The 230,686-nt window shown below is 46.4% G+C and carries 175 protein-coding genes (2 of these 175 only partly in view); 108 read left to right on the forward strand and 67 right to left on the reverse strand.

Annotation, left to right across the window (positions count from 1 at the left end):
• Positions 1-155 carry the start of a cardiolipin synthase gene (cls, locus tag BUB37_RS12180; RefSeq protein ID WP_072994096.1) on the reverse strand. The gene continues 1,255 nt to the left of window position 1, outside the view, so 155 of the gene's 1,410 nt are visible here — the first part of the coding sequence; the start codon lies at positions 153-155; its stop codon lies off the left edge, out of view.
• Positions 156-191: 36 nt separating this feature from the next.
• Between cls and BUB37_RS21645 the strand changes: the two genes are divergently transcribed.
• Genes BUB37_RS21645 through BUB37_RS12190 form a run of 3 tightly spaced genes read left to right on the forward strand, consistent with a single transcriptional unit; the run spans position 192 to position 3,004 of the window.
• Positions 192-368: a hypothetical protein gene (locus tag BUB37_RS21645; protein WP_170863163.1), complete on the forward strand. Its 177-nt coding sequence runs from the start codon at positions 192-194 to the stop codon at positions 366-368.
• A 57-nt stretch (positions 369-425) separates the two neighbouring features.
• Positions 426-2,348 (forward strand): DUF294 nucleotidyltransferase-like domain-containing protein, encoded by a 1,923-nt coding sequence (locus tag BUB37_RS12185; RefSeq protein ID WP_072994097.1) that lies wholly within the window; start codon positions 426-428, stop codon positions 2,346-2,348.
• Positions 2,345-3,004: a 3'-5' exonuclease gene (locus BUB37_RS12190; RefSeq protein ID WP_072994098.1), complete on the forward strand. Its 660-nt coding sequence runs from the start codon at positions 2,345-2,347 to the stop codon at positions 3,002-3,004. The genes BUB37_RS12185 and BUB37_RS12190 overlap by 4 nt, the downstream gene beginning before the upstream one ends.
• A gap of 3 nt (positions 3,005-3,007) precedes the next feature.
• On the opposite strand, the gene BUB37_RS12195 is transcribed toward BUB37_RS12190, so the two are convergent.
• Complete coding sequence (locus tag BUB37_RS12195) at positions 3,008-3,958, reverse strand: phosphoribosylaminoimidazolesuccinocarboxamide synthase (RefSeq protein WP_072994099.1); 951 nt, start codon at positions 3,956-3,958, stop codon at positions 3,008-3,010.
• Positions 3,959-4,006: 48 nt separating this feature from the next.
• Positions 4,007-4,960, reverse strand: coding sequence for a PhoH family protein (locus BUB37_RS12200; RefSeq protein ID WP_072994100.1), 954 nt, complete (start codon positions 4,958-4,960; stop codon positions 4,007-4,009).
• 128 nt (positions 4,961-5,088) lie between these two features.
• Between BUB37_RS12200 and BUB37_RS12205 the strand changes: the two genes are divergently transcribed.
• The 4 genes from BUB37_RS12205 (at position 5,089) to dnaN (ending at position 9,710) form a co-directional block, all read left to right on the forward strand.
• Positions 5,089-5,919 carry an SAM hydrolase/SAM-dependent halogenase family protein gene (locus tag BUB37_RS12205; RefSeq protein ID WP_072994101.1) on the forward strand — a complete coding sequence of 277 codons (831 nt, stop codon included), beginning with the start codon at positions 5,089-5,091 and terminating at the stop codon, positions 5,917-5,919.
• Between the two features lie 141 nt (positions 5,920-6,060).
• Positions 6,061-6,792: a gliding motility-associated ABC transporter permease subunit GldF gene (gene gldF, locus BUB37_RS12210; RefSeq protein WP_072994102.1), complete on the forward strand. Its 732-nt coding sequence runs from the start codon at positions 6,061-6,063 to the stop codon at positions 6,790-6,792.
• Complete coding sequence (gene gldG, locus BUB37_RS12215; protein WP_072994103.1) at positions 6,792-8,459, forward strand: gliding motility-associated ABC transporter substrate-binding protein GldG; 1,668 nt, start codon at positions 6,792-6,794, stop codon at positions 8,457-8,459. Before gldF ends, gldG begins: the two co-directional genes overlap by 1 nt.
• 132 nt (positions 8,460-8,591) lie before the next feature.
• Positions 8,592-9,710 carry a DNA polymerase III subunit beta gene (gene dnaN / locus BUB37_RS12220; protein WP_072994104.1) on the forward strand — a complete coding sequence of 373 codons (1,119 nt, stop codon included), beginning with the start codon at positions 8,592-8,594 and terminating at the stop codon, positions 9,708-9,710.
• A gap of 68 nt (positions 9,711-9,778) precedes the next feature.
• Here dnaN and BUB37_RS12225 read toward each other — a convergent pair whose 3' ends face one another.
• Together BUB37_RS12225 and BUB37_RS12230 are read right to left on the reverse strand one after the other, a co-directional pair.
• Complete coding sequence (locus BUB37_RS12225; RefSeq protein ID WP_072994105.1) at positions 9,779-10,141, reverse strand: DUF4870 domain-containing protein; 363 nt, start codon at positions 10,139-10,141, stop codon at positions 9,779-9,781.
• Positions 10,142-10,274: 133 nt separating this feature from the next.
• Complete coding sequence (locus BUB37_RS12230) at positions 10,275-10,754, reverse strand: hypothetical protein (RefSeq protein WP_072994106.1); 480 nt, start codon at positions 10,752-10,754, stop codon at positions 10,275-10,277.
• 141 nt (positions 10,755-10,895) lie between these two features.
• Here BUB37_RS12230 and mnmE point away from each other — a divergent pair, with 141 nt between their 5' ends.
• From mnmE to BUB37_RS12275, 9 genes are all read left to right on the forward strand, one after another.
• Entirely contained in the window at positions 10,896-12,293 is a 1,398-nt protein-coding gene (mnmE, locus tag BUB37_RS12235; protein WP_072994107.1) for a tRNA uridine-5-carboxymethylaminomethyl(34) synthesis GTPase MnmE, read from the forward strand.
• 264 nt (positions 12,294-12,557) lie between these two features.
• Complete coding sequence (locus BUB37_RS12240) at positions 12,558-13,160, forward strand: short chain dehydrogenase (RefSeq protein ID WP_072994108.1); 603 nt, start codon at positions 12,558-12,560, stop codon at positions 13,158-13,160.
• Positions 13,161-13,649: 489 nt separating this feature from the next.
• Positions 13,650-15,380 carry a tetratricopeptide repeat protein gene (locus tag BUB37_RS12245; protein WP_244526824.1) on the forward strand — a complete coding sequence of 577 codons (1,731 nt, stop codon included), beginning with the start codon at positions 13,650-13,652 and terminating at the stop codon, positions 15,378-15,380.
• Positions 15,381-15,480: 100 nt separating this feature from the next.
• A complete protein-coding gene (locus BUB37_RS12250; protein ID WP_072994110.1) occupies positions 15,481-16,590 on the forward strand; it encodes a serine hydrolase domain-containing protein in 1,110 nt (369 codons plus the stop codon).
• Between the two features lie 29 nt (positions 16,591-16,619).
• The gene (locus BUB37_RS12255) at positions 16,620-17,090 is read left to right on the forward strand and encodes a hypothetical protein (protein ID WP_072994111.1); all 471 of its coding nucleotides are present in this window, start codon (positions 16,620-16,622) and stop codon (positions 17,088-17,090) included.
• 26 nt (positions 17,091-17,116) lie between these two features.
• Complete coding sequence (locus BUB37_RS12260; protein ID WP_072994112.1) at positions 17,117-17,977, forward strand: SDR family oxidoreductase; 861 nt, start codon at positions 17,117-17,119, stop codon at positions 17,975-17,977.
• Between the two features lie 19 nt (positions 17,978-17,996).
• Positions 17,997-18,380, forward strand: a complete 384-nt coding sequence (locus BUB37_RS12265) for a hypothetical protein (RefSeq protein WP_072994113.1) — start codon at positions 17,997-17,999, stop codon at positions 18,378-18,380.
• Positions 18,377-18,994 (forward strand): CatB-related O-acetyltransferase, encoded by a 618-nt coding sequence (locus BUB37_RS12270; RefSeq protein ID WP_072994114.1) that lies wholly within the window; start codon positions 18,377-18,379, stop codon positions 18,992-18,994. Before BUB37_RS12265 ends, BUB37_RS12270 begins: the two co-directional genes overlap by 4 nt.
• Before the next feature lie 248 nt (positions 18,995-19,242).
• A complete protein-coding gene (locus BUB37_RS12275) occupies positions 19,243-19,887 on the forward strand; it encodes a hypothetical protein (RefSeq protein WP_072994115.1) in 645 nt (214 codons plus the stop codon).
• A gap of 200 nt (positions 19,888-20,087) precedes the next feature.
• Here the strand turns inward: BUB37_RS12275 and BUB37_RS12280 are convergent, their stop codons facing one another.
• The 3 genes from BUB37_RS12280 to BUB37_RS12295 form a co-directional block, all read right to left on the reverse strand.
• On the reverse strand, positions 20,088-20,705 hold the full coding sequence (locus BUB37_RS12280; protein ID WP_072994116.1) for a hypothetical protein: 618 nt from the start codon (positions 20,703-20,705) through the stop codon (positions 20,088-20,090).
• Positions 20,706-21,149: 444 nt separating this feature from the next.
• On the reverse strand, positions 21,150-21,602 hold the full coding sequence (locus BUB37_RS12290) for a lipocalin-like domain-containing protein (protein WP_072994118.1): 453 nt from the start codon (positions 21,600-21,602) through the stop codon (positions 21,150-21,152).
• Positions 21,603-21,720: 118 nt separating this feature from the next.
• On the reverse strand, positions 21,721-22,416 hold the full coding sequence (locus tag BUB37_RS12295; RefSeq protein WP_072994119.1) for a hypothetical protein: 696 nt from the start codon (positions 22,414-22,416) through the stop codon (positions 21,721-21,723).
• 256 nt (positions 22,417-22,672) lie between these two features.
• Between BUB37_RS12295 and BUB37_RS12300 the strand changes: the two genes are divergently transcribed.
• From BUB37_RS12300 to BUB37_RS12370, 15 genes are all read left to right on the forward strand, one after another.
• Positions 22,673-23,122 (forward strand): META domain-containing protein, encoded by a 450-nt coding sequence (locus BUB37_RS12300; RefSeq protein WP_072994120.1) that lies wholly within the window; start codon positions 22,673-22,675, stop codon positions 23,120-23,122.
• A gap of 183 nt (positions 23,123-23,305) precedes the next feature.
• Entirely contained in the window at positions 23,306-24,304 is a 999-nt protein-coding gene (locus BUB37_RS12305) for an alpha/beta fold hydrolase (RefSeq protein WP_072994293.1), read from the forward strand.
• 465 nt (positions 24,305-24,769) lie between these two features.
• Entirely contained in the window at positions 24,770-27,520 is a 2,751-nt protein-coding gene (locus BUB37_RS12310) for a substrate-binding domain-containing protein (RefSeq protein WP_072994121.1), read from the forward strand.
• A gap of 244 nt (positions 27,521-27,764) precedes the next feature.
• On the forward strand, positions 27,765-29,129 hold the full coding sequence (locus BUB37_RS12315) for a sugar porter family MFS transporter (protein ID WP_072994122.1): 1,365 nt from the start codon (positions 27,765-27,767) through the stop codon (positions 29,127-29,129).
• 10 nt (positions 29,130-29,139) lie between these two features.
• Complete coding sequence (locus tag BUB37_RS12320; RefSeq protein ID WP_072994123.1) at positions 29,140-30,750, forward strand: glycoside hydrolase family 32 protein; 1,611 nt, start codon at positions 29,140-29,142, stop codon at positions 30,748-30,750.
• Between the two features lie 12 nt (positions 30,751-30,762).
• Positions 30,763-33,921, forward strand: a complete 3,159-nt coding sequence (locus tag BUB37_RS12325; protein WP_072994124.1) for a SusC/RagA family TonB-linked outer membrane protein — start codon at positions 30,763-30,765, stop codon at positions 33,919-33,921.
• Between the two features lie 16 nt (positions 33,922-33,937).
• Positions 33,938-35,683: a RagB/SusD family nutrient uptake outer membrane protein gene (locus BUB37_RS12330; protein ID WP_072994125.1), complete on the forward strand. Its 1,746-nt coding sequence runs from the start codon at positions 33,938-33,940 to the stop codon at positions 35,681-35,683.
• 103 nt (positions 35,684-35,786) lie between these two features.
• Positions 35,787-36,677, forward strand: coding sequence for a carbohydrate kinase family protein (locus BUB37_RS12335; protein WP_072994126.1), 891 nt, complete (start codon positions 35,787-35,789; stop codon positions 36,675-36,677).
• 184 nt (positions 36,678-36,861) lie between these two features.
• Entirely contained in the window at positions 36,862-38,712 is a 1,851-nt protein-coding gene (locus tag BUB37_RS12340; protein WP_072994127.1) for a tetratricopeptide repeat-containing sensor histidine kinase, read from the forward strand.
• Positions 38,712-39,449: a LytR/AlgR family response regulator transcription factor gene (locus BUB37_RS12345; protein ID WP_072994128.1), complete on the forward strand. Its 738-nt coding sequence runs from the start codon at positions 38,712-38,714 to the stop codon at positions 39,447-39,449. Before BUB37_RS12340 ends, BUB37_RS12345 begins: the two co-directional genes overlap by 1 nt.
• A gap of 107 nt (positions 39,450-39,556) precedes the next feature.
• The gene (locus BUB37_RS12350) at positions 39,557-39,967 is read left to right on the forward strand and encodes a hypothetical protein (RefSeq protein WP_072994129.1); all 411 of its coding nucleotides are present in this window, start codon (positions 39,557-39,559) and stop codon (positions 39,965-39,967) included.
• 57 nt (positions 39,968-40,024) lie between these two features.
• Entirely contained in the window at positions 40,025-40,678 is a 654-nt protein-coding gene (locus BUB37_RS12355) for a hypothetical protein (RefSeq protein WP_072994130.1), read from the forward strand.
• 11 nt (positions 40,679-40,689) lie between these two features.
• Positions 40,690-41,898: a DUF6882 domain-containing protein gene (locus BUB37_RS21790; protein WP_072994131.1), complete on the forward strand. Its 1,209-nt coding sequence runs from the start codon at positions 40,690-40,692 to the stop codon at positions 41,896-41,898.
• Between the two features lie 12 nt (positions 41,899-41,910).
• Complete coding sequence (locus BUB37_RS12365; RefSeq protein WP_072994132.1) at positions 41,911-43,401, forward strand: M48 family metallopeptidase; 1,491 nt, start codon at positions 41,911-41,913, stop codon at positions 43,399-43,401.
• 450 nt (positions 43,402-43,851) lie between these two features.
• Positions 43,852-45,438 carry a carbohydrate-binding domain-containing protein gene (locus BUB37_RS12370; protein ID WP_072994133.1) on the forward strand — a complete coding sequence of 529 codons (1,587 nt, stop codon included), beginning with the start codon at positions 43,852-43,854 and terminating at the stop codon, positions 45,436-45,438.
• A 361-nt stretch (positions 45,439-45,799) separates the two neighbouring features.
• Here the strand turns inward: BUB37_RS12370 and BUB37_RS12375 are convergent, their stop codons facing one another.
• The gene (locus BUB37_RS12375) at positions 45,800-47,272 is read right to left on the reverse strand and encodes an alkaline phosphatase D family protein (protein WP_139278108.1); all 1,473 of its coding nucleotides are present in this window, start codon (positions 47,270-47,272) and stop codon (positions 45,800-45,802) included.
• Between the two features lie 122 nt (positions 47,273-47,394).
• The gene (locus BUB37_RS12380) at positions 47,395-48,852 is read right to left on the reverse strand and encodes a DUF1593 domain-containing protein (protein WP_170863164.1); all 1,458 of its coding nucleotides are present in this window, start codon (positions 48,850-48,852) and stop codon (positions 47,395-47,397) included.
• Between the two features lie 323 nt (positions 48,853-49,175).
• Between BUB37_RS12380 and BUB37_RS12385 the strand changes: the two genes are divergently transcribed.
• Positions 49,176-51,674: a PAS domain-containing protein gene (locus BUB37_RS12385; protein ID WP_072994135.1), complete on the forward strand. Its 2,499-nt coding sequence runs from the start codon at positions 49,176-49,178 to the stop codon at positions 51,672-51,674.
• A gap of 100 nt (positions 51,675-51,774) precedes the next feature.
• Entirely contained in the window at positions 51,775-52,866 is a 1,092-nt protein-coding gene (locus tag BUB37_RS12390; protein WP_072994136.1) for an adenylate/guanylate cyclase domain-containing protein, read from the forward strand.
• Between the two features lie 121 nt (positions 52,867-52,987).
• Here BUB37_RS12390 and BUB37_RS12395 read toward each other — a convergent pair whose 3' ends face one another.
• Genes BUB37_RS12395 through BUB37_RS12420 form a run of 6 tightly spaced genes read right to left on the reverse strand, consistent with a single transcriptional unit; the run spans position 52,988 to position 59,286 of the window.
• Entirely contained in the window at positions 52,988-53,719 is a 732-nt protein-coding gene (locus tag BUB37_RS12395; RefSeq protein ID WP_072994137.1) for a LytR/AlgR family response regulator transcription factor, read from the reverse strand.
• Complete coding sequence (locus BUB37_RS12400; RefSeq protein WP_072994138.1) at positions 53,719-54,753, reverse strand: sensor histidine kinase; 1,035 nt, start codon at positions 54,751-54,753, stop codon at positions 53,719-53,721. Before BUB37_RS12400 ends, BUB37_RS12395 begins: the two co-directional genes overlap by 1 nt.
• Positions 54,754-54,759: 6 nt before the next feature.
• Positions 54,760-55,980: an ABC transporter permease gene (locus BUB37_RS12405; protein ID WP_072994139.1), complete on the reverse strand. Its 1,221-nt coding sequence runs from the start codon at positions 55,978-55,980 to the stop codon at positions 54,760-54,762.
• Between the two features lie 2 nt (positions 55,981-55,982).
• Positions 55,983-56,726, reverse strand: coding sequence for an ABC transporter ATP-binding protein (locus tag BUB37_RS12410; protein WP_072994140.1), 744 nt, complete (start codon positions 56,724-56,726; stop codon positions 55,983-55,985).
• A 12-nt stretch (positions 56,727-56,738) separates the two neighbouring features.
• On the reverse strand, positions 56,739-57,956 hold the full coding sequence (locus tag BUB37_RS12415) for an efflux RND transporter periplasmic adaptor subunit (protein ID WP_072994141.1): 1,218 nt from the start codon (positions 57,954-57,956) through the stop codon (positions 56,739-56,741).
• Positions 57,957-57,960: 4 nt separating this feature from the next.
• On the reverse strand, positions 57,961-59,286 hold the full coding sequence (locus BUB37_RS12420) for a TolC family protein (RefSeq protein ID WP_072994142.1): 1,326 nt from the start codon (positions 59,284-59,286) through the stop codon (positions 57,961-57,963).
• A 145-nt stretch (positions 59,287-59,431) separates the two neighbouring features.
• Between BUB37_RS12420 and BUB37_RS12425 the strand changes: the two genes are divergently transcribed.
• From BUB37_RS12425 to BUB37_RS12450, 6 genes are all read left to right on the forward strand, one after another.
• On the forward strand, positions 59,432-60,520 hold the full coding sequence (locus tag BUB37_RS12425; RefSeq protein WP_072994143.1) for a sensor histidine kinase: 1,089 nt from the start codon (positions 59,432-59,434) through the stop codon (positions 60,518-60,520).
• Between the two features lie 2 nt (positions 60,521-60,522).
• A complete protein-coding gene (locus BUB37_RS12430) occupies positions 60,523-61,857 on the forward strand; it encodes a sigma-54-dependent transcriptional regulator (protein ID WP_072994144.1) in 1,335 nt (444 codons plus the stop codon).
• A 212-nt stretch (positions 61,858-62,069) separates the two neighbouring features.
• Positions 62,070-62,411 (forward strand): hypothetical protein, encoded by a 342-nt coding sequence (locus BUB37_RS12435; RefSeq protein WP_072994145.1) that lies wholly within the window; start codon positions 62,070-62,072, stop codon positions 62,409-62,411.
• Between the two features lie 223 nt (positions 62,412-62,634).
• Positions 62,635-63,615 carry an FAD:protein FMN transferase gene (locus BUB37_RS12440; protein WP_072994146.1) on the forward strand — a complete coding sequence of 327 codons (981 nt, stop codon included), beginning with the start codon at positions 62,635-62,637 and terminating at the stop codon, positions 63,613-63,615.
• Positions 63,612-63,824 carry a DUF4266 domain-containing protein gene (locus tag BUB37_RS12445; protein ID WP_072994147.1) on the forward strand — a complete coding sequence of 71 codons (213 nt, stop codon included), beginning with the start codon at positions 63,612-63,614 and terminating at the stop codon, positions 63,822-63,824. Before BUB37_RS12440 ends, BUB37_RS12445 begins: the two co-directional genes overlap by 4 nt.
• A gap of 16 nt (positions 63,825-63,840) precedes the next feature.
• Positions 63,841-65,148, forward strand: coding sequence for a DUF3570 domain-containing protein (locus tag BUB37_RS12450; protein WP_072994148.1), 1,308 nt, complete (start codon positions 63,841-63,843; stop codon positions 65,146-65,148).
• A 6-nt stretch (positions 65,149-65,154) separates the two neighbouring features.
• On the opposite strand, the gene BUB37_RS12455 is transcribed toward BUB37_RS12450, so the two are convergent.
• Genes BUB37_RS12455 through BUB37_RS12465 form a run of 3 tightly spaced genes read right to left on the reverse strand, consistent with a single transcriptional unit; the run spans position 65,155 to position 71,485 of the window.
• The gene (locus BUB37_RS12455) at positions 65,155-65,859 is read right to left on the reverse strand and encodes a 4'-phosphopantetheinyl transferase family protein (protein ID WP_072994149.1); all 705 of its coding nucleotides are present in this window, start codon (positions 65,857-65,859) and stop codon (positions 65,155-65,157) included.
• Entirely contained in the window at positions 65,846-70,207 is a 4,362-nt protein-coding gene (locus tag BUB37_RS12460) for a non-ribosomal peptide synthetase (protein ID WP_072994150.1), read from the reverse strand. Before BUB37_RS12460 ends, BUB37_RS12455 begins: the two co-directional genes overlap by 14 nt.
• Positions 70,208-70,231: 24 nt before the next feature.
• Positions 70,232-71,485 (reverse strand): HupE/UreJ family protein, encoded by a 1,254-nt coding sequence (locus BUB37_RS12465; RefSeq protein ID WP_170863165.1) that lies wholly within the window; start codon positions 71,483-71,485, stop codon positions 70,232-70,234.
• A gap of 392 nt (positions 71,486-71,877) precedes the next feature.
• Between BUB37_RS12465 and BUB37_RS12470 the strand changes: the two genes are divergently transcribed.
• The 6 genes from BUB37_RS12470 (at position 71,878) to BUB37_RS12495 (ending at position 81,664) form a co-directional block, all read left to right on the forward strand.
• Positions 71,878-73,449: an amino acid adenylation domain-containing protein gene (locus tag BUB37_RS12470; RefSeq protein ID WP_072994152.1), complete on the forward strand. Its 1,572-nt coding sequence runs from the start codon at positions 71,878-71,880 to the stop codon at positions 73,447-73,449.
• Complete coding sequence (locus BUB37_RS12475; RefSeq protein ID WP_072994153.1) at positions 73,446-73,700, forward strand: acyl carrier protein; 255 nt, start codon at positions 73,446-73,448, stop codon at positions 73,698-73,700. Before BUB37_RS12470 ends, BUB37_RS12475 begins: the two co-directional genes overlap by 4 nt.
• A complete protein-coding gene (locus BUB37_RS12480; protein ID WP_072994154.1) occupies positions 73,697-77,842 on the forward strand; it encodes a non-ribosomal peptide synthetase in 4,146 nt (1,381 codons plus the stop codon). Before BUB37_RS12475 ends, BUB37_RS12480 begins: the two co-directional genes overlap by 4 nt.
• A 71-nt stretch (positions 77,843-77,913) precedes the next feature.
• A complete protein-coding gene (locus BUB37_RS12485) occupies positions 77,914-78,375 on the forward strand; it encodes a hypothetical protein (RefSeq protein ID WP_139278110.1) in 462 nt (153 codons plus the stop codon).
• 118 nt (positions 78,376-78,493) lie between these two features.
• A complete protein-coding gene (locus BUB37_RS12490; RefSeq protein ID WP_072994156.1) occupies positions 78,494-80,725 on the forward strand; it encodes a TonB-dependent receptor in 2,232 nt (743 codons plus the stop codon).
• 198 nt (positions 80,726-80,923) lie between these two features.
• Entirely contained in the window at positions 80,924-81,664 is a 741-nt protein-coding gene (locus BUB37_RS12495; RefSeq protein WP_072994157.1) for a tyrosine-protein phosphatase, read from the forward strand.
• Between the two features lie 72 nt (positions 81,665-81,736).
• Here BUB37_RS12495 and BUB37_RS12500 read toward each other — a convergent pair whose 3' ends face one another.
• The 6 genes from BUB37_RS12500 to BUB37_RS12525 form a co-directional block, all read right to left on the reverse strand.
• The gene (locus tag BUB37_RS12500) at positions 81,737-87,865 is read right to left on the reverse strand and encodes a malectin domain-containing carbohydrate-binding protein (protein ID WP_072994158.1); all 6,129 of its coding nucleotides are present in this window, start codon (positions 87,863-87,865) and stop codon (positions 81,737-81,739) included.
• 335 nt (positions 87,866-88,200) lie between these two features.
• Complete coding sequence (locus BUB37_RS12505) at positions 88,201-90,582, reverse strand: GumC family protein (protein WP_072994159.1); 2,382 nt, start codon at positions 90,580-90,582, stop codon at positions 88,201-88,203.
• A gap of 32 nt (positions 90,583-90,614) precedes the next feature.
• Positions 90,615-91,400, reverse strand: a complete 786-nt coding sequence (locus BUB37_RS12510; RefSeq protein ID WP_072994160.1) for a polysaccharide biosynthesis/export family protein — start codon at positions 91,398-91,400, stop codon at positions 90,615-90,617.
• A gap of 37 nt (positions 91,401-91,437) precedes the next feature.
• Complete coding sequence (locus tag BUB37_RS12515) at positions 91,438-93,369, reverse strand: polysaccharide biosynthesis protein (protein ID WP_072994161.1); 1,932 nt, start codon at positions 93,367-93,369, stop codon at positions 91,438-91,440.
• Positions 93,370-93,373: 4 nt separating this feature from the next.
• On the reverse strand, positions 93,374-94,504 hold the full coding sequence (locus tag BUB37_RS12520) for a DegT/DnrJ/EryC1/StrS family aminotransferase (RefSeq protein ID WP_397459880.1): 1,131 nt from the start codon (positions 94,502-94,504) through the stop codon (positions 93,374-93,376).
• A 327-nt stretch (positions 94,505-94,831) separates the two neighbouring features.
• A complete protein-coding gene (locus tag BUB37_RS12525; RefSeq protein ID WP_072994163.1) occupies positions 94,832-95,818 on the reverse strand; it encodes a UDP-glucuronic acid decarboxylase family protein in 987 nt (328 codons plus the stop codon).
• Positions 95,819-96,192: 374 nt separating this feature from the next.
• Between BUB37_RS12525 and BUB37_RS12530 the strand changes: the two genes are divergently transcribed.
• Complete coding sequence (locus BUB37_RS12530) at positions 96,193-97,590, forward strand: nucleotide sugar dehydrogenase (RefSeq protein ID WP_072994295.1); 1,398 nt, start codon at positions 96,193-96,195, stop codon at positions 97,588-97,590.
• Positions 97,587-98,600, forward strand: a complete 1,014-nt coding sequence (locus BUB37_RS12535) for an NAD-dependent epimerase (protein WP_072994164.1) — start codon at positions 97,587-97,589, stop codon at positions 98,598-98,600. The genes BUB37_RS12530 and BUB37_RS12535 overlap by 4 nt, the downstream gene beginning before the upstream one ends.
• A gap of 93 nt (positions 98,601-98,693) precedes the next feature.
• On the opposite strand, the gene BUB37_RS12540 is transcribed toward BUB37_RS12535, so the two are convergent.
• Positions 98,694-99,860, reverse strand: a complete 1,167-nt coding sequence (locus tag BUB37_RS12540) for a glycosyltransferase (protein WP_072994165.1) — start codon at positions 99,858-99,860, stop codon at positions 98,694-98,696.
• A 193-nt stretch (positions 99,861-100,053) separates the two neighbouring features.
• Positions 100,054-101,544 carry a DUF2264 domain-containing protein gene (locus BUB37_RS12545; protein ID WP_072994166.1) on the reverse strand — a complete coding sequence of 497 codons (1,491 nt, stop codon included), beginning with the start codon at positions 101,542-101,544 and terminating at the stop codon, positions 100,054-100,056.
• Between the two features lie 773 nt (positions 101,545-102,317).
• Here BUB37_RS12545 and BUB37_RS12550 point away from each other — a divergent pair.
• From BUB37_RS12550 to BUB37_RS12560, 3 genes are all read left to right on the forward strand, one after another.
• Positions 102,318-105,053 carry a PKD domain-containing protein gene (locus BUB37_RS12550; RefSeq protein WP_170863166.1) on the forward strand — a complete coding sequence of 912 codons (2,736 nt, stop codon included), beginning with the start codon at positions 102,318-102,320 and terminating at the stop codon, positions 105,051-105,053.
• 287 nt (positions 105,054-105,340) lie between these two features.
• Entirely contained in the window at positions 105,341-106,342 is a 1,002-nt protein-coding gene (locus BUB37_RS12555; protein WP_072994168.1) for an SDR family oxidoreductase, read from the forward strand.
• Between the two features lie 12 nt (positions 106,343-106,354).
• Positions 106,355-107,635 (forward strand): nucleotide sugar dehydrogenase, encoded by a 1,281-nt coding sequence (locus tag BUB37_RS12560; RefSeq protein ID WP_072994169.1) that lies wholly within the window; start codon positions 106,355-106,357, stop codon positions 107,633-107,635.
• A 162-nt stretch (positions 107,636-107,797) separates the two neighbouring features.
• Here BUB37_RS12560 and BUB37_RS12565 read toward each other — a convergent pair whose 3' ends face one another.
• Together BUB37_RS12565 and BUB37_RS12570 are read right to left on the reverse strand one after the other, a co-directional pair.
• Complete coding sequence (locus BUB37_RS12565; RefSeq protein WP_072994170.1) at positions 107,798-108,742, reverse strand: hypothetical protein; 945 nt, start codon at positions 108,740-108,742, stop codon at positions 107,798-107,800.
• Between the two features lie 6 nt (positions 108,743-108,748).
• The gene (locus BUB37_RS12570; protein WP_072994171.1) at positions 108,749-110,167 is read right to left on the reverse strand and encodes an MBOAT family O-acyltransferase; all 1,419 of its coding nucleotides are present in this window, start codon (positions 110,165-110,167) and stop codon (positions 108,749-108,751) included.
• Between the two features lie 279 nt (positions 110,168-110,446).
• Here BUB37_RS12570 and BUB37_RS12575 point away from each other — a divergent pair, with 279 nt between their 5' ends.
• The 16 genes from BUB37_RS12575 (at position 110,447) to BUB37_RS12650 (ending at position 131,458) form a co-directional block, all read left to right on the forward strand.
• A complete protein-coding gene (locus tag BUB37_RS12575; RefSeq protein WP_072994172.1) occupies positions 110,447-112,219 on the forward strand; it encodes an Ig-like domain-containing protein in 1,773 nt (590 codons plus the stop codon).
• A 134-nt stretch (positions 112,220-112,353) separates the two neighbouring features.
• Complete coding sequence (locus tag BUB37_RS12580; protein WP_072994173.1) at positions 112,354-113,373, forward strand: glycosyltransferase; 1,020 nt, start codon at positions 112,354-112,356, stop codon at positions 113,371-113,373.
• Positions 113,373-114,911 carry a lipopolysaccharide biosynthesis protein gene (locus tag BUB37_RS12585; RefSeq protein WP_072994174.1) on the forward strand — a complete coding sequence of 513 codons (1,539 nt, stop codon included), beginning with the start codon at positions 113,373-113,375 and terminating at the stop codon, positions 114,909-114,911. The genes BUB37_RS12580 and BUB37_RS12585 overlap by 1 nt, the downstream gene beginning before the upstream one ends.
• A gap of 184 nt (positions 114,912-115,095) precedes the next feature.
• Positions 115,096-115,998, forward strand: a complete 903-nt coding sequence (locus BUB37_RS12590; RefSeq protein WP_072994175.1) for a glycosyltransferase family 2 protein — start codon at positions 115,096-115,098, stop codon at positions 115,996-115,998.
• A gap of 106 nt (positions 115,999-116,104) precedes the next feature.
• Positions 116,105-117,202, forward strand: coding sequence for a glycosyltransferase family 4 protein (locus BUB37_RS12595; RefSeq protein WP_072994176.1), 1,098 nt, complete (start codon positions 116,105-116,107; stop codon positions 117,200-117,202).
• 4 nt (positions 117,203-117,206) lie between these two features.
• Positions 117,207-118,361: an O-antigen ligase family protein gene (locus BUB37_RS12600; protein ID WP_139278111.1), complete on the forward strand. Its 1,155-nt coding sequence runs from the start codon at positions 117,207-117,209 to the stop codon at positions 118,359-118,361.
• Between the two features lie 223 nt (positions 118,362-118,584).
• Positions 118,585-120,441: an asparagine synthase (glutamine-hydrolyzing) gene (gene asnB, locus BUB37_RS12605; protein ID WP_072994178.1), complete on the forward strand. Its 1,857-nt coding sequence runs from the start codon at positions 118,585-118,587 to the stop codon at positions 120,439-120,441.
• A 91-nt stretch (positions 120,442-120,532) separates the two neighbouring features.
• The gene (locus tag BUB37_RS12610) at positions 120,533-121,567 is read left to right on the forward strand and encodes a glycosyltransferase (RefSeq protein WP_072994179.1); all 1,035 of its coding nucleotides are present in this window, start codon (positions 120,533-120,535) and stop codon (positions 121,565-121,567) included.
• A 64-nt stretch (positions 121,568-121,631) separates the two neighbouring features.
• The gene (locus BUB37_RS12615; RefSeq protein ID WP_072994180.1) at positions 121,632-123,353 is read left to right on the forward strand and encodes an asparagine synthetase B family protein; all 1,722 of its coding nucleotides are present in this window, start codon (positions 121,632-121,634) and stop codon (positions 123,351-123,353) included.
• A gap of 64 nt (positions 123,354-123,417) precedes the next feature.
• Positions 123,418-124,557 carry a glycosyltransferase gene (locus BUB37_RS12620; RefSeq protein WP_072994181.1) on the forward strand — a complete coding sequence of 380 codons (1,140 nt, stop codon included), beginning with the start codon at positions 123,418-123,420 and terminating at the stop codon, positions 124,555-124,557.
• A 46-nt stretch (positions 124,558-124,603) separates the two neighbouring features.
• On the forward strand, positions 124,604-125,767 hold the full coding sequence (locus tag BUB37_RS12625; RefSeq protein WP_072994182.1) for a glycosyltransferase family 4 protein: 1,164 nt from the start codon (positions 124,604-124,606) through the stop codon (positions 125,765-125,767).
• A 102-nt stretch (positions 125,768-125,869) separates the two neighbouring features.
• Positions 125,870-126,475 (forward strand): sugar transferase, encoded by a 606-nt coding sequence (locus tag BUB37_RS12630; protein ID WP_072994183.1) that lies wholly within the window; start codon positions 125,870-125,872, stop codon positions 126,473-126,475.
• Between the two features lie 2 nt (positions 126,476-126,477).
• Positions 126,478-127,497 carry a glycosyltransferase gene (locus BUB37_RS12635; protein ID WP_072994184.1) on the forward strand — a complete coding sequence of 340 codons (1,020 nt, stop codon included), beginning with the start codon at positions 126,478-126,480 and terminating at the stop codon, positions 127,495-127,497.
• Positions 127,494-128,462: an ATP-grasp domain-containing protein gene (locus tag BUB37_RS12640; protein WP_072994185.1), complete on the forward strand. Its 969-nt coding sequence runs from the start codon at positions 127,494-127,496 to the stop codon at positions 128,460-128,462. The genes BUB37_RS12635 and BUB37_RS12640 overlap by 4 nt, the downstream gene beginning before the upstream one ends.
• Positions 128,446-129,102 (forward strand): HAD family hydrolase, encoded by a 657-nt coding sequence (locus BUB37_RS12645; protein WP_072994186.1) that lies wholly within the window; start codon positions 128,446-128,448, stop codon positions 129,100-129,102. The genes BUB37_RS12640 and BUB37_RS12645 overlap by 17 nt, the downstream gene beginning before the upstream one ends.
• Before the next feature lie 310 nt (positions 129,103-129,412).
• Positions 129,413-131,458 (forward strand): HAD family hydrolase, encoded by a 2,046-nt coding sequence (locus BUB37_RS12650; RefSeq protein WP_072994187.1) that lies wholly within the window; start codon positions 129,413-129,415, stop codon positions 131,456-131,458.
• 17 nt (positions 131,459-131,475) lie between these two features.
• Here BUB37_RS12650 and BUB37_RS12655 read toward each other — a convergent pair whose 3' ends face one another.
• The 9 genes from BUB37_RS12655 to BUB37_RS12695 all read right to left on the reverse strand — a co-directional run bounded on the left by BUB37_RS12655 (position 131,476) and on the right by BUB37_RS12695 (position 142,715).
• Entirely contained in the window at positions 131,476-132,663 is a 1,188-nt protein-coding gene (locus BUB37_RS12655; RefSeq protein WP_072994296.1) for an OmpA family protein, read from the reverse strand.
• A 114-nt stretch (positions 132,664-132,777) separates the two neighbouring features.
• Positions 132,778-133,248, reverse strand: coding sequence for a hypothetical protein (locus tag BUB37_RS12660; protein ID WP_139278112.1), 471 nt, complete (start codon positions 133,246-133,248; stop codon positions 132,778-132,780).
• Entirely contained in the window at positions 133,241-134,386 is a 1,146-nt protein-coding gene (gene bshA / locus BUB37_RS12665) for an N-acetyl-alpha-D-glucosaminyl L-malate synthase BshA (RefSeq protein WP_072994189.1), read from the reverse strand. The genes BUB37_RS12660 and bshA overlap by 8 nt, the downstream gene beginning before the upstream one ends.
• A 94-nt stretch (positions 134,387-134,480) precedes the next feature.
• Positions 134,481-137,393: a serine hydrolase domain-containing protein gene (locus BUB37_RS12670; RefSeq protein ID WP_072994190.1), complete on the reverse strand. Its 2,913-nt coding sequence runs from the start codon at positions 137,391-137,393 to the stop codon at positions 134,481-134,483.
• Between the two features lie 99 nt (positions 137,394-137,492).
• The gene (locus tag BUB37_RS12675) at positions 137,493-137,975 is read right to left on the reverse strand and encodes an ABC transporter ATPase (RefSeq protein WP_072994191.1); all 483 of its coding nucleotides are present in this window, start codon (positions 137,973-137,975) and stop codon (positions 137,493-137,495) included.
• A gap of 65 nt (positions 137,976-138,040) precedes the next feature.
• Positions 138,041-138,832 (reverse strand): (Fe-S)-binding protein, encoded by a 792-nt coding sequence (locus BUB37_RS12680; protein WP_072994192.1) that lies wholly within the window; start codon positions 138,830-138,832, stop codon positions 138,041-138,043.
• 58 nt (positions 138,833-138,890) lie between these two features.
• A complete protein-coding gene (locus tag BUB37_RS12685; RefSeq protein ID WP_072994193.1) occupies positions 138,891-140,216 on the reverse strand; it encodes a 4Fe-4S dicluster domain-containing protein in 1,326 nt (441 codons plus the stop codon).
• A complete protein-coding gene (locus tag BUB37_RS12690) occupies positions 140,216-141,190 on the reverse strand; it encodes an MlaD family protein (RefSeq protein WP_072994194.1) in 975 nt (324 codons plus the stop codon). Before BUB37_RS12690 ends, BUB37_RS12685 begins: the two co-directional genes overlap by 1 nt.
• 100 nt (positions 141,191-141,290) lie before the next feature.
• Positions 141,291-142,715, reverse strand: a complete 1,425-nt coding sequence (locus tag BUB37_RS12695; protein WP_072994195.1) for an N-acetylmuramoyl-L-alanine amidase family protein — start codon at positions 142,713-142,715, stop codon at positions 141,291-141,293.
• A 104-nt stretch (positions 142,716-142,819) separates the two neighbouring features.
• Here BUB37_RS12695 and BUB37_RS12700 point away from each other — a divergent pair, with 104 nt between their 5' ends.
• Together BUB37_RS12700 and BUB37_RS12705 are read left to right on the forward strand one after the other, a co-directional pair.
• Positions 142,820-145,570, forward strand: a complete 2,751-nt coding sequence (locus BUB37_RS12700; protein WP_072994196.1) for a putative LPS assembly protein LptD — start codon at positions 142,820-142,822, stop codon at positions 145,568-145,570.
• 89 nt (positions 145,571-145,659) lie between these two features.
• A complete protein-coding gene (locus BUB37_RS12705; protein WP_072994197.1) occupies positions 145,660-146,040 on the forward strand; it encodes a RidA family protein in 381 nt (126 codons plus the stop codon).
• A gap of 79 nt (positions 146,041-146,119) precedes the next feature.
• On the opposite strand, the gene BUB37_RS12710 is transcribed toward BUB37_RS12705, so the two are convergent.
• The 4 genes from BUB37_RS12710 to BUB37_RS12725 all read right to left on the reverse strand — a co-directional run bounded on the left by BUB37_RS12710 (position 146,120) and on the right by BUB37_RS12725 (position 153,738).
• Positions 146,120-146,971, reverse strand: a complete 852-nt coding sequence (locus BUB37_RS12710) for an N-acetylglucosamine kinase (RefSeq protein WP_072994198.1) — start codon at positions 146,969-146,971, stop codon at positions 146,120-146,122.
• 81 nt (positions 146,972-147,052) lie between these two features.
• Positions 147,053-148,054: a type I glyceraldehyde-3-phosphate dehydrogenase gene (gene gap / locus BUB37_RS12715; protein WP_072994199.1), complete on the reverse strand. Its 1,002-nt coding sequence runs from the start codon at positions 148,052-148,054 to the stop codon at positions 147,053-147,055.
• A gap of 24 nt (positions 148,055-148,078) precedes the next feature.
• On the reverse strand, positions 148,079-149,065 hold the full coding sequence (pfkA, locus tag BUB37_RS12720; RefSeq protein WP_072994200.1) for a 6-phosphofructokinase: 987 nt from the start codon (positions 149,063-149,065) through the stop codon (positions 148,079-148,081).
• Between the two features lie 236 nt (positions 149,066-149,301).
• Positions 149,302-153,738: a translocation/assembly module TamB domain-containing protein gene (locus BUB37_RS12725; RefSeq protein WP_244526837.1), complete on the reverse strand. Its 4,437-nt coding sequence runs from the start codon at positions 153,736-153,738 to the stop codon at positions 149,302-149,304.
• Positions 153,739-153,823: 85 nt separating this feature from the next.
• Here BUB37_RS12725 and tsaD point away from each other — a divergent pair, with 85 nt between their 5' ends.
• The 7 genes from tsaD to BUB37_RS12760 all read left to right on the forward strand — a co-directional run bounded on the left by tsaD (position 153,824) and on the right by BUB37_RS12760 (position 164,297).
• On the forward strand, positions 153,824-154,858 hold the full coding sequence (gene tsaD / locus BUB37_RS12730) for a tRNA (adenosine(37)-N6)-threonylcarbamoyltransferase complex transferase subunit TsaD (RefSeq protein ID WP_072994201.1): 1,035 nt from the start codon (positions 153,824-153,826) through the stop codon (positions 154,856-154,858).
• 64 nt (positions 154,859-154,922) lie between these two features.
• Positions 154,923-155,630, forward strand: a complete 708-nt coding sequence (locus BUB37_RS12735) for a 16S rRNA (uracil(1498)-N(3))-methyltransferase (protein ID WP_072994202.1) — start codon at positions 154,923-154,925, stop codon at positions 155,628-155,630.
• Positions 155,631-155,880: 250 nt separating this feature from the next.
• On the forward strand, positions 155,881-156,531 hold the full coding sequence (locus BUB37_RS12740) for a DUF4159 domain-containing protein (protein WP_072994203.1): 651 nt from the start codon (positions 155,881-155,883) through the stop codon (positions 156,529-156,531).
• A gap of 71 nt (positions 156,532-156,602) precedes the next feature.
• Complete coding sequence (locus tag BUB37_RS12745) at positions 156,603-157,703, forward strand: AI-2E family transporter (protein ID WP_072994204.1); 1,101 nt, start codon at positions 156,603-156,605, stop codon at positions 157,701-157,703.
• A 73-nt stretch (positions 157,704-157,776) separates the two neighbouring features.
• Positions 157,777-158,889, forward strand: a complete 1,113-nt coding sequence (locus BUB37_RS12750; RefSeq protein ID WP_317616550.1) for a class I SAM-dependent methyltransferase — start codon at positions 157,777-157,779, stop codon at positions 158,887-158,889.
• 458 nt (positions 158,890-159,347) lie between these two features.
• Positions 159,348-162,482, forward strand: coding sequence for a SusC/RagA family TonB-linked outer membrane protein (locus BUB37_RS12755; RefSeq protein ID WP_262987427.1), 3,135 nt, complete (start codon positions 159,348-159,350; stop codon positions 162,480-162,482).
• 24 nt (positions 162,483-162,506) lie between these two features.
• The gene (locus BUB37_RS12760) at positions 162,507-164,297 is read left to right on the forward strand and encodes a RagB/SusD family nutrient uptake outer membrane protein (protein ID WP_072994299.1); all 1,791 of its coding nucleotides are present in this window, start codon (positions 162,507-162,509) and stop codon (positions 164,295-164,297) included.
• 259 nt (positions 164,298-164,556) lie between these two features.
• On the opposite strand, the gene BUB37_RS12765 is transcribed toward BUB37_RS12760, so the two are convergent.
• Positions 164,557-165,273, reverse strand: coding sequence for a carboxylesterase family protein (locus BUB37_RS12765; RefSeq protein ID WP_072994300.1), 717 nt, complete (start codon positions 165,271-165,273; stop codon positions 164,557-164,559).
• A 108-nt stretch (positions 165,274-165,381) separates the two neighbouring features.
• The gene (locus BUB37_RS12770; RefSeq protein ID WP_072994206.1) at positions 165,382-174,144 is read right to left on the reverse strand and encodes a T9SS type B sorting domain-containing protein; all 8,763 of its coding nucleotides are present in this window, start codon (positions 174,142-174,144) and stop codon (positions 165,382-165,384) included.
• Between the two features lie 135 nt (positions 174,145-174,279).
• Between BUB37_RS12770 and BUB37_RS12775 the strand changes: the two genes are divergently transcribed.
• On the forward strand, positions 174,280-175,401 hold the full coding sequence (locus BUB37_RS12775) for a PQQ-dependent sugar dehydrogenase (protein ID WP_072994207.1): 1,122 nt from the start codon (positions 174,280-174,282) through the stop codon (positions 175,399-175,401).
• Between the two features lie 43 nt (positions 175,402-175,444).
• Positions 175,445-175,843, forward strand: coding sequence for a c-type cytochrome (locus tag BUB37_RS12780; RefSeq protein ID WP_072994208.1), 399 nt, complete (start codon positions 175,445-175,447; stop codon positions 175,841-175,843).
• Here the strand turns inward: BUB37_RS12780 and murQ are convergent, their stop codons facing one another.
• Complete coding sequence (murQ, locus tag BUB37_RS12785; protein ID WP_072994209.1) at positions 175,844-176,653, reverse strand: N-acetylmuramic acid 6-phosphate etherase; 810 nt, start codon at positions 176,651-176,653, stop codon at positions 175,844-175,846.
• 5 nt (positions 176,654-176,658) lie between these two features.
• Complete coding sequence (locus BUB37_RS12790) at positions 176,659-177,408, reverse strand: DeoR/GlpR family DNA-binding transcription regulator (protein WP_072994210.1); 750 nt, start codon at positions 177,406-177,408, stop codon at positions 176,659-176,661.
• Between the two features lie 193 nt (positions 177,409-177,601).
• Between BUB37_RS12790 and nagB the strand changes: the two genes are divergently transcribed.
• The 8 genes from nagB to acs are packed head-to-tail and all read left to right on the forward strand — an operon-like array spanning position 177,602 to position 189,067.
• Positions 177,602-179,533 (forward strand): glucosamine-6-phosphate deaminase, encoded by a 1,932-nt coding sequence (gene nagB, locus BUB37_RS12795; protein ID WP_072994211.1) that lies wholly within the window; start codon positions 177,602-177,604, stop codon positions 179,531-179,533.
• Positions 179,534-179,590: 57 nt separating this feature from the next.
• The gene (locus BUB37_RS12800) at positions 179,591-181,123 is read left to right on the forward strand and encodes a glycoside hydrolase family 10-like protein (protein ID WP_072994212.1); all 1,533 of its coding nucleotides are present in this window, start codon (positions 179,591-179,593) and stop codon (positions 181,121-181,123) included.
• A 3-nt stretch (positions 181,124-181,126) separates the two neighbouring features.
• Positions 181,127-182,401 (forward strand): MFS transporter, encoded by a 1,275-nt coding sequence (locus BUB37_RS12805; RefSeq protein ID WP_072994213.1) that lies wholly within the window; start codon positions 181,127-181,129, stop codon positions 182,399-182,401.
• A complete protein-coding gene (locus BUB37_RS12810) occupies positions 182,394-183,971 on the forward strand; it encodes a glycoside hydrolase family 3 protein (RefSeq protein ID WP_072994214.1) in 1,578 nt (525 codons plus the stop codon). The genes BUB37_RS12805 and BUB37_RS12810 overlap by 8 nt, the downstream gene beginning before the upstream one ends.
• Positions 183,968-185,044, forward strand: coding sequence for an anhydro-N-acetylmuramic acid kinase (locus BUB37_RS12815; protein WP_072994215.1), 1,077 nt, complete (start codon positions 183,968-183,970; stop codon positions 185,042-185,044). The genes BUB37_RS12810 and BUB37_RS12815 overlap by 4 nt, the downstream gene beginning before the upstream one ends.
• A 57-nt stretch (positions 185,045-185,101) precedes the next feature.
• Entirely contained in the window at positions 185,102-185,362 is a 261-nt protein-coding gene (locus BUB37_RS12820) for a DUF4212 domain-containing protein (RefSeq protein ID WP_072994216.1), read from the forward strand.
• Positions 185,363-185,413: 51 nt separating this feature from the next.
• Positions 185,414-187,126, forward strand: coding sequence for a sodium:solute symporter family protein (locus tag BUB37_RS12825; protein WP_072994217.1), 1,713 nt, complete (start codon positions 185,414-185,416; stop codon positions 187,124-187,126).
• 33 nt (positions 187,127-187,159) lie between these two features.
• Positions 187,160-189,067 (forward strand): acetate--CoA ligase, encoded by a 1,908-nt coding sequence (acs, locus tag BUB37_RS12830; RefSeq protein ID WP_072994218.1) that lies wholly within the window; start codon positions 187,160-187,162, stop codon positions 189,065-189,067.
• Between the two features lie 68 nt (positions 189,068-189,135).
• Here the strand turns inward: acs and BUB37_RS12835 are convergent, their stop codons facing one another.
• Positions 189,136-190,344 carry a multidrug effflux MFS transporter gene (locus BUB37_RS12835; protein ID WP_072994219.1) on the reverse strand — a complete coding sequence of 403 codons (1,209 nt, stop codon included), beginning with the start codon at positions 190,342-190,344 and terminating at the stop codon, positions 189,136-189,138.
• Positions 190,345-190,453: 109 nt separating this feature from the next.
• Here BUB37_RS12835 and udk point away from each other — a divergent pair, with 109 nt between their 5' ends.
• The 8 genes from udk to BUB37_RS12875 all read left to right on the forward strand — a co-directional run bounded on the left by udk (position 190,454) and on the right by BUB37_RS12875 (position 197,666).
• A complete protein-coding gene (gene udk, locus BUB37_RS12840) occupies positions 190,454-191,062 on the forward strand; it encodes a uridine kinase (RefSeq protein WP_072994220.1) in 609 nt (202 codons plus the stop codon).
• 9 nt (positions 191,063-191,071) lie between these two features.
• Entirely contained in the window at positions 191,072-191,404 is a 333-nt protein-coding gene (locus BUB37_RS12845) for an FtsB family cell division protein (protein ID WP_072994221.1), read from the forward strand.
• Between the two features lie 164 nt (positions 191,405-191,568).
• Entirely contained in the window at positions 191,569-192,342 is a 774-nt protein-coding gene (locus BUB37_RS12850; protein WP_072994222.1) for a ParA family protein, read from the forward strand.
• Positions 192,342-193,244, forward strand: a complete 903-nt coding sequence (locus BUB37_RS12855; RefSeq protein ID WP_072994223.1) for a ParB/RepB/Spo0J family partition protein — start codon at positions 192,342-192,344, stop codon at positions 193,242-193,244. The genes BUB37_RS12850 and BUB37_RS12855 overlap by 1 nt, the downstream gene beginning before the upstream one ends.
• A complete protein-coding gene (locus tag BUB37_RS12860; RefSeq protein WP_072994224.1) occupies positions 193,237-193,875 on the forward strand; it encodes a DUF5683 domain-containing protein in 639 nt (212 codons plus the stop codon). Before BUB37_RS12855 ends, BUB37_RS12860 begins: the two co-directional genes overlap by 8 nt.
• 119 nt (positions 193,876-193,994) lie before the next feature.
• Positions 193,995-194,696: a 4-hydroxy-tetrahydrodipicolinate reductase gene (gene dapB / locus BUB37_RS12865; RefSeq protein ID WP_072994225.1), complete on the forward strand. Its 702-nt coding sequence runs from the start codon at positions 193,995-193,997 to the stop codon at positions 194,694-194,696.
• 65 nt (positions 194,697-194,761) lie between these two features.
• A complete protein-coding gene (lepB, locus tag BUB37_RS12870) occupies positions 194,762-196,462 on the forward strand; it encodes a signal peptidase I (protein WP_072994226.1) in 1,701 nt (566 codons plus the stop codon).
• Between the two features lie 16 nt (positions 196,463-196,478).
• Entirely contained in the window at positions 196,479-197,666 is a 1,188-nt protein-coding gene (locus BUB37_RS12875; protein WP_072994227.1) for a molybdopterin molybdotransferase MoeA, read from the forward strand.
• Positions 197,667-197,676: 10 nt separating this feature from the next.
• Here the strand turns inward: BUB37_RS12875 and BUB37_RS12880 are convergent, their stop codons facing one another.
• The 3 genes from BUB37_RS12880 to BUB37_RS12890 all read right to left on the reverse strand — a co-directional run bounded on the left by BUB37_RS12880 (position 197,677) and on the right by BUB37_RS12890 (position 203,180).
• Positions 197,677-198,948, reverse strand: a complete 1,272-nt coding sequence (locus BUB37_RS12880; RefSeq protein WP_072994228.1) for an amidohydrolase family protein — start codon at positions 198,946-198,948, stop codon at positions 197,677-197,679.
• 40 nt (positions 198,949-198,988) lie between these two features.
• On the reverse strand, positions 198,989-201,952 hold the full coding sequence (locus BUB37_RS12885) for an amidohydrolase family protein (protein WP_072994229.1): 2,964 nt from the start codon (positions 201,950-201,952) through the stop codon (positions 198,989-198,991).
• A 151-nt stretch (positions 201,953-202,103) separates the two neighbouring features.
• Positions 202,104-203,180: a DUF3810 domain-containing protein gene (locus BUB37_RS12890; protein WP_072994301.1), complete on the reverse strand. Its 1,077-nt coding sequence runs from the start codon at positions 203,178-203,180 to the stop codon at positions 202,104-202,106.
• Positions 203,181-203,324: 144 nt separating this feature from the next.
• On the opposite strand from BUB37_RS12890, the gene BUB37_RS12895 reads away from it, so the two are divergent.
• Positions 203,325-204,785 carry an aminoacyl-histidine dipeptidase gene (locus BUB37_RS12895; RefSeq protein ID WP_072994230.1) on the forward strand — a complete coding sequence of 487 codons (1,461 nt, stop codon included), beginning with the start codon at positions 203,325-203,327 and terminating at the stop codon, positions 204,783-204,785.
• A 43-nt stretch (positions 204,786-204,828) separates the two neighbouring features.
• Here BUB37_RS12895 and BUB37_RS12900 read toward each other — a convergent pair whose 3' ends face one another.
• The 4 genes from BUB37_RS12900 to BUB37_RS12915 form a co-directional block, all read right to left on the reverse strand.
• Entirely contained in the window at positions 204,829-205,185 is a 357-nt protein-coding gene (locus tag BUB37_RS12900; protein WP_072994231.1) for a DUF805 domain-containing protein, read from the reverse strand.
• A 182-nt stretch (positions 205,186-205,367) separates the two neighbouring features.
• Positions 205,368-206,489 carry a peptidylprolyl isomerase gene (locus tag BUB37_RS12905; RefSeq protein ID WP_072994232.1) on the reverse strand — a complete coding sequence of 374 codons (1,122 nt, stop codon included), beginning with the start codon at positions 206,487-206,489 and terminating at the stop codon, positions 205,368-205,370.
• A 42-nt stretch (positions 206,490-206,531) separates the two neighbouring features.
• Complete coding sequence (gene gldI, locus BUB37_RS12910) at positions 206,532-207,083, reverse strand: gliding motility-associated peptidyl-prolyl isomerase GldI (protein ID WP_072994233.1); 552 nt, start codon at positions 207,081-207,083, stop codon at positions 206,532-206,534.
• On the reverse strand, positions 207,080-208,099 hold the full coding sequence (locus tag BUB37_RS12915; protein WP_072994302.1) for a DHH family phosphoesterase: 1,020 nt from the start codon (positions 208,097-208,099) through the stop codon (positions 207,080-207,082). The genes gldI and BUB37_RS12915 overlap by 4 nt, the downstream gene beginning before the upstream one ends.
• Before the next feature lie 75 nt (positions 208,100-208,174).
• Between BUB37_RS12915 and BUB37_RS12920 the strand changes: the two genes are divergently transcribed.
• Together BUB37_RS12920 and BUB37_RS12925 are read left to right on the forward strand one after the other, a co-directional pair.
• Positions 208,175-209,227 (forward strand): alkaline phosphatase D family protein, encoded by a 1,053-nt coding sequence (locus tag BUB37_RS12920; protein WP_072994234.1) that lies wholly within the window; start codon positions 208,175-208,177, stop codon positions 209,225-209,227.
• 48 nt (positions 209,228-209,275) lie between these two features.
• Positions 209,276-209,695, forward strand: a complete 420-nt coding sequence (locus BUB37_RS12925; RefSeq protein WP_072994235.1) for a nucleoside-diphosphate kinase — start codon at positions 209,276-209,278, stop codon at positions 209,693-209,695.
• Positions 209,696-209,756: 61 nt separating this feature from the next.
• Here BUB37_RS12925 and BUB37_RS12930 read toward each other — a convergent pair whose 3' ends face one another.
• The 3 genes from BUB37_RS12930 to recF form a co-directional block, all read right to left on the reverse strand.
• Positions 209,757-210,053, reverse strand: a complete 297-nt coding sequence (locus tag BUB37_RS12930; RefSeq protein ID WP_072994236.1) for a DciA family protein — start codon at positions 210,051-210,053, stop codon at positions 209,757-209,759.
• Positions 210,053-210,433, reverse strand: coding sequence for a hypothetical protein (locus BUB37_RS12935; RefSeq protein WP_244526828.1), 381 nt, complete (start codon positions 210,431-210,433; stop codon positions 210,053-210,055). Before BUB37_RS12935 ends, BUB37_RS12930 begins: the two co-directional genes overlap by 1 nt.
• A 129-nt stretch (positions 210,434-210,562) precedes the next feature.
• Positions 210,563-211,642 (reverse strand): DNA replication/repair protein RecF, encoded by a 1,080-nt coding sequence (gene recF / locus BUB37_RS12940; protein ID WP_072994237.1) that lies wholly within the window; start codon positions 211,640-211,642, stop codon positions 210,563-210,565.
• Between the two features lie 115 nt (positions 211,643-211,757).
• Here recF and BUB37_RS12945 point away from each other — a divergent pair, with 115 nt between their 5' ends.
• From BUB37_RS12945 to BUB37_RS12975, 7 genes are all read left to right on the forward strand, one after another.
• Positions 211,758-212,525, forward strand: a complete 768-nt coding sequence (locus BUB37_RS12945; RefSeq protein ID WP_072994238.1) for a tetratricopeptide repeat protein — start codon at positions 211,758-211,760, stop codon at positions 212,523-212,525.
• Entirely contained in the window at positions 212,525-213,007 is a 483-nt protein-coding gene (ribH, locus tag BUB37_RS12950; RefSeq protein ID WP_072994239.1) for a 6,7-dimethyl-8-ribityllumazine synthase, read from the forward strand. The genes BUB37_RS12945 and ribH overlap by 1 nt, the downstream gene beginning before the upstream one ends.
• 178 nt (positions 213,008-213,185) lie before the next feature.
• On the forward strand, positions 213,186-213,479 hold the full coding sequence (locus tag BUB37_RS12955; protein WP_317616551.1) for a riboflavin synthase subunit beta: 294 nt from the start codon (positions 213,186-213,188) through the stop codon (positions 213,477-213,479).
• Positions 213,479-215,332: a DNA mismatch repair endonuclease MutL gene (gene mutL, locus BUB37_RS12960; protein WP_072994241.1), complete on the forward strand. Its 1,854-nt coding sequence runs from the start codon at positions 213,479-213,481 to the stop codon at positions 215,330-215,332. The genes BUB37_RS12955 and mutL overlap by 1 nt, the downstream gene beginning before the upstream one ends.
• Positions 215,333-216,067, forward strand: coding sequence for a rhomboid family intramembrane serine protease (locus BUB37_RS12965; protein ID WP_072994242.1), 735 nt, complete (start codon positions 215,333-215,335; stop codon positions 216,065-216,067).
• A gap of 4 nt (positions 216,068-216,071) precedes the next feature.
• Complete coding sequence (locus BUB37_RS12970; protein ID WP_072994243.1) at positions 216,072-216,941, forward strand: rhomboid family protein; 870 nt, start codon at positions 216,072-216,074, stop codon at positions 216,939-216,941.
• An 8-nt stretch (positions 216,942-216,949) separates the two neighbouring features.
• Positions 216,950-217,975 (forward strand): endonuclease/exonuclease/phosphatase family protein, encoded by a 1,026-nt coding sequence (locus tag BUB37_RS12975; protein WP_072994244.1) that lies wholly within the window; start codon positions 216,950-216,952, stop codon positions 217,973-217,975.
• On the opposite strand, the gene BUB37_RS12980 is transcribed toward BUB37_RS12975, so the two are convergent.
• The 10 genes from BUB37_RS12980 to BUB37_RS13025 all read right to left on the reverse strand — a co-directional run bounded on the left by BUB37_RS12980 (position 217,955) and on the right by BUB37_RS13025 (position 224,479).
• A complete protein-coding gene (locus BUB37_RS12980; RefSeq protein WP_072994245.1) occupies positions 217,955-218,275 on the reverse strand; it encodes a DUF6122 family protein in 321 nt (106 codons plus the stop codon). The two genes, BUB37_RS12975 and BUB37_RS12980, sit on opposite strands and share 21 nt — an antisense overlap.
• Entirely contained in the window at positions 218,275-218,898 is a 624-nt protein-coding gene (locus BUB37_RS12985) for a WbqC family protein (protein WP_072994246.1), read from the reverse strand. The genes BUB37_RS12980 and BUB37_RS12985 overlap by 1 nt, the downstream gene beginning before the upstream one ends.
• Positions 218,899-218,956: 58 nt before the next feature.
• Positions 218,957-219,733, reverse strand: coding sequence for a sulfite exporter TauE/SafE family protein (locus tag BUB37_RS12990; protein WP_072994247.1), 777 nt, complete (start codon positions 219,731-219,733; stop codon positions 218,957-218,959).
• Positions 219,717-220,784 carry a HesA/MoeB/ThiF family protein gene (locus BUB37_RS12995; RefSeq protein ID WP_072994248.1) on the reverse strand — a complete coding sequence of 356 codons (1,068 nt, stop codon included), beginning with the start codon at positions 220,782-220,784 and terminating at the stop codon, positions 219,717-219,719. The genes BUB37_RS12990 and BUB37_RS12995 overlap by 17 nt, the downstream gene beginning before the upstream one ends.
• A 3-nt stretch (positions 220,785-220,787) precedes the next feature.
• Entirely contained in the window at positions 220,788-221,384 is a 597-nt protein-coding gene (locus BUB37_RS13000; protein WP_072994249.1) for an NTP transferase domain-containing protein, read from the reverse strand.
• Positions 221,368-221,838 (reverse strand): cyclic pyranopterin monophosphate synthase MoaC, encoded by a 471-nt coding sequence (gene moaC, locus BUB37_RS13005; protein ID WP_072994250.1) that lies wholly within the window; start codon positions 221,836-221,838, stop codon positions 221,368-221,370. Before moaC ends, BUB37_RS13000 begins: the two co-directional genes overlap by 17 nt.
• A 105-nt stretch (positions 221,839-221,943) precedes the next feature.
• Positions 221,944-222,927, reverse strand: a complete 984-nt coding sequence (moaA, locus tag BUB37_RS13010) for a GTP 3',8-cyclase MoaA (RefSeq protein WP_072994251.1) — start codon at positions 222,925-222,927, stop codon at positions 221,944-221,946.
• Positions 222,928-222,961: 34 nt separating this feature from the next.
• A complete protein-coding gene (locus BUB37_RS13015; protein WP_072994252.1) occupies positions 222,962-223,384 on the reverse strand; it encodes a molybdenum cofactor biosynthesis protein MoaE in 423 nt (140 codons plus the stop codon).
• A complete protein-coding gene (locus BUB37_RS13020; RefSeq protein ID WP_072994253.1) occupies positions 223,384-223,626 on the reverse strand; it encodes a MoaD/ThiS family protein in 243 nt (80 codons plus the stop codon). Before BUB37_RS13020 ends, BUB37_RS13015 begins: the two co-directional genes overlap by 1 nt.
• 49 nt (positions 223,627-223,675) lie before the next feature.
• Positions 223,676-224,479 (reverse strand): DUF6503 family protein, encoded by an 804-nt coding sequence (locus BUB37_RS13025; protein ID WP_072994254.1) that lies wholly within the window; start codon positions 224,477-224,479, stop codon positions 223,676-223,678.
• Between the two features lie 61 nt (positions 224,480-224,540).
• Here BUB37_RS13025 and BUB37_RS13030 point away from each other — a divergent pair, with 61 nt between their 5' ends.
• From BUB37_RS13030 to BUB37_RS13050, 5 genes are all read left to right on the forward strand, one after another.
• Positions 224,541-225,347 (forward strand): TrmH family RNA methyltransferase, encoded by an 807-nt coding sequence (locus tag BUB37_RS13030; protein ID WP_072994255.1) that lies wholly within the window; start codon positions 224,541-224,543, stop codon positions 225,345-225,347.
• A gap of 146 nt (positions 225,348-225,493) precedes the next feature.
• Positions 225,494-226,672 (forward strand): M48 family metallopeptidase, encoded by a 1,179-nt coding sequence (locus BUB37_RS13035; protein WP_072994304.1) that lies wholly within the window; start codon positions 225,494-225,496, stop codon positions 226,670-226,672.
• Between the two features lie 112 nt (positions 226,673-226,784).
• Positions 226,785-228,989 (forward strand): RelA/SpoT family protein, encoded by a 2,205-nt coding sequence (locus BUB37_RS13040; RefSeq protein WP_072994305.1) that lies wholly within the window; start codon positions 226,785-226,787, stop codon positions 228,987-228,989.
• 54 nt (positions 228,990-229,043) lie between these two features.
• Positions 229,044-229,499 (forward strand): Fur family transcriptional regulator, encoded by a 456-nt coding sequence (locus BUB37_RS13045; RefSeq protein WP_072994256.1) that lies wholly within the window; start codon positions 229,044-229,046, stop codon positions 229,497-229,499.
• Positions 229,500-229,512: 13 nt separating this feature from the next.
• Positions 229,513-230,686 carry the 5' portion of an adenylosuccinate synthase gene (locus BUB37_RS13050; RefSeq protein WP_072994257.1) on the forward strand. 98 nt of this gene lie beyond the right edge of the window, so only the first 1,174 of its 1,272 coding nucleotides appear in the window; its start codon is at positions 229,513-229,515; the stop codon falls past the right edge of the window.

The following is a 230,686-nucleotide window of genomic DNA, read 5'->3' on the forward strand; positions in this document are numbered from 1 at the left end:
AATAGCAGGTATAACAATATGCCACCGACGGGTATGGTAAAAATGGCCAAGAGCCAAGAAAGTGTTTTGGAAGGTTTTGCCCCGTGCAGCAACAGACTGACGACTATTGCAAGTGCAATGACAACGTATATTACAATAAAGATCGTGGTCCACACAGGATAAGTTGTTCAATTATCGGTTAAGCTATACAATTGGGGCCGAAGATACGACAGTTTGACGCCAAGTTCAATGATAAGGGTCAGTTCCACGTTCCCTTCCCCATCTCCAACAAACCATATAAGGCGGTACGATTCGACATGGGGCAGGCCTATCCATTGGCCGAAAAAGGGGTGGGAAGGGCCAAGCCATTGAAGGCGGACGGGTTTTGACCCTATTTTCTTTTACATAAGCCGTTCAACCGCTAACTTTGATGGTAAATGTCAGGTATGAAGAATACAATAGCGCACAGGGTCGCCGATTTTCTAAAAAACTACCCTCCCTTTAACGAAATCGGGATTAAGGACCTCGAAGCTCTTTCGCAGGAAATCAAAATCGTGTACAAGGTAAAGGACGCCGTTATCTTCGACGAAGACGAGAAGGCCCATGCCTATTTTTATGTAGTGCACAAAGGAGCCGTTGCCCTGACCAAGAAAAACGACACCGATCTAGTCGACCTCTGCGATGAGGGCGATATTTTTGGCCTGCGCCCCCTTATGGCCAACGAAGACTACAAGATCGGGGCCAAGGCCTATGAAGAAAGTATCCTTTACGCCATTCCCATAGTCGAGTTCAGGCCCTTCACCAACAACCACGAGGGGGTGGCCAATTTTCTGATGGAGAGTTTTGCCTCGAACACCCGCAACCCGTATTCGATCGTGCGCAAGGGCAAACTATTTCAAGAGGGACCGGAAGTCACCGCGGCCAAGCCAACGAGCGACCTCCTAGACCTGCAAACGGTCAATTATTCAAAGAAATTGGTGTCGTGTTCCCCCAACACCACGGTCAAAACCATTGCCTCTCGGATGACGAAAAAAAGGGTCGGCGCCATGTTGGTCTTGGAAAACAAGCTTCCCATAGGCATCATAACCGATAAGGACCTGCGCAACAAAATCGCTACCGGCGCGTTCCCCATATCGGCCAGGGCCAAGGATATCATGAGTGCACCCGTCATCACCTATCCCACCAAAATGACCATGGCACAGGCCCAAATGGCCATGATGAAAAGCGGCATAAGCCACCTGTGCCTGACGGTGGACGGAACCCCGAATACGGAGGCCGTCGGTATTGTCTCGAAACACGATATCATGCTGGAGTTGGGCAACAACCCGGCCGTACTTATGAAGGCCATCAAAAGGGCCGAAAAGTTCAAGAAGATCAAAAAGATCAGGCACAACATTATGAACCTGCTCAAAGGGTATTTGGAGCAAAACATACCCTTGACCCTTATCTCAAAGATAATTACCGAGCTGAACGACGCCTGTATCAAACAGGTGATAAAGATCTCGTTGGAAAAACTCGATGGCCCTCCCCCGGTAAAATTCGCCTGGCTGGCCATGGGAAGCCAAGGCCGCAGTGAGCAGTTGTTGCATACCGACCAAGACAATGCCTTGATTTTCGAGAATGTGGATGAGGGCCAATTACAGGCCACCAAAGCCTATTTTTTAGACCTGGCGAAAAAGGTGACCAAAGGGTTGAACGAAATCGGCTATGAATATTGCCCTGCGGAAATGATGGCGTCGAACCCCGAATGGTGCCTCAGCCTATCGGAATGGAAGGAGCGTACCACACATTGGATCACCAACCCGGGGAAGGACCAAGTGCTTTTATCCTCCATTTTTTTCGACTACAACCGTTCGTACGGTGATGCCGAACTTGTAGGGGAACTTACGGCACATATACTGTCGACCACCCAAAAATATCCGATATTCTTTGTGCATTTGGCCAGCGGGGCCTTACAAAACCCTTCCCCGAGCGGATTTTTCAGGTCGTTCCTGGTGGAGGAAAACGGTGCCCATAAAGATTTTTTCGACCTTAAGCGAAGGGCCCTGATGCCCTTGGTCGAGGGGGCTCGGGTATTGGTACTTTCAAGCCAGGTAAAATCGATCAACAATACGGCCGAACGCTTTGAAAAGCTGGCCGAACTGGAGCCCAACAACCGCGAACTCTTTTTGGCCTGTTCCTATGCCACCAAGGCCCTGCTCAAGTTCAGGACGAAGCAAGGCCTGTTGCACAACGACTCAGGCCGTTTTATTGCCTTGGATACCTTGACCAAGGAGGAAAAAATAAAGTTAAAACGCACCTTCAAGACCATAAAGGAACTACAGGAGTTGATAAAAATAAGGTTTAAGGTCGCAAATTTGGTCGGATGATAGGCTTCTTCAAAAAACGGAAAAAAAACTTCCCCGATTTTTGGAATCGGTACGAGGCCCAGTTCGAAGAAAAGCTGCCCTCCGATATTTCAAAGGTGAGGTTTGTCGTCTTGGATACGGAAACTACGGGCTTCGATTATGAAACGGACCGCATCCTTTCCATCGGGGCCCTGAGCCTATGCGATAACAGTATTGCGGTCAACCAAAGTTTCGAGGTCTTTCTCGACCAGTACTTCTACCACCCCAAGAACATCGAAATACACGGTATCATGCAAGAAGAACCCAAAGAGCGGATTACCGAGATCGAGGCCTTGATGCGCTTTCTTAAATATATCGGCAATTCGGTTTTGGTGGCCCACCATGCGGGTTTCGATATCAAAATGATCAACCAGGCCCTAAGGCGACACGGTATGCCCCGGTTGAGGAACAAGGTACTCGACACCTCCATTCTCTATAAGCGAAGCCTTATCAAATCGCCCTTGCTCGTACCACAAGAGCAATACACCTTGGACCAACTCGCGGAAAAATTCGACATATCGACCAAGGACAGGCACACGGCTTTGGGCGATGCCTATATTACCGCCATCGCCTTTATGAAAATCGTGGAAAGGCTTAGGCAGTCCAAAAACCTGACCTTGAAAAAGTTATGGCGATAGGCCTTACTTGTTGAGATAGGCCAAGACGTTGTCGGAAATACGTTGGTGGATGTTGGAAATATCGGCCTTTTCAAAGGTAGTCCCGGTTATGTTCTCGTAGAGCTCGATATACCTTTCCGATACCGAATCGATATACTCATCCGTCATTTCCGGCACGGTTTGGCCCTCTAGGCCCTGAAATCCGTTTTGGATCAGCCATTGGCGAACGAACTCCTTTGAAAGCTGCTTCTGCGGCTCCCCCCTATCCTGACGGTCTTGATAACCTTCGGCATAAAAATAGCGGGACGAATCAGGGGTATGGATTTCATCGATCAGAACGATTTTTCCATCGCGGGTCTTGCCGAATTCGTACTTGGTATCGACCAAGATCAGGCCGCGTTCGGCGGCAATTTCCGTTCCCCTCTGAAAAAGGGCACGGGTATAGTTCTCCAGCACCGTATAATCCGCTTCCGATACGATTCCCCTTTTTAAGATATCCTCCCTGGAGATATCCTCGTCATGATCTCCTTTTTCGGCCTTGGTGGCAGGTGTGATGATAGGTTCGGGAAATTTGTCGTTTTCCCGCATTCCCTCGGGCATCGCTACCCCGCAGAGGCTTCGCTTGCCGGCCTTGTACTCCCTGGCCGCATGGCCCGATAGGTAGCCCCGTATGACCATCTCCACCTTAAACGGCTCGCAGGCATGTCCGATGGCTACATTGGGATCCGGGGTGGCCATCAGCCAATTCGGAACGATATCCTCCGTATCGGCCATCATTTTTGTGGCGATCTGGTTCAGGATCTGGCCTTTATAGGGAATTCCCTTGGGCATCACCACATCAAAGGCCGAAAGGCGGTCGGTGGCGATCATTACGAGCACGTCGTTCTCCAAGGTATACACTTCGCGAACCTTGCCCTTGTATACGTTCAGCTGACCGGGAAAATTAAAGTTGGTGTCGATTATGGTTCTGCTCATTACCTGATCTTTGTCGTTATGGTTGTTTATAAATGTAGGTTTACGAAATCAATTTTGGTGCTCTATGGTCTTATAGGCATCAATAACCTTCTTGACCAACTTGTGCCTAATAACATCCTTATCGTCCAAATAAACGATCGAAATACCTTCGGTGTTCTTTAGAATCAACAAGGCCTCCTTTAGTCCCGAGATTACCCTTCGGGGCAGGTCGATCTGCCCGGGGTCGCCGGTAACCAAAAATTTGGCATTCTTGCCCATACGGGTAAGGAACATCTTCATTTGGGCGTGCGTGGTATTCTGGGCCTCGTCCAAGATGACAAAGGCGTTATCGAGGGTTCGCCCCCGCATAAAGGCCAAGGGGGCAATTTGAATGGTTCCGTTCTCGATCAAATGGGCCAGCTTCTCGGCGGGGATCATATCGCGCAATCCGTCGTACAGGGGTTGCATATAGGGATCGAGCTTTTCCTTTAGGTCACCGGGCAGGAACCCCAGGTTTTCCCCTGCCTCCACGGCCGGTCTCGTAAGTATTATTCGCTTGACCTGTTTTTCCTTTAGGGCCTTGACCGCCAATGCCACGCCCGTATAGGTCTTGCCCGTACCTGCGGGACCAATGGCGAATACCATATCGTTCTTCTTAGCGGCATCGACCAATTTGCGCTGGTTGACGGTCTGGGCCTTGATGAGCCGCCCGTTGACACCATGTACCAAAACCTCACCACTGTTTGCGGGAGACTCATAGTCGGACGAGGTCTCACTGGTAAGTATGCGTTCGATTATATTTTCGTCCAGCTTGTTGTACTTGGCAAAATGCGCAGTCAGTATATCAAAACGTCGATCGAACTCTTCTAAAAGCTCCTCATCTCCATATACCTTTATCTTGTTGCCGCGCGCTACTATCTTCAGCTTTGGGAAATATTTTTTTAAGAGGTCTATATTTTGGTTCTGTTGACCAAAAAACTCCCTTGGGCTTATCTCGGTGAGTTCTATTACAAGTTCGTTCAAAAAAAAGTGGTGTTAAAATTAAAGCTTGGCCATATTATTTCGCTTGGCTATTTTTTTGTCATAATTTTGTTTAACAAACTTAGCGAAAAATTCAGTTTGACTAACCAAAAACATATCAACATTGCTGTATGGCAATAATAACACTAACCACCGATTTTGGGCTAAAAGACCATTTTGTAGGTATCCTGAAGGGAACTATCTACAAGGAACTTCCCGATGTCAAAATTGTTGATATTTCACATAATGTCGGCCCGTTCAACATTCAGGAGTGCGCCTATATCTTGGAAAATGCCTACAAAAGCTTTCCTGAGGGGACGGTCCATATAGTGGGTGTCGACGCCGAGCCCACTCCCGAAAACCAACACATAATCGTGTATGTGGACGGCCATTATTTTATTACCGCCAACAATGGGGTCATCGGCCTGATCATTTCGGAAAAAAAGCCCGAAAAAGTAGTTCAGATAAATATTCCCAACCCCTTGCACGGTTCATTTCCCGTGATGGACGTTTTTGTCCAAGTGGCCTGCCATATTGCGCGTGGCGGTACCTTAGAGGTGGTCGGCCGGCCCTTCGACCAGCTAAAGGACCTGCGTGAATCGGCCCCGACCGTTACCGACAACGGAAACAAAATTATCGGTAGCGTGATCTACATCGATAATTACGGCAACGTGGTGACCAACATCCAGAGAAATTTCTTTGAGGCCTACCGAAAAGGCCGCGATTTCGAACTGACCGCCAGAAATACCAAACTGCACCGCATTCACAACAAGTACAGCGACATCATCAATTTCGACCTTGAAAAAAATAAGCGCAAGGGGGCCGGCGACCTATTGGCCCTATTCAATTCGGCCAATTATATAGAACTGGCCATTTACAAGAGCGACCTGAATACCGTTGGTGGCGCATCGACCCTTTTGGGCCTCGATTATAGGGATACGGTAACGGTCAATTTTATCTAAGTTGCCCGATGCTGGACGCGGATTACAAAATGTTATTAAATTTGGGCACCAATGCCGATATGGTTTTAGGCCCTTTACGGCCTCATTGCGCGAGAATACAGAAAATGAACCCTCAAAAACGAATTAATGGAACCACCTGCCATGCTCGCCATATTTAAACGCGAAATACAATCTTTCTTTACCTCGCCCATTGCCTATTTGGTAATCGGACTGTTCTTGGTCTTGAACGGACTCTTTCTATGGGTGTTCAAGGGAGAGTTCAACATATTTGAATACGGCATCGCCGATTTGAGCAACTTCTTTTTGTTGACCCCTTGGGTATTTCTTTTCCTGATTCCCGCCATTACCATGAAAAGTTTTTCGGAAGAAAGAAAACTGGGCACCCTCGAGTTGCTGTTCATCAAGCCCGTATCGATCGCCCAAACCGTTTTGGGAAAGTTTTTGGGCACCTTGGCCCTGGGGTCGATTGCCCTAATACCTACCCTGGTCTATGTTTACACCGTATCGCAACTCGGGACCACCATTGGCAACCTCGATATGGGGCCCGTTATGGGATCCTATTTCGGCACCGTTTTGTTGATGGCCTGCTATACGGCCATCGGTGTTTTCGCTTCCACGCTTTCCGATAACCAGATCGTTGCCTTTATTGTCGGGGTGGTACTGTGCTTTATTGGCTATTATGGCTTTGAAGGCCTTTCGTCGATCGTAGACGACGGCCAAACCTCGCTCGGTATCAAGGCCCTGGGAATGAAACAACATTTCGACAGCATTTCCCTGGGTGTTTTGGACACCAGGGATCTGGTCTATTTTGTTTCCGTAACGGGATTTTTTCTTTTTCTCACCTTCCTGCAACTTAAAAACATGAACCGCTAATGAGGAAGTTCTTGGTTACCCTAGGCCTGGCCATCGCCGCATTGATCGGTATCAACCTTTTGGCCAGTTTGGCCTATACCCGATTCGACCTTACCGAAGACCATAGGTTCACCCTTTCGGACCAGGCCATCCATATAGCCTCCAAATTTGAAAAGCCCGTCATCGTCGATGTACTGCTCGATGGCAAGCTGCCCCCGGAGTTTGCCAAACTCCGAACGGAAACCGATCAGATACTGGAAGAATTCGCCGCTGAAAACAACAATATAAAATTCAGTTTTGTCGATCCCCTTGAGGATGCGGGGCAGACAGAAAATGTAATGGCCGAACTTCAGGCCCTAGGGCTCCGCCCGGCACAGGTGACCGTAGAGGAAAACGGAAAGGTATCGCAGGAAATCGTTTTCCCTTGGGCCTTGGTCAACTACGACAACAAGACCGTGAAGGTTCCCCTGTTAAAGAACAAGCTGGGCTCGACCACCGAAGAACGGGTGAACAATTCGGTCCAACAATTGGAATATGCCTTTGCGGATGCCTTCGCCAAGATCACGGTCAAGGAGAAAAAGCAGGTCGCCGTTATAAAGGGGAACGGCGAACTGGAAGATATCTATCTGGCCGATTTCCTGACGGCCCTTAGGGAGTACTACAATATCGGCGCCATTACCTTGGACTCGGTGGCGACCAATCCGCAGAAGACCTTGGACCAATTAAAGGGATACGACCTTGCCCTGATCGCCAAACCTACCGAGGCCTTTACCGATGGTGAAAAGTACGTAATGGACCAGTTTATCGTAAACGGGGGCAAATCGATATGGCTCATCGACCAGGTGAACATGGAGCTCGACAGCCTATTAAACGAGCAGGGCAAGGCCATAGCCTTGCCCATCGACCTTAACCTGACCGATTTCTTCTTCCGCTATGGGGTACGTTTCAATCCTGATTTGGTCAACGACATGTATTTTACCCAAATCGTCCTGGCCACGGGAGAAGGCAGTGCTTCGCAGTACAACCCGGTACCTTGGTTCTACCATCCTATGGTATTTCCGAAGACCGACCACCCGATCGTGGACAACCTCGAGGCCCTGAGATTTCAATTTACCGGTTCGATAGACATCCTTGCCAACGAATACAAAAAGGAGATCTTACTGACCAGCTCTCCCCTTTCGCGGCTCGAGGGCGTACCCAAGCAAATAAGCCTCGACATAATCAACAACCCGCCGCCCAAGGAACATTACAATAACGGCAACAAACCCCTGGCCGTACTCGTTTCGGGAAAATTCGGCTCGGCCTTCAAAAACCGCGTCAAGCCCCTAAAGCTTACCGGGGTCTCCGACCAAGGCACAAGGGAAAATCAGATGCTCGTCATTTCGGACGGCGACCTCATCAAAAACCAGATCAGAAACGGGCGCCCATTGGAGCTCGGTTATGATAAGTGGACGAACAACTACTACGGAAACAAGGAATTTTTATTGAATAGCGTCAATTACCTACTCGACGACAACGGACTTATAAACATTCGAAACAAAAAAGTGGCCATTCCTTTCTTGGATTCCAAAAAGGTCGTCGAGCAGAAAAGTATGTGGCAAGTACTGAATATTGGGGTTCCCGTGGCATTGACCCTTGTTTTCGGACTCTTGTTCAACTTCTATAGAAGACGGAAATACGGTCGATAGATGTTAATAAGTTTGTTTCGGTAAAAAGTACAATTCAAATATCTTTGTTTGTCTTGTATTTTGAGGCATTTCAAATACTTTTTAAGACAATAGAGAACATATATCCCACAAAATTGAAATAACAGTCTACCTATGAAATTCATAGTATCGAGCACTTATCTCTTAAAACAGCTGCAGGTCTTGGGCGGTGTAATCAACAACAGCAATACCTTGCCTATTTTAGATAACTTCTTGTTCGACCTTAAGCAAGATAAACTTACGGTTTCCGCTTCCGATCTTGAAACCACCATGAGCTCTGTGCTCAATGTAGATTCAGATAACGAGGGGACCATTGCGGTTCCGGCCAAGTTGCTATTGGAAACCTTAAAGACCTTTCCCGAGCAGCCCTTGACCTTTGTAGTGGAAGACAACAATACGGTAGAGATCAGTTCGAACCATGGTAAATATGCCCTGGCCTACGCCGATGGGGCCGAATTTCCCAAGGCGGTCGAATTGGCCAACCCAAGTTCCACCAGTATTATGGGCGACATCCTGGCCACGGCCATCGACAAAACCATTTTTGCCGCGGGTAACGACGACCTTCGGCCGGTAATGAGCGGTGTGTTTTTTCAGTTCTCTCCCGAGAGCCTGACCTTTGTGGCCACCGATGCCCATAAATTGGTCAAATACCAGCGTACCGATGTGACCGCCTCGCAGGTGGCCGAATTTATAATGCCCAAAAAACCATTGACCTTGTTGAAGGGGATCTTGGCAGGCAGCGAATCCGACGTGCTTATCGAATACAACGACAGCAATGCTAAGTTCAGTTTCGAGAACACGGAGCTGATCTGTAGGCTGATCGACGGAAAATACCCGAACTACGAGGCCGTTATCCCCAAGGAAAACCCCAATCAACTATCCATTTCAAGAACGCAGTTCTTGAGCTCCGTAAAACGTGTGGCCATATTCTCCAATAAGACCACCCACCAGATCCGATTGAAAATCGCCGGGGCCGAACTGAACATCTCCGCGGAGGATATCGACTACAGCAACAAGGCCGAAGAGCGCCTGACCTGCTCCTACCAGGGCGACGATATGCAAATAGGCTTTAACAGCCGTTTCTTGACCGAGATGTTGAACAACCTCAACTCCGACGATGTGTCACTTGAAATGAGCTTGCCCAACAGGGCGGGAATCTTGACCCCCATCGACGGATTGGACGAAGGCGAAAACGTGACCATGCTGGTCATGCCCGTTATGCTCAACAGCTAGGCCAATGCGGCCAACGATAATAAAAAAAAGCCTTGATCTTTCAAGGCTTTTTGTTTGGGATGTGTTTTCTATAAAAATCGAATGGTCATAAAATAGCTGGGCGCTTCCCCGTTGCTCGCCCTTACGGCGTTTACGATCGGTAGTACAAAGGCTACAATCCCTATAAAAATAAGACTTAGAATGCCCAATCCCAGCAAGAGGATAGCCGGGATGCTCAATAGCGTAAAGAGCAACACGCTCAATTGAAAATTGACGATCGCCTTTCCGTGCTCGTCCATGCCGGTTACCGAGTCTTTTGAGGCCAACCAAATGACCAAGGGCACCAACAGTCCCCCAAAGCCCGTTACATAGGTCAAAAGTTGCGATAGGTGTGCTATGACCAAAAGCTGATTATTTGTTTCCAATGTTTTGTTTTGATTGATGACTTCCATTTTTTGATTGTTTAAGGGTTTCTAACTATAAGACGTACATAAACCAAAAATGTTACAAGGGGCCCTACCCTACCCCTAAAACAAAAAAATCCCGCTGCGTGAACACAGCGGGATCTTTCAACTTTTCCAAAAGTCAACTCTTTTTGAGCTTAAGCTCCAACTTGTGAAGTTTTTCCTTGTCCTTTAGCACCTTCAACTTCTCCTTGTCAATTTTGCCGTTGATCTTGTCGATATCGTTGGGAGAAAGCTTCCCTTTGATCCTATCGAGTTCCATATCCTCGTTAAGGCTATTGATCTTGCGCTCGCGTTTTGCAATGTCCTTTTTCTTATCGATGATATCTTCCTTCAAAGCCTCCCTTTTTTGGGCCGCTTTTTCCAGCTTTTTTTGCGCCTTTTCCGCTTTTTTGGCCTCTTTCTCCGCCCTTTTGGCCTCCTTCTCGGCTTTTTTGGCTTCTTCTTCGGCCTTTTTTATCCGATCTTGCATGGCCTCGGCTTCTTCCCGGGCCTGCTCGACCTGAACCAAAGAGTCGGTCTTAACGGGTTCGGCCTGGGCCGAAGCGAAACTGACGACTCCTAGTAAAAGGGCCGCTACTGTAAGTGAACGTAAGTTCATATAATTATAATTTAATTGTTAATGGTGGGCCGAAGGTATACAATTTAAAACATTGCCGACATCGTCTTTAACTATATTTTAGCGTAAAGCACCCGACCGCGGGTCTGCCCTATTTTAACTATTTTTGTGCAAAGTTGCAGAATGATCTTAAACGACACCATAATAGCATTGGCAACCCCTTCGGGGGCAGGGGCGATTGCCGTCATACGTATTTCGGGCCCCGACGCCATTGCGGTCGCAGCCCCTTTTTTTAAGTCCGCCTTTGGCAAGGACCTGTTACAAAAAAAGAGCCACACGATCAGTCTGGGCCATATTGTGGAGGATGGAAAGTTGTTGGACGAGGTCTTGGTATCGGTCTTTAAGGCGCCCCATTCGTATACGGGCGAGAACGTTGTGGAGCTATCGTGCCACGGTTCGCCCTTTATACAGCAGCAGATCATTCAACTCTTTCTCCGGAATGGCTGTAGAACCGCCGAGCCGGGCGAATTTACCCTTAGGGCCTTTCTCAACGGAAAGATGGACCTTAGCCAGGCCGAGGCCGTGGCGGACCTTATTGCGAGCGACAATGCGGCCAGTCACCAGATTGCCATACAGCAGATGCGGGGCGGGTTTAGTAATGAAATCAAGGAGTTGAGGGCCGAACTTCTCAATTTTGCCTCCTTGATCGAGCTCGAACTCGATTTTTCGGAAGAGGATGTGGAGTTCGCCGACCGAAGGCAATTTAAGGAGTTGCTCGGGCGTATTCAAAGGGTGTTGAAGGGACTCATCGATTCGTTCGCGGTAGGAAACGTTATTAAAAACGGAATACCCGTGGCCATTGTGGGAGAGCCCAATGTGGGCAAATCTACCTTGCTCAATGCCTTTTTGAACGAAGAGCGTGCCTTGGTGTCGGATATTGAAGGCACCACCCGTGACACCATCGAAGACGAAATCGCCATAGGTGGTATCGGTTTTCGGTTTATCGATACCGCAGGGATTAGGGAAACCGAAGATGTGGTCGAGGGTATGGGCATTAAGCGAACGTTTGAAAAAATCGAACAGGCCCAGGTGGTCCTGCTTTTGGTCGATGGCCCCAAACTTTTGGGCAATGTTGATAAATTAAAGCGTACTACGGACGAGTTCGATAAAATAAAGGCCGAAAACCCCAACAAACCCCTGCTGCTATTGGTGAACAAGTCCGATGCCCTTTCCGATACGGACAAGGTCGCCATTGATCGGCACTTGGGTAAGGTAAGCTATATTTCAGCCAAGACCGGGGAAGGAATCGAAGACCTTAAGCAGCGCCTTTTACAATTTATCAATACCGGAGCCTTGCGCAACAATGAAACCATCGTAACCAATTCGCGCCACTACGATTCGCTGTTAAAGGCCCTGGAAGAAATCGAAAAGGTTCAATTGGGTATGGAAGAAGGCCTTTCGAGCGACCTTATGGCCATCGATGTACGGGAAGCCCTGTACCACCTCGGTGAGATTACCGGGCAAGTGACCAACGACGAGCTGCTGGGGAATATTTTCGCTAATTTCTGTATCGGCAAATAGACCAGGCAATCAAAAGGCTTCAAAAAAAAGCTGAAATACACTAAATCAACTATTTACTTTTTTTTTGTTATTCCATCATTTCAAATATTCTGAAAGAACAATAACCCGGTTACCTCAATGGCGTCAACTTTTTTCCCTTGATACCGATTTGCTACCCCCTACTGCTGCAAAGCCATTGAGATTTTATATTAGGTACGCATGTGCTAAATTTGGCAAATACCGATTGCCCTTGGTGGCAATTGGAAAATTAATAAATGACACCTAATGAAGATATTAATAATTGGAGGAAACGGAACCATTGGAAAAAAGGTCTCGGCCTACTTTAGGGGCAAGTACGAAGTCATCATCGGAGGAAGATCGAATAGCGATGTAAGTATTGACATTTCCAAAAGTGAATCAATAGAGGCCGGTCTTAATAAAATTGGAAAATTAGATGCCATAATCTGTATCGCGGGGGAAGCCAAGTGGGATAAATTCGAAAACCTGACGGAAGAGGACTATTACATTGGCCTAAAAAGCAAATTAATGGGACAAGTCAACTTGGTACGGATAGGCCGAAACTATCTGAACAAAAAAGGTTCCATTACCTTATCCACGGGAATTTTAGCCGATGACCCCGTTGAAAAGACCACCAGTGCGGCTATGGTGAACGGTGCCATCCACAGCTTTGTAAAGGCGGTCGACCTTGAAATGGAAAATGAAATTAGGGTAAACGCAGTATCACTCGGAGTGGTCGAGGATGCCTATGAAAAATATAAGGACTATTTCCCCGGGCACAATCCTGTGAACATGAACAAAGTTGTTAATGCCTACATACGAAGTGTCGAGGGAAAAGGAAGCGGTGAAATAATTAGACAGTACGAATAAAAAAAGCCTACCTCTTATCGATACCTTGTAAAAATTGTTTGCTCGGAAAATACTGTCGATTTTTAGTTTGGTATGCCCGCGCCGATCCATTGGCAAAGGGCGTAATTCCCCATAAAACGGACCTTTTAGGTAAGGAAAGAACCGTCCTGAAATGGATCGGGCATGGCGTTTTTACAATCGGCTTCCAATGGTCGCGAACAGGCAATTGATGATGGTCGATATAAAAAAAACGAAAACCATTCTCTGTTATGGCTATATTTTAACAGGGTTTTGCCGCATAACCTAAAGTTTAATGTATTTTTATAGCCTCTGCCAAATCGGTTCAATTTGGTTTTGTAAAAGGAAGATTTGAACGAAAAGCTTTGACTCGTGCAACCGACGGTAACGATATACCCAAAATGGTATAAGAGCCTACTTGGTTCTTATATGTTTCATTTTTTTCAGTAGATGGCGAACACGCAATCCATTGCTGTTTTGCCCTTTGTCAATATGAGTAATGATATTGACAACGATTATTTCTGCGATGGAATCACTGAAGAAATTATAAATGCGCTTACAAAAATAAATCAGCTAAAAGTAATTGCAAGAACCTCTTCATTCGCCTTTAAGGGAAAGGATATCGACATTAGAAGTATCGGTAAGCAATTGGGCGTAAATACGATTCTTGAAGGGAGCATCAAAAAATCGCAGGAAAGGGTTAGAATAACCGCCCAGTTAATAGACATTGAAGATGGGTCGCACTATTGGTCCAAAAGGTTTGATAGGGAATTGACCGATATTTTTGAATTGGAAGATGAGATCAGTCTTGCCATAGCGGACGAGGTGCGAAACAATTTTGGCCATTTCGAAATTCAAGATCATTTAATAGACCAGCCTACAAACAACGTTGATGCCTATCAATTGTACTTAAAGGGACGGTCATTTCAATTAAAATGGACCCCCGAAAGTCTAGGGCAGGCCATATCCTATTACAATCAGGCCATTGCCCTCGACAAGAATTACGCCAGGGCCTACTATGCCAATTTACAATGTTATGGGTTATCGGCCATGTGGGGGTACATGCCCTATGAAGAGGCTATGGAATCAGCCATAGGCAATTTACTCATGGCCAAGGAATTGGATACCTCGTTGCCCGAATACCCTCTCTCTTATGTAGGTCGATTTTTTTGGCAAGAATGGGACTTTAAAAATGCGTACGTTCATATAAACAAGGTATTGGCCATAAACCCAGACCATATTGACGGTCTGGAAGCTATGGCCGAGTTGTTCATGGCACTCGGTCATTTTGATAAAGCCTTGATATATGCCAACAGGCTTATAGAAGTAGATCCGCTTTCTTCCAATAACCATTATACGTTGGCACATATCTACTACTACCAAGGTCAGTATGACAAAGCCCTTGAAACCGTGGAGTATGCCCTGACCCTTAATCCTGAACTGGAGTTGGCACACCATTTAAAGTGCTTTTGTTTAATATGGTTGAACAAAAGACAGCAGTTTGATGAATTTATACACAACACCCCGCTGATAGCGGAGAAAAACCTATTGTTTGACCTCATCAACGACAAACCTATTGAAGTTCAGGAGCCCATTATAAAAAAATGGTCGGAACAAGGTTACAACGAAACCCTATTGGTGCCTTATGACCTGTTTATCCTAAGCAATTCAGGTCGCATAGAATCGGGATTTTCCCGCCTAAAAGAGATGATCGATCAAAGACGAGGTCAGATCATAAACTACAGGCAAGAACCCTTTTTACAACCTTTGCACAAAGTAAAGGGCTTTACAGACCTGCACGGTTCCAATTTGTCCCTTTCCGATATTACAAGCCCTCGGACGGATGATGGGAAACCGATCGCGAACATCTTGGATGATGGCCAAATTGAAATCTTAAAAAAAGAATTGCTTAGTTATTTCAACGAGGAAGAACCTTTTTTAAATCCGCAATTAAGTTTAAAAATGGTTGCGGACGTTTTAGGGTTAAACACCAATAAAATGTCATTTCTGATCAATCAGGCGTTTAATGCCAATTTTAACGACTTTGTCAATTCATACCGTTTAAAGCATTTTAAAACCATAGCCCTAGATCCCAAAAATTCGCATTTGACCATTCTCGGCTTGGCCTATGACAGTGGTTTTAACTCCAAAAGTGTATTTAATACCTATTTTAAAAAAATAGAAGGTGTAACCCCTAGGGCCTGGATGAAGGCCAACCCTTAGTCGCACTTCGTTAGTTCGTTTCAGATTATAATTTAGAACGATTGCCTGGCATATATGGCAAATCTTTGCGTCAAAATTATTGATCAAAAAACGAACAATCATGAATCTATCAATTCTACCCTTCAACACGTATTCGGTAAACAGATTATCGGCAGCCCTTTTGTTGGCTTTAACCATATGGGCATCGTCGTGCTCAAAGAACGATGATGGCGATCCCCCGATAGGCGACTACACGACCCTTGAAAATTTATTGACCGAAATCGATTTTCAAGGTTACGCCATCGTTACTAAAAACGGGAGCGATGTCATACGCCAAGGTTTTGGATCGGCAAACAAAAACTCCAATTTACCACAGGGCTACCACCTTGCCTATCGCATAGGTTCCGTTACCAAGACTTTAACGGCCGCGGCTATAGTGCAACTAAAACGGGATGGTCTGATCCTCGGTTTCGACCAAACTTTAGATGAATTTGACCCCGAATTTCCAAACGGCGACCAAATTACCATTGCCCAGTTACTATCGCATCAATCCGGTATTCCGGAGTACCAATCGGTGATAGAACAAGCTTACGAAGCGGGATCGGTCTTGGACGAAGTGGATATTTATGAGCTTATTAAAGACCTGGTTTCTGAAAATGGACTCCATTTTACGCCGGGTTCAAACAAGCAATATTGCAACTCAAACTATCTTATTGCGGCCTTATTGGTTCAGCAATTATCGGGTGTGCCCTACCATCAGTACGTTCAACGGAAAATTTTTGGCCCCCTCGGTATGGCAGATTCATTTAAGGGTACCGATGAAATAGATGTTGACACCCACGCCCAAGGCTATTTGAACGGGAATGTCAACAGTATGTACCCCATGGGCATTGCCTTTGGTGCGGGCGACTTTAGCAGCAGCCCAAAGGACATGGAAACATGGACCAAGGCCGTAAAAACCGATTGGTTTACCGAAGCCGAAAAAGTAGAGCTATTTGCCCAAGATGTGCCCAGTGGATTTGTAGACTTTGGATTGGGATGGTTTACCACACAAGAAGGCAATACCACAATGTATTGGCACGGAGGCGATATCAATGGCTATTGGAGCATGATCGGTTTTATACCACAGTACGATGCCACCCTGGTTCTATTGAGCAATCGGCAAGACGATACGGGATCACAACGCAATACCATTATCCAACAATTACTAACGCACGAATTCATTCAATAATAGAAAACGATTATAAAAACCATATACCCATGAAAAAATTACTATCAAGTTTCACATTGTTCGCACTATTGGCGACAAATGCCTATAGCCAAGAAACAACTGAACAAGCTTTTGAGATCAAGGTCATCACAAGCGTCGAATCCATCGTTCCGAGCGGCTTGGGCCGATCGCGCATCATTTCGTCGAACGATGAAAGGGATTACGAACAGTTTACCTCTGCCCGAACCGAGGAAAATACAACCCGGAACAAATCAAAAAGAAAGGACATTAGGCTTAAAAATTTTGAAGAGACCAAATTATTGAACCTTTTTAACCTAGGCGGAATTCGGTTTCAGAATATTGCGGCCAATGACGCCCTGATTGCTTCAAAATTGACGGCCATGGTTTCGGAAGGTTGGAATTTGATGTTCGTGACCAGCGCGGTGGAAAGCAATGCAGGCGAAGACGATGACAACGGAATTTTTATCACACGCTATATTTTTAAAAGAAGGCTAAACTGAAAAATGGCCCTATAAACCAATCGATAATGAAACATACCAACGTTTTATTGGCAGGTGCCACAGGATATTTGGGCCGTTACTTGCTAGAGGTGCTCACCGAACAACAAAACCAGGTAATCGCCATCGTGCGCAACCCCGACAAATTGCAGAACAGCAACGAAAACTTTTTGGAGGTAAAGCAGGCCGAGGTAACAAAGCCCGAAACCTTACGCGACATCTGTAAAGGCGTACACACCGTAATATCAACGGTGGGCATTACCAGGCAAAAAGAGGGGCTAACCTATATGGACGTAGACTATGGGGCCAATATGAATTTGCTTAAAGAAGCAAAAAAGGCCGGGGTAAAGCACTTTGTTTACGTTTCGGCCATTAACGGCGAGAAACATCGAGCTTTAAAAATTTTTGAAGCCAAGGAAAAGTTTGTCGATGCGTTAAAATCTTCCGGCCTGAACTACACGGTAATAAGGCCTAACGGTTTTTTCTCGGATATGAAAGATTTTTTACAAATGGCCAAATCGGGCCGGGTCTATTTATTTGGATCTGGCCATCAAAAATTCAACCCCATACACGGTGAGGATTTGGCAAGGGCCATTGTGGATTCATTGGACATGGACACCAAGGAATTGACCATCGGGGGGCCGGATGTTCTCAGTCTTAACGATATAGGCGAACTCGCCTTGACCGCATTGAACAAACCCATAAAAATCAGTCATTTACCCGATTGGACCCGAAAATTGACCCTCTGGTGCCTAAGAAATTTTACCAGTGTCAAGACCTATGGGCCCATCGAGTTTTTTTTAACCTTAATGGCAGAGGACAATATTGCACCTTCGTATGGAAACCAACACCTTAAGGATTTTTATTTGGCACAGGCCAAAAACCTATAAGACCTTAAACGTACTATAAATGAGAACCTCGGAAAAAATCGTTGTAACCATCGCAGTAGCCTACGCCGTCTTACACTTATCGGTGCTATTTCAATTGGTACCCCATACTATTGTTTGGGGCGGTAAAATAGCATCGATCCAGACCATTTATGTTTTAGAAATGGTGGCCTTGGTTACCATGCTGTTCTTGGCAATGGTTATACTAATGAAAAACAGAATTATTAAACCTATTTTTACAAGTAAGGCGATAAAGGGAATACTGTTCGTATTTGCCGTATTTTTTATGTTGAATACCCTTGGCAACCTTTTGGCGGAGACCAAAATAGAGAAAGTCCAAGCCCTAATAACCCTGTATTTGGCCTTTGTACTGTTCAAAACATCAAAACATATAGCACCTTTATGAAAATTCCTGATCCCACTACAGTTTTTCCTTTGGCCCATTATAAAAACCTTTGTTTTTTAAAAAGTTATATCAACAATCCCAATATCATTGTGGGCGATTACACCTATTACGATGATTTTGAGGACGTATCCAACTTTGAAAAAAATGTCAAATACCACTTTGATTTTATTGGGGACAAACTCATCATCGGCAAGTTTTGTATGATCGCTTCAGATGCCACCTTTATCATGAATGGCGGCAACCATCTCACAGAAGCCACAACGGCCTATCCGTTTGCCATCTTTGGGGGCGCATGGCAAGATGCCATGAAGGGCAAAAGCTATCCCTCAAAAGGGGATACTGTTATCGGTAACGATGTGTGGATAGGCCATGCCGCAACCCTTATGCCGGGGGTACATATAGGCGATGGCGCCATTATTGCCACAAAAGCGGTTGTCACCAAAAATGTGGAGCCTTATACCATTGTTGGGGGAAACCCGGCGAAACCCATCAAAAAACGGTTTTCGGAAGACCGTATCGAAAAACTGTTGGCCCTGCAATGGTGGCATTGGAGTATTGAAAAAATTACCCAAAACCTAGATCTACTGACCTCTGGACCGGAGGCGCTGCCATGAAATAAGAAAGAGTATCTTAAACAAGAAGGGACCTAAATTCGAGTAAGGCTTAACACGAAAAATGTTAAGCCTTTTTTCTTGGCACGCATGAAACACGACACTTTCCGAAAATAGCGGGTATACCTTTTGGCCACAGAGGCAAAAGGTTTGAAATCATAATTCAGGACGAAGCGCCCTTACTTACCACGTTTCTTTGCATCAGTAAATTCATTGTAAATCAAAAAACGAACAATTAAAAACAAATCAAAATGAAAAAACTGTTGATCATCGGCTTTGTCTTTTGCTCCTTGAACGTATGGGCACAGGGCAACAATGAATCTTTAAGGAATAATGCTACGGATTATAAATACAGGGTCAGTTTTCCTGCAATTATCCTGGCCAATATCGGCGAAGGAGGCGAAAGAACCAATACCCAGCACATTGAGCTTCACGTAAAGCGCGAATTGGATTCTAAAAACATAATTGGCATCAAACTTGCCACGTGGAGGCTATTTCAACCCATGGGCATTCAGTGGTGGGACGGACTTAAGGACAAAATAGATTCGGAAACGGAATTTTACCCTGGCTATCTGCGGGAAACGGGAATAGGAATATCGTATCAACGAATGCTGTGGAAGGGACTATTTGCCTCAGTGGAAGTTTTGCCCCAGTACAAGACCTATTTGGATCTGAACGACAAGAAAATAGCCAACGGCTTTAAGCTCTACACATCGTACCACCTTGGGTATCACATTGCTTTCGGAAAAAAGAAGCGCATTTTCGTAGAGCCCCAGATCCATTGCCAAAATTGGATGTTTGATACCAATACTCCTGAAGAATTTAAACAATTGGACAATAAATGGAAATCCTATTTCCTGTTCGAACCCAACCTTTATGTGGGGATCAAATTTTAAATGCAAATCAAAGGCAATAAAGTTTTATAAATCGAGACGATTCACCTCAATATGTACCCCAATTTTGAACCCTCCAATCTTAAGAAAGCGAAAAAGGAAGGCCCCATTACCCGTGTACCCCCGTAAATACAGATGCCACACAAAATGTGGCGCACACGCCATGCTGGAGCCCATATGGCATTCTGGGAAGGAAAGAACGATTACCAAAACTTCCACCAAGGTTTTGAACCGCCTTTGGGCTCCGTGGCTTCCTTTGCAGGGGCCTTGGTGTTGGTCGGTTTTTCCGATACAACGGAAAATTCGGGAGGAAAGGTTTTTGTGCCTTCAATATAATGGTAAATGGCCGTTCCAAAACCCTCTTCAGGGGCGATGTTCACGCTTTGTTGGATAATGAAGGCCGTGGCAATGGCAGCCGATTGGGCCATTTCTTCGTAGCTTAAATCATTTTTTTTCATGATTTCCAAGGCCGGGCCCTGAACCTGGGCAATGGCATCCACAAAATTGCTTTCGGCCCGTTTTCGGTTGCTGCCCGACATCTTGTTATTGTCGATCTGTACCCCAAATTTTTGCAGTACGGCGTGGGTAATTTGAACGAGCTGGGGACCTTTGGTATTGGCCTCTTCGGACAACATGGCAGAACCCGGTTTTGCATCCGCTACATTAAAACCAAAGGACCGGAACAAAAAACTGCCGGCCAGTCTCGCCGTGCTCGAAATAGCTTCCGTAGCATCCATTTCCCTTGATCCCTTTCCGATTACCGAGACCACCATCTCAACGATGTCGTCAACGGCCTTGTTTTGGTTTTTTGTGATTTCCATCGATCGTACTTTTTTCTATGGCACCCAACAACTAAACCTAGATATAGCCATTGACGCTACCTTGTTTATACCCATAAAAGTAAGAATTTCGCAAATACCTGGCCCGGCCGGCCCAGACGTCACCCTTGTGCCGAGCGGGACGGTGTTAATCGCCCCTCTTCGGCTTCGAGAGGACATCCCCCGCCCTGCGGGCACCCCCTTCAAAGGGGGATTTATAGGAAAAGCCCAACTGATACTTACGGCTTTCTCCTTGATTGTACGTTTATCAACTGCATGGAACATTTGGTGGTTTTGGGGAGTACTTCTCAAGAAAAAAAAACTCCCTTTTTGTTCAACCCACACTATGTGCATTGGGTGCTTGGTAAATGGTAGTTTAATCATGTTAGGCAGAGCTAGTGGGGCCGAACCTAATGTTCGAATTTTAGCTGCAATGGTTCTTTGATATTATTCTATTCGCTTATATGTTAGTGATGTTTGTTCACTTACGGGATACACCCCGTCCTCGTTGTCCGATATAAATCTATACCGAAGTGTTATATCATCCAAAACTTCTATAACGGAGGTCAGCACATAAGTTCCCCCACTAACCCCTTCCCCTTCTACACTAAAAATCAACTGGTTATCATTTTCACTATAACTAAAATTTGCCGTACTGAAGTCACAAGGTTCATTATCAACATAATAATGTTCAACAGTTCCATCTGAGAAAAATTCCATAGTTTGCTCCTTTTCACAAGCCGATAAATCTTGAGACTGTCCCCCATAATTTTCGGCTATTAGTTGCCACTTTCCAATTATTGATACTGAGGCATAATCAGAGTTCGAGTCATCATCATTACAAGATGAAAAAACTATGAATAAACTTAAAAACACATAGATTAACTTCAAATTTCTCATTCGTAATAATTATTTTTAACAATCAAAATTTTGTTTTTAGATTATGGAAAAGAACAACTATGGTTCATCTAAAATTATCAAGGAAACAATTATTTTGACCTTTACCTTTAACACTTTGTTAGCGTGCATATGCCTTTTTAAATTCATTAAATGTCCCTGAAACCCACTCTATCTCAAAAAGCAATTTGCACAAGTCAACCAAGAACAAAAACATATTATTGGTTAGTTCTTGAGCAAATACCTCATAGTTTTTTCCTTTCACGGTTGGCCTATATTCATGATTGGTCTTTATCAAGTCATAATGGACAATTTTATTTCGAAGGCTTCTAATTAATTTACCCCAAGTTTTATCCATCTCTGAAAATTTTTCCTTAATCAAATTGCTTTTGCTTCCACCAATCTTATTTAGATTTTTGTAGAAATCTTTAGTCCCGTTTATTTGTTTATTATAACCCAAAGTCACACAGGCTAGTTTTTGGGCAAAATCAATAAATGCCCTTATTTGTATAATTGTGCTCTCAAAAAATGTAGCATCGATAATCGAATTACTATTATTCCATTCAAATTTTTCATTTTCAGCCAGTCGGCCTTCAGTACTTTGCTTCTCAGAAATTCGCCAAAGGAATTCCAAATTGATTACAGAAAGTGTGAATTTAAAAAGTAAAGCATCTGTCTGTTTTAGCAGTTTGCTTTTGTCAATCTCGTTTGGCTCTCTCTCCAAATATATTATTGCAGCCTCTCGAAATTTCTGACAGATTGTAATTGTCTGAACTTCGAAAACACTCTCCGTAATTTCTGTTAGGTCAATTTTCATTTTTTTATATCTACCAACAATTAAGTATACCCTCACGATACCATCTCCCCCAACAACACCAACAACCAGTCACCTTTTAATTTACCACGCTAATTTACAACGATTTAACACACCTGACTTACAGATTTCCGTAAGGTTTTTAGCAAAGTTTTTAACAGGTCTTAGGTAAAAAGAGGCCCAAAAAATCGACAAAGTGCCTGCTTCCGGCTTCCTTCGTTTTTCTTAAATACGCTATCTTTCGCCCTAAAAAAGCGCTATGAAAACCTATACTTCCCTCTGTATCCTGCTTCTTGTCCTGGTGTTCGCCTCCTGCTCGTCGACCCAAAAAGCTACCGACAACACGCTCTTTAGCTCCGCTTGGGAACTGGAATACCTATCGGGCCCGCGTATCGCCTTTTCCGGACTCTACCCCGATCGCAAGCCGGCCATCCGCTTTAACCCGCAAAACTCCCGTGTGGAAGGCAACAATAGCTGCAATGGGTATTCGGCCGATTTTACCCTCGACGGCAACCAGATTTCCTTTGGCGAGCCCGGCCCCACCACCATGATGTTCTGCGGCCAAGGCGAAGGCTTCTTTCTCAACACCATGAAGAAAATAACCGCCTACCGCATCGATGCCGATGGCAAACTGGAGCTGTTGATGGACGAGGTGCCCATGATGCGCTTTAAGCCCATGGAAGACAGCCCTAAGGCCAACAAACCTTGATCCTCCCTGCGCAAGCAAAAAATACGGGACAGGCCGCCGCCCTTCCCTCCTCTTTCACGTTCCTGCTCGATCTTAACAAAACATTATCGCTGCCCTCTATCGCGATGATTTAATTTTGCCGCCTTGTACCGCCCGATGCACGTCGGGACGGTACCCGCAAACAAAAGACAGAACGTAGAAAACATGAAAAAAATCATTCCCGTCCTCTTGGCCCTGATCGCCGTTCACATGGCCCATGCCCAAGCGGAAAAACTGCAATGGCTCGATATCGAACTCTCCAATTACGAGTACCCGTTTCCGGTAGCCACGCTAAGCGTGAACAACCAGGGGCAGCAACTAAAAATGGCCTATATGGACGTAAAGCCCGAGAACTACAACGGCAAGAACATTGTATTGCTCCACGGCAAAAACTTTAACGGTGCCTATTGGAAGACTACCATCGAGGCCTTGACCAAGGAAGGCTTTAGGGTCATTGCCCCCGACCAGATCGGTTTCGGAAAATCATCCAAACCGGCCCATTTTCACTATACCTTTCAGCAACTGGCCCAAAACACCAAAAGCCTTTTGGATACCTTGGGCATTTCCCAAACGGCCGTCCTAGGCCATTCCATGGGAGGGATGATCGCCGCCCGCTTCGCCTTGATGTACCCCGAAACCACCGAAAAACTGATCTTGGAGAACCCCATCGGTTTAGAGGACTGGAAACTTAAGGTGCCCTACAAACCCGTGGAGTGGTGGTACCAAAACGAATTGAAGAAAAGCTATGAGGGCATACGGAAATACCAGCTCGAAAGCTATTACGACAACCAATGGAAGTCCGAATACGATCAATGGGTGAACCTTTTGGCAGGTTGGACGTTAAATTCCGATTACGAACGCATCGCTTGGAACGCGGCCCTTACCTACGATATGATCTTTACCCAGCCCGTGGTCTATGAGTTTGAAAACATCAAGGCCAAGACCCTCTTGATCATCGGTACCCGCGACCGCACGGCCTTGGGAAAACCCTTGGTATCGGAAGAAGTGCGAAAGACTATGGGACTTTATAACGAACTGGGCAAAAAGACCCAAGGGCGCATACCCGATGCGGAGTTGGTGGAGTTGGCCAATATCGGGCACCTGCCCCATATTGAGAGTTTTGACCGCTTTATCGCCCCCCTGACCTCCTTTCTAAAGCAGTAGGTGCCATTGCCGAAAGTCCGTGTTGTTCTTAAAAACCACCGGCACCGGCGCCATACGATGATATTCTGAATTTGAGGCCTCCACCCTTTTGCCGGTGGAGGCCTTTTTTTGGAGCGATCCCCATTGCCCGGGCAAGAAGCCTGCCCTAATCCGCTACGGCTCCCCCATAATCCATTGCCCCTGTCCTTCCATGGAAAGGTCAATTCCCAGTCCGAAAAGGCCCTTGTGATTTATCGGGGGACGCTTACCCCAACGCCCGCTTAAAGTCCAAATATTAAGCGTAATTTAGTGCCATTGGCCCCTCCCTGGCCCGTACAGGGGCCGTAATAAAAAACACCTGTTCGGAGCCCCGAAAAACTCTTGGGTAGCATACAGTGAACGTTTGACTGTTCGAAACCCCACCTGTACCGGAAGGCATCAAATAAAAACAATTTTCAGTAAGTTTACGCACGCCATTACAATCAAATGACTCTTAAAAACCATATCCCGTTTATAGGTGCACTGTTCATTGCATTGCTCCTTTTCTCTTGCAATAGGACCGTCTCGGAAGGTAAGATCCGGATCGGTTTTTCGCAGGCGATGACCAATGACGACTGGCGACGTTCGATGAACAACGCCATGCAACTCCAAGCTTCCTTGAATCCCGATATCGAGCTGACCATCAAGGATGCCGACTACGACGTGCAAAGGCAAATAGAACAGTTGGAGGAACTCATTTCCGAAAAACCCGACATCATTATCGTTTCCCCCATCCAATCAAAACCGATTACACCGGTGGTACAAAAAGCCATGGACCAGGGCATACCGATCTTGGTAGTCGACCGAAAAACCCAAAACCAGAAATACACGGCCTATCTGGGCGCCGATAATATCGAGGTCGGCCGTACCGCGGCGAAGGAAATTATTTCGTCAAACACCAAAGATTCCATACGAATAATTGAAATTAAAGGTTTGTCGGGCTCTTCTCCGGCAGAGGAACGAAGCATAGGCTTTAACCAAATGATCGATCAGTATGGCTCGGCAAGGGTGGTCGCCACCATTGAGGGGGATTGGGAAAAGGAGTCCATCCAAAAACCGTTAAGATCGCTTTACTCAGGTACGGTGAACGCCGATTACATCTTCGCCCATAACGACAGGATGGCCGTAGGGGCCTGGGAGGTATTGCGCGATATGGGCCTTGAAGACGAGGTAGAGATTATCGGGGTCGACGGACTGTCGGGTCCGAATGGCGGTATACAGGCCGTAAAGGACGGTATTCTAAAGGCAACCGTACTTTACCCGACAGGGGGCAATGAGGCCATTAAATTGGCCCTGAGGATCCTCAACAAGGAATCGGTGCCCAAGAACAACATCCTATCGACGACCGTCATCAACGACGTGAACGCCGATATCATGAAAAACCAGTACGACCGGATAAACGAGCAACAGCACAATATCGAACAGCAGATAACGGCGATCAAGGATCTGGAAGACCGGTACTATGCCCAAAACAACCTGCTTAAAATTGTCATGGCCCTTTCGTCCATAATCCTCGCCCTGGCCCTGTACAGTATCTACTCGATCTTTACCATTCGCAAAAAGAACAGGCAGCTCCAACTTACCAACGAGAAGATTACGGTACAGCGCAACCAAATCGAGAAAATTGCCGAAGAGGTAAAGGCCAGCAATGATGCCAAGCTCAATTTCTTTACCGGACTTTCCCATGAGTTCAAGACCCCGATCACCCTGATCATCAGCGCCATCGAATCGCTTCACGAAACGGCACGGGACAAGGGGGGCAAAATGATGAACGAATTGGAACTGATACACAACAATTCGAATCGACTGCTGCGGTTGATCAACCAGCTTTTGGACTTTAGAAAGGTAGAGGACCGCAAATTTACCTTAAGGGCATCGAAGACCAACCTGTACAAGTTTTCCGAAAACATCATAAACGACTTTAAAAGGGAGGCCAAAAAACGCAACATCAGGTTTAAGCTCACCTCGAACAACGAGGCCCTGGAGGTGTTCATAGACAGGAACCTGATGGACAAGGTCTACTTCAACTTATTGTCGAACGCCTTTAAGTTTACGCCCGACAACGGAAAGATTGAAATCAATATCGAGGACGACGCTGACGGCAATACCGTTAACATCCGGTTTAAGGACTCCGGAATCGGAATACCCGAGAACGATATGGACCAAGTGTTCCAAGCCTTTTTTAAGGGCTCGAACAACCGTAAGAGCAGCTCGGGCATAGGACTGCATCTGAGCAAGGAGTTTGTTGAAATGCACAAGGGGTCGATCGAGGTAAAATCGGTTCGCGGATCTGAGTTTACGGTTACGCTGTACAAGGGGCAGGCCCACTTCGACGAAAACGAAATCATCACCGAACACGATTTGATAGATACCAGCATAATCGATTTTACCTCCGAACATTTGGTCGACGACAATTACCTGATCCAGGCCCCTTCCGACGAAGCCGAAAAGTATACGGTCCTTATCGTCGAAGACAACCGCGACCTTGCCGCTTTCCTTAAAAACAAATTACAGCTGGAGTACGACATCCATCTGTCGGATGGTACCGATGCCGTCGAAAAAGCCCTAGAGACCATTCCCGACATCGTCTTATGCGATGTAAACCTGCCCGGTAAAACCGGGTTTGAAATCTGTGAGATCTTAAAAAAGGATTTAAGAACCTCGCATATACCCACCGTTATACTCACCGCCCTGGGCGACCAAGATTCCTATGTAAGGGGACTACAATCTGGGGCCGACCTATATTTAACGAAACCTTTCAGTTATTCCATATTGGTCCAATCCATCAAATCGCTGTTGTACAACCGCGAAAAATTGCGCTACTACTATACGAGCAACATCCATCACATAGAAGACACCGATTCGTTCGGCAATATAGAGCAGCAATTTATCGGTAAGCTCAATACCCTGATCAACGAAAATTTGGGCAACTCCGACTTTTCGGTTGAAAACCTGGCCGAAAGCCTAAATATCTCAAGGGTTCAATTGTACCGAAAGGTAAAGGCCATGATGGGGATCAGTATCAGTGATTACATAGGCAACCTACGCCTCGAAAAGGCCAAGTCGATGTTGGAAAAGACCTCTTTGACCATTTCAGAGATCGCCTATTCCAACGGATTCTCCTCTCCCAATTACTTCTCTACCGCCTTTAAGGGCAAATACGGAAAGTCTCCCGCCTCGTTTAGAAAGTCGTCGTAACCCCTTTTCCGACCAAACCTGAAAATTTGCCAAATATCGCCGTAACATTTTTAAAGGTCGCGTAACCTGAGTATACCCCGGCGAAATGCGCCCGTGTTAAAAAAAGAAGTCAATAAATTGATATTCACACGGTTAACCCTAAACCAACAATCCCTTAACGAAATCATAACAGATTGCAACATCAGTAAAATAGACACCTATATTTTAGGAATACTTTAGTCGCAACACTACAGAATTACGAATTATGAAAAAAATATGGATTTGGTCGATTACCGCGGCTTTGGCAGGTTTCCTTTTTGGCTTTGATACCGTAGTCATATCGGGGGCGGATAAAAAGTTACAGGCCTTATGGGGCTCCTCGGATGTCTTTCACGGAACCGTCGTCATGGCCATGGCCCTTTGGGGTACCGTAGTAGGTGCTATCTTGGGAGCTATCCCAACCAATAAAATAGGAAGGAAGAACACCTTATTGTGGATCGGTATTCTCTATACCTTGTCCGCCTTGGGTTCGGCCCTGGCGAACGACCCCATCACCTTTGCCGCATTTCGCTTTATCGGCGGCTTGGGCGTAGGCGCATCGACAATAGCCGCGCCTACGTACATTTCTGAAATTGCCCCGGCCAAAGACCGAGGCAAACTCGTGGGACTTTACCAATTCAATATCGTGTTCGGTATTCTAGTCGCCTTTTTGTCGAACTACCTCCTCAACGGAATCGGTGAAAACGCCTGGCGATGGATGGTGGGAGTCGAGGCCATTCCGGCCCTGATCTATACCCTCTTTATTTTAAGTGTACCGAAGAGTCCGAGATGGCTCTTGACCAAATCGAGAAATGAAGAGGCCCGCGATGTTTTAAAACTGATTAATCCCGACCAGGATGTGGAAAAACTCTTGCTCGAGATCGGTTCCCAAGACGGGAACAAGGCATCGGGAGAGAACATATTCATAAAAAAGTATCGCTTCCCCCTGATTTTGGCCTTTTTAATAGCCTTCTTTAACCAGTTGTCGGGCATCAATGCCTTTTTGTACTACGCACCGCGCATTTTTGAAGAGGCCGGCCTTGGTGAGAGCACCGCGCTTTTAAGCAGTATCGGTATTGGCCTTACCAATTTGGTCTTTACCCTTTTGGGTGTATATCTCATCGACAGGTTGGGCAGAAAGCAGTTGCTCTATTTCGGTTCGGTGGGGTATATCGTTTCCCTTTCCTTGGTGGCATGTGCCTTTTTCCTCGATTGGGGGGGACTATCGGTGCCTATTTTCCTTTTCATTTTTATTGCCGCCCATGCCATTGGCCAAGGCACCGTGATCTGGGTCTTTATCTCAGAAATATTCCCCAACCATTTACGGGGGGCCGGCCAATCTTTTGGCAGTTCCGTCCATTGGATATTGGCCGCTATCATCCCCTCGCTGATCCCGGTGCTTTTTACGACCATCGGTGCCGGAACCGTATTCGCGTTCTTTGCCTTTATGATGTTCCTTCAGCTCCTCTTCGTGGCCTTTATGATGCCCGAAACCAAGGGCATCTCACTCGAAGAGCTCAGCAAAAAGCTCATTAAGGGGAAGCATCCCGTACCTACGGAAGATTTAAACCTCAAAGAAAAAGTAAACTAATCTAAGCAGTATGAAAAACCCATCATTCAAAACCGCACTACTACTGGTGATTGCCTTTGCCCTTGGCACTTCTTGCAAGAACAAGGCTGAAAAAAAACAAACGGCAGATATGGCAACGGAAACCACAGTTGACAACGAAGAAATGTACCGTCCCAACTTTCATTTTACCCCAAAGAAGGGATGGATGAACGACCCCAATGGGCTGTTCTATTACAACGGTTACTACCACCTGTATTTTCAACACAATCCGGATGACAACAAGTGGGGGCCCATGCATTGGGGGCACGCCACCAGTACCGATTTGATCACTTGGAAGGAACAGCCTATTGCCCTATACCCCGACGAATTGGGAACCATCTTTTCAGGGAGCGCAGTAGTCGATATCGACAACACCACAGGCTTTTCCCAAAAGGAAAAGACTCCGGTAGTGGCCATGTACACCAACCACGATATGGAAGCCGAAAAGGCCGGAAAAATCGTTGACGAGGTGCAATCGATCGCCTATTCCCTAGACGAAGGGCTGACCTTTACCAAGTACGAGGGAAACCCGGTAGTAAAGAACCCGGGCATTCCCGATTTTAGGGATCCCAAAGTTGATTGGGACGAGGAGCGCGGGCAATGGGTAATGGTCTTGGCCGCCGGACAGGAAATAAAGTTCTACGCCTCAAAAGACCTGAAAGACTGGGAATTGCTATCGGTGTTCGGTGAGGGCATCGGAAACCACGATGGGGTTTGGGAGTGTCCCGACCTCTTCCCCCTTCCGGTCAAGGGAACGGATGAACAAAAGTGGGTGCTGCTCGTGAGTATAAATCCCGGAGGCCCCAATACGGGCTCGGCCACACAATACTTTATCGGCGATTTTGACGGCAAAACCTTTAAAATCGACGAGAGCTTTCAAAAAGAGCTTGAAAAGGAACACCGGTTTTGGGTAGACTTCGGCCGCGACAACTATGCGGGGGTTACCTGGTCGAACGCGCGTACGGCAGACGGAAGCAAGCTGTTTATCGGGTGGATGTCGAACTGGCTATACGCCAATGTCGTACCTACCGAACAATGGCGAAGCGCAAACACCATAGCCCGCGAACTAAGCCTGATAAAGGGAGACGATACCTATAGATTGGTATCGCTTCCGGTAAAACAATTAAAAAACTACAGGGGCAAAAAGGTAGCCGACACCGATATTTCGATAGCGGGAAAAACGGTCTTGACCACCACCCAGACGATCAGCCTGTCCCAAACCGAAATAAACTTTGAAATACCCAATGCCTCAATAGGCAAGTACACCTTTTCGCTCTCCAATTCAAAGGGCGACGCCTTGAAGTTTGGCTACGATACCATCGAAAACAAGTTTTTTGTCGATAGGGGCCAATCGGGCCAGACCGGTTTTTCCGAAAAGTTTTCCGATAGGATCGCCAAGGCACCACGCCTGTCGAATGCCAAGAATTGGACGGGAAAAATCATCTTGGACAAGACTTCCATAGAACTCTTTTATGACGACGGACAAACGGTAATGACCGAGATCTTCTTTCCGAATGCGCCTTTTGAATCCCTCTCATTGGAATCGGACACGGATACATTCACGCTTAACAAACTCGAAATACATCAATTAAACTTTAACTAAAACTCAACTATTATGAAACTAAAACTGCTATTTTTTCTGTTGACCTTTGTCCCCCTTGGCCTTTTGGCCCAGGGACAAATAACGGGTACGGTTACCTCCGCTGATGACGGAATGCCCTTGCCCGGGGCCTCTGTGGTCGTTAAGGGAACCACAACGGGTACCACTACCGATTTTGACGGTATCTATACCTTGAACGACGTACCGCCCGACGCTACCTTGGTCTTCAGCTATATCGGATTCACCAGAACCGAGATTCCCGTAAACAACCAATCGACCATAGATATTGCCATGCAGGCCGATGCCCAACAATTGGAGGAAGTGGTGCTAACGGGATACGCCACGGAACGCAAGGCCGATTTGACGGGTGCGGTCACTGTGGTTGAACTGGGTCCCGTCGAAGGGCAAAGCATGAGTTCGGGTAGTGCCGTACAGTCTTTGCAAGGCCGTGTGCCCGGACTGTTCATTGAAAAATCGGGCGACCCAACGGGAAACAGCAACAACATCCTTATCAGGGGGGTGACCACCCTGGGAAATAACGATCCCCTGTTTGTAATCGACGGGGTGCCCACGGTACGCCAAGAAGTATTTTCAAGCCTTAACCCCAGTGTCATCGAGTCGGTACAGGTTCTTAAAGATGCATCGGCATCCTCCATTTATGGTGCACGTGCCGGTAACGGTGTAATTATAGTTACCACTAAAAACCGGGCCCGAAGCGCCGATGGCGAAAAATTGAGCATTTCGATCAATTCCAACGTGTCCGTACTATCCGAAAAGCAACAACGCTACGATATGCTGAACGCACAACAAAGGGGCGAAATACTCTGGCGTGCATCGGTAAACGACGGCGCCGACCCCGCAGGAGGCTACGGCGAGATCTATAACTTCGACTGGAACAATGATTTTGCCAACCCCGTATTGAACAGCGTTTCGGTACAACCCTTTGTTGGTGGCGACAATACCGTACCCGTCGGGGATACCGATTGGCAGGAAGAAACCTATGAAACGGGCTATGTACTCAACAACGATATAAGCATTTCGGGGGGATCGGAGAAGTCCTTTCACCTGTTGAACGTGGGGTATTTGAAAAATACGGGGATACTCAAATACACCAATTACGAAAGGTATTCGGCAAAACTGAATTCGAACTTCAACCTATTCGACAATAAGCTCCGTATCGGTATGAACACGCAGTTCTACACATCCGATGAGACACTGGCCTCCCCCGATGTGGGTAGTGCCCCCACCCCTAGCCTGGCGATCACACTGGCCCCCACCATTCCCCTTAGGGATGCCAATGGCGAGTTTGCCGGACCGATCGGCGCGGGATATTCTGACAGGAACAACCCCGTATTGATGCAATACCTCAACCGATGGGACAATACCGAACGAACCACTATATTCGGTAACCTGTATGCCGAACTCGACATCCTAAAGAACCTCACCTTTAGAACGAGTATAGGGCTCGATTACAACGACTATAAAAGCAAGGACATCGAACCCACCGTAAACAACGGTTTTATTACCCGGGGCAATAACAGGTTGATCATGGACACCAATAAGTTCACGAGCCTGGTCTTTACCAACACCCTGAACTACCAATTGGAGTTGAACGATCACCGCTTCGGACTACTTGTAGGTACGGAATCGGTAAAGAACGATTTTGATTCCGTATTGGCACAGGCCGACGGCTTTGCCGTTGAATCGGAGAATTACTTTGTTCTAGGTGCCGCTACGGGGGCACGAACATCGAACGGAAGTTCAAGTGGCAGTAGGTTGCTATCGCAGTTTGCCAAACTCAACTACGCCTTCGGCGACAAGTATTTGGCCTCGGTTACCGTTCGCCGCGATGGTTCTTCGAGGTTTGGTCCCGACAACAGATACGGTATCTTCCCTGCCTTTACCTTGGGTTGGAGAATAAGCCAGGAAAACTTTTTAAAGGAAAGTGAACTGATCAGCAACCTAAAACTAAGGGCCGGCTACGGTGAAGTGGGCAATCAGAATATCGGCGACCTGGCCCGGTTCGGAATCTATGAAGCCCGGTACGGCGAAAACCAATTAACGGCCACGGGTGAGGATAATTTCTTCAATACCTTCTATAATGTGGGTACGGCCTACGACCTTAACGGAAACAATAGCGGTACGCTCCCCTCCGGTTTCGTTTCTACCCAAGCGGCCAATCCGGCCTTAAAATGGGAAACGACCAAAGAGATCAATATCGGGGTCGACTTCGGCTTGTTCAACAACGCCGTAATAGGTTCCTTTGATTATTTTACCCGCGATACCGACGATATCCTGACCACTCCCCCGATCGCCTCGGTAATTGGCGAAGGGCAGCAAAGGGTATTGAACGGGGCCTCGACAACAACCAAGGGATGGGAACTTTCCTTAGGCTATGCCAAAACCTTCGAGAGCGGACTTTCCTTTGGCATATCGACCAATTTCGGCGCCTTTAAGGACGAGATCACCTTCTTGCCCGAAGAGGTACGGGCAGCTTTCCCCGGAACGGCGGAAAACTCGATAGTGGGCCAATCGCAATTTTCGATTTTCGGTTACCAAACGGACGGTCTTTTCCAAAGCCAGGCCGATGTCGATAGTTCGGCCGACCAAGTCGGTGCCCGACCAGGAGGCCTAAAGTTTAAGGATCTGAACGGCGACGGTACAATCGACGCCGACGACCGCGATTTTATCGGAAACACCTTGCCCGACCTGGAATACGGTGTACGTATCGACCTTGCCTATAAAAACTTTGACTTTTCGGTCTTCGGATCCGGGGTGGCCGGAAGAATTGGCCAGGACCCCTATATTTTTTGGAACAATTTTGCATCGGGTAGGGAAAACGGAGGTATAGGCCTATTGGATGCGTGGACACCCTCGAATACCGATACCGATATCCCCGCCCTGTCCCTCGCCTTGAACGACACCCGAATTTCCGATTATCTGTACAGGAACAACTCTTATTTCAAGATCCGTAACCTTCAGATAGGCTATTCACTGCCTCAAGACCTTATTGGCAAATTAGGGGGCATGACCGGTCTACGCATCTATTTTCAAGGGGAAAACCTACTGTGGTTCACGCCCAACGATTATATAGGAGCCGATCCGGAGCGCACCGATGTTAACCGAATTCCCGTTCCCACGGTACTCTCTTTGGGCCTTAACTTAAACTTTTAACAAAAAACCGACAATCATGAAATACAATAGATTATTAATATTCGGGATGATGGCTTTGTTGGCCTTTGCATCCTGTTCCGACGATTTTTTGGAATACGAACCTGAAGGTGTGCTGTCCAATGAAAACGTGGCAACCGCCGAAAATGCGGAATCTTTGGTAGTGGCGGCCTACGCAGGCATTGCCAATGACGATATGATAGGTCCCCTTACCCACATGTGGGTATACGGTAGCGTTCGCTCCGATGATGCCTATAAAGGCGGAGGAGGCCGTGGCGATGTCGACATCGTCGACAAGTACGAGCAATACAACCTTACCGAGGCCGACAACGGTACCGATTGGATGGGGCCAAGAACATGGACCAACTATTACGCGGCCATTTCAAGGGCAAATTTTGCCTTGTCGGTCATCAACGAAATTCCCGATGCCGAATATCCCGAAAAGACCGTCCGTCAAGCGGAACTCCGGTTTTTAAGGGCGCATTCGCACTTTATCCTAAAAACCCTGTTCAAAAAGATTCCCTATATCACAGAGGACTTGACATCGGAAGAAATCGGAAAGGTCTCGAACGACCTGCCTAACGACGAGCTGTGGAACAAAATAGCCGATGACTTCCTTTACGCCTACGACAACCTACCGCAAACGCAAGATCAGCCCGGGAGGGCCGATAAGAACGCGGCGGCGGCCTATCTGGCCAAGCTTAGGCTGTACCAGGCCTACGAGCAGAACGAAACCCACCAGGTGGTCAACATCAACACCGCACGGTTGGAAGAGGTAATCGACTATGCCGACGATGTAACGGCCAGTTTGGAAGCCGATTACGGCAACAACTTTTTAGATGGTTTCGACAACGGACCCGAATCCATTTGGGCCGCACAGTTTTCCATCAACGACGGAACCATCGTAAGCCGTGTAAGTTTTGTGACCGGACTAAATTCCCCGCATGGTACGGGACTATACGGTTGTTGTGGCTTTCATTTGGCCAGCCAGAATATGGTGAACGCCTTTAAGACCGATGCCAACGGACTTCCGTTACTCGACACCTTTAACAATGAGGATATCTTCGATACCCTGGCAGAGGACGGAACCGTCGTTCCGGAAGCCGGACTGACCGTCGACCCCAGAATCGACCATACGGTAGGGATTCCCGGAAGGCCGTTCAAATACCGAAACACGGTAAACGAAGCCGGTGACATGATCTACAACTTTAGCTGGGCGCGTGATCCCGGAGTGTACGGCTATTTTGGAAACATGAAGGAGCAACAGGCCCCCGATTGCTCCTGCTACGTAAAGGAGGGGCCCTTTATAGGCACTTCAAAGAATGTTGATTTTATTCGCTATGCCGATGTATTGTTGTTCAAGGCCGAGGCCCTGATCCAACTGGACAGATGGGACGAGGCGCTACCCATAATCAACCAAATAAGAACACGTGCCGCCGCAAGTACGTCGAGACCCTTGGCTGCCGGCGCCACCGACATCTACAACATCGGCACCTACGACTCCTTTCCCTCCAAGGAATTTGCCCTAAAAGCCTTAAAGTTCGAAAGAAGGTTGGAATTCGGAATGGAAGGTCCCCGTTTCTTCGACCTGGTCCGTTGGGGCGAGGCTGCAGAGGTACTCAATGCCTACCTAGCCGAGGAAAAGACAAAGAGGGATTTCTTGACCAACGCACAATTTACCGCGGGAAGGGACGAGTATTACCCCATACCCCAACGTGAAATAGACTTTACCGGAGGTGTCTATGTTCAAAATCCGGGGTACTAAAAGGGATAGAAAAATAGAGTAGTGTACTATCTGTTAGTTTGTTAGTTCAGCACGGGAGAGAAAGGTTTCTTTCCCGTGCTTTTTAAATTAAATGTAGTTCGATATGGACAAAAAAATAAATGCAGTTTGTTTCGGAGAGGTGCTTTTTGATCATTTTCCAACACACTCCAAAATTGGGGGTGCCCCACTGAACGTCTCGCTTAGGCTAACCTCATATGGGGTTGAAACGGCCTTGATAAGCAGCGTAGGTCAAGACCCGGAAGGCAAAAAGATCATAAACTATCTTACCAAGTTGGGCGTACACACAAAGGGAATACACCTACAGGAAAAATACCCCACGGGTGCCGTTAACGTAATCTTGAACGACAAGGGGGCCGCCTCCTACGATATTGCCTATCCGGTAGCTTGGGACAAGATCCTCGCCAACGAATACCAAAAAGCATTGGTCAAGGCATCCGACTTCTTCGTTTTCGGTAGTCTGGCCTGTCGCGATTCGGTTTCCAGGACCACGCTTGCCTCCTTGTTAAAAATGGCGGCCTATAAGGTTTTTGATGTCAACCTGCGCCCGCCCCACTATACCCCTACCTTATTGGTCGATTTAATGGAAGAATCCGACTTTATCAAGTTCAACGACGACGAGCTTTTTGAAATAGCGGGGCATATCGGATCAAAATACAATTCAATGGAACAGACCATAGCCTATGTGGCGGCAAAAACCAAGACCGGTACCATTTGTGTGACCAAAGGTGCCTATGGGGCGGTGTTGTATCGAAACGAAACCTTATACTACAATAGCGGTTACCGTATCAAGGTCTTGGATACCGTAGGTTCGGGCGACTCCTTTCTGGCATCCGTGCTGTACAAACTTTTTAATGGTGAAAGTCCCCAAGCGGCCCTTGATTACGGATGTGCGGTGGGGGCCATGGTCGCAAAAAGCGAAGGGGCCAACCCCATCCTGACCAAATTAAAGATCGAGAAGTTTATGAACCCATAACCTTAAAACCCTTTTTTAGGCGCTTCCCGTTTACCCCCTTTCCCCTACTCGCCACCTCTATTTCCAAATGTTCAAGAGAAGCATCCAGATAAAACAACACTCGAAAAAACCATCCCCAATATCCGCAATAAACATGGTTGATTTCTTACTTTAGCCTACTCAAATAACATCGAGTTCCCCTTTCATGATGATAAGACACAAAAGCCTTTGGCAGCTAGGGTTTTGCATTTTATTCTTGGTCTTTTTTACGGCCTGTGGGTATCAGGATACCGTACGCCCAAGTATAGAAAAGAGACTCGCCGTATTGGACAGTACAAGACTGACACAACCTGAAGAATCACTTTTTGAGCTGGACAGCTTATTGCAAAACAACCAAGACCTAAGCGACCTGGAGCGGGCCCTATTGCTGTTCAATAAAGGAGAGGCCTTATACTTAAACGATAAATATCCCGAGGCATTCAACACCCATCTCGAAGGCTATACATTGTTTGTGGAGCTAAAGGACAAATACAACCAAGGCCGTTCCCTGATTACCTTAAGTGGTGCCGCCCTCCACATGGGAGATATCGAAACCTCACAAAAATATGCCCTGCAAGCCTTGGAATTGGCACAGTTGATCGGAGATAAGCGCATGGAAGGTAAGGCATACAACCAATTGTTCAAACTTCATTTTGGCCTAAAGGACTACGACAAGGCCTTGGCTTATGTGCAATTGACCGACAGCTTGTATTCCCAAGAGGCGGATACCACATCCATAATTTCAATAAAGAGCAATAAGGCCAGTGTGTACCTAAAATTAAAGGAGTACAACAAAGCTTTGGCCAGTTACTCGGAAGCCATGACACTGAGCCAGACCAAAAGAGACCCCAAAACATTGGTCAGTGTACTGAACAATATAGGTTACACCTATATGGAAGCAAAGGAATACGAGAGTGCCGAGAAATTTCTGCGGGGCGCCATTACCTTGAACAAAAATATAAAAGCCATAAACGCAGCTCCCTACAAAGGTCTCGGAAATCTATTTTTACTGAAGGCCGAAAAAGACTCTGCCAAAGTAAACTTCAACAAAGCCCTTAGTATTTATAAAGCTACAAAGAACACAAAGGAAGAGATCGATGTAAGGGATAAATTGATTGCCCTGTCCATTATGTCAGGAGATTACACCAAAGCATTGAACCATCAAATTGTGAGGGACAGTTTACGGAAAGACTTAAATAAGCTCGAAAAAGATAGGCTTTTGAATTTCGCCAATGTCAATTATGAGGTAAAGCGAAAGGAGACTGAAATTAAACACCAGAAAGAAATAAACCGTAGAAACACCTGGCTTTTGATCAGTACGGTCACCCTGTTTATACTCTTGCTCATAATAACCGCCTTTTATAGTTACAATACCAGATTACGGGCGGCAAACAGGGCTTCAAAATTGGAGCAACGCCTGCTGCGCGTACAGATGAACCCGCATTTTATTTTCAACACCTTGGCCGCCATTCAAAATATCACCCTGGAAGGCAATCCTATAAAATCATCGAACTACATTGCCAAATTTTCCAAACTGATACGACAAAATTTCGATTATGTAAGAAAGGAATCCATTCCATTGGACAAGGAAATTGAAATGATCTCCAACTATATAGAAACCCAACAATTACGCTTTAACAAGGCGTTTACCTATTCGGTAGCAATGGAAGGCATAGACGATCCCTCGGGCATACAGGTGCCTCCCATGTTATTACAGCCTTTTGTTGAAAATGCCATTGAATATGGCTTAAAGGAGAAAAAGGAAGGCGGCGAACTCCGGCTTAAAATAGAAAGGAATCGGAACGAATTGTCCTTTGTCATTTCCGATAACGGGGTAGGACGATCGGCCAAGGCCAAGGACGAAAAAATAACCGAAGAACTGCACGCAACAAGTATATTCAAGGAGCGTTTAAAAATGAGAAAAAAGGGCGAGGAAAAAACCTTTGTGATCAAAGATCTATACGACAAGGACAATAAGCCCGCAGGAACAAAAGTGTTTTTTAAATTGAAGATATAATGATCGAAGCCATTATAGTTGAGGATGAATTCAATGCCCTTAACACGCTTGACAAACTTATTAAATATACCCAAAAAGACATTGAGGTCGTTGCCAAGATAGACAATGTTGAAGACGCCATTAGCTTTTTAAAAAAGCGCACCCCAGACTTGGTTTTTCTCGATATAGAGCTTATTGGCGGTAATGCCTTCCAAATTTTGGAAGCTTTGGACAGTATCGCCTTTAAACTTATTTTTATTACCGCTTACGATGAATTTGCCATAAAGGCCATCAAGTTCGATACCATAGACTATTTGCTTAAACCCATAGACTCCGATGAACTGTCCGCATGTTTGGATCGGTTCAGGGTGGCTTTTAAAAAAGAGCAAGTCTATAAGAGTGCACTGGACAAAGTTGCAGAGATCAATGACAAGGAAATTCAGAAAACCTTATTGATCAAAACCGCAGATGCCCAATATTTTCTTCAAATCAAGGATATTGTACGCTGCCAATCGGATGGTGCCTATACGGTGTTCCATACCGTGGACAAAAAAATCATGAGCGCCCGTAACCTAAAGTATTACGAGAACATTTTGAGCGAACATACCTTTGTACGCGTGCACCAATCGCATTTGGTGAATATTAAGTATATAAAGACGATTGGCAGCAACAATACCGTTTGCCTAACGAACGACGAAAAAATACCCGTGGCCACACGAAAAAAATCGTACCTAAAACAGGTTTTGGACAGCCTATAAACGCAAATACAAAACAGAAAATAGCAAATGTAAAACGGTTTTAAAATCCCCCTTTTCCCATCTTAGTTTTGAGGTAAATAAACAAATAACCCTTAAAACAAAAGATCATGGGATTAAAAGAAAAAAGATTTACCCAAACATTTCAAGAAGAACAATTTCCCCAATTAAAAGCCCAAATAGTTGCGGCCGCAGGCTTCGATGTTCCGCTTTCCATTGAATGGGAAACCTTATTCGAAGACCGTTTTTTACATCTTTATAACGACTCGTACCCCAAAATATATTTCTTGCCCCTTATCGAAGCCTTCAAAGCCATTACCGCCGACGAAATGGGGAAAGAAGCTTTGGCCGAAAGTTTAAGGGAAGTACACATTATCAACACAAAAGACCATCACAACCCTAAAAATGCCTATTCATTTGCAGAAGGCATTCTAACCGTTGACCATAGCCCCATACTCAATGCTGACAACGTAGAAGAGAGGGTAACGGTGTTGACCGATCTATTGGAAAGCAAGCTTTAAACTTATTCCTGTTAGAGCTTCATTACGCATTGATATTCGATTACAACACTTCTTGTTATGACAAATACACCCTACTATGACACCTTTGTGGCGCAAACGCCCGAACAGGTTTTACAAAGCGTCCATAAAAATGAAAAACCTGTTCTTATAGGTGTTTCCCTTAGCAACGGAAACTACTTGGAGGGCATTGTGCTCGACATTAAAGAAGCGAATAACCAAAAATCGGTCTGTCTGCTATCGTCCGATGAGCAGGTATCGTTTTTCAACTTGCATAGTCTGGTATCCATCACGGTAAAACAGCCCAAAAAAATGGCCGTGGCCCTATCTAAAGGGACCATTAGCAGACCCTTGGACCCAGAAAATGAAAACCTTACCGTATTGCAGCTGAAACGTTGGTTGCAGACCGAAAAGCCACAATTGGGAAATCAGATCAAGGAATTGAACATAGACCAACTTCCCCTTAATGAATTGAACAATAGGTTGAACATTAAGGATGTGTTCAAGGCATTAAAAGAGGTCGTGTCACAAATCACCATAGATGAAATAGGTCAAAAAGCCTGGCAGGCCATCGATACTATCGTCCTGCAACAGGCAGATGCACTAAGTATTAATGTTCAAGCTACGACACTTACCATTTCATTGGCGATCGACAGGGCATTGCCCAAAGAACTGTCCAAAATCTTAGAAGAAAAATTATTACAACAACTATAAAAACCAAAAATATGGGCCTTAAAGAAAAAAGAATAATCAAAGCCTTTCAAAACGAACAATATCCCGCTTTGGAAGCGGAGATCAACAAAGCAGCAGGTTACGAAGTTCCCATGGATATTAAGTGGGACACCCTAATGGAAGACCGCTTTTCACACATATACCACAACACGTTTCCTAAAATATACTTCCAGCCCTTGATCCAAGCGTTTAAGGCGATCTGTATCGATGAAATGGGGGTTGAACTTTTAAAGGCGGGATTAAAAAATGTGATCATTGTAAATGAAAACAATGAGCATAGTCTCGGAAAGGCCATCACTTTTGAAGAGGGGGTGCTGAAAATTGACCATAGTCCCGTTATCAATGCCGATAATGTAGAAGACAAGGCAAATCGTATTATCGAGTTGTTGGAAAACAAACTGGAGGAATTTGCCAAAACAACCACGAATAATACCCCGGCAGCGGCCGCACCGACCGTTTCAGAAACACCAACAACCCCGGAAAAAACGAAAACACCGCAAAATCAACAGGAACAAGCCACCCCACTTCCCAACGTCTCCATGGCGGAACTGTACGATCAATCTTTTGCTCTGGCTTGCGAAAAGCAGGAAATTTTTGGGGAGATGGTAAAAGGCCTGAACTGGAGCTGCGATATGCTCGAAGGTAAATTAACCTATGGTGACGACAAGGTTTTTGACATTCAGGTTATCGGGACGTACTCAGAGAACGAAAAAAGCTGGTTATGGGCCTGGGCCAACAACCAAAGCGGAATTCCCGAAACATTCCTTCAATCATCCTTGGCAATGAGGGACTTGGGAACAAGGCATCAATTTCAGGACCTAACCACTCCGAAACTGCAAATGGACACTGATCCCGGCTCGTATTTTTCCGTTATTGCCGTAGGCGTTTTACAAGACAGTTGTTATGTACCCTTAACTTTTAAAGGCCTAAAGGTATATGTGACCGTACGGTCTAAAGAAGTGGACAGCAAGGCAAGAACCGCCCCTGCATTGATCTGTTCCCATTTCACCAACCTTGCGGCAAGCTTTCGGTTTCCCCATAAATACTGTCTGCAACATTACTTGACCGCTAAAGGATACCAAGTGGAAAACTGCGGTAATAACATTTTGGCCAAAAATGGGGAAGATCAGATTCTAGGCATTTTCGACCTAAAGGGAAACCTCATGAAAATTTCAAATTCAAAAACAGCCGTTCAGGCTTAAAAAAACAATACTATGTCATACACATCAACCACCTTGGCGGATTTGCAAAAAGAACATGAAGCCGCCATTACTGCGGCCCAAGAAGAGATGTTGCAAAATTTAAACGAGGCACAGGCATCCGGAGACCTGCACAGAATACAGGAAGTAAGTGTTTCATTTCAAAAAACAACCACAAAATTGGCCGATGACTATACCAAACGCATCGAAGAGATCAACGCCTTGAACGAAAAGACGACTACTGAAAAAGTGGCCGATATCTATACCGATAAAAGAGCTGGAATAAATCTGAACCACTTGGTCTATGACGGCGATAGGGACTATGTGATTGAGTTTCAAAACAACGAATTGATACAACAGACCTTGCAAAAGGTCAACGAAACCAACGGTAAGTTCAAATCGAGAAAGCATTTGTTAAAATCCAGTTTAAGGTTGACCAAAACCTTGGCCCCCATGCTCCACGAAATCGGGGAACACTGCAAGGAGATTTTAAGACTAAAGGCCGACATTGAATTTTTCGTCTACCAGAGCGACCAATTCAATGCCTCTTGCTATCCACCGGATGACAATAGACTTTATATCATTTTGTCTTCGGGAATGTTGGAGCGTTTTTCAAAAGAGGAATTGACCTTTGTGATCGGTCATGAAATCGGCCATGTACTTTTTGAACATTTTGACTACCCTGTACGTCAGATCTTGGATATAGGCCAAAATGACCTAGCCCCCATACATGCCATGAAATTGTATGCCTGGCACAGAAATGCCGAAATTAGTGCCGATAGGGTCGGCTTGCTTTGCTGCCAAGATTTTGAAACCGCCGGCCGTACCTTCTTTAAACTATCTTCTGGGGTAACCACGGATTCGCTGGATTTTCAACTAAACGCTTACATAGAGCAATTTGTAGATTTGGAAGAAGCCTTGAACGATGCCAACCACGACCCATCGGATTGGTACAGTAGCCACCCTTTCAGTCCTTTACGGATCAAGGCCTTGGAACTTTTTAACAAGAGCGAAACCTATGCCTCTTTTAACGACAGTATTAATGGAGAGATCAGCGAAGAGGCCATGGAACTCGAAATTAAGCGCATCATGTCGCTGATGGAGCCCGAAAACCTGGAAGAAAATGATGAGCATTCGGAAAAAATACAGCGCTTTATGTTCTTGGGGGGCTACTTGATATCAAATGCCGATGGCGTGGTTGACGAATCCGAGATCCAAGCATTGAGCAGTATTGTACTGCCCAACGTTTTTGCCAATTGCATGATGACAATCAAGGGGCTTACCCAAGACGAGATGATACAGGAAGTGCAACAACTGTCAAAGGATTTGGACCTGGTGCTCTCGGTGATGCAAAAGTTGAACATTCTCAGGGACCTATCGATCATATCGTACGCCGATGGGCAGATAGACGACAGTGAAGTAAACGTACTCTATAACCTGGCCCGGCTCTTGCGTATCAACACCGATTTTATTGATCGCGTAATTAGCGATGCACAGGGAGTTTAGATTCTAAAATTTTTATAAGACCTTAAAAAAAAGGGGAACAATTTATGTTCCCTTTTTAAGTATGAACCTATTAGTGGACAACACAGCCAGGGGATGCTGACCGTATGGATAAAAATTGGATAGCGCACCTCCCCCCTATTGGAAGCATCGCACTTAAGGCTTCCCACACAACCCTACGCGCTTTACCTCCTAAAATTTTACACAATCCCGAACCCATTGACATAATAGTTTGAGCAATTCACTTAAAACTACAGCCCCTTCATTGATTCTAAAAATTTGGATAAAAAATTGGTCGTAATCTTGGGTTAAGCTTATAAAAAAATACGTCAAAAGTGTCCCCCAAGCCCTATAGTCTCAATTGCCGATATTGAATCAAAAATTGAAGAGATAAGGGCCGAGGAGCCATGTAAAACAGACCACATAAGTTATCACGATTAAAAAGAAAAACCCATGAAAGACAAAACATTAAAAAAGGTAGGGATTGTAGTTGGGGCGCTTACATTATTCACCGCTTGCAGCAGTGATGATAACAGCGATTTGACAACAACATCCAATGATGGAACCACTACGACGACAGAAAGTATTACCATTACGGACACAAACGCTACGGGGACAGCCCAAGGGGATACCGACAACACGGGTGCCGATGAAGACGACCTTGTTGAAAATGCTACTTTCGAGAACACCGTAGAAATTGTATTTTCCAATACCTCGGCCACCATTACAAACCCCGTTCCCGACGATGTGGTCATTACACAAGACGGTGCCGACGTGACCGTTAATTCCTCCATATCCGGGGTGGCCTACGAAGTATCGGGCACAACAACGGATGGCATGCTTAAAATTTATAGCGACAAAAAATTCAAACTATCCCTAAGCGATTTGAGCATTACCAATGCCGATGGTCCCGCCATCAATATCCAATCATCAAAAACCATTTTTGTGGTATTGGAGGGTACGAACAACTTGACCGATGCATCCAGTTACACCAATATCCCCGATGATGAGGATGCCAAAGCAACATTTTTTAGTGAAGGGCAATTGGTTTTTAGTGGTTCGGGAGCTTTAAATGTAGCAGGAAACTACAAGCACGGTATCACAAGTGACGACTACGTTAGGGTGCTCAGCGGAACGATTACGGTTACCGAAGCAGCATCCGATGCCATACATACCAACGATTACATCATTGTAGATGGGGGTACCTTAAACTTAACGGCCGATAGCGACGGAATGGACTGTGAAGAAGGCTATATAATTATCAACGACGGCCTATTTGACATAAATGTGGTCGATGATGGAATCGTAGCCTCGTACGATATTGACGAGGAAGATGAACCGGACGATTCCATTACGCCCAATGTAACCATAAACGGAGGCGATTTTGTGATAAATACCTCTGAGGGCGAAGGAATCGAAGCAAAAGGGATAATGACCATTAATGACGGTACCCTAAACATCAATGCCTATGATGATGGCCTTAATGCCGGTGGAATTTTATACATCAATGGAGGAAACAACTATGTTTATAGCACGCTCAACGATGCCATTGACAGTAATTCGGGAATCACCGTTACAGGTGGTACGACCATTGCCATAGCCGTTAGAACCGATGAGCCTGACGGTAGTTTTGATTGTGATGACGATTCGTTCAAAATAACCGGAGGAACCATTTTAGGCCTGGGGTTGAATACTTCTTTTCCAACTGAAAGCGAAAGCACGCAAAACTCGGTGATTTTTGATGGGGTAAGTGCCAATCAACTATTAAACATTCAATCGGAAGAGGGTACTGAAGTCCTTACCTATGAAGTACCGAACACGGTAAGAACGATCATTTATTCGAATGCAAAAATGGAATCCGGCGAAACATACAAAATTTACACCGGGGGAAGTGTGAGTGATGGCACTGAAGTAAACGGATTATATACCTCCGGTACCTATAGCGGAGGAACATATACCGGTGATTCGTTCTCCATCAACAGCACGGTTACACAAATTGGGGGCGAATTAGGGCCTACAGGTGAACATGGAGGTAGATAAACTCTAGAATTGGCAATGGTCCGCCATAATGTTTTACCAGGTAAAATCACATAAAGAAATCAAAAGACCTCTTCTAAACGTGAATAAAACCTGGATAAACAACAAGGGCTGAAGTCACGTTTAAAATAGCCCTTGACAAGTATGGTAGGATAGAAAAAAGCTTACAGATTCAAGAAATTGAAGTTGTAAGCTTTTTTTGATACCGCCTGATTTTGAAGTAACCCCTTTAGGCAAAAGTAAATGGCCCAAACCGGGCGGATCAAAAACGAAATAAATATCCGTTCTATTGAAACAGGGACATAGAGCCTTTCGGATGTCATCCTTCCGTTTTACATTTCCCAAAAATAGAGGCTACATAGGCCTAGCTGGCAAAAGCTTCCTCGTGCACTACCTTCCCGTCGACATCGCGATGTTTGAACACAAGTTGGGGCTTGGAATCGGTATGCATCACATCGACCGTCAAATAGCCGCCTTTTACGCGAAGAAACCGGTGTTCGGGCCTGACATTGTCCTGGTTCCAGCCGCCGGCGTGACTATCGGACCCGGCTCCCGAACAAAACTCCCATAAGTTGCTGTCTTTGATATGGCTGACATACTGCCAATGCCGGTCACCGTTGCACATGTAGATGTTATCGTGTCGGTTGACAAATTCCCTAATGATATCTCCCTCGTATTGGTAGGCCTTGTTCGAGTGGTTGTCGTTCTTTCCCTTGGGCCTGTCGGGCCCTATGATCGGGGAAGCCGATATCAAAACCTTGAAGGTGGCATCGGAGCTGTCGATCGTTTTAAACAGCCATTCCCTCTGTTCCTTGCCCAAAATATGCTTGTCCGGTCCGTCGGGGTCGGTGTTTTTGCTGCGGTAGTTTCTGCCTTCCAACAACCAAATTTGAAGGTCTTTGCCCCATCGCACCGTCTTATAGGTCTTGGGGTTCGACGGAAACTGTTCCTTGTCGAAAATTTCAATCCCCCTATCAAAGGATACCGCACCATATCGGGTTCCGGGATAGGCGTCGTCCTTTAAGGTGTCGTGGTCGTCCTTCATAAAATAACAGGTGGTGTTGCTGTAGAAATCCCTTTGGTAGGGAAGGGCGAATATGCGGTCCCATTTAAAACGCATCAAGCGCTCCGTAAAGGCATAGGGGTTCCGTTTGTCGTAGTATTCTATATCTCCGGTATGGACCAAAAAGTCAAGGTTGTCCCTCTTCATGGCGGGGTATATGCGGTGGCCGTCCTCATGGTCCCTTCGATTGAAATCGTGGCAACTCACCACGGCAAAGGATACATCCTTGGGCCTTGTGGCCTCGGGAGGCGTTAAAAATGCCCCCCGGATACTGTTTTGGCCTTTAGCCCCCTTCGTTTTTCTCGATTTTAGCTCGAGAATGTAACGGGTATCGGGCAAAAGTCCGGTCAATTTCCATTGTCGGGTATAGTTTTTGGAGGCATCGACATCGGCCCATTCCAAAGTATGCCTGTCGGCCGGATCGTTCTCGGGATAATAGCTTAATTGCACCTGTCCGGTGGTACCAGGGCAGGCTCCTTCCATATCCTCTAGCCGTAAATTCGAAGGTATTTGCGACTTTTCAAGGATGGAAACATCACTTAAATCGGCAAAAGACTTCTGCTGCTCCTTGGTGAGCTCGATAAAGGGAACACCCTGGGCATTCAATTCGGGATTCTTGGTAAGGCGGGTCCAAATCGCGACCGAATCTTGGTCGGCCCATCCATTGTGTACCCCGTTTCCGAAATAGGGAACCCTTTCCGTGTCAATAAAAGGCGGCAAGACCATTGCCGTGGATGCGACCGCCGTATTTTTAATGAATTTACGTCTTTTCATCGGTATGCCTTGTCTTCTGGTTCTTTTGGCCTTTAAAGTAACTAAAAAAAACCAATCTGTCCGAACGCCTACCAACAACAAAACCCCGTCTTTTCGAACACGGCAAAATGTGCCGGCAGAGGTTACCTCACTTGTATGACAACCCTTCGATACGAAACCAGGTTAGGACTGCCCATGTCCTTTACTTCGACAACGAGGTGCACATCGCCCTTGGGACATTGCGGGGGTATTTTCACCCGTGTGCTTGACTGGTCAACGTGTTCGATATCAACCTTTGAAACCGAGATTTCGGTATATTGCCACCAATAAAAACCAAGTTCGTCACCATCGGGATCGTAAGATTTACCCACATCGATTTCGATGGTACTTCCCGGCCTGGCCCTTAAGCGGACCATGTCTTTGCCATCATCGTTTTCAACTATGGCCACTGGATTGTGGTTGGCTTCGGTATACGGCAAGAGGTTCCATTGCATGCGTGCCGCAAAGTCGTTCTGATAGGCTTCTCGCCACCTTGCCACCGTCCATTTTCGTCGCACTCCCGTATCATCGGTACCCGACCAATGATCATCTTCGGCATCTACGTAATACGTTTGGGCCTGCTTGCGATACCGTCCGCCCCAACCGCCCCATTCGGGCCTTTCGGGATTGTTCAGACCGTTTGGGTAAACAAAGAACCAAGAGGGGGTATCCCCTTCCTTTACGCCCTTTCCGTTTCTTGGGCTCCCTGGGTTCTGGTGGGTGTCGGAGGGGTAAAGTTCCCCTAAGGGACCCCATGCATTGATGTTTTCCCCAATCCACTTTTCGTCGTTGAGTTGTTCGATACCGGGCCTGACCAAGGGAAGTGGCCTATCTCCTCCCCTGGAATCGTTTTGATACATCCCCCTAAAGCCAGCGTCCATAATGTGGCTCGTCAAAGGCCCCGATTCGACATACCTGATTCTTGGGAAATTTTCGCGGATCCATTGTCCCGTCCCCTTAGGGTGAATGCCGTTCAACCCGTCTTGGTCCGATATGGCAAAAACCCGCAGCTTATCAACAAAGCGATCGGTCCTTTTCCGGGTCCGCGTACTTTTTACGTCAAGGAGGGCCTGGGCCAGATCATGGGCCCCGCCCCAGATCGCAACGTAGAGCGGCTCATTGGAGGCATCGACCGTTTGTACGATGTGTCGGGAGCCATCGGTAACCTTGCCCGGTTCTAAATTTTCCGCCCCGCGATCGACCTCCCCCCCTTTCACAACTCCTTTTAAGGATTCGGCGGTAGGATAGTTGGGGTCGTGGAGCAAAAGATTGTTCCGCACCTTGCCGTAGGCATCGATAACCTCGTGAACGATATCGGTACGGATCCTATGGTTATAGCCCTTTCTGGGGATGTTGTCGGAAGTGGCTATGATGCCCTCGATACGAAACGCATTGGCATACACCAACAAACGCACGAGGGATTGCTGATCATCGGGATCCCCTCCGATATCGGTCAATACCAACAATCTTGGCTTTTTATTCCCCTGGGCTGCAAGGGCCATGTTCAGTAAGAGGGCCAATGCCAAGGTAAGAAGGCTGCGCATGATAACCGTGCTACTCATAACCATTAAAATTACAATGGGGGCAATACCCAATTTTAACGAAGATACACCCTTGATGCCATTCCTTAACCCAGGCCTAGTGCTTTTTACCCGTATTCCTGGCCCTTTTTGGCCATACCCGTTCGTCTTATTCTTATAAATGGCAATTCGATGGTCTTGATGCGATTGGGAGAAAAAGATGATGTATCGAGTCAATCGGCAAAACCTTTAACAACTATATTGCTTTGTTTTTTAATCCCGGTTAATATGGGCAAGGGACCAATTTAAAGCAATAGTCCTTGTCTCCCTGTTTATAGTCAATCAAAAAAACTTAAGAACAACCTATGTACGATCGAATCAAGAGGGAAAAACTGGCCTTTTTGGAAGGCGGGGGGGAAATGGGAAAAATTACCCGTGAAAAAGATTGGAGCGGCTCGACCATGGGGCCTCCCGAGACCTGGCCCAAAAGTATAAAACCCATCTTAAGCCTATTGCTCAATTCACGGTTTCCCATGTTTCTTTTTTGGGGACCGGAGTACGTTTGCTTTTACAACGACGCCTACCGCCCCAGTTTGGGGAAGGAAGGCAAGCACCCCATGATTTTGGGAATGAAAGGCAAGGAGGCCTGGCCCGAAATTTGGGACACCATTTTTCCCCTCCTCCATCAGGTCAGGTCAGGAGGCGAATCCACTTGGTCGGAAAACCAGTTGATCCCCATTTACAGGAACGGAAGCGTGGAAGAGGTATATTGGACCTTTGGGTACAGTCCCGTCAAGGATGAAAAGGGCCATATTGCGGGCGTCTTCGTCACCTGTACCGAAACCACCGATAGTGTGGCCAGTTTAAAAAAGTTGGAGGAAAGTAAAAACGAACTCCAATTGGCCATAGATGCCACCGACTTGGGCACTTGGGATTACGACCCGATAAAAAAATTGCTTAAAACCAACCATAGGCTTAAAAGTTGGTTGGGACGGTCGGAAAACGATCATTTAAGTTTCGACGACATTACCGGTTCGATATCCGCGGAGGACAAGGAACGGGTCGAGAACGCCTTACAGGAAGCCTTAACCTTTCATAACGGGGGCAAATGCGACGAAACCTTTACCTTGGTGAATTCGCGCAACCGCAACAAACGGGTCGTCAGGGTCGTCGGCAGGGCTTGGCTGGACGATGCGGAAAAGGTATACCGCTTTAACGGCACCATGCAAGACATAACGGAACAGCAAGTCATATGGGACGAACTCAAGCTTAAGGAAGAGCGCTTTCGCCAATTGGTGCAGAATGCCCCCATCGGCATCGCCATAGTGGACATAGACGATTTTACCGTAAAAATTGTCAACAATATGGCACTGAACATTTGGCAAAAAAAAGAGGACGACTGTCAAGACAGGCCCCTTTTTGAAATCTTGCCGGAAACAAAGGCCGGCCTTAAACCGATCCTTGACAAGGCCATAGATTCGCAAAAACCCCAAATAGGGACCGAATATCCCTTTATGCTCGACCGCAACGGGGTCATGGCCCAGGGCTTTTTCAATTTTATCTTCAAACCTGTGGTCGACAAGGGTCAAGTAAGCGAAATAATGCTGGTGGCCTATGAGGTGACGGAAACCGTAAAGGCCAAGTTCGAACTCGAAGAATCGGAAATTCAATTTAAGAACATCGTCGAACAATCGCCCATTGCCATGGCCATTCTCAGCGGACCGGAATTGACCATTGAAATGGCCAACGACATGATGTTGACCCACTTTTGGCACAAAAAACCGGAAGAGGTATTGCAGCGGAGTTTAACACAGGTTTTTCCTGCATTGCGCGAATCGCAATACGTCGACCAGCTTAATTCCGTAATGCAAAACGGACGGCCCATTTCACGAAAGGATGAAAGGATCGAGGTCGAAAGCGGGAAAGGCATAAGGCAAATGTATGTTGACTATAGCTATCTTCCCTTAAGGGAACTTGACGACACCATATCGAAGGTAATGGTCGTAACCAACGACAATACGAACAGGGTACTCACGCGGTTTAAGTTGGAGTCATTTTCAAGGGAGCTCGAACAACAGGTTCTGGAACGCACCGAAATGTTGAAGACCGCCAACCAAAAATTACAAGACTCCATTCAACGGCTCAAAAACACCAACGACGAGCTTGAGTCCTTTGCCTATGTGGCAAGCCACGACCTCAAGGAGCCGCTGAGAAAGGTCCAAATGTTTATGGAGCGCATCGTGTCCCATGAACAGGAGACCCTTTCACAAAAAAGCCTACAATACGTAAGCCGTATCGATAACGCCGTTGACCGCATGCGGACCCTGATCGACGACCTGTTATCGTTCTCAAAAACCGGACGAGGGGAAGCCGAACTTGAGAAGCGCGACCTAAGGGAAATCTTGGAACAGGTATTGGACAACCTATCGGAAAAAATCGAATCGACATCCACCCAAGTAAACTATGGCAAACTCGGTACGGCGCAAATTATACCTTTTCAAATTCGACAGGTTTTTCAGAACCTGATCGAAAACTCCATTAAATTTTCAAAAAAAGGCCAGGCCCCTGTCATCAACATCGCTTCAAAAGAGGTAAAGGGAAGGGACATCGAACAGAAATCGATAAACCCCGAAATCGATTATTACCGATTAACCTTTAGCGACAACGGAATCGGGTTTGCAAGCGAAAACAGCGAGAAAATCTTCGAAATATTCCAACGCCTTCACGGAAAACTGGACTATCAGGGTACGGGCATCGGCCTGGCCATCGTCAAAAAGATAATGGACAACCACAACGGTTGGATTCGGGCCCGCTCAAAAACCGACGAGGGGGCCACCTTCGAATTGTACCTGCCCAAAACCTAGTCCCTTAAATGCGCTATGCATGTTGGCATTATACCGACCTAAGGCCAAAACCCACCAAGTGCCACGGGAAAAGAGTATCTTAGAATGGTAGAACCTTACCATGTTAAGTCCAAGGAGCAAAAGAAACTTACATCGTATCATACCCTATGGGGTCATCTGGCTCTTGGTAGGCTGGATACTCCTATTTGTGCAGGAAGCGGCCACGCTGAATCAAAATTTGAATCCGACATCGGCAATTACCCTTACCCCCGAAGTCTTCGTCTTTGCAAGTATAGCGGTAACCCTCGTAGGCCTTTCCGTAGGAACGGTAGAGGTTCTGTGGTTGGGCCATCTTTTCAAGCGGCGGAGCTTTACGCAAAAAATACTGTACAAAGTAGCCTTCTATACCTTCTTTTTATTGTTGATAATGATCGTCATTTATCCGATGGCGGCCGGCCTCGAGCTCGATTTGTCGCCCCTGCATCCCGAGGTATTGAAGAAACTTTCCAATTTTTTCGTCAGTATCGATTTTGCAAGCACCTGCATTTCACTGGCCTTCAGCCTGTTCTTAAGCCTGTTTTATTCGGAAATAAGTGAAAACCTGGGGCACGCCGTACTGATGAACTTTTTTACCGGAAAATATCACAGGCCCACGGAGGAAGAACGTATTTTTCTCTTCTCCGACATGAAATCCTCAACTTCCATTGCAGAGCGCTTGGGCCATATCAGGTATTTTGAGCTTTTAAGGGAGTACTATTCCGATTTCTCGGATGCCATCATAAGTCATTCGGGTGAAATATACCAGTATGTAGGGGATGAAATAATTATCTCATGGAAGTATCCCGATGGTATAGGCAAGGGCCATTGTATCGGCTGTTTTCTGGCGATGAAGGAAGATTTGAAAAAAAGGGCCGATTGGTATACCGAAAACTTTGGTGTTGCCCCTACCTTTAAGGCCGCAATGCATATCGGAAAGGTAACCACGGGTGAAATTGGGGCGCTGAAAAAGGAAATCATATTTACGGGGGACGTACTGAACACGACGGCCCGGATCCAGGGTTTGTGCAACAGCTTTGCCACCGATTTGTTACTGTCCGGGGATCTTGTAAAAAGGCTCCCCCCTATGGCCCATATTGGATTTAAGGCCGTCGGAAGGCATAGGTTAAAGGGCAAGGAGGAGGGTATGGAGCTGTTTATGCCCATCTATAAATAAGGCTTTGCCGCCTCGCTTTGTTCCCTTAGGCCCACCCTTGCGACCGTTCGTTTTAATGTTGGCCAAACAGGGGGCGTCCGGTGTGGAAAAAGTTCATCCAATCGGGGAAAAACGCAGTCAGCTACCCCAAGGAATTGTTTTGGATATACTCCAAAAACTTGGGTTTGTATTGTTCCGAGACGGTAATGCGCAAACCGTTGATCACTATTTGGCTTCGCTCGACCACCTCGATATTTTTTAATGAAACGATGTACGAACGGTGCACCCTTAAAAATTCGGTTTCGGGCAATTCTTCCTGTAGGAGCTTTAAACTCATTAAGGTCAGTATGGGTTTGGGGTTGTCTTTGAGCCAAATTTTCACATAGTCCTTTAAACCCTCGATATAAACTACATCCTCCAGTTTTATCCGCAGTTGCTTGTATTCCGATTTTACGAACAGGAACTCCTTTTTCTCCGGTGCATTCGAAGAAAGGCTTCCGTTCTTAAGGGTGAACCACTCCAGGGCCTTACGCGCCGCCGCCAAAAATTCGGCATAATCAAATGGTTTCAAGAGGTAGTCCAAGGCCGCCACCTTAAAACCTTCCAAGGCATATTGGTCAAAGGCCGTGGTAAAGATTACCTTGGTATCTTTCGGAAGCATTTTCGACAGTTCCATTCCCGTAAGGTCGGGCATCTGGATATCGAGAAACAAAAGGTCGACGGGATTTTCATTGAGAAACTCAAGCGCCTCTATCGCCGAATTGCATTTTTTCCTGAGGTCGAGAAACGGTGTTTTGTCAACATAGCTTTCTACCAATTTAAGGGCCATGGGCTCATCGTCTACTATAATACAAGTTAAACCAACTGTTGCCATTACGCTTCTATTTTTAAATGAACGCTGTACATGCCGTTTTCGACTTTCTTTTCAAAGGAATGCCTTCCGGGATATAGGAGCTGAAGTCTTTTTTCCAAGTTCTGTAGACCTATGCCAGAACCGCTACGGTCCGTTTCGGTTTTGGGAAAGTTCTTGTTCTTGATGCTAAAGGAAACTATGCCGTTTTCCACGGTCATCTTAATGGATATTACACCTTCCTCCTGGGCCGACACACCGTGTTTGAAGGCGTTTTCGATTAGGGAGATAAATAGTAAGGGTACCACTTGAACATGTTGCCCCTCGGTTGGGAAATCGACTTCGACACGGGTCTTGTCGGTCAAGCGCAAGCGCATCAAATCAATATACTTGCGCATAAACTCCATTTCCTTTGAAAGGGGTACGGTCTCCGATTTGGTTTCGTACAGCAAATAGCGCATTAATTTACTCAAACTATGAATGGTCGATTTGGCCTTTTCCGGTGAAATATCGACCAATGAGTAGATATTGTTCAGCGAATTGAAAAAGAAATGCGGCTGTAATTGATAGCGCAAATGCTGCAATTCGGTCTGTAATTTAAAATTAATGGCCTCTTTGCGTTCCGCTTCGGTCCTCATCCATTGCTTTGTGGTTTTTATCGCAATGGAAAAAAGCACGGGCGCCGCATAGGATATCATCTGTACATATAGGAACAGTTTTATGGGAGGTCCTTCTTTAGTGTTATCGCTGGATGGTCTTCGCGCCAGGTCCTGAAAAAAGATATCCTCTATCTGCTCCTTCAAAAACATAAAGAAGGCAATGGCCACAAGGTTGATAAGGATGAACCTAAGGGTTTTCTTGGGAAACAGGAACTTATCTATCAGAATGAAAAAATTGAGATAGAAAATAATCGCATAGAACAACATCGGAATCAAAAAGTGGGCGATAAGCCTGTTGATATCCGGATCTTGCCCGTACGACAATATATAGGGCATACTAAACAGGACAAGCCATATCAGCAAATGCTGAAAGAATATGATTTTTTTGTTTTTATACATTATTGCTTATTCATAGCGCAATGCCGTAATCGGGTCCAGGGCTGCCGCTTTTTTCGCCGGATACCATCCGAAGAAGATTCCGGTAACCGCACATACGGCGAATGATATAATTATCGAATACAGGGCTACACTGGTCGGCCAATGTAAGAATTTTTCAATAAAGAAGGTAGCGCCCAGCCCCAGGGCCACCCCTATTACCCCACCGGTTACACTGATCATGATGGCCTCGATCAAAAACTGCATCATTATATCGGCGGTCTTGCCCCCGACGGCCATACGCAATCCGACCTCCTTGGTACGCTCCTTGACCGACACGTACATGATGTTCATAATACCGATACCGCCGATCAGTAGCGAAATACTCGCAACGGCTACCAAAAGTATGGTCAACATTTCACTGGTAGAGCTGAAGGTAGAGATCAATTCTTCCATAGAACGGACGGTAAAATCATCTTCTTCATTATCCAATAGTTTGTGTTCCGAACGCAAAATATCGGTTACTTCGATTACCGCATCCGGGGCCGCATCCTCGCTAACTGCCGAAGCCACTATCTGGTTTAGGTAATCGATGGCCAGAATACGTTTTTGTACCGTGGTGAAGGGGGCTATCACGATATCGTCTTGATCTTGGCCAAACGTGTTCTCCCCTTTTTCTTCCAATACGCCGATTACCTTAAAGGGAATATTATTAAACCGGATCATCTGCCCTACGGGGTCCTGTCCGTCGGGAAATATGTTGTCGACGACGGTTTGCCCCAAGACAACGACTTTAGAGGCCGACCGAACCTCGGCGTCCGTAAACATACTGCCACTTTTCAAGCCGACCACCTTGATGTTTAAATAGTCGGGGTTTACCCCATAAATGGTACTAGGCCAGTTGTTCGCCCCATTAATGACCTGCCCTCCCCCATTGACTACCGGGGTTACATAATCCAGCAAGGAAGCCTTTTCCTTGATCACTTCATAGTTGTCGAGGGTAAGGGTTTGCACATCGCCCCCACTTCCCCTGGCGGGCCCTCTGTCGTCCGTTCCCGGTCTAATGGTAATCATGTTGGATCCCATGCTCGATATCGTAGATCGTATACTTTCCTTCGATCCCTCCCCAATGGCCAGCATGGCTATTACGGCCGCGACACCAATAATGATGCCGAGCATGGTAAGCAAGGTTCTGACCTTGTTGAGAACAATGGCCTTGAAGGCAATTTTTAATAGGTTTAACAGTCTCATAATTAATGGTCTTCTACGGGTAAGGCCGCCAATTCCTTGGCCGCTGATTGAATATCATCGTTCAAATAATCCTTAAGGATGTTGCCATCTTTTAAGACAATGGTCCGGCTACTAAAGGTAGCTATGTCGGGCTCGTGGGTAACGAAGGTGATGGTAATGCCCTTTTCGTTCAACTCCTGAAACAGCGACATGATCTCATAAGAGGTCCGCGTGTCGAGGTTTCCCGTGGCCTCGTCGGCCAAGATCATGACGGGGTTGTTGACCAACGAACGGGCAATGGCCACACGCTGCTGTTGCCCTCCCGACAGTTGCGATGGGGTATGATGGAGGCGTTCGGCCAAGCCGACCATCTCCAACGCCTTGATGGCCCTTTCCCTTCGCTCTTCGGTCGACACCTTGCTATTGTACAGCAGGGGCAACTCCACGTTTTCAATGGCCGAAGTTCTTGCCAATAGGTTATACGATTGAAAAATAAAGCCAATTTTCTCGTTTCGGATGGTGGCCAGTTCGTTTTTGTTCAGTTCTTTTACGCTCACCCCGTCGAGTTCATAACTTCCGGAGGTAGGTTGGTCCAAGCACCCCAAAATATTCAACAGGGTACTCTTGCCCGATCCGCTCGACCCCATAATGGTCACGAACTCGCCTTCCTCAATGGTGAACGACACCCCCCGTAATGCATGGACGGTCTCGGTACCCATCGTAAAATCGCGCTTTAAATCCTGTATTTTAATAATTTCCTTGCTCATGGCCGTATGCTTTTATTTTCTTCCTGGGGGTTTGGGCATAAAGGGACTCTCGTCTCCCCCGGCCGAGGCCTGTGGTAGGTCAATGCTTTCCGATTTCAGGCTATAGACCAGTTGGTCCCCTTCTTCTACACCGCTCAATAGTTGCACATTCACGCCATCGCTTGCCCCCAAGGTTACCTCTTTGGGCACAATGGCCCCATTGGATTCCAAAACCCACACCTTGGTGGCCTCGTCCCCATCCGGCATCGGACCGCCACCCTTAGGGGGTTCGGCACTGATGTTCTCCTGTTCGTTATAGGCCATCAACAGCGGTGGGGTAGGCTTAAAATTGATCGCTTTGGCCTCGGTGGTCAGCACATCCTTCAACTCCAAGGTATATATCGATATGGTAGCCGTAAGGCCCGGTTTGAGCTTCAAGTCGGGATTGTCGGCCTTGATCACGACCGTATAGGTAATAACGTTCGATGTTTCGGTATAGTCCAATCGGACCTGGGTTACGGTACCCTCAAAGGTTTCACCAAGGTAGGCGTCCACCGTAAAGGTTACCCTTTGCCCTTCTTTGACGCCCCCTATATCGGCTTCGTCAACATCGGCCTCTACCTGCATTTCCCTCAAGTCTTGGGCAATGGTAAAAAGCGTCGGCGTACTGTAGCTGGCCGCAACGGTCTGCCCTTCATCGATATCCCTCGACAACACCACCCCATTTATGGGGGAATAGATATTGGCATACCCCAGGTTCGTCCGGGCTTCCTGAAGATCCGACAAGCGCTGGGTTACCGTGCCCTTTGCGGTCTCGTAATTGTATAGGGCGTCGTCGTAGTCGGCCTTGCTGACTACCTTGTTCTCGTAAAGGGTCTTTTGTCGTTCATAGATGGTCTGCATATAATTTCTTTGGCTTACCGCGTTGTCATAGGCCGCCTGTGCCTGGGTAAGGGCCGCCTTAAGGTTCGTTTTGTCCAGTTCGGCGATCAGTTGCCCCTCTTTGACAACACTGTTGTAGTCCACGTATATCTTTTCGATTACCCCTGAAACTTGGGTACCGACCTCGACTTGGGTTATGGGCTCTACGGTTCCTGTGGCCGTAACCATGGTGGTTACATCGCCTTTTTGGACGGGAATCGTCTTCACTTCGATGACGGCCTCGTCCCCTCCCTTGATAAAGCTGTATGCCCCGATGGCGAGCAGCACCAACACTAGCCCCCCGATTATGATCTTCTTTTTATTTTTCATTGGATTAAAGTTTAATTTCGTTGCCTTGATAGAATTCTAAAAGTTGATGGTATAAAATTGTCATGTACTTAGCCTGTAAATAGTTCTCTTGGGCGTTGGCATAGGTATTTTGGCTCAGTATTAGATCGGTCGTACTCAGTGCGCCCAAGTCGTATTTCTTCTGGGCCAACCTGTACGATTCCTCAGCGGCGTCTTGTGAAGCTTTGGCGGCGGCCATTTGCTCTTGGGCCGAAACCAAGTTCTGCCATCCGCTCTCTACCTTTTGGTATACCTCGTTCTCGACGGACTTTAACTGAAGCTTCGCTTTCTCGATGTTGATCTGTGCACTCTGAACCTGGGCCTTGGTCTGGTTTCTATTGAAAATGGGAATGTTCAACGACAAGCCGACCTTTTGGTTGAAGTTCAGGTCAAGTTGATCTGTAAAATTGGTGTAATCGATACTGGTATACCCCGAACCTATGCTTCCCGTCAGGGAAAGGGTGGGCAAATACCCTCCTTTGGCGATATCGAGGTCTTTTTCACTGATATCGATGTTCAACTTATTGGCCGATACTTCAGGCAGGTAGTCGAGCGCCCTTTCATATACATCCATCTTATCGAGTATCGGAACTATGGTGGCCCTGTCGGTGTCTGTGGTACGTATGGCCATTTCTTCGCCTGGATCCAATTGCAAGAGCTGTTTGAGCTCCAACAACTGAAGCACATAACTGTTTTTTGCGGCGACCAGGTTGTACCTGTTGGTGGCCGTTTGCGATTGTGCCTCGGTATAATCCTTCATGGCTATGGACCCCGCCTCAAACCGTGCTTTTGCCTGTTCCTCTTCCTGTATCGACGTATTCAATAGGTTCTCTTGGACAACGACCGCCTCTTTGGTATACAGGGTCTTCAGATAGGCCTCTACCACACTTAGGACAATGTTGTTCCGGGCCTCTTTTACGAACAGCGAGTTTTGGTCGAGCAACAACCGGCTCTGCTTGATCTGGTTGTTGATCTGGTTGCCCTGAAACAAGGTCACGGAAGTGCTCACCCCCAAATTCGTGGCCGAAATTTGATTGGACACATAATCGCTTGTAATCGGATCAATGGTATTTCCGTTGGAAAGGCTTTGGGAGGCACTGGCGAATAGGTTGGGAAGTCGAGAGGACTTCGTCCTCATCAGTTCGACCTCGGCCAAATTCTGGTCCAAATTGGCATCTTGCACGGTAATGTTATTTTCAAGGGCGTAATCGATACAATCCTGCAACGACCATTCCTTGATGTTCTTCCCATCATCCTGTGCCCAAACCGTTCCGACACAAAAAATCAAAACGAGATATTTGTATAATTTCATTTTAGGGTTTATTTAAACTACCCCAAAACTCCGATTATTGGAGGTGCCCTGAAACAAGAATAGAAGTTTGGCCCATTTTACTATACCAAAAGGCCTATTGTATCGACGGGAAAATCGTATTTTTAGATGACAATCATTATTCACCATGAATTCGACCAAAGAACGGTTAAAGGAGCGCGTAAAGGAACTGACCTGCTTGCACGAAGTAAGCTCGATTATCGTAAATGCCGATTACGACATGCTCGAAACATCACTCGAAGCCATTGTAAAATGTTTGCAAAGGGCCTGGCAATTCAATGAAGAAACGGAGGTGCTCTTGACGCACGAAGCCTACCGCATTACGACCAGGGGCTACCGTTCCGATATGACATGCCTACGTTCGGACATTAAGGTTTTTAACAAGAAGGAAGGCTTTATCGAAGTCGGATATCCTTCGGGGAAGTACGGACTTTCCGATTTTTTGGCCGAGGAACAGACCCTGCTCGACAACGTGAGCCTGGCCGTCGGAAACCTGTTCGAAAGAAAACAGATACGGGATCGCGAAACGGAAATCAAAAGGCAGATGATGCGGACCGACCGCTTGCATATTCTCGGTGAGATTACCGCCGGGATAGCCCACGAACTCAATACCCCCTTGGCAAATATTCTGGGTTTCGCGGAATTGCTTAAAGACTCCCTGACCGACAAAGCGGCCATAAGCGATCTCGAAAAAATCATGGAAAACGCTATCTTCAGTAGGGAAATCGTAAAAAAACTCATGTTCTTCGCCTGTGAGATCCCACAGGAAATGAAAAAAATTGAGCTCAACCCCCTAGTGGACAATGTGCTGAACCTATTGCAACCTTCGATCAACAACAAGAATATTCAGCTCAAAAAATCGTTCAGTCACGACAACATTTTGATCAAGGCCGATACGGTACAATTGACACAGGTATTCTTTAACTTGATCATGAACGCCATCTACTATTCGCCGCAAGGCGGACAAATAACGGTCGATATTAACCAAAGGCCGGGGATTATCCAAATAAAGATTATGGACGAGGGAGAAGGCATCGACAGCAAGAACGAGGACAAAATTTTCGAACCCTTTTTTACCACCAAGCCCCTTGGCGAAGGTTCCGGACTGGGACTTAGCGTCGTGCACGGCATCGTAAGCGGCCATAAGGGTACCATTACCCATGAGCCAAACTCCCCAAGAGGTACTATCTTTACCATCGATTTTCCTAAACCATAAGCATGCTGAGAAAAGAGAATATTCTGTTGGTCGACGACGATGTCAACATCTTGGAGCTATTGCAACGGCACCTGCAATCGATGAACTACCATACCTATAAGGCCGTTTCAGTAAAAGAGGCGGTCCGTATTTTAAGGGATACCCCAATAGACCTGTTGATTACCGATATTCGCATGCCCGAGGTGGACGGAATGCAGTTGTTAAAGTTTGCCAGCGAACATTACCCCGATATGCCCAAATTGGTCATAACGGGCTACCCTTCGGTATCGGGCACCTTAAAAGGTATCAAAACGGGGGCGGTCGATTATTTGATCAAACCCTTTACCAAAAAAGAACTCATAGAGAGCATCGATACGGCCTTTGAGCACAGTACCGGCAAAAAAAACAGCCCAAAAACGAATCAAGTTCCAAGAAAGGACCTCTATGAGGGTATGATCGGCAAATCGGAGGCGTTTCAAAAGGTGACCGAACTCATCGAAAGGGTCAAGAACAACAAGGCCACCGTGCTTATAAATGGTGAAAGCGGAACGGGAAAGGAGCTCGTGGCCCGGGCCATACACTACTCGGGCAAATATGCCAGGGCCCCCTTTATCGCCGTAAACTGTGGCGCCATACCCGAAAACCTACAGGAATCCGAACTGTTCGGCTACCTTAAAGGGGCCTTTACCGGTGCCAATGAAAACCGAAACGGCTTTTTTCAGGCAGCCGATGGAGGCACTCTTTTTTTGGATGAAGTCGCATCGGCTTCCACGGCGGTCCAAACCAAACTACTCAGGGCATTACAGGAAAAGGAAATACTAAAAGTAGGGTCGCGAAAAACCGAGAAAGTAGATATTCGCGTCATTGCGGCGACCAATACCGACCTGTCGGAGGAAATAAAAAAAGGCCATTTCCGGGAAGACCTCTACTATCGATTGACCGTCGTAGAAATCAATGTTCCGCCCCTACGCGAGCGGAAATCGGATATTGACATACTGACCCAATCCTTTCTCCAAAAATACGGAATGGAATACAAAGACCGCCCGCTTATCATATCGCCGGAAGCCATGGAGGTGCTACACCGTTATAACTGGCCCGGTAATATTCGCGAGCTGGAAAACGTGATTCAAAGGGCGGTTATCCTATCCGATGGAATAATCGGGATACAACACCTTCCGGACCGATTGAAGTTTCAACTCGACTTTGAGGACGACGCCTATATTCCCCTAAAACAGATGGAACAAAAATATATTGAACGCGTTCTCGCCCATACCCAGGGCAACAAAACCAAGGCGGCCGAAATTCTACAAATTGACCGTAAAACCTTACGGGCCAAATTGAATCAAGACGGGAAATAATTCCCCGGCAGAGGCAATCCTCCCCACATCCCCATCAACCCCAAAAAAACCATCATCTATCTGATTATCAACTAACTAAACCCAAACAACTCAACCCATAAATCAAATGGGTATGTAAATTGCACAAGGAAGGGCAAGCCTTATCGCCTTAGGTGATATCAGCTTAAAACTAAGAAAGTTAAAAATTTAGCTCAACCTTAAATTACAAACGTATGATCAAATATGTAATTCCCTTTCTCCTCTCCGGAGTAATGCTCAATGCCCAAGAAAACGTAAATGTCGGGGATGTACTTGAAATCGGAAGTCCGGACGCAAGAACCTACAAGCACATCGACTTTCCAAGGGCCAATTTTATTATCAAAAGAGGAGGTATCGCGAACTACAAGAACCTTAAGGGCCAAAAGGTAGTGGTAACCGCCATTGAAGAGAAAAAGGACGGCAGCAAGGAAATCAAATTGAAAAAAGTGAACGGCAACCGCTTCTTCGGCAGTCATGCCGTTGTGGCGGCCAATTACCGCAAAGCCCTGGAAACAGGCGAATTAGTACTTAATTAGATCAGAGTGGTCAACTCGGGCTGCCCGACCGGTACGATCCGTACCATCGGGCGGCCTATTTTTATATACCCATGGATGTTCTTGCGATTTAGGGCCGAATGTTAATGGCCGCCATGCCCTTTCCCACCATCCTTTCCGTCCATAGTTCGATAAATCCCTATAGAAAATGTAATTTTATGTCTTGAATAGTGGCGGGAGACCGCATAACTTAAAAGGGATAACATTGCTCAAAAGCCTGGCCTTTCTTTTTTTCCTATCCGCCTTATTGGCTCGGGGACAGGACACCTATAGCCGTACCGTTAAACTAATGGGGAGCCGGTTCGATATTACGGTGGTAGACAAGGATTCGATGTCAGCTCAAGCCCATATAAATACAGCCATTGAAGAAATTACCCGAATAGAAAGACTGATCTCTTCCTGGGACCCTGGATCACAAACCTCCCTGATCAACAAAAATGCGGGATTGGCGCCGGTCTTTGTAGACCGGGAACTCTTTGACCTCATCGCCCGATGTATCGAACTTTCAAAGGCCACGGACGGCGCCTTTGATATCAGCTATGCCTCCTTGGACAACATTTGGAAATTCGATGGTTCCGTCCAGCGCATGCCCGACAAAGGGCAGGTACGGGCCTCGGTATCGAAGGTGGGGTTTCAAAATATTATATTGAACCCGACAGATCAATCCGTCTTTTTACGTACGAAGGGGATGAAAATCGGCTTCGGGGCCATTGGGAAGGGCTATGCAGCCGACAAGGCAAAGGCCTTGCTCAAAAATAGAGGGGTAACCGCGGGCATTATAAATGCCAGTGGGGATATGAATTCCTGGGGCAGTCAACCGAATGGCCAGGCCTGGCAGGTAGCTATCACCAATCCCATGGACAAGAACAAGGTTTTTGCCCTTTTTCCGTTACATAACGGTGCCGTGGTCACTTCGGGCGATTATGAGAAATTCGTGATCCTAGACGGCCAACGCCATGCCCATATCATAGACCCGCGAACCGGCTACCCTTCCAAAGGTATTGCAAGTGTGACCGTATTCGCACCCCGGGCCGAATTGGCCGATGCCCTGGCCACCTCCGTTTTTGTAATGGGCAAGGACACCGGTATTGATCGGATCAACCAAATACCGAATACCGAATGCATCGTAATCGATGACCGGGGACGCATTTTTACATCTGACAATATTGAAATCAAAGACCTATGAAAAACTATTTTTTTATTATTCTGGCCTTGGGCTGCTGTTCGGCCAGTTGTGTAACGGTCAAGGAATATCAAAAAGTAAATATCAACGACCCTGAAATGGTCTTGTCGGAGAAAAAGGTAGACCGCAACGTAAGCACCATGCACTCGTACAGGGAAGCAGCCGTAGGGGCCAATGGCGGAAAAACCGGGGGTGGCTGCGGTTGTAATTAACGAAAAAAGGAAACGGATGGCCCAAATAAAAAGCAGCCTTGTATTTACCGCTATTTTGCTCTGCGCCCTTCGCGTTTGCGCCCAAGAGGCGACGCCCGACTACAAGCAAAGAGTACTCGAAAGTTCGGAAATCGATTTTCTAACCAGTTATTATTCGCAAGATGGTGGGAACGCTGCCGTAACCGGTGGCAGGGGTACCGAAGAACTTAGCGATGCCACGGCCACGATCATTGTCTCGATCCCCCTTAACGATGATGACGTTTTAACCGTGGATGCCGGCATTTCGGCCTACACCTCGGCCTCCTCGAGCAATGTGAATCCCTTCGACGGCAATGCCCAGGGCGATCCATTTAATGCAACAACCGGAGCCTCAAGGTCGGATACCTGGGTCAATTTTACCGGTAGCTATTCGCATAGCTCCGATGATCGAAACGATATATGGTCGGCCCGTTTATCGGTGTCGAGCGAGTACGACTATTTTTCCTTTGGCTTCGGGGGCAGCTATGCCAAACTCTTCAATGAAAAAAATACCGAAGTAAACCTTAGCACCACTATTTACCTCGACAAATGGAAGCTCATCTATCCCATTGAACTGCGTCCCTTCATGGAAAACGGAATCGGTGAATTCAGAAGCAGCGAAATTACCGGGAACACCGATTACAGTCCCAACTTCACCGAGCTCGAAAAAAGCAACAGAAACTCCTATGCCATAGGTATCGGACTCTCCCAAATCTTGGGCAAAACGCTTCAGGGGCTTGTTTCTTTGGATGTGATACGACAGCAAGGCCTTCTTTCAACACCCTTTCAAAGGGTATATTTTTCGGATATTCAAGACTCCTTCGTCGAGAATTTTCAATTGGCCGACGACATCGAGCGACTCCCCGACACCCGGTCTAAATTGGCCCTGGGAGGACGCTTGAACTGGTTTGTTTCGCCCTCGGTCACCCTGAGGTCGTATTATCGCTACTATTTCGACGATTGGGGAATCGCCTCCCATACGGCAAGTGTGGAGCTTCCCATAAAACTATCGGACCGGTTTACCCTCTACCCTTCCTACAGGCTCTACCATCAAACGGAGGCCGATTATTTCGCCGGCCATGAAGCGCACCTTTCCTCCGAGGAATTCTACACCTCCGATCACGACCTGTCCGAATACATGGCCCATCAGTATGGTATCGGAATTTCGTATACCGATATATTTACCAAAATCCGGATATCCAATTTAGGCCTAAAGAGTATCGACCTGAAGTTTTACAACTACGACCGCGATACCGAATTCAGTTCGATCATTGCTACAGGTGGCTTCAAGTTCGTATTCGACTAAAGGAGGTTAAACGAGGTCGGCGCCCTGCCACTGGTAATAGCCTATTTTCCTTATGGGTGCCCGAACCGAAAGTGCCCCGATATAGCCCGGGGCCGGGCGAAAGGAACGCATGCTCCACTCACGGCATTCCCCAGGGTTCCATTCGGTGGCCAATAGCCGGGCTTCCTCGCCGATGGAGACCGAAAACGACGCCAAAGGAAAGGAAAGACCGCTACCCTTGGCCTTTATAAACGATTCTTTTCTTGTCCACAGGCGATAAAAAGCCAGGTACCTATTTTCCTTTGGCATTTTATCGAGGCTGTCCATTTCTGAGGAAGAGAAGAAGTTTTGGGCAATGCGGAGCACATCAAAACCGGTTTTTATCCTTTCCACATCGACGCCTAGCTCGGCATCCATACCGAATGCCAGGACGATAAATGCATCCGAATGTGAAATATTGAACCGAAGCCCTGGGTGTTCCCAAAAATAAGGTTTGCCGAATTCTTGGTAGGCAACGCCAAGCGACCCGGGGTCACGCCCCAAATACCGACCAGCCAATATCCTAAGTGCACTTCGGGCCATCACATTGAGTTTCCTGTCCCTTTCAAATTTGAATTTTTGGGACCTCTGCAGCTCTTCATCTGACAACAACGCTTTATAAAGCCCTAGGTCCCCCTGGAAATCATCCACGCTAAAAAACCAAACCTGGATGTCGTTCTCAAGCAACTTCATTTGATGGACTTATTCGTGAATTGGCGGTCATGCCTTCAAACCTCGACATCAATTTATCGACGGCACCCGCCGTAACCGCTACATCGCCCTCCAGGAAAAGGCTGTTGTGATGCCCCTGTATCGGTTCAAGCTCTACGGATTTTCCCGTCAACCTTTCCCAAGAGGCGATCAACATTTCGTTGAATTCGGTATTCTTTTTTGAAGTCAACAATAACTGCACCCCACCGTGGATCCGCTGCCATTGATACGCGCGGTAAATTTTTATATGGTTGTTGTGCAAGACCTGTATTTTCCTTTCACTGGGCGACACCGCGACCCTTTTCAGTTTTTGCCTTAGGGGCCGGAGTAGTTTACTCCCTATCAATCGCAGGGTTGTTCGTAGTGGCGCCTTCTTGAACCGGTCTAAAAAAGCCGCGGCCCTTTGTGGGGTCCTCGATGGGGCAAACAAACTTAAATAATCGGCCATCGTATCGGCAATTATCAGATTGACAGGTACCGATTCCTTTTCCAAAAGCCGAACCATCTCAAGGCCTACCGCCGTATTGTAGCAGTAGGAGATAAAATGGTAGGGGCCATTTGGACTAACCTTACGTATTTCGGCAACAAAATCGCGGGCCATGGCCGCAACGCTGTCGTGTATGACCAGGTTTCCTTCGTGGGGCGAGGCCTGTAAGGCATATACAGGCCGATCGGCCTGAAGGTGTTTGGCAAATAGATTGTAAAAAAAGAAATGGGTTCCCCCGCTGTGCAAGCAAAACAAGGGAGGCTTGCTCCCTGTCGGCCTTATCGCCACCAAATGCTTGAACCCGTTGTTCCCTTCCGCTTTTCCCGCCCTGTTTTTTTCCAGCACAACGGAATGTGCCAGTTCGGCAATGGTCTGGTGTTCGAACAATTGGCTGGGCCTTATGGGCATTCCGGCCGCACGGGCCATGGCGATTACTTGGATACTTAGGATAGAGTCGCCCCCTATATCAAAGAAATTGTCCCTCAGGCCGATTTCAGGCAACCCCAAAACTTCTTTCCAAATCGCCAGCAACCCGGCCTCGGCATCGCTTGGCCCCGGTTCTTCCCGTAGCGGGTTTTCCTCCTCCGGCCTTCCTTTTGAGGGGACCATGGCCAGTAAGCGCTTTTTGTCGACTTTACCATTGGGCAGTAAGGGAAGGCTTTCTACCTCGATGATCCGTGAAGGCAGCATATAATCGGGAAGGGTCTTTCGCAATGAACGCTTGAGCCTTTCCATATCGACCTCTTCGTCGGCCGTTATGAAGGCCAGTAGCCTGCCTGTCGTAGGGGATTTGGTCGCCCCGCTTTTCTCCGCCCCCATCCGTTCCGCCCGTAATAGCAGTAGGCTTCGCCCCTCCTCCGATAGGCGTCCGACCCTCCCCTCGACACCATGCCCTTCCGGCCGATCTATTGGTAACTTTTCATACGGCCCATGCCCATTTGATTCCGACCACGATTTTTCGAGGGAAGCCAATAATCCATCAAGCTCTTCATCGGAAAGCAAGGCCCGCAAACGTGTCAAAAGTTGTGCGACATCCTTTGTATTGTAAGCTGTAATACCTCCTATGTCGGCCTCGACGCCCCCCTGGTTTTCTACCAAGGCTACCGCCTCCCCAACCCCCTTAACATCCATAAGGGCCTTTCCGACCTCTTCAAGTTCGACCCTAAATCCCCTTAGTTTGATTTGCTGGTCGACCCTGCCCATATATACAAGGGCCCCGTCGCTTTGGAACCTGCCCAGATCCCCGGTCTTGTAAAGCTTGGTCGGCAGGCCATAGGAAAACGGACTATCAAGAAAGACGTTGTCGGTAAGTGCTGGGCGATTGATGTAACCCAACGCCAAGCCGGGCCCGCCGATGAACAGTTCGCCGATGGCCCCGTAGGGCACTAAACGCATTTTGGGGCCGAGTACATATATTTTGGCCCCGGCCACGGCCTTACCAATGGGGACGGTATTCCCTGAATCGCCAGGTTCGACTTTATGCGCGGTGCACCATACGGTCGCTTCGGTAGGTCCGTATTCATTATAAAGAGCGGTATGGGGCAAAACCTGGAAATGGGTTCTACATACCGCTGGGGCACAGGCCTCCCCGGCCACAATAACCGTTTGCAAGCCAGCTATCCTTTCGGGTGTGGCGTGCTTGAGAAGGAGATGGTACAGGGACGGCAGCATCAAGGTATGGGTGATTTTTTGGTCCGCTATGCTATTTTCGACCTGTAAGATATCTTGCTCGATCCTGTTTTCGGCAATTACCAAATTCCCTCCGGTACACAAGGTCCAAAAAATACCGGCCATGGCACTGTCAAAGGAAATCGAAGACATCAAAAGAAAGGCCTCGGGGGGCTTTGGGTAAAACTTCAGCCGTCCAGCGGTAGAACTTATAATATTCTTGTGGGTAATGGCAACGCCCTTGGGTTTTCCGCTGCTTCCCGAGGTATAGATCACATAGGCCAGGCCATCTTCATCGACTTCGGGCAATTTCATGCCTTTGTCAACATCAAAATGTACCGGCCCATCCAAATGGATTATATTTTTCCTTCCTTCAAAAAGCGAGCCCAAGGAACCATGGGCAAGAATTTGCGTACATCCCGCATCGGACAGCATAAAGTTGATCCTTTCGACCGGATAATGGGGATCGATGGGCAAATAGGCGCACCCTGCCTTTAAGATGGCCAAGAGCCCTACGATCATTTCAACGGACCGATGGGCACAAAGTCCGACTATTTCGTTACGGCCCGCCGTACGGTCCAGTATTTCAAAGGCGAGCTTATCGGCCCTGCTATCGAGCATTTCATAGGTCAACGATGCGTTTTCGAACGTTACGGCCTTATTTAGGGGAAACCTGCCTGCAAGGTCCCCAATTATTTGATGTATGGCGGTATACGCCGAAAAGGGCGTACTTTCTTCCGTTGGTTTTTCGAAAAAGAAGATCTTTTCCGCGGCTGTCAACATGGGCAAATCGATGATCGGGGCTTCATCTGAATGCAAGGTTCCCAAGAGCAGCAGTTCAAAATGTGCGAGCATTCGTTCGACGGTGGCAAGGGTAAAAAGGTCGGTGTCGTACTCAAAGGTCAGGGCCAATTGCCCCTTGACTTCCTTTATTGAAAGGGTCAAATCGAATTTGGCCACTTTGCTGTCGAACTCGGTTTCCTCCTCTAAACGGACCTCATCACCGAAGGAGGGCACCTCCTCTTGCGGATGGTAAAGGAACATCACCTGAAAGAAGGGATTGATGGCCAGCGAACGGTCTACCTTCATTTGCCTTACCAAAACATCAAAGGGTACGTTTTTATGGGAAAAGGCCTCCAAAGTGTTCCTTTTAACCTGCCCCACCAACTCCTTGACCGTTGACGAAGGGTCTATGGGGTTACGCAGTACGATCGTATCTATAAAAAAACCCAAGGTGTTCTCGAGCTCCCTTGTATTTCGCTTGGAAATGGGCGTACCTATCAAAATATCGCCCTGTCCGGTATATCGGTGCAACAGGATGTAGTACACCGATAACAAAAAGACAAAGGGTGTCGCTTCCAATCGTTTGGCTTGGTCCAAAACTTTGGAAGACGTATCGGCCGAAAGCGTCCGGGTTTCCTGCCGCCCCCTAAATTGGGGGCGCACCGGCCTTGGAAAGTCGGTCGGCAAATCGAGGACCGGTATGTCTCCGAAAAGAACGCCTTTCCAATAGGCCAGTCCTTCGGGCCTTACCTCTTGTTGCCTTTCCCAAAACGCATAATCTTGATACTGCAGGGGCGGCGAGGTTTCGGGTAAGACCGATCCGTCGACCAGGTTGTTATAATGTGTGGCCAGTTGCCGTTTAAGGATACCTATCGACCATTCATCGATGACCATGTGGTGCATGGTCAAAAAAAGAACGTACCTATCCTTTCCCAAGTCGATCAAGGCGGCCCTTACCATTTCAGGAACCTCCAGGTCGAAGGCGGTACGCGATTGCTCTTCCATCAAAACTTCCAGCTTTTTGGCCGCCAATTCCTCGGGCAGACCCGAAAGATCGATTTCCTTTATTTGGGGTAGATCATCGGATATTTTCATTACGGGGCGCCCTTCGACCATAGGATAGTACGACCTCAAAATATCGGCATCGCCAAAGACCTTGGCCAAGGATGCCTTAAAATGGACACTATTCAATTTCCCCTTAAAGTGCAAGGCCTCCGAATAATTGTAAAAAGGGTTGTCGGGATACAGCTGCTGTAAGAACCAAATACGCTGTTGCCCTTTCGACAAGGGAATGGCCACGCCCTCCGGAGCTTTCGGAATGGACTGTCGCAAGGCCTTATCCTTATTCTTCCACCTACTTAAAAGGGACCCATTTGTGTTTTTATCTTCCAAGAATAGTACGGATTTAGTATTAAATTACAGCAGACCGATAAACCTGGCTATGGGATAAAGAAGGCGGTTGACAGCCTCATCCAGTGGCAAATCGACGTCAAAGGCCCGTTCAATAAACCAATAGGTAGAAACGAGAATCAGCAGTACGGAAAGCCCCACAAGAAGTTTGGGGTAAAGTTTGCGGTTTCTGATCAGGTATAGTATGGGGAAAATCAGGGCAATTATTACGATCTGGCCGATTTCCACCCCAACGTTGAACCCTACCAAAGAGAGGGAGAGATACTCCCCCTTAAAACCCAATTCGCCCAAGACACTGGCAAAGCCGAAGCCGTGGAACAGTCCGAATACAAAGGCTATGATCCAATCCCTTCCCCTAAAAATGGGAGTAATGTTGTGCAAGGCCGCCAAACCTACCGAAAAAGCGATAATGGATTCGACTAGCCGCGAAGGCAGGTCGATAATATTCAATGCGGCCAAACTTAAGGTAATGGTGTGGGCCAGGGTAAAAAAGGTTACGATCTTGAGAATGTACATAAATGCCGGCCTGAACTTCTCCACGGGCACCCAACCGAGAAGGTCTCCCCCAAGTTTGGCGCCCCTGGGCCCCGTAGCAGCGACCCGGTCCCGCTTTCTGCGTACCACCGAGGGCAGGATCAATGCCAAGAGGAACAAAATATGGTCCATGCCTATCCATATATGCCACATTCCCTGTCTTACCATGGCCATAAACCCCTTCCACAAAGAAGTTTCCGTTAACGAAATCGTCCCCATGGACCGGTCCTTGCTAAGATCGAGGGCGACCAAAGATTCGTTGTTGATGAGTCCGGCCTTCCAATTGTACTCCATTACTATGAGACAGCGGTGCGACGGGTCCTCTTCCATAAAACCGGTATACGCAATGGTAAGCTCATCCGGAAGGTCGGTAAAGGGCTCCAGCCTAAAGTGAAAATTTATAAAGTCGCCGAAATCGGTATCGAGCTTGCTTATTTCCCCGGTAAAGACAATCGTAAAAGCCTCCGGTCCGGAAGAAAACTTGGCATGCCGTAAAAGATAGGCCTGTATACGGTCTTGATGTGGCCTTACCTCGTCTATGGTCGGGTTGAGGCCATACACCAATCCAAATACATTGACAAGCTCGTTGGCATTGACCTCGAACCTACCCTCGATACCGGTTTCTTCATATATCCTAAGGTATATTAGACTTTGTTTCGGTTGGTGGGAAAATCCGATCAGTGGCAGTAAAAGGAAAATCGTCAATAAGGGAAGTAGTTTTTTCATAACATTCGAGAAGATACAGAATTTTGCTATATTTTTATTTAACATTCCCTTCTACTCCCTTAAGAGTCAACAAAATATCCTTTAGAGTTCAAGTAACGGGACAGGAAGGCATTTTTTTGAATGGCATGCCCTTAGTTCATTGCAATAAAAAATTTCAATTCCCAAATTCCGAATTGAAAAGAATTAGATGAATATCACGAATTATTAGACAAATTGAATTTTAACACGTATTTTTTTCGATGATTTATAAGTTTTATCGGATTATATTCCCTTTCTGGGCTTGAGCCCGATAAAATCTTAGACTATCTTTAACTGTGCCGTGAAATCGAAAACACATCCATGTTTCGGTCGGGATCATTTTATTGGCGCCAACATTAAATTAACCCAATCCATTGATTTACAATTTACACCATATAATTGAAAAGGCCGCATCGAAATCTCCCGACAGCGAGGCCTTTAGATGCCTGACCGATACGGTTACCTTTGGCGAATTGGATGCAAAATCCAATCAGTTGGCCACCTATTTGATTCAGGACGGGGTAAAAAAGGGAGACCGGATAGGTATTTTTATGAACCGCTGCCTAGAGACGGCCATTGCCGTTTACGGTATTTTAAAGGCCGGGGGCGCCTATGTTCCTTTAGACCCCTTTGTGCCTACTTCCCGTACGATACGCATCGTAGGCGATTGCCAAATCTCACACATTATCACCACACCGGAGCAAAATCGAAGGATCGAAAAAATTATGGCCCATGGCACCTCTGTTCGGGGACTAATAGGCTGCGATTTGTCCCTGACGTTGAAGACCGTTTCTTGGCCAGCTGTTTATTCCTTGCCCAAGACCCTTGGCCAAAATGTCAACGTTTTGGCCAACGACCTGGCCCTAATTCTTTATACCTCCGGGTCGACGGGGGTTCCGAAAGGAATTATGCACACGCACTCCAGCGTCTTGAGTTTGGCACAAATCATGGCCCATACCTTTGATCTTGGGCCCGACGATATTATTGGCAACCCCGCCCCTCTCCATTTCGACCCATCTACGTTCGGATTTTTTGTGGCCCCCTTGGTCGGGGCCAAGACCATTATTATCCCCGATGCGTACTTAAAGCTTCCGGCCAGTCTTGCCGCCATGATGGCGGACGAAAAGATAACCGTATGGTATTCGGTTCCCCTTATGCTTATCCAATTATTAAAAAGCAACAGCCTACAACAGCACGATTTCGGGGCATTACGACAGGTTTTCTTTGCGGGTGAGGTATTCATTACCAAGCACCTACGCGCGCTGATGGAGCAGTGGCCCCATATCCGTTTTACCAACTTGTACGGCCCGGCGGAACTTATTTTATGTACCTTCTATCCTGTCACCCGATTACCCGCCCCGAACGACAACATACCCATCGGAACCGTTTGGGCCAATACGGAATACATGGTCCTCGACAGCCGGCAAAGGGAAGTCCCCAGGGGACATGAAGGTGAATTGGCCGTACGATCGGCCACCTTAATGGCAGGTTATTGGAACAACGAACCCCTTACCACCAGGGCCTTTCACAAAATAAAGATTGCCGAAGGCTACGAACATATCTACTACCGGACCGGCGACTTGGTCAAGGAAAATGAAAATGGGGAACTTTTGTTTTTAGGGCGGAAAGACCGACAGATAAAATTACGGGGCTATCGCATCGAGCTTGATGAAATAGAGCAAACCTTGCTTAGGGAAAAACACGTCGAAGAAGCCGCCGTGGTCGTTATAAACAAGGAAAAAGAAGCACAGGAACTGGCTGCGGCGGTCAAATTAAGGAATGCGGAAGGAATCGACGCCGCCCATCTTCGTGAATTTTGCAAAGTTCACCTACCCCTCTATGCCGTTCCGGCCATTATTGAACTTTTTGACGATTTGCCCCGGACCAGTTCGGGAAAGATAAATAGGAAGGAAATAAACGCGCTTTTAGACCCGGATCCAAGATGAAAGATAAGATAGCACAATTTATTATTGAACACCTTGCCAACGAAACCTTGGCAACGATCGACGGGAACGAAGACCTATTGGGCAACGGGATCATCGATTCCTTGGGAATGATGCAACTCATTAATTATATTGAAAATGAGGCCGGAATCCAGATTCCCCCCCAAGATATGGTTCTGGAAAATTTTATGACGATAGAGAACATGATGGCTTACATCACAAGTTCGAAAGAACACAAAACACGGCCCCAATGAACCACCTTCCCGATAATTTACACCCCCTCACCCAAAGTCAGTTGACACTGTGGGCCGGACAACAAATGCATCCGAAAGCTCCCTTGCACAACGTGGTCTATACCTTTGATATACAAGGAAGCATTGACGAAACGATCTTTAAAAAGGCCTTTGCCCAACTTATTGACCAAACAGAGGTGTTCAGAACCTACTTTACCGAAAGTCGTTCGTCTCCCCTACAAGGTATAAAAAGCACCATGGCCCCCAACCTGCAGGTAATCGACTTTACCCAAAGCACAAAAGACGAGGTAGACCAGTGGGTCAAAAAGCATACCTTGTCCCCCATCGACCTTTCGCAGCGCGTTTTTGAAAGTGCCCTTCTAAAACTAAAAGGCGAAAGGTATATATGGTTCTTAAAACTGCACCATTTGGTAACCGATGCGGTTACCTATTCCATTCTTTTCAACCGTATGGCCGACCTGTACGGGCGCATGCGCAACGGTCAGGGCACCACGTTGCCGACTTCGGCTTCCTTCGCCTCCTATGCGGCGCTTGAGCAAGAGGAAGGCAACAACCCTAAAAATCAGGCCAGCCTTGCCTATTGGAAGAAAAAAGTTGACGATCAGGAAAACCTCGAAAAACTGTACGGAGAAGCGAACGACCCTTATACAACGAAGGCACGGCGTATAGAGGTAAGCCTGGGCCCAAAGCGATCAGAGCAACTCAAACAATTGGCCAAGGACCCGAGAGTTAGGAGCTGGACGGAAGACTCCAGTCTATTCACTATTTTCGCAAGCCTTTATTTTATATTTCTATACCGGGTAAGCGGCCAAAGAAAATTGACCATAGGAGCCCCTGCCCATAACCGCGGTAACCGAAGGTTTCAGCAAACACCGGGACTCTTTATCGAGGTTCTTCCCCTCTCCATTGAAATTGGGGAAAACGATACCTTTTATTCGGTACTCCAACGCGTGAGGGCAGAGACCCATGTTTTTCTGCGCCACATCGGCCCCGGCAGGTTAGCTTCGGTCAAGGAAAAAAACAGCACTGCCCTCTTGAATTACATACATGTCGATTTTTCCGATTTCGACGGGCTACCTACTTCGGTCAACTGGGTACATAACGGACATATCGATAGCAGCCACAGCTTACGCCTTCATGTTTACGATTTTACGAAGGGCGGTGGGTTTCAACTGGCATTTGACATAAAAAACTCCCTGCTCGATGAGGATAGGGCAAGTCGCATTCCCGAACATTTTCTAAGCCTCTTCGACGCCTTCCTAGCCCATATTGAACTGCCCATAGGAAAACCGAAGTTAATGGGCAATGACCGTAAACAGGAAACAACCGGAACCCAAAAAACAAATGGTTATCCTGGGGTTCCCGTTCTAAGACAGTTTGAGCAATGGGTCGACAAAAAACCCCATACCATTGCCCTGCAATCCAAAGACCAAATTCTCACCTATCACCTCTTGAACAAAAGGGCCAACCAACTGGCCCATTTATTGAGAACAAAGGACATTGGCAAGGGGTCTCGGGTAGCCCTTTACATGCATCGCAGTCCCGAATACGTCATCAGTGTTTTGGCCCTTATGAAGATCGGGGCCGTTTTTGTGCCCATTGCCTCGGACCAACCTTCTGAACGACTTGCCTATATCGTGGGGAACTCGAGGTGCTGCCTCGTGCTGACCGACTGCAACCTGCGGAAAAAAGGGATAATCGGGCTTGAAAATAGCCTAAACCTAAAGCACATCGCCCCTGAACTCGAATCCCAGAGATCGGACAACCCCCAAAATCCTATCAAGCCCGAAAGTATATGCTATATCCTTTACACCTCTGGCAGTACGGGCAAACCTAAGGGTGTCAAAATAACGAACCAAGGCTTGGCCAATTATTTAGATTGGGCCAAAGCAACCTACGCCACCGATAAAAACACAATCTTTGCCCTCTTTACGTCCATAGGTTTCGACCTTACGGTTACTTCCGTCTTTTTGCCCCTTATCAGTGGAGGCCAATTGGTTGTGTACAAAGAAGACCCAAGGGGGGCCGACACCTCTATTTTTAGGGTAATGGACGACAATTTGGCCAACACCATAAAACTTACCCCGTCACATTTGGCCTTGTTGCGAAAACGCGATTTGGCTTCCTCCGTCCTCCATACCTTGATCGTAGGAGGCGAAGACCTGAAAGTTTCCTTGGCGCAGGAAATTAGCCGATCTTTTTCGAAAGAGATTAAAATATTCAATGAGTACGGCCCCACGGAAGCGACCATAGGCTGTGTCGCCACCCGTTATGATCCTGCCAGGCACAAAGGAGCCTCGGTACCCATTGGCCACCCCATTGACCATATGCAGGCCTTTGTTTTTGATGAATACGAAAACCAGGTACCACAAGGGGTGCCCGGCGAGCTTTACATCGGTGGTATCGGGCTTGCCACGGGCTATGTCGGACCGGCGGACATGACCACCGCCAAATTCATCGACCATCCCTTAGCAGAACATACCAAACTATACCGTTCCGGCGACCTGGTCCGGACGAACAAAGAGGGAGAGCTTGAATACTTAGGCAGAAAGGACGACCAGGTCAAGCTTAGGGGCCATCGCATCGAATTATCGGAAATAGAAGCCCGTTTAGTGGAACACGAAGGAATTGCCGATTGCGCCGTGCTTTTGATCGAGACCGAGGCCGCCGAACCCGAAGAAGAAACCATAAACTGCTCGAGGTGCGGTCTGCCATCCAACTACCCTGGCACCGATTTCGACGGCCAAGGTGTATGCCATCTATGCAGGGCCTTTGACTCGTACAAGGAAAAGGTAGATGGCCATTTTAGGAACGACGGACAGTTGGTGGCCTTGCTCACCTCAAAAAGGGGGCAAAATCCCGACTACGACTGCATCTCCTTACTTAGCGGGGGCAAGGACAGTACCTATGTACTCGCCCGCCTTATCAATATGGGACTAAAGGTATTGGCCTTTACCTTGGACAACGGGTATATTTCCCCGCAGGCCAAGGCCAATATCGACCGGATCGTCACTCGGCTCAATGTGGATCATATGTATGGAAAAACGCCCCATATGAACGAAATCTTCGTTGATAGCCTGCAGAGGCATAAAAACGTATGTAACGGATGTTTTAAGACCATTTACACCCTGAGCACCAAAATCGCCTTGGAAAAGCAAATCCCATTCATAGTCACAGGACTCTCCCGAGGGCAATTGTTCGAGACCCGGTTGACGGAGGAGCTGTTTTGGGACGACAATTTAGACTCCGCCAAAATCGACGACACCCTATTGGAGGCCCGCAAATTGTACCATCAAGAATCCGATGCAGTAAAGAAACTACTCGACACTTCGATCTTCGATGACGACCAAACATTCGAGAAAGTACAGTTTGTCGATTTTTATAGGTTCAGCAATGTCAGCTTATCCGAAATGCTCCTTTACCTCAAGGAAAAGGTAGGTTGGGAGCGGCCGACCGATACCGGTAGATCGACCAACTGCCTTATCAACCAAGTGGGCATCCATGTCCATAAAAAAGAAATGGGCTACAGCAATTATTCCTTTCCCTATAGCTGGGATGTCCGCCTTGGGCATAAAACACGGAACGAAAGCTTGGAGGAAATCAATGAGCTTATCGACGAGATCGAGGTCAATCGAATCATAAAAGAGATCGGTTATATCGAACCGCCCGATAGCACAATGGATGCCCGTAGGCTCGTAGCGTATTACACCGGCGACCCGAACTTATCGGTAAACGAAATCCAGCTGTCCATGGCCAAAAAATTACCCGCTTATATGATTCCGGCCCGCTTTAAGCATTTGACCGAAATACCATTGACCAAGAACGGAAAAATGGACAAATCGGCCCTAAAAGGCCTAACTAGCGTCCAATTGGAGATGAGTACCCCTTACGAAGCCCCTGGAAATGAAATCGAGGAGCTATTGGAAGGTATATGGAAAGAAGTCTTACAACTAAAAAAGATAGGCATCCATGACGACTTTATAGCCCTTGGGGGACATTCGTTGGCGGCCATTCGTGTAACGGCCAGAATAAACGAGGAAATAGAAATGAATTTTCCCTTGAACAAGGTTTTTGAATATCCGACGATTGCATCGTATGCAAATTTTATAGAAAAAACCTTGACAACTTTATTGGAAAATTAAAACCTTGCAATCGAATTAAAAAAATAAGGAAGAACCGAACAAATGGCACAACCAACCACTATTCGAACATCTTGAAAGCGAGCTTAACAAAATATGGGGCCCTCTTGATCGGCATTTGCTACCTGGCAAGTCCGATACACCGTGAAATTGGTAGCATACTTCACGGCATATCCCATTTTTTGGAAGCACCCGATACCCTATTGGACCATAGGCACGAACACAAAACGCATACCTATCACGAACATGCCCAGGAACGCACCGATGATGCCCATGATCATTTAGCCATAAATTTTATCGACTCGCTCTTTAGCGCCTTTGACGGCGACAAAAATCAAAAGGAATCCGTTTATAAAAGCCCCAAACTTGATAAACATCTCCATTCCAATCGATACACCTTTCCGCCCTTGCTCCTTCCGCCCGAGACTACAAATTTCGGTGCGGTAGAAAACAAATTGAAAGAAGGGTACCCCAAAATTCCCCTGGAGCCACCGAAGCACCCAAATGCTTTCAAAATGACTAGCGCCCCGTTTTAAAAAGGGGCCTAGCCAGTCACTTGATCAGATACCCAGAGAAACGAAATGCATGGGCATCACCTTTCCATTAGGTGACGCCGGGTTATGCATGACCCTTTTATTATCCTAAACATATAAAATGAAAAAGTTATATCCCCTAATACTATTAATCCTATCGTGTGCCCCGTTGCAAGCACATTATCTTTCCGGAACCGTACAATCCGAAAAGACGGCGGCCCTTGAGGGCGTCGGTGTGTACAATAAGACCACCGGAGGCTACACCTACACCAATGTATCCGGTTATTTTGAACTTGACGATGTATCGGTCGGAGACCTCATCTATTTCTACAGCATAGGTTATAAGAACCACCAATTGACCATTACCGAAGACCTGCTCAACGGTACGGTCAACATCACCATGGAAGAGGCGGTTGTATCGCTAGACCAGGTAGTTTTGGTCTCCAAGGCGAACGCACTGAGTAATTTTGTCAATGTCGATATCAAAACCAGTCCCGTGAAATCATCCCAGGAAATACTCAGAAAAGTTCCCGGCTTGATTATCGGCCAACATGCCGGTGGCGGTAAGGCCGAGCAAATTTTCCTTCGAGGCTTCGACGTGGACCACGGCACCGATGTGGCCATCAATGTTGATGGGTTGCCCGTAAATATGGTTTCGCACGCCCATGGGCAAGGGTATGCCGACATGCACTTTATTATCCCGGAAACCATCGACAACCTAGATTTTGGCAAAGGTCCCTATTATGCCAACCACGGAAACTTTAACACTGCTGGTTATATTGACTTAAAGACCAAGAAGAAAATCGACGGGAACACGATTTCCTTAGAGGCGGGGCAGTTCAATACGCTCCGCACCCTGGGCATGTTCAAGGTAGCCGAAGGCGACTTCAGCAATGCCTATATCGCTTCAGAACTTGTACTGACCGATGGTCCTTTTGACTCGTCCCAGAACTTTAACCGCATCAATCTCATGGGACGCTATAATTACAGCGATTACGACAATCAGGACCTGACGCTTACGGTATCTCATTTTCAAAGCAAATGGGATGCCTCGGGCCAAATTCCGCAACGGGCCGTCGACCAAGGCCTGATAGGTAGGTTCGGTGCCATAGACGATACGGAGGGTGGAAACACGAGCAGGACCAATCTTCTTGTGAACCACACCAATCAAATAGACGAGCATTCCAGCGTACGATCAAAGGCCTACATCACGAAATACGACTTTGAGCTTTTTTCAAACTTCACCTTCTTTCTTGAGGACCCGGTAAACGGGGACCAAATTCGACAAAAGGAAGACCGCACCCTGATCGGTGCCGAAACCAGTTACGCCCGTTCGTTCCATATCGGCGACCACGATTCGCAGTTAAGGTACGAATCGGGCCTGGGATTCAGGTATGACGATGTCAACGATGTACAATTATCGCGAACCAAAGACCGAAAAACCCTTTTGGAACGCCTCGCTTATGGCAATGTCGACGAACTTAACCTTTACGGCTTTTTCGACCTTACCTACAAAAAGAACAAGTGGACGATCAATCCCGGGCTGCGATTGGATTATTTTAAGTTCGACTATGAAAACCTGTTGAGCGAGGCCTATGACAACCAAAGTGAGGACAAATTATTTTTAGGCCCCAAGCTAAACCTGATTTATGCGGCATCGCCCAATGTGCAGTTCTTCTCGAAATCGGGTATAGGTTTCCATTCCAATGACAGCAGGGTGGTTACCGCCAATAGCGGGGAAGAGATTCTTCCCCTGGCCTTTGGCTCCGATTTGGGCACTATTATAAAACCGACCGATAAATTGGTGATCAACGCCGCCTTGTGGTACCTCTACCTGCAACAAGAATTTGTATATGTCGGTGATGCAGGAATAGTGGAACCCAGTGGAAAGACCCGTAGGTACGGTGTAGATCTGGGATTGCGCTATCAATTGGCCGATTGGCTCTATTTTAACGGCGATATCAACTATACCCATGCCAGGAGCATAGATGAGCCCGATGGCGCGGATTATATCCCCCTTGCCCCCGACCTGACCTCTTCGGCCGGACTATCGTTCAGGAACCTGGGCAACTTTTCGGGCGGAATCAATTATCGCCTTGTCGATGATCGCCCAGCCAACGAAGACCAATCGATTATCGCCGATGGTTATTTTATCACTGATTTAAACCTGAACTATTCCATTAAAAATTGGACCTTGGGCCTTATTGTCGAGAACCTTTTCGATACCGAATGGAACGAGACCCAATTTGCAACGGAGAGCAGAATGTTCAATGAAGCGCAGCCCTTTGAAGAGATTCATTTTACGCCGGGAACCCCTTTTTATATAAGGGGCAAGATTTCGGTGAACTTTTAATATCGGTGGCGACCCAAAATCAAAAAGTAGTGGATAACCTCCACTACTTTTTTTTTGACCACTGCCGTCTGGAAATCGGCCAACCGTATTTGTTAGCCGTATCCTTCTTCTACCTTATCTTTGTAGCTTCAATTGCCAATGGTAATAGGAGTTGTTTTTATACGTTAGGTTTATAGCCACACAATATACCAAGATTATATGTTCAGTTTTTTCAACAGAAAAAAATTCTTAATCGATTATCTCGAGGGGCTTGTCGATATACACAACCATATTCTGCCCGGTATAGACGATGGCTCCAAGTCCGTTGACGAATCCATTGCAATCATTAAGGGTTTCGCCGAAATGGGCATAACACGGTTTATTGCCACTCCCCACATCATGAACAACTATTACCCCAATGACCGAGGTAGCATTACCAAGGCCCTGGACCATTTATTGGCCGGCATCCAAAAAGAAGACCTAAGGGATGTTCACATAGAGGCCGCCGCCGAACATATGATCGACGATAATTTCGAGAATTTGTTGGCCAACAATTCGGCCATGCCCCTGGTGAAGGATTATTTACTCTTCGAGATGTCCTACCTACAGCCCCCCATCAACTTTGAAGAAGCCCTTATCAAGATAATGGAAAAACATTATTTTCCCGTTTTGGCGCATCCCGAACGTTATGGTTTCCTTCACCATAAAAAAAGAAAGTACGGAGAATATAAAAACCAAGGCATCCTCTTTCAGATGAACCTGTTGTCATTGGGCGATTTTTACGGGAAGGAAGTGTCTAAGGTGGCCCTCGAGCTATTGGACCAAGGCCTTATTGATTTCTTGGGATCGGATATCCACAACATGAATCAACTCAACACCCTTAAACAAGTTACCATTTCGACGAAAACCCTTGAGAAATTGTTGCCCATCATCAACAACACGATCGATGTCTTTTATTGAATCGATGCCCGCGTTTAACCAATAAAAAGGGGTGCGATGCGCACCCCTTTTTTTATACTTGTTCGGACCGTATTAGTTGTCTATCAACAGTTTCAAGGTCAACACTTTACCCTTGTTCGTTGCTATACGTACAAAATACAGGCCATCGGGCAATCCATCCACCGAAATTTGATAGGTATCGTCATTCAGCATATTTATCTCATCGACCCTGTAATTGTTCATAAGCCTGCCCTGGCTGTCGTGTAGATTGATTCCCATAAAAACCACATCTTCAGGTTGATTCACCAATCTAAAACTGGCCGTACCGTTGACCACGGGGTTTTTCTCCATGATGATGGCCATTTTGGGTCCTTCCCCAATCTTTAAGACAGTAATTGTTATGATATCGGTATGCGTGTTACCTCCGGCATCCTCTACCGTCAATTCGACCTCATAAGTCCCTGTTCCGTTAAAAATATGTACGGGATTTGCTTCGGTAGAAGTTGTCCCATCCTTGAAATCCCACAGGTAGCTTAATTCCCCTTGCATGGAAATCGAATTGCTACCGGTAAAGGTAACCTCAAGGGGAACTTCCCCTTCCTTTGGAGTAGCCTCTGCAACGGCCAATACCCCGTTTTCGGGCACAACCTTGACCATAACATTATCGGAGTCCGATTCCCCTTCGTCGTCGGTAACGGTTAGCATAAATTCATAGACACCGGCCTGCATTTCACTTACCGACAGACTTGAGGTATCTTCTCCACTAAGGGAGGCTGTCGGTCCGCTTACCTGTGTCCAACCATAAACAACCTGTCCGCCATCGGGATCTGATCCGGAGCCATTGAGTACCACGCTGTTTACGGGTAAGACAATTACGACATCGTCGCCAGCTTCCACGATAGGTGCCCCATCGGTTATGGGCTGAACGATCTCTATTCCCGAAATCTTCGGGTTTTCGGTTACAGGACTAAGGGTAATGGTCATGTATCCATCGGATACGCTTATATCGGAAAAAGTCTCTACCACGGCGGTGGCTGCACCACCGGCAGCAACAAATATGTCATAATTATCAATTTGCTCCTGACCTTCAACATCGATATTGAATACCCTTGAACCAGCTCCTCCATCCGCACCATCGCCCGAAACACCAAAATAAATTTCGGCAAAATGCAAGTTAACCGTATGGGTGCCATTGGCAACGGGAATGTTATAAACCAAATCCCCGCTGGTCTTGTATCTTTCCGTTTGGTACAACTGGTCGTTCGTTGTATTCGCAATCGCTATCGGGTTGGTCAATACCCCTCCCCCGTTCGAATACTGATCGGCGGTCCATTCGGTGCCATCAAAAGTAAGAGAAGGGCCTCCCGCATTGATACGGGTGGTGAGCGAGCCTTCGGAAACGGTAATGGTCACCTCGTCAAAGGCCGTATCATTCTCATCATCGGTAACGGTCAACCGGAACACATACACCCCTTCCTCCTCTAAGGCACCTGTAGTCGTACTCGCCGAATTCGGTGAGGTAAGTGTTGCCGAAGGACCACTTTGTTGGGTCCATTGGAAGCTTACGGTGCCCCCATCGGGATCGTTACCGGAACCATTAAGCGTGACGTTACTGGAAGGAGGTACCATACGGTCTTCGCCTGCATAGGCAATGGGCCTATCGTCACTCGGCCGAATCGTCGTGTTTTCATAAATTCTGAGGACCTTGTCTTTCAACCACCCATTGGATACCACGTCCAAATCACCATCGGCATCGATATCGACGACCCTGGCCCCATCGTGGTGTTCGTAGCCCAAGGCCCCATCGTCCAAGATGATCTTGTTGAAGCCTCCCGAACCGCAAAGGTCGTTCTCAAAGGCGATCAGACGGTGATCTCCCAGCCATTCCCCTACGACAATGTCTTTATCCCCGTCAAAATCGATATCAACGGCATAAACACTTAAACTTCCATTTATATCGTCGGCCAAATCATGTCGTATCCACGGTTGGGTCGGGTCGGCAGGTGCTTCGAACCAAGCGAATTCCGTCTTTGACCCCGTACCGTTTCCTCCGCTTCCAAGACTTAATTGTCCGACTACGGCATCCAGATCGCCATCGCGGTCAAAATCGGCCAATTGGGCCCGATCCGCCGTCGTTACATAGGCATCATTGATACCAGTCTCAAATTTTTCAAAACTTAAGTTACCGTTGTTTCGCAACCAGTTTACCCCTTGAAACAGGTCGAGGTCACCATCGCGATCGATATCGCCCGCCTGAATATCCTCGCCCGAGGAATCGGGACTGATGTCAATCAAACTCCACTCTTCGGTCGTAATCACCGATTTATTGGGAGGGGTAAGCATTTGAATCGGCGAATCCGTCGATTCGGCCCCGTTCCAGTTGATGGCCATTCTATAGGTATTGGTGTTGTCAAAAACACCACCCGCTATACCCGCCAAAAACGGTTCGTAATAATCCGAGTCCCCCGCCGGGATATTGTCGTAAACGGTAAAATTGCCTTCACCATCGTTCTGGGCCCAAACCAACTGAACGCCTTTATACGCCCCTGTCGTACCCAATAGGTCCATATCACCGTCCCCGTCAAAATCGTAAACATGGGCCACATTTTTAAAGTCGCCACCGACTTCATTTTTCTCCCAGTCCCCCGATGCATACCCCGGATTCTTGTACCACCAGCCACCGGTAACAATATCCTTTAAGCCATCACCGTCCAAATCGTGATCGGCAAAGGTATAGACCACGGTATAGGGGTTGGGATCAAACTCGTGAACTATCCACGATTCGGGAAACTCGGTTTCGTTACACGTAATCGCCGCCGTAACATTTACGGTCACCTCGTCATAAATGCCCGTACCCGTGTGATCGGCATTAAAAAGCTCCACTTTTATAACGTGTTCGCCCAAGCTCAAACCGTCAATGGGAATCGGGTCGTAACCGTAGTACTTATCGACCAATACCCCATCGATAAAGTAGTGGATATGGGTATCGTCCTCGTTAATGACCCAATTTTCAACGGCAAAGGCCACATCAAAGGGTTGGTTGACATCCCATCCATTGGATGGGGAAATGATCTGGATCTTGGCATTCGTACTTCCTCCTTCGAAGGCATCCTTGGACAAAATTTCTATACCGTTGACTTTTGGACTTTGTACGATTCCGTTAAAATAGATACTGACAGCCCCATCCGACACGGTAACATTGTCAAAATCCTTGACCAAAGCGGTCGCTGGATCGGTTTCGGCCAGTATATCGAAGTTGGATAATACCTTCTCCCCTTCGATCACCACATCAAATACCCTCGATCCGGCCCCTTTGTCCAATTGATCCTCATCGACACCAAAGAATATCTCGGCAAAGTGCAAGCGAATATCGTACTCGCCCGACACCGCGACGGGAATTTCATAACCGAATGAACCCTTGTTACTGGTGTAACGCTCTGTTTGATACAATGTATCGTCATCCGTTCCTTCCACTGGAACCGTTTTAATGTATTTGCTACCGGAATTAAAATAGGTGTCCGCTTCAAAAATCGCTCCTCCCGGTCCCGTAATTTGGCTCCCTCCGGCATTGATCCTGATTTCATTAAAGACAAAGAAAGAAAAACTGTCGGCCACCATGGTCACGCCACTGGTGTTCTTAACGTTCGAAATACCCAAACTGTAGTCGATACCCGAACTTAGGGGCGATGTGTTGAGAAAAACGGTCTGACCATCCGCCTGAAGCACGGCACTTTGTACCGTTATACCATCGCTAATTACGTAGTTCGACGCGTTCTCGGCCGTAGCTTCGTCGACATACTCCGAGAATTTCACCTCTACCCTGTTGTTACCATTGGCCTCTACCCTATGGACTTCGGGCGGGGTATTGTCTTCCGAAACCCCATCGCCCAAGAACTCGATATAATTCAATCGAAATATATCTTGGGAAGCGGAAGCATTTTTAAATACAAAATAAAGATCGTGCTTACCCCCTGGATCGGTTATAGGGGTTTGAATGTGGAGCCAATTGTCGTTCCCCCCGGTGGAAGGAACGGTCGTCGTGGCCACCAAGGTGCCGGTTGGGCTGTCCAACCTCAACTCAATGGTGCCTCCTGCCTTTTCGGAGGCGACCAAATACTTGACGGCGTTCATGTTCAACAAATTACGCCCGGTAAAGGACATGTATGAATTGTTGTTGACTTGAATCGCACTGGAGGCCCCTTCCAAGGCATAGGTATTGGGAATTATGGTGACCCCACTTTGTGTATCGAAATATTCGGCTTCCCTACGTTTGGGATGAAGCTTTATCTGCCCCCTCGAAATGAGTCCGCCACTATCGGTATAATTCGAGTTTAGGACAAAGTAGATATCCATTTCACCATCAATTTGGTGGTCGCCGTCACCTAGGTTGATGCTGGAAGTACAGGCATCGATGGTTCCTACGTCATGAAAATGGTTCTCGTGGCCCAGGGAAGGGACGACATTTACATCCTCACAATCGATAATACCCTCTTCCGCGTCGGTAGTGACCAAATTAAAATCGACATCGTCGTTCCAATTAAAGAACCCGCCGTCGACGGGGGAATTAAAACTAAATTGCGCTTGGGTGTTACCTGCGTAAATTTTAATGGTCTTGGCTCCCACAGCCCCATCGGGGTCGGTCACCTTTAGCTGAGCCGTATAGGTACCCTCCGTGGTATAGGTATGCGATATATTGGGCGTCGTATAGTCGACGGTACCGTCCACATCGATATCCCATTCATAGGTAAGGGGTGAATCGCCATTGGGGTCGGTTGTCTGGTCTCCTGTAAAGTTAACGGTAAGGGGCAAGGGGCCGTTGGTCACATCGGCTTCCATTACGACATGGGGTGGTGAATTGGTAGTAATGCCCGTATAATTGACCTGAATAAGCCTTCCTATCCCATCGGGAATGTCCTGGGGGCAGCACCCCTCGCCATAGGCCAGAATATACATTTTACCATCGGGGCCCAGTTCCATATCGATATAACCATCCTTGTTATTGCCATCTCCGGGAAAAACATCATCGGTCAGCATCTCTTCCGAAAGAATACTCCCATCGGCCGCCATTTCGACCGCCCAGATACGACTTGAATTGAAATCGAAGTAAAAGAACATATCGTCGAACTCTTGAGGTAAGCGCTGTTTGTCCAACAAGTCGTCGTCTACCCAGTTATATCTAAACCCTGCCAAATAACATTTATGGAATTTTTCGATCCAGGCAGGTTCCGCCGGAGGGAGAACGGTTGCCCCTGTATTCCATTTGGAGATGTTCTTGGGGGCTTGCCAATCGTTATAGTAGGGTGTATCGGCATAAGTAATGAGGTAGGGATCATTGTTATCGGTTCCCGAAAAATAGGGCCAACCGTAATTGCCCGCTTCCTTGGTCAAATTGATTTCGTCGAGTCCCTCGGGTCCCAATTCCCCAGCCTCGTTCCCATCGGGGCCCACCTCGCCCCAAAACAACCAATCGTTATACTCCTTGTCCACAAAAATACGATAGGGGTTTCTGGCTCCCATCACGTAAATTTCGGGTCGGGTATCGGGTGTTCCCGGGGGAAACAAATTTCCGCTTGGAATTGTATAGCTACTACCGGGACCGGGTTTGATCCTCAAAATCTTACCCCTTAGGTCATTGGTATTCGACGAGGCCTTCTCTGCGCTGTAATCCGAATTATCTTCGTCAAGAGGGGCAAAGTATTTACTCCCATAGGTAGTATTGTCGCCCGTGGCGATGTAAAGGTTGCCTTGGGAATCAAAATCCATATCCCCACCGGAATGCCATAAGGCCGATCGGGAAGTGTTCCATTGGATAATAATTTCTTCCGAGGAAAAGTCGATGGCATCGCCTACGACGCTAAACCTTGAAACCCTGTAACCGACAAAGTCGATAGGGGCGTAATGCAAGTAGATTTTATTGTTGGTCTCAAAATCGGGATCAACGGCTATTCCGACCAGCCCGTCCTCGTGCTCATGGTAAACGGGCAGGACTCCAGCTGAAACCGTATATTGCTCATCGGGCTTATAAATAAGAATTTCCCCGAAACGATCTAAAATAAATATCCGGCCATCCGGCGCAAATTTAAAAGTAGTTGCATTTGACAATCCGGTTACGATATCCACTTTGGTAAATTGATCGGGCAACTGGGCCCTTACTTCACAAATTCCGGCAGCAAAAAAAAGTAAAAATAAAATAGGTGTAAAAAAAGTGTATTTTCTTTTCATAGTTCCATATAAGTGTTTCCCTGGTGTTCCAATTCCAGCCGATAAAGGTAATTTAATAACACCTTTGGAGTAGAATACCCTACCTATATTCGTTTAAACAAGGGCGAACATCGATAAAGTACACCATCTCGAGAAAGGCTCATTACCTTTTCCTACAACTGTTAAAAACCACAACCTGTTCGGTTAAGTAAAAACATCGTATGATGTAAGTGAGGGGAAGTGTGGGCAACCAAAATCTCCAATCCCATAACGCCCGTCAATTATGGGAAGTAAAATCATCGTTTAACCTTAAAAAAACAAAAACTTTAAAGGTATAGGACGTCTAGGGAAGACGTTTAAAATTTCCACCATTTTTTCTGGGTCTTTCCATATCCGTATCCATATTTTCCACCATATCCCAAATTTGAAGCTTCCACATCGTTGACGATAAAGGACAAGCCTTTTATTTTGCCCTCTTCCTGCAATTTTATGGGGTATTCGACCGCCTTGGTTTCGGTTACACCCGCCCTGGTCACATATAGCAAATGGTCTGCATATTCGCTAATGAGCAAGGTATCTGTCACCACCATCAATGGGGCCGTATCGACAATTACGTAATCATAGTCCTTACCCACCTCATCCAAAAGGTCCTTGATACGGGAACTCATAAGGAGTTCTGCCGGGTTGGGCGGTATTCTACCGGAGTAGATGACATCGATCGTATTTTGATGCACCAACATGGGATTGACGATATCCTTTATCTCAATGGTATTGTCGTACAAATATTCGGTAAGGCCCGCATCCTTATTCCTGCTGGGTTTGGTCATTTTATCGATATCCCCACCGGTAAAGAAGGTATACAACTTGGGGTTTCGGATATCCGCACCAATCAGGATCACCTTTTTGTTGGCGCTGGCAGCGATCATCGCGAGGTTGGTCGAAAGAAAGGTTTTTCCCTCCCCCGGCACACTCGAGGTCACAAAAATGATGTTTCCCCTGCCTGCCTTCGAGGCCTTGGTTTTAATAAGATAGTCTAAATTGGTCCGTATGATACGCAGGGATTCCGCCAGAACCGATCGGTCTTCCTTGACGACCAATTTTTCATCCTTTTTACCCAGGCGCGGCAACTCTCCCAGTATGGGAATATTTTCAGCTATTTTTTCCAAGGTATGCATATTGTGAACCTTGCTGTCCAACAATTCCTTGGCATAAATAATACTGAACGGAACGAATAGACCCAAAATAAAGGAAGCCAAGTAAATGATGGACTTTTTAGGGGAAACCGGAGATTTACTCGGACTATAGGCCTTATCGATCACTTTTGACTTAGGGGAACTCGAAGCTGCGCTGATCTGTGCTTCCTCCCTTTTTTGCAGCAAATAGAGGTATAACGACTCCGTTGTTTGCTGTTGCCGGGTTATATCCCTCAATGCCCGCTCCTTTGCCGGTGAGGAATAAATTTTGGAATTGAACCTAGCCTGTTGCCCACTCAAGGAATTTACGGTAAGCCCAAGGTTGTTTATAGTGGTGCTAACACTTGACTGAAGGCTACTTTTTAGGCCCGCTATCTGTTGGTCTAGGTTGACGATTACCGGGTTTTTCTCGTTGGAGCTCTTCAATAATCTTTTTCGTTCCAAAACCAGCTGGTTGTAGCGGTCGGTAATGCTTGCAATCGACGGGTCGGCCAAAATATTGGTGGGCAGTGGTTCATAGCTGCCTTGCTGTTCGATAAGCTGCTGCATCGAGGCCGCCATGTTCAATTGATTCCTGGCATTGGCCAGTTCTTGTTGGTTGGCCACCCCAACGTTTAGGTTAACACTGGTTTCCGCCGCGATATCGGTGACCCCTTCCTCGGTTTTAAAATCCTGGGCCGTCTGATCGACCGACGACAGGTCGGTGGCTATATCGGCAATCCGTTCATTGATGAAATTGGATGTACGATCGGCAATGATCTGCTTGTCCTCTATGGCATTTTGATTATAAATTCGCACCAAAGAATTGAGGATGTCCATCGCCTTGTCCCTAATAGGGTCCTCCAAGGTTATGGTCACAATATTGGAAAACTCCCCCGGATTGGCAACTACGACCCGGGCCCTATAGCCTTGGGCCACATCTTCGATCGGCTTTACCGAAACCCTCAGCCTTTTGTCCTTATAATTTTCAAAAACCCCGACATTCGGGGTGATGACAATATCGCCGATAGGTGTCGAAATGTTTTTACCAAAAGCGTATATTTTGACAGGCTTGTCCTCCTCTTCGGTATAGCCGAAAGTCGTATCGGAAGAAATGGTTATAAAAAAGTTCAAATTGGCCCGATTCAAGACGGAGTCGGGAGCAATAAAACTCAAATTGACGGGAGGGTTCTTATACAGCTCCGTCTCCTTGATGTTACCCTGGACCATAATTTGGGTATTCAAATTGAGCTCTTTGACCACCTCGATAAAATTAGATCGCGAGTTGATAATATGTAACTCATCCTCCACCTTGTTTTTTCCTCCCCCAAGAATGGGAATATCCTGAAAGACATCGAGTTCGGAGCCCGAGGTCTTGTCCTCCAAGATTTGAATTTGAGTTTGCACCGCGTATTTAGGAGTGGCATACCTGATATACACGTAGGCTATGGCCAGTGCCAATAGTACGGATAGCACAAACCATTTGGCATGGGCCGTATAGGTATTCAGTACTTCCTTTACATCGAAGGAGGTATTCGACATGGGGTTTTGGCTATTCAAACTCATCTTACGCTTTTAGGATATATACTACTTTCAAATTAATTGGACCTAGTAATAATGAGTACCGTAGAAGTAATCAATAACGAAGCTATAGATACATATAGCGAAGCCCTATTGTCCAAAGTGGACGTCTTAATGGCCGAATTGTTGGGTTCAACGTACACCACGTCGTTTTGGGTGAGATAGTATACCGGAGAGCTCAAGGCCTCCTTGTTCGTCAAATCGATCCGGGTATATACTTTGGTCCCGTCAAAATCGCGTATGACCATGACGTTCTCCCTTCTTCCCTTTATGGTAAGGTCGCCCGCAAGGCCCAAGGCTTCCAAAACAGTAATGCGTTCCCCTTCCACAGGGTAGGTACCCGGCCTATTGACCTCACCCAATACGGTAACACTGAAATTACGCAATCGAATGTTGATGATGGGGTCTTTTAAATAATCGGACAGTTTTTCGCGCAACAAGACCCTTACCTCTTCAGAGGAAAGTCCAGCAATCTTTATCTTACCGATGACGGGAAAATCGATTTCCCCCTCTTTATCGATCAAGTAATCGACCTGTTCCGCCCGTATTCCACCTTCCGATGCCCCCCTAAAAAGGTTAAAGGGAGCACTTGCCTCATTGTCCAATGTAGAAACGTGTATGCTCACCAAATCATCTACCTTGAACTTGGGGGTAAAACTGTTCTTGTCGACCAAGGTTTCAAATTCACCGGTGTTTTGAAAATACACCACTTCCTTGCGCGACGCGCAGGAAGACAGAATTAAAATGGTCAAGGAAAAGAGATAAAAATAGCGGTCTTGAAAGAAACGTTTTACTTGTGACATCGATGTTTAATTTTGTTGCAATGATAGTGAAAAAAGATTATAGTACTTTTTTTAAAGGAGGGGTTTTGGTTCTTTTTTCCTTCTTTTTGTCCAATACACAAAGTTCGGAATTGTTGGAAATAAATTCCGGTACGATCTCCTTCATCAACTCGACCGTACTGCCATTAAAGAACATATTGGAAACGCAAAGTTCGTCTATCTTCGACCTTACCATGGTATAATCCAATTCCCTGCTCTTGCTGATCATGATCTTTTTGTGATAGGTCGGCAAGGTGTTTTCGCCGTTTGCCAAAAGCTCTTCGTACAGCTTTTCCCCAGGCCGTAGTCCCGTAATCTTTATATCGATGTCTTCGGGATACCTAAGTCCTGAAAGTTTGATCATATTTTTGGCCAGGTCGAATATTCTTACCGATTCCCCCATATCGAAGATAAATATCTCACCGCCATCACCCATGGCACCGGCTTCCAAAACGAGTTGGGAGGCTTCCGGAATCGTCATAAAATACCGCGTCACCTCTTTGTGGGTTACGGTCAACGGCCCTCCTTTTTCAATCTGTTTCTTGAACAAGGGAATCACAGAGCCATTGGATCCCAATACATTACCAAACCGAGTGGTAATAAACTTGGTCTTGCCCTGCTGTTGCATACAACTCACGTACATCTCGGCAATACGCTTGGTCGCGCCCATCACATTGGTCGGGTTGACCGCCTTGTCGGTAGATATAAATATAAACTTATCTACGTTGTGGCTCATCGACAGGTCGGCAACGACCTTGGTCCCTGCCACATTGATTTTTATGGCCTCGTACGAATTGTACTCCATTAGGGGCACATGCTTGTAGGCCGCGGCATGAAACACGATGTTCGGCTTATACTCCTGAAACAGGTTGTTCAATCGGTTCTTATCGCGAACGTCGCCAACGATGGGCACAAAATTGTGATAGCCGTTTTGTTTGAGTTCTTGCTGCAAATCGTATAGGGCAGACTCCGATTGGTCGATAATAATCAACGATTTGTAATCGTAGGTACATACTTGCCGAACGATTTCACTACCTATTGAACCGGCACCCCCGGTGACCAAAATCACCTTGTTCTTGACCTCAGCGGAAATCTTGGAGTTTTTGATGTTTATGGGGGCCCTATCAAGCAGGTCCTCGATTTGGATCTGTTTGATCTGGGAAACCTTAAGCTCGCCGTTTATCCACTGTTCAACTGGAGGCACGATCTTAACCTGGACAGGAAAATCGACCAGTCCTTCAACAAGCAGTTTCAAATCTTTGGAGTCAATATTCTGAATGGAGAAAATAACCTCGGATATATTGTTTTTAACAAAAAACTCCCTGGTCAATACATCCTTGTGAAAAACCTTGACCCCGTTGATTTGCTTGCCTACCTTTTTGATATCATCATCAACGTACCCCACTACCCGTACCCGGCTCTTCGTATGGTTGACCAAGGCATTTTGGGTTAAAATACCCGACTCACCGGCGCCATAGATCAATACGTTTTTATTGACCTTAAAATCACGCGCCATAAAATTATTGTACAAGGCCTTAAAGACATATCGCGAGCCGGTCAAGGCCACAAAACTCAAAAGGCTGTGTATGATAATAATACCCAATGGAACCGTGAAATTTTCAAACATGCCCAGCTCCCGATTAAAAAGAACCATCGATATAAGTAAAATACTAGAGAGGCATATGGCGTTGAAGATATTGTAAACATCCCTGACCCCCGTGTGCCGTACCACTCCCTTATGGGAGCCTGTAAACACAAAGGATACAATTGAAATTAAGGCAATTATCGGCAATTGGACGAAAAGCTTGTCAATATCAAAATCAAGCGTCAGGTTAAACCGGATGATGTACGAGAGTACGAAGGAGACCGAGATCAAACACACATCGATAACTAGTACGAGCCATTTAGAGGCATACCGATGCGCATTGTTTACTAAGTAATCTTTTATCATGGTACTATATTTTGGTTCGAATAATACTTGCGATCCTTTCCAAATCGCTTGTTTCCAGGTTGGATCCACTCGGCAGACAAAGTCCGCGCCGGAAGAGATCTTCGGAAGTCCCGTCACTAAAATGCATGCTTCCCTTAAAAACGGGTTGTAGGTGCATGGGTTTCCACAAGGGCCTTGATTCTATATTTTCTTCCTGAAGTGCCAAGCGAACCCGCTCCCTTTTTTCATACGAGGGAGTAAGCACGCAGCTCAACCACCGGTTGGAAAAATACCCCTTCGGCTCGGCAAGAAATTCAAGTTCCTGTACATCGCCCAACCGGTCAATATAAAACTCGTGATTTGCCCTTCGTGCCGCTACCCTATCGTCCAACACTTCCATTTGCCCCCTGCCTATCCCGGCGAGCACATTGCTCATCCTGTAGTTATAGCCTACCTTTGAATGCTGATAATGAGGGGCTTCATCGCGGGCCTGGGTCGCAAGGAAAACGGCTTTTTTCTTCACATCTTCACTACGTGTCACCAAGGCCCCGCCTCCCGAGGTGGTGATGATCTTATTGCCATTAAATGAAAAAATACCGATCTCACCAAAGCTACCGCACTTTACCGATCTGTAACTACTGCCCAGGGCTTCGGCGCTATCTTCCACGACGGGAATATCATATGTTTTCGAGATTCTCGTAATCTCCTCAACATTATAGGGCATGCCATAGAGGTGGACGGCTATAATGGCCTTGGGCTTCTTGCCTTGGTCCATGCGATTTATAATCGCCTCCTCCAACAATTTGGGCGACATATTCCAAGTACTGCGTTCGCTATCGATAAAAATAGGCTTGGCCCCTAGGTAAAGTATGGGATTTGCTGAGGCCGAAAAAGTAAAGCTCTGGCACAACACCTCATCGCCATGTGAAACCCCCAATAACTCCAGGGCCAAATGTATGGCGGCGGTACCCGAACTAAGGGCGGCAACAAAGACATCTTGGTCTACGTATTTGACCAAGGCCTCTTCAAAGGCATTTACATTGGGGCCCAGGGGAGCCACCCAGTTGGTATCGAAGGCCTCTTGTACATATTTCTGTTCAGTGCCCCCCATATGCGGGGAAGACAACCAAATCTTATTTTGGGTAATGGTCTTCACTAGCTGTTGGTTTTGTTCATTATATCTTCGGGGAATGTCCTAATATCAATATACACAAATCACGCAATAGAACTTCTGAATATCAGGACGGTAAAACTAAAGTTTATATCTATACTTTTTGGATATCTTGGTCGAATGCGATGAAAAAATCGGTTAGCCGCATATTTGGTTAACCATTTGTCCCACGTACCGACCTTATATACGATTTAAATGGCCAAAAGGTTTAAAGCATTCCATGGGAAGTAAGGATTGGCACACTTTTCAAGTATAAATCAAGACCTTGGACCTTAAATAAAGTTCCGGACCCCATTTCGCGGACACCGATGGCTAAACTTTATTGTATTCCGTAAAATCCTTATGTTCCTTTTTGTACAATTCTTCTTCCGGCAACCCCTTAAAATACTCGTATGTTTTCTTCATACCCTCGGCGCGGGACACTTTTGGTTCCCAGCCCAAAATCTCCTTTGCCTTGGTTATATCGGGCTGTCTTTGCATGGGATCGTCCTTGGGAAGGGGCTTGTAAATAATCTTCTGATCGGTTCCCGTTAATTTCACGATTTCCTCCGCAAAATCCTTAATGGTTATTTCGTGTGGATTCCCAATATTCACGGGCAGATCGTAATCGCTGAGCAACAACCTGTATATACCTTCTATCTCATCGTCAACATAACAGAACGACCGGGTCTGGCTCCCATCCCCAAACACGGTTAGGTCTTCCCCCCGAAGGGCCTGTCCAATAAAAGCAGGTATCACCCTTCCGTCGTTTAAGCGCATCCGCGGGCCATAGGTATTAAAAATACGCACAATGCGGGTCTCCAAACCGTGAAAGCGGTTATAGGCCATGGTAATGGATTCCATAAACCTTTTGGCCTCATCGTATACCCCACGGGGGCCTATCGTGTTCACATTTCCGTAATACTCCTCGGTCTGTGGGTGCACCAAGGGGTCCCCATAGATCTCCGATGTGGAAGCTATCAAGATTCTCGCCTTCTTGACCTTGGCCAAGCCCAACAAATTATGGGTACCCAAGGCCCCCACCTTTAGCGTTTGAATGGGAATCTTCAGGTAGTCGATCGGACTGGCCGGCGAAGCAAAATGAAGAATATAGTCCAATTGTCCAGGCACACTCACGAACTTGGTCACATCGTGGTTGTAAAACTCAAAATTTTTAAGCTTGAACAAATGCTGGATGTTTCGCAAATCTCCCGTAATCAGGTTGTCCATGCCAATAACATGAAAGTCTTCCTTAATAAAACGATCGCATAAATGAGACCCCAAAAAACCTGCGGCACCCGTAATAAGTATTTTCTTCATCTAACCGGTTAACTAGTTTAAATTTAATTCGATATGGCTACGCCCTGAATGTGAGGAACACCGAACGCAAGAAACACGAAGATAAATACTCTATTCCTAAAAGAGGCTACATCCACACAAAAAACCTACCAACTATACATTATTTTAGACCAGTTGAAAAAAACATGCTATTTTCCCGCCCCAAAGAATTATAAAAATTGAAAAACCCGACCTAGTCGTCAATCATCAATAATGGCAACATGCAAAACATGCGACAACCGTTATTTTCAAGGCCCTTTTTACCGTTTGTCCCAAATAAGCCTTTTTAAACGGTAAATAGTAGGTTTTTTTTAACGGTTTTAGTAATCTTTGCAGCCGAACAAATGAATTATACCATGAAAAAAGTAAATAAAATATGCTGCATAGGTGCAGGATATGTAGGTGGACCCACCATGTCGGTCATCGCTAGCCAATGCCCTGAAATTACGGTTACCGTAGTCGATATCAACCAAGCTAGGATCGATCAGTGGAACGATACCGACTTGGACAACCTACCCGTTTACGAACCTGGTCTAAAAGAAATTGTGGAAAAGACACGGGGAAAGAACCTCTTTTTCTCGACCGAGGTCGACAAGGCCATCGATGAGGCCGAGATCATCTTCATTTCGGTGAACACCCCTACCAAGACCTATGGCAAGGGAAAAGGCCAGGCGGCGGATTTGAAGTATGTCGAGCTCTGCGCCCGAAATATAGCCCGGGTGGCAAAAACGGATAAGATCGTCGTGGAAAAATCGACCTTACCGGTCAGAACCGCCAGCGCCATAAAAAGCATACTCGAAAATACCGGGAACGGCGTCAACTTTGAAATACTCTCCAACCCCGAGTTTTTGGCCGAAGGTACCGCCATTGACGACCTCCTTAAGGCGGACCGCGTATTGATTGGTGGTGACGATACCCCAAGCGGACAGGAAGCCAAGGACACCTTGAGTGCGATTTACGAGCACTGGTTGCCAAAAGAACGCATTCTTCAAACCAATGTATGGTCGTCAGAGCTCTCAAAATTGGTCGCCAATGCCTTTTTGGCCCAGAGGGTCTCTTCCATCAATGCCATTTCGGCATTGTGCGAGCGAACGGACGCCAACGTAGCCGAGGTATCGCGCGCCATAGGAACCGACAGTAGGATCGGAGCGAAATTCCTTAATGCATCCGTCGGTTTCGGCGGCTCCTGTTTTCAGAAGGACATCCTCAACCTCGTATATATATCGCGAAGTTTCGGACTCACCGAAGTGGCCGATTACTGGGAACAGGTCATCATCATGAACGACTACCAAAAACGCAGGTTCGCCGAGAACATCATTTCCACACTTTACAATACCGTTTCCGGAAAGAAAATCGTTTTCTTTGGCTGGGCCTTTAAAAAGGACACGAACGATACCCGGGAGTCTGCCGCCATCAATGTTGCCGATGCCCTATTGGAGGAAAAAGCGGAAATAGTGGTCTACGACCCCAAGGTATCGGAAAAACAGATTTATGCCGATCTGGATTACTTGGATACCCGCAGCCCCGAAGAGAACCGAGAACTTCTTACGGTGGTTAAGGATCCCATGGAGGCCGTTCAAGACGCCCATGCCATAGCCATACTTACCGAGTGGGACGAATTCAAGACCTATTCGTGGGAAAGCATCTTCGAAAAGATGTTGAAACCGGCCTTTGTTTTTGACGGTAGGCGCCTGTTGTCAAAGGAAAAAATGGAGGAAATCGGCTTTCAATACTACAAAATAGGCCAATCATGAAAATTCTGGTCACGGGAGCGGCAGGCTTTATAGGATACCACCTTTGCGAGAAGCTCATTGAACAAGGCCATGACGTAATCGGTCTGGACAACATCAACGACTATTACGACGTCGACCTAAAATTTGGTCGCCTGCGCCAATTGGGCATCGTCCGTAACGAAGCGGAAAGCTTTAACCAAAAATGTGTTAGCGCGACCCATGGTGACCAATTTTCATTTGTTCGGATGAATTTGGAGGACAGGGAAGCCCTGCCCCGACTTTTTGAGGAAGAAAAAATAACAAAGGTTTGTAACCTGGCCGCCCAGGCGGGGGTCCGCTACAGTATCGAAAACCCCGAGGCCTATATCGACAGCAACATCGTCGGCTACCTCAATTTACTGGAATGTTGCCGGCACCATAAGATCGAGCACTTGGTATACGCAAGCAGCTCAAGCGTCTATGGCTTGAACGAAAAAATCCCCTTTTCGACCTCCGATAGTGTAGACCACCCCATAAGCCTTTATGCCGCCAGCAAAAAAAGCAATGAGCTGATGGCCCACACCTATAGCCACCTGTTCGGTTTTGCGACCACGGGCCTAAGGTTCTTTACGGTCTACGGCCCTTGGGGAAGGCCCGACATGGCCCTCTTCCTGTTCACCGAGGCCATTGCCAAGGGCCAACCGATCAAGGTTTTCAACCACGGCAAGATGGAGCGGGACTTTACCTATGTCGACGATATCGTAGAAGGGGTCGTACGTGTACTAACCACATCGACCCAAGACCGTGATCGCTACAAGATCTATAACATTGGCAACAACAATGCCGTAAAGCTGACCGATTTTATAGAGGCCATTGAAGAAAGTATGGGCCAAAAGGCGGAAAAAGTAATGATGCCCATGCAACCTGGGGATGTGGAACGCACTTGGGCCGATGTCGACGATCTGATCCGCGATTACGGCTACCGCCCCAACACTTCGGTAAAGAAAGGAGTGCAAAAATTCATTGAATGGTATAAAGATTATCGAAAATAGTTTTTAACCAAAAACAGAAATTATTTGTTGACATCCGGCAAACAACCAAAGTTCACCATTGTTTGATTTGCCAAGATAAATAGAAGATTCAATTCATTTGTTCGGAACTTCAACTGCTTGCATATATAATTTTTCATATTTTCGCACAAATGAATTTGGTGCATCTAAATCAAACTCAGAAGAAATCCTACTTTTTGCTTTCTCACCCATCTTCACAAGTTTCATTGGACCAAGTTCTATAAGTTTTTTAAAAGCTAGCATTAAAGCTTCGGTGTCTCTAGGGGGTACTACAATCCCTGTACTTCCTACGATAAATTTTGAATCCCCTACATCAGTGACCACACATGACACCCCACATGCCATTGCCTCACCTATAACATTCGGAAAAGATTCTCCATAAGCAGAAGAACTAACATATATATCAATTGAATTAAAAAACTTTGGCACGTAATGAATTTCTCCCAATAAATGAATTTTATCTGCAATTCCATGTTTTTTAATAAAAGAGGTCAACTCATAATTATTGTAGTCAACATTTGGACCCGCTAGGACAAAATACACATTCGGATATTTACCAATCACTTTGGCCGCTGCACTCAGCAAACCTAAATGGTCTTTCATCGGGTGAAATCGAGCCAATGAACCTATTAATATTGCATCCTCAGAAATACTCCATGAATTTCTTAAACCTCTTAATCGGTTACTCTCTTCCCTAAATAAAGTGAGGTCAAAATTATCATTAATAGCCAATGAATTAACAGACTTATAACCTATTTGTAAGTGCTGAAACTTCCCTGTTTTTGCTGAAAATATCACCTTATCAGGTTTTTTGGACAACAATGCAGTTAACTTAATCAACAAAGCCAAACTTATTTTCTCATTTTTCAATGAATTTATTGAATGATGTATACTCCACAGGACTGGAACCTTCTTATCCCATAATAATTTTCCAAATAAAGCTATAAAATTGGCATGATACATCCATCCTTGAATAATATTCGGTTTTATAATATCCAAATACTTTTTTAATCTAAAAAGCACAAATGGATTAGGGACCCCTTGAACCATATCCAAAGAAAAAACCGGAATCCCTAAATCTTTTATTCTATTTTCAAAGACCCCCCCAGGTATAAGACTTACTACATAGGGAGAAAAGGTAGTGCAATCTAAACGTGTCAAAAATTTAAACAACATCATTTCGGCACCTCCAGTGCCAAGACCGGTAATTAAAAACACAATTCTAATTTTATTAGAATTCATACCTCCTAATTCAAATGACCCTCTCCTTTTTGCTGTTTTTCTAAATTCATTAAATTTTAGAATTGTATTTACGATAACACCAACACAATATACTAAACCCCGGTTAAACTTTAATTTAACACACTAAAAAACTTTAAGCACTTAAAAACCAAGACACTCCGACCTTTAAGAGTGCTAGTAATTTTATCGAATATCAGTTACCGTTGAAAATTAAATTTTCATTTGAATAGAACCTATTGTTATATAAGGCTTTTTTGTTGTTGGGTCTATGCGGATACTGCCATAGGGTCTCCAGAAAAGCATCCAAAACATCATACTTATCTAGTTGATAGTGGGCATCTTTATCATTATTTAATAATTCCAACATGATATCTCCCGACTCCTTATCCCCCCTTATCGTCCAGTTGATAACAGGATTGTGAACCTCAAAATCCGCTATTTCCACCGGTAATTTTGCGGGGGGCACATCAAACAAACCTATCTCGGCGTCCACATAAAAGGCAAGTATAAGCGACCGCAAAGACCAAAGGCAACTACCCGCACCGGAATAGCCGTTCAAGATACTTAAATCCTCCTGATAAAAACCTTGGGTAACCTTCCCCCCTTCCAAGGCATCGTTTTCAATAAAGTGGGCCCATGTCGTCTCAAGGGCCCTTAACGCCTCTCCCTCTGACAACACCTCACCGTTAATCAAGGAAGCGGCAACAAGGGGTGAGGGTACCGCCATACGATAACAAACACTGCGCCCCATCATGGGGAAACCTTCGGGACCAAAAAAGTGTTTAAAAAAATCAGAAAAATCCGCGTTGGCCTCACAAATAAATTCCGAATGGAAACCGGGGTGCATTTGATTGAGCCAAAACAAACAATAATGTATTGCCCAGGCATTGTAATAATCCGGGGGAGCTTCCCCATCTTTAAACCATCCATCCCCCAAATAATCTTGCTCAATATATCGCCCAAACTTTTTATTGGCAGCCGTCACAGCTCGATTGTCGGCCATACCCAGTGCCTCAAGGGATTTGATGACCATAACTGGAAATAGATTCCAATTATTATCGCCATGTTTTCGGCTTTCGACCTGTATCAACCAATCGTAAATTTGTTTTTTTTCCTGAGTACTAAATTGATCCCAAATATATTCCCTTGACACCCAAAGTCCCAAGGCAACATCCGCTGCCTCTGCCATTTTTTGATCCCGGTCTTTTATGACTCCCCAATATTCCTTAGAACTAGGATTCGTCCCACTTAAAAGAGCGGTCTTCATGATTTCCGAAACATTGATTGATTGCTCATCTATTTGAACAGAAGTACTTGGGGCATTGTGTATATAAGAACATGCCAGGGGAAAAAATCGCGCAAAGCCCTCCAAGGCATTGATGGCCTGGCCACCACCACTGAACTCTCCCGGGTAATACACCAAGGCCCCTTCCTTTGACCTATATTTTAAATACCCCCGTAAGAAATATTGAAACAACCCATTAAAACGCTCCCTTGAAGAGTACGAAACGGTGTCGAGAAAAGCAGTTTTAATTCCCTGATCATAGACCTGGGCATTTTCAAAGACCGGGACGGTGTTTTCCCAATTTTCGACCCGCACCCTATCCAGTCTCCATACATACACAGACACTCCTAATAGGCCTATGCCTAGCACCAATCCTATAAAAACACTCTTTCTCCTCATCTTATGTTATCAAATTCCAAAATTAGCAAATACTAAGCCTACAACAGAACAAATTCCAAATGGAATAAAGGCTCTTGATTTACAAGGGCATCAAAAAACCCCTGTCCCCAAAATACTTTCTTAACAAATTCCTATATCCCTTTAATGGCCGGCACAATGTAACCCCTACCCTAAAAACAACTGACCGAAACGTAGGATTCCAATGGTGGCACCCTTTGTATACATTAAAGCATACTCCCCCATCAATTACTTAAACGGAAGTGGTAAAAAGTACCGGACACAAAGATTAATTGACCATCTCCATTGTTTTTGATTGAATTTTCCCTCAAAAAATCCTTAACTAAAAAAATTTAACATTTTATTTACTTGCTTACTTTTAACGGGATTAAGGCCACCCAACCTGGGCAATAACATGTAATTCATCGATTATTTTGTTAAAACAAAGTTAAAAAATATACCTGCGCCATCCGCCCACCCCCTCTTATGCGTAAATCCTCTTTTACTTCAAAAGCTTCTAAATTCAAGCAGATAGGAGGGCATCAAAAGAAAAGGCAAAAAAAATTTTGCCAGTCGAATTAACTATCTATTTTTGCGCAGATTACCGTTTATCGATAAAAAGCACATTTCATCGACGCAACACGGTAAAGTATCAAAAAACAGTTAACACATTTTCCTAACCTATGAACTTTTACCCCACAAAAGTCAAAAGGTCCTTTTTGGCCTCTGTATTTCTATTTCTTGTATTGATTTTTTCTTGCACAAAAGACAGCGACTTGTTAAAAGAAGCGGTTTTAGACCCCAATGCACAACCCATCGCCCAAACCCCATCGGATACAGATGAGGAGGAAGCCGAAGAATCGGTGAAGGAAGATTCGCCAGAAGAGGAAAACGGGGAAGAATTGACGGAGGAAGAGACCAAAAAAGTCCCTACCGAAATACGAACCACGGTCTTTGCCCCTGTACAGGATGCCTATTTACAGGATGGCAAGGGGTACAACAACGAGCTAATTCGACTGGAAGAAAACCATAGGGACAGTTATTTAATGTTCGACCTAAGCCAAATCGATTCTATCGGGGGCACCCTTGAAGAAAGTCGGTTAGAATTCACCATAACTACCGACGACGGAGACGGAAACACACTGGTATACAAAGGAAATACCTCTTCTTGGACTGAAGACAACCTTACGGAAGCTACCGCTCCCCGGATAGATTCCCTTCTCGGAACAACCTCCGATGACTATCGTGTAGGGCAGACCAAGGAAATCGATTTACAAAAAGACCGCTTAAACAGGGGACTTATAACCTTGGTCTTAAAACATAAGGATGGGGATGATTTTGCCTTTGCCTCAAAAGAACACCCCACCCAACGAGGGCCTAGGTTAGTAGTTACATATAAAGCCCCGCAAGATGCCGAAGCCATAGTTGGAGAGACGGTGGAAGAAACGAACGAAACCCCTGAAGAGGATGCCTCCGGGGAGGACACCATGGAAGAAGATGTACCCGGCGAGGAAGCTACCGAAGAAGAAGAAGAAGAAGAAGAAGAAAGCTCCGATGAGGGAACGAAGACATCAGAGGACAACGAAGATGAGGCCCAAACCCCTGCCGATCCGGGCAAGAACGAAAACCAGGCTCCTATCTCAAAAATTTCGGCCAACAAGGTGGAAGGGGAAATTCCACTGGAAATCAAGTTTAACGGTGGCAACTCCTCCGACGATAAGGAGATAACCGCTTATTCATGGGATTTTAAAGACGGCAACAAGGCGACAACGGTCAGCCCAAGCCATACTTTTACCGAAGAGGGCAGTTATGAAGTATCCCTTACCGTTACGGACGAAGAAGGACTAAAGAGTACTTCTACCCTAAGCATTACAGCTACAGAAGCCAAAAACGAGGCCCCGACGGCGGTCATTTCAGGAGGCCCTTTTGAGGGCTATGCTCCGCTTAAGGTAGAATTCAAGGCCTGGAATTCCAAAGACGATACTGAGATTGTAAGTTATTCCTGGAACTTTAAAGACGGCTCTACAACCAGCACCAAAAACCCCGACCACACCTTTAACGATACCGGTTCTTATGACGTGGAGCTTACAGTTAAGGATGAAGAGGGGCTCTCCCATACGGTAAAACAAATTGTAAAAGTTACCGAAGCTCCGACAAGCGACAGCGGTAGTGGTTCCAGTGGCGGAGGAAGTAGTGGTGGTGGAAGCAATGAAAATGGGGGTTCCGGAAGTAACGATGAAGAAGAAGACAATGACAATGTCGATACCTCGGGAGGCTTTTCTGAATTAAAGGCCTTCCCTACGGCAGAAGGTTTTGGTAAAAACGCCACCGGGGGACGGGGCGGTATAGTGGTAGAAGTGACCAACTTAAACGACTCAGGACCTGGTAGCCTACGATATGCCTTAGAGGAAATAAGAGAGCCCAGAACAATCGTCTTTAAGGTAGGTGGTACCATTAACGCCAAATCCAACCTGCCTATTTATGCCGGCAGGGGAAATGTTACCATCGCTGGGCAAACGGCTCCTGGCGGAGGCATTCTAATAAGAAATGGATCCTTGAGTATTCAAGCCGACAATGTTATCGTAAGGCATTTAAGGTTTAGAATGGATTCAAGCGCCAATCCTCAAGACGGGCACAATATGGATGGAATAAGAATCAGGTCCAGCAATCCGTCGGTTAAAATAAAGGATATAATAATCGATCATTGCTCCGTTTCTTGGGCACTGGACGAGAACATCTCCACCGTAATTGCTGAAAATGTAACCGTCCAAAATTGTGTTTTCGGAGAAAGTATTAGAGCCATGTTGATATCAAGATCAAAAAATATCTCAATCCTTAACAATTTGTTTGTATTAAACAATAGTAGAAGTGTCATGGCCGGGGCCGTTGAACATAAAGATTTAACGTTTGAACAGATCAACAACATTGTATACGGTTTTAAATGGGCCACATCAGGTACTGATGGGATGTCATTTAACGTAATTGCCAACACATATAAACTGTCAAACGATTTCCAAACCTCGACGAACTACCCTATAACCCTGACCCCTCCAGCTCCAGAAAGTGCCAGCACTAATAAAATAGAAACTACACATGCTTATCTAAAAGATAATATTATGGATTCTCGGCTAAAAAATATGTATAGAGCCGAACTTGAGCCCTACTTATTCTCATATCCAAAAAACAAATCATCCTATATAGCTACTAGTGCAAGTCAACTTGACAGTAAATTGCTTTCTCATGTAGGAGCAAGCGTACCGAAGAGGGATGCAGTTGACAATCGACTAATCAACCACTATAAGAATATGAGCGGTACATTGAAAAATAGTGGTTCTTTCCCAAGTATTAGTAGCGGCGCAGCTTATAAGGATAGTGATAAGGACGGTATGGCCGACGATTGGGAAAAAACCCATGGCCTGGACCCCAATGATAAAAAAGATGGAAACAAAGACCGTAATAACGACGGTTATACTAATCTTGAAGATTTCCTCTATTATTTAGCAAACAAATAATCCCATTCCCTCTAACAACTAACTCAAAGTCGATCGAACATAGATTCGGTCGGCTTTTAATTTTATTTATGACCGCATTGGCACTCATTTTCATGTCCGTTTAGAATATTCAAACTTATTTAAACAATGAATGCCTTAAAAATATCTCGACACAAAACTTAATATAGAAAAATGACCAAGCAACGGATAATTCCTACAATCCACCTATTTAAATTAATTTAATCGTTTATTTTTAATTTAATTTGCACTCGATTTAAAGCATCAATAATAATTGTAACACAAATAAAATGTCCTTTAAAAGTCTACAATTGCCGGTTAAACACAATATTTTAGTAACCGGAGGCGCCGGCTTTATCGGCTCCAACCTATGTGAGGCCCTTTTAGACAACGGAAACCGTGTCGTTTGCCTTGACAACTTTGCCACAGGTAAGCGCGAAAACATACAACCCTTTCTTAATAACAAAAATTTCACCCTGATCGAAGGCGATATTCGCGAATTGAGCACCTGTCAAACGGCATGCGAAAACGTAGATTACATACTTCACCAGGCAGCCTTGGGATCGGTACCCCGATCGATCAACGACCCCATAACCAGTAACGATGTTAACGTATCCGGCTTCTTGAACATGTTGGTTGCGGCCCGGGATGCGAACGTTAAACGTTTTGTCTACGCTGCCAGTTCTTCCACCTATGGCGATTCAAAATCAATGCCCAAGGTAGAAGAGATTATCGGAAAGCCACTCTCGCCCTATGCCATTACAAAGTACGTCAACGAATTATATGCCAACATTTTTAGCGCTACGTACGGACTGGAAACCATAGGGTTACGCTATTTTAATGTTTTTGGGCAAAGACAAGATCCCAATGGGGCCTATGCGGCCGTCATTCCAAAATTCACCATGCAACTTATGGCCCATGAATCGCCTGTTATAAATGGAGACGGTAGCTTTTCACGAGACTTTACCTATATCGACAATGTGGTACAAATGAACATAAGGGCCCTATTGGCCCAAGACAAGGAGGCCATTAACACCGTGTACAATGTGGCCTATGGCGAACGTACCGATTTGAACGAGCTGGTCGGCCTGTTAAAAACGTATCTAAGTGAATACGATCCGGAAATAGCCAAAATCGAGGTGACCTATGGCCCGGAACGAAAGGGAGACGTACCCCATTCCCTGGCCTCCATAGCGAAGGCAGAGCAGCTCTTGGGATACGCCCCGCAATTTGATATAAAAACCGGACTCAAAAATGCCGTCAATTGGTATTGGAACAATTTAAAAAAATAATGTAAAGAAATTATGAGTACACCCAAAATAGCAGTTATTGGTTTAGGCTATGTAGGCCTTCCCCTAGCACGATTGTTTGCGACCAAATATCCGGTAATCGGATTTGATATCAACGAAGAACGGATCAAGGAACTTCAATCCGGGACGGACAGCACCTTAGAGGTAGAAGACGAAATTTTGCAACAAGTTTTGAGCGATACCCCTCAAATGGAAACCGGCCTTTATTGCACGAACCAAATTGAGAACATTTCCGATTGCAATTATTATATCGTAACCGTTCCCACCCCTGTAGACCACACCAACAGACCGGTACTCACCCCTTTGTACAAATCAAGTGAAACCGTTGGGAAAGTACTGAAAAAAGGGGATGTCGTCATTTATGAGTCTACGGTCTACCCTGGTGTAACCGAGGAGGAATGTGTTCCCGTTTTGGAACGTATCAGCGGATTGAAGTTTAACGAAGACTTCTACGTAGGCTATTCACCCGAACGGATCAACCCGGGTGACAAGGAACATACCGTAGAAAAAATTTTAAAGGTTACCTCGGGATCGACGCCCGAAGTCGGCAAACAAGTCGATCGACTTTACGCATCGGTAATAACGGCCGGGACCCATCTGGCCCCCTCCATAAAGGTTGCGGAAGCCGCCAAGGTCATCGAGAACTCGCAAAGGGACATCAACATTGCCTTTGTCAACGAATTGGCCAAAATCTTCAACTTAATGGGTATCGACACGAATGCCGTACTGGAGGCCGCGGGAACCAAATGGAATTTCCTACCCTTTAAACCCGGACTTGTCGGAGGACATTGCATTGGGGTCGACCCGTATTACCTGGCCCAAAAGGCCCAGGAATACGGCTACCACCCCGAAATCATCTTGGCCGGCCGGCGGATGAACGACGGCATGGGAAAGTATGTCGCTTCGGAAGTCGTCAAACTCATGGTCCAAAAAGACATAAAAATCAAAGGGTCGAAGATGCTCGTTTTAGGCATCACCTTTAAGGAAAACTGCCCGGATGTTCGTAACACCAAGGCCGTTGATGTGATTACCAATCTCAAAAGCTACGGGGCAGAGATTCACATTTACGACCCTTGGGCCTCCAAGGAAGAGGTTAACGAAGAATACGGCCTTCAAATCGTCAACCAAGTACCCGATGAAAAATTCGACACCATAGTTCTTGCCGTTGCCCATAAGGAGTTCTTGAATATCGACCTACGGGCCCTTTTAAATGAGAATGGGGTTTTATACGATGTAAAAGGTATTTTAAAATGTAAGGTAGAAGGAAGATTATAAATCAGCACTCATACCGGTAAATTAATACTCCCATTGTAAAATTCTGTAACGAATTTATATGTCCTAAAGGGCTAGCCCGTACGTTGACTGGATTAAGAGTAAATTATTTAAAAAAAAGGACGGTTTAAACCGTCCTTTTTTTGTTTCATTTCCCTACTCAGTTTATTTTACATTGGGACCAAAAACAGTTCTTGCCACATAATTGGTAAAATTCTCAGCTCCTTTTTTAGACAAATGAGTAGCATCCTTCCAATTTGACAGGTCCGAAGTACTACTCAATAAAACATCACTAAAATCCTTATATATTAAATTCATTTTTTTCATTTCCTTTCTTAAAAACAAATTGTCCTCTTTGCAATTATCGAATAGTTTAGGAGATGTAAAAAAAATAAGCTGTTTTTTATTTTTTTTACTGAATTCTTTTAAATCAGTTAAATAAGCTTTGTAAATTGGATTTAAGGTATATCCCTTTTTTTTGCACCCCACTTGTATTTCTTTTTTATCAAGTTTCAAAACATTTCTATTTGAAGAATTATTTACTTGCAACGGGTCATATCCATTGTAAGTAGTATAATTATAATTTGGTTTTAAATAATTCTTAATAATTCCAAACAAAATCCCATTGTAAGAAATACACCAGTAGATTTGTTGCAATGGATTCAACTTTTTATACTTATTCATTTCCTTCTGCACTATTTTATTCTTATAATACATAGATTTCAAACTACTTAAATCCTCTGCCATGTACAAATCATCTACAGCATTCTCAGGATCAATATGAAACAAAATAGTTTGTTCCCTTTTGGGCAGCAATTTGCAAAGGGTAGCAGAAAATGCAATTTTCTGGCCATCCATGCCCATGTTATACCCATTTTCACTTATCAATGATGGATTTATATGATGATTGGCCCTTGAACTTCCAAACACTATGAAATCCAAACTATCTTTAATTGAAAGATACTGATTGAATTTACCTACGCTTTGCCCTGTATAAACGCTACTCTCCATTTGTCTGATTCCATAATAGACAACTTTGTCCACAACATAAGAAACCATAAAAAAAAGGACAAGTATTCTACTTAAAAAAAATAATTTTTTTCGATTCATATAACACTAAAATTGAAAGTATATAAAGTTATCCGAAGTCGAATAAAAGAGTGTTATCAACAGTGTAATGACACATGCCACAACTATTAATTTAGCCATACTTATGTGACTACCTATTTTTTCCAAACTTAAATTAGTTCGATATAGATAAAAATCGAACACAAGGCCAACAGTAAGCATGGCCATACAATTGGCCAAAACTGTAATGTCTCCCACATAAGGCATTTTCAACTGTATTTGAAATACCTTTGTAAGCGCCAATAGAGCCGTATCAAAATCTTTGGCCCTAAAAAACACCCATGCCAAAAGCACTACAATAAAAGTCAATATGCGTCCTACCCATCGAACACTTCTTATTGAACGAAACCATTGATGCGCATTTAAAAATTTTTCCATACTCAGGACAACACCATGAATGCCACCCCAAATAACAAAATTCCATGAACTCCCATGCCACAACCCTCCCAAAAGCATTGTTATCATCAAGTTACGATAGGTAATAACTATTCCCTTCCTATTCCCCCCCAACGAGATGTATAAATAATCACGCAACCAATGGGATAGGGAAATATGCCATCTTCGCCAAAAATCGGTTAAAGAGACCGCAAAATAAGGAAGGTTAAAATTACGCATAAAACTAAACCCCATTAATTTGGCCGTACCTATAGCTATATCGGAATAACCCGAAAAATCAAAATATATCTGAAATGCATAAAAAAGTGTTGCCAAAACTATCGTAGTACCATCGTGGACTGCTATGTTACCATAGACAACATCAACATACTTGGCCAAAGTGTCGGCAACTACAACTTTTCGAAAAAGCCCTACTAGTATTTGTAAAATTCCCTCAGTTAAATAGGCCTTCGTAAAAGTTCTTTTAGACAATACCTGTGGAAGCAGGTTCGAAGCGCGCTCAATAGGCCCCGCAACTAATTGTGGAAAAAACGATATATAGGTAAAAAATGCTATAACATCCCGTGTTGGTTTTAGCGTACCTCTGTAAATATCCAAGGTGTAACTTAAGGTTTGAAAAGTATAAAAACTAATACCAACCGGGAGGATTACATTCATAGTCAAATCATTGGGTTGCCAACCAAAGGTATTGACCAAATCAACAAAAGATTCTATAAAAAAATTATAATACTTAAAAACACCTAACAACCCCAGATTGGCCGAGAGGCTAAGCAGTAGCCAACGTTTCTTTACTTTTTTACTCTGGGCCTTGTGAAGGCGCAAACCAACCACATAGTCTACCACAGAACTAAAAATTATTAAGGACAAGAAACGCCAGTCCCACCAAGCATAAAAAAAGTAACTGGCAAATAACAGGAAAACATTTTGGGCCTTTAGATTAAACTGTAGAATCCAATAAACAGTAAATACTGTTGGAAAAAAAAGTAAAAACTCAAAAGAATTGAAAAGCATACTTGAATTGGAGTGTTTCTTAAATCAGGTCTAAAATACATTTAAAATCCTCATGGTTTCCAGCAGTTTACGGTCTAATTATGCATTTCATCGATTTTTTTTAAACTCCCTATTGCATTTCATCTATTAAATCAAGATTTCAACAACAATATTTGGCTTTGTCGGTTACTATTTTGTGGACAGAAAACCCAACTAAACTCAAGAGACAATAATAAAAACAATGTAATATACTAACGCATAAGAAAAAGGACCCCAAATCCGCAATCTTAACACCTACTTATGAAAATAATAAAACTAAAAGTCATTAATTTGGCCATGCTCTTACTTGCCCTAATTCTAAGTATTTCATGCAGCAAAGACACCGATTTACTCGCTGAGTATGTTATCTCCGACGCGGAACAAGCCCGTTTGACCGGAAGTATTTTGCTGAACGACTCATTTTCCTTTCATGGAGATGATCCTCTGGTCTTGGATGTGCTGGCCAACGACATCATTCCCGATCCGGACAAGGTAAAGATCATTGAAACGTCCCAGCCTGAAAACGGGGTAGTGATTATCAATGAAGACAAAACCTTGACTTATATTCCAAATGACGAAGGCCAAAATTCGGAACCAAACGATGAAGGCACTATCGACAATGGCATAGAAGAAGAAAATCCTGCTGTTGAAGAATCAGACAGTACAGAAGAACAGGAGGAAAAAACAGTGGATTCCTTTGACTATGTCGTGGAAACCGAACTGGAAGACGGCAGTAAGGAAAAAGACGAGGCAACCGTAATCATATCGGACAACGATTCTGGGGAACTAAAGGCCTTTCCAACAGCCGAAGGCTACGGCAAATATACCTCTGGTGGTCGGGGAGGAGCCATTGTGGAAGTAACTAATTTGAACTGCTCTGGCAAAGGTTCCCTTAAGTGGGCTTTAGAAGATATTAAAGGACCAAGGACTATTGTGTTCCGGGTATCGGGCGTGATAGAGTGTAATGGGACATTATACGTTCCTACTGGCAACGGGGATGTTACCATCGCAGGTGAAACGGCACCAGGGGAGGGTATTCAGCTACGAAGAACACACTTATGGATAAAAGAGGACAATGTTATTATTAGATACATAAAGTTTCGGCAAGAATATGGTGCTTGGGATTATAACGACCCTAATGATCCTCTGTTTCAAAATGCCAATTGTATACGTATTCGCCCAGGAATCAACAACAAGATAGTCAAGAACGTAATTATAGACCATTGTTCATTGGCATGGGGCCCCGACCAAAACTTAGCTACAACATTGTCTGAAAATATAACAGTTCAAAATAGCTTATTCGGAGAACAACCAAGAAACTTTGTTGTTCAGAGATCAAAATATGTTTCAATCCTCAATAATGTTATGGCGAAGACATACGCCCGAAATATAATAACAAATGTTCCTTTAAACCATGTTGATTTAGTATTTGAAATGCAGAACAATATTATTTATGGTTATCGATATGGCACTAATGTAGAGGACGGTATAGTTTTTAATGTTATCAACAATGCTTATATATCAAGTAACGACTTCCCTCCTGCCGACGGAGCTATTCAACTTAACAGAATCTATGCTCCTAATGATAATCCTAATCCAAACATAAAGGCATCCGACACCAAATCTTATATAGTTGGAAACATCATACCATCCGGAACTAATTTATTAAGAAATGAACCGGGCTGGGAACTATTAAGTGCACCAATAGCAAAGAGTGATTATGCCCCTACCCCTGCAAGCAGTTTGGAATCAAAATTATTATCCCATGTTGGTGCAAGCCTTTACAGAGATGCATTGGACACAGAGTTAATCAATAGTTTAGAAAGGAGAATAGGAAGCCCTAATAGTTCTGGAACATATCCTAGTGTGGCTACTGGAGGTACTTCATACCCCGACACCGATAACGATGGTATAGACGACACTTGGGAGCACAACATCAACGGAACAATCGGAGTAGCAGACAACAACGGCGATCACGACGAAGACGGATATACGAATTTAGAGGAATTTTTACACTATTTGTCTAAGGATTAAATTTTAATCTAACAAGTTTTATATGGGAACATAACGTTTTTTGACTTAAACCTTTTTTTAAACACCTTTGTTGTCTTTAAAGAATAAAAATTTGATGATTTTTGGAAAATATTATCCAATTTATCTAACAACATATGTCTCAAAATAAATATTCCTGTCTATTTGATCACAAAATGCCTTTGCTTTCAGTAATTGTCCCAGTTTACAATGTGGAAGCTTATCTTGCTCGCTGTATTGACAGTATTATCAATCAAACTTATTCCAATTTGGAAATCATACTTATAGATGATGGTTCTACGGATAAAAGTTGGAGTATATGCGAAGCTTATGCGAAAAAGGATTCTCGAATAATAACCAAACAGCAATCGAATTCAGGGTCTAGCGTAGCTCGGAACACAGGGTTAGACTTGGCCACTGGTGATTATATTGGATTTATTGACAGTGATGATTGGATAGATAGAAATATGTTTCAATTGATGTTATCATTTCTATTAAAAAATAGATTACATGTGGTAGAGTGTGGAGTAATTGACAGTAAATCTTTCAAATTTTACTTTGATATAAAAAAATCTTCATTTAATCCACTAATCGAGACTCAAGAAGAGGGGATTAAACGACTCCTAACTAGTAATAATTTTTCTGTATGGAGAAGAATTTATTCAAAAAAGATTATTCAAGATCTTCGTTTTATACCTGGAAAAATTCATCAAGATGTTTTTTTTACAATAGATGTCCTTAACAAGACTAAAAGACAAGGCTACATTCCCCTACCTCTTTATATTTATAACAATGAGAATGAAAGTGTTATTAGAAGCCCATATAACACACAAAAGATGGATGCCAAAGATGCACTTTATTATATTGTAGATCAAACAAAAAAATACGACGACAAAACAAAAGCTATAGCCAAAAAATACCTATTAGAAGGACTTGTAAACCATTACAATCCATTATTTTTCCATCAATATCTGGACAAAGACTATAAACATAGAAACCTACTTAAAAAAGAAATATCTGAACAGCTCAGTATTAAAGATGGTAATTATTCACTATTTTCCATTTTAGCCAAAATCCTTCCTTGTAAAATTTATGGTTTTATCTTGAAATTTAATGCCCTTCGAATAAGAATAAAATTAATGCTGTTCAAACGATAATGTCACGACTTAAGAATACGATTCAAAACGCAAAGGTTAGCGTTTTTTTTCACGTCCTTTTTATTTTTACCCAGTTCTTTGCCCGAAAAATTTTTCTTGACAACCTTGGGGACGATTTTATGGGGCTTACCTCTACTCTCCAAAGCTTTTTAAGTTTTTTAAACCTGGCGGAGCTGGGAATAGGAACGGCCATTGGATTTACCCTCTACAAACCTATTTTTGATCAAAACCATAAAGAAATCAACCATATCATCCGATTTTTCGGCAACATCTATAAAAAAATTGGATGGGCCATCATTGGTCTGGCACTAATTCTTTCAGCTTTCTTTCCTATAATATTTGAAGATGTAAATATCTCCCTACCCCTTATTTACTACGCCTTCTTTACCTTTTTGGCCAGTTCATTGCTAGGCTATTTTTTTAACTACCATATGCTATTGTTCCAGGCCGACCAAAAGGAATATATGGTGGCCAAGTACCTTCAAAGCTATAACATCTCGAAAATTGTCCTACAAATTGTTCTTGTATTCTATTTTCAAAGCTTTATCGCCTGGGTGTCACTTGAACTATTAAGTTCCATCTTGTTTACCATCTCCTTACGCAAGAAAACGACCAAACAATACCCTTGGCTGTCACTATCCTTAAAAAATGGGAAAAAGAGCAAGGATTTTAAATCCTATCCCGAACTCATCAAAAAAATAAAACAGATCAGCCTGCACAAATTGGGCACTTTTGTTTCCAATGGTACCGACAATATTTTAATATTTTCCTTTATCAATGTAGAAACCGTGGCCTTTTTTGGCAATTACCAATTGATTATCGTCAACTTTGCCACCCTATTGAACAAATTCTTTTCGGGGACCAATGCCAGTGTCGGCAATTTGGTAGCTGAAAAAAATGAAGCTTCGATCAAACAGGTCTTTTGGGAGTTGATGTCCTTTCGCTTTTTCATAGCCGGGATAGTAAGCATTGGCATTATTACCCTCGTGGATCCATTTATTGTATTATGGCTTGGTGAAAAATATATTCTTTCGGAAACCACCGTGGCGCTTTTTGCCCTAAACTTCTTCATGTTACAGGTCAGGCAACCCGTGGATGTGTTTAAACAGGCCTATGGACTTTACTCCGATACCTGGGCCCCAATTGCTCAAAGCGTAATTAACCTTTCCGTTTCAATGCTTTTAGTAACTAAATTCGGGCTGACAGGTATATTATTGGGTACTAGTTGTAGCCTTATATTAATTATTATGTTGTGGCGACCTTTTTTTCTGTTTACCCGGGCTTTTCATTGGCCTTTTTACCATTATATCTATGGTTTTTTAAAACTTTCCTTCACGTTTGCACCTGTGTATTTAGGTATTCGGTATATCACCAAAACCTATTTGGTGTCAAAAACGGAAAATATATATGATTTCATTTTCTTTACATCATATGTCTCGATAATTACCATTGCTCTATATGGTGGAATTTTATATTTAAGTGACCGTTATTTCAGGGATTTAATCAAACGCCTTACAAATGGTCTAAAAAATAAATAATTGTTTTTCGTTTAGGAGAAGTACTTTATTGAAGATTTATCAAATTGGACCGACCAAATAGGAATTTAAACCGATAATTAATCCAATGCATTTGAAATAGCTTATTTTCGTCCTTATAAATTATAATAACAAACCCAAGAACCGGAACATTTTTCGGCAGCCCTCTTCATTTAAAATTTAGCCTATGTTTAGCATACTCACCCCTACTCACAACAGAGCAAATGTCATAGAGCGAGTATACAATTCACTAAAGCATCAGACCTATAAGGACTTTGAATGGATCATCATTGATGATGCCAGTATTGACAATACTGAGGAAATCGTTAATAAGTGGCAAGCAGCTGAAAAAAACTTTAATATCATATACCACAAATTACCTCAAAATTTAGGAAAAGCCCCCGTAGTAAATTTCGGAATAGATTTGTGTAGTCGACCAATTACCATTATTGCTGATGATGATGACACTTTTGTCTCGAGCACCTTGGAAGACCTGAAATTAATTTGGAATACGATTGACAAAACCGAAAATAGTGAACAAATAGCAGCGGTATGGACCCTAGTACAAGACGAGCGGGGAAAGATTATCGGCGAAAAATTCCCGGCCGACTTTTGGCAAGTAAATTTCCAACAAAGAGTTTTAGATAGAAATAGACCTCCAATAGGTGAAAAATGGCATAGTTGGAGAACCAATGTTCTAAAAACCTACAAAATGTATAACAATGAAAATTCCTTTGTCAGCGAAGGAGCTACATGGAATAGGATAAATAAAGATTACGATTTTCTATGTGTAAACTTAGTGCATCGTATTTATTGGTATTCTGAAAATGGATTAATTCATAAAAAAAAATCACGCTTGAGTATTGAAAAGAATCAATACTATACTTCTTATTTTCAACTAAAAGACCTATCAGTGTTGACTATACTAAAATATTCTTTCTACAGGGGTATAGCCTTTAATTTTGTAAAAGCCTTTTACTTTTACCGTGACAAAACACATAGTCTAAAATGGTCATTGTTTTTAGCTTCTATAGTTGCTTTTTTTGTTGTTCTTCCTCAAAAAGTACTTTATAGATTAACCAATGCGTAAACATTCGATAATCTAAAAAAATAACCCGGTTAATATATAGGAGAAAACTACTCTTTTAATAAATAATCAATCTTTTTATAATAATTTTAAAGCTCTCAATTAAACCATGAAACGTAAAAAAATTGCATTTGTAATTTATAATTTAGAATCAGGTGGTGCCGAGAGAGTTATAACTGAATTAGCAAATAATTTTGTTAATAATTTTGAGGTTTTTATCATTACTTTAGTTAAAACCGACCCCTTTTACGAATTAAATCCAAATGTAAACCTGTTGTATTGTTCAGAAAAGGTAAAAAAACATACAAACCCCATCAAATCAATCATTGATGGTATGTCAAGGGTTAGCACCCTTAGCAAAATTATCAAAAGAAATAAAATTCAATTGGTTATTGGATTTATGACCACCTCCAACATCTATGCTATTTGGGCATCTAAATTATGCCATATACCCTGCATTATTAGTGAAAGAGCCAACCATAGTATATACAAATTACCAAAGTTACAAACATTTGTCAGAGATATAAGCTATAAACTATGCAACTATTTAGTGGTGCAAACAGATGCCAACAGGCAATTTTACTCATCAAAGCTTTCCCCCTCAAAAATTATAGTAATTCCCAACCCTATCGCGACTGCCCTTACTAACAAAAGAAATCTGCAGCTCAATAAGCCAAAGGATAATATTATTCTTAATGTGGGAAGCTTTAAAAAGGGGAAGGCGCAGGAGCTTTTAATATCAGCCTTTTCCAATATTAAAAAAGAGGGGTGGAAAATTGTTTTTGTGGGAGACGGCCCCACTAAACAGAAAAATTTAGACCTCACAAAAGAACTCAACTTAGAAAACAGGATAAGTTTTGTTGGAAAACAACAGAATGTTCACGAATTTTACAATAGAGCCTCATTATTCGTTTTTACCTCGGAACATGAAGGATTCCCCAATGCACTTTTAGAAGCCTTATATTTTGGAATCCCCACCATCTCCACCAACTGCGAACACGGTCCTTCAGAACTAATTGTAAATCAAAAAAACGGCTTTTTAATCCCCGTAGGAGACCAAGATATGTTAGAGCAAAAAATGGTCGAGTTAATGGAAAACGAAACATTACAATATAAATTTAAGGAAAACGCTATGAAATCTACAGAAAGTTACCAACTTGATTTTATTGCCAATATATGGCGAAATTATATTGAAAAACTGGTATAACCCCATGATGGAAGGACACTTATCCCCATATAACAAAATACTAAAGTATAGCACATTAGCTCTTATTATACTAAATATACCTGGATTCGTACTGAAATACATGAACCCTGTGTTATCTTCTGTATTAAGCTATCTCTCATTCGGACTTTTGATTTTGTTCTTTATAACTAACAAAAGAGGCAATATTAATAAATGGCTTATTATCATTGGAGTGACATACTTTATTTTTGGAAGTCTATCTGGTCAATCTTATATACCTCCACTAATGGTTTTTCTAGTCTTTTGGATTAAGTACTTTATCATTATAATTTGTGGAAATGAACTAGCCAAGAGGACATCTACAAAAGAATTAACCCTATTTTTACTAATAGGAGCATTGAGCATTATTCTACAAATTTTCTTGTTTAACAATCCTTTAAAAGACTACGGGAGATACAGCGGGTTCTATTTAAATCCTAACTCTGGGGGATTTATCTGTATTTTAGGCTACGCTCTTAGCTATTCGATTAAAAACAAAAAATTTAGATTTTTCGCACAATGGACTTTTACCTTAATGGGGCTTCTTACATTTTCTAGAACCTTCATCCTTTTATGGGTAATAATTAATTTAGTTTCGATTAAAATCTCAATTAATAACGTTAATAAATTGCTCTTAGGTGTAGGCCTATTATTTACCCTATTTGCCTACAATTCATTTTTACCCGTAAAAAATGTAAGGCTCACCCAACTTACAGCTACTCTTAGTGGTGATGCGAATGCCGCAAAAGACTTAAATGAAGGGTCTAGGCTTGAAACTTGGGGCCATTTCTATGACTTTATTCTAGAAAAGCCTGTTTTTGGTCATGGTTTTGAGTCTTTCGGAGGAGGTGGATTAGGAGGTTTTTTAGGTGTACACAATACTTATCTAAAAGTTTTGGGAGAAGCTGGAATTATTCCGTTTTTTCTCTTGATTTTCTATTTTATTTACCTAATAAAACGCAGCTATAAAGATTTTTATAAAGCTCCCCATCTTTTTTTCATGTCAATCTGTCTTGCTAGCCTTCTTGCAACTAATCATAATTTTTTTACCGATGGTTATTTGATATTTATGGCATTATGGATATATACTGCAATAAATTCTGAAGTAAAAAAACTAATTCTAATTGACAAAAAAACTTGACCAATGAAAATCTATTTGATTTCCGATTTTTTGCCAATATAGACACTAATGGGCAATGGATCTTCGATAAGAACTATTTTTTTCCGTAGAATCCGCCTATTACAATACTCAATATACCAGAAAAAATATAATTACCTTACACAATAGACCTTGCGTTTTAAGGTTACTAGTTATTAAATCTAAACTTTAGCCTCCTATTAAAATTTAATTTATACAATAAACGATGTGCGGAATCTACGGTACCACCATACCTTATAAGGAAGAACAAATTCGTCAAAAATTGGAAATCACTTCCTTTAGAGGACCTGATCAAATGAGGTGGGAAACATTCCCCTATAGAGAAGGGTGTTTAACTTTTGGTCACAATAGGTTGTCAATTATCGACCTTGATTCAAGGTCTGACCAGCCCATGACTTACACTGATAGAATTCATATTGTTTTTAATGGTGAAATATACAATTACAAAACGCTTAGAAGTGATTTGCAAAAAAAGGGATATACCTTTACCACCGAAAGCGACACCGAAGTTATTTGTGCTACGTATATAGAGTATGGCGAAAATTGTGCCACACAGTTAAACGGTATGTTTGCCTTTGTAATTTATGACGTCTCTAAGAATATCCTTTATGGGGCAAAGGACCGGCTAGGACAAAAACCTTTTTATTATTACCTCAATGGCAACCAATTTGAATTTGCCAGTCAAATTTCATCCATTCAGTTGTTTAATAACAACCTGAGTATTTCCCAAAAATCAATTCAAGAGTATCTTACATGGAATTCGATTCCCTCTCCTAACTCCATTTTTAATGAAATAAAAAAATTGGAAGATGGCCATTCCTTTACTTTTAATTTAGCAAACTCAGATTTTCAAACACGTCAATATTGGGATATTGATTATGCCAACAAATTTCAATTTAAGGGCGATTTTCAAGAAGCTAAAACCGAACTAGAGAAACTATTAAAAGATGCTGTGGGAATTCGATTGGTTGCCGATGTTCCTGTCGGTGTTTTTCTTTCAGGAGGGGTTGATTCTTCTTTGATTACAGCTATGGCTTCAAAAGTTAGTGGGGAAAAGGTAAAAACTTTTTCAGTTTCATTTAACGAAAAAGACTTTGATGAAAGCAGCTATGCCCGTCAAGTAGCCGATCATTTAAAAACAGACCACCACGTTATAAAATGTGATTATAAGGAAGGTATCGACCTCATAGACACCTTTAGCGACTATTACGACGAACCTTTTGCAGACTCTTCTGCCCTACCATCAATGCTGCTCTCTAAACACACGAAAAAACAGGTTACCGTTGCGCTTTCAGGTGATGGAGGTGACGAGAGCTTCCTTGGCTACCAGCGTTATCAGTGGGTAAGGTCAAACAAAAAAATTTACAATATTCCTTCTTTTGCAAGAAAGTTAGCAGTTGGTATTCTAGACCATATTCCCCACAAGAGTAACCGTCTTAATGTTTTATCCCCTTACCTTAAACTAAAAAATATCGAAGAGGCATACCTCAAGTCTATGACCAATAGCAACGCTTCTTGGATGAAAGAGACTTATGATACAAAAAATATAGAAGAATTAAAATACCTCTTTCATTCCAATAAAAATATTTACGAAAGGGTTTCCGACTTTGATTTAAAAACATATTTGACATGGGATATTAATACAAAAGTAGATCGGGCCAGTATGGCCTATTCCCTAGAAACCCGATCACCTCTCTTGGATTACAGGGTCGTAGAATTTGCCCAGTCCCTCCCTACTGATTTCAAACTTTATGGAAACAATCAAAAACGAATATTAAAAGAGGTTTTATATTCCCACGTTCCCGAGCATATTTTTAAAAGGCCCAAATCAGGATTTAGTGTGCCTTTAAGTGTATGGTTTAAAAACGAATTAAAAGACTATGTTCTTGCTGAATTATCTTATGCCAGTCTAACAGAAATATCTTGTATAAACGCCAAGGAAGTGAAGAACTTAATTGACCAACACATGAGTGGTAAATGGAATCACTATTCAATGATTTGGAAGTTATTAGTCTTAAAACAATGGTTATCCAAAAATGGTAATGGCTATTCGATAGTATAAAGCTAAATTATAAAAAATACACGCTACTGGAAATCAAAGAAGCGATAACCTTGATTAACATCTAAGCGTTAATAAATATTTACATGACCCTATGAGTTCGATAACAAAAACATCCGTTGTTTTTATGATTCCCACCCTTACTCCGGGAGGGGCTGAACGGGTTTTTTCGTTTTTATCTCAAAATTTGGACCCTAAACATTTTCAGAGCCAGTTGTTGGTCATGGGCAAAGAAAATGAATCCTCTTACCATATAGATAAGGTACCCGTAACCTATTTAAATCGAGATAGGGTTTTACATGCCATACCTAGCATTATAAATTTTATACGGGTACATAAGCCTGATATCGTATTGTCTTCAGTTGGTCACCTAAATTTGGTTGCAGGTTTTCTCTCCCAAATATTTAAAAGAACCCGATTTATCATCAGACCTACCAATATACAGGCCGATACAAAAAAAAGGTGGTGGGAAACCAAATGTGTATCATGGGTAGATACGGTTATATGCCAATCACAAGACATGTCCAAAAACTTCGGTAAGGTGTACAATATCCCTCCGAATAAAATAAAAGTTATTGAAAACCCTATAACAAATAATGACCCTATAAGGTCGAACGACCATATTGATAAAGCGAACAATCTTATAACCGTTGGTCGTCTGAACAAAATAAAAGGCCACGCTAGAATTATCATGTTACTTTCGAAATTACAAAGGAATTTTCACTACACCATTATTGGGGATGGTCCTGAACGAGAAGCCTTGTTCGAGTTAATAAAAAAATTGGGAATGGAAGACAAAATCACCCACATACCATTTACCAATAAAGTAAATGAGTATCTCGAGAAAAATGATCTTTTCTTACAGGGGTCTTATTCCGAGGGGTTTCCCAATGCGGTATTGGAAAGCTGTTTTATGGGGACACCTGTTTTGGCATTCGATGTTCCTGGTGGCACAAAAGAAATAATAGAACATCAAGTTAACGGTTTCCTTGTAAATAGTGAAGACGAGTATTTTAAATCGCTAAATTCAGAAAAAATATGGAGCCGAAAAAGGATTCGAAGCTCAGTACTTGCTAAATTTAGCTCAAGTGTAATTATTAAAAAGTATGAAGATTTACTATTAACATAGGCAAAAAAATAAGACGATATACCTTTCCCTATTTTAATTACCTCTACTACAAACAAAACCTGTTATGTCTAAAATTATAAATGTCTATTACAGAAAGGGTACCCCAAACAACATAGAAGAAAAATTACTTCATATTTGCAGAAAGTTGGAACCTGACAACATAACTGCCAACCTACCAAAAATAGTCTCCAGCCAGTATCTTTCCTACGGAATTATAAACCCAATGGCTACGATATTGTATAATGGGAACAATGTCTTACTTGGTCAGACTTTTGAAAAAAACAATGAATTAATCTGGAATTCCGATGAAGTAAAATTTCCAGATGGGTCGTATGCTTTATTTAGAGACACTAAAGATAAATTCGTAGCGACCGCCGACGCTGTAGCTTCAAGAACAATATGGTATTTTTTTGACGAGGAAAAATTAATATCATCTACTTCGCAACGAGCAATAATTCTTTTCCTTGGAAGCTATGAGCCTAACAGCGAATGTATTCCTTGGGTTTTATCTACCGGCTCACTAGGGCCATCGGCATCATGGGACAAAAGAATTAAACGTATCCCTCCAGCTTCTTCCCTCGTTTTGGACAAAGACACATGGAAAATCAAATTAGAACAAAATGATATCGTTTTTAAACATATAAAAGATTCACGAAAAAATTATCGAAGAAAACTAAGTATATCTATATCCCAAACTTTTGAACAAATAAATTTTGACCTTAGAAATTGGGTTTTGCCACTTTCCGGGGGGTATGATAGTAGAGGGATTCTATATTTCCTGATTAAGAAAAAATTAAATACTAAACCAAGAACTATAACTTGGGGGTTAGAACAATCTCAAAACATTATAGGAAATGACGCATACGTCGCTAAAAAAATTTCAAAGACCTTAGGTATTCCCCATAAATATTATCATACGGATCTGAGTAACGAACCGATGAAAACCATTTTAGATAGGTTTATCATTATGGGAGAAGGCAGAATTGACCATATAGGTGGCTACATGGATGGTTTTAATATATGGAAAACTCTTTTTGAAGATAATGTTCAAGGTGTTATCAGAGGTGATGAAGGTTTTGGTTGGTCGGATGTCTCTACCAAAATAAATGTTCGCTATTACAATGGCTGTGCCCTATGTGGCGATTTTGAAAACCTAAGAAGACTCTGTAATAAATACGGCCTGAAAATTCAGGATTTGCCCTCTGAACTTCAACAGTTACCAAGCGAAACTTTAAGCTCTTGGCGAGATCGAATCTACCATCAATTTAGACTACCTACTGTTCTTTCTGCTTTATCAGACCTTAAACTGGGTTATGTTGAACAGACAACGCCTCTTCTCTCATATAAAATATTAAATGTTGTAAGAGGCCTCCCTGACGGTTTAAGGACGGAAAAGAAACTCTTCAAAAAAATTATTGATTCTCTTGAACCCAAAATAGAATATGCAAACAAGGGTGCAAATGCCGACCCAGGACAAATCCTAAAACATCCTGAGGTAGTTGCTATACTGCAACAAGAACTAAAAAAAGAAGATGTAAAAGAACTGTTTCCCAATGGATTTATAGACGATGTGCTTTCAAAAACAATGAGCAAAGAATCATTAAATAAAAAAAGAAGCAAAAAGCAAAAGTTTATTGCTTTTGCAAAACGAAATATCCCCAAATTTCTAAAAAATATGATTCTATCTAACACACCATTAAATTTAGATTATAATGTTCTCGCATTCCGAATTTACATTATCGTTTATATGAATAGGCTACTAAAATCTGAAACCCAATTCAATTAAACTTTTTAATTCACTGAAAGAAGTTTCGATTATAAGCGAATAACATAAACAATTTGGCATCCTAATGAACGTAACGCTTTTTATATATTCCATGGCCGGTGGTGGAGCCGAACGCGTGGTTTCCTACCTCCTACCCCACCTAAAACGACAGGGGTTTACCGTTCATTTGGTGCTTATGAACGACACGATCAGTTATGACATTCCCAAAGACATTAATATCCATTTTTTAGAAAGGTCAAAGGGCGATGAAAATGGAATAATCAAACTACTAAAACTCCCTTTTTTGGCCTTTAAATATGCTAGACTCCTGAAAAAATTAGATGTTACCCATTCGTTTAGCTTGCTTACGCGGCCAAACTACATTAATACTTTATCTCAATTATTTACTTCGTCGCGCCCCAAAATCATTATTAGCGAACGATCGTTTCCCAGTCTGCAATACGGCTATGGGGATTTTCAGTCAAAAGCGAATAACTGGCTTATCTCCAAATTGTATCCCAAAGCCGATTATATTCTCTGTAATTCCCAGGGGAATGCCAACGACTTAATAAAAAACTACGATATTGATTCGCATATAACCGATGTCATCTATAACCCGGTCGACATTAAGAATATTTCAAAGAGACAAGCGGCTACCTCGTTTTTTGACCCCGACTATTTCAACATGATCACAGTGGGAAGGCTTGATGCCGGTAAGAACCATGAACTTTTGATTCGCGCCTTACCAAGTCTAACTCAAGCCAGGTTATATATTTTGGGCAGCGGAGTTCTATTGGAATATCTGACCGAACTCACAAAAGAATTGAATTTACAAGACCGCATCTTCTTCCTTGGCTTTGACAACAACCCCTATCAGTATTTAAAGGGGGCCGATCTCTTCGTCTTTGGTTCCAATCACGAGGGCTTTCCGAACGTTCTTCTCGAAGCCATGTGTTGCGGCCTGCCCATCTTGACCACAAATTGCAAATCGGGGCCCAGTGAAATCATGGAGCTGAAAGCCCCACTTGATGACGATATTATGAAAACTCCCTACGGAATTTTAACTCCCGTCGGCAATGTTGACCTTATGGCCAAGGGCATGTCTTTCTTCCTCGAAAACCCGGACTACTTAAGCGATTGTAGGGCCCATGTTCTCGAACGGGTAAAGGATTTTGGAAAGGAAGGTATTTTAGAAGCCTATGAAAAAGCCCTTATCAAACAATAATCGACATTTGTACCCCTTGCTTGTCCAACCATAGCACCTAAAGCTTATGAAAAAGAAACTTTTCCGCATTGCCGCCCTTCCCGGCTCCTTGTCGGTTCTTCTTAAAGGACAACTGGCCTTTATCAATTCGGAGTTCGAAGTGGTTGGCCTGGCATCGCCCGGAGCACCGCATCAAACACTACGGCAACAGGAAGGAATAAGAACCATTGAAGTAAAAATCAACCGACGGATCCGACCTTTCGAAGATTTGGCCTCACTGGCAAGACTCTATTGGGTTTTTAAAAAAGAAAAACCCTTTATAATACACTCCATCACCCCAAAAGCCGGTTTACTCAGCATGTTGGCGGGCTGGTTGGCCGGAGTGCCCATAAGAATGCACACCTTTACCGGTCTGGTCTTTCCGACACAAAAAGGATTAATGAAAAAAATGCTCATTTTTATCGATAAGGTAATCTGCTTTTGCGCCACCCATGTCTACCCCGAGGGCCAGGGGGTCAAAAGAGACCTGATCGACTATGGCATTACCAACAAACCCCTTAAAATTATCGGTCACGGCAATGTAAACGGAATAGACCTCGATCATTTCAACCCCGAACTCTACACCAAGGACGATATCGATGGGCTGAAGTCGGACCTAGGGCTGGCCCCCAACGACTTTGTATGGCTCTTTGTAGGCCGGATTACCAACGACAAGGGCATTACTGAGCTTATAACCGCATTCAAGGAGATACAAGAGCAAAATCCATCTTCCAAACTGGTTTTGGTAGGGCCCTATGAAAGGGAGCTAGACCCACTACCAGCGGAAATAGAATCCGAAATGCACAACAACCCCGCTATTCTATCGGTGGGTTGGCAAAAAGACGTACGCCCCTATTTCGCCCTGTGCAATGTTTTTGTCTTCCCCAGTTATAGGGAAGGTTTTCCGAACGTACTCTTGCAAGCCGGAGCTATGGGAAAATACTGTATCGTAACCGATATCAACGGTTCGAACGAAATTATAGAAAACGACATAAACGGCACCATTATCCCCCCTAAGGATGCCTCCCAGCTCATCGATGCCATGCGGAAAACCCTGACCAAGATAGAGGTCTCTACCAGTGCCAACAACCTATACCGCAAAAGGATTGCCGACCGCTATAGCAATACCTTCGTTTGGACGGAACAATTAGAGGAGTATCGACGTTTAAGCCATTTGTATAGCGATAAGTAGAGGTAAAAAAAAGACCATAACCTAATTTACCTGTACTTCGTCTAGGTATATACCAGAATAGAAATATTTATCTTTATTTTGCCCCCATAAGTGATGTAACCCATGTACCAACACTTTCTAAAGCGAGTTTTTGACTTTTTCATCGCGTTTTTCGCCTTGTTAATAGCTTCTCCCATCATTGTATTGGTCATTCTGTTTTTGGCCATCGCCAACAATGGGAAGGTGTTTTTCGCCCAAAAACGCCCCGGAAAAGACGGCAAAATCTTTACCATATGGAAGTTCAAGACCATGAACGACCAAAAAGATGCGAACGGCAAGCTTCTCCCCGATGAAAAAAGGCTTACCCCTGCCGGAAAATTTGTAAGAAAAACATCCTTGGACGAACTTCCCCAACTTTTTAATGTCCTAAAGGGCGATATGAGCCTTATAGGCCCGCGTCCTTTATTGGTCTCCTACCTCCCCCTGTACAACGAATTCCAAAAAAGAAGACACGAGGTTAAGCCGGGTATTACCGGTTGGGCCCAGGTAAACGGCAGGAATGCCATCCCTTGGTCCAAAAAATTCGAATACGATGTTTGGTATGTGGATAATCTTTCGTTTCTTCTGGATGTAAAAATTATCTTCTTGACCCTACTCAAAGTTATAAAAAGTGACGGCATTAGTTCAGACACAAGTGCAACCATGGAAGTTTTTACCGGTAACAACTAAATATGAGGCTAAGTATCGTAATACCCTGTTATAACATGGAGCTATATCTACCCGAATGTGTAGATAGCCTATTGAACCAGAACTTAGCTCCCACATCGTATGAAATTATAATCGTCAACGACGAATCTAAGGACGCCACCCTACAGATCGCCACCAAGTACGCCCAAGAATACGGGAACATCAAGGTAATCGACAAAAAAAACGGGGGGGTCGGTGCCGCGAGAAACTCGGGGTACGATGTCGCACGGGGCAAATACATCTACTTTTTAGACCCCGACGATTACCTGGCCCAAGACACGCTGCCGGTCTTATTGTCGAAACTTGAAGAATCGGACCTCGATATCTTAAGTTTTAACAGTAAATCGGTCTATGAAAAAAAGTATCCTACCTCAGAAAACCTAACCGACGATTTTGGCGACCTTAAGGTCACCGACGGAATTACCTATATCGCCAATAAAAAATACCACAACGAAATATGGTGGTTTATCGTTAAAAGGGAGTTTATGCAAGCTACCGGTATCCGTTTTATAGAAGGCAAATGGATGGAAGATGCCATACTGACCGCAGAACTGTTCTGCGAGGCAAAAAGAATGGCACATATTCCGCTCGACGCGCACAGGTACCGTATTTTACCGACCTCGGCCATGCGCAACAAAAGTCCGGGGCACTACAACAAGGTAATCTACGACAATGCCAATGCGGCCCACGTATACCACGACTTAATGGAGCGGCTCCCTAAAGACCACCCAAACGCCCAAGCCTGTTTGACCCGCCTTAAAACCCGACAGCAATCTTTTGTTTTCTTTTTATTGGTAAGGCTGATGAAGTCCGATATTTCCATATCGGAGATCCCTAAAATGCTGGAAGGTTTTGAAAAAATAGACGCCTATCCGCTTAAAAAGTTTTTAGGACCCGATTACCACGGTTTCAGTTATTCGTTTTTGGTCTTTATCTTTAACCGCAAACCGTTGATCAACCCGTTCATCAAAATATTCAGGTCACTTTACAATCTTATCAAATGAATATTCTCATATCATCAGCAGGTAGACGTGTTTCCTTGGTCAGGGCCTTTCAAAAGGAACTTAAAAAAATATACCCCCATGGCAAGGTATACGCATCGGATGCCAACCCCATACTATCCGCTGCATGCCACGTTGCCGACGGATATTTTAAGGTGCCCTATCTCTCCGAGCCGGATTACTTCGACGTGTTGATCGAAGAATGTAGCGCCCGAAAAATCGATTTGATCGTTCCGACCATCGATACCGAACTGCTTCCCTTGGCACAAAATAGGTCGCTGTTGGAAGGGAAGGGAATTACCCCCTTGGTTGCCTCCGAAAAATTTGTCGGACAATGTCGTGACAAAAGGGAAATTCATAGGTTTTTCGAATCCCACGGGGTGTCGGTAGCCAAGGAATATACCAAGCAAGACTTTCAACTGCCCATGTTCATCAAACCCATTGACGGCAGTAGAAGCGTCGATACCTATTTAATCAGGGACAAAAGCGAATTGACCGAGTATCACTTCGAAAACGACAAATTAATGTTCTTGGAATATTTGGACCATGACGAATTTGACGAGTTCACATGTGACCTGTACTACGGAAAAGACCATGAACTAAAATGCATCGTGCCCCGAAAGCGACTGGAAGTAAGGGACGGTGAAGTATACAAGGCCTTAACGGTAAGCAATAGGCTCGTCCCTTTTTTACAGGAAAAACTGAACAAGGTAGAGGGTGCCGTAGGATGCCTGACCGCCCAATTCTTCCTGAACAATTCGAACGCTTCCATTTATGCCATTGAAATCAACCCTAGGTTCGGTGGAGGCTATCCCCTATCGTATTTGGCCGGTGCCAATTACCCAAAATGGATTATCCAGGAATACGGCGAGAATAAAAAGATAGAAAAAGCCTTTGAATGCTGGGAAAGCAATTTGTTGATGATACGTTACGACGACGAAATTTTGGTCCATGGATATAACGGTTGATCAGCGATCGGTAATCGTCTTTGATTTAGACGACACCCTATACAACGAAATCACCTATCTGCAGTCGGCCTATCGGGAGATCGCGAAAAAAATTGACCCGAAAAAATGGAGGCAACTTTTTGCTACCATGTTCTCCCTATATAGGTGTTCAAAAAACGTTTTTGACTTTCTTGCCCAAGAATACAATTGCGACAAGGACGAATTACTCTCGACCTACAGAAACCATAAGCCGGAGATTGCCCTGTTTCACGGTGCCCTGCCCCTACTAAAAAACATAAGGGAAAAATCGGGCAAAATTGGCCTCATTACGGACGGGAGAAGCCAAACACAACGGGCCAAGCTACAAGCCTTGGGCATTCAAGACCTTTTCGATATCATCATAATTTCAGAGGAATTCGGGTCAGAAAAACCCGATATAAGAAATTATTTGGCGATTGCGGAAGCCTTCCCCGACCACACCTATTGCTATATCGCCGATAACATACGCAAAGATTTTATTGCCCCCAATCAGTTGGGTTGGGAAACCATATGTCTTTTGGACAATGGCCTGAACATACATCACAGCGCCCACCTTTACATGACCCCTAAACATCTTCCCAGTAAATTTGTGACGAGCCTTACCGAACTAAGGGTCGTTTAAGTCCGATTCAATGGCCTAAGGTATCGAAGCCCATTCGATTTCAGGGTTGTGCAGTTCATCGAATAAATTCTTAATATTTCCTTAAAACACGTCCATAAACTGCATTTCGTCGTAGATATTTGCACGTGAACCCCGTAAACAAAATAAAGTGTCAACTTCAACTACCCCCTCAAAGAAATTTCGGTTAAAGCTTTGGCTGGCCCATGTAAAAGAAGATATTATTTTATCGATATATCACCGGTCGCCGGTCATATTCTTGCTGTTTATTAGGTAAATGGGGTATTGAGAACGCTTACAAACCCCCGTTCCATTGGACACCTTAGATAAAAAACTAAACTCCTTGCCTGGTAAAAAGGTCCTGTTTACGGACTTTTTCGACACTTTGGTGCACCGAAGGGTGCACCCCAACTATACGTTGCGCTTATGGGCCAAATATGTTATTAACGAGCTGGGACTCACCATTTCCTCGGAGCAGCTATTCGGTATTAGGCAGAACGCCATATCGTTCGTAAGCACGAAAAATCAAAAAAACCCCTTAGAGATTCCCTATACCTCGGTTATAAAGGAAGTGTTCCTGCGTCTACTTCACAATGATTATTTACCGGATGAGGATTATCCTTCTTTCGAATCGCTCTTTAAACGGGCAGATACCATTGCCGAAACTTCGGTTCAATTTACAAATGACAAACTCGTTCGTAAACTGTACGACCTAAGGAAACAAGGATACCGAATCTACCTCTTGTCCGATTTCTACCTGTCCAAAGAGATCATTTCCAATATCTTGGGGCATCACGGTATTACGGAGCTGTTCAATGAAATATTTGTTTCAAGCGATGAGGGGCACTGCAAGGAAAATGGTTCGCTATACAGGCATGTACTTGAAGAACTGAAAATTGCCCCTTCGGAAGTTATCATGATAGGGGACAATAAAAAAAGTGATGTGATAAACGCACAGGCACTTGGGATGACGGCCATTCATTTAAAACACATGTCCCATAAGCTCAGAAACAAACAGAACCTGTTTGGAAGCAACAAAAGCGACTTTATACGGGCATGCAGGACCATCGAGAAAAAGTGCTCGAGAAGCGAACATCCCTTCAGCGAATACATTTTACACTTTTATTTCTTTACGGAAAGGCTGTACCTGAACGCCAGAAAAAACGGGGTAAAAGACTTGTTCTTCTTGGCACGTGAGGGCCATTACCTCAAACGGCTGTTCGATTCGTACCAAGAACTCAACCTGGTGCCCAAGGAGCATCGCATCAACACACATTACCTAAAAGCATCAAGGCAGTCGGCAACACAATTGGCCTTAAAACCGCTTGAAGAGGAGAATTTTGGCAAACTGATGAAAAAGTTCGGTGCAATGTCGCCCTCCCACTTCCTCGATTGGTTTCCCTTCCCGGCCCGCACAAAACAACAGATACTGGATGAAGTCGATTGCCCTGCGGACCAAGTCTTTCCCCATTTTTCCGATTCGGAGGCCATGCACCTTCTCAGGGAGAACAAGACCTTTCAAAAAGCTTATTCAGAAAATAGGCAACTCCAAAAAACCGCCTTTATTGCTTATTTGAATTCATTTGGGGCCGACTACGAAAAGGACGGACTGGCCCTGGTCGACGTAGGCTGGGGCGGCACCATGCAAGAGGCGCTTTACCGGTTTTTGGACCATAAAGTACCCGTCACCGGATACTATCTGGGCCTAAAGGAGATATACAATATCGAAAAGAACACGAAGCGGTACGGACTCAACTTCTCCATTTACCCGAACAGCACATTTTCAGATAACATCCTAATGGCCAACGGACAGCTGTACGAACAGCTGTTGGCCGCACCCCACGGCAGTACGTTGTACTATAGCTCCGACCCCGGCAAGCCTACGGTCGAATTTCATGAAAAGAACGAAAAACAAAGCTACGAGCAATTGATCGCTCCCGTACAGGATTATATGTTCGAAAGGTTTGAAGAGCTCTTTGCCCTATTGAGAAGCATAGATTACACCCAAGAAATGGTGCAGCACTATTTGACCGATATGGCCTTGCGTGCGGGTATATTTTCAACAAAAAGAAAAATTAGATTCGTCACCCAGCTCTCCAAAGGGTTCTATCAAAATGTAGGCGCCAATAAGGTCGGGATCACATACGACCCCAGCCAGCTCAAGACCAGCAAACTAAGCCTGCTTAAGAAATTCATTATCGCACCTGAAAAAGTGTTCCGATACGTGGTAAAGGTCAAACCCTTTCTATACAACAAGGGTTTTTATTGGGCCTCGAAACCCATCGACCTGACCTACTACTACATCAAACTCAATTGCTGGGCCAAGGATAAATGGTTCAAAAAGGGCTTACTCTCCTAGCCCATATCGCCCACGTATCAAAAGTCCGTGATCACAAATTCCGACCTTCTGTTAATCCGGTGCTTGTCCTCGCTACAATGGGTGTGATCGTCGCATTCGTTCAGCAGCCTTTCCTCCCCATAGGCACCGCTACGTATGCGCGATTCGTCGACACCCTTGCCTATGAGGTAATCCACGGTCCTTTTTGCCCTTCGTTGCGACAGCCACTTATTATAGGTGCTACTGCCCCGCGAATCGGTATGGGCGCTTACCTCTATTTTTAGTTTGGGGTATTTGCGCATAAGCTCCGAAAGGCCGTCAAGTATGAGTTTCGCCTCCTGTGTCAGGTACGAGGAGTTCAAAGGGAAGTGGGCATGGCCCAAGGCCTCTATTTCGTCCGCTATCCGTTGTTTCCTTTCGTTTTCGGCTGCCCATTTCGCCTCTTCGGCCGCCTTTTTTTCGGCCAAGGCCTTTTCCCTGGCCATTTTTTGGGCCAAAGCCTCCGCTTCCTTCGCGCGTTGAACGGCATCCAACGAGTCTTGTTTTCTTTGCCTTTCCTGCTCCAAGGCCTCGATCTGGGCCAGTTTCTCCTCGCCTTTCCTCGACAGCTCCCTTTCGATCCCGAACCTATAGATCACCCCGGCGGCATGCTGTAGGTGATTGGTCCCCGCATCCTTTTTTATACGCCATTTCCCGGACGAACTAAAGTCAAGCCCCCAATGCTCCGTTATCCAGGTCCTGAACCCTATGACGGCATTGTAGGTAGCCCTGGGCTGGTTGTTGGCCTTGGTATAGCCCAATCCCACCCCGACATAGGGATCGAACCAGCTATCGCGGCCAAAAAGCTTCATAATATCATAGCTCAGGCGGGAATCGATCGCATAGTAGTCGGTCTCCTCTTGGTTGACCTCCCCGTCAATATAGGCACCGACCTTATATTTATTGTAACTGGCAATGGCCTCGACCCCGAGTCCGCTCTTAAAATACCTTCCCACATTTATCCGTGAGGGATAGGCCAGGTAATTCCATTGCGTACCGACGGCAAACAGCTCGTCGAAAACATCGCCCGAATCGTCGACAAAGTTGTATCCGAGTCCCACATGCCATGAACGGGCAATAAGGCTATCCTTCGATGTGAGTTGTATTTCGCCCCCTCCCTCTTGGGAAAAAAGAACCTGAAAAGTCAGGCATAGGCCGATTAAGATACCTTTCGTAAAATGTTTCATGCCACTAAGATTTGGGTATTTCCAAGGCAAAGGTATCTTCAAATATAAAATCACAAAAATTTTGGCCACCAATGGCAATAATTGTCGATGGAATACGGAAAAGAGGATGAATTGCTAATCGATACGGGGCTCTACCACTATGGTACCTTCCGATTTCGGCATGAGATAAATAGAAAAGGGGACCAATTTTTCACGACCTCCCCTATGGGACGGACCATTGCCCCTTTCCGCCAAGAACAGGGTGTCCCCCGTTTTTCTTAGCACACTTAGTCGAGGCGGGGTTCCGCTGTCCGACGCTTGGTAAAAATGCACCAGGAGCATGTTTTGCCCGAAATCGACCTTGGGCACCGGAAGGGCCGGTTTTCTGGTTTTGTTCAGCTCCGAATAGAATTTTTGAAGCTCTTTCCGGTTCTTAATGACCCAGGTTCGTTCGTTACCCACAACTTGGTGGTAATCACTGACCACTAGGCTTATGGCAGCTTCAGGGTCCGGGCCATTTTCTTGGGTTCCGACCGTACCCTTCCTTTGGCCTTTGCACGACAAAAAGGCCACCATTAAAAAAGACAGTACGGCTGCCTTAGCCAAACGATTTGTCGAACCTGCTTTTATAGGCTTCCTCATAAATATTTTCGTACTGCGGAAGGATTTTATGTATATCGAACCGCTGGGCCGACTCCCCGGCATTCTTTTTAAAGCGCTCCAAGACCTCATCATCGCTTAAAATCTTAAGTGCATTTTTGGCCATGCCGTCGACATCGCCGACATCGTTCAAAAACCCGGTCACCCCGTCGATGTTCACCTCGGGAATGCCTCCGGCATTGCTCGAGACGACGGGCACTTTGTTGATCATGGCCTCCAAGGCCGCCAATCCGAAGCTTTCCGATTCGGAAGGAAGCAGAAACAGGTCGGAGAAACAGAGGATCCTGTCAATTTCATGGCTGTTGCCCAAAAAGATTACCTTGTCGGAAATTCCCAAGGTATCGCACAACCTTTCGGCAACCTCCTTTTGGGGCCCTTCGCCTACCATCACCAATTTTGCGGGCAATTCCCTTTGAATGCGATAAAACACCTCAACGACATCGGGAATACGCTTGACCTTACGAAAGTTGCTGATATGGGTGATGATCTTCTCGTCGTCATCGGCCATTAACGAACGCTGGCAATCGGTAAAGGAAGAACTGTATTTGCCCTTATCTATAAAATTAGGTACCACCTGAATGTCCTTCTTGATGTCAAAAAGCTCCAGGGTCCTTTCCTTTAAGTTTTCGGAAACGGACGTGACCACATCGGACTGGTTGATGCTAAACGTTACGGCCGGTTTATAAAAGGGGTGTTTCCCTACCAGGGTAATATCCGTGCCGTGCAGCGTGGTGATCATCGGCACATAGATACCTTCTTCCTCCAACATCTTTTTGGCCATATAGCCCGCGTAGGCATGTGGAATGGCGTAGTGTACGTGTAACAGGTCTATCTTGTGCAGCTTGATCGTATCGACCAATTTGCTCGAAAGGGCCAATTCGTAAGGCTGATAATGAAAAAGCGGGTATTCGGGCACATGAACTTCATGAAAATGAATGTTGGCATTCAACAAGCTCAAGCGCACAGGCTGGCGGTAGGTTACAAAATGTACTTCGTGCCCCCTGTTGGCCAAAGCTATTCCCAACTCGGTCGCAACCACTCCGCTTCCACCGAAGGTGGGATAACATACTATCGCTATTTTCATTGTTCAAATTTAACCAAAACTACCTTCTAAGTCGTGAATGACCGTCCGTAATTTCAGACCGGGGTAGTTAAGATTTAGTTAAGATAAAAATTTGTTAATCTATGATGGCATCGTAAATGGCCTTTTGAATCCGGGTACGGAGCCCCGATTTGACCAATAGGGTATTGGAGGCCGATGGGTAGGTCCTGTTGGATAAAAACACATAGACCAGCTCTTCCTCGGGGTCGGCCCACGTGTAGGTTCCGGTAAAGCCGCTATGCCCAAAACTCTTTCGCGATACACAACCACAGGTGGGGCCCTTGCCGCTTATCTGAGGCTTATCGAAGCCCACTCCCCTTCTAACATTCTTATCGCAGAAGTAACAGGTATTGAATTTTTTTACGGTTCTTGAGTCCAAAAACCTGGTACCCCCATATATACCGCCCTGAAGGTACATTTGCATGATCTTTCCGACATCCTCGGCATTGCTGAAAAGTCCGGCATGGCCGCCCACGCCCCCTTGCATGGCGGCGCCCATATCGTGTACAAAGCCCTGTACGGTCTCATAGCGGTAATATTTGTCCTCTTCGGTAGGCACGATTCTCTTTTTCTCAAATTTCTCCAAGGGGTTGTAACCGGTATTCAGGGCTCCGATAGGTATGTACAAAAAATCCTCTACCAATTTGTCGAGTGATTTTCCCTTTTTATCCTCTATGTACTTTTTCATTACGTAGTAGGCCACATCGCTATACCGATACCTGTTCGATTTTAAGCTTTGGCGGCCTATTCGGTTGTATATCGAATCTTTGTACGCGTCTGCCAGGTATAGTTTGTCGGTTACCTTTATGGAAAAGCCGTCCGTAGGTTCGCTGCGGTAGAACTCTTTTGAGGGCTTCCGGTTCTTGTCGAGCGTATCTACATAAAAGGCAATCCAAGCGGGTAACCTGCCATAATGCGACAGGGCCTTTAAAACGGTAACGTCCTTTAATTCAGACTCCGCGTATTCGGGAATCAGGTCTTGAAAGGTATCGTTCAGGGCCAACTCCCCGTCCTCCTCCATTTTCATGATCAAGGGAAGGGTTCCCAATATTTTTGTAATCGATGCCAGGTCATAGATATGGTCGGTGGTAATACTGTCTTTCGAATCATAGGTGGGTTTTCCGAAGCCCTTGTTATAAACGATCTTTCCCTTACGGGCGATCAATACCTGTGCCCCGGGGAACATCAATGAGTCCAACCCCTGCCTTACCAGGGTGTCGACCTCTACCAGTTTTTGGGGGTCGAGGCCCACCCGTTCGGGATAGCTATACCCCAGCCTCAGCAACGATTCGAGTTCGACCTGACTGTTTACGGGGAACTCTTCATGGGCCGTAACGGGCAATTTCCCCTTGGCCGGGATGGCCCCGAAAATAACCTCGGCAGCCTTTTTTTGGGCCAACTCGCTATTTTGATAAGCCACCACTACCCCATCGATGTTGTTAAAATCAGTAAGATCGAGCAAGGCATAGGGTTTGGCAAACACCGAAAGAATAAGGTTAGAACTTCTCATTGCAGCGATCTCTTGAAGCCACAACTGCTCTTTCTGCGAGAATTTATACGATTTCCAGGGACTCTCGTTACTTTTATGGTGGCCTACAATTACCAAGTTGTAGTTTTTCAGCTTGGCCTTAAGGGTGGCGATGTCCTTGCCATTTACCTGGGTAACCTTGGCATACTTGTTCAGCGCCTTGAAAAAGGGGTCGCCGTCGGCATCGCCAAATTGTACGTAGGCGATCTTTTTGTTCTCCAAGCGCTTGATCCCCATCAAGAAGAACTTATTCTTTATTACCGTAATCGCATTCTCAATGGCCTCCTCGTATACCAGATCGTCCTTTCTTGAATTCAGGTCGTCGAACAAGTTGTTCAGTTGCACCGGCCGATAGTTGTTCAGGCCTACCTTATATTTGGCCATCAGTATCTTTTTGACCGAATGTGCCAAACGCTCCTCGTCGATCTTTCCCTTTTTGTAAGCCTGTACCAGCTTTTCCTTGGCTTTTTTAACGTCGGTAGGCATAAGCAGTATGTCGTTGCCGGCCATGAAAGCCGCCAGTTCGGCATCGCCGTTCTTACCGTGCTCGGTAACGCCTTTCATATTAAGGGCATCGGTGAACACGAGTCCCTTGAAGTTCATCCGCTCCTTGAGGATGCCCGTAATTATCTGTTCCGACAAGGAGGACGGAAGTCCTTTCTTAAGCTCAAGTGCCGGTACTTCCAAATGGGCTACCATCACACTGCTCAAACCCTCCGCTATCAATCTTCGGAACGGATAGAGTTCGACACTATCGAGCCGGGCCTCGGTAAAGTTGATAACCGGCAAGGTGTGGTGCGAATCGGTCGCCGTATCGCCGTGACCGGGAAAGTGCTTGCCATTTGACAACACCCCTGCCCTTTCCATGCCCTTCATAAAGGCTATGCCCTTTTGCGCCACGTTTTCCCGATCTTCACCGAAGGAACGATTTCCGATAATAGGGTTTTGGGGATTGGTATTGATATCGAGGTCGGGGGCAAAATTGATATGGACCCCCAAACGTTTGGCATGTTCACCTATGCGTTCCCCCACTTTTTCCACGATGGAATTATCGGTAATGGCACCCAATGTCATATTCCAAGGGAAGGCGTAGGTCGAATCGAGGCGCATGGCCAGGCCCCATTCGGCATCCATACCGATCATTAAGGGGATTTTCGACAAGGCCTGAAACTCATTGGTCAATTTCGCCTGCCTTACCGGGCCTCCCGTAGAAAAAATAACCCCGCCGATCTTCTGGTCGCGAATGAGGTTCCTGACCCCATCGATAGCTGTTTTATTTTGGTCGGAAGCGACCATGACCATAAACAACTGACCCAATTTTTCGTCGAGGGTCATCTCGTTGTACTTTGTGTCCACCCACTTTTGTTGGGCCAGGCTATCTTTGGCCAGCAATGGGTTTTTCTGTGCCGAAACACTAAAAAATGCAAGGAAGAATAAGGGGAAAAAAATAAAAAAACGCATAGTGAAGGATAGGTCTATGGCAATAACTTAAAACTAAAAAATATATTGCATTTCATCGGATGTATCTAATGAAACCAATACTTCGTAATGGATAAAGAATCACATAAACCGGGCATGCCAGCTCTCGGCAGCGGGTACCTCCCAATGCTCTTCGTATTCCCTTTTGTTATTGACCAAATTATTGAAGACGATCGTGTTTTTCGAAACGGCCTTTTGCTTCGTCATTTTCTTAAAGTCGCTCAAGGGCTTATAGGCTATGTATTCGCCCTGTTTGTACGACACGTTCATCTTGTCGAGAAGCTCGACCCCATATTTTTTTTCCAGATACTGGATAAACCTGACCGAGGCATCTATGGAGCAGCCCGTGGCCGCCGTTTGGCTTTGGTCCAAGCCAATTACGATAAACCTGTTGTACTTGATCTCGTACCCCGCGTTAAGCGAGCTTCCATGGGCTGTCCACTCGTTTAAAAAATCGGCTACTTCATTCTTGATCTCGACCAGTTCCCCTTCGCTAAACGGTCGGTTGGACTGATAGATCCACACGCGTGAGGTTTCGGGCAATTTTTCAAATTCTACTAACATGTTATCCTTTAATTTGTGGCATTATATCCTTCGTTCATTCTATCAAAAACAATACCAATGGGCATTTATAGGTCTTCGGCGGAAGCAATGAGCTCCGCAATGTCCATTACCGCAATAGACGCTTCCTTCTCCTTGTTTTTCACCCCATCCGTCATCATCGTATTACAAAACGGGCAGGCCGCGGCAATGATCTCCGGCTGGGTTTCCAGGGCCTGTTCGGTTCGTTCGACGTTTATGTCCTTATCCCCTTTTTCGGGTTCCTTGAACATCTGCGCCCCTCCGGCACCACAGCATAGCCCCCGTTGTTTGCAGCTCTTCATTTCCACCAGTTCCGCATCCAACTTTCGAATCAAATCCCTCGGGGCTTCAAAAACATTGTTCGCCCTGCCCAGATAACAGGGATCGTGATAGGTGATCCGCTTGCCCTTGAACTTGCCTCCTTCCAAAGAAATCCGGCCTTCCTCGAACAACTGCCTCAAAAACTGGGTGTGGTGAACGACCTCGTACTTGCCCCCCAATCCCGGATACTCGTTTTTAATGGTGTTAAAGCAATGCGGACAGGCAGTTACGATCTTTTTGACCTCGTAGCCGTTCATCACCTCGATATTGGTCATGGCCTGCATTTGAAAGAGAAATTCGTTGCCCGCCCGTTTCGCCGGGTCCCCGGTACAACTTTCTTCGGTGCCCAACACGGCGAATGGGACCTTGGCCTTGGTAAGGAGTTGAACAAAGGCCTTGGTTATCTTCTTGGCCCTATCGTCAAAACTACCCGCGCAGCCTACCCAAAACAAGACTTCAGGACTTTTACCTGCGGCGGAGAGCTCTGCCATTGTCGGAACTTTCAGTTCGTTTGCCATTCAAAATTCGATTTAATAGGTATTTAATAACTTTTGCTATGGGCAGAAAGTAATCTTTCTACTCTTCATTGGCCCAGTTCAACCTGTCCATTTGGTTAAATGGCCATGGGGCGCCATTGTTTTCTATATTGCCCATCATATTGTTCAGGTCGGTCGGGGCCGCCGACTGTTCCATGACCAGGTATTGGCGCATATCCATAATGATGGACAAGGGGTCGATACTAACGGGACATGCCTGAACACAGGCGTTGCAGGTCGTACAGGCCCATAATTCCTCACGGGTGATATAGTTGTCGAGCAACTGGTTGTTGTCTTCAACAAATTTACCCTTATTGGCCTCTATGTTCTTTCCTACTTGCTCGAGCCTGTCTCGGGTATCCATCATGATCTTTCTGGGGGAAAGCTTTTTCCCGGTCTGGTTGGCCGGGCACTCATCGGTACACCGTCCGCATTCGGTGCAGGTGTAGGCATTCAACAATTGCACCCAAGTCAGGTCCATTACATCGGAGGCGCCAAACTTTTCGGGTTCAGCGGCATCTTCGGCCGGGGCCGCAAAGGGGTCTGCCGACGGGTCGAGCATCAGTTTCACCTCTTCGGTAACCGCATCGAGGTTCTTAAACTGGCCCTTGGGCTTGGTCCTTCCGTAGTAGGTATTGGGAAATGCAAGGAGAATATGCAAATGCTTCGAATAATACAAGTAGTTCAAAAAGAATAAAATACCGGCTATGTGCAGCCACCATGCGGTCCGCTCGATCACGACCAAGGAAGAAATCGACATACCTTCGAACAAGGGGGCTATATACTGACTTACGGGAAAGGCACCTGCCTGGGTATAGTGATCAGCCCCCAGTTGTTGCAACTGGTAATCGGCACCGTTCATGGTCAGGAACAGAACCATCAAGACAAACTCGATATAAAGGATCATGTTTCCATCCTTTTTGGGCCAGCCCTTCATTTCGGGTTTTACGAACCTCCGTAGGCGCAAGATATTTCTTCGTACCCAGAAGATGGTAACCGAAACAATTACAAGTAGGGCCAAGACCTCGAAGGCGGCGATAAGAACGTCGTAAAGGGTTCCCAGCGACCCAAAGACCCGGTGTGTTCCCAAAAGGCCGTCGATAATTATTTCCAGCACTTCGATATTGATGATTATAAAGCCCGCATAAACGATTATATGGAGCAGGCCGGCAATGGGCCTTACCACCATTTTGGTCTGGCCGAGGGCGATCCGGGCCATGTTTTTCCATCGGAGCGACGTGTTGTCGGAGACATCGACGTCCCTTCCCAACTTAATGTTCCTTCTCAGTCTGTTTACGTTTCTAGCGAAGTATCCGATACCCGCGAATAGAATTATGGCAAATACGATGTTCGGTAGGTATTCCATTATTGATTTTCTATGTTAGGTCTGGCTGCCGGGTCTTCTTCGGGAAGCTCGTACTCTTTTTGCTTTTTTCCGAAAACCGATACGTTTACATAGCGTTTGGGGTTTAGGCGAAAATCTTGGAGCAAAAGGTCAAGCTCCCGGGAGGCATTGTTCAGGTTTACATACAGTTCTTCGTCGTTCATCAGCTTGCCCAAGGTACCCTCTCCCTTTTCGATCCTGGCCATCAGGGTGTTCAGGTTGGTCATGGTGGCCTCTAGGTTGGCCAAGGTTCGGCCCAGACCGGCATTGTTCAACGAATCGGAAAGTTGGGTGAAATTGGCCGTCAATTCCTCAAAGTTCTTGAGGGAGCCTTCCAATTTACTTTCGTTGTTGCTCAAAATTCTATTGAGGACCTCGGCGCTTTTCTGAAAACTGGCCACCGTATTGTTCAGGCCGCTCAGCGTTTCCCGCAGATCTCTTCTGGCATTTTCGTCGAGAACGTCGTTTACGTTTCGCAAGAGGGTATCCGCGTTGGTCATGGCCCCCTCTACCTTACGCTGTAAGGGGGCAAGTTGTTTTTGGACCAATTGGGTGAGGCCGGGTTGCGTTTGGCTGGGCAATGTATCCCCCGATTTTGCCATGGGCGAACCGTCGAATACGGGCTTGATCTGTATGCCCTTGCCCCCGATGATACCCGTATCGTACAGCTCGGCATGGCTTTGCTTCGAAAAATCGAAGTCGCTCTTTACAAAGAGCGTCACCAAAAGGCTGCCTTCGCTGTCCTTAAAACCGATATCGGTAACGTTACCTACCGTGAACCCGTTAATGGTTACCGGAGTGCCTACCTGCAGCCCCCCAACATCCTTATACACCGCATACAGGGTTTTGCCGCTTTCGAACAAAGGTGAAGATTTCAAATAGCTAAAACCTAAAATAAACAACAGAATGCCTCCGATGACGATGATACCTGTTTTGATTTCCCTAGATAGTTTCAAAAGAATAATTTTTGGGGTTAATGGAGCCTATTTAAAATCCAAAGGTCCCTAACAAAATTAGAAATAAAATATGGAAGGTTATTATTTATCTTTTCCAAACCTATTTTAAGCTTTCCTTGAAAGGAATGCGCTCTCCATTTTTATATGCCACGATGTACGACGAGGTATACCCCTTTAGGTCGGCATTCGATTTCAACATTTTTGCCTCTTCCAAAGACGGGGTACTTCCATAAACATAGCGGTACAGGTTTTTATAGGGTTCTTTTGCCACCCGGTTCAATCCGTTGAACGATTCGGGCCGCAAAGGGAGGTTCTTGGCACTGGCCATAATCTGGACCTTATAGATAATATTCGCCTTGGTTTCTTTTTTGTCGGGGGCCGGTTTTACCCCGGTCTCGGGCCCATCCTTTTCGACCGTCGTACGGGTCCCCGCCGTTTTTGCCTCCTGATCGGTGTTCCGCCGGGCCTCTTCTATAATTTCCGAGGCCCCCTTTTCGGCCTTACCCGGGGCCGACAGAGGTGTTTCGGGCTCGTTCGATGCGAGCAAATCCTCGGTCTTCCCAATGGGTCGGGAATCGGGATCGGCCTTTACCACTTCCTTTTTCTCCGCAACTTCCTCTTCTTCCTCGGCTTTTTCGACTATCGGTTTTTCGGCCACGGCCGGCTCGGGGTCGGGAACATCCGTTATCCGATTCGTAGCGAAGTCGGCCCTATTGGCCTGCATCATATCCCTATAGGTCGCTATGGCCTCGGCAATGGCCGTACCCATTTCGGACTGTCCCTTTTTGGAATTCAGGTAGGCCCCTTCCTGCTTATTGGTCAAAAAACCGGTTTCGACCAGTACGCTCGGCATCACGGTCTGGTGCAATACGATAAACCCGGCCTGCTTTACCTTTCGGTCGGTTCGTTTGAGTTTGTTTGAAAAATTATCCTGAATGGCCTTGGCCAAGGCTATGCTGTTATCGAGGAACTCTTCTTGCATAATGGTAAGGCCGATGACCGACTCGGGCGAATTGATGTCGTAGTCCGCATAGCGCTTTTGGTAATTATCCTCCAAGTAAATTACGGAGTTCTCCTTTTTGGCCACCTCAAAGTTTTGCTTGTTGGCATGAAGGCCCAGGACAAAAGTACCGGCCCCGTGGGCATTGGAGGTATGGGAATCGCAATGGACCGAAACAAAGACATCGGCATTGGCCTTGTTGGCGATCTGCCCCCTCACGTATAGATCGACGAAAGTATCGTCCTTTCGCGTGTAAACCACTTTGATGTTGGGGTCTTTCTCCAAAATTTCACCCGCCTTTAGGACGATGTTGAGGGCGATATTTTTTTCAAGATAGCCGTTACCGAGATTCCCGGGATCATGTCCACCATGGCCAGCATCAAGAACTACGACAAATTTATCATCGTCATTTTGAAATGTATGAGTACTTTTGCAAAAAGCCAATAATGGTGATGTAAATGTTACTGCAAGAAGCAAGAAAAACTTGATTGCACGCACGTTTACACTGTATTTCAATACTTTCATTATGGTTAAATTTATGGTAACACCCTATCAGGGGAAGAAAAAATATATGTAAGTTTGACCTCCGAAAGCCAAGCCAAACGCTTACAAAAATAGGATATATAGCCTTGCAATCAAACAAACAGCTTTTTCTTTTACTGGCATTGCTATTGGTCGGCGCTCTTTCGGTCTCTGCCCAAGAAGACGGCATTATTGCCCTGCCCGTGAAGGCAGAGGGCGACACCATTGTCGCTCCCCTCTTTCTCGGAAAGACCAACGACACCGTCAAAAACGACTCCACGGCGAAAGATTCGATACGAAAAAAGCCAAGCCTATTGCTTGACAAGATCAAATACAAGGCCAAGGATTATGTCAAGCTGAGCCAAAAAGACCAGAAAATCTACCTCTATAACGAAGCGGAGATCTACTATCAGGATACGGAGCTTAAAGCCGGTATCATCGTTATGGATTACGTAAAGAACGAAGTGTATGCCGGGCGTATAAAGGATTCTTTGGGCAACTATACGCAATTGCCCTACTTCAAACAAGGGGAAAACGAGGTTCGGCCCGATAGCATACGTTTTAACTTCGATACCGAAAAGGCCCTCATCTTCAATTCGCGCACCGAACAGCAGGCCGGATTGGGCCAGCTGGGAAGCGATGCCATGAAAGTGTATGCCGAGACTACAAAAAAGGAGAACGATTCGGTCTATTTTATGAGCGAAGCCAAGATCACCACCTCAACGGATACGGTGAACCCCGATTACTACATACGGGTGCGCAAGGCCAAGTTCGTACCCAAGAAGAAAGTTATCGCGGGCTTCAGCAACTTGTACATCGCCGATGTTCCCACCCCGGTAGCACTGCCCTTCGCCTATTTCCCGTTGACGGTCGGCCGAACGGCAGGATTGATGATGCCTACCTTCGGAAACGATCCCGATCGCGGCTATTTTTTGCAGAACGGGGGCTACTACCTGCCCTTCAGCGATTATGCCGACCTCACCCTTACCGGGGATTTTTACACCAACGGAAGCTATGGGTTTCGAACCACGACCGTGTACACCAAAAGATACAAGTACAGGGGCAACATCAACTTCAGGTACGAAAATTTGGTATCGAGCCAAAAAGGGTTTGACGACTACAGCAACAGCAAGGTCTGGAACCTACAGATATCGCACTCCCAAGACACCAAGGCCAGTCCGAATTCGCAATTTTCGGCCTCGGTCAACCTGGGAAGCAGTTCGTATTACCAGAACTCCCTCAACCAGGTCAACCTTCCCCTGACACAGAACAACACCTTGTCGTCTTCCATTTCGTACTCGAAGACCTTTCCGAGCTATCCATCGGTCAATATGAGCTTAACGGCCACGCACTCGCAAAACACGAGTGCCTACTACAGGGAAAATCCGGACGAAAACAACATCCAAATGACCCTGCCTACCTTTCAGGCCAGCGTAGAGCGTATTTACCCCTTGGCAAAAAACGACGGCGTTAAAAAGGGAGCCTTGCAGAACATCAACTTTCAGTATAATGTAAACGCCCGAAACCAGCTCGAGACGAACGACGCCAATTTTATGACGGCAGCCATGTTCGACGAGGCGCAAGTGGGTGCCAAACACACCATTCCGATAAGCACCAACTTTAAGGTGGCCAAATTTTTTAGCGTTAGCCTTGGGGGCAGCTATGAGGACGTATGGACTTTGGAAACCTACCGCCAACGCTACGAACTAGGGGAAGATGGCGCCCAGGGAGAGGTGGTCCGCGATACCATAAAAGGGTTCGACCGGTACAATAAGTACAACCTAAGTGCCAGTGTAGGTACCACGGTGTACGGAACGTTCAATTTCGGGGAAGACAAAAAAATACAGGCCATTCGACACGTCATGCGCCCATCGTTGAGCTATGGCTATGCCCCGTCATTTGATCAATTTTACGACGAATACCTCAATAACGACACTGGCGAAGTGGTTCAGTACAGCCGTTTTCAGGGAACCCTCAACGGGGCACCGAGCCTGGGCAAATCGAACAGCCTGAGCTTTTCATTGGCCAACACCCTCGAAGCCAAGGTAAGGGACAAAGACTCGACGGCCATGGAGCCCAAGAAAATCTCCATTCTCAACAACTTCAACATCTCGACCGGCTACAATTTCGAATCGGATTCCCTAAAACTCAGTCCGCTGAGCATCAATGGGGGAACCAACATCCTGAACAACAAAATGTCGATCAACTTTTCGGCCGGACTCGACCCCTACGCCATTGACAACAACGGGACACGAATCGACAAGTTCAACATAGACAACGGAGGAAGCCTGTTTCGATTGACCCGTGCCAATATTAACGTCGGCTACTCGATCGACAGCAAAACCTTTGGCAAGAAGGATTCTAAAGAGGAAGAGAAAAAGGACGAGCCCGGTGCCTACGATTACGTCGCCCAAAGTGGCGGTCGCGACGACGACCTTTTCGGCAGGTCGGACAACTACTACAACAACCGGCCCGGGGAGGACGAATACGACGAACGCGATGGGGACGAAGACATAGAAAACCCGCCCTATGCCACCAAAATACCCTGGAATTTCAGATTGGCCTACTCGGCAAGCTACCTAAATTCGGCCCGGCAAAACGAGTTCAGCAGCCACTCCCTCATGTTTTCGGGAGATATCGAGCTCTCGCCCCGTTGGAAGGTGGGGGGATCTTCGGGCTACGACTTTAAAAACAAGGGATTTACCCTTACCCAGCTGCGTTTTGAACGCGACCTGAAAAGCTTTAGGATGAACTTTAACTGGACACCCTTCGGAACCTATACCCGCTGGTATTTCTTTATCGGGATAAAGAGTTCCATTTTGAGCGACCTGAAGTGGGAAAACCGAAGCCAGAACTAAAAAAAGCACTTGGGTTTATTGCCCATTGCCCCCGATACCGGATAAACGTTCAACACCCATTATATTATATAAAGACAAAACCACACAATATGAAAAAGATTATCAATACCTCCAAGGCCCCGGCCCCGATAGGACCTTACAACCAAGCCGTCTTAAGTAAGGACACCCTGTATATTTCAGGACAGATCCCCATCGATCCCGCCACAGGGGAATTGGTTCAAAACGACATCAAGGCCGAAACCCGGCAATCGATGGAGAACCTCAAGGCCATTCTTGCCGAAGCGGAAATGAGCTTCGACAATGTGGTAAAAAGCAGCATCTTTCTAAGCGATATGAACCAGTTTCCGCAAGTGAACGAGGTGTACGCCTCGTATTTCGATACCGACACGGCCCCCGCAAGGGAAACCGTCGAGGTGGCCAACCTGCCCAAATTCGTAAATGTAGAAATTTCAATGATAGCGGTAAAATAGGCCGCATCCCTTTGACATCCCACAAAAAAAGGCCCTCGAAAAGGGGCCTTTTTTTTATCATATAAGCACGATACCATTTTTATATCGTCTCCCTATGGAACTCCATCAAACCTTCGATGGGCCTTTGACGAATAACGCCAACGATAAGGTCGTTGCGCTCAAGAACGGTAATCAACTCATCCTTTAGGTAATGGGCGATACTGCCGACAAAATTGATCGGCACCTTGGTCGCCAATTCGAACTGCATGATGTAGTTATTGACAAACTGCTGAAAGCCCTTGTCAATTACCCCTTTACAATAAGGGTGCTCCTTGTTCTCTATCAAGAAACGGGCAAAGGTGGCCAAATACGTGTTCGGGTTGGGTTGTTTGTACAGGTTTTCCTTGATGACGTCCGGGTCAAGATCATACTCCTTGGCGAACTTGATGGCCAAATCTTGGGGTATCTTATGAAAATAGTAATCCCGGATCAGTTTTCTACCGAAGAAATTTCCGCTACCGTCGTCCATGGGAATATAGCCCAAGGAAGTCACTTTCTGGATCAACTGGTGCCCATCGTAATAGCTACAGTTCGAACCCGTACCCAGAATACACACTATGCCCTGGTGTCCGATCTTCGTTGTGGAAAAGATGGCCGCATAGGTATCTTCCTTGACATCGGCCACGGCATTGGGGAAAAAATCCTTAAAAATATTCTTTAGAAACACCTTCATCCTATCGGTACCGCAACCGGCCCCATAGAAATGCAAACGCGATACGTTCTTTCTGTTTTTAGAAAGCTCAAAATTATTGGCCAATCGGTCTTCAATAACCTCCCGGGTAAGAACTTCCGGACTCAAGCCCAGGGTCTGGGTCAGAAACAACTGTTCCCCGTTCTCATCAAGGGCAATCCAATCCGATTTGGTGGCGCCACTGTCAACAATTAAAATCATATATTCCGTTTAAAAAAGAATCCTGAAAATAAGCAAATTCCGCCCATTTTCAGGATTACATATAACAATACTTTAAAAAAATTACAAACTAGCAACGTGCTGGGCCAAATCTACCATTTTATTGGAAAAACCTGCCTCGTTGTCGTACCAGCTAATTAGTTTAAAGAACCTTGAGTTCAACTCGATTCCCGCGCCGGCGTCAAAGATACTTGTACGCTTGTCGCTGACGAAGTCTTGTGACACGAGGGCTTCTTCGGTGTAGCCCAATACGCCTTTCAATTCACCTTCCGAAGCCGCCTTGAATACCTTTTTGATCTCTTCGTAAGAGGTATCCTTTTCCAATTTCACCGTCAAATCGACAACGGAAACATCGGCTGTGGGTACCCTGAACGCCATACCGGTAAGTTTTCCTTCCAAAGCGGGAATTACCTTGGTAACGGCCTTAGCCGCACCAGTGGATGCGGGTATAATGTTCAACATGGCACTTCTACCGCCCCTCCAGTCTTTTTTAGACGGTCCGTCCACGGTCATTTGCGTAGCGGTAGTGGCGTGAACCGTGGTCATCAAGGCCTCCTCGATACCGAAGTTGTCGTGAAGTACCTTGGCCAAGGGAGCCAAGCAGTTCGTGGTACAGGATGCGTTGGAGACTATGGTGTCGGAAGCCTTCACTTCTTTGTGGTTGACCCCCATGACGAACATCGGCGCATCTTTGGATGGCGCGGAGATAACCACTTTTTTCGCACCGCCGTCGATGTGGTATTGTGCAGTTTCCAAGGTGGTAAAGATACCGGTACATTCGGCCACTATTTCGACCCCTACGGCATCCCACTGGATATTCTTGGGATCACGCTCGGCGGTAATCCTTACTGTTTTTCCGTTGACAACAAGATGACCGTCCTTAACTTCAACGGTACCCTCGAATTTTCCGTGTACCGAATCGTATTTTAAAAGGTATGCAAGGTGTTCAACATCCAACAGATCGTTAATGGCTACAACATCGACTCCTTCCCTTCTAACCGTTTCCCTGAAGACCAATCTTCCGATTCGACCGAATCCGTTAATTCCTATTTTTAAATTTGACATGTGTTCTTGTTTTTAGAATTATAATTACGTTGTCATTATTTCAGAAACCCTAATGAGCTCCTTATCTATCTTTGTATGCCCCTTTATCGCCTTGCTGATCGGGGTGAGTATTATCTTGTTGTTCTGAACGCCCACCATAAAATTCGACTGGCCCTCAAGCAGGCTCTCCACGGCCTTGACCCCCATTCTACTGGCCAACACCCTATCGTAGCACGAGGGCGCCCCGCCACGCTGCATATGGCCCAATACGGAAACCCTTACATCGTAGATCGGCAGGTGTTTCTCTACGTATTCCTTGAGCTCAAAAACGCTTTTACCCGTTTTATCGCCTTCGGCCACCACGACGATACTCGATGATTTTCCAGACTTTTTACTTCGTTTCAACGACTCCAGAAGTCGCTCCAAGCCCCGGTTTTCCTCGGGAATCAATATTTCCTCGGCCCCGGCACCTACACCGGTGTTCAGGGCTATATGCCCTACATCCCTGCCCATGACCTCGACGAAGAATAGTCGGTTATGGGAACTGGCCGTATCCCTGATCTTATCGATTGCCTCTACGACCGTGTTCATGGCCGTATCGTAACCGACCGTATTGGAAGTTCCGAAAATATCGTTGTCTATGGTACCGGGAATGCCAATGATGGGAAAGTTATACTCCTGATTGAAGACCATGGCCCCCGTAAAACTTCCATCGCCCCCGATTACCACAAAGGCATCGACACCTTCGGCCCTCAACTGGTCGTAGGCTTTCTTTCTACCCTCGGGGGTCCTAAAATCGTCGCATCGGGCCGATTTCAATATCGTCCCCCCCTTATTAATAATGTTGTTTACACTTCGAGCATCCATGGGCTTGAAGTCGCCCTCTATCATGCCTTGGTAGCCTCTGTAGATTCCAACGCAATCTACCTTCATATAGGCACAAGTTCGAACGACCGACCGAATGGCTGCGTTCATCCCCGGAGAATCGCCTCCAGATGTCAAAACACCTATCTTCTTTATCTCTGAAACCATTGAAAAAAACTAAGTTGCAATATTAACAAACTTATTTCAAAAATGTAGCCGGATAGGCGTCAAATTTACATCAAAGATTGTTACAAAACCATTCAAAACCGATTCTGGCAAGAAGACGTTCGGCAATCACCGCCCCCCATCAAACCAAAAACGCCTAACCCTTAGCACTTTGCACGTGCCAAAGGGAAGAATCGAGGGCAAAGGCCCGCAAATTGGTCGTTCAAAAGGGCCGAAACTTACCGCAGGCTTTTTTCCTTGGGATAGAAACGAAGCAGACTGTCCCTGCCCATAACAGCGGTAGGAACGGCATTGGGAACGGGAATGTCTTTCTTGGGCGTTTTCTTCCTTTCCTTGCTGAGCAGGCTCCTAAAAAGCTCACGGAAGCTGTCGAAATCGACCTCGTATTGCAGACCTACCCCCTGGGTATAGCCCAGCCTGTCGGCCAAATACTCCTGTATCTCGTTCTCCCTATTGAAAAACTTGGCACTGAGCGTACCTTCTTCGTTCAAAAGCAATTGAATTTCAAAATTACCTGCGACGACCGTCTCGGTAGTACCCCCGACGGGCACCCCTACCTTACCGTTAAAGAGAAGGCGGTCGCTGATCTGGGTGGATACCGTAACACCAATCCTGTTTTCCGTCTGAAAATCGGCGCTGCTGTCGAGAACCCCCTGTTCGTAAGAGAGGCCCAGATTGAACTTGTCGTTCTCCCCCAATACCTGGTTCAGCAGTCCGGAAGCCGATTGCAGCAAATTGCCCGTTACGGCCTGCTGGTTGATTCCCGTCTGGTCATTTACAAAAGACCCTTGGGCCAACAAGAACAGGGCATTCTGCTCCTCTACCGTAGGATCTTGAAGACGGTATTCCAATTCGGACTGAATGATGCTATTGGTACCCGGAAAATCGATGTTAAATTCGATGTCGGGACTTTCGAGCTCATTGGTCAACTTGATGACCACCTCCGTAGGAATTCTACTTGTATACCCCGGATTATCGAGAAGCGGGGCCGGATTGGCATTTAAGGAATAGACCGCCTCGAGGTCCAAGGTCGCCTTTAAGGGTTCGCGATCCCATACGATCGTACCCCCAGGCTTTACCTTGAAGGTCTTATTGATCACGCCCCCGAACTTATAATTGTATTGCCCATTGACCACAACAAAGTCGCCGTACATCTCAAAAGCCCCACGGGTATTGATGCGTATCAAAAGAATGCCCACACCGCTTCCCTTTAAGGAACTACCTGTTTTCGTATCGGTCACTATCTCAACCTCGGCATCGGGCGTCACGTCGAGGTCGAAGGCAAGCTCCAAACCTTGGAACTCGTCGATAACCCTGGTTTCCTCTACGGTATCGTACCCGTTCTTCTCGACAAAGTTGATAAACGAATAGTCTCCGATGGAGGCCACGTCGCTAAGGGGTATCTTAAGGGAGGTCCCTTTGGCCGTACTTCCTTCCACCTTGATGTTCAAGGCCCTGGTAGGGCCGAAAATCCTGCCCTTGCCCTTTAAAAAGCCCGTACCGTAATACAACACCTCTTCCTCAAAATCGGTATTGAGGATCAACAACCTATCGTTTTTTGTATCGACATTTAAATCAAGCCGCCAATTGTCAAAAAAGGAATGGGTGATGGTACCGTCCAATACGGCCTTGGTCTTCTTGTCGACATCGGTAATCTTAATCTGATCAAAATCAAAGGTCTGCCCGGTAAGGTTTACGCGTGAATTTTGGGCAAAGGCATAGTCTACGTTCAGATAAGGTATCCCCAAGCCCGCGTTATCGAGGGTGAGGATCCCACTGAAGCGGGGGTTGTCGACCGGTCCGTCGATACGCGCGTTACCACTCACATCGCCCCGAATGTTACTTATGATATCCTCGCCCAGAGGAGCAAAGGGTTCGAGGTCGAACCCATCGAAATTGACCAGTAATTTGGCTTCGGGCACCTCGGACCTATTGAGAATATTGCCGACTATCCCCAACTTTTCACGACCGTTGTCCACAATTTGGGAGTTGACCACGAAATCGGTCAGGTCTTTGTTGCCTACGATCCCCAAGGCCAAATCGCCGAGGCGTATGCCATTGACAGAGAAGTCGTCGACCCCCAGATTCGATGAAGGCAGGTATACATTGTCTTTCTGCAGTATATTTAGGGTTCCGTTGACCTCGCCCCCCAGCCTAAGGCTATCGATGGCCGGGGTAATCTTGTTAAGCGAAACGATCTTAAACTGCAACTGAAGGTCTTTATAGGTAGAATCGGCCAGCTCTCCCCGTAGGCGTATCTGCTCTTCCTCGTTATTGTTCATCACGATTTCCTGAATATTGATACTATCGAGCGTTCGGTTGACGATAACCTTGTTCTTGTTATCGCCCTCCTTGTTCAACACCCAGGTATTCCCCTTGAAATTGACATCGGAAGTCTTCAGGCCTATGACCGATTTATTGTCTTTGTTAAACGTATGGTAGAAGTTAAGGTTGTAGCTATCGTTGAAGTTGCTCCCCCCTTTAAACTCCGTACGGAAGAACAGGGTATCCTTTAAGGTGGTATTGATAAGCCTGAAATCGTGGACATCGTAATAATTGGTCTTCAGGTCGCTCACCGAAATATAGGTGTTGAAAAGCGGGTTTTTGTTGTCGATCTTCACATCTATACTATCGGCCTCGTTACCAAAGGCCACAATACTCGGCGATTTGAAATTCAACTTAAAGTCGCCCTCGTCGGACACGATATTGCCTCGAATAAAGGTATTGGGGTCGAATTTGACCTCAGGGAAGAACACATCCACGATCTTGTTGTAAATCTTAAAGTTGAAAGCCAGGGTCTGCCCCGGTGAAATATCAAAGGGGCGATAATTGGTATAAATGCTTCCCAATGAGTTCTGGACCAACTTACCCAATTCCTTGACCTTAAAGTTACCCTTCATATATCCCGTAATGATATCGGGCGAATTAATATCGATAATGCGGGTCGAATCGTTCTCAAAGCTCGAAGAGACCTTAAAATCCTCGAAATAATAGGTGTCGTTCTTATTTTCGAATATGGTCTTGGTAAACTTGATATCGCCCACCAGGTTGTCCAGGGAGTTTCCGGTAACATCCATGTTTACGTTACCCTTAAAAATGGAAACACTATCGTTAATAAAATTCAACTTCCTTAGATCGGCGTAGTCTACCGAGGCGATAAAGTTGAAATCGTTCCGGTTTTCCCCAAAGTCGGCCAAGCCCTTAAAATTGAACTTTAGGTTTTCGTCGTTGCTTACCAAGGTACCATCAAAGAGTTGCTCCTTCAAGATACCGGACACCTTTAGGTTGTTGTATTCGTAGCCGTTGAAGGTAACCGAGTATACCTCACCGATTACCTCGGTATTCAAGGTTTCCTGGACAAAACCCTCGCCTTCAACATTGAAATCCAAACTGGTCTTTCCCAACTGCTTGTTCTCGACAAAGTCGCCCAGGTCAAAATCGATCAGCGACACAAACCCCTCGTAAGTGGCATTGTCGATATTGTTGATATTGGTCAGCACCAGATCTGCGTAACTGCTACCGATGGCCGTATTGAGGTTTACCTTGGCATTGATCGAGGTCTCCGTGACAATGGCATCTCCCCGTATGGTAAATTGGCCCAGCTTCTGGAAGGAAGAGGGCAAGGACTTACCCAGGATATTGGGCATCAGCGAACGCAGTTCGTAGTAACTCGAGGTAACGTTCTTCATGTTGGCAAAAAGGGCGAAGGCCTCGGATCGGCTAAAAAGGTTCTTAAAATTAAAGTCGCCCCGGATACCGGTATTGTCCGATTGCAGAAAGAGCCCTTCGGCATTCAAGTCATTGAGAACGCCCGTTACCTTGGTGGTAAAATTAACCTCCTTGCCCTTGCCGAACTGATCGTACAACATATTGATTTCATCAAAGGCAAGGGTAGATTCGTCAAATTCTGCCGTCAGCTTTACCTTGTTCAAAAAATCGGCAAAATGTTCGCGTTCGTAGTTGAAAACCAAATTTCCCTTTAAGCGCGATCCCTTTGTACGAATAAGCAAGGAATCGAAGCCCATTCGCTGTTTGGTGTATTTGAACCTGGTGGCCAACTGCTCTACGTTTATGCCCCGTTGACTTTCAAAGGACATTTCGTTGATCGAGGTAGCCACCTCGGGACCCAAAATCTCAAAATCGCTGGCCTCGATATTCAAGTTTTTGAAATTCAGCATTTCGGGAGTCTCCCGGTTCTCGTCCAGAAGCCGAAACCTACTATGGGTCACCGTTATGCCCGAAGAAGAGAAAAAGAAAGGGGGGGTACCGGGTTTTCGGGGCTGCCCATCATCGAGTTTATCGATAAACACCTCCAGGTTGGTATTCTTGTTGTCGCGATAGGTCTTGAGCTTAAAATCGAGCTTGTCTATATCGATATCCCCAAACTCCAACCTTCCATTGACCAAATTGCGTATGCTGAGCACGGAGGTGGTGAGCCTATCGACGTAGAAAAGCGTATCCTTTTGGTAATCCTCGATATAGATCCCCTCTAGATCGGTATTCCAAGAGATCAAGGAAACACGCAGCCTATCGATATTGATGTTGGTCCCGAACTCCTTGTTTATGGTATCGGTCGCATAGGTGGCAAAACGGGTTTGGACAAAGGGCAAGGAAAGGACCAATGTGCCCAGAACACAGATCAGCAAAAGCACCAGAACGGTTCTAACCAGTATTTTTCTCAGTTTTTTGATAGGCCCAATATGTTTTACCTTTGCGCATTCAACTTTTATTCCAAACTAGGTGCAAAAAGAAACTATTTATATTCTTGCCATAGAATCTTCATGTGACGATACCTCCGCGGCCGTATTGCAAAACAAAAAGGTGTTGAGCAATATCACCGCTACGCAACAAATTCATGAGGAATACGGGGGCGTCGTGCCCGAACTTGCCTCACGGGCACATCAACAAAATATTGTTCCCGTGGTGCACCAAGCCTTGAACAAGGCAAATATCGATAAAAAACTTATATCGGCCATAGCTTTTACGAGGGGACCGGGATTAATGGGATCCTTACTTGTAGGCACTTCGTTCGCCAAATCCCTGGCCCTAGGGTTGAACGTCCCCCTAATAGAGGTCAACCACATGCAGGCACATATTTTGGCCCACTTTATAGAGGGGCAGGGCGATGGGTCGCCCGAGTTCCCCTTCTTGGCCATGACCATTAGCGGGGGCCACACCCAAATTGTCCTGGTAAAGGATTATTTTGACATGGAAATATTAGGGGAGACTTTGGACGATGCCGTTGGCGAGGCCTTTGACAAGAGCGCCAAAATTCTCGGCCTGCCCTACCCTGGGGGGCCTTTGATCGACAAGTACGCCAAAAACGGGAACCCGAAGGCCTTTCCCTTTCCCAAACCGAAGGTCGAAGGCCTGAATTTCAGCTTTAGCGGACTCAAAACCAGCATTCTCTATTTTATTCAAAGGGAAACCGCCAAAAACCCCGACTTCATAGAAGAAAACCTAGCCGACATATGCGCCTCCATACAAAGCACCATCGTGGGGATTTTGATGGACAAGCTAAAAAAAGCGGTAAAGCAGACTGGAATCAAGAGAATTGCCATCGGTGGCGGGGTTTCTGCAAATTCGGAAATTCGAAACAGCTTAAAGGCCGGGGAGCGCAAGTGGGGATGGAAGACCTATATACCCAAGTTTGAATATTGCACCGACAATGCCGCCATGATCGGTATTGTAGGATATTTGAAGTACGAACAAAACGCTTTTACCGATCAAGCGGTCAGCGCCAAGGCCCGTTACGTGCTGGACGACAAAGGCTGATCGGCATGTCCACCTTTGCGACAACCATCGCCCAACAATTCACTTTTACGATCAACTTAGACCTATGCAGCTTTTCTACCACCCCCAACTCGACCAAAGTGTCACACTGTTTACCTTCCCCGAGGAAGAAAGCAAACACATCGTGCGCGTACTTCGAAAAAAAGAGGGCGACCGACTGATGGTCACCAACGGCAAGGGCCATCTTTTCGAGACCGAGATCATATCGGCCGAGCCCAAACGCTGTAAGGCGCAGGTGGTCTCCTGCAAGAAAAAGCACCAAAAGATGCATTGGTTCCACATGGCCGTCGCACCGACAAAGACCAACGACCGGTACGAATGGTTTCTCGAAAAGGCCACCGAAATAGGGGTTAACGAAATCACCCCCATTTTCTGCGAGCATTCGGAACGCAAGACCGTTAAGAAAGAACGCCTGGAGAAGGTAATACAAGCGGCCATGAAACAAAGCCTGCGTACCTATCTGCCCCAACTGAACGACCCCGTTCGCCTTGACGATTTTTTAAAAAAGGAACATAAGGGACTGCTGTTTATCGCGCATTGCGAGGATGACGAAAAGATGGACCTTAAACGCAGGGTTGCCCCCGATAAGGATATCACGATACTTATCGGTCCCGAAGGGGACTTTAGCCACCACGAGATCCAAACGGCCTACGACAAAGGTTTTTTGCCCGTATCCTTGGGCGAAAGCCGGCTGCGTACCGAAACGGCGGCCTTGGTCGCATGCACAACGGTCAACATGATCAACAACGGTTAGGTTTCGCCCCACCCCTTATCGGCCCCAGTGCATTTTTTTTGTGCGCGGCTTTGGCACCCGCCCCTATACCCCAAGGCTTATCGGAAATCAAGAGGCTACAAAAAGGAAACCATACTTGCCCCCCTTATTCCAGAAGCACGACACACGCCCGACGGCCACTCAGTGTGATCAAGGGAATATGAACGGAAGTTATTTTTATAAACCACATAATTCATACATTTGACCTATTGAGCCAATTTTTCGTACACCCATGACAAAAAATGCGATTTCTTTGATCATAGCCTACCTCTACTGCCTGGCACCTGCACCGGCCCAGGAAATTGCGGTTCTCAAATACAAGGGAGGCGGGGATTGGTATGCCAATCCTACCGCACTTCCCAACCTTATCAGGTTCTGCAACGAGAACGCGGGGACGACCATCGACGAAAAACCGGAAACCGTCGAGGTTGGAAGCAGCAGCATTTTTCAATACCCTTTTTTGCATATGACGGGTCACGGCAATGTGGTGTTCTCGGACGAGGAGGCCGAAAACCTGCGAACCTACCTTTACTCAGGCGGGTTCTTGCATATCGATGACAATTACGGAATGGCACCCTACCTCAAGAAGGCCCTTACAAAGGCCTTCCCCGACAAGGAATTGGTCGAATTGGACCGCGAACACCCGATATTCAACCAACTGTTCAAGTTCCCGGACGGACTGCCGAAAATACACGAACACGACGGGAAAAGGCCCCAAGCCTTGGGAATATTCCACGAAAACCGCCTAATACTGCTCTTTACGACCGAAAGTGACCTGGGCGATGGATGGGAAGACCCCAGCGTACACAACGACCCCGAAGAGGTCAGAAAAAAGGCCCTTCAGATGGGCGCCAACATCATTGCCTATGCCTTTAAAAACTAAAGCATGCCCAAACACTCCCCTTTATACAATTACCGGACCTTGACACCACCCCCCCATAAGAAACAAAAACTATGACCGCTAAGACCATTTCACAAGGAATTTTAAGAGCTGTAGGAATTTTAGTGGGCATTGCCCTACTGCTCTATTTTTTATACCAAATACAATCGGTAATAGCCTATCTGGCCATTGCGGCGGTAATCGCCCTGATCGGCCGGCCCATAGTGCGCTTTTTACGCGATCGGCTGAAATTGCCGAACACTTTGGCCGTTATCCTCACCATGGCCTTCATGGTGGCCATACTGGCCGGCATTATCGCCCTGTTCGTTCCCCTGATCTCGGAGCAAGGAAAAAACCTGTCGTTGTTGGACATCGACCAATTGCAACAAAACCTCGACACCCTATATCAAGAAATTACGGACTTTATAGGGGCTTCCCCCGATGTAGTCGGTGAAATCATACAAGAAAGCCATATTGAGGAAACCATCGTAGATCGGCTCGACATAGGCTTTATACCCAATTTCCTCAATTCCTTTGTCAACGTACTCAGTTCGGCCAGTATTGGCCTGTTCTCGGTTTTGTTCATCTCTTTTTTCTTTCTGAAGGACAGCAAACTTTTTGAAAGGGGCATCTTGACCTTTGTCCCCAAAAACAAGGAGACGGGTACGATCAATTCCATCAACAAAATCAATAGTTTACTGTCGCGCTACTTTGTCGGCCTCCTGCTCCAAATTTTTATCCTCTTCGTCATATACACCATAACCTTGCTAATCGTAGGCATTGAAAACGCCATTGTGATCGCCTTCTTGTGCGCCCTTTTCAACATCATTCCCTATGTGGGTCCGATTATCGGTGGGGCCATCATGATCGTACTGACCATGACGAGCAATCTGGGCATGGATTTCAGCACGGTCATCCTGCCCAAAACAGGCTATGTTCTGATCGGTTTGACCATTGGCCAATTGGTCGACAATTTCTTTTCACAGCCCTTTATTTTTTCGAACAGTGTAAAATCGCACCCCCTAGAAATCTTCCTGATCATCATCATCGCCGGCTTGCTCTTCGGGGTGGTCGGAATGATCGTCGCCGTACCCGGATATACGGCCATAAAGGTCATTTTAAAGGAATTTTTAGCGGAATACAAGGTTGTAAAATCCCTAACAAAAAGCTTATAGCCATTCTTTGAATAAAAACATATTAAATACTGGTGTTCAAAATTTTATAACAGAAAAAATCAATACTGACATCGTGTCAGTATTGTTAAAGGGGGCCCTATTCGACGACGTTAGCAACCGCGAGCTAGCCGAACAGCTCGAGTCGCGAAAAAAATGTCAAAAAAAGCTACCGACTTGGTTCCGGACACCGGGCATCTACTACCCCAGGAAGCTCCATATCGAACAAAGCTCATCCGAAACAACGGCCCGGCACAAGGCCTCGATTACCACGGGAAAATCGTTGGTCGACCTCACTGGGGGCTTCGGGGTAGACAGCTACTTTTTTAGCAAAAATTACGACCGCGTACACCATTGCGAAACCAACCCCGAACTCTCCGAAATCGCGGCCCATAACTTCCAAATCTTGGGCGTAGACAACATCACTGCCATAGCACAGGACGGAATCGAATTCCTCAAAACCACTTCGGCCACTTTTGACTGTATTTATTTGGACCCTTCGCGAAGAAGCGAATCGAACCAACGCGTCTTTAGGCTATCGGATTGCAGTCCCGACGTAACGGAACACCTTTCCCTGCTTTTTTCAAAAGCGCCCACAATACTATTAAAAACAGCCCCGTTGTTGGACATTACCATGGGACTCACCGAACTGGACCATGTAAAGGAGATCCATATCGTTGCCATTGAAAACGATGTAAAGGAGTTGGTCTGGGTAATGGAAAGGGAATTCGAGGGAGACATATCGATAAAAACGACCAACTTCACAAAGACCACGGTACAGCAGTTCGATTTTAATCGGGAGGATGAGAAAGTCGCCACCCCCAAGTACTCAAACGCGCAGAACTACCTATACGAACCCAATTCGGCCATTTTAAAGTCCGGTGCATTCAAAACCCTGGCGCAACGGCTGGACTTACCCAAACTACATCGGCACACCCACCTGTATACCTCAGGGACCCCCATTGATTTTCCCGGCAGGGCCTTTAAAGTGAACACCGTCATACCTTATAACAAAAAAGCGATAAAGGAGCTTCAAATCAAAAAAGCCAACATTACCACACGCAACTTTCCTGAAACCGTCGCACAACTCCGAAAGAAATTCAGAATAAGGGACGGAGGCTCCGATTACCTATTTTTTACACGGCAGAACGAGGACGACCTGGTTTTGATCCAATGTGCGAAGGTTTAGAATACTGTCCTAAAAGCATCGTGCAACCTAGAATTTTCCCCCTTCCAAAAATGTAGGTCAAAAGCTACATTAACGCACTGAACATCAACACCATATCTTGTTCAACACCCTCACAACACCCTCCCTGAAAGCCTGTATACACTGGTGTTGTACATATGGACCACACAAGAAAACCCACTTATTTCTTTTTTGCATTTCTTAATAATTACTACTTTTATTTTTGATTTTCTTAGTAGTCCTAACCACAACTAAGAATTTCACAATTTAAAACTAACAAACAACATTTTATCATGGACAAAAAGCGAAAACACCATTCGTTAAGCCCCAAAATCAAGACAAACATGCTTGGAATCGGGCTTTTATCAATGCTTATTTGGGCAGGTCTCCAAAGATCTTTTGCCAACGCAAATCCAAGCCCTAAAACAGTTAATGAAATTAAGGGCATTTTCCAAAGTACCATAACAGGAACAGTGGTCGACTCCTCTGGCCTTCCCTTGCCTGGTGCCAATGTAATCGTCAAAGGAACGACTGTAGGAACCCAAACGGATTTTGACGGTAATTTTACCCTCAATGCGGAAGAGGGGTCGATTTTGGTTTTTAGCTATATCGGTTTCAAAAACCAAGAAATTAAATTGACAGGGCAAACCACCGTCAATGTCACCATGGTAGAAGACGCCGCCGCTTTGGAAGAAGTCGTTGTCGTGGGTTACGGCACACAACGCAAACAAGACTTGACCGGTGCCGTATCGGTCGTTAAGGTGGATGAAATGGCCCAACAACCCTCGGGCCAGGTGACCAGTCAGCTACAAGGTAGGGTTTCAGGGGTTACCATAACCGGCGGCGGACAACCAGGTGAATCCCCGCAAATTAAAATTCGGGGCTCCAACACCTTCGGCAACAACAATCCATTATACATAGTTGACGGAATACCAACCGACAACATTAACGACATCAACCCGAACGACATTGACAGTATGCAAGTACTCAAAGACGCGGCGTCCGCTTCCATTTACGGTTCCAGGGCCGCAAACGGAGTTATAATAATCACCACCAAAAAAGGATCGGGAAAACTGAAGGTCACCTACGATTCCTATTACGGAGTCCAACTTGTCCAAAATGGAAATCCATGGGATATCCTAAATTCACAAGAACAGGCCGAATTAACATTCATGGCCCTAAAAAACACGAATCCCGATGACCCCATCAACCATTCCCAGTACGGCAGTGGATCCTCTCCCGTTCTGCCCAATTACATAGCACCCGTAGGAGCGCAAACGGTAGACGAATCCCTGTATTATGTAAACCCTTATTATACCGACCCAAGTGACTTGGACAGCTTCTACAGAATCGTGGAAGCCAATAAAGAGGGTACCAATTGGTTTCAAGAAATTTTCAGCCCGGCCAGTATAACCAGCCACAATTTATCGGTAAGCAACGGAAACGATCAAGGCAATTACCTGTTTTCCCTGAATTATTTTGACCAACAGGGCAGCATTAACAACACCTATTTAAAACGCTACACCCTTCGTGCCAATTCTGTTTACAACATAACAGAGAACATCCGGATTGGTGAAAATTTGAGTATAGCCATTCGTGAAAACCCACAAATCAGTGCATTGACAGAAGGCAGTGTTATCGGTATGGCCATGCGGGAACAACCTATCATCCCGGTTTACGACATAAAAGGGAACTATGCAGGTTCTTTCGGCTCCGATCTGGGAAATGCAAAAAACCCCGTTGCCATGGCCGACAGGTTAAGAAACAACAGAGGAGTCTCAAATCGAATTTTTGGTAATATTTTTGCCGAAATCGACTTTCTTAAAAATTTTACGTTTAGAACCAGTTTTGGAGGTCAGTATTATTCCAACAGCTTCAATTCCTTTCAGTTTCCCGAATACGAGAATGCCGAAAACCTTTCCGTCAACCAATATACAGAAGGGGCGGCCACTAACTTTAATTGGACATGGACGAATACCGTTAAATACCAAAACACATTTGGGGACAAGCACAACCTAACCGTTTTACTGGGCACCGAGGCCTACCAAAACAAAGGAAGGGAAGTAGGCGGAACCACGCAAAGTTACTTTTCTTTTGACCCCGATTACGTAACCTTGGACACTGGTTCCGGTACACAAACGAATTACAGCTTTAAATACGCGGATGCACTCTCCTCAATAATTAGCCGTATCGATTACAATTATGACGACAGGTACTTATTCAGTGCAACGCTTCGACGGGATGGATCTTCGAAATTTTTAAATGAGCAATACGGCTGGTTCCCCGCAGTAAGTGCCGGCTGGAATATTTTTAATGAAGAATTTATTCCTGAATCAAATTGGCTGAACGATTTAAAAATTAGGGGAGGCTACGGCATAGTAGGTAACCAGATCAACGTTGATTCCGCCAATTCATTTACCACCTTTGGCGGAAACCAATTAAACAGCTATTACGCCATTACCGGCGACAACTCCACGATATCGGAAGGTTTTGGACAAACTAGGATAGGAAATCCGGATGCCAAATGGGAGAAGAACATCAACTTTAATGTCGGTATGGACGCCAGCCTCTTCAACGGCAAAATGCAACTTACCGTCGATTATTATGAAAAAAATGTTGAAGACCTACTCTACAACCCCAACCTACCCGCTACCGTAGGTACCGCCACCGTGCCCTATGTAAACGTGGGCAAGATGACGAACAACGGTCTCGATATAGACCTATCGACTTATTTTCAACTAACCGAAGACCTGAAGTTAAATACCTCGGCCACATTAACCACGTACAACAACGAGATCAAAAAAATCGCTGATGGTGTATACTATTTCGATTTAGAAGGCAGACGATTCAACGGCAGCTCAATTATCAGAAACCAAGTAGGGCACTCCGTAAGCGAGTTTTTTGGTTATCAAATTGAAGGCTTCTGGAACTCCCAAGAAGAAATAGACGCTGCCAACGAGCAAGCCGTTATAGCCACAGGTAATTCAGATGCCACCTATCAACCAGATGTTGCCGTGGGTCGTTTTAGATATGCCGACATAAACGGCGATAACCAGATAACAGCTGAAGACCGTACATTTATAGGTGACCCGAACCCCGACTTCACATACGGTCTTAACATTGAATTACTATATAAAAATTGGGACTTGAGTATGTTCATATACGGATCACAGGGCAATGATATATGGAACAATGTCAAATGGTGGCACGATTTCTATAGTTCCTTTACAGGAGCAAAGAGCAAAACGGCCCTATATGATTCTTGGACACCTGAAAATCAAGACGCTACCGTAGCTATTCAAGAAACTACAGGTTCATTTAGTACTGCCGATGTGCCCAACAGCTATTTTGTAGAAGACGGTTCTTACTTGCGAGCCAAACAAATTCAACTCGGGTATACCTTTCCTTCCGATTTGTTGGAAAAAATAAGTCTTAGCAAACTAAGGCTATATGCACAAGTGGTAAATCCGTTTACAATTACCTCCTATTCAGGAATTGACCCCGAAATATCAGGCGGTTCGGTAAACTTTGGTATAGACGAAGGTGCCTACCCAAACCAAAAGCAGGTCCTTTTGGGCGTTAACGTTATTTTTTAAACAGTCTCAATAAAAATGAAAAAAATGAAACCCATAAATAAAAAACTAAGATTACTGTTAATAGCACCCACCGTACTGATTTTAACATATGCTTGCTCGGATAGCTTTTTAGACCAACCTGCCCTGGGTGCGCTCAGTGAAGATGTGGTTGCCAACGAAGTCGGTATAGAAAATCTTTTGATAGGAGCCTATGCCGCTTTGGATGGACAGCAAGATGCAAACAATGCCTTGGGCGGTGGCGGACCATGGGAGGCCGCTCCTGAAAACTGGGTATACGGCTCCGTTGCCGGTGGCGTTGCCAGCAAGGGCAGTTTTGGAGGTGACCAACCGGCCATTGACCAAATTGTCAAGTTTATTTCCAACCCCTCCAATGGATATTACAACACCAAATGGAAGGCCGTTTATGAAGGTGTTGCCCGATGCAACAACACGCTAAAGCAATTGGCCAGTGATGAAACGATTTCAGATGCCGAACGTAAAAACATAGCCGGTCAAGCACGTTTCTTAAGAGGCCATTATTACTTTGAACTGAAAAAGATGTGGAACATGGTTCCTTGGATCGACGAAAATACAGAAGACCCAAAACAACCTAACACAGAAGACATATGGCCTAATATCGAAGAAGATTTTAAATATGCCTATGAAAACCTTCCGGACACCCAAACTGAATTCGGCAGGGCTAACAAATGGGCTGCCGGCGCATACCTAGGAAAAACCTATCTATACCAACATAAGTATACCGAGGCCAAAGAGATTTTTACTACCGTCATCAATTCGGGAGTCAACTCGGCCGGCACCAAATATGACTTGGTACCATTATTTAAGGATAATTTTGATGCCGCTACCGAAAACAATGCCGAAACAGTGTTCGATATTCAAATGGTAGCCAACGACGGTACGGGAACCATTGCCAATTCAAGCCAGGGAGGGAAATTAAATTTTCCATACAACAGCCCCTTCAGGTGTTGTGGCTTCTTTCAGCCTACCCAAGACTTGGTAAACTCCTATAAGACGGACGAAGCAACAGGTTTGCCTGATTTAGACGACTATAACACCGATCCCGTCAAAAGCGATATGGGTCTTAATTCCACGGACCCTTTTACTCCTTATACGGGATCTCTTGACCCCAGATTGGATTGGACTGTTGGAAGACGAGGTATTCCTTATCACGACTGGGGTTATCACCCCGGTAAGGATTGGATACGTGAGCAGTCCTATGGAGGTCCTTATGCCCCTAAAAAGAACATCTACTACCAAGCTACCGCCGACCAATACTCCGACCAAAGCAGTTGGGCGCCAGGCACGGCCATCAATGTCCATATCATTCGTTTTGCCGATGTTCTCTTAATGGCCGCGGAAGCAGAGGCACAGACCGGGGGGCTAGACCAAGCAATGGAATATGTCAACAGAGTAAGAAACAGGGCTGCCAACCCCAATGGTTTTTTAAAAGACTACATCGACAGCTCCAATCCATTGGCCGGATTCGATGAAAGCACGGATGCGGCCAACTACAATATAGCTCCCTACACTTCCACCCAATTCTCTACAAAGGACAACGCCTTAAAGGCCATCTATTTTGAAAGAAAATTAGAATTGGCCATGGAAGGACATCGTTTCTTCGATTTGGTTAGATGGGGAATTGCGGAAGAAACCTTGAACGCGTATTTTGACTACCAAGGTAACATTACCACTGATGTACGTGGAGGCCGGTTTATTTCAGGCATCCATGAATACTATCCTATACCCCAGGCACAAATTGATTTAAGCGTAGATGAAAGTGGTCTTCCTACTTTGAAACAAAACCCCGGCTATTAAGACTTAAGTACTTAAACCAAAACCATCCTTCCTCATGATCTTGGAGATCCGAGGAAGGATTTTTATTTATTAATGCTTCTTTCTTGAAAAATTGTTTTTAACCTTGACCAATAAAACCAGCTAAGTAGGGCCTCGGCCCTACCCAACCCAAGAAAGAACACCTTGTAAAAACGAAGGAACATCTGCCTGGATCCTCGAAAGGGACATACCAAAAACCAGAAACTCCCAATACAATGTGAAGATACCAACAACTTGGTCCCTAATCTTCCCGCGACTGCCGTACAAACCACTCGTACAACTCCTCAGTGTTATAGGCCTGAACCCATGCATCGTGACCCACATTGGGATATTTCGTAAAGCGAACGTTATACCCCATTTCCTTTAACCTATTTACCATATCTACCGATTCGGAAACGGGAATGGACTCATCCTTTTCGCCATGAAATACCCAAATAGCCGTTTTTTTATCCAACCAAGAGGCATAAGGTACCGGGGCCATACCACATACAACGGCCAAGGCCGCAAATTTCGTGGGGTATTGAACCGCCATTTCCCACGCGGCACCCCCTCCCCGACTGAGTCCCGTCAAATACAACCTCCGCTTGTCCACTCGATTGTTCGCCACGATCGTATCGAGCAACTGGGCCAGTGCCCGGGTGTTCCACCATTTTTTTCGATTTGGATTCTGGGGCGCCAGAATCAAAAAGGGAAATTTTTTTCCTTGGGCAATTAATTTGGGCGGACCATTTCTTTTTACCGTCACCAGACTATCGCCCGACTCCCCGCCCCCATGGAGGAACAACAACAAAGGGTATTCCTTTTCCTCGTTTATATCGTAGTCCTCAGGATAATAGAGGTAATAAGCAAGGCTTTCCTTTATCACCGTTTCCTGCACCGCATCGACCAGTTTGGGCCTTGACTGGGAGGCACAACCTTGAAAGGCGATGAGTACGATGAGCACTAGGGATTTGGGCATACCTTGAAAATAGTTCATTGTCGAAAAATACGAATAAAAGAAGGCAGTAACAAAAAGAAACGGATGCCCTTGGGACATCCGTTCATTGCCTTATAAAAATCCGTTCTTTTAACGATAGAGGGTAAAGTGGCCCACATACCGTATATCGCGATCATCGTTTTGGTTGACGACGTACCAGTAATCCCCGGTAGGCAGCTCCTTGCCGTCATAGGTACCGTCCCATTTGCTTACCTGGTCCAATTCGGCCACTACCCTTCCGTAGCGGTCGTAAATTATGACCTCTATGTTGGGGAAGAATTCCCTGTTGCCCGGGGCCCAGTAATCGTTCTCGTTATCGCCGTTGGGCGAGAAGAAATTGGGTATCTCGAGCATACCGGTGAACTCGAAGGGAATGGTCGCCACGGCTTCACAGCCATTTTGATCGACCACACGTATATCGACCGTTCCACTTTCCGTGGTGGTGTATATGCCTTCGCTGCCATACGACACGCCGTCAAAGAAGAACTCGTAGCCTCCAAAACCTCCTTCGGCCGTGGCCGTAATCTCGTTCGGACCGGTCTTCTCTGCCGTCAAGGTCAAGGGATCATAGGCATCCATGGTAAACTCTACCATATTGGTACAACCATTTTCGTGGTAGATATATGCCGTGTAATCACCGGCGGGCAAATCGCCCCAGGTGTGCTCCGTTGTTGCCATGGCCGTAATCGCATCGGTGGGATCTGCCGGGTTCAAGGCAAACAAGAGTTGGGGCATCAGACCATCTTCGTGCATCTCTATGGTAACCGTACTGTTGGGGAATATCCCCTCACATCCGTATTGTATTATGGGCTCTGCAGTCAAATCGACCCCTATCTCAATAGGAATGGCCACATCCGTACCACAAAGATTGGCATCTTGTACAAATACAATATAGGTTTCGCCACCAATGAGGTTGTCAAAGAACAGGTTGTCATTTCTTTCAAACACTTCCGAACCATCGGAACCAGGTCCGACCAACTTGGTTTCATAATAAGTGGCCATGGTCGTTGGATCGACAAAAGGCGTTCCGCCCGTAACCGTTAGCTGGGCCGTACCATCGGCAAAACCGATACAGGTTTCCGGCGTCGTGGCCACATCGGTCACTTCCAGTTCATCGGGCTCGGTAACCACGATCTCAAACGTCTGCGGACACCCTTCCTCGTCTTGTGCGAGCACGGTATACGACGGATTGCTCGGCGTATTCGCGGGCAAATCGGTAAAGGTATATACCGTTGGGTTATCGGGATCCGAAAAGAACTCGCTCAAGTTCGGTTCGATAGAGAATTTCACCAAGCCCGAAGCGGAACTGGTCACCTCCATGGTTATGGTACCGTCTGACTCGCCATAACACGAGGTCGGGGTACTGCTATAATCTATGGTCACCGGTTGGGGCTCATCGATAACGAAGGGCCCTTGTACCACGCCACAATTTTGCCGGCTGATCACCGAGATCCAATAACTACCGGCCTCGAGGTTCTCAAAGGTACCATAATCCTGCATCGGTAGGTTGTTGTAGGTCGGCAAAGACTCTGCTGCAAAGGCATCGGTACCGGGATCGGTGTCATAGATACGGAACTCATACACACCCGTTCCTCCATTTGCCACGGCTTCGATCCTACCATCGACCTCATAGGCACACGACACATCAAAGGTCGGGGAAGTGGGGTCAAGGGTCAAAGGTTGGGCCGCGGTAATCGTAATACCGTTGGTCTTACGTGCCAGGCACGAACTCAAGCTTCCTACCTTACGTACTTCGTAACGGTACGATTGCCCTATCGTTCCGGGTATTCCCGTTTTAACGGGAAGTCCGTTCGAATCAAGTTCATCGATCGGGAACCAAGGTCCGCCCGAATTATTGACACTGTATTCATAGGCGCCGCCCTGAGGGTTGTTGACCCTGATCATCATCGTAGCATCGTTGCCACAAGCGGGAACCGAAGTCTGAATCAAGACAGGGTTGATCGGCGGTGGCGCCACGACTTCAATGGGATCCGTAACAAAGCTACAGCCGAGTGTAGAAACCACTTCTACCGCATAGAATCCGGCAGGGATGACCCCCGTTCCGGCAGCTCCCACAAACTCGGGATCGCTCTGATAACCGGTCGAAGAGACCACGTCGGTATTGTCATTGCTTCCGAGACTCAACAAGCGATACTGGTATCCTCCAGTGGGCACTCCGCCAATGGCCCCCGGGGTAGTGGTTCCGGGTTCGACGGCCACAATGACCGCATCGTTGCCCAAGGGACACTCAAGTTCACGTGTAATGATGGCCTCTGCCTCGATCGGCGGAACAGGCAACAATTCAAGCTCCGCAGTATGGGTACAGCCCTCGCTGTCCCTGACCGTTACCCGGTAGTTACCGCTTGACAGCCCCGTGAAACGGTTATTGGTTCCGTTGGCCGCAAAGCTGGCATAGGCCGGGTTGCTATGGGGTGCAAAACCACTACCCACGGGATTTTCGTACTCCAACATATATTCATAGGGCAGGTTGTCCCAGCCTCCTTGGGTGGTTACTACAATCTCGCCCAAATCTTCGGTACAGCCAACACGCCCAATTTCTTCCATGGTCGTGATCAGCAGTTGCTCGTTGGGCGTCTGAACGGTACTGACGTTACTGAACACATTACATGCGCCCACGGTCTTGCCCTGTTCGCGGATAACGACCCTAAGGCTGCCCCCTTCCAAGCCGGTAATGGTCGCCGGATTATTTAGGGTAGCATCTATCGTTCCCGTGGAGTTACCCCCTACCGGAGTACCGAAGGCACCTCCACTAAAACCTGGGTCCGAAGCCTCGTAAACGGTATACTCGTATACCCCTGAGAAATTGGTCAAACTGGCCAAATTGGTTATTTCTATGTTCAGCACACCATCGGTAGCCCCAAAACAGCCCACTGGTTCGTTCTGGCTGATCGTTACCTCGGGCAGGACCGGTTCGTTCACTACATAGGCTTGAATGGGATAGGTACATCCATTTTGATCGTTTACCTGTAAATTGTACTCCCCGGCCACCATGGGCAGGTCAAATTCCACAAAGGTTCCGCTAGGTTGCGACACGGGGCTGACCGATGCCACCGAGAATCCTTGGTCTTCAATGATGAAATTCGTGGTTCCGGTAACATCGATGCGAATACGCTCCGGATTCTCACAGTCCATCGGCGATAGTTGGGTAATCGTCGCGGTAACCTCGTTAGGGGCCAATACCGTTACCGAATCAATGAACTCACAACCATTGGCATCTATGGCATAAATGGTAATGGTCTGATCCGATCCCGTATCGACAATAACAAAATCAGGACTCGATTGATAACTGTCGGCGGGGTCTATCTTGTAGCCGTACGGCCCCCCGTTACCTACATTTCCGGGAACAATGGACGCACTAACAATCGTCGTACTGTATTGATTGGCAGCCGGGTTACAGGCCAATGTACCTGCGACGGCATCGATTTCAAATGGGGGCGGCTCGTTGATCACCACTTCCTCCCTATCGAAACAATCCCGGTCGGTAACGACCTCTATTACATAGGTACCTGGCGCCAAGGCCGTAAAAGAACCCGATAGATTAGTGTTGATTCTGCTTGAAGTATCCAAGTTTGAGGGTAGCGCCCCTATTGTACCGGAATACAGGTTGTATTCCTGAATACCATCTACGTCGGTACCTGGCGTCAAGGAGGCGGAAATACTTCCGTCATTGGCACCGTTACAGCTTACGTCAGAGGCGCCCGTATCGTCGATAACGGGACTCGTAGGTGCCGATCTTACAATTCCACCCACGGTGATGGTACAATTAGTAAACCCATTGTCAACGATATTATCGGTTATCTCAACTTGGTAATCCCCGGCAGGGATACCTTCAAAAATGCCGTCGCTATTGGGATCGACAATATCTACCGTACCCCAAAAAATATCGGTTCCCGTAAGGTGGTAGCTAAAGTCGCCGCTACCCCCGTCAGCGGTAATGGTAATGACGCCGTCATCGACCTCGCAGCTCGGTTCGCTGGTGAAATCGCCCGAAGCTGTCAAAACCTGGAACACTTCGGCCACGCCGTTGACCTCACAACCGTCGGCATCGATGATGTTAAAATCGTAGGATCCAATATTATTTACTGTAAAGGACGCAGTTGTGTTAATGGCCGGATCGCCCGTATGGGCCACTGTTTGCGATATCCCGTTCAAGGTAAACGTAGGGGTCTCGAAATTGCCCGGCAAACTTAAGACAATATCAAACCCACCTGCACTGGAGGCGGTTACATCACATTGGTTCTCCACTATCGGATCTATAAGCGGAAGGGCAGGATTCTCCTGGATTACCGCGGCAGAAACCCGGTACGAACAATCATTGGCATCCCTAACCCAAATATCGTACTCCGTACCCGGGGCCGGAGATCCAGGTAGAAAAACCGTTGCGGCATCTGAAAAATCGGTCAAAGTGGGCGGTGTTCCAGCAGGCATAAAGGCATATCGATAAGGGGCTCCAGTGCTATAGGGCGTACCTCCACTACCCCTGACCGTCAATTGGCCCATGTCGTTACAGTTGGCATTTTGATTGTCTATAACATCTACCCGGGGCGTCAAAAGAATGGCCTCGTCCTCGTCGCCGTCGCTACAATTGGTGGCCGTATCCTCTACGGAGATACCATAATGCCCGGAAGGAACGGGGAAAGTATCGTTGGTCACGACGGAATTGGTCAAGTTCAATACCACATCTCCGGTATCGAGGTTGGTAATTACCACATTGTACGGTCCGGTACCCGAGGTAATCGTGTATTCAAGACCAACATCGCCGTTGTAACAATTGGCATTGTCGATGGCCAGGGCCACGTCCAAGCTACCGTTATCGGGTAGGGTAATCACTTCCTCATAGGTACAACCGGTACCGAGATCACGTACCTCGACCGTATAGGAAACTCCCCATAACAAGTTACTGAAACAATGGTTGTCAGGTGGGTTGTTAGGAGTTGTCCACCCCGCCAAGGGATCGGGATCGGCCAAACGGATTTCGTAGGGCCCCGTACCGTTGATTATATCGACACATACCGTGGTTCCTCCCGGGGTACAGATTCCCGGGGGTGTGGGGTAATGCGGAACAATGTCCAAACTCGAGGTATCGATGGTAAAAGTTTCCAAATCGTTACATCCCCTGGAATCCAATACGACCACCTGGTAGTTCCCCGGTACAAGACCGGGATCGTTGATCGTCAAAGGAAAATTGGTATCGACGACATTTTCTCGGGTCACAATGGGGTTTCCATAGCTATCCTCCACGATTACGGTATATTCCTCGATCCCAAAGGTAGGCATGCTCACGGTTACCCCGCCCGAAAGATCACCGCCCGAGCACGTGGCATCGATAGGAGTTACCGTAATTTCCGGAGCCGGGTTGGGGTCAGGAGCCACGGTAATAGGTATGACACCCGTAGTACAGTTTCTGGCATCCTTTACCACATATTCGTAATCGCCCGCCGCGAGTCCCGAATAAATGGTTTGTGCCGTAAAATTATAATCGATCGGATCGGGACCAGCGGGATTGTTGGGGTCCAAGGGATCGTTCTGCAATTCGCCTACCGGGGCGAAGACCACCTCAAACGGAGGTACGCCCGACGCAACAACCGGTATTATTTCAACAAAGCCACTATTGTTGTCGCCACAGCTCGGTCCCACGATTCGGTGGTTAGCGGCAATATTGGTCGGTTCGGCAAAGGTCAAAGGTTCCGATACGGCGTTACAGCCATTGCTATCGGATACCTCGACAGTATAATCGCCATAATCGGAATACGACATGGTATAGGTAAACGAAGCGCCCGGGAGTGGGTTTCCGGTATGGCCTGCAACCGGAACACCATCCTTTAATATGGTATAGGAAGTAGCCGACAGATTCGAGATATCGCCACCCGAAACATCGATCTGCATTTCTCCCGTACCCCCGCAGGCAATCTCTTCGTTGATATCGAGACTCACTTGGATCTGGGGCGGGATCCTAATGGTCGAGGTAGAAGCGGTACAACCGTTTCCATCAACGACTTCAATGGTATAATTACCGGGAACCAATCCCGTAAATGTATGGGTTCCGGGCGTGCCAGGGGTTACCAAGGCCCCTCCGTTGATTCGGTACTGATGGCTTCCTATCGGTGCGGTTCCCGCAGTGGAAGAAACCGTTATTTCGGCATCGTTCGTAGTTGAATAACAGTAATCGGCCGAATCGAAGCTAATAGCCGGGGCATCGATTTCTGTAAGCGTGAATGTTGTCGATGCGGTACAGCCTTCCGAATCGATCACGGTCAAGGTATAGGTTCCCTCCTCCGTTAGATTACCGAAAGTGTTTCCTGTTTTTGGCCCATCTGTCCGTCCATCGCTGGGCGGCCAATCCAACTGGTAGCGGTATCCGCCGAAGCCACCTGTGGCACTGGCCACGACCCTACCTATATTGAGGTTCTGGCAACTCATATCGGTTACTGCGGGACTTACGCTTAAAGGGGTGCCGGCCTCTTCCACATCGAAGGAAGCGGTAGAGGTACAGTTGGTATCGTTGTCGGTCACGGTAATTTCGTAGGTACCGGCACCCAAACCGGTGATCGGTATCTCGAGATCGCTACTTGTTCCGCTGGCAACCGGTGTGCCCGGCAATCGGACAATCGTATAGTCGTAATCGGTAGCAAAGCCGTCGACCAAAAAGGCCCCGTTGCCATCGGTGGCCCCTGGACATACCTTGCGGTCGCCTCCCGATTTCACTTGCGCCCGAATGGAGCTTATTCCGCCCGTGGTAAAGCTTGCCGTATAGGTACAGCCGTCGGTATCGGTGATTTCAAATTGGTAGGAAGTGTCCAAATTCAACCCGTTAAAGACGTTGCTGGCCTGTGCAGGAGGCAAGGTCGTCGTTGGATGCGATGAGATTATCTCGTACTGTGCCACCGAAAAACTTGCCGGTTGCACATCGATGGTAACCCTGCTTGTGCCCGTGGCACAATCTAAATTGTCCTGTACAAAATTTATGGATGTGGGCGGCACCGGTTCCGATACCGTTATCGGCGAAAGGGCTTGGTAACATCCGGCGTCGTCCCTGACATAGGGGGTATACGTACCCGGGGCCACTCCCGTAAAAGTGGTACCCGACTGAAAAGTACCATCGATGCTATATTCGTAGCCCGATCCCGACCCCCCGCTGGCCGGGGCAAAATCGATGATCGCACCGCCATTGGCACAGGTATAGTCCTGTGTCAGGGTCCATGAACTGCTCAAACCACCGGCAGAGGTAACCGTTACGGGAGGCAAGGAAAGCACACACGAGAATGCACCTTGCGAATACTGTACCTCAACGATATTATAGGTACCGTCGGCCACCGGAATGGTTGACGAAGAGATAAAGGGATCGCTTGGGTCGTTGGTCGCCCTAAACTCCAGATTGAACCCTTTGGCATCAACAATGTTAAATTCGACCTTTCCGCCCCCATTGGTACATGTACCCACAATGTCCGATGCCGTAATATCGGGCGGGGTCAATTCGGCCACGTATTCCGATTTTTCGGCCGTACACCCTTGATCGTCGGTAATATAGAAAGTATAGGTACCGGGGCTGGTTACCGTATACGAGCTCGTACCCGAGAAAAACCCGCCTGAATCACCGCCATCACTAACCGTATAGCTATACGAGCCAGAACCTCCCGAAGGAGTTACATCTATATCGACACTGGAAATCGTAGAACAGCCAAAACTCATGCCATTGGTATCGGTATCGACCGATATCGGGCTAAGGCCCACGCCCACGGTAATAGGGTCGCCGTTAACATCGGTATACTGTATGGGTGCCGGAATTCCGTTCGGGATATCCTCCTTACATTCATTGGTTTCGACCTTAACGGCATAGGTACCCTCACTTACGGCACCAAAGGTATAGGTGTTGCTCGTTATGGTAGACGTAAACTCTATTTCCACACCGTTCTCGTCCAATAAGGTATATACGTACGGACCGGGCACCTCGGGGTTGACGGTCACGTCGATACTACCGGTTTCGCCACTACAGACGGGATTGGTAAAGCTTACGTCGATTTCCATATCGACCTGCTCGATCTCAATGATTTCGTACAAATACTCACAGACCTGTCCTTCGATATTTAGCCTGGCCTGTACTTGGTAAGATCCGGGGCCGAGATTGTCGAAAATCGATGAAGATTGGTAGGGACCAAAGGGGTTGGCCCCTTCGCGAATACGGAATTGGTAACTATTGGGTAGCCCGGTAATCTCAATTCGGCCCGGGCTGTTGCAAACGTAGTTCTTTTTGGTATAGGTTTGGGTAATGGTACTCTTGACAACTTCGATATAGTAGAATTGGCCCCCATTGACCTGAACCCTAAATTCGGCACCATTGACGGCCGAAATACTACTTGCATCGAGATTGAAGGTATTGCCTATCCCCACTTCGGTATAGGTCGCACTATAATCCGGGCAGGCCAAATTCGTATTCGGGGTGGCTCCCGTAAGCTCTTGCCACGATACACTGCCGTAAGGCCCTCCCGATAAACTTATCGTGCGGTCGTCCGAATCACCACAAAGAATAAACCGGGCAACCGTGGCACCATCGTTGGTACAGGTTTCCACTTGATCATACCCCTGAACAATCGTCATGAACATGGGAGCGCTTGCCGATTTGCCCTCCTTTTTATCCTTAACTGAATTTTTGAGGAAGGCGGAACGGTTGTCTTTAGTTTCGTCCTTTTCAAGGGAGACAGCCTCCTTAACTGCCTCGGCCACCTCGCTGATAAGCGTGTGTACGTTAGCATTGGCCATTGTCGTAGCGCATACTACTGTTACGGACAAGAACAGTAGGGCAACAAGAACATGCCGCATTTTTTTTGGAAACATAGGTTAAGTCTTAGTTAATTAAGGACAAATGCGATTTGGGGGCAATTTATCCTTAAGCGTAATTATTTAAACTTATAAATTCTCTTTATATTTAAGCGCTAGGCATACATTAATACTATCATTTAACGTGAAACCATGAAAAATAGTGTACTTCTTATCTGCTTAACCTTTGTTATCTTTAACTGGTCTTGCGCTCAAGACCCTGAAAACCAGGTAAATAATCCAAAAAACATACCCTTTACCCCCGAATTGATGATCGATAAAATGCAGATTCCCTGGGGAATGGCCTTTCTACCCGACGGAAGCATGCTGGTAACCGAAAAGTCGGGCGAGATCATCCACTTTAAGAACGGCACCAAAACCAAGGTTTCGAACGTACCAAAGGTCTACAATAGAGGGCAGGGCGGACTTTTGGACATAGAGGTGCATCCCGATTACAAAAACAACGGTTGGATCTACATTTCCTATTCTTCCGAAGAGGGTCCGGAAAAAGGTGGTCACACGGCCTTGATGCGTGCCAAATTGAAAAACAACGCCCTAGTAGAGAACGAATTACTGTACAAGGCCACACCCAATACGACCAAGGGCCAACATTTTGGTTCGCGTATCGTTTTTGACAACGACGGTTACTTGTTCCTATCCATCGGGGAACGGGGAGCCCGTGACGAAAACCCACAGGACATTACCCGCGACGGCGGTAAGATATACCGCTTTTACGACGACGGAAGAATACCCGAAGACAACCCGTTTGTAGGCCAGGAAGGCGCCAAAACGGCCATTTATAGTTACGGCCACAGAAATCCGCAAGGTTTGGCCAAACACCCCGTAACCGGTGAAATTTGGGACAACGAGCACGGACCTCGGGGAGGCGACGAGATCAACATCATAAAACCGGGTGCCAATTACGGTTGGCCGGTAATAACCTATGGCATCAATTACAGCGGAACTCCCATTACCGACAAAACCGAAATGGAGGGTATGGAACAGCCTTTGTATTACTGGTTGCCCAGTATCGCGCCAAGTGGAATGGCTTTCGTTACATCGGACAAGTACGGTGATTGGAAGGGCAGCATTCTGGTCGGATCGCTTAAATTTCAATATTTGGAACGTCTTGTCCTGGATGGCGGAAAGGTGGTCAACCGAGAAAAACTTATGGCCGACATCGGCCGTGTACGGGATGTAAAGGAGGGACCTGATGGATTGATATATGTGGCCGTCGAAGGCAAAGGCGTCTATAAACTGCTTCCCAAAAACTAGGTTCCCATTTTCGAAATTCGATGTACCCAAAAAACCGTCTTATATGAGATTGATACCCGTCTTGGCGTTGGCCCTATGGACCTCCTGTGCGGTTTATTCGCAAGAGGCCGATTTGGAAGAAAGCATGTTGCGCGGTAAGGACATCTATATGGATTTTTGTGTTACCTGCCACCTCGAAAACGGTGAAGGTGTGGCGAATACCTTCCCTCCCCTCGCCCAATCGGACTACCTTGCCCAAAACCGGACAGCCAGTATCAGGGGGGTCAAATACGGGCAACAGGGCGAAATCGTCGTCAATGGGGTTACCTACAACAATGCCATGCCGAGCATGGGTCTCGAGCCCGAAGAAATTGCCGATGTCATGAACTACATTATGAACTCTTGGGGCAACTGGTCCGACAAACTCGTGACCACCGACGAAGTAAAGGCCGTGGCCGAATGATTACGCCCCGGCATCCAAGGCCGCTTTGACCGACCCGTGTTTTTTAAGCAGTTTTTCGGCCTCCGCATAAGGAATGTCGAGACCTTCGGCCACATACCGAACCCCCCGATCAACCAACTTGTTGTTGCTCAATTGCATATTGACCATTTTATTGCCCTTCACCCTTCCGATCTTGATCATCAAGGCGGTAGAGATCATGTTCAACGCCAGTTTCTGCGAGGTTCCACTTTTCATTCGCGTACTTCCGGTAACAAATTCGGGGCCCACGTTCATTTCGATGGGGATATCCGCTGCCTTGGCCAAGGGAGAACCAGGGTTATTGGTGATTCCCGCCGTCAACAAACCTCTTTTCCTCGCCTCTGATATGCCGCCCAAAACATAGGGAGTAGTACCCGAAGCCGCAATGCCGACCACCGTATCCAGCTCGTTGATGTTATAAACCATCATATCTTTCCAAGCCTGTTGCTCGTCGTCCTCGGCATGCTCTACCGATTTTCGAATGGCCTGGTCGCCACCGGCAATCAAGCCGATTACCCGTGTATGGGGTAAGCCGTAGGTAGGCGGAATCTCGGAGGCATCCAAAATGCCCAACCTTCCACTGGTTCCCGCACCGATATAGAAAAGCCGGCCACCTTTTTCAAAGCGCTCGGCCAAGGCATCGACCAAACGGGTAATCTGGGGAATGGTCTCGGCAACGGCATCGGCCACCTTTTGGTCTTCCTCGTTCATTTTTTTAAGTATGGAAACCGTATCGAGCTGCTCTAGATTATCGTGGTTCGAAGCCGCTTCGGTTATTTTGGTATAATTCATAATCGTTATAAAATTCTAATATCGTGGTTTCTGAATGAATTTAAAAGTTGGTCGTTCGGATCGAGCTCGGTAATCATGGTATTGATCGCATTGATGTCACAGGTCTTATACCTATGCTGCGAGTTGAGCTTTTCCGAGATGGATAAAAGTACCGTTTTTTTCGAGCATTTTATAACGGCCTTTTTTACCTGCACAATATCCCAATCAAATTCGGTGAGTCCGTAGAACGAATCCACGTAACCGGTACCGATAAAGCTATAGTCCACTTTTATCTCCGATAGGTTATGGATGGCATTCGCCCCGATGGTGGTCTGCGACTCGCTCGACACCTCCCCTCCTATAATAATTACGGTAATATTGGGCTTGCCCAATAATTCGGATGCGACCGGAAGGCTATGGGTGAAGCAGGTCAGGCTCAAATTCTGCGGAATCAAGCGGGCCAACTCGGAACACGTCGTGCCCCCATCGATAAAAATTACCGACCCCGGTCGCAATAGGCTCAGGGCCTTTTGGGCGATTTTGTTTTTCTCTTCGAGCTTATAGACATTATGGTTTCTGGTGCTGTTCATCGTAAAACCCAACGAAATGGCTCCCCCATGCACCTTTCGAAGCTTGTTTTCGGCATCCAGTTCCTTTACATCGCGACGGACCGTATCTATCGAAACGTCGAGGGCCTCGGCTATATCCGTCAGTAGAATACGGTTGTGAAGCTCAACCTCGTTCAAAATCGTTTGTTGTCGTTCTTCCTTTAGCATTTCATCAATGAATTCGTAATTATCAGGCTGCAAATATAGCTAATATTATCACATGCCGTTTTTTACTGCTTTAAAGTTAATAAATCATTAAAAAAGCAAAAAACAGCAAAATAAAAAGCAAAAAACAGCACATCAAAGGCTTTCTTGCCTATATTTGCACGATTCTAAACTTCTACCTAAAGAACGATCTAAAATGAAAAGCACCTTAAACCAAAACGATTGCAGTATTGAATACCGGCCTGTGGGCCAATTCGAAGAGACCCGTTTCGAAAAGATACACAATGTTATCTTTTCCGATTCGAACGAAGCTTCCATCAAGGTCGCCGAAGAAATCGCCGCTTTGATCAGAAAAAAGCAAAAGGAAAACAAAAACTGTGTGCTCGGGCTGGCCACGGGATCTTCCCCCATCAAGGTGTACGAAGAACTGGTGCGCATGCACAAGGAAGAAGGCCTAAGTTTCTCGAACGTGATTACCTTCAATTTGGACGAGTATCTGCCCATGGAGAAAGACAACCGTCAAAGCTATTGGTACTTTATGCACGAACACCTGTTCAACCATATCGATATCCCGGCCGAAAACATCCATATTCCCGACGGGACTATTTTAGGGGGAGATGTAATCAAGTATTGCCTAGCCTACGAAAAAGCGATCAAAAAGGCCGGTGGGATCGATTTTCAATTATTGGGTATTGGCAGAACAGGGCATATTGGTTTCAACGAACCGGGATCCCACTACAATTCGGCAACCCGCGTCATCACCCTCGACCATATTACCCGAGTTGATGCGGCCCCCGCGTTTTTAGGCATCGACAATGTTCCGCGCAAGGCCATAACCATGGGTATCTCCACGGTTAGGAGTGCCAAGCGTATCGTTCTCCTCGGATGGGGCCAAAACAAGGCGGACATTATCAAAAAAACAATCGAAGGTGAAGTGTCGTCGGAAGTACCCGCCACTTATTTGCAACAACACAACAACTGTACCTTTGTCCTCGATACCGGCGCCGGAAGCGAACTTACCCGGAACAAGACCCCCTGGTTGGTCGACGAATCACTACAGTGGACCGATAGCCTGACCTTCAAGGCCATTGTTTGGTTGTGCGACAAAACCAAAAAATCGATTCTCAGCCTTACGGATAAGGATTATAACGACAACGGGATGTCGGGCTTGTTGGCCACCCAAAACTCGTATGACCTGAACATCAAAATGTTCAACAGGCTTCAACACACCATCACGGGTTGGCCCGGCGGCAAGCCCAATGCCGATGACACCCATCGCCCCGAAAGGGCCGAACCTGCCAAGAAGAGAATCATCATATTCAGTCCACACCCCGACGACGATGTAATTTCAATGGGCGGTACCTTCGACCGGTTGATCGAACAGGGGCACGACGTCCATGTCGCCTACCAGACTTCGGGCAATATTGCGGTATCCGATGCCGATGCCCTTCGGTATGCAGGCATCGCCAAACGGATCAGCTACTCCGACGAGGCCCAGAAACTGATCGACGATATCAAGGCCAAAAAAGAAAGCAGCTTTGACACCTTGGAGGTCAGGAAGCTCAAAGGAAACATCAGGCGCGGCGAATCGTATGCGGCTACCCGCTATTTGGGCCTATCCGATGATAAGGTCCATTTCTTGGACCTTCCGTTTTACGAAACGGGAACCATAAAAAAGAACAACCTGTCCGAGGCCGATATCAAGATCATGATAGACCTGATCTCCGAGATAAAGCCACATCAAATTTTCGCAGCGGGCGACCTCGCCGACCCGCACGGCACCCACAAAGTGTGTTTGGATGCCGTCTTCGAAGCGATCGAACGATTAAAACCGGAGCCCTTTATGAAAGATTGTTGGCTCTGGTTGTACCGTGGTGCATGGCACGAGTGGGACATCCACGAAATCGAAATGGCCGTACCCATGAGTCCTGACCAAGTATTGAAAAAACGCCATGCCATATTCTGCCACCAGTCGCAAAAAGACGGTGTCATGTTCCAGGGCGACGATTCGAGGGAATTCTGGATGAGAGCCGAAGAGAGAAACAGGGATACCGCCCAAAAGTACAGGGCCTTGGGACTATCGGACTATGCCGCCATCGAGGCCTTTGTCCGTTATAAATTTGATTAATTGTCCATTTTTTGATTCAAAGGCCTATGCCAATACCATAGGCCTTCTTTTGTATTTATGGTTAAGAAACATTTTTTACTTCTCCTTCTATCGGCCCTATTGGGCTCGTGTTCGGTATTGCAACCCATTTCCGAACCTAGAAGGGAGTTCAGGGGTTTTTGGGTAGCCACGGTGGTCAACATCGACTGGCCCAAAAGCGGCCAGGACCCGATAGAAAAACAAAAAGCCGATTACCTGAAATTATTGGATTTCTACCAAGACCTCAACTTCAATGCCGCCATTGTCCAGGTACGGACGGCCGGGGATGCCTTTTACGAATCGCAGTACGCCCCGTGGTCGCGGTATTTGACCGGCAAGGAAGGCAAGGCCCCCGACCCCAGTGCCTTTGACATGGGCAAAGGCGAGAGTATGCTGGCCTGGATGATCGACCAAACCCACCAACGGGGTATGGAATTTCACGCATGGCTCAACCCGTACAGGGCCACTTTCGACTTAAAAACGGAGACCCTAAGCGCGGACCACGATTTCAACAAGCATCCCGATTGGATGGTCAGATACGGAAAGAAGTACTACTACAACCCCGGTCTCCCCGAAGTGCAGGAACATATGGCCTCGATCGTAGGGGAACTGGTCGACAACTATAACATAGACGCCGTTCACTACGACGACTATTTTTACCCATATACCATCAAAGATGAAGTTTTCAACGACTCCCTGGCCTACAATACCTACCGACTCCCCGGGCAAGACTTAGGGGACTGGAGGCGCGGCAATATGGATTCGCTGATCAAAAAGAGCTACAGGGCCATTAAGCGATCCAAACCGTGGGTCCAATTTGGGGTGAGTCCCTTCGGCGTTTGGAAAAACAAAGCCACCGACCCCAAGGGATCGGATACCCAGGCCGGACAAACCACCTACGAGAACCTGTACGCCGACCCCTTGCTCTGGATGGAAAAAGGTTGGCTCGATTATATTGTCCCACAGATTTACTGGAGCATGGACCTGCCGGTCGCCTCCCACAGGAAACTGCTCGATTGGTGGGCCGAAAATACCAAACGCACCAACCTATACATCGGCAACGGCCCCTATAAGATAAAGAACAACAGCGACGAAGCCTGGAACAAAAAAAAGGAACTGCCCGATCAAATCTCCTATGCCCGGGCAAACGAAAAGGTGCAGGGCAATGTCTTTTTCAGCGCCAAAAGCCTGATGCTGCAAAAAAAGGGCTTTGTAAAATACCTTAGGCGCAACTATTACAAATACCCGGTATTGTCCCCGCTTTCGGCAACCCCTAATTTTACCCCGTTTACAGAACCCGAACTCAAGGGCATTGAAAGAGAGGGCCGATCGGTACAATTGAGGTTCGACCAGCTAGACGATGTACGGTCGGTCGTATTCTATAGGTCAAAAAAGGAGCTGCAGCCTTTCTACCGTCCGAAGAAAATGGTGGCCAAGATCGTTGTTGGCGAAGAAAATACCTTGGTACTTCCACCCGAGGCCCTAAAGGGCACAAAACACCTGGCCTATGCCTTTATTGACAAATATGGCAAGGAAAGTGAGCCAAAAATCCTACATTTAAAGCAAAGCTAAGCAATGATCCAAAAAGATAAGTGGGCCTGGGCCTGGGTGCCCCCTTTGTATTTTGCGGAAGGCCTGCCCAATGTCATAATCGCATCGGTTTCGGTGATCATGTACAAGAAACTGGGCATCAGCAATACCGATATTACCTTGTACACCGGACTCCTATACCTCCCTTGGGTCTTAAAACCCATATGGAGCCCGATCGTAGACCTCAAAAGCACCAAAAGAAACTGGTTCTTGCTCATGCAGCTTTTGATATCGGTCATGTTTTTGGCCGTAGGCCTGACCCTGCCCACCAAAATGTTCTTTATTACCACCCTGGCCTGTTTTTGGGTGGCGGCCTTTGCTTCGGCCACCAACGATATTGCTTCCGACGGTTATTACATGATAGGCCTATCGGAAAAAAAACAATCTTTCTTTGTCGGCATCAGAAGTACCTTTTACAGGCTTGCCATGGTTACCGGAAGCGGTTTGATCGTGGTTTTCGGGGGCTATCTCGAAAGAATTTACGGAGACAACACCAAGGCCTGGAGCATCACCATGATCGCAACAGGTGGCTTAATGCTCTTGCTGACCTTGGTCAATTTCTTCACCACCCCGAAATTCGAAAGGTCCTTGGCCATCGAAACCCAAAAACCCAAGGCCTTTTTGGAGGTTTTCACCACCTTCTTCAAAAAACCGAACATCGTGGTGGCCCTGGCCTTTATTTTGACCTACCGCTTGGGCGAATCGCAATTGGCCAAGGTGGCCCAACTGTTCATGTTGGACGAACGTGCCAAGGGAGGCTTGGCCATTTCTACGGAAAACGTCGGCATTATCTACGGGGTCGTAGGCTTGATCACCCTCTCTGCCGGGGGCATCTTGGGAGGAATCCTCATTTCTAGGGACGGATTGAAAAAATGGATGCTCCCCATGATGCTATCCCTCAACGTACCCAACGTGCTCTATGCGATTTTGGCCGTATCTAAAACATCAAGTTTGCCTTTGGTGATCGGTACGGTCGCCTTTGAACAATTCGGTTATGGCTTTGGTTTCGCCGCCTTCCTGATGTACCTCATCTATATTGCCGAAGGCCAGTCAAAGACCTCACACTACGCCATAGCCACAGGTTTTATGGCCTTAGGGGCCATGTTGCCCGGCATGATCAGCGGGGCCGTACAAAAGTGGCTCGGTTACGATGGCTTTTTCATTTGGGTGGTCGTATCGGCCCTCCCCGCCTTCCTCTTGTTGAAATTTTTAAAGTATCCCCCCGACTTCGGAAAAAAATCAGCCCCGACCGATGCATAGCATAGCCCCCTATCCCATTGCCTCCCAAAAGTTAAGCCTGGCCGAAAAGGCCGGTCAACTCTTTATGCCCGCAGCCTTTATAAACGATAGCGAAGAAGAAATCGAACGACTCGAACGCCTTATTAGCGAGCAGCATGTGGGAAGCATCTGCTTTTTCCACAGCAGGGCCAGCGCCGCCACCAATTTCGAGGGCAAAAGGAAAGTCGTTAAAAACGAAGGGAGTTACGATACCCTCAAAAGCCTGATCCAGCGCTATCAAAATGCGGCCAAATACCCTTTATTGATTGCCATCGATGCCGAATGGGGGCTTGCCATGCGCATCGAGAACACTCCCCAATATCCCTATGCCATTACTTTGGGCGCCCTGAGGGGCAACGACGACCTGATCTTTCGGGTGGGCCGGCAAATTGCCATCGATTGCCTGTCGGCCGGTATACACTGGAACCTTGCGCCGGTGGTGGACATCAACAACAACCCCAACAATCCGGTAATAGGTTACCGCTCGTTTGGCGAAGTAGCCACATCAGTGGTCGAAAAGGCCACTGCCTATATCAAAGGGACACAAGACGCAGGGGTCTTGACCAGCATCAAGCATTTTCCCGGCCATGGCGACACGGCCACCGACTCGCATCTAGGGCTTCCCGTCATAGCCAAGACCAAAACCGAGCTTTTGGAAAAAGAACTTTATCCCTTTAAGAAATTAATCGACCAAGGTGTCGATTCGGTAATGGTCGGACACTTGTCCGTTCCGGCCTTGGCCTATGGCAAGCACACCTCTTCCAGTATTTCAAAAGATATCATCAAAGGGGTCTTAAGACAAGAGATGGGCTTTAAGGGCGTTGTTATTTCCGATGCGCTCAACATGCATGCCGTCTCTAAAAACTACCCGAAAAAGGGAGAGTTGGAGTGGCTGGCCTTTGATGCCGGAAACGATATCCTGTGCTTTACGGAACACACCAAGGAAGGCCTGGCCCGAATTACCGAAAAGGCGCGTAAAGAGCAGATCGAGGAAAGCTTTGAACGCGTCTGGAAACTCAAGCAAAAAGCCTTCGGAAACCAGGTCGTGGTTTCCCCTACTGACGAAAGCGCCCCCCTAAACCTTAAAATTGCGGAAAAATCCCTGACCCTGTACAAGGGTACCGCCCAAGGGGTCAGGCATTTTAGCGAAAAGGACTTTGTGGCCCTGTATAATTCAAGCCATTTCGAAAACCCTTTTTTTCAGGCCATAGGGCGCGAAAAGAAATTCAACAAGGTGCAAGTTACCCCCTCCCTTGAAATAAAAGACCGATCCGTGCTGATGGCCCTGTTTCCTCCCCAGGTCAAACCGAACAACAACTTTGGGTTTTCCGATGAAGAGCTTAAGGCCATCAACACCCTGATAGCGGGGAACAAGGTGCACCTGTACCTCTTCGGCAATCCCTATGTACTCAATCATATCAATACCGAAAAGGCCAAGACCATAGTAATCTGTTATCAGCATTTTCCCGAATTCCAACAGGTGGCCGCAAATCACTTTTTAGGTAATTTAGAAGCCCAGGGCAGACTCCCTGTAACAATCAGAGAACTATGAAAACCCACAAGATTATCGGTTTGATGTCGGGCACGTCGTTGGACGGCCTTGATCTGGCCTATTGCAAAATATGGCAAGAAGACAAGGGCTATAACTTCGAGATCGCAGAGACCCATAGCGTTTCCTATTCCGACGAAATGAAACAGCGCTTGAAAAATTCGATTTACCTCGCGGCCGATGAATTGCTTATTTTTCACAATACGTACGGCACCTGGCTGGGCGAACAGGTGCTGGACTTTATCAACAGCTACGACCTGGAAGTCGATTGCGTAGCGAGCCACGGGCATACCACACACCACCAACCCCAAAACGGACTCACGTTTCAGATCGGTTCGGGGCAGCATTTGGCCAATGCCTGCCACCACAAGGTCGTCTGCGACTTTCGCACCAACGACGTGGCCTTGCACGGCCAAGGGGCCCCTTTGGTACCTATTGGCGACAGGCTCTTTTTCGGGCAATACGACTTTTGTTTGAACCTCGGGGGTATCAGCAACATATCGTTCGAAAAAAACGGGGAAAGGCTGGCCTATGACATCGGCCTTGCCAATATGGTCCTCAACTATATTACCCGAAAGCATGGTCTGGAATTCGACAAGGGAGGCCAGTTGGCCCGCGGGGGCAAGATAAACCCGACCATGCTGGAACAACTCAACGATCTGGGGTTTTACAAACTGCCCTATCCCAAGTCGATCGGTTACGAATGGTTCGTAGACCAGGTAGTGCCCATAGTAGAGGCAACCGATGACAGCATGCCCAATTTATTGCGGACGGCCATTGACCATATTTGCGAACAGATAGCCCTTCAGGTCAAGGCCAATTCCCCGGCCGACCATCGAAGCCTCTTGGTCACCGGTGGCGGTGCCCTCAACGATTTTTTAATAGAGACCCTACAGTCGAAACTAGGACCGACCGCCCAAGTGACGGTGCCCGAAACCATACTGGTAGAATTTAAGGAAGCCCTGGTCTTTGCCTTAATGGGCGCCCTGCGTTTAGAGCAAAAAACCAATGTACTGTGTTCGGTAACGGGTGCCCGATCCGATTCGTCGAGCGGCGTAATCTATTTACCTACCTAAAAATATACTGCAAATCATTATATTAGTAAACTCAACTACTTAAACCTAGATTCCACTATGTCCGAAAAGCAAAAAAAGGCCAGTGCCTACTGGAAGGAAAATGTCAGATATCTCTTTATTCTTCTCGCCATTTGGTTCGCTGTGTCGTACGGTGCGGGCATTTTGTTCAAGGATACGCTCAACGAAATCAAAATGGGAGGTTTTGAGTTGGGTTTCTGGTTTGCCCAACAAGGTTCCATCTATGTTTTTGTCATCCTCATATTCGCCTATGTACGCCTGATGAACAGCCTCGACAAAAAATACGGATACGACGAATAAACCGAAAACCAACCCAGCTCCCTTCTCCGGGGCCCTACAAAACCAAAACTTATGGATGTTCAAACCTGGACGTATCTTTTAGTCGGAATTACATTTTCAATCTACATCGGTATCGCCATCTGGTCGCGGGCCGGATCTACCAACGATTTTTACGTGGCCGGGGGCGGTGTTTCCCCCTTGGCCAACGGTATGGCAACGGCGGCCGATTGGATGTCCGCGGCGTCCTTCATCTCCATGGCCGGCATCATATCCTTTGCCGGCTACGACGGCTCGGTCTACCTTATGGGGTGGACGGGCGGTTATGTGCTGCTGGCCTTGTTGCTCGCCCCCTACCTTAGAAAATTCGGGAAGTTCACCGTCCCCGATTTTATCGGCGACCGGTATTATTCGAAAACCGCCCGTATCGTTGCCGTCATCTGCGCCCTCATCGTCTCGTTCACCTATGTCGCCGGGCAAATGCGGGGTGTTGGCGTCGTTTTCTCGAGATTTCTCGAAGTAGACATCAACACCGGGGTTATAATCGGCATGGTCATCGTTCTTTTTTATGCCGTATTGGGAGGAATGAAGGGCATAACCTATACCCAGGTGGCCCAATACTGCGTACTGATTTTCGCCTTTATGGTTCCCGCCATATTCATCTCCATCCAAATGACCGGAAATCCCATTCCCCAATTGGGCATGGGCTCCCGGTTGAACGACGGTTCGGGAATCTATTTGTTGGACAAACTCAACGGCCTCTCCACCGAACTGGGTTTTGCCGAATACACCGACGGCAAAAAATCGACCATCGATGTCTTTATGATTACCCTGGCCTTGATGGTCGGTACTGCGGGCCTGCCGCACGTAATCGTTCGCTTCTTCACCGTCAAACGGGTAAGGGATGCCCGAAAATCGGCCGGCCTCGCCCTTTTGCTGATCGCCATACTTTATACCACCGCCCCGGCGGTATCGGTATTCGCGCGAACCAATATGATCAATACGGTAAGCAACAAAGAATACACTGCCATGCCCGAATGGTTCAAGAACTGGGAAACCACGGGACTTTTGGCCTTTGACGACAAAAACGGCGACGGCAAGATCCAGTATGTTGCCGATCCATCAAAAAACGAACTTACCGTAGACCGCGATATTATGGTATTGGCCAATCCTGAAATCGCCAACCTCCCTGCCTGGGTCATTGCCTTGGTGGCGGCAGGGGGGCTCGCCGCCGCCCTCTCTACCGCTGCGGGCCTCCTCTTGGTCATATCGGCATCGGTATCGCACGACCTGATCAAAAAAGTATTTGTTCCCTCCATATCGGAAAAGGGCGAGCTATGGGCCGCACGTGGCGCGGCCACCGTAGCCGTAGTGATCGCCGGCTATTTCGGGATCAATCCGCCCGGTTTTGTGGCCGCCGTGGTGGCCCTGGCCTTTGGACTGGCCGCGGCCTCCTTTTTCCCGGCCATCGTACTGGGTATCTTTTATAAAAAAATGAACAAGGAAGGCGCCATCGCCGGTATGGTCGTCGGTATTTCCCTAATGCTTTTCTACATGTTGAAGTTCAAGTTCGGGATATTCGACGGAGGGAAGGAAGCCGTTCCCGGACTGGAAAAGGACTGGTGGTTCGGCATATCGCCCGAAGGCTTTGGCAGTGTGGCCATGTTGGTCAATTTTATCCTATCCATAGCAATTATGAAATTTACGCCTCCTCCTCCCGAAAACGTACAGGAAATCGTGGAGGATATTCGAATACCCAGTGGTGCGGGAGAGGCCACGGGACATTAATTTTTTTTAATTTTAAAGAAACACAAGTAAACAATGAGCAATTACCACATTAAACATTTAGAGGAGTATTTTCAGGTCTACAGAAAATCGGTTCGCAACCCCCCGGCATTTTGGGAAGAAATCGCCGAAGAACATTTTGTATGGAGAAAAAAATGGGACAATGTTTTAAGCTGGGATTTCTCTAAGCCGGAGATCAAATGGTTCGAAGGGGCCAAACTCAATATCACGGAGAACTGTATCGACCGGCATTTGCCGACACGTGGCGACAAAACGGCCATTTTGTTCGAGCCCAACGACCCGAAAGAGGAGGTCCAACATATAACCTACCGACAACTGCACGAAAGGGTGTGCCGGATGGCCAACGTGCTTCTCGACCAAGGCATCAAAAAGGGAGATCGGGTATGCATTTATTTACCGATGATTCCCGAATTGGCCATTTCGCTATTGGCCTGCGCCCGAATAGGGGCCATTCATTCGGTTGTTTTTGCCGGCTTCTCCTCCAGCGCACTCGCGGCACGGATCAACGACTGCGATTGCAAACTTGTAATCACCTCCGACGGTTCGTACCGGGGGGCAAAGACCATCGACCTCAAGGGCATAGTAGACAAGGCCCTTGATAACTGTCCTGGGGTGGAAACGGTCTTGGTGGCCAAGCGGATCGATAGTGATATCGAGATGAAGGATGGCCGTGACAAATGGCTACAGCCCCTTTTGGACGAGGCCTATGCCGATTGCGTCGCCGAAATTATGGATGCCGAAGACCCCCTGTTCATCCTCTACACCTCGGGATCTACCGGAAAGCCCAAAGGTATGGTGCATACGATCGGAGGCTACATGGTCTATACGGCCTATACCTTCAAAAACGTCTTTCAATACCGGGAAGAGGATGTATACTGGTGTACCGCCGATATCGGTTGGATCACGGGCCACTCCTACATCGTTTACGGCCCATTGGCGAACGGGGCGACCACGGTGTTGTTCGAGGGCGTACCCTCCTACCCCGATTACGGGCGCTTTTGGGACGTCGTACAAAAGCACAAGGTGAACCAATTTTATACCGCCCCTACGGCCATTCGCGCTTTGGCCAAGGAAAATTTGGACTTTATAGACAAGCACGACCTCTCTTCGTTAAAGGTCTTGGGTTCTGTAGGGGAGCCCATCAACGAGGAAGCCTGGCACTGGTACAACAACAATGTGGGCAAAAAGCAGAGTCCGATCGTCGATACCTGGTGGCAGACCGAAACCGGGGGTATTATGATTACCCCGATCCCCTACGTAACACCTACCGCCCCTACCTATGCCACTCTGCCCTTTATCGGGGTACAGCCTGCACTGATGGACGAGGAAGGCAATGAAATAAAAGGCAACCAAGTATCGGGAAGACTCTGTATCAAATTCCCCTGGCCCTCGATTGCCAGAACGATATGGGGCAACCACGAACGCTATCGCGACACCTATTTCTCAGCCTACAAAAACATGTACTTTACGGGTGACGGGGCGCTTCGCGATGCCGTGGGATACTATCGCATAACCGGGCGGGTCGACGACGTCGTAATCGTATCGGGCCACAACCTCGGTACGGCACCGATCGAGGATTCGATCAACGAACACCCAGCGGTCGCCGAAAGTGCCATTGTGGGCTTCCCCCATGACATCAAGGGAAATGCCCTCTATGGCTTTGTAATCCTCAAGGAGTTCGGGGAGACCAGAAACCGGGAAAACCTGGCCAAGGAAATCAACCAACAGATAACCGAGCATATCGGCCCGATAGCCAAGTTGGACAAAATTCAATTTGTACCCGGGCTACCCAAAACCAGGAGTGGAAAGATCATGCGAAGAATTCTACGGAAAATCGCTTCCAACGACACCGAGAACCTCGGCGACACCTCCACACTTTTGAACCCCGAAGTGGTAAAACAAATTATGGACGAATCGTTATAACCCAGCGATAAACTTGACAAGGCCTTGGCACCTAAAACGGTACCAGGGCCTTTTTTTTTACCCACCTCCTAGGCACGGGCCAGCGCCCGCCTTCTTGCCGCCATAAGTGCGATACCCAGCGAAAGTAAACCGCAGACGGCCAGGCCGGCAAACATGGGCCAAACCGTATCGGTAACAAAACCTCCGATAAAACTGGCGATCGGAACGGCTATAACCGTAGAGACAAAGCCGTTGATCGCGGAACCGATACCCGCGATGTGCCCAATGGGCTCCATGGCTATCGAGCGGAAATTTCCCCATAAAAACCCCAAACAGAAGAATTGGAAGAAGAGAAAGGCCACCAAGACCACAACGCTCGGATTGGGCTCGTCATAAAAGAGAACAACGTACAGCAAGGCGATACCACAAAAGGCCGTTAGTGACATCAAGGCCAATCTTCGCATACCGAACCGCATCACCAGCGTACCGTTCAAAAAGGTGGACGCCCCAATCGAAACGGCGAGCCCCGCGAAAATAAAGGGAAAGGATTCGACCAACCCATATTGGTCTTCGAACACGTGCTGTGAGGCGCTCAAATACACGAGAAAGGCGCCCGTTATAAAGCCCGAGATAAGGGTAAAGGCCACGGTTTCCCTGTATTTCATAAACTCCCTTAGTCCGTGCAAAAAAGCATTCAGTGAAAACGGTACCTTATATTGAGGTTTCAAGGTCTCGGGCTGGCGCTTCCAGAACCATAGGGCAATAACCAACGAAAAGAACAACTGAACATAGAATATGGCCTGCCAACCGGAGGCATCCATGATCCATTTGCCCGTAGCAGGGGCGATGACGGGCACCAAAATGAAGAAGGCCGTTACGAACGACATGATTCTGGCCATGTAATCGCCCTTATAGGTATCCCTGATTATGGCTATGGCGATACTTCTCGGTGCCGAAAGCCCTACTCCTTGCAATATCCTTCCTACGACCATAAGTTCCAACGAACCCGCAATAAGGCAAACGACACTGCCGACCCCGAACAGCAAAAAGCCCATGTACACAATGGGTTTGCGCCCATAACTATCGGACAAAGGCCCAAAAAACAATTGTCCGAAGCCCAGGCCAAGGAAAATCATGGTAATGAGCATCTGGTTATCGGTAGGGTCGAAACTGTCGATAGACTGTCCGATATGCGAAAGTGCGGGCAAAAGGGCATCCAACGCCAAGGCAACGATCGACATGAGCGAGGCCATTAAGGCGATAAATTCAAAGTTCGGCTTTACATTTTCATTTTGCATTGGGCAAAATTAGGCATATAAGGCGTAAGCCCTGTAACGAAAACTTCATTTTACCGATATGCCTGGTTTTGCATTGCAAATATGTATTTTTGACAAAAATTTATCTCGAATGCTGATTATAGGAATCGCAGGTGGCACCGGCTGTGGAAAAACAACGGTGGTCAACCAGATCATCGATGAGCTTCCCGAGGGGGAAGTAGGCGTACTATCACAAGACTCGTACTACAAAGACCTGTCGCACTTGCCCTTGGAAGAACGTAGAAAGACCAATTTCGACCATCCCCAATCCATCGATTTTGAACTTTTGGAACGACATATCGAGTTACTAAAGGAGGGACACTCGATAAAACAACCGGTCTATTCCTTCCTCGAATGCAACCGCACCAACAAGACCGTGCCCGTGCACCCGACCAAGGTATTGATCGTCGAGGGAATTTTGATATTGACCAATCCAAGGCTCCGCAAAATGATGGACATCAAGATCTTTGTACATGCCGATTCCGACGAGCGATTGATACGAAGGCTCAAGCGCGATGTCAACGAACGCGGTTGGGACCTCGACGAAACCCTCGAAAAGTACCAGACGAACATTAAGCCCATGCATTTGCAGTTTATCGAACCCAGCAAGGAATACGCTGATATTATTATACCGAACAACAAATACAACACGGTAGCCGTTGACATTGTAAAGACGATCATCAACGAAAAACTGGCTTAGACAGATACAATGGGATTAAAAGACTTGCGAAAGAAGAAATGGTTCAGCCTACTTACCAATGTTTACATTTTGGTGCTTACGGTATTCGTTGTCTGGATGCTTTTTTTCGATACCAATTCGCTCTTGATCCACCTCGAACTTAGAAAAGAGATCAACAAACTCGAAAAGCAACAGGAATTTCTAAAAGAGGAAATCGCGAAGGACAAAAAAATATTGGAAAAACTCTCCGATCCCGAAGAGCTCGAGAAATTCGCCCGAGAGAAGTATTTCCTCAAAAAAAAGAACGAGGAAATCTACCTTATCGAATACGAGGACAGCCTGGAATTGCAGGAAAAGGACTAAAACCTTTCATCGATTTTATATACCCACACATTGCCATTGGCCGATAATTTTCGATTATTAACCAACTTTAACGCAGAACATCACGGTTATTCACTTTCTGTTAACAAAATGGTTTCAATAGCATCATAAATAATTGTATTTTTACTCCCTAACATAGACGGATAATGGGCAAGATAATTGCTATTGCAAACCAGAAGGGAGGGGTAGGAAAAACTACCACGACCGTAAACTTAGCGGCCTCTTTAGGGGTCTTGGAAAAGAAGGTGTTGTTGATCGATGCCGATCCCCAGGCAAATGCTACATCCGGATTGGGTATCGAGGTGGATGGCGTGGAACTGGGCACTTACCAGTTACTTGAGCTGACCAAGACCGCCAAGGAAACGATTATAGAAACCGATTCACCGAATTTGGACCTGATTCCCGCCCACATCGACTTGGTCGCCATTGAAATAGAACTGGTCGACAAAGACGATAGGGAATATATGATGAAGAGGGCCATATCGGATCTGCGCGATGCCTACGATTACATCTTGATCGACTGTGCGCCGTCATTGGGGCTGTTGACCCTGAATGCCTTGACCGCCGCAGACTCGGTAATCATCCCCATTCAATGCGAATACTTTGCTTTGGAAGGACTTGGCAAACTTTTGAACACCATTAAGAGCGTACAGAAGGTACACAACCCCAACCTGGATATCGAAGGCATGCTGTTGACGATGTACGACTCCCGTTTGCGGCTTTCAAACCAGGTAGTCGAAGAGGTACGCAAGCATTTTGCCGACATGGTATTCGACACCATTATCCAGCGCAACGTGCGTCTAAGCGAGGCGCCGAGTTACGGGGAAAGCATTATCAAATATGATGCGAGCAGCAAAGGTGCTACCAACTACCTGAACTTGGCCAATGAGGTGGTGAAAAAAAATAAAGAAATAGCTTAATGGCGAAAGCAACAAAAAAACAGGCTTTGGGGCGCGGACTTTCGGCCCTGTTAAAAGACCCGGAAAACGATATACAGTCTGCAAACGACAAAAATGCCGACAAGGTAGTCGGCAATATTGTTGAACTGGATATTGACGCCATTGAGGTCAACCCATTTCAGCCCCGTTCAAATTTTAATGACGAAGCCCTTAACGAACTGGCGACGTCAATCCGGGAATTGGGCGTTATCCAACCCATTACGGTTAGAAAAGTCGATTTCAACAAGTACCAGTTGGTATCGGGAGAGCGCAGGTACAGGGCATCGAAATTGATCGGGCTCGATACCATCCCGGCCTATATCAGGATCGCCAACGACCAGGAATCCTTGGAGATGGCCCTCGTCGAGAACATTCAGCGACAAGACCTAGACCCCATTGAAATCGCCCTTTCGTACCAACGCTTGATGGACGAGATCGAATTGACCCAAGAAAAATTGAGCGAACGAGTCGGAAAAAAACGCTCTACCATTACCAATTACCTGCGCCTTTTGCGTTTAGACCCGATTATACAAACCGGGATGCGCGACGGTTTTTTAAGCATGGGCCACGGCCGTGCCTTGGTCAACATCGAAAAAAAATCGGACCAGATCGCCCTCTACGAGAAAATAATCGAACAAAACCTTTCGGTTCGCGAAACGGAACGCGAGGTAAAGGCCTACCATTCGGGTCCTAAAAATACAAAAGGCAAAAAGCCGTCCGCTTCCGTTCCCGATTTCGCCAAAGAAAATATCGATAAATTCACCGACCATCTTTCCGTCAAGGTAGCCATTTCGGCTTCTGAGAAGGGAAAGGGAAAAATAACCATCCCCTTTCATTCACAAGAAGAGTTCAAAAGAATCAAAAAATTGATCCTAGGTGAGTAAATCCCTAATTACATTGCTCTTTTTGGGCCTATTTACCGTATTTGCACAGGCCCAAAAAGAAACTATAAAAAAGGCCGAGGTAGACTCCCTTCAAACGGAATTGAAGAAAGAGGGTATCGTGGTGGTCGACACCCTAAAATCAAAAAAAAAGGAAATCAACCCCTTGGCTCCCAGCAAGGCCGCATTTTATTCGGCCGTTTTTCCGGGTCTGGGCCAAATCTACAACAAGCGTTATTGGAAAGTACCCATTGTCTATGGGGCCATCGGGGCCGCCATTTACGGCTATACATGGAACGACAAACAGTACGACCGTGTTCGTACGGCATTTAAGCGCAGACAGGCCGGTTTTACCGACGATGAGTTTTACGACCCGAACGGAACAGGAAACGGACCCTTGATCGATTCGGAAGACCTACAGAACGAACAAGAGCGCTTTCAAACCGACCGCGACCTGCTCTTGTTGGTATCCATTGCCCTGTATGCCCTGAACATCGTAGATGCCAACGTAGACGCCCACTTAAAGCAATTTAACGTAGACGACGACCTCAGCTTTGATATGGAACCCTACATACAGGTCGACCCGGTAAGCAATACGCCCCATTATGGCATGGCCATGATCATAAAGTTTTGAGCGGGGTATTGGCGGCAAAATCGAGGTCTCTGGGTCATAAAACTGGATATTTCATCCTTAAACTCATTACCAAACATTATTTTTGGCAATATTTACAGATTAATCTTAATTAGCAAGACGTGAACATAGCACTTTTCGGATACGGGAAAATGGGAAAAATGATAGAGCAAATCGCTCTGGACCGAGGCCATTCGATCGTAGCAAAAATCGATATCGATACCCAACATATCGATTTTGAAAATATGGATGTCGCCATCGATTTCAGTATGCCCAATGCCGCCTTCGGCAACATTACCTCATGTTTTGAGCACGGTGTTCCGGTGATTTCCGGAACGACCGGTTGGTTGGATCGTTTTGACGAGGCCAAGGCCCTTTGCGAAGAAAAAGAAGGCGCCTTTATATACGCCTCAAACTATAGCTTGGGCGTGAACATATTCTTCGAACTCAACCGATACTTGGCCAAGATGATGCGCAACTTGGAACAATATCAGGTATCCATGGAAGAAATCCATCACACCCAAAAACTCGATGCCCCCAGTGGCACTGCGATTACCCTGGCCGAGGGCATTATCGAAAACAGCGATTACCAAGGCTGGAAACTGGACGACGCCGGGGCGAAAGAGATTCCCATTACGGCCAAAAGAATCGGTGATACACCCGGTACGCATACGGTCGATTACACCAGTAAAGTAGATTCGATCGAAATAAAGCACACCGCACATAACCGTGAAGGCTTCGCCCTTGGGGCCGTTATTGCCGCGGAGTGGATTGTTGGAAAAAAGGGCGTTTTTACCATGAAAGATGTGTTAAACCTAGGTTAACCCATGCTTCCTTTAAACCAGAATACGCTTATTTGCATTGAACCATCATCAATAAACTATTTAGAATGAACGCGACACAGTGGTTACTTTTTATTCTTATCGTTCAGGTCATCCATTTTTTAGGCACCTATAAACTTTATGTAAAGGCAGGCAGAAAGGCATGGGAAGCGGCCATACCCGTCTACAATGCCATCGTTTTGATGAAGATCATCAACCGCCCGACCTGGTGGACCGTCCTGTTGTTCATTCCGATCATCAACCTTTTGATGTTCCCGATTATATGGGTGGAGACCATCAGAAGCTTTGGCCGTAATAGCCTATGGGAAACGTGGGTGGTCATACTCACCCTAGGTTTTTACATCTACTATGTAAATTATGCCCTAGACGTCAAATATATTGAAAACAGGAGCCTGCACCCTACAACGGCTACGGGCGAATGGGTCAGTTCGATCGCCTTTGCCGTTATCGCCGCTACCCTGGTACACACCTATTTTATCCAGCCCTATGTCATTCCCACTCCTTCGTTGGAACGTACGCTAAGGGTAGGCGACCTGCTCTTCGTGAGCAAGTTCCACTATGGCGCCCGAACGCCGATGACCACTATCGCGGCCCCAATGGTACACGATACCCTGCCCATTATCAAGACAAAATCATACCTAAACAAGCCCCAGTTGCCCTATTTTAGGTTGCCCGGCTTTACCAAGGTAGACCGCAACGACATTGTGGTCTTCAGCTGGCCCGCCGATACGGTACGCCAGTTTTTTAAGAAGGAAGCAGGGGTCAGGAAACCCATCGACAAAAAATCGAATTATGTCAAACGTTGTGTGGGCATTCCGGGCGATTCCCTCGAAATCATCGACGGCTATGTGTACATCAACGGGAAACAACTCGAATTACCGGATAGGGCAAAACCCCAATACGACTACACGATTTATTCCAGCAAAGGGGTCTCCTCCAAATTGCTTCAGGAAATCGGGGTGATGGACTTTCAACGGAAGTACCTTTCGGGCCCGATCAACCAGACCCAGTTCGACGCCGTCAGAAAATATCTCTTAGGTACCGAAAGGGTAGATAACGGTAAAATCGCCCTGTATACCAAGGCAAGCGGTATCCCCCTAAAGGTAATCCAAAGTCAGCGACTGGCGTTGACCGAGGAAACTCCTAGGGCCCGTGTGGCTGCCCTTACCGATGAAATGGTCGCCCAGCTAAGGCAGGACTCTTCCATCGATTCCGTGGTTCGCCAGGTCGACGAAAAAGGGGTCGCCGGATACAACAACTTCCCCCAAAACCCCATGTACCCTTGGAACTACGACCAAATGGGCCCGATTTATATTCCGGCAAAGGGAGCTACGGTACCCTTAGATTTAAAATCTTTGCCGCTGTACAAAAAGATCATAACCGAGTACGAAGGCAATACCCTCAGCGTATCGGGCAATCAAATAAAGATAAACGGGGAAGTAGCCGATTCGTACACCTTTAAACAAGACTACTACTGGATGATGGGAGACAACCGCGATCACTCCGAAGATAGCCGCGCTTGGGGCTACGTACCGGAAGACCACATTGTCGGAACACCCATTTTTATCTGGTTGAGCGTCGACAATTTCAACGAGGGCATCCTGAATTGGAAGCCGCGCTGGGACCGAATCTTTACCACGGTCAACGGAGAAGGCGAACCTGTTTCGTATTTCAAGTATTTCCTTATCGCCCTTGTAGCCTATTTTGTAGGCAGTTGGCTATGGAAGAAAAGGAAAGCCAAGGCCTAACCCCAAAACGACCGGAATGATCGCTTTTGAAAACGCTTTGGAACAGGTATTGGAACACCCCCTCGATCTCGGTACCGAAAAAGTGGCCCTTTTGAAAAGCGCCGGAAGAATCTTGGCGGAAGATATCGAGGCCGATAGGGACTTCCCTCCTTTCGACCGGTCGACAAAAGACGGGATAGCCATCGCCTTTTCTGCCATTGAAAGTGGATCGGACTCCTTTGAGATCGAAGGGGTTCTTAGTGCAGGCATGCCCCAAGGGACGCTTTCATCGCCCGACCATTGCCTGGAAATTATGACGGGAGCGGTATTGCCGCACAATGCCGATACCATTGTCATGTACGAGCACACCGAAATTAAGGACGGGCGCGCAAAAATCCTTAAAAAACCGGTTCGGGGTCAAAATATCCACGGCCGGGGAAGCGATATTACCGCGGGAGCCATCCTTTTAAAAAAGGGCACCCCCATAACCCCGGCCGTTATCGGGGTTTTGGCCTCGGTGGGCAAGACGGGGGTTTTGGTAAAAAAACTGCCCAAGGTTTGTGTGGTGTCAACAGGCAACGAACTTGTAGAGGTCGAAGAGACCCCCTTGCCACACCAGATCAGAAAATCGAACGTGCTTTCGCTTTCCGCCGAACTGACAAAAAAATCCATCGACCATACGCTCTTGCACCTGCCCGACGACAGGGATTTAATTGCGGGCGCACTCGAAAAAGCCCTATCTACCCATGATGTACTCATGTTGAGCGGAGGAGTGTCAAAAGGCAAGTTCGACTACGTCCCCGAGGTCTTGGATGCTTTGGGGATCGAAAAAATATTCCACAGGGTGGCGCAAAGGCCGGGCAAACCTTTTTGGTTCGGCGTTCAAAAAGAAAGGAACAAGGTCGTTTTCTCCTTTCCGGGGAATCCGGTTTCCACCTTTGCCAACTACCACGTATACTTTTTGGCCTGGTTGGATCGCTTACTCGGACAGAATACAGGAAAAAGCACGGTAATCGTAGACGAACCGGTACCAGCCCATACCGCACTGACCCTTTTTCTACAGGTCGAAACATTTTGGCGAGAGGGCCAATTACACGGCAAACTGGTACAGGGCAACGGATCGGGCGACTTGGTGAATCTGGCCCAGGCCAACGGCTTTATTCAGGTAGCACCGGGCGAACACACTTTTCAAAAAGGTTCCGTATTCCCGTTCATCCCAGTGTAGGCAGACTCCGCTACTTCCCTTCCATTTCCCCTTCGTACTTTTTTGAGTACCGCTTCCAGAGTTCGGTCTGGTGGGTATCGAGCGAGATTTCCCTTCCGTCGATAAAGGCATGGGTCAGCCTATTGCCCCGCATGTCCAAGGCATCGCCCTCTGAAATGAACAAGGTAGCGCTCTTGCCCTGCTCCAAGGTTCCATAATTATCGGCGATACCAAGTATTTGGGCCGTATTGCCCGAAATAAGCTGCAAGGCCTCTTCCCTGTTCAGGCCATGGGCCACCGTTTGACCGGCAAAAAAGGGAAGGTTGCGCGTTTGAAAATTGGAAGTTTCGGAGTTCTGCATCCCGACCAAGAGTCCGCCCTCCATCAAAAGCTTGGGCAACTTATAGGGCTGATCGTAGTCCTCATCGTCGTAAAAGGGTAATTTATGCGTGTGACGCACCAGTACGGGAATATCGTTGCCTTTGAGAAAATCGATCAGTTTATGGGCGCGATATCCACCGACCAAAACGACTTCCTTGGCCCCGAGCCCTTTGGTAATGCGAATACCGTCCAGTATTTCCTTCTCGCCATTGGCATATACATATAATTTTTTTGTCCCCTCGAAAACGCCTTGCATGGCCGCGAACACCGGGTTGACCTCTTGCGCCCTGACTTTACCATAGGCGGCCGCATCCTTAAAGAAGTCCTTTACCTCGCTTACCTGCTCGCCGTACTTCTTGTTGGGCTTGCCCCGTTGAAAACTTTCCGGCCAATGCAGATGGATCCCATCGTCTACCTTTACCGCCGCATCTTCCCAATTCCAGGCATCGAACTGCACAATGGAGGAGGTACCTGATATCCGGCCTCCCTTCGGGGTAATCTGTCCGAGCAAGACCCCATTGGGGCGCATGCTTTCCACCACCTTTGACTCGGCATTGTAGGCGATCAAACTCCGTATATGGGGGATCATCTCCCCCAGTTCGTCCTGGTCCTTCGTGGCCCGTACCGCATCGATCTCAACCAGGCCCAGTGAAGTACTCGGCGCAATAAGGCCCGGGTACACGTGCTTGCCCTGTGCCCTGATGGTCTTGCCCCTGCGGGCAATTTTCGTCATGGCACTGCCCACGAAGGTCAATTTACCGCCTTCGAACATGATCAGCGAATTCTCGATAAGCTCCCCGTTGCCCAAATGGGCCGTGGCACCTTCTATGGTAATCGCCTCCGTTTGGGGCGGCGCCGGGGTTTGTTGCCCCACGGCCATTAACGACAGGAACAGGGCTGAGATAAAAGCTTGTATTTTCATTGACATATCTGTTTTCTTCAATTGTTGTCTAATTCCATCCTTATTGTTCCATTGCCCCCGTATCGCAATGCATCAGTTCCTTCTTGTTTTGTTGGGGCGCTTGGGTCTTATGGCCACTTTCCTTGGCCGTTAGCATTTGGTCGATCAAAAGGTTCCTTTCCCTTTTCACCGCTTCCCGTAATTTTGCGTCCTTTTCCAAATCGAAGAAGACGGCCCCTTCTATCATGGTTATTTCGGCCTTGGCGTATACCGATAGCGGATTGTCGCTCCAAAGGACCAAATCGGCGTCCTTGCCTTCCTTAATACTACCGGTCCTATCATCCAAATGCAACAGTTTCGCCGGATTGATGGTTACCGTCTTCCAGGCTTCATGTTCCGTCATCCCCCCATATTTGACCGTTTTGGCGGCCTCTTGGTTCAACCGGCGTATCATTTCGCGGTCGTCGCTGTTGATGGCCACGGTAATCCCTTGGTCGTGCATAATGGCCGCATTGTAAGGTATGGCGTCGTTTACCTCGAACTTGTAGGCCCACCAATCGCTAAAGGTGCCAGCGCCGACCCCGTGTTGCCTCATTTTGTCGGCCACCTTGTAACCCTCCAGGATATGGGTAAAGGTATTGACCCTGAACCCGAATTTCTCGGCTACCTTCATCAACATATTGATCTCGCTCTGCACATAGCTATGACAGCTGATAAAACGTTCGCCATTTAATATTTCCACCAAGGTTTCCATTTCCTCATCGTGGCGGTAGGCCGCCCCACTTTTCTTTTTGGCCCCGTATTCCTTGGCCCGCTGAAAATAATCGATAAACACCTGCTCTACCCCCATTCGGGTCTGTGGGAAACGGCTGTAACTGCCCCAATTGCTCTGTTTGACATTTTCGCCCAAGGCGAACTTGATAAACTTAGGTGCATTTTCATAGACCATATTTTCAGGACTTTCGCCCCATTTGAGTTTGATGATGGCCGATTGCCCGCCAATGGGGTTGGCCGAACCGTGCAATAATTGTAGCGAGGTAACACCGCCGGCCAGGGCATGATAAATCCCCCTATCCTCATAATCCAACACATCGGTCATTTTAACTTCGGCCGAAGAATTATGGCCGGCCTCGTTAATGGCCAAGGCCGCTATATGACTGTGTTCGTCGATGATTCCCGCGGTTAAGTGCTTTCCTGTCGCATCAACGACCTTGGCAGCACCTGCCTTTATATCCTTTCCTATTTTTGCGATTTTCCCATTTTTCACCAGAACATCGGTGTTTTCAAGAATACCGGCATCCTCACTTGTCCATACGGTAGCATTCTTGAACAAAACCGTTTCCTGCCGGGGAATCGACGCGTACCCATAACCAACATTCGGATAGGTTATGGCGACCATATTTGGCCCTGTAGCCCCTTTTTCCTTTTTCTTTTTGTCGATTGTCCCCGTTTTAACGGCCTCAAATGTAGTTTCCTTTCCATCGGAAAGTACGGCCCGCCCTTTAAGCTTGTCATCGTCAGGGTCTACTAAGGCCGTTAAGCGGTAACTTGTATTCTCCTTGCCATCGACCAATGAGAGTACCAACCATTCGTTGCCGTAATTGAGCTTGGCCTTTAGCTTTACGGTATCGCGTTTTACCTCTGCCTTCGGGCTGGTAGGTTCGCCTTTAATGGACAGGGAGAAGTTTTGTCCGTCAACGACGAGCTTATATTCCCCATGAATATCTTTCAAAAACATATCGTTTACAATGTTTCTCTTTCCCTGAACCCAATTTTCATAGAGTATGGTCCCTTTTTCAAAAATATCGCCCGAGGTGATCAAAAAGTTGGCATAGCGGCCAGGCTGCAACGATCCTATCTCGTCCGATTTTCCCAAAATATCGGAAGGCACAGTGGTAAGTGCCTCCAATGCCTTTGTTTTTGGGAGTCCGTATTGAATGGCCTTTCTTATTTTGTCGTTGAATTCTTGGGGAGATTTTAAATCGTGTAACGTAAGGGAAAAGGGAACTCCGTGTTCAGCCAGTATTTTAGGGTTGGCCGGGGCTTGGTTCCAGTGCCGCATATCCTCCAATGACACATAGGCGGCGGCATAGGGGTCGGAAACATCATAGGCTTCGGGAAAGTTCAGGGGCAAGATCAATTTGGCGTTGGTCGCCTTGATATCGGCCACCCGCTCGTACTCATCCCCTCCACCCAATATGGCGTACTGAATTCCGAACTTGTCGCCAATACCATCGGCCCTTAGCACGTTGCCCTTATCTTCGGCGGCGAAAATCTGAACGAGGTCCTTATTTCGGTTCAAAGCCTCCAAAGAACGGTCTTTGGTGTCTACGTGGCCTTTGGCGTACCAATCGGCGTCGTAATACATTTGTCGCAAAAGGGCCATGGCCCCCATCAACGAGGTAGGGTACGACTGCCTTTTGGCCACACTTCTCTTAAATGAAAAATACTGCGCCGAGCGGTCGTCGAGTATGCGCACGGCATCGTTATCTTCCCTGTTCAGGGCCACCAAGACCCCCGTACCCCGGGCAATACCGTCCTGAATGTGGGTATTGACCACGCCAAACCCTACCTTTCTTAGGCTTTTGGCAACAGAATCGTCGTACGTAAACTTGTCGATTGCATCATTTTCAGGCATGATATGATCGTTCCAATAAAACCCTTCCCGGGAAGGTCCGTACTCCGCCGAACGTCCCTTGGCCGAGAACTTTTTCGGTTTGGCCACGCCAAAACTGGAGAATACATCGATAAAGGAAGGATAGATCCATTTACCTGAAACATCAACGACGACGGTGTTTTTAGGCAAGGTTACCGACTTGCCCGCCTGAACCACTTTTCCTTCGCGGATCAACAAGGTTCCCTTGTCGACCACCTGCACGGGGGTCACGTAGATCTTGGCATTGACAAAGGCCATGTAATTGTTGTTTTTGGCCTTGACCTGGTCGTTTACGGGAAAATAATCCTGGGCGGACATTTGGGCGCAGCCCAAGAAAAAAAGCAATAAATAAACCTGTAGTCTGTTCATATCTGGGTTGGCTTGAAAAAACGTTCTAAAAATAGATAAAGGATGTTATAAAAAGAAATAATAGGGCAAGCCGATGGCCTTTTTCCATACCTTTTAAAAGAGCATCGGATTTTCTGGGAAAATGGAATAAAAAGACCACTTTACCGGTCACCTAGCCAGTTGAGAGGGGATGCTTCTCGTGATAGCCCACCATAAGCTCCACAATTTTACTGTAGCTCTTGATACCGTCTTTCTGTTGGTTGGCCTTCAAGAAGGTATTGAATACCGATTTGAACACGGGCTCGAACGGATTGGCATACTTCGCATTAAATTCGCTAAGTTCTTGGTAATTGGCCCTAACCCCCCCATTGACACGGCCGAGCAGATCGTCGAACTTTGCCTTGTCGCTTCGCCGAACGGCGCTCAGGCAATGGCTAAGGGCATAGGCCGCGGCCGAATATCGAAAATAGATGTCGTCGCTTTTCATGGTGACCAAGTAACCGATGAAATTGGTCTCGTTTTCTTTGGAGTATCCCACCTGATGCCCCACTTCATGTGCACTTACCACCGGAAAACGAAAGACCGGCGTCAGGGCATTTACCTGGGCCTCGTTGGTAAAGGGGTTAAGATAGCCCCCTATTCCCAAATAACTGGAAAGGGTACTGTACATCGATTTTTTAAGGCTGGGACGATTATAGGCCAAAAAAGGGAATTGATCCGACAAGCGATCGTATTCGGCAATGGTCTTTTCAAAGATTTCAGTCCGGTCGTAAGGCACTTCAACCCTTAGGGTGCTATCGCCGGTTATTTGTTCTTGAAGGGCATTGACCTGTACGACCAAACGCTCCGACAGATCGATGACCTCGGCGGTGGTAATGCTATCCCTTATGCCAAAATTATCGGCTAGGGGCTCCCGATAATAATTGAGTCCCCAAACCAAATTAAAGGTAAAGTAAAACACCGACAACACGACGAACACATTTCTAACAAACTCCAAGGGGCGAGCCTTGATGCGCTTTCGGTTTTTGACCATATACCTTAGGGCCAATACCAAGAGCAGGGTATAAATAATTTCCCCGACGGAAAACGGCACCCATCCCCAAAGAAACCTAAAAAAACGGCTAATGACGGGGTAAATGCCCTTGCTGTAGTAGTTTTCGACCACCTCAGGATGGCTCCCAAGCCATACGACGAGAAGAACTTGGGGCACCAAGGCCAAGGCTATGGCATTTTTTAATGTATTGTTCAACTTCTGAAACACTTTGATCGTATTGAAAACGGCCGAAAAGCCCCAACTGTTCGGGGGGACAATATTTTATTTAGACTTCAAAATTAACCAAATATCCGCCATAGCAATTTTCGAGTGCTTATTTTTGCGGTAAAATTTCAGCATATGAACGAAGCAATACGAGAATTGGAGCCGACACGGGTATGGAACAAGTTCGCCGATCTGAACGCCGTACCCCGGCCCTCGAAGAAAGAGGGAAGGGTGATCCAGTTTATGATGGATTTTGGCCAATCGCTCCATTTGGAAACCCTAAGGGACGATGTGGGAAACGTTATCATACGAAAACCGGCATCCAAAGGTTTTGAGGACAGGAAAACGGTTACCCTTCAGTCGCATTTGGACATGGTGCACCAAAAAAACAACGACACCGATTTCGATTTTGACACCCAAGGCATCGAAATGTTCGTGGAAGACGGCTGGGTAAAGGCCAAGGGTACCACGCTCGGGGCCGACAACGGTCTAGGTGTTGCCGCCATCATGGCCCTATTGGAAAGTACGGATATCGAACACCCGCCCATCGAAGCCCTCTTTACCATCGATGAGGAAACGGGAATGACCGGTGCCATGGGACTTAAAGGCGGTGTACTTCAAGGGGAAATTTTATTGAACCTCGATACCGAGGAAGACGACGAACTCGACATAGGCTGTGCCGGGGGCATCGATATTACCGCCACGCGAACATACAATACCAAGCCCGTACCGAGGGCGACCATGGCCTACCAAATAACGGTCAACGGCCTACAGGGCGGGCATAGCGGTATCGATATCCACCGGGGCCTGGGCAATGCGAATAAAATAATGAACCGCATTCTATACAACGGGTCGACCCGGTTTATGATGCGTATTTCGGAAATTGAGGGCGGCGGTCTCCGCAACGCCATCCCCAGGGAAAGTGTCGCCAAGATTGTTCTTTTAAAAAAACAATCGGATGAATTTGAGGCGGCCCTCCAAGAATGGACGGCTACGATAAAAGAAGAGCTCAAGCACCAAGAACCGGGCCTTAACATCGCCATCGAAGAGATAAAATTGCCAAAAACGGTAATGGGTCTTGGGGCCCAAGAGCGTTTGTTGAAGGGAATCTATACGGCGCATAACGGGGTCTATGCCATGAGCGCGGCTATTCCCGACCTGGTAGAGACCTCCAACAACATAGCCCGCGTTCGCGTCAAGGATGGGGAAATCGAGGTGGCCTGCCTTACGCGATCATCGGTCGATTCGGCCAAAATGGACCTTGCCCATGCCCTGAAATCGGCGTTTGAACTGGCGCGATGCGACGTGAGTTTTAGCGGCTCCTACCCTGGGTGGTCGCCCAACCCCAATTCGTCGATACTCAAGGTGGCCGAAAAAAAATACGAACAGATGTTCGATGAAAAACCGAAAGTCGTGGCCTGCCACGCCGGTCTGGAGTGCGGTATCCTGGGGCAGAACTATCCGGATATCGACATGATCAGTTTTGGCCCTACCATACTGGGCGCCCATTCACCGGATGAACGGGCAAGCGTTTCATCGGTGCAAAAATTCTGGAAATTCCTTTTGGAAATTTTAAGGGATACCCCGAAAGCATAAAAAAAAGGGCCGATTTATCGGCCCTTCTCTTTTAGAGGTTGGACTATACCTTTTGCATAGCCGATTCTTTTTCCCCTTTGGGATCGGGCCCGTATTGGTTATCGGTATGCTCCCCTTCCGTACAGGCCAAAACCAGGTTATAGATCGGGACGATAATGTACCAGCCGCTTTTTCCCACATCGTGCATTCGGCGAACTCCTACGGCGATTCCCGGAATCAATACGCCCAAGGAATACAATACATACACCATAACCAAGGCAGGGGTTTCCGTAACCGCCGACAAGATCAGCAAGCCGTACGAAATCAAGATATTGAACAAAAAGAACATCCAATACTCCTTCCGTCTTGCCCTTCCTGAGAAATTTGCATAATTCTGCAATGCTTTTAAGTACCAATTCATAAAAATAAGATTTAGGGTTATAAATTCAAGAACGCTATTTATGGGTGCGTATTATTTATTTTAGACGAACTGCACTTTTGGGGTGTTCCTTAAAGCGTCCCTTCTTTCATTCAACGAGGGCAAGGCATAAAAAAAGACCCGTCTGCGACGGGTCTTTTTGTTAACTGTAATCGGGGCAACTACTACTCCCCTTCGACTATTCCGGTGATTTCAAGGTCGAACACCAAATCGGCATTGGGGGGTATCGGCCCGGTACCTTGTGGACCGTATCCGAGGTGTGACGGAATAAAAATTCGTTTTTTATCACCTACCTTCATGTTCAGAAGTCCCTCTTTAAAGCCGGCGATAAGGCCTGCATCGGGACTATAGGTCATTGGAATCGGTTCATAACCGCCTCCGAGTTTTCTGCGCTCATCGTATTTATTGTACTTGCTTGCCACCTCTTCGTAGTTGCTGTCGAACAAGGAGCCATCTTCCAAATACCCGGCATAACGGACCAAAACGCGTTGGCCGACCTTGGGCTTGGGGCCCTCGCCTTCCTTTAAGGTTTTCATTTTCAGACCGGAAGGAAGTTCCTCGGCCTCTTCCTTTTCTGCGGATAGCACCTTGACGAAATCGCCCTTCATCTTCTCAAAAGCCGCAATTTTAGCCTCTTCCTCGGCAAAATAGTCGGACATAACCTGGACGGCATCGAATTTTTTGGCCTCTTTTCCATTTCTTACTATCTCTACCCTGTTCATTACCACATCGGTGACGGGGCGGTCTTTTGCACCTGGATCTTGTGAGGTCTCTACATTGGCTATCGAATCTACCACATCCAAACCTTCAACCACCTCTCCAAAAACCGCATGTCTGCCGTTCAAGAAAGGAGTGGCCTTATGGGTAATGAAAAATTGGCTTCCGTTCGTGGCCGGTCCGGAATTGGCCATGGACAAAATGCCCTTTTTGTCGTGGACCAAGGAATCGTGTATTTCGTCCTTGAACTTATAGCCCGGATTGCCCCTTCCCGTACCGGTGGGATCCCCTCCTTGGATCATGAAATCCTTGATCACCCTATGAAAGATGACCCCATCGTAGTACCGTTTGCCTTTTAGACTATCGGTGACAAAGGGGTTTTCGCCTTCGGCCAACGAAACAAAGTTCGCTACCGTAACCGGGGTTTTTTCGTATTCGAGTTTTACGATGATATCCCCCTTGGTGGTCTGTATATCGGCGAAAAGTCCGTCCCCCAATTCCGAATATTGACTTTTACAACCCGCCAAAACCGTTCCCAGGCCCAATAAGGCCAAATATATTTTCTTCATTCGTTCAGTATTTGATTAATTTTTATTTGCATCCGCAACAAGTTACTCCGTCACGTCTTCATTTCTTTCGATTTCCAATAAGGTCAACCTTGCCTTCAATGGAACGTTGATTCCTATTTTATTATTATCCCCGTGATAACCATACGCGAGCGAGGAGGGAAACAAAAAAACGGCAGTTTCACCTTCTTTGAGTAGCTTAACGCTATTTCTCAAGCCTGGAAAAAGTTCCTGTTTGTCAACCTTGTACTTTACGATTCCTATTTCTTCACCTGAGTAAATGGTATCGTTGTCAAAGCTCATTAGTTCATAGGTCATGGTCACCAGATCATCGGGCCGAGGGGTATAGACCGCTTCATCGTTCTTTGTTTCGTAGTAATACCAAGAGCCGCTTGAGCTATGTACATATTCGTGCAGGGTATCGTTGTCGATAATTCGCTGTATGGCTTTTTCTTCCTGTTCGAGGAGCTCTTTGTTCCGCTCGATCGATTCCTTAAAGAAACTTCCGGTCTTTACCTCGACCGGTCGGCGCGGTTCGGCCTCGCCACAACTTGCAAATAAGGTTAAAACAAGACTGACAAAAATTAAGGATCTCATGGCTTTAATAGTTCTTGGTAGTTTGGAAGCAAAGACTCAAAGCGGGCGACCGTTTCGGTCAGGGACAAGGAACTTCTCCCCCCGGCGGCATTATTGTGCCCTCCTCCTTCAAAATGCTTCCTCGCGAATTCGTTGACCGAAAAATCACCTATGGAACGGAAGGATATCTTGATGATGCCCTCTTCATGGTTCTCGATAAAAATAACGGCAAACCTAATACCCTCGAGGGTAAGTCCGTAATTCACAAAACCTTCGGTGTCGCCCTTTTGAAAATCGTGGGCATCGAGTTCTTCCTGGCTCAAGGTAATATAGGCCGTGCTGTATTTTTCAAGGATGACCATATTCTTCAGGGCACAGCCCAAAAGATGCAATCTTGCCGGGGTATTCGTATCGTAGACCCGATGGTGTATTTCGGTGTTTTCGGCCCCCTTATCGATAAGATCGGCCACTACCCTGTGCGTTCTGCCGGTCGTAGACCTGAATTTGAACGAACCCGTATCGGTCATTATACCCGTGTAGAGGCAGTTGGCAATTTCCGTTGTGATCCCGTCGGTACCACCGTCAACGGCCTCAATAAAATTATAGACCATTTCGCAGGTAGAACTCATGTTTACATCGGAATACATGATATCGGCATATTCGGAAGGCGCTTGATGGTGATCGATCATGACGAAGGGAACGTTTGCCTCTTCGAGGATTTTCTCCATCTGCCCTATGCGCCCCAAATGGTTAAAATCCAATGTAAATATCAATGTCGCCCCATTTATTTTAGACCTGGCCTGGGCATTTTCCCTTTCGAAATTGAGAATGTCCCCGGACCCCGGCATCCATTTTAAAAATTTAGGATAATCGTTCGGCACCACAACCACGGCATCCTGCCCCATCTTTTTTAGATAATGCCAAAGTCCGAGGGTGGATCCAATGGCATCGCCGTCGGGATTTTTATGTGGAACTATCACTATTTTCTGCGGCTTGGCAAGCAACTTCCTTACCGCGACGATTGTCTCAAAATTCATGGCCCCAAAGATACAATTTAATACCATAGTGGTTAAAGGCAATTCTTTATTTTTGCCGAGACATTATTTGATAACATGACACTTCGTTTTACATTTTTATTCGGCCTAGTGGCTTTTTTATTGGGCTGCAAGGGCCATAGCGATTTACGTCCGACCGCCCCGACACCCATAAATGCTATCGCTTTCAACTCGGATTTCAACCTTGCCTTCGGCTCCTGCAACAAACAGGACGAACCCAATCATTTATGGGACGATATCATCGACACCCGGCCCGATGTATGGGTCTGGGGAGGCGACAATATCTATGCCGATACCGACAACATGAAAAGACTCCGCAAGATGTACGACAAGCAAAAACAGGTCGAGGGTTATGCCCAACTGGTGGCCAGCACCCCTGTTATCGGCACTTGGGACGACCACGACTACGGGCGCAATGACGGGGGTACGGAATTCGCCGCAAAAAAGGAAAGCCAGCGGGAATTTTTGGATTTTATGGGGGTTCCTGAAGATAGTCCCCGCAGACAACAAGAAGGTGTCTATGCCACGCACCTTTTCAGCACCCCGAAGGGCCGCATTAAGGTCATCGTATTGGATACCCGGTATTTTAGAACTGCCCTTACCCCCGACACCGAGACCGAAAAACGCAACAGGCCCAATACGTATGGTGAGGGAACGGTTCTGGGCGAAGCCCAATGGAATTGGTTCGAAAAGGAATTGAATGGCTCCGATGCCGACTTTAACCTTATCGTAAGCAGCATTCAGGTACTCTCCGGGGAACATGGTTTCGAGACCTGGGGCAACTTCCCCCATGAGGTCGACCGATTCAAGGCCCTGGTGGCCGGTTCGAAGGCCAAGGGCGTCATCGTCTTGTCGGGCGACCGCCATATCTCCGAATTTTCAAGGACGAAGATCGAGGGAATGGACTACCCCTTGGTGGATTTTACCAGTAGCGGCCTGACCCATTCTTACGACAAATACAGTGGAGAACCCAATAGATACAGGGTGGGCAAGGTTGTCTCGACCAAGAGTTTCGGCCTCTTGCAGTTCAATTTTACCGAACGAAAGGTCTTGATGCAGATTTTGGGCGATGGCCGTAAGGTTCTGGGCCAATTAGAACAGGGCTATTAAAAGTTGCCCGTTGGGGAATAAAGTTTATTTTTGCACAAAATTTTCGAGATGACTACAAACAGAACGTTTACAATGATTAAGCCGGATGCCGTTGAAAACGGCCATATTGGGGCTATTCTAGAAAAAATAACCTCTGCAGGCTTTAAGATTGTCGCCATGAAATACACCCAGCTGAGCAAAAGGGACGCCGAGGAATTTTATGCCATTCACAAAGAGCGTCCGTTTTTTGGCGAATTGGTCGAATTTATGACCCGCGGGCCCATTGTTGCCGCCATTCTTGAAAAAGACAATGCGGTAGAGGATTTTAGGGCTTTGATAGGTGCCACCAACCCGGCCGAGGCCGCTGAGGGAACAATAAGGAAAATGTTCGCGACCGATATCGCCGAAAATGCGATACACGGTTCTGACAGCGATGAAAATGCGGCCATTGAAGGGGCCTTTCATTTCTCAGGTCGCGAGATTTACTAAAAACGCACCAAAGAACACTTTTAAAAGACCTTTGCCATGTACTTGTCGTGGCAAAGGTCTTTTATCTTAAGACCAGTTTTTTTACCAACTCCTTGCCCAGATCTTCATTGAGCATGGTAATGATCTTGGATTTTCCCAGGGCCAATTCCTCCCGAAGAACCGAAGAGGAAAGGCCTACGAAAAGCGTATCGCCCCTTAGCTCGACGGTATTGGTGTAGTTGTTTACCCCATTGCCCATCAGCTTTCGCCATGCCTCCCGTACATCGACCTTGTCCATACCATGCTGTAGGCGATTCTCCCTTATAAACTCGCTCAAGGCCTCGCCCATACTGAGATTTTCGTTTCTTCGCTTCGCCATTACTGTTTAATTGAAATCGGTTGAAATCGTTTGTAATCGTAACGTATGCCCTCTTCGTTGGTTACCGAAAAGGCATTCTGTTCGAGCCTCTCCAATCTTTCCGACCACTCACTGAGCTCACTTTTGTAGTTGATCCAAAGGGCCCCTCCCTCTTCTTTGATGGTAAAGGCCTCGGCATCGTCCGAGGTCCGGTAGGTACCCGTTAGGTTGGGCTGCATCTTTTTTCGATAGCCCTTCAGGTCTTCCAACATGATAAAGTCAACACTGGTATTGACCGTGTATTCCTTGGTATTGCCGTCGGGGAAGGTAACTTTGGCAATTTCCCAATACCCGTTCAAATGATCCAGGTCTTCTTTGGAAACGGAGCGGGAACACCCCATGCAAAAAATCATTATACCTAAAAATAGTATTAGCCGCCTACGCATTTTGATAGTGTTTTTTGTCTTGGAATCGATTGTGGCTACAAAAGTACTTTTCTTATACCATACCACCCATCATCCGACCTAAAATTACAACTTAAAAAACTTGTACGATTGATGAATTTGCCGCACCACCTCCTCGGTACGGTCGGCATGGGTATCGCTAATGAATATCTGTCCGAAATTATCGTTGTTGACCAAGGCCACAATGTGCGATACACGGTGCTCGTCGAGCTTGTCGAAAATATCGTCGAGCAATAAAAGGGGCGTAGACCTTGACTGTTCCTTTATAAACTGGAACTGGGCAAACTTGAGCGCAATGAGAAAGGATTTTTGCTGCCCTTGGCTTCCGAATTTCTTAATGGGGTGCCCCTCGATCCCGAAACTAAGGTCGTCTTTATGAATACCTACCGAGGTATACTGCAGGGCCCGATCCTTATCGATATGGGACTCCAACAAGACCGAGAGCCTTTCGTCCAACAGCTTGCTCTCATAAGTCAGGGACACCTCCTCGTTATTACCGGTGATCGCCTTGTGCTGCTCTTGAAAAATCGGGACAAAAGCCTCCAAAAACGCAAGTCTTTTTTCGAAAATACCACTGCCGTAGGTCTCAAGCTGATCGTTGTACACCGCAAGCGTCGTGGAATCGAAGGTTCTGTTGACCGCAAAATATTTCAACAAAGAATTGCGCTGGGCCAACACTTTGTTGTACCTCATCAAATCTTGCAGGTACTTTTTGTCGGATTGGGAAATGACCCCATCGATAAATTTTCTCCGCGTATCGCTACCCTCCATGATCAAATCGCGGTCGGATGGCGATATCATGACCAAGGGCAAGAGTCCTATATGGTCCGACAACCGGTCATAGGCCTTGCCATTGCGCTTAATCATTTTTTTGGTGCCCCGTTTAAGGCTACAGACCACCTTCTCTTCCCTGCCCCCCTTTTGAAACTCCCCGTCGATCACAAAGAAATCTTCCCCATGCCTTATGTTCTGCGTAGAGACCGAATTGAAATACCCCTTCCCGAAAGAAAGGTGGTAAACGGCATCGAGCACATTGGTCTTTCCGATACCGTTGGGTCCGACGAAGCAATTGATCTTGTCGTCGAACTCAAAGTCTTGCGAATCGAAATTCTTGTAATTTATAAGGGATAATTTTTTTAAAATCATATAGGGTATCGCCTATTAATCTGCTTTTGGTAATGAAAACATCAAAAATAACGAATAAATACCCTTCTCGTTTTCGATAAAAACTTTATTTTTGCGCGACCTATAAAAAAACAAGATGGCTACATATAAAAAGCGCGGTTTTAAACCAAAGAACAAAGTAGAAGAACAAGAGTTCCAAGAGCAGGAAAGCGCAACGGCCGAGGTATTTAGCACCTTGGACGAAGGCGCGTCAAAGACCGAAGAGTGGGTAGCATCGAACCAAAACTACATCTTGGGCTTCATTGGGGTAATCGCCATTGGGGTTTTAGGGTACCTGGCATACGTTCAGTTTGTCGAAAAGCCCAAAGAGGCCAGCGCAACGAACGAAATGTACTATCCCCAACAGTATTTTGACCAGGCGATCAATAGTACGACGGCCAAGGACTCGTTGTACAATTTGGCCCTGAACGGAGCCGAAGGCAAATACGGTTTTCTTGATATCATCGACGAATATAGCGGCACCAAGGCGGCCAACCTGGCCAATTACTCGGCAGGAATGGCCTATTTGAACATGCAGAAGTACAAGGAGGCCATTGCCCATCTCGAAAATTTCAAATCGGACGACGACATACTTGGAGCCTTGGCCAAAGGAGGCCTTGGAGATGCCTTTATGCAGTTAAACCAACCGGAGCAGGCTTTGGAATACTACGAAAAGGCCCTAAAACATAGCGACAACAGTTTTACTGCGCCTAAGTTTCTTTACAAGGCCGGGGTAACGGCCTTGGAATTGGGAGAAAAGGACAAAGCCCTAAAATACTTTCAGCGCATTAAAAACGAGTACGCCTCTTCCGAAGAAGCCCGTACCATCGATGCATTTATCGGTATGGCCAAAAGCGCTAACTAATGGCGACAGCTAACAAAAACTTATCGGTTTACGACAAAGCCGCCCTTCCGGATGCCAAAGATCTACGCTTTGGCATCGTTGTTTCCGAATGGAACGACGAAATAACCGAAGGCCTGTATTCAGGGGCCATGGAAGCCTTGTTGGATTGTGGCGCCCTGGAGAGCAATATCATACGTTGGAACGTCCCCGGAAGCTTTGAACTGACATTCGGCTGCAAAAAGCTGGCCGCCGAAACCAAGGTCGATGCCATTATCGCCATAGGCAGTGTTATACAAGGCGAAACCAAACACTTTGATTTTGTGTGCAGTGCCACCGCCCAAGGCATCAAAGACCTGAACGTCTTGTTGGACGTACCCGTTATCTTCTGCGTACTTACCGACAATACCATGGAGCAGGCCCGGGAAAGAAGTGGCGGAAAACACGGCAACAAAGGAACCGAAGCCGCCATCGCCGCCATAAAAATGGCTACCCTAGGACGGTAAGGCAGGTGCGAACGCCCCGGCCCCGATCATTTGCAATGCCCCCCTGTTTTAAAAATAGATGGTCCAAACACCTGAAACGGCCATGCCCGTAGGTTGGGACGAATTTCCATTTTAACAAATTTTGGCCTTGTCGATAGGGTGTATTTTTCGATTTTAAGTACCTTTGAAGTTAATGGGAATGCTCAGTAAATTCACGAGGTTAAGAAGAAACAAGAAATTCGAATACTCCCCGCGTTACTTTGACGATAAGGGCAAGGGCAATCCGTTTAAAATCGAGCCAAAATTCGATAAATATCGCAGCACTTTAGAAACGCCCCGAGGTCTTAAAGGAAAGTTCAGTAACGCCATGGCCGATATGCGACGCAAAGGCGATAGGAACCTAAAGATACGCATGATCGTCATTATTGCCATTTTGGTGTTGATCGTCTTGTTCATTCTTGATTTTGACCTCACTATATTCTTTCCGAAATAATGGCGGATATCATAAAACTTTTACCGGACCACGTTGCCAACCAAATCGCGGCGGGTGAAGTGGTACAGCGCCCGGCCTCTGTAGTCAAAGAGTTACTGGAAAATGCCTTGGATGCCGGTGCCACCCAAATAAAGCTTATAATCAAGGATGGCGGCAAAGCCTTGATCCAGGTGGTCGACAACGGCATAGGCATGAGTGCCACCGATGCCCGCCTGAGTTTTGAAAGGCACGCCACCTCCAAAATACAAAAGGCCGAAGACCTTTTCAACCTCAGCACCAAGGGGTTTAGGGGCGAGGCCCTGGCTTCGATCGCGGCCATTGCCCATGTAGAAATGCAGACCAAGCCCGAAGCCGACGAAGTGGGCACCCACCTGAAAATCGAAGGCAGTGAGGTCGTATACCAAGAAGTGGCCGTTACCCCCAAGGGTACTTCGATCGCCGTAAAAAATTTGTTTTTCAACATTCCGGCGCGACGCAATTTTCTAAAATCGAACCAAGTCGAGCTGCGCCATATAACCGATGAATTTCACCGGGTGGCCCTGGCCCACCCCAGTGTGGCCTTTCACTTTTACAACAACGGCAGCGAGCTGTTCAACCTTCCCGCCGACAATTACCGTAAGAGGATCGTGCACGTCTTCGGTTCACGGACCAACGAAAAATTGGTGCCCGTCGAAGAAGAGACGCCCATTGTAAAGATCAAGGGGTTTATTACCAAGCCCGAATTTGCCAAAAAAAGCCGGGGAGAACAGTTTTTCTTCGTCAACGACCGCTTTATAAAGAGTCCCTACTTGCACCATGCTGTGGTAGCGGCCTTTGAAGGCTTGATAAAGCCCGATGCCTTTCCGGGTTATTTTTTGTACTTACAGGTCGATCCGGGGTCGATAGATATTAACATCCACCCGACGAAAACCGAGGTCAAGTTCGACGACGAGCATACACTTTACGCCATCCTACGCTCGACAATAAAACACAGTTTAGGGCAGTTTAACGTGGCCCCCGCCCTCGATTTCGATCACGACCCCAACCTACAGACCCCATACGAGTTTAAGAATAAATCGGCCGTACAGCCCCATATTACCGTAGATGCCGGTTTTAACCCCTTTCAGGAAAGCCAGAACACACGGCAACAGTCGGCTCCCATGCCCAAAAAGCAGCCCAGTAAGAGTTGGGAGGGACTTTACATTGGGATGGAATCAAAAATGGGGAACAGCGATCCGACGAACAGTATTAGTTTTGAATCGGAAACCATAACCGGTTCCATCTTTGATGGGGAAAATGAAGTAAACGAAGTATCGGCCACTACCTTTCAGATACGCAGAAAATATATCGTAACAACGATCAAGTCGGGTATGGTGATCATAGACCAAAGTAGGGCGCACCAACGTATTCTTTATGAAAAATTCTTAAAGAACAGTACGGTAAAGGAGGCGGTAAGCCAACAACTTTTGTTTCCTTTACACCTGAACTTCTCCCGGGCGGAAATCAACACCTTAAGGGAGATAGAGGACATACTGGTCTCTATCGGCTTTATTTTTGAGGAAATTAAGGACGAATCGATTACGATTACCGGAGTGCCCCTCTTAGTGGCGGAAAGCGAGGTCAGTATGATCTTGGACCAATTGATATCCGATTACCAACAGGAGGTCAACGGGGAAAGTTTTTCGCAGACCGATATATTGTCGAAGACCTTGGCCAAAACCTTGGCCGTAAAGACGGGAGAGGTACTTGACAGCAAATCGCAGTTGGCCCTGGTAAACGATTTGTTCGCCTGCACCGACGCCACGGTGAGTCCGTTCAACAAACCCGTGTACATAACTATTACAGAAAACGACATCGATAAAAAATTCATTTAAATGGGAAGACTGACGGAAGCTGTAAAGCACCTACTTATAATCAATATACTGTTCTTCGTAGCCACGCAGCTCTACGGCGACCAGATGTACCTTTGGTTTTCCCTCTGGTACCCCGAAAACCCCAATTTTCAATGGTGGCAGATCCTCTCGCATATGTTCATGCACGGCAGTTTTATGCACATACTTTTTAACATGTATGCGCTGTATGCCTTTGGTACGCCGCTCGAACGCATGTGGGGCCGCAACAAGTTTTTGTTCTTTTACTTCTCGGCAGGTATAGGGGCGGCATTGTTGCATACGGGTGTCAACTATTACCTGTTCGACAAGGGCCTACAGGCCTTGGTCGACAGTGGTGTCAACGGTGACCAGGTATTGGAAATCCTTGCCGGGGGGCAGTACAGTCCGTCTTGGGAAGACCTGGTAGGCGCCGATACCGTTTCCAGCTTTCTAAGCGCGTACAACGTACCGGCCGTAGGGGCATCGGGTGCCATTTACGGTATCTTGGTAGCCTTTGCCTTTACCTATTCCGAGGCCGAATTGATGCTCATATTTTTACCCATCCCCATAAAGGCAAAATACTTTGTACCCCTTTTGATCTTAGGCGACCTGTTCTTCGGATTCACGGGAACCGCAACGGGGGTAGCCCATTTCGCCCATATTGGCGGGGCCCTTTTCGGGTTCTTGATGATGTGGTACTGGAAGAAGAATCAGTTTAACAATAATCGCTGGAATTAATACTATGTCGAACGGAGGATTGAGATATCAATATGCCAGGTTGAGCGTTTCGGAGAAGCTCATCGTCATCAATGTGCTGGTCTTTATAATCATGGGGCTGATTACCGCCTTGATAAGTCCCGCCTTTGAAAATTGGTTTGCCCTTCCCAAGGACTTTTTCGATTTTCTGATGCAGCCTTGGTCCTTGATCACCTATTCCTTTTTACACGCCGGCCTCCTTCATATCCTATGGAACATGTACATCTTGTACGTGGCCGGTCGTATCGTTTTAAACCTTTTCGACGGGCGACGATTCCTGAATATTTATTTTTTGGGGGTCATCTTGGGCGGACTCTTATTTCTCTTAAGCTATAATGTGTTTCCGGCCTTGATGGGCACCAACACTTCGTTGATCGGGGCTTCGGCCGGGGTTATGGCCGTTCTGATATTTGTCTGCACCTATATCCCCAACCACGAGGTAAGGCTTATTTTCTTCAACGTCAAACTTTGGCAAATCGGGGTCTTTGTGGTGTTGATGGACTTGGTACAAATTCCCATGAGCGATAATGTGGGCGGCCATATAGCCCATTTGGGAGGGGCCCTTTTAGGTTATATGTACGCAAGGCAGTTGTACAAGGGAACCGATATCGGTGAAGGGTTTGCCAAAATAATCGATGGCCTGGCCAATCTGTTCAGCAAGAGGGAAAGAAAATCACCCCTAAAAACGGTATATAAGAACAAAAGCGCCCCATCTGCCCACAGAAGTGCCACTTACGACAAAAAGAGCCAACAAAAAAAGATCGATGCGATTTTGGATAAAATTAGCCAATCGGGTTACGAAAGTTTATCAAAGGCTGAAAAGGACTTTCTGTTCAAGGCCGGTAAGGAAGATTGAATACGCCGATGAAGAGACTTTCACTTCTCAATAAACTGATTTTCGCACTAAACCTATTGGTCGTCTTTTTCCTATTGATCGCCTGCGCCATACCCTACCTCAGGGCCGATTTCTTCTCGTTTCTTTCGTTTCTAAGCCTATCGGTACCCTTTCTGGCCATAATCAACTTCCTTTTCTTTCTATATTGGCTGCTCCTTGGAAAACGACAGCTAGTGCCCTCGCTAATCGTTCTGTTGCTAGGTTATTTCATCTTCGACACCTTTGTCAAGATCGATCTGGGCGGAAACGAACAGGATGAAGGCGACCTTAAGGTCATGACCTATAATGTTCGTGGATTCAATGTATGGCATCATCAGGATATCCCGAATACCATGGAAAAAATAAAGGCCCTTATACGAAAGGAAGACCCCGACGTTCTTTGCTTTCAAGAAGTCGGTTACGATATGGATCCCCATTTTATGGATTACCCCTATCATTACCTCAAAAAAATACATACGGGCCATAAGGTACACTTGGGCCTTTTTTCAAAGTACCCCATTATCAACGCCGAGACCATCCACTTTCCCAATAGCATCAACAATGGCTCCTATGCCGATATAGTGGTCAGGGAAGACACCATTCGGGTATATAATGTTCACATGCAGTCACTCGGCGTTACCCCCGGCTCCGGAAATGTAAGGTCCAAACCCGTCGATTTTTTATACAACAAACTGAACCGCCGTTTTAAGAACCAACTTCAACAGGCCAAAATGGTCGAGGCGAATATGGCCGGCTCCCCCTACCCGAAGATATTGTGCGGCGATTTCAACAATACCCAATTTTCATCGACCTACCACATACTCAAGGGCGATATGGCCGACACCTTTATCGAAAAAGGGAAGGGTTTGGGGCGAACCTATGATCTGTTCGGCGTGCCCTTTCGAATCGACTTTATCTTTGCCGACCAGAGCCTAGAGATCAAGTCGCACAAGAACTTCGATGAGAAACTTTCCGACCACTTTCCGGTAACGGCGTCATTTTCCCTGAAGCATTAAATAGCAATCGGTACTATCGGCCAAGATGTGTATCAGAAGGGCCAGACCGTACAGCCTCGTTTTCCTGAAAACGAACAAGAGGGCGTAGACCACCATGGCCCCGTAGCTATGCAGTGGATGAAAACCTATGCTGCAGCGATCGGGATCGAAAACCGGAACGGCCAGCAAATGGTCGATATCAATTACTATTCCGGCCAAAAGCACCAGAATCACCACGAAACGGTCCTTCTTAAAAAAAATCAGGCCAACGGCTATGGGCACTAGAAAATGGATGCCATAGTGCACCATGAACCTCAACATCACTTTTCGGTATTTAACTGCCTCAGGTAAGCCAAGGCGTTCGTCCCCTCGTTGAACAAGAGGTCGAGTATACTCGTATTTTCTATAAAACCATGCCGTTCACCAAAAACCTGGGTATAGGCCGGTTGATCCATTTCGAATGTGCGTTTGGCATTAACCAATTCACGTAAGTCTACCACTCCTTCAGGCTTCAACTCAAAGCCCGTGGTCTTTTCGGTCGGCATATCGACTTGAAGGCATTCGCACACCGTTTCAATGGTCTTCAAATTAAAGTCGAGAAGGTGGGAGAACCTCTTTTCAAAAAGCGGGGCCATATCGTCTTCGTAATACTCAAAAAACGGAGAGGTTCGGTAGGCGGTCTGCAAGGTGCGCCAATGCTGCCTTTGCCAAGAATATGAATTCTCGAGCACGACCTCTTTGTACTTTTGTCTCCCTTGGTCTCCTCCCACATGTTGGATCGGGATACTCAACATATGCCTGCCCTGATCGGTACAGATATAGCAACGGTTGCGATACGTCTGCTTTTGGTAATTATCCTCGACCTCCCAGACAATGTCTTTCTGGACGATGTTGGCAAAAGTTATAATGTTGGGGAAATACCCCGGATGAAGCAATGTTTTCAATTCAAAATTATTTTTACGGGGATGTTTTACGGGCCTTGACCCTCCCCCAACTTAAAGATCAAAACAATTCGGGAGCATACTTGACGAGGATGCGTATCCCCACCACAAACACCAACAAGGCGGTTACCCTTTTTATGCCCTTGGGCGTAAGCCTTTTCAAACTGAGCCTGATGCCCAATTGCCCCCCTATCAACACGGAAACCACCAAGGCCATGGTCTCTTTCCACGGCAAATTTAACATATCTCCCTTAACTAGGCCCGCCAATCCGGAAATCGAATTCACCAAAATAAAAAAACTGGCCAAGGCCGCAATCTTTATCGATTTGTCCCATTTTAAATGGTTGAGTACGGGCGCCAGAAAAATACCCCCTCCAATGCCCACAAGGCCCGATAGCAAGCCGATACTCCCTCCCAGCAGATAACTCATGTACTTCGGGTATACCTTTGGCCGCTCCCCTACATTTCCATCCGAAAAGGTCTGCCAGGCCAAAAAAATGGCCGAAACCACCAAAGACGACCCCAACAACACAAAAAAAACATGTTCCTTCAATCGAAACGAGGCCCCAATAAAGGCCAAGGGAATACTGGTCAGCACAAAGGGGACAAAGTCTTTTAGTTTGGCGTGCCCCTTCTTAAAATACAAATAGGTACTTCCCGACACGACTACCAGGTTGCATATCAAGGCTATGGACCGAATGGCAAAAAAGCCCGTCAAGAAAAGGGTCAACAAAGCCAGGTAGCTCGAACCACCGCCGAATCCGACCGATGAATAAAGCGTGGCGACCACAAAGAAACCCAGACAAAGCAAGACGAGGTTCTCAACACTTAAGAGCATGGGCGGGTATTTGGTTCATTCCTCCAGTAATGTCGATCAGGCGTGCATTTGGATTGGACATTTGCATTTTACGGATCGCCTTTTTGCTGCGGATGCCGGATTGGCAAATGCAATACACCTCACTGCCAAAATCAATTTCCCCCAACCGCGTCTCCAACTCGGCCAAGGGTATGTTCTTTGCCAGGGGCAAATGATTTCTTTTAAATTCCTTTTCGGTACGTACATCTATGAGCTGCAACCGCTGCCGTTCCACCAGTTTTAGGAAATCGAGGGGAGCAATACCGCTGATGTCGGCAGCACAGGCCAGTTCATAACTATCCTTAAGGCGGGTGATCCCGAAATTTTGACGTTGTGCCCTGAACCTTATTTTCCGAAAGGTATTCGTAAGCCCATTGAACAACAACAGGGTACCGGCCAAGACCTCCCCTACCCCGGTGAGGGCCTTTACCGCTTCCAAGGCCTGTAAATTGCCGATAATTCCCGGTAAGATACCCAAAACGCCATGCTCGTTGCAATTGGGCACCTCATCGCTTTTGGGCATATTCGGAAAAAGACAGCGGTACGTAGGCCCATTGTTGTAGTTAAAGACGCTGACCTGCCCTTCGAATCCGTGCAAGGCCCCATATACAAAAGGCTTCCCCTGAATAACACAGGCATCGTTGACAAGGTATCTTGTAGAAAAATTATCGGATGCATCGACTACCAGGTCATAGGGGTCGATAAGCTCCATCGCATTTTCCTTGGTAAGGAACACGGGGTGCTCCACTATGGTCGTGGCGGAGTTTTGTTCCCGTAGTTTCCGGGCCAGGACACCAACTTTCGGTTTTTCGACATCCCCTTCTGAAAACAATACCTGGCGGTGCAGGTTCGATACCGAGACACGGTCTTGGTCGACAATGCCCAAGGTGCCGACCCCCATGGCATTGAGGTACATAAGTATCGGTATGCCCAAACCGCCGGCGCCGACCACCAATACCTTGGCGGACATCAATTTTTCCTGTGCTTCACGTCCGAAATCGGACAATTGTATTTGACGCTGATACCTTTCCATACCCTATTTCACGGCCAATTTGTCCATGGCTTCCTTATAATCTTCCTCCGAATTGGCGTTCAGCAGCACATTGGCGTTCTTTGGAAAGACCAGTTTTACCTCATTGTTGATCAAAAACTTCCTGGGGCAGGTGCCGTTTCCGGCCTCCAAATAAGCTATCGAGGCCTTCAGGGCCCTGGGCTCCCATATGGCACATAGGGGCTCGGGAAGCGGATTTTCCCTCTGGGCGAATGTCGTGGCCATTGCCTCGGGATCCCGTTCACGGACCAGCTCCTCCAGCGACCGTAGGTCCAACAAGGGCAGATCACAGGCCAACACCAACCATGCCGCATCGGGGTGTTCCTTATGGGCCGACAAGAGGCCGTTGAACGGCCCCCTAAATTCGTTTTTATCGACAATACGTTCAACACCGTCGGGCAGATCCCCGACCTGGTCGCCACGAACGCCCATAAAGGTTTGCTCACAAACCTGGTCGAGAAGATCATAGAGATGATCCCGCTGGGGTCGACCATGATAGGCGATCAAGCCCTTGTCTTTTCCCATACGCGTGCTTTTGCCGCCTGCAAGCACCAATCCGTACAATTTAGGACCTATAATCATTTTTACCTCCTGTTTTTTCCTTTAATCGTATATCCCCGATATGTATTTCGTGCGAAAGCGCCTTGCACATATCGTAGATCGTCAATGCACTTACCGACACCCCGGTCAAGGCCTCCATCTCCACCCCGGTACGCTCGTTGCATTTTACCGTGCAGCTAATTTCAAGGCTACTTTCGCCGGGGACAATCTCGATATGCACTTTCGACAAATTGATCTGGTGGCATAGGGGAATCAGCTCCGAGGTCTTCTTCACCGCTTGGATGCCTGCTATTACGGCCGTTTGTATAATGCTTCCCTTCTTGCCCAAAAAATCCTGCCCGGCCAAGGTTTCGAACACGGCGGGCGGAAAATGTACCCGGCCCATGGCCACGGCCGTTCGGGCGGTAACCTTTTTTTCCGATACATCTACCATGTTTGCATTCCCTGAGTCGTCTAGATGCGATAGCTTGCCCATAGTCTCTTATGAAATCTGTTTGCTGTTTTGTCTTAATCGGGATTATACCCCCACTTGGTTTTTCTTTAACGTTTCGCGGGAAACGGCCAGAATTACGCACAAGGCCTACCCACCGATCGATGTCATTGAACTATCGAACACCCCTTTATGCCTTTGTTGTGCCTCAAAGCCCGTTTTGGCCCTGTTGCCAATGGCCTTGCATATCTGTTCCTTGACCTCTTCCCCGGAATGGTCGCTTCTCAGCAAATCGCGGATATTCATACTCGGCTTGGCGTACAAACAGGTAATGACATCTCCCGTGGCCGAGATCCGAAGCCTGTTGCACGAACCACAAAAGGTTCGGCTAAACGAAGGTATCACCCCAAAGGTTCCCTTGAATCCGGGAATTTTATAATTCATCGAGGTAGAGGTCTTCGGCGATTCAAGTTCGCGGTAATCGGGGTGGGCTTCCTTGATATGGGCCAGAATGCGCTTATAGTCCCAAACAATGGACTGAAATTTTTTACTCCCGCCGTTAAAGGGCATTTCTTCCAAAAAACGGACCGAGACGTTGTAGTGCTTGGTCAGTTCGAGCATGGGCAGGATGTCTTCGGTATTCTGTTTATCGAGGGCTATAAAATTGATGCGTACGTTAAACCCTTCGGTAATCAAGCGCACCATATTGTTGTATACCGTATCGTATTGGTCGCGGCGCGTAATACGCTCGAAGGTTTCCCTGTTGATGGCATCCATACTGACATTGATGTTCTTGACCCCGAGTTCCTTTAGTTCATCGATGTACGGGCCTATCAAGGTGGCATTGGTGGTTACGGAGATATCCTTGAGCCCCTTCAGGCCCGACAGCCTCCTAAAAAGTACCATCAGGTCTTTGCGAACAAAAGGTTCGCCCCCTGTAATGCGTATTTTATCGACCCCTTGCGACACCAGCATCTCGCTCAACCGCCCCAATTCGTCGATTGTAAAAAGCTTGTCGTTCTTGGCAAAATCGATTCCTTCCGCCGGCATGCAATAATTGCACCGAAGGTTGCACCGATCGGTAACGGCCAATCGCACGTAGTTGATCTTTCTGTTGTGGTTGTCTACCAGCATTGTTTACTGCTCAATTGTTTAGAAACCTTTCGATTCAGGGAGTAGCCGATACCCAAACCGATTTGTTCTTGAAAATCTCCTTTTTCCAAATGGGGACACGCTCCTTTAACGTGTCGATCAAAAACCTGCAGGCCTCGAAGCAGGCGTCCCTGTGGGCAGAAGATGCTCCGACCACGACCACGGGTTCCCCGACCTCCTTTTTTCCGATGGCATGCCGTAGCACCACCCGGTTCAAGGTCCATTTTTGGCTCGCCGCATCGGCAATTTTCGCCATTTCCTTAAGGGCCATGGCCTTATAGGTCTCGAACTCGAGGGCCATTACCTGTTCGTTTTGTGTAAACTCGCGTACCGAACCGACAAACACACAAACACCCCCGCTATGGGGATGCGAGAGTTCGCCGTACACTTGCGACACATCGATCTGGTCTACTATTTCTATGGTTGTTTTTTGTTTCATCAGCCACCACTAACCGGAGGTATAAGGGCTATTTCGTCGCCCTGTTTCAAGCTTTGCCCGTCCTCCGCATATTCACTGTTCACCGCTACCGCCAAGGAGGACAACCTTTCGAGCTCGGGAAAGGCCGCTTTCATCCTTTTCTTCAACTCCGATACCGACGATGGCGGGGCATCTTCCCCTTCAAAACGAAAAGAGGGCTTTCCCACAATATCCTTGGCAATACCAAATAATAATACCTCCATGTTCAACTTTCCATTAAAAGGTACAATTTACTTAAAATATTGAGATCGGTCAGGGCTTTAAGACGACTTTGGCATTTTCCGGTTTTTGGTAAAAGGTATCGGGTTTTGGGGAAACATCCAAGGAAATAGTAACAAACGAGGTTTGTTTTTTAGCTTCCTTGATGGTTCGGCCCTCGTAATCGTACCATGTAATGGATCTTGGCAAAAGGACTCCGCCTATCCCGTCCCAATCGTCATACCTGATCCATTTTACATTTTCCGATTTTTCGTCGCTGCCATAGGTAAAGGTATAGCCCAACCAGGCCATTTGAAAGGTCTCGGGATCGTAATGCAGGTAATAGTCGTCTTTGGAAGAGGCGCCTACCCCGTTATCGTAGCTTATATGGATGCCGGGATATTCCTTGCCCCCGTAGGTTAAGGGTGGCGTCTCGCCGTAGTTTATGCCCGGGTCTGCAAAAACGAAGGGCATGGCAAAGAAATAGAACATAAGGTTGTGATAGACCGCCGGGTTGCCCGTATAGGCCCCTTGATCGTCCTTTAGCCATATATCGGTTCCGTCAAAGCCCATGGATACATCGCCCATATCGATACGGTCTCTTCGGCTATTCAGATCTACCGTATGTACCTCCGAGGCATTCGGCTTTACCAGTTCAAAGGACAAGGTACGTTTTGATCGCCATTGGTTTAAGGTACCGTGGGCGTCGAGTACCTTTGCAAAGTCTTCGGGGTATTGGCTTTCAACTTCCTCCTTTTCGGTTTTCGCGTCCGTGTTTTCAACAGAATCGGCTTTTTCGACCGTTTGCTTGCATCCGAACAACAAAACAAACAGCGTTAATGTCAAGGCTCTTTTCATGATAATTCATTAAGGTTAGGCCAATAAGTCGAAGCAGTTATGTTTTATTTACATTTGCCCCATGCATTATGTCAAACAAATAAGCAGTGCCCAGAATGCCCTTGTCAAAAGAATAGGGCTTTTGATGGAAAAATCGAGGGAGCGAAAAAAAACAGGTCTTTTCGTTTTGGAAGGCCTTCGCGAATTGCAATTGGCCCTAAAAGGAGGTTTTAAATTGGAAACCGTACTGTTTCAACCCGAACTCATTACGGAACGGGAAACCTCAAAATTACTGGAACAATGCGAGGCCCTTGAGCTAGTTTCCGTTTCCAGGGAGGTATACCGAAAGCTGGCCTATCGGGAGACGACGGAGGGCTTGATCGCCGTAGCCCGCTCCAAAACCAATACCCTAGACACCTTTGAGCTCGATTCAAAAAACCCCTTGATCTTGGTGGCCGAGGCCCCCGAAAAACCTGGAAATATCGGGGCCCTCTTGCGCACCGCGGATGCCGCCAACCTGGACGGGGTGATCATTGCCAACCCCAAGACCGACCTGTACAACCCGAACATTATCCGTTCGAGCGTAGGCTGTGTATTTACCACCAACATCGCCACAGGGAGCACCGATGAGATCATTGCCTTTTTAAAGAGCAAGAAGGTTTCCATTTTCTGCGCCGCCCTGTCGGCCTCGATCAAGTACACCGATGCAGATTTTTCCGGACCGTCGGCCTTGGTCGTAGGCACGGAATCTACGGGGCTATCGGACGAGTGGCTGCGGCAATCGCACCAAAACGTCATTATTCCCATGCAGGGCGAGATCGATTCGATGAACGTTTCGGTGTCGGCGGCAATTATTATCTTTGAGGCCAAGAGGCAACGGGGTTTTTAACCCTAAGGCCCCGGCACCAACAAACAAGCCTTTGACCAAAAGCGAAACCAGACCTTAAGACATTTGACCGAATCACCCTGTAAACCATCCCTATTTTGAACACCCTTTTCTATATTATCGTTGCCATACTGGTGGTACAGTTTATCATGGAAACGGTTCTTGACCATCTGAACGCCAAACACTACAACGACCCGATCCCCGAGGGACTGGACGATGTTTTCGACAAGGACGAATACCAAAAATCGCAAGCCTACAAAAAAACCACCTATCGCTTCGGCCTAGCCACCTCTACCTTTTCCCTGGTGTTGACCCTTGCCTTCCTGTTCTTCGGCGGCTTCGAATGGGTAAACCAAATCGCCCGCTCCCTGACCGACAACACCATCGCCATGACTTTGATTTTCTTCGGCATCATCTTTATCGGAAACGATTTGATCACCCTGCCCTTCTCGTACTATGCCACTTTTGTTATCGAGGAAAATTTCGGGTTCAACAAAACGACAAAAAAACTGTTCTTTATGGACAAGCTCAAGGGATGGGCCATGATGCTCGTTGTGGGAGGCCTGATCCTGACCCTGGTCTTGTGGTTTTACGGATGGGCCGGCGACAGTTTTTGGATATACGCCTGGATCCTCGTGGCCGTCTTTACCCTTTTCATGAACCTCTTCTACAGCAAACTGATCGTACCGATGTTCAACAAGCAGACGCCCCTGGAGCAGGGAAGCCTAAAGGCCAAGATCGAAACCTATGCCAAAAATGTAGGTTTCGAACTGCAGCACGTCTTTGTGATCGACGGTTCAAAACGTTCGACCAAGGCGAATGCCTACTTTTCAGGTTTTGGAAAGGAGAAAAGGGTCACCCTTTACGACACTTTGATCAAGGACCTTGAGGAAGAGGAGATAGTGGCCGTCTTGGCCCATGAAGTCGGACATTACAAAAAGAACCACATTATTTACAATTTGATCGCCTCGATCTTGCTTACCGGGGTTACGCTTTTTATTCTTTCCCTGTTCATCAACAATCCCGAGGTCTCATATGCCATAGGCGTTACCACCCCGAGCTTTCATGCCGCCCTAATAGGTTTTGGCATATTGTACAGTCCCATTTCCGAAATTACGGGATTGGCCATGAACCACCTTTCCCGGAAATTCGAATACCAGGCCGATGATTACGCCAAAGATACCTATGCCGCCCTCCCCTTGATCACGGCCCTAAAAAAACTATCGAAGAACAGCCTCAGCAACCTTACCCCCCACCCGGCCTACGTGTTTATGCACTACTCCCATCCGCCGCTGGCGAAGCGCATGGCCAATTTGAAAAAACAATGATAGAACCCATGGGGCCCCTTCTTAAAAGTTCAAATTAAATTTACCCTGCCAAAGTTGAACGGGCACAATTTTTGTTGTATACCAAATCAGATTGTCCTATTTTTATTATAATATGACCCAGGCCGCTATAGAACAGGAAAACAAGGAGATTGCCAAGCAATACAAGGAGTTGCTTCGGCTGAGCTATCAAAACCTGTCGGATGACGACAAGACTTTGATACGTTCGGCTTTCGAGGTAGCCGTAGATGCGCATAAGAACCAACGGAGAAAGTCGGGCGAGGCCTATGTGTTCCACCCCATTGCGGTGGCCAAGATCGTAGCTTCCGAAATCGGCCTGGACGCCATTTCCATTGCCTCGGCCCTATTGCACGATGTTGTCGAGGATACCGAGTACACCCTCGACGATATGGAGCGTATGTTCGGGGAGACGGTAGCCCGTATCGTTGACGGACTGACCAAGATAGCGCACCTCAAAAAGGACATGAGCACCTCGCAACAAGCGGAAAACTTCCGGAAAATGCTGCTTACCCTGAACGACGATGTCCGGGTGATCTTGATCAAGATCGCAGATCGCTACCACAACATGCTTACGATGGATTCCATGCCGGAGCACAAACAGGTAAAAATAGCTTCGGAAACCCTTTATATATATGCCCCCTTGGCGCACCGCATCGGACTTTACAACATTAAGACCGACCTCGAGGACCTGAGCCTAAAATATACCGAACCCGATGTCTATGAAGACATCAAAGGAAAAATAGAGGAATCAAAGGAAGACCAGCAGGCCTATATCGACGCTTTTTCAGAGATCATAGACAATTCGCTCAGGGAAGAAGGCCTCCATTACGAGATCAAGGGCCGAATGAAATCCATTTTTTCCATCCGTAGGAAAATGAAGGCCCAAAACGTGTCTTTCGATGAAATTTACGACAAGTTCGCCATTCGGATCATTTACAAATCGGACCGACAGAACGAGAAGTTTTTGGCCTGGAAGATCTATTCGATAGTCACGGACCATTTTACGCCCAACCCGGTACGGTTGCGCGATTGGATCTCGTCGCCCAAATCGACAGGCTACGAGGCCCTTCACATCACCGTAATGGGGCCCAAGGGCCGCTGGGTCGAAGTGCAGATCCGAAGCGAGCGCATGCACGAAATAGCGGAAAAGGGCTATGCCGCCCATTTTAAGTACAAACACGGGGACCAAAAGGAACAGGGAATCGAGGTGTGGTTGAACCGGCTACAGGAGGCCCTTGAAAACGCAAATTCGAACGCCGTGGATTTTGTGGAGGAATTCAAGCTCAACCTCTACTCAAAGGAAATCTTCGTCTTTACCCCCAAGGGAGAGCTCAAGTCGCTGCCCAAGGGGGCGACGCCCTTGGACTTTGCCTTTCACATCCATACCCAGGTGGGCATGCGCACACGCGGGGCCAAGGTCAACGGCAAGCTCGTTCCCTTGAACACCACCCTGCACAGTGGCGACCAAGTAGAGATCATCACCTCCGATCAGGCCAAGCCCAACCAAAACTGGTTGGATTACGCCACCACGGCCAGGGCGAGGGCCAAGATCAAATCGTCGCTCCGTGAAGAGAAAAAATCGATGGCCGATGAAGGCAAGATAATCCTCCGCCGAAAACTCAAGTCGCAAAAAATCACATTGAACGAGGACATCGTCAATAAAATGGTGGTCTTCTTCAAACTAAAGACCAGTCTCGACCTATTTTATCGGGTGGGCATCGGCGCTATAGACAACCAAATGATCAAGGACTTTGTCTCGTCCTATAGCAATGCGTTTATCAGTTTCTTCAAAAACAAAATACGGCGCAATCCGGTTCCCGACGACATCGACAAGCAAGAGATCACCACCAAATACGATGTGCTCGTGTTCGGCAAGGAAGAGGAAAAGTTGGAATACACCCTCGCAAAATGCTGCAATCCCATCCCCGGCGACGACGTGTTCGGCTTCGTCACCGTTAACGAAGGGATCAAAGTGCACAAAAAAAACTGCCCGAACGCCATTCAATTGCAATCGAATTACGCCTATCGGATCATTAGGGCCAAGTGGATCGATTCGACCCAGGAAGAATTCCAATCGGAGATCCAACTTACGGGCATCGACAACCTCGGCTTGGTAAACGAGATAACCCAGGTCATTTCGGACGATATGCACGTGAACATGCGCAACCTTAACTTCAGTACCGATGGCGGCACCTTTACGGGCCGGATCACGGTAGTGGTCAAGAACAATGGCATTCTCAAGAAGCTTATCGAAAACCTGAAGGAGATCAACGGCATTGATAAAGTAAGCCGATTGTAGACGGGGTATTAAAATATAACTGTACATTTGCAAATCGAAGTACGTAATCTTGTTATGGCTGAAAATAAGAACCAGGAAATAGTAAAAAATGTCTTCACGACGTTTTTGGAGGAAAACGGGCATAGAAAAACACCCGAGCGCTATGCCATTCTCCAGGAAATCTACGACAGTGAAGAGCATTTTGATATCGAATCGCTCTACATCAACATGAAAAACAAGAATTACCGGGTGAGCAGGGCTACCCTCTACAACACCATAGAGCTTCTCCTGGAATGCAAATTGGTCCGAAAACACCAGTTCGGAAAAAGCCAGGCCCAGTACGAAAAATCGTATTTCGACCGTCAACACGACCACGTCATCTTGACCGATACGGGCGAGGTCGTCGAGTTTTGCGACCCGCGCATCCAATCCATCAAAAAGACCATAGAAGAGGTGTTCGACATAAAGATCAACACCCACTCTCTTTATTTTTATGGTACACGAAACAAAAAAGAAAACACAAACAGCTAAGCGAATTTTTTAAATGGCAGTAGATTTATTGTTAGGACTACAATGGGGAGACGAAGGAAAAGGTAAAATTGTAGACGTACTAACCAAAAACTATGATATTATCGCGCGCTTTCAGGGCGGCCCCAATGCAGGGCACACCTTGGAGTTCGATGGTATAAAACATGTTCTCCACACGATCCCTTCGGGTATTTTCCATAAGAACGCTGTAAACGTAGTGGGCAACGGGGTGGTTATCGACCCGGTGATCTTTAAAAAGGAACTCGATGCCTTAAAACAGTTCGACCTCGATATAAAATCAAAATTGCTCATTTCGAGAAAAGCGCATTTGATACTGCCAACGCACCGTTTGCTCGATGCCGCGTCAGAGACGGCAAAAGGCAAGGCAAAGATCGGGTCTACCTTAAAGGGAATCGGACCTACGTATATGGACAAAACGGGCCGAAACGGCATGCGGATAGGCGATTTGGAACTATCGGACTGGAAGGAAAAATACCGCGCCCTGGCCGATAAGCACGAAGGCATGATCAACTATTACAATGTCGATATACAGTACGATCTTGCCGAATTGGAAGCCGAGTTCTTCGCTTCGGTCGAGGAATTGAAAAAACTGACCTTTATCGATAGCGAGGAATACCTGTACCAAGCGCAAAAATCAGGTAAGAAAATATTGGCCGAAGGAGCCCAAGGCTCGCTTCTCGACATAGATTTCGGTACCTATCCCTTTGTAACATCGAGCAACACCACCGCCGCCGGCGCATGTACCGGTTTGGGCGTTGCCCCCAACCAGATCGGCAAGGTACTGGGCATATTCAAGGCGTACACCACCCGGGTAGGGTCCGGCCCCTTTCCCACGGAACTCTTCGACGAAGACGGAGAAACCATGGGACGTGTGGGCAATGAATTTGGCGCTACCACCGGCAGGCCCCGCCGATGTGGCTGGCTAGACCTGGTCGCCCTCAAATATGCCGTCCAGGTAAACGGGGTAACCGAACTGATGATGATGAAGGCCGACGTACTCAGTGGTTTTGACACGATCAAAATATGTACCGCATATAACTACAAAGGAAAAAAAATAGACCACCTTCCTTACAGCCTAGAGGCCGAAAACGTAAGCCCCATCTATAGCGAGGTAAAGGGATGGAAGGAAGATTTGACCCAGTTGGACAAAGCTTCGGAGTTTCCTGCCG

It is taken from the genome of Pseudozobellia thermophila (genome assembly GCF_900141855.1).
In the GTDB taxonomy this organism is placed as follows: Bacteria; Bacteroidota; Bacteroidia; order Flavobacteriales; family Flavobacteriaceae; genus Pseudozobellia; species Pseudozobellia thermophila.

What these genes read in the sequence shown, in the direction of transcription:
- BUB37_RS13015 (WP_072994252.1), bottom strand. Translation starts at nt 223,384, where the DNA reads ATGAAACAAAAAACAACCATAGAAATAGTAGACCAGATCGATGTGTCG.
- BUB37_RS12835 (WP_072994219.1), bottom strand. Translation starts at nt 190,344, where the DNA reads ATGCAAAATGAAAATGTAAAGCCGAACTTTGAATTTATCGCCTTAATG.
- BUB37_RS12525 (WP_072994163.1), bottom strand. Translation starts at nt 95,818, where the DNA reads ATGAAGAAAATACTTATTACGGGTGCCGCAGGTTTTTTGGGGTCTCAT.
- BUB37_RS12205 (WP_072994101.1), top strand. Translation starts at nt 5,089, where the DNA reads ATGGCAATAATAACACTAACCACCGATTTTGGGCTAAAAGACCATTTT.
- mutL (WP_072994241.1), top strand. Translation starts at nt 213,479, where the DNA reads ATGGCGGATATCATAAAACTTTTACCGGACCACGTTGCCAACCAAATC.
- BUB37_RS12695 (WP_072994195.1), bottom strand. Translation starts at nt 142,715, where the DNA reads ATGAAAGTATTGAAATACAGTGTAAACGTGCGTGCAATCAAGTTTTTC.
- BUB37_RS12505 (WP_072994159.1), bottom strand. Translation starts at nt 90,582, where the DNA reads ATGAGTTTGAATAGCCAAAACCCCATGTCGAATACCTCCTTCGATGTA.
- BUB37_RS12435 (WP_072994145.1), top strand. Translation starts at nt 62,070, where the DNA reads ATGATCAAATATGTAATTCCCTTTCTCCTCTCCGGAGTAATGCTCAAT.
- BUB37_RS12300 (WP_072994120.1), top strand. Translation starts at nt 22,673, where the DNA reads ATGAAAACCTATACTTCCCTCTGTATCCTGCTTCTTGTCCTGGTGTTC.
- BUB37_RS12945 (WP_072994238.1), top strand. Translation starts at nt 211,758, where the DNA reads ATGGCTACATATAAAAAGCGCGGTTTTAAACCAAAGAACAAAGTAGAA.
- BUB37_RS12495 (WP_072994157.1), top strand. Translation starts at nt 80,924, where the DNA reads ATGTTCAGTTTTTTCAACAGAAAAAAATTCTTAATCGATTATCTCGAG.
- BUB37_RS12820 (WP_072994216.1), top strand. Translation starts at nt 185,102, where the DNA reads ATGTCCGAAAAGCAAAAAAAGGCCAGTGCCTACTGGAAGGAAAATGTC.
- BUB37_RS12915 (WP_072994302.1), bottom strand. Translation starts at nt 208,099, where the DNA reads ATGAATTTTGAGACAATCGTCGCGGTAAGGAAGTTGCTTGCCAAGCCG.
- ribH (WP_072994239.1), top strand. Translation starts at nt 212,525, where the DNA reads ATGGCGACAGCTAACAAAAACTTATCGGTTTACGACAAAGCCGCCCTT.
- BUB37_RS12430 (WP_072994144.1), top strand. Translation starts at nt 60,523, where the DNA reads ATGCTGAGAAAAGAGAATATTCTGTTGGTCGACGACGATGTCAACATC.
- BUB37_RS12615 (WP_072994180.1), top strand. Translation starts at nt 121,632, where the DNA reads ATGTCTAAAATTATAAATGTCTATTACAGAAAGGGTACCCCAAACAAC.
- BUB37_RS12190 (WP_072994098.1), top strand. Translation starts at nt 2,345, where the DNA reads ATGATAGGCTTCTTCAAAAAACGGAAAAAAAACTTCCCCGATTTTTGG.
- BUB37_RS12825 (WP_072994217.1), top strand. Translation starts at nt 185,414, where the DNA reads ATGGATGTTCAAACCTGGACGTATCTTTTAGTCGGAATTACATTTTCA.
- BUB37_RS12905 (WP_072994232.1), bottom strand. Translation starts at nt 206,489, where the DNA reads ATGAAGAAAATATATTTGGCCTTATTGGGCCTGGGAACGGTTTTGGCG.
- BUB37_RS12560 (WP_072994169.1), top strand. Translation starts at nt 106,355, where the DNA reads ATGAGTACACCCAAAATAGCAGTTATTGGTTTAGGCTATGTAGGCCTT.
- bshA (WP_072994189.1), bottom strand. Translation starts at nt 134,386, where the DNA reads ATGAAAATAGCGATAGTATGTTATCCCACCTTCGGTGGAAGCGGAGTG.
- recF (WP_072994237.1), bottom strand. Translation starts at nt 211,642, where the DNA reads ATGATTTTAAAAAAATTATCCCTTATAAATTACAAGAATTTCGATTCG.
- BUB37_RS12255 (WP_072994111.1), top strand. Translation starts at nt 16,620, where the DNA reads ATGAAAAAATTACTATCAAGTTTCACATTGTTCGCACTATTGGCGACA.
- BUB37_RS12575 (WP_072994172.1), top strand. Translation starts at nt 110,447, where the DNA reads ATGAAAATAATAAAACTAAAAGTCATTAATTTGGCCATGCTCTTACTT.
- BUB37_RS13030 (WP_072994255.1), top strand. Translation starts at nt 224,541, where the DNA reads ATGCATTATGTCAAACAAATAAGCAGTGCCCAGAATGCCCTTGTCAAA.
- BUB37_RS12385 (WP_072994135.1), top strand. Translation starts at nt 49,176, where the DNA reads ATGTACGATCGAATCAAGAGGGAAAAACTGGCCTTTTTGGAAGGCGGG.
- BUB37_RS12405 (WP_072994139.1), bottom strand. Translation starts at nt 55,980, where the DNA reads ATGAGACTGTTAAACCTATTAAAAATTGCCTTCAAGGCCATTGTTCTC.
- BUB37_RS12735 (WP_072994202.1), top strand. Translation starts at nt 154,923, where the DNA reads ATGCAGCTTTTCTACCACCCCCAACTCGACCAAAGTGTCACACTGTTT.
- acs (WP_072994218.1), top strand. Translation starts at nt 187,160, where the DNA reads ATGAGCAATTACCACATTAAACATTTAGAGGAGTATTTTCAGGTCTAC.
- BUB37_RS12600 (WP_139278111.1), top strand. Translation starts at nt 117,207, where the DNA reads ATGATGGAAGGACACTTATCCCCATATAACAAAATACTAAAGTATAGC.
- BUB37_RS13025 (WP_072994254.1), bottom strand. Translation starts at nt 224,479, where the DNA reads ATGAAAAGAGCCTTGACATTAACGCTGTTTGTTTTGTTGTTCGGATGC.
- BUB37_RS12800 (WP_072994212.1), top strand. Translation starts at nt 179,591, where the DNA reads ATGGTTAAGAAACATTTTTTACTTCTCCTTCTATCGGCCCTATTGGGC.
- BUB37_RS12880 (WP_072994228.1), bottom strand. Translation starts at nt 198,948, where the DNA reads ATGAAAATACAAGCTTTTATCTCAGCCCTGTTCCTGTCGTTAATGGCC.
- BUB37_RS12570 (WP_072994171.1), bottom strand. Translation starts at nt 110,167, where the DNA reads ATGCTTTTCAATTCTTTTGAGTTTTTACTTTTTTTTCCAACAGTATTT.
- BUB37_RS12805 (WP_072994213.1), top strand. Translation starts at nt 181,127, where the DNA reads ATGATCCAAAAAGATAAGTGGGCCTGGGCCTGGGTGCCCCCTTTGTAT.
- BUB37_RS12810 (WP_072994214.1), top strand. Translation starts at nt 182,394, where the DNA reads ATGCATAGCATAGCCCCCTATCCCATTGCCTCCCAAAAGTTAAGCCTG.
- BUB37_RS12240 (WP_072994108.1), top strand. Translation starts at nt 12,558, where the DNA reads ATGAAGATATTAATAATTGGAGGAAACGGAACCATTGGAAAAAAGGTC.
- BUB37_RS12475 (WP_072994153.1), top strand. Translation starts at nt 73,446, where the DNA reads ATGAAAGATAAGATAGCACAATTTATTATTGAACACCTTGCCAACGAA.
- BUB37_RS12510 (WP_072994160.1), bottom strand. Translation starts at nt 91,400, where the DNA reads ATGTCACAAGTAAAACGTTTCTTTCAAGACCGCTATTTTTATCTCTTT.
- BUB37_RS12310 (WP_072994121.1), top strand. Translation starts at nt 24,770, where the DNA reads ATGACTCTTAAAAACCATATCCCGTTTATAGGTGCACTGTTCATTGCA.
- BUB37_RS12320 (WP_072994123.1), top strand. Translation starts at nt 29,140, where the DNA reads ATGAAAAACCCATCATTCAAAACCGCACTACTACTGGTGATTGCCTTT.
- BUB37_RS12610 (WP_072994179.1), top strand. Translation starts at nt 120,533, where the DNA reads ATGAGTTCGATAACAAAAACATCCGTTGTTTTTATGATTCCCACCCTT.
- BUB37_RS12330 (WP_072994125.1), top strand. Translation starts at nt 33,938, where the DNA reads ATGAAATACAATAGATTATTAATATTCGGGATGATGGCTTTGTTGGCC.
- BUB37_RS12375 (WP_139278108.1), bottom strand. Translation starts at nt 47,272, where the DNA reads ATGAAAAGACGTAAATTCATTAAAAATACGGCGGTCGCATCCACGGCA.
- BUB37_RS12935 (WP_244526828.1), bottom strand. Translation starts at nt 210,433, where the DNA reads ATGGGGTGTTCCCGCTCCGTTTCCAAAGAAGACCTGGATCATTTGAAC.
- BUB37_RS12680 (WP_072994192.1), bottom strand. Translation starts at nt 138,832, where the DNA reads ATGGCAAACGAACTGAAAGTTCCGACAATGGCAGAGCTCTCCGCCGCA.
- BUB37_RS12850 (WP_072994222.1), top strand. Translation starts at nt 191,569, where the DNA reads ATGGGCAAGATAATTGCTATTGCAAACCAGAAGGGAGGGGTAGGAAAA.
- BUB37_RS12955 (WP_317616551.1), top strand. Translation starts at nt 213,186, where the DNA reads ATGCTCAGTAAATTCACGAGGTTAAGAAGAAACAAGAAATTCGAATAC.
- gldG (WP_072994103.1), top strand. Translation starts at nt 6,792, where the DNA reads ATGAGGAAGTTCTTGGTTACCCTAGGCCTGGCCATCGCCGCATTGATC.
- BUB37_RS12540 (WP_072994165.1), bottom strand. Translation starts at nt 99,860, where the DNA reads ATGAATTCTAATAAAATTAGAATTGTGTTTTTAATTACCGGTCTTGGC.
- BUB37_RS12900 (WP_072994231.1), bottom strand. Translation starts at nt 205,185, where the DNA reads ATGAATTGGTACTTAAAAGCATTGCAGAATTATGCAAATTTCTCAGGA.
- BUB37_RS12265 (WP_072994113.1), top strand. Translation starts at nt 17,997, where the DNA reads ATGAGAACCTCGGAAAAAATCGTTGTAACCATCGCAGTAGCCTACGCC.
- gldI (WP_072994233.1), bottom strand. Translation starts at nt 207,083, where the DNA reads ATGAGATCCTTAATTTTTGTCAGTCTTGTTTTAACCTTATTTGCAAGT.
- BUB37_RS12855 (WP_072994223.1), top strand. Translation starts at nt 192,342, where the DNA reads ATGGCGAAAGCAACAAAAAAACAGGCTTTGGGGCGCGGACTTTCGGCC.
- BUB37_RS12535 (WP_072994164.1), top strand. Translation starts at nt 97,587, where the DNA reads ATGAAAATTCTGGTCACGGGAGCGGCAGGCTTTATAGGATACCACCTT.
- udk (WP_072994220.1), top strand. Translation starts at nt 190,454, where the DNA reads ATGCTGATTATAGGAATCGCAGGTGGCACCGGCTGTGGAAAAACAACG.
- BUB37_RS12245 (WP_244526824.1), top strand. Translation starts at nt 13,650, where the DNA reads ATGAGTAATGATATTGACAACGATTATTTCTGCGATGGAATCACTGAA.
- BUB37_RS12185 (WP_072994097.1), top strand. Translation starts at nt 426, where the DNA reads ATGAAGAATACAATAGCGCACAGGGTCGCCGATTTTCTAAAAAACTAC.
- BUB37_RS12990 (WP_072994247.1), bottom strand. Translation starts at nt 219,733, where the DNA reads ATGCTCTTAAGTGTTGAGAACCTCGTCTTGCTTTGTCTGGGTTTCTTT.
- BUB37_RS12815 (WP_072994215.1), top strand. Translation starts at nt 183,968, where the DNA reads ATGAAAACCCACAAGATTATCGGTTTGATGTCGGGCACGTCGTTGGAC.
- BUB37_RS12885 (WP_072994229.1), bottom strand. Translation starts at nt 201,952, where the DNA reads ATGAACAGACTACAGGTTTATTTATTGCTTTTTTTCTTGGGCTGCGCC.
- lepB (WP_072994226.1), top strand. Translation starts at nt 194,762, where the DNA reads ATGAACGCGACACAGTGGTTACTTTTTATTCTTATCGTTCAGGTCATC.
- BUB37_RS12975 (WP_072994244.1), top strand. Translation starts at nt 216,950, where the DNA reads ATGAAGAGACTTTCACTTCTCAATAAACTGATTTTCGCACTAAACCTA.
- BUB37_RS12365 (WP_072994132.1), top strand. Translation starts at nt 41,911, where the DNA reads ATGTCATACACATCAACCACCTTGGCGGATTTGCAAAAAGAACATGAA.
- BUB37_RS12545 (WP_072994166.1), bottom strand. Translation starts at nt 101,544, where the DNA reads ATGAGGAGAAAGAGTGTTTTTATAGGATTGGTGCTAGGCATAGGCCTA.
- BUB37_RS12580 (WP_072994173.1), top strand. Translation starts at nt 112,354, where the DNA reads ATGTCTCAAAATAAATATTCCTGTCTATTTGATCACAAAATGCCTTTG.
- BUB37_RS12305 (WP_072994293.1), top strand. Translation starts at nt 23,306, where the DNA reads ATGAAAAAAATCATTCCCGTCCTCTTGGCCCTGATCGCCGTTCACATG.
- BUB37_RS12930 (WP_072994236.1), bottom strand. Translation starts at nt 210,053, where the DNA reads ATGGCGAAGCGAAGAAACGAAAATCTCAGTATGGGCGAGGCCTTGAGC.
- BUB37_RS12395 (WP_072994137.1), bottom strand. Translation starts at nt 53,719, where the DNA reads ATGGCAACAGTTGGTTTAACTTGTATTATAGTAGACGATGAGCCCATG.
- BUB37_RS12250 (WP_072994110.1), top strand. Translation starts at nt 15,481, where the DNA reads ATGAATCTATCAATTCTACCCTTCAACACGTATTCGGTAAACAGATTA.
- BUB37_RS12450 (WP_072994148.1), top strand. Translation starts at nt 63,841, where the DNA reads ATGGCCCAAATAAAAAGCAGCCTTGTATTTACCGCTATTTTGCTCTGC.
- BUB37_RS21790 (WP_072994131.1), top strand. Translation starts at nt 40,690, where the DNA reads ATGGGCCTTAAAGAAAAAAGAATAATCAAAGCCTTTCAAAACGAACAA.
- BUB37_RS12595 (WP_072994176.1), top strand. Translation starts at nt 116,105, where the DNA reads ATGAAACGTAAAAAAATTGCATTTGTAATTTATAATTTAGAATCAGGT.
- pfkA (WP_072994200.1), bottom strand. Translation starts at nt 149,065, where the DNA reads ATGGTTTCAGAGATAAAGAAGATAGGTGTTTTGACATCTGGAGGCGAT.
- BUB37_RS12965 (WP_072994242.1), top strand. Translation starts at nt 215,333, where the DNA reads ATGGGAAGACTGACGGAAGCTGTAAAGCACCTACTTATAATCAATATA.
- BUB37_RS12625 (WP_072994182.1), top strand. Translation starts at nt 124,604, where the DNA reads ATGAAAAAGAAACTTTTCCGCATTGCCGCCCTTCCCGGCTCCTTGTCG.
- BUB37_RS12995 (WP_072994248.1), bottom strand. Translation starts at nt 220,784, where the DNA reads ATGGAAAGGTATCAGCGTCAAATACAATTGTCCGATTTCGGACGTGAA.
- BUB37_RS12530 (WP_072994295.1), top strand. Translation starts at nt 96,193, where the DNA reads ATGAAAAAAGTAAATAAAATATGCTGCATAGGTGCAGGATATGTAGGT.
- BUB37_RS12970 (WP_072994243.1), top strand. Translation starts at nt 216,072, where the DNA reads ATGTCGAACGGAGGATTGAGATATCAATATGCCAGGTTGAGCGTTTCG.
- BUB37_RS12685 (WP_072994193.1), bottom strand. Translation starts at nt 140,216, where the DNA reads ATGGAATACCTACCGAACATCGTATTTGCCATAATTCTATTCGCGGGT.
- BUB37_RS12425 (WP_072994143.1), top strand. Translation starts at nt 59,432, where the DNA reads ATGAATTCGACCAAAGAACGGTTAAAGGAGCGCGTAAAGGAACTGACC.
- BUB37_RS12270 (WP_072994114.1), top strand. Translation starts at nt 18,377, where the DNA reads ATGAAAATTCCTGATCCCACTACAGTTTTTCCTTTGGCCCATTATAAA.
- BUB37_RS12455 (WP_072994149.1), bottom strand. Translation starts at nt 65,859, where the DNA reads ATGAAGTTGCTTGAGAACGACATCCAGGTTTGGTTTTTTAGCGTGGAT.
- BUB37_RS12445 (WP_072994147.1), top strand. Translation starts at nt 63,612, where the DNA reads ATGAAAAACTATTTTTTTATTATTCTGGCCTTGGGCTGCTGTTCGGCC.
- BUB37_RS12670 (WP_072994190.1), bottom strand. Translation starts at nt 137,393, where the DNA reads ATGCGTTTTTTTATTTTTTTCCCCTTATTCTTCCTTGCATTTTTTAGT.
- BUB37_RS12420 (WP_072994142.1), bottom strand. Translation starts at nt 59,286, where the DNA reads ATGAAATTATACAAATATCTCGTTTTGATTTTTTGTGTCGGAACGGTT.
- BUB37_RS12620 (WP_072994181.1), top strand. Translation starts at nt 123,418, where the DNA reads ATGAACGTAACGCTTTTTATATATTCCATGGCCGGTGGTGGAGCCGAA.
- BUB37_RS12410 (WP_072994140.1), bottom strand. Translation starts at nt 56,726, where the DNA reads ATGAGCAAGGAAATTATTAAAATACAGGATTTAAAGCGCGATTTTACG.
- BUB37_RS12260 (WP_072994112.1), top strand. Translation starts at nt 17,117, where the DNA reads ATGAAACATACCAACGTTTTATTGGCAGGTGCCACAGGATATTTGGGC.
- BUB37_RS12675 (WP_072994191.1), bottom strand. Translation starts at nt 137,975, where the DNA reads ATGTTAGTAGAATTTGAAAAATTGCCCGAAACCTCACGCGTGTGGATC.
- BUB37_RS12845 (WP_072994221.1), top strand. Translation starts at nt 191,072, where the DNA reads ATGGGATTAAAAGACTTGCGAAAGAAGAAATGGTTCAGCCTACTTACC.
- BUB37_RS13035 (WP_072994304.1), top strand. Translation starts at nt 225,494, where the DNA reads ATGGAAACGGTTCTTGACCATCTGAACGCCAAACACTACAACGACCCG.
- BUB37_RS12415 (WP_072994141.1), bottom strand. Translation starts at nt 57,956, where the DNA reads ATGAAAAATAAAAAGAAGATCATAATCGGGGGGCTAGTGTTGGTGCTG.
- gap (WP_072994199.1), bottom strand. Translation starts at nt 148,054, where the DNA reads ATGTCAAATTTAAAAATAGGAATTAACGGATTCGGTCGAATCGGAAGA.
- BUB37_RS12380 (WP_170863164.1), bottom strand. Translation starts at nt 48,852, where the DNA reads ATGAGTAGCACGGTTATCATGCGCAGCCTTCTTACCTTGGCATTGGCC.
- BUB37_RS12290 (WP_072994118.1), bottom strand. Translation starts at nt 21,602, where the DNA reads ATGAGAAATTTGAAGTTAATCTATGTGTTTTTAAGTTTATTCATAGTT.
- BUB37_RS12515 (WP_072994161.1), bottom strand. Translation starts at nt 93,369, where the DNA reads ATGATAAAAGATTACTTAGTAAACAATGCGCATCGGTATGCCTCTAAA.
- BUB37_RS12480 (WP_072994154.1), top strand. Translation starts at nt 73,697, where the DNA reads ATGAACCACCTTCCCGATAATTTACACCCCCTCACCCAAAGTCAGTTG.
- BUB37_RS12585 (WP_072994174.1), top strand. Translation starts at nt 113,373, where the DNA reads ATGTCACGACTTAAGAATACGATTCAAAACGCAAAGGTTAGCGTTTTT.
- BUB37_RS12635 (WP_072994184.1), top strand. Translation starts at nt 126,478, where the DNA reads ATGAGGCTAAGTATCGTAATACCCTGTTATAACATGGAGCTATATCTA.
- moaA (WP_072994251.1), bottom strand. Translation starts at nt 222,927, where the DNA reads ATGCTGGTAGACAACCACAACAGAAAGATCAACTACGTGCGATTGGCC.
- BUB37_RS12645 (WP_072994186.1), top strand. Translation starts at nt 128,446, where the DNA reads ATGGATATAACGGTTGATCAGCGATCGGTAATCGTCTTTGATTTAGAC.
- BUB37_RS12345 (WP_072994128.1), top strand. Translation starts at nt 38,712, where the DNA reads ATGATCGAAGCCATTATAGTTGAGGATGAATTCAATGCCCTTAACACG.
- nagB (WP_072994211.1), top strand. Translation starts at nt 177,602, where the DNA reads ATGAAAAGCACCTTAAACCAAAACGATTGCAGTATTGAATACCGGCCT.
- BUB37_RS12225 (WP_072994105.1), bottom strand. Translation starts at nt 10,141, where the DNA reads ATGGAAGTCATCAATCAAAACAAAACATTGGAAACAAATAATCAGCTT.
- BUB37_RS12745 (WP_072994204.1), top strand. Translation starts at nt 156,603, where the DNA reads ATGACCGCTAAGACCATTTCACAAGGAATTTTAAGAGCTGTAGGAATT.
- gldF (WP_072994102.1), top strand. Translation starts at nt 6,061, where the DNA reads ATGCTCGCCATATTTAAACGCGAAATACAATCTTTCTTTACCTCGCCC.
- BUB37_RS12640 (WP_072994185.1), top strand. Translation starts at nt 127,494, where the DNA reads ATGAATATTCTCATATCATCAGCAGGTAGACGTGTTTCCTTGGTCAGG.
- BUB37_RS12655 (WP_072994296.1), bottom strand. Translation starts at nt 132,663, where the DNA reads ATGAAACATTTTACGAAAGGTATCTTAATCGGCCTATGCCTGACTTTT.
- BUB37_RS12465 (WP_170863165.1), bottom strand. Translation starts at nt 71,485, where the DNA reads ATGAAAAAACTACTTCCCTTATTGACGATTTTCCTTTTACTGCCACTG.
- BUB37_RS12875 (WP_072994227.1), top strand. Translation starts at nt 196,479, where the DNA reads ATGATCGCTTTTGAAAACGCTTTGGAACAGGTATTGGAACACCCCCTC.
- BUB37_RS13020 (WP_072994253.1), bottom strand. Translation starts at nt 223,626, where the DNA reads ATGGAGGTATTATTATTTGGTATTGCCAAGGATATTGTGGGAAAGCCC.
- murQ (WP_072994209.1), bottom strand. Translation starts at nt 176,653, where the DNA reads ATGAATTATACCAAAATAACCGAAGCGGCTTCGAACCACGATAATCTA.
- BUB37_RS12335 (WP_072994126.1), top strand. Translation starts at nt 35,787, where the DNA reads ATGGACAAAAAAATAAATGCAGTTTGTTTCGGAGAGGTGCTTTTTGAT.
- BUB37_RS12740 (WP_072994203.1), top strand. Translation starts at nt 155,881, where the DNA reads ATGACAAAAAATGCGATTTCTTTGATCATAGCCTACCTCTACTGCCTG.
- BUB37_RS12195 (WP_072994099.1), bottom strand. Translation starts at nt 3,958, where the DNA reads ATGAGCAGAACCATAATCGACACCAACTTTAATTTTCCCGGTCAGCTG.
- BUB37_RS12895 (WP_072994230.1), top strand. Translation starts at nt 203,325, where the DNA reads ATGAACGAAGCAATACGAGAATTGGAGCCGACACGGGTATGGAACAAG.
- BUB37_RS13045 (WP_072994256.1), top strand. Translation starts at nt 229,044, where the DNA reads ATGGCTGAAAATAAGAACCAGGAAATAGTAAAAAATGTCTTCACGACG.
- BUB37_RS12400 (WP_072994138.1), bottom strand. Translation starts at nt 54,753, where the DNA reads ATGTATAAAAACAAAAAAATCATATTCTTTCAGCATTTGCTGATATGG.
- BUB37_RS12340 (WP_072994127.1), top strand. Translation starts at nt 36,862, where the DNA reads ATGATGATAAGACACAAAAGCCTTTGGCAGCTAGGGTTTTGCATTTTA.
- BUB37_RS12760 (WP_072994299.1), top strand. Translation starts at nt 162,507, where the DNA reads ATGAAACCCATAAATAAAAAACTAAGATTACTGTTAATAGCACCCACC.
- BUB37_RS13000 (WP_072994249.1), bottom strand. Translation starts at nt 221,384, where the DNA reads ATGATTATAGGTCCTAAATTGTACGGATTGGTGCTTGCAGGCGGCAAA.
- BUB37_RS12325 (WP_072994124.1), top strand. Translation starts at nt 30,763, where the DNA reads ATGAAACTAAAACTGCTATTTTTTCTGTTGACCTTTGTCCCCCTTGGC.
- BUB37_RS12350 (WP_072994129.1), top strand. Translation starts at nt 39,557, where the DNA reads ATGGGATTAAAAGAAAAAAGATTTACCCAAACATTTCAAGAAGAACAA.
- BUB37_RS12565 (WP_072994170.1), bottom strand. Translation starts at nt 108,742, where the DNA reads ATGAATCGAAAAAAATTATTTTTTTTAAGTAGAATACTTGTCCTTTTT.
- BUB37_RS12790 (WP_072994210.1), bottom strand. Translation starts at nt 177,408, where the DNA reads ATGCTAAAGGAAGAACGACAACAAACGATTTTGAACGAGGTTGAGCTT.
- BUB37_RS12490 (WP_072994156.1), top strand. Translation starts at nt 78,494, where the DNA reads ATGAAAAAGTTATATCCCCTAATACTATTAATCCTATCGTGTGCCCCG.
- BUB37_RS12370 (WP_072994133.1), top strand. Translation starts at nt 43,852, where the DNA reads ATGAAAGACAAAACATTAAAAAAGGTAGGGATTGTAGTTGGGGCGCTT.
- BUB37_RS12925 (WP_072994235.1), top strand. Translation starts at nt 209,276, where the DNA reads ATGACTACAAACAGAACGTTTACAATGATTAAGCCGGATGCCGTTGAA.
- BUB37_RS12390 (WP_072994136.1), top strand. Translation starts at nt 51,775, where the DNA reads ATGTTAAGTCCAAGGAGCAAAAGAAACTTACATCGTATCATACCCTAT.
- asnB (WP_072994178.1), top strand. Translation starts at nt 118,585, where the DNA reads ATGTGCGGAATCTACGGTACCACCATACCTTATAAGGAAGAACAAATT.
- BUB37_RS12355 (WP_072994130.1), top strand. Translation starts at nt 40,025, where the DNA reads ATGACAAATACACCCTACTATGACACCTTTGTGGCGCAAACGCCCGAA.
- dnaN (WP_072994104.1), top strand. Translation starts at nt 8,592, where the DNA reads ATGAAATTCATAGTATCGAGCACTTATCTCTTAAAACAGCTGCAGGTC.
- BUB37_RS12230 (WP_072994106.1), bottom strand. Translation starts at nt 10,754, where the DNA reads ATGAACTTACGTTCACTTACAGTAGCGGCCCTTTTACTAGGAGTCGTC.
- BUB37_RS12775 (WP_072994207.1), top strand. Translation starts at nt 174,280, where the DNA reads ATGAAAAATAGTGTACTTCTTATCTGCTTAACCTTTGTTATCTTTAAC.
- BUB37_RS12770 (WP_072994206.1), bottom strand. Translation starts at nt 174,144, where the DNA reads ATGTTTCCAAAAAAAATGCGGCATGTTCTTGTTGCCCTACTGTTCTTG.
- BUB37_RS12500 (WP_072994158.1), bottom strand. Translation starts at nt 87,865, where the DNA reads ATGAAAAGAAAATACACTTTTTTTACACCTATTTTATTTTTACTTTTT.
- BUB37_RS12920 (WP_072994234.1), top strand. Translation starts at nt 208,175, where the DNA reads ATGACACTTCGTTTTACATTTTTATTCGGCCTAGTGGCTTTTTTATTG.
- BUB37_RS12705 (WP_072994197.1), top strand. Translation starts at nt 145,660, where the DNA reads ATGAAAAAGATTATCAATACCTCCAAGGCCCCGGCCCCGATAGGACCT.
- BUB37_RS12275 (WP_072994115.1), top strand. Translation starts at nt 19,243, where the DNA reads ATGAAAAAACTGTTGATCATCGGCTTTGTCTTTTGCTCCTTGAACGTA.
- BUB37_RS12590 (WP_072994175.1), top strand. Translation starts at nt 115,096, where the DNA reads ATGTTTAGCATACTCACCCCTACTCACAACAGAGCAAATGTCATAGAG.
- moaC (WP_072994250.1), bottom strand. Translation starts at nt 221,838, where the DNA reads ATGGGCAAGCTATCGCATCTAGACGACTCAGGGAATGCAAACATGGTA.
- BUB37_RS13040 (WP_072994305.1), top strand. Translation starts at nt 226,785, where the DNA reads ATGACCCAGGCCGCTATAGAACAGGAAAACAAGGAGATTGCCAAGCAA.
- BUB37_RS12315 (WP_072994122.1), top strand. Translation starts at nt 27,765, where the DNA reads ATGAAAAAAATATGGATTTGGTCGATTACCGCGGCTTTGGCAGGTTTC.
- BUB37_RS12630 (WP_072994183.1), top strand. Translation starts at nt 125,870, where the DNA reads ATGTACCAACACTTTCTAAAGCGAGTTTTTGACTTTTTCATCGCGTTT.
- BUB37_RS12710 (WP_072994198.1), bottom strand. Translation starts at nt 146,971, where the DNA reads ATGATTTTAATTGTTGACAGTGGCGCCACCAAATCGGATTGGATTGCC.
- BUB37_RS12555 (WP_072994168.1), top strand. Translation starts at nt 105,341, where the DNA reads ATGTCCTTTAAAAGTCTACAATTGCCGGTTAAACACAATATTTTAGTA.
- mnmE (WP_072994107.1), top strand. Translation starts at nt 10,896, where the DNA reads ATGATCTTAAACGACACCATAATAGCATTGGCAACCCCTTCGGGGGCA.
- BUB37_RS12980 (WP_072994245.1), bottom strand. Translation starts at nt 218,275, where the DNA reads ATGTTGAGGTTCATGGTGCACTATGGCATCCATTTTCTAGTGCCCATA.
- BUB37_RS12765 (WP_072994300.1), bottom strand. Translation starts at nt 165,273, where the DNA reads ATGCCCAAATCCCTAGTGCTCATCGTACTCATCGCCTTTCAAGGTTGT.
- BUB37_RS12780 (WP_072994208.1), top strand. Translation starts at nt 175,445, where the DNA reads ATGAGATTGATACCCGTCTTGGCGTTGGCCCTATGGACCTCCTGTGCG.
- BUB37_RS12295 (WP_072994119.1), bottom strand. Translation starts at nt 22,416, where the DNA reads ATGAAAATTGACCTAACAGAAATTACGGAGAGTGTTTTCGAAGTTCAG.
- BUB37_RS12280 (WP_072994116.1), bottom strand. Translation starts at nt 20,705, where the DNA reads ATGGAAATCACAAAAAACCAAAACAAGGCCGTTGACGACATCGTTGAG.